This window comes from Parolsenella sp. LCP21S3_E11 (assembly GCF_052118165.1).
Taxonomy (GTDB): domain Bacteria; phylum Actinomycetota; class Coriobacteriia; order Coriobacteriales; family Atopobiaceae; genus Parolsenella.
In genome coordinates this window covers 284,983-515,668 of the sequence record NZ_JBQKHS010000001.1, presented here as the reverse complement: position 1 = coordinate 515,668, position 230,686 = coordinate 284,983, and the positions used below count along the sequence as shown (strand labels likewise).

At 64.2% G+C, this 230,686-nt stretch carries 194 protein-coding genes, 1 tRNA gene and 1 pseudogene (2 of these 196 running past the window's edge); 43 read left to right on the top strand and 153 right to left on the bottom strand.

Going from position 1 to position 230,686, the window contains the following annotated elements:
* The 44 genes from ACTQ1Z_RS02190 to ACTQ1Z_RS01975 all read right to left on the bottom strand — a co-directional run.
* A protein-coding gene (locus ACTQ1Z_RS02190) for a PTS sugar transporter subunit IIB (RefSeq protein WP_320678584.1) crosses the window boundary here: on the bottom strand, nt 1-82 show its beginning. It extends 908 nt beyond the left edge of the window; the window shows 82 of its 990 coding nt (coding positions 1-82); the start codon lies at nt 80-82; its stop codon lies off the left edge, out of view.
* Nucleotides 83-430: 348 nt separating this feature from the next.
* Nucleotides 431-1,555 carry a M24 family metallopeptidase gene (locus ACTQ1Z_RS02185; protein WP_441858406.1) on the bottom strand — a complete coding sequence of 375 codons (1,125 nt, stop codon included), beginning with the start codon at nt 1,553-1,555 and terminating at the stop codon, nt 431-433.
* A 76-nt stretch (nt 1,556-1,631) separates the two neighbouring features.
* On the bottom strand, nt 1,632-2,963 hold the full coding sequence (locus ACTQ1Z_RS02180; protein WP_320678582.1) for a hypothetical protein: 1,332 nt from the start codon (nt 2,961-2,963) through the stop codon (nt 1,632-1,634).
* Nucleotides 2,960-3,520 (bottom strand): shikimate kinase, encoded by a 561-nt coding sequence (locus tag ACTQ1Z_RS02175; protein ID WP_441858404.1) that lies wholly within the window; start codon nt 3,518-3,520, stop codon nt 2,960-2,962. The genes ACTQ1Z_RS02180 and ACTQ1Z_RS02175 overlap by 4 nt, the downstream gene beginning before the upstream one ends.
* A 72-nt stretch (nt 3,521-3,592) precedes the next feature.
* Nucleotides 3,593-4,063, bottom strand: coding sequence for a prepilin peptidase (locus ACTQ1Z_RS02170; protein WP_441858402.1), 471 nt, complete (start codon nt 4,061-4,063; stop codon nt 3,593-3,595).
* 8 nt (nt 4,064-4,071) lie between these two features.
* Nucleotides 4,072-4,557: a YqeG family HAD IIIA-type phosphatase gene (locus ACTQ1Z_RS02165; RefSeq protein ID WP_320678577.1), complete on the bottom strand. Its 486-nt coding sequence runs from the start codon at nt 4,555-4,557 to the stop codon at nt 4,072-4,074.
* Nucleotides 4,557-5,900, bottom strand: coding sequence for an endolytic transglycosylase MltG (mltG, locus tag ACTQ1Z_RS02160; protein ID WP_441858400.1), 1,344 nt, complete (start codon nt 5,898-5,900; stop codon nt 4,557-4,559). Before mltG ends, ACTQ1Z_RS02165 begins: the two co-directional genes overlap by 1 nt.
* Before the next feature lie 36 nt (nt 5,901-5,936).
* Nucleotides 5,937-6,359 carry a Holliday junction resolvase RuvX gene (gene ruvX / locus ACTQ1Z_RS02155; protein WP_320678575.1) on the bottom strand — a complete coding sequence of 141 codons (423 nt, stop codon included), beginning with the start codon at nt 6,357-6,359 and terminating at the stop codon, nt 5,937-5,939.
* 66 nt (nt 6,360-6,425) lie between these two features.
* On the bottom strand, nt 6,426-9,083 hold the full coding sequence (gene alaS / locus ACTQ1Z_RS02150; protein ID WP_441858397.1) for an alanine--tRNA ligase: 2,658 nt from the start codon (nt 9,081-9,083) through the stop codon (nt 6,426-6,428).
* 188 nt (nt 9,084-9,271) lie between these two features.
* Entirely contained in the window at nt 9,272-10,612 is a 1,341-nt protein-coding gene (locus ACTQ1Z_RS02145; protein ID WP_441858395.1) for an AI-2E family transporter, read from the bottom strand.
* Nucleotides 10,609-11,466, bottom strand: coding sequence for a SigB/SigF/SigG family RNA polymerase sigma factor (locus ACTQ1Z_RS02140; RefSeq protein ID WP_441858393.1), 858 nt, complete (start codon nt 11,464-11,466; stop codon nt 10,609-10,611). The genes ACTQ1Z_RS02145 and ACTQ1Z_RS02140 overlap by 4 nt, the downstream gene beginning before the upstream one ends.
* Nucleotides 11,459-11,776, bottom strand: coding sequence for an ATP-binding protein (locus tag ACTQ1Z_RS02135; RefSeq protein WP_414153550.1), 318 nt, complete (start codon nt 11,774-11,776; stop codon nt 11,459-11,461). The genes ACTQ1Z_RS02140 and ACTQ1Z_RS02135 overlap by 8 nt, the downstream gene beginning before the upstream one ends.
* Before the next feature lie 78 nt (nt 11,777-11,854).
* Entirely contained in the window at nt 11,855-12,502 is a 648-nt protein-coding gene (locus ACTQ1Z_RS02130) for a hypothetical protein (protein ID WP_441858391.1), read from the bottom strand.
* Nucleotides 12,503-12,582: 80 nt separating this feature from the next.
* Nucleotides 12,583-14,151, bottom strand: coding sequence for a replication-associated recombination protein A (locus tag ACTQ1Z_RS02125; RefSeq protein ID WP_441858389.1), 1,569 nt, complete (start codon nt 14,149-14,151; stop codon nt 12,583-12,585).
* Nucleotides 14,152-14,185: 34 nt separating this feature from the next.
* Nucleotides 14,186-15,418, bottom strand: coding sequence for a deoxyguanosinetriphosphate triphosphohydrolase family protein (locus tag ACTQ1Z_RS02120; protein ID WP_441858387.1), 1,233 nt, complete (start codon nt 15,416-15,418; stop codon nt 14,186-14,188).
* A gap of 62 nt (nt 15,419-15,480) precedes the next feature.
* Nucleotides 15,481-16,635 carry a hypothetical protein gene (locus ACTQ1Z_RS02115; RefSeq protein ID WP_441858385.1) on the bottom strand — a complete coding sequence of 385 codons (1,155 nt, stop codon included), beginning with the start codon at nt 16,633-16,635 and terminating at the stop codon, nt 15,481-15,483.
* 3 nt (nt 16,636-16,638) lie between these two features.
* Nucleotides 16,639-17,934, bottom strand: a complete 1,296-nt coding sequence (locus ACTQ1Z_RS02110; RefSeq protein ID WP_441858383.1) for an SGNH/GDSL hydrolase family protein — start codon at nt 17,932-17,934, stop codon at nt 16,639-16,641.
* Nucleotides 17,934-18,800 carry a metallophosphoesterase gene (locus ACTQ1Z_RS02105; RefSeq protein WP_320679061.1) on the bottom strand — a complete coding sequence of 289 codons (867 nt, stop codon included), beginning with the start codon at nt 18,798-18,800 and terminating at the stop codon, nt 17,934-17,936. Before ACTQ1Z_RS02105 ends, ACTQ1Z_RS02110 begins: the two co-directional genes overlap by 1 nt.
* Before the next feature lie 20 nt (nt 18,801-18,820).
* On the bottom strand, nt 18,821-19,429 hold the full coding sequence (locus tag ACTQ1Z_RS02100) for a very short patch repair endonuclease (RefSeq protein WP_441858381.1): 609 nt from the start codon (nt 19,427-19,429) through the stop codon (nt 18,821-18,823).
* A 7-nt stretch (nt 19,430-19,436) separates the two neighbouring features.
* Complete coding sequence (locus tag ACTQ1Z_RS02095; protein WP_293815212.1) at nt 19,437-19,715, bottom strand: YggT family protein; 279 nt, start codon at nt 19,713-19,715, stop codon at nt 19,437-19,439.
* 4 nt (nt 19,716-19,719) lie between these two features.
* Nucleotides 19,720-20,547 (bottom strand): pyrroline-5-carboxylate reductase, encoded by an 828-nt coding sequence (gene proC, locus ACTQ1Z_RS02090; protein ID WP_441858379.1) that lies wholly within the window; start codon nt 20,545-20,547, stop codon nt 19,720-19,722.
* A gap of 66 nt (nt 20,548-20,613) precedes the next feature.
* Nucleotides 20,614-21,402: a cell division protein SepF gene (locus ACTQ1Z_RS02085; RefSeq protein ID WP_320679056.1), complete on the bottom strand. Its 789-nt coding sequence runs from the start codon at nt 21,400-21,402 to the stop codon at nt 20,614-20,616.
* 50 nt (nt 21,403-21,452) lie between these two features.
* On the bottom strand, nt 21,453-22,214 hold the full coding sequence (locus tag ACTQ1Z_RS02080; RefSeq protein ID WP_441858377.1) for a YggS family pyridoxal phosphate-dependent enzyme: 762 nt from the start codon (nt 22,212-22,214) through the stop codon (nt 21,453-21,455).
* A complete protein-coding gene (locus tag ACTQ1Z_RS02075) occupies nt 22,204-23,019 on the bottom strand; it encodes a phosphate signaling complex PhoU family protein (protein WP_441858375.1) in 816 nt (271 codons plus the stop codon). The genes ACTQ1Z_RS02080 and ACTQ1Z_RS02075 overlap by 11 nt, the downstream gene beginning before the upstream one ends.
* A gap of 38 nt (nt 23,020-23,057) precedes the next feature.
* On the bottom strand, nt 23,058-23,861 hold the full coding sequence (pstB, locus tag ACTQ1Z_RS02070) for a phosphate ABC transporter ATP-binding protein PstB (RefSeq protein WP_320679052.1): 804 nt from the start codon (nt 23,859-23,861) through the stop codon (nt 23,058-23,060).
* Nucleotide 23,862: 1 nt separating this feature from the next.
* Nucleotides 23,863-25,833: a phosphate ABC transporter permease PstA gene (gene pstA / locus ACTQ1Z_RS02065; protein WP_441858373.1), complete on the bottom strand. Its 1,971-nt coding sequence runs from the start codon at nt 25,831-25,833 to the stop codon at nt 23,863-23,865.
* On the bottom strand, nt 25,830-26,696 hold the full coding sequence (locus tag ACTQ1Z_RS02060) for a phosphate ABC transporter substrate-binding protein (protein WP_441858371.1): 867 nt from the start codon (nt 26,694-26,696) through the stop codon (nt 25,830-25,832). The genes pstA and ACTQ1Z_RS02060 overlap by 4 nt, the downstream gene beginning before the upstream one ends.
* Complete coding sequence (locus tag ACTQ1Z_RS02055) at nt 26,660-27,466, bottom strand: polyphenol oxidase family protein (protein ID WP_320679047.1); 807 nt, start codon at nt 27,464-27,466, stop codon at nt 26,660-26,662. Before ACTQ1Z_RS02055 ends, ACTQ1Z_RS02060 begins: the two co-directional genes overlap by 37 nt.
* Entirely contained in the window at nt 27,466-28,578 is a 1,113-nt protein-coding gene (gene ftsZ, locus ACTQ1Z_RS02050) for a cell division protein FtsZ (RefSeq protein ID WP_320679045.1), read from the bottom strand. The genes ACTQ1Z_RS02055 and ftsZ overlap by 1 nt, the downstream gene beginning before the upstream one ends.
* Before the next feature lie 223 nt (nt 28,579-28,801).
* The gene (locus ACTQ1Z_RS02045; RefSeq protein WP_320679044.1) at nt 28,802-29,893 is read right to left on the bottom strand and encodes a cell division protein FtsQ/DivIB; all 1,092 of its coding nucleotides are present in this window, start codon (nt 29,891-29,893) and stop codon (nt 28,802-28,804) included.
* Nucleotides 29,894-29,999: 106 nt separating this feature from the next.
* Nucleotides 30,000-30,920: a UDP-N-acetylmuramate dehydrogenase gene (gene murB / locus ACTQ1Z_RS02040; RefSeq protein ID WP_441858368.1), complete on the bottom strand. Its 921-nt coding sequence runs from the start codon at nt 30,918-30,920 to the stop codon at nt 30,000-30,002.
* A gap of 9 nt (nt 30,921-30,929) precedes the next feature.
* Complete coding sequence (gene murC / locus ACTQ1Z_RS02035) at nt 30,930-32,339, bottom strand: UDP-N-acetylmuramate--L-alanine ligase (protein WP_441858366.1); 1,410 nt, start codon at nt 32,337-32,339, stop codon at nt 30,930-30,932.
* Between the two features lie 274 nt (nt 32,340-32,613).
* Entirely contained in the window at nt 32,614-33,735 is a 1,122-nt protein-coding gene (locus ACTQ1Z_RS02030) for a UDP-N-acetylglucosamine--N-acetylmuramyl-(pentapeptide) pyrophosphoryl-undecaprenol N-acetylglucosamine transferase (protein ID WP_441858364.1), read from the bottom strand.
* Between the two features lie 2 nt (nt 33,736-33,737).
* Entirely contained in the window at nt 33,738-35,309 is a 1,572-nt protein-coding gene (locus ACTQ1Z_RS02025; protein ID WP_441858362.1) for an FtsW/RodA/SpoVE family cell cycle protein, read from the bottom strand.
* Entirely contained in the window at nt 35,309-36,715 is a 1,407-nt protein-coding gene (gene murD, locus ACTQ1Z_RS02020) for a UDP-N-acetylmuramoyl-L-alanine--D-glutamate ligase (RefSeq protein ID WP_441858360.1), read from the bottom strand. Before murD ends, ACTQ1Z_RS02025 begins: the two co-directional genes overlap by 1 nt.
* Before the next feature lie 179 nt (nt 36,716-36,894).
* Nucleotides 36,895-37,926 carry a phospho-N-acetylmuramoyl-pentapeptide-transferase gene (mraY, locus tag ACTQ1Z_RS02015; protein WP_320679764.1) on the bottom strand — a complete coding sequence of 344 codons (1,032 nt, stop codon included), beginning with the start codon at nt 37,924-37,926 and terminating at the stop codon, nt 36,895-36,897.
* Entirely contained in the window at nt 37,927-39,381 is a 1,455-nt protein-coding gene (locus tag ACTQ1Z_RS02010) for a UDP-N-acetylmuramoyl-tripeptide--D-alanyl-D-alanine ligase (RefSeq protein ID WP_441858359.1), read from the bottom strand. It lies immediately after the preceding gene.
* A gap of 25 nt (nt 39,382-39,406) precedes the next feature.
* Nucleotides 39,407-41,032 (bottom strand): peptidoglycan D,D-transpeptidase FtsI family protein, encoded by a 1,626-nt coding sequence (locus ACTQ1Z_RS02005; protein WP_441858357.1) that lies wholly within the window; start codon nt 41,030-41,032, stop codon nt 39,407-39,409.
* A 177-nt stretch (nt 41,033-41,209) separates the two neighbouring features.
* Entirely contained in the window at nt 41,210-41,797 is a 588-nt protein-coding gene (locus ACTQ1Z_RS02000) for a hypothetical protein (protein ID WP_320679758.1), read from the bottom strand.
* A 215-nt stretch (nt 41,798-42,012) separates the two neighbouring features.
* Nucleotides 42,013-43,002: a 16S rRNA (cytosine(1402)-N(4))-methyltransferase RsmH gene (gene rsmH / locus ACTQ1Z_RS01995; protein ID WP_320679757.1), complete on the bottom strand. Its 990-nt coding sequence runs from the start codon at nt 43,000-43,002 to the stop codon at nt 42,013-42,015.
* Nucleotides 42,977-43,423 (bottom strand): division/cell wall cluster transcriptional repressor MraZ, encoded by a 447-nt coding sequence (locus ACTQ1Z_RS01990; protein WP_293815170.1) that lies wholly within the window; start codon nt 43,421-43,423, stop codon nt 42,977-42,979. Before ACTQ1Z_RS01990 ends, rsmH begins: the two co-directional genes overlap by 26 nt.
* 838 nt (nt 43,424-44,261) lie before the next feature.
* Nucleotides 44,262-45,161: a site-specific tyrosine recombinase XerD gene (locus ACTQ1Z_RS01985; RefSeq protein WP_441858354.1), complete on the bottom strand. Its 900-nt coding sequence runs from the start codon at nt 45,159-45,161 to the stop codon at nt 44,262-44,264.
* A gap of 258 nt (nt 45,162-45,419) precedes the next feature.
* Nucleotides 45,420-47,069 carry a CTP synthase gene (locus ACTQ1Z_RS01980; RefSeq protein WP_293834990.1) on the bottom strand — a complete coding sequence of 550 codons (1,650 nt, stop codon included), beginning with the start codon at nt 47,067-47,069 and terminating at the stop codon, nt 45,420-45,422.
* Between the two features lie 424 nt (nt 47,070-47,493).
* Nucleotides 47,494-48,966 carry a DUF1846 domain-containing protein gene (locus tag ACTQ1Z_RS01975; RefSeq protein ID WP_441858352.1) on the bottom strand — a complete coding sequence of 491 codons (1,473 nt, stop codon included), beginning with the start codon at nt 48,964-48,966 and terminating at the stop codon, nt 47,494-47,496.
* A 117-nt stretch (nt 48,967-49,083) separates the two neighbouring features.
* On the opposite strand from ACTQ1Z_RS01975, the gene ACTQ1Z_RS01970 reads away from it, so the two are divergent.
* The 5 genes from ACTQ1Z_RS01970 (at nt 49,084) to ACTQ1Z_RS01950 (ending at nt 53,163) form a co-directional block, all read left to right on the top strand.
* Nucleotides 49,084-50,073: a tRNA threonylcarbamoyladenosine dehydratase gene (locus tag ACTQ1Z_RS01970; RefSeq protein ID WP_441858350.1), complete on the top strand. Its 990-nt coding sequence runs from the start codon at nt 49,084-49,086 to the stop codon at nt 50,071-50,073.
* A 5-nt stretch (nt 50,074-50,078) separates the two neighbouring features.
* A complete protein-coding gene (locus tag ACTQ1Z_RS01965; RefSeq protein ID WP_441858348.1) occupies nt 50,079-50,834 on the top strand; it encodes a TatD family hydrolase in 756 nt (251 codons plus the stop codon).
* A 181-nt stretch (nt 50,835-51,015) separates the two neighbouring features.
* Nucleotides 51,016-51,531 carry a nitroreductase family protein gene (locus tag ACTQ1Z_RS01960; protein ID WP_441858346.1) on the top strand — a complete coding sequence of 172 codons (516 nt, stop codon included), beginning with the start codon at nt 51,016-51,018 and terminating at the stop codon, nt 51,529-51,531.
* Nucleotides 51,532-51,694: 163 nt separating this feature from the next.
* Nucleotides 51,695-52,036, top strand: coding sequence for an arsenate reductase family protein (locus ACTQ1Z_RS01955; protein ID WP_330027492.1), 342 nt, complete (start codon nt 51,695-51,697; stop codon nt 52,034-52,036).
* 164 nt (nt 52,037-52,200) lie between these two features.
* Nucleotides 52,201-53,163 carry a 3-hydroxyacyl-CoA dehydrogenase gene (locus ACTQ1Z_RS01950; RefSeq protein ID WP_441858344.1) on the top strand — a complete coding sequence of 321 codons (963 nt, stop codon included), beginning with the start codon at nt 52,201-52,203 and terminating at the stop codon, nt 53,161-53,163.
* 178 nt (nt 53,164-53,341) lie between these two features.
* Here the strand turns inward: ACTQ1Z_RS01950 and ACTQ1Z_RS01945 are convergent, their stop codons facing one another.
* Complete coding sequence (locus tag ACTQ1Z_RS01945) at nt 53,342-53,926, bottom strand: NUDIX hydrolase (RefSeq protein WP_441858342.1); 585 nt, start codon at nt 53,924-53,926, stop codon at nt 53,342-53,344.
* A gap of 269 nt (nt 53,927-54,195) precedes the next feature.
* Here ACTQ1Z_RS01945 and ACTQ1Z_RS01940 point away from each other — a divergent pair, with 269 nt between their 5' ends.
* The 3 genes from ACTQ1Z_RS01940 (at nt 54,196) to pflB (ending at nt 58,351) form a co-directional block, all read left to right on the top strand.
* A complete protein-coding gene (locus ACTQ1Z_RS01940; protein ID WP_441858340.1) occupies nt 54,196-54,936 on the top strand; it encodes a Crp/Fnr family transcriptional regulator in 741 nt (246 codons plus the stop codon).
* 331 nt (nt 54,937-55,267) lie between these two features.
* Nucleotides 55,268-55,999 carry a pyruvate formate-lyase-activating protein gene (pflA, locus tag ACTQ1Z_RS01935; protein ID WP_441858338.1) on the top strand — a complete coding sequence of 244 codons (732 nt, stop codon included), beginning with the start codon at nt 55,268-55,270 and terminating at the stop codon, nt 55,997-55,999.
* Nucleotides 56,000-56,080: 81 nt separating this feature from the next.
* Complete coding sequence (gene pflB, locus ACTQ1Z_RS01930) at nt 56,081-58,351, top strand: formate C-acetyltransferase (protein ID WP_441858336.1); 2,271 nt, start codon at nt 56,081-56,083, stop codon at nt 58,349-58,351.
* A gap of 296 nt (nt 58,352-58,647) precedes the next feature.
* Here pflB and ACTQ1Z_RS01925 read toward each other — a convergent pair whose 3' ends face one another.
* The 7 genes from ACTQ1Z_RS01925 to rlmH form a co-directional block, all read right to left on the bottom strand.
* On the bottom strand, nt 58,648-59,493 hold the full coding sequence (locus tag ACTQ1Z_RS01925; protein WP_441858334.1) for a LysR family transcriptional regulator: 846 nt from the start codon (nt 59,491-59,493) through the stop codon (nt 58,648-58,650).
* Between the two features lie 226 nt (nt 59,494-59,719).
* Nucleotides 59,720-60,967: a metal-dependent hydrolase family protein gene (locus ACTQ1Z_RS01920; protein WP_293834966.1), complete on the bottom strand. Its 1,248-nt coding sequence runs from the start codon at nt 60,965-60,967 to the stop codon at nt 59,720-59,722.
* 134 nt (nt 60,968-61,101) lie between these two features.
* Nucleotides 61,102-62,541 carry an APC family permease gene (locus ACTQ1Z_RS01915; RefSeq protein WP_441858332.1) on the bottom strand — a complete coding sequence of 480 codons (1,440 nt, stop codon included), beginning with the start codon at nt 62,539-62,541 and terminating at the stop codon, nt 61,102-61,104.
* 280 nt (nt 62,542-62,821) lie between these two features.
* Complete coding sequence (locus ACTQ1Z_RS01910) at nt 62,822-63,499, bottom strand: ABC-2 transporter permease (RefSeq protein ID WP_441858330.1); 678 nt, start codon at nt 63,497-63,499, stop codon at nt 62,822-62,824.
* On the bottom strand, nt 63,496-64,377 hold the full coding sequence (locus ACTQ1Z_RS01905) for an ABC transporter ATP-binding protein (RefSeq protein ID WP_441858328.1): 882 nt from the start codon (nt 64,375-64,377) through the stop codon (nt 63,496-63,498). Before ACTQ1Z_RS01905 ends, ACTQ1Z_RS01910 begins: the two co-directional genes overlap by 4 nt.
* Nucleotides 64,378-64,389: 12 nt before the next feature.
* Complete coding sequence (locus ACTQ1Z_RS01900) at nt 64,390-64,770, bottom strand: GntR family transcriptional regulator (RefSeq protein ID WP_441858326.1); 381 nt, start codon at nt 64,768-64,770, stop codon at nt 64,390-64,392.
* Between the two features lie 115 nt (nt 64,771-64,885).
* A complete protein-coding gene (gene rlmH, locus ACTQ1Z_RS01895) occupies nt 64,886-65,356 on the bottom strand; it encodes a 23S rRNA (pseudouridine(1915)-N(3))-methyltransferase RlmH (protein WP_293844323.1) in 471 nt (156 codons plus the stop codon).
* Nucleotides 65,357-65,486: 130 nt separating this feature from the next.
* Here rlmH and ACTQ1Z_RS01890 point away from each other — a divergent pair, with 130 nt between their 5' ends.
* The 4 genes from ACTQ1Z_RS01890 (at nt 65,487) to ACTQ1Z_RS01875 (ending at nt 68,278) form a co-directional block, all read left to right on the top strand.
* Nucleotides 65,487-65,783 (top strand): hypothetical protein, encoded by a 297-nt coding sequence (locus ACTQ1Z_RS01890; RefSeq protein WP_320680389.1) that lies wholly within the window; start codon nt 65,487-65,489, stop codon nt 65,781-65,783.
* A 117-nt stretch (nt 65,784-65,900) separates the two neighbouring features.
* On the top strand, nt 65,901-66,497 hold the full coding sequence (locus ACTQ1Z_RS01885; RefSeq protein WP_441858323.1) for a methylated-DNA--[protein]-cysteine S-methyltransferase: 597 nt from the start codon (nt 65,901-65,903) through the stop codon (nt 66,495-66,497).
* 159 nt (nt 66,498-66,656) lie between these two features.
* On the top strand, nt 66,657-67,328 hold the full coding sequence (locus tag ACTQ1Z_RS01880) for a hypothetical protein (RefSeq protein ID WP_441858321.1): 672 nt from the start codon (nt 66,657-66,659) through the stop codon (nt 67,326-67,328).
* Between the two features lie 146 nt (nt 67,329-67,474).
* Nucleotides 67,475-68,278 carry an AIM24 family protein gene (locus tag ACTQ1Z_RS01875; RefSeq protein ID WP_320680386.1) on the top strand — a complete coding sequence of 268 codons (804 nt, stop codon included), beginning with the start codon at nt 67,475-67,477 and terminating at the stop codon, nt 68,276-68,278.
* Nucleotides 68,279-68,536: 258 nt separating this feature from the next.
* Here ACTQ1Z_RS01875 and map read toward each other — a convergent pair whose 3' ends face one another.
* The 3 genes from map to ACTQ1Z_RS01860 all read right to left on the bottom strand — a co-directional run bounded on the left by map (nt 68,537) and on the right by ACTQ1Z_RS01860 (nt 70,971).
* Nucleotides 68,537-69,421, bottom strand: a complete 885-nt coding sequence (map, locus tag ACTQ1Z_RS01870) for a type I methionyl aminopeptidase (RefSeq protein ID WP_293815499.1) — start codon at nt 69,419-69,421, stop codon at nt 68,537-68,539.
* Nucleotides 69,422-69,548: 127 nt separating this feature from the next.
* On the bottom strand, nt 69,549-70,421 hold the full coding sequence (fba, locus tag ACTQ1Z_RS01865; RefSeq protein WP_320680384.1) for a class II fructose-1,6-bisphosphate aldolase: 873 nt from the start codon (nt 70,419-70,421) through the stop codon (nt 69,549-69,551).
* Nucleotides 70,422-70,653: 232 nt separating this feature from the next.
* Nucleotides 70,654-70,971 carry a hypothetical protein gene (locus ACTQ1Z_RS01860; protein ID WP_441858318.1) on the bottom strand — a complete coding sequence of 106 codons (318 nt, stop codon included), beginning with the start codon at nt 70,969-70,971 and terminating at the stop codon, nt 70,654-70,656.
* A 177-nt stretch (nt 70,972-71,148) separates the two neighbouring features.
* On the opposite strand from ACTQ1Z_RS01860, the gene ACTQ1Z_RS01855 reads away from it, so the two are divergent.
* Together ACTQ1Z_RS01855 and ACTQ1Z_RS01850 are read left to right on the top strand one after the other, a co-directional pair.
* Nucleotides 71,149-72,381 (top strand): iron-containing alcohol dehydrogenase, encoded by a 1,233-nt coding sequence (locus ACTQ1Z_RS01855; RefSeq protein ID WP_441858316.1) that lies wholly within the window; start codon nt 71,149-71,151, stop codon nt 72,379-72,381.
* A 6-nt stretch (nt 72,382-72,387) separates the two neighbouring features.
* Nucleotides 72,388-72,741, top strand: a complete 354-nt coding sequence (locus ACTQ1Z_RS01850; RefSeq protein ID WP_320680416.1) for an acylphosphatase — start codon at nt 72,388-72,390, stop codon at nt 72,739-72,741.
* A gap of 57 nt (nt 72,742-72,798) precedes the next feature.
* Here ACTQ1Z_RS01850 and ACTQ1Z_RS01845 read toward each other — a convergent pair whose 3' ends face one another.
* From ACTQ1Z_RS01845 to ACTQ1Z_RS01835, 3 genes are all read right to left on the bottom strand, one after another.
* The gene (locus ACTQ1Z_RS01845; RefSeq protein WP_441858315.1) at nt 72,799-73,602 is read right to left on the bottom strand and encodes a 7beta-hydroxysteroid dehydrogenase; all 804 of its coding nucleotides are present in this window, start codon (nt 73,600-73,602) and stop codon (nt 72,799-72,801) included.
* A 250-nt stretch (nt 73,603-73,852) separates the two neighbouring features.
* Nucleotides 73,853-75,304 carry a radical SAM protein gene (locus tag ACTQ1Z_RS01840; protein ID WP_441858313.1) on the bottom strand — a complete coding sequence of 484 codons (1,452 nt, stop codon included), beginning with the start codon at nt 75,302-75,304 and terminating at the stop codon, nt 73,853-73,855.
* A 488-nt stretch (nt 75,305-75,792) separates the two neighbouring features.
* On the bottom strand, nt 75,793-77,007 hold the full coding sequence (locus ACTQ1Z_RS01835; RefSeq protein WP_441858311.1) for an iron-containing alcohol dehydrogenase: 1,215 nt from the start codon (nt 77,005-77,007) through the stop codon (nt 75,793-75,795).
* 785 nt (nt 77,008-77,792) lie between these two features.
* Between ACTQ1Z_RS01835 and ACTQ1Z_RS01830 the strand changes: the two genes are divergently transcribed.
* On the top strand, nt 77,793-78,716 hold the full coding sequence (locus tag ACTQ1Z_RS01830; RefSeq protein WP_320680420.1) for a LysR family transcriptional regulator: 924 nt from the start codon (nt 77,793-77,795) through the stop codon (nt 78,714-78,716).
* Between the two features lie 25 nt (nt 78,717-78,741).
* Here ACTQ1Z_RS01830 and ACTQ1Z_RS01825 read toward each other — a convergent pair whose 3' ends face one another.
* Nucleotides 78,742-79,674, bottom strand: coding sequence for an aldo/keto reductase (locus tag ACTQ1Z_RS01825; RefSeq protein ID WP_441858309.1), 933 nt, complete (start codon nt 79,672-79,674; stop codon nt 78,742-78,744).
* A 708-nt stretch (nt 79,675-80,382) separates the two neighbouring features.
* Between ACTQ1Z_RS01825 and ACTQ1Z_RS01820 the strand changes: the two genes are divergently transcribed.
* The 3 genes from ACTQ1Z_RS01820 (at nt 80,383) to ACTQ1Z_RS01810 (ending at nt 84,716) form a co-directional block, all read left to right on the top strand.
* Nucleotides 80,383-81,690 carry an O-acetylhomoserine aminocarboxypropyltransferase/cysteine synthase family protein gene (locus tag ACTQ1Z_RS01820; protein ID WP_320680423.1) on the top strand — a complete coding sequence of 436 codons (1,308 nt, stop codon included), beginning with the start codon at nt 80,383-80,385 and terminating at the stop codon, nt 81,688-81,690.
* 405 nt (nt 81,691-82,095) lie between these two features.
* Nucleotides 82,096-83,226, top strand: a complete 1,131-nt coding sequence (locus tag ACTQ1Z_RS01815; protein ID WP_441858306.1) for a 5-methyltetrahydropteroyltriglutamate--homocysteine S-methyltransferase — start codon at nt 82,096-82,098, stop codon at nt 83,224-83,226.
* A gap of 356 nt (nt 83,227-83,582) precedes the next feature.
* Entirely contained in the window at nt 83,583-84,716 is a 1,134-nt protein-coding gene (locus ACTQ1Z_RS01810) for a 5-methyltetrahydropteroyltriglutamate--homocysteine S-methyltransferase (protein WP_320680429.1), read from the top strand.
* 270 nt (nt 84,717-84,986) lie between these two features.
* Here the strand turns inward: ACTQ1Z_RS01810 and ACTQ1Z_RS01805 are convergent, their stop codons facing one another.
* The 19 genes from ACTQ1Z_RS01805 to ACTQ1Z_RS01715 form a co-directional block, all read right to left on the bottom strand.
* Nucleotides 84,987-85,475: a hypothetical protein gene (locus tag ACTQ1Z_RS01805; protein WP_441858302.1), complete on the bottom strand. Its 489-nt coding sequence runs from the start codon at nt 85,473-85,475 to the stop codon at nt 84,987-84,989.
* A 172-nt stretch (nt 85,476-85,647) separates the two neighbouring features.
* Entirely contained in the window at nt 85,648-87,129 is a 1,482-nt protein-coding gene (locus ACTQ1Z_RS01800) for a glutamate synthase subunit beta (protein WP_441858300.1), read from the bottom strand.
* Nucleotide 87,130: 1 nt separating this feature from the next.
* Nucleotides 87,131-91,777, bottom strand: coding sequence for a glutamate synthase large subunit (gene gltB / locus ACTQ1Z_RS01795; RefSeq protein ID WP_441858298.1), 4,647 nt, complete (start codon nt 91,775-91,777; stop codon nt 87,131-87,133).
* Nucleotides 91,778-92,055: 278 nt separating this feature from the next.
* The gene (locus tag ACTQ1Z_RS01790) at nt 92,056-93,441 is read right to left on the bottom strand and encodes a DNA recombination protein RmuC (protein ID WP_441858296.1); all 1,386 of its coding nucleotides are present in this window, start codon (nt 93,439-93,441) and stop codon (nt 92,056-92,058) included.
* Nucleotides 93,442-93,456: 15 nt separating this feature from the next.
* Complete coding sequence (locus tag ACTQ1Z_RS01785) at nt 93,457-97,092, bottom strand: UvrD-helicase domain-containing protein (protein WP_441858294.1); 3,636 nt, start codon at nt 97,090-97,092, stop codon at nt 93,457-93,459.
* Nucleotides 97,092-100,283: a PD-(D/E)XK nuclease family protein gene (locus ACTQ1Z_RS01780; protein WP_441858292.1), complete on the bottom strand. Its 3,192-nt coding sequence runs from the start codon at nt 100,281-100,283 to the stop codon at nt 97,092-97,094. Before ACTQ1Z_RS01780 ends, ACTQ1Z_RS01785 begins: the two co-directional genes overlap by 1 nt.
* A 219-nt stretch (nt 100,284-100,502) precedes the next feature.
* Nucleotides 100,503-102,137, bottom strand: a complete 1,635-nt coding sequence (locus ACTQ1Z_RS01775) for a DNA repair protein RecN (protein WP_441858290.1) — start codon at nt 102,135-102,137, stop codon at nt 100,503-100,505.
* Between the two features lie 33 nt (nt 102,138-102,170).
* Entirely contained in the window at nt 102,171-103,034 is an 864-nt protein-coding gene (locus ACTQ1Z_RS01770; RefSeq protein WP_320680632.1) for an NAD(+)/NADH kinase, read from the bottom strand.
* A 346-nt stretch (nt 103,035-103,380) separates the two neighbouring features.
* On the bottom strand, nt 103,381-104,142 hold the full coding sequence (locus ACTQ1Z_RS01765; protein WP_441858288.1) for a phosphotransferase family protein: 762 nt from the start codon (nt 104,140-104,142) through the stop codon (nt 103,381-103,383).
* A 118-nt stretch (nt 104,143-104,260) separates the two neighbouring features.
* Entirely contained in the window at nt 104,261-106,882 is a 2,622-nt protein-coding gene (adhE, locus tag ACTQ1Z_RS01760; RefSeq protein WP_441858286.1) for a bifunctional acetaldehyde-CoA/alcohol dehydrogenase, read from the bottom strand.
* Between the two features lie 586 nt (nt 106,883-107,468).
* Nucleotides 107,469-107,912, bottom strand: a complete 444-nt coding sequence (locus ACTQ1Z_RS01755; RefSeq protein WP_320680635.1) for a hypothetical protein — start codon at nt 107,910-107,912, stop codon at nt 107,469-107,471.
* 91 nt (nt 107,913-108,003) lie between these two features.
* Nucleotides 108,004-108,372 (bottom strand): hypothetical protein, encoded by a 369-nt coding sequence (locus ACTQ1Z_RS01750; RefSeq protein WP_320680637.1) that lies wholly within the window; start codon nt 108,370-108,372, stop codon nt 108,004-108,006.
* Nucleotides 108,373-108,384: 12 nt separating this feature from the next.
* Nucleotides 108,385-110,148 (bottom strand): threonine--tRNA ligase, encoded by a 1,764-nt coding sequence (gene thrS / locus ACTQ1Z_RS01745; RefSeq protein WP_320680639.1) that lies wholly within the window; start codon nt 110,146-110,148, stop codon nt 108,385-108,387.
* A 703-nt stretch (nt 110,149-110,851) separates the two neighbouring features.
* Nucleotides 110,852-111,283, bottom strand: coding sequence for a double zinc ribbon domain-containing protein (locus ACTQ1Z_RS01740; protein WP_293815661.1), 432 nt, complete (start codon nt 111,281-111,283; stop codon nt 110,852-110,854).
* A 221-nt stretch (nt 111,284-111,504) separates the two neighbouring features.
* A complete protein-coding gene (locus tag ACTQ1Z_RS01735; RefSeq protein ID WP_441858283.1) occupies nt 111,505-112,950 on the bottom strand; it encodes a bifunctional folylpolyglutamate synthase/dihydrofolate synthase in 1,446 nt (481 codons plus the stop codon).
* A 108-nt stretch (nt 112,951-113,058) separates the two neighbouring features.
* A complete protein-coding gene (folE, locus tag ACTQ1Z_RS01730; protein WP_441858281.1) occupies nt 113,059-113,733 on the bottom strand; it encodes a GTP cyclohydrolase I FolE in 675 nt (224 codons plus the stop codon).
* 1 nt (nt 113,734) lies between these two features.
* Nucleotides 113,735-114,604: a bifunctional 5,10-methylenetetrahydrofolate dehydrogenase/5,10-methenyltetrahydrofolate cyclohydrolase gene (locus tag ACTQ1Z_RS01725; protein WP_441858279.1), complete on the bottom strand. Its 870-nt coding sequence runs from the start codon at nt 114,602-114,604 to the stop codon at nt 113,735-113,737.
* Nucleotide 114,605: 1 nt separating this feature from the next.
* Nucleotides 114,606-115,238, bottom strand: a complete 633-nt coding sequence (locus ACTQ1Z_RS01720) for a cyclodeaminase/cyclohydrolase family protein (RefSeq protein WP_441858277.1) — start codon at nt 115,236-115,238, stop codon at nt 114,606-114,608.
* A gap of 16 nt (nt 115,239-115,254) precedes the next feature.
* Complete coding sequence (locus ACTQ1Z_RS01715) at nt 115,255-116,919, bottom strand: formate--tetrahydrofolate ligase (protein ID WP_441858275.1); 1,665 nt, start codon at nt 116,917-116,919, stop codon at nt 115,255-115,257.
* A 265-nt stretch (nt 116,920-117,184) separates the two neighbouring features.
* Here ACTQ1Z_RS01715 and ACTQ1Z_RS01710 point away from each other — a divergent pair, with 265 nt between their 5' ends.
* Nucleotides 117,185-118,303, top strand: a complete 1,119-nt coding sequence (locus ACTQ1Z_RS01710; protein WP_441858273.1) for a PucR family transcriptional regulator — start codon at nt 117,185-117,187, stop codon at nt 118,301-118,303.
* Nucleotides 118,304-118,413: 110 nt separating this feature from the next.
* Here ACTQ1Z_RS01710 and ACTQ1Z_RS01705 read toward each other — a convergent pair whose 3' ends face one another.
* The 5 genes and pseudogenes from ACTQ1Z_RS01705 to ACTQ1Z_RS01685 form a co-directional block, all read right to left on the bottom strand.
* Entirely contained in the window at nt 118,414-119,295 is an 882-nt protein-coding gene (locus tag ACTQ1Z_RS01705) for a dihydrodipicolinate synthase family protein (protein WP_317285943.1), read from the bottom strand.
* 211 nt (nt 119,296-119,506) lie between these two features.
* A complete protein-coding gene (locus ACTQ1Z_RS01700; protein ID WP_441858271.1) occupies nt 119,507-120,304 on the bottom strand; it encodes an amidohydrolase family protein in 798 nt (265 codons plus the stop codon).
* 149 nt (nt 120,305-120,453) lie between these two features.
* Nucleotides 120,454-121,566, bottom strand: a pseudogene (locus ACTQ1Z_RS01695) (MFS transporter); the annotation flags it as partial.
* 27 nt (nt 121,567-121,593) lie between these two features.
* Complete coding sequence (locus tag ACTQ1Z_RS01690; RefSeq protein WP_441858269.1) at nt 121,594-122,382, bottom strand: SDR family oxidoreductase; 789 nt, start codon at nt 122,380-122,382, stop codon at nt 121,594-121,596.
* Nucleotides 122,383-122,598: 216 nt separating this feature from the next.
* Nucleotides 122,599-124,113, bottom strand: coding sequence for a UxaA family hydrolase (locus ACTQ1Z_RS01685; protein ID WP_441858267.1), 1,515 nt, complete (start codon nt 124,111-124,113; stop codon nt 122,599-122,601).
* A 320-nt stretch (nt 124,114-124,433) separates the two neighbouring features.
* Between ACTQ1Z_RS01685 and ACTQ1Z_RS01680 the strand changes: the two genes are divergently transcribed.
* Nucleotides 124,434-125,195: an IclR family transcriptional regulator gene (locus ACTQ1Z_RS01680; RefSeq protein WP_441858265.1), complete on the top strand. Its 762-nt coding sequence runs from the start codon at nt 124,434-124,436 to the stop codon at nt 125,193-125,195.
* Between the two features lie 138 nt (nt 125,196-125,333).
* Here the strand turns inward: ACTQ1Z_RS01680 and ACTQ1Z_RS01675 are convergent, their stop codons facing one another.
* From ACTQ1Z_RS01675 to hisS, 7 genes are all read right to left on the bottom strand, one after another.
* Nucleotides 125,334-125,924 (bottom strand): 5-formyltetrahydrofolate cyclo-ligase, encoded by a 591-nt coding sequence (locus ACTQ1Z_RS01675; RefSeq protein ID WP_441858263.1) that lies wholly within the window; start codon nt 125,922-125,924, stop codon nt 125,334-125,336.
* Between the two features lie 8 nt (nt 125,925-125,932).
* Nucleotides 125,933-128,635 (bottom strand): valine--tRNA ligase, encoded by a 2,703-nt coding sequence (locus tag ACTQ1Z_RS01670; RefSeq protein ID WP_441858784.1) that lies wholly within the window; start codon nt 128,633-128,635, stop codon nt 125,933-125,935.
* 149 nt (nt 128,636-128,784) lie between these two features.
* The gene (locus ACTQ1Z_RS01665) at nt 128,785-129,111 is read right to left on the bottom strand and encodes an HIRAN domain-containing protein (RefSeq protein ID WP_441858261.1); all 327 of its coding nucleotides are present in this window, start codon (nt 129,109-129,111) and stop codon (nt 128,785-128,787) included.
* Nucleotides 129,112-129,229: 118 nt separating this feature from the next.
* Nucleotides 129,230-130,180: an alpha/beta fold hydrolase gene (locus ACTQ1Z_RS01660; protein WP_441858259.1), complete on the bottom strand. Its 951-nt coding sequence runs from the start codon at nt 130,178-130,180 to the stop codon at nt 129,230-129,232.
* Nucleotides 130,181-130,577: 397 nt separating this feature from the next.
* Nucleotides 130,578-132,200 (bottom strand): 4Fe-4S dicluster domain-containing protein, encoded by a 1,623-nt coding sequence (locus tag ACTQ1Z_RS01655; RefSeq protein WP_441858257.1) that lies wholly within the window; start codon nt 132,198-132,200, stop codon nt 130,578-130,580.
* Nucleotides 132,201-132,453: 253 nt separating this feature from the next.
* Nucleotides 132,454-133,209 carry an RluA family pseudouridine synthase gene (locus ACTQ1Z_RS01650; RefSeq protein WP_441858255.1) on the bottom strand — a complete coding sequence of 252 codons (756 nt, stop codon included), beginning with the start codon at nt 133,207-133,209 and terminating at the stop codon, nt 132,454-132,456.
* Between the two features lie 3 nt (nt 133,210-133,212).
* A complete protein-coding gene (gene hisS, locus ACTQ1Z_RS01645; protein WP_441858253.1) occupies nt 133,213-134,529 on the bottom strand; it encodes a histidine--tRNA ligase in 1,317 nt (438 codons plus the stop codon).
* 329 nt (nt 134,530-134,858) lie between these two features.
* Between hisS and ACTQ1Z_RS01640 the strand changes: the two genes are divergently transcribed.
* On the top strand, nt 134,859-135,929 hold the full coding sequence (locus ACTQ1Z_RS01640; protein WP_441858251.1) for a threonine aldolase family protein: 1,071 nt from the start codon (nt 134,859-134,861) through the stop codon (nt 135,927-135,929).
* Between the two features lie 163 nt (nt 135,930-136,092).
* Here ACTQ1Z_RS01640 and ACTQ1Z_RS01635 read toward each other — a convergent pair whose 3' ends face one another.
* Together ACTQ1Z_RS01635 and ACTQ1Z_RS01630 are read right to left on the bottom strand one after the other, a co-directional pair.
* Complete coding sequence (locus ACTQ1Z_RS01635) at nt 136,093-137,157, bottom strand: DMT family transporter (protein ID WP_441858249.1); 1,065 nt, start codon at nt 137,155-137,157, stop codon at nt 136,093-136,095.
* A gap of 42 nt (nt 137,158-137,199) precedes the next feature.
* On the bottom strand, nt 137,200-137,865 hold the full coding sequence (locus tag ACTQ1Z_RS01630; RefSeq protein WP_441858247.1) for an HAD family hydrolase: 666 nt from the start codon (nt 137,863-137,865) through the stop codon (nt 137,200-137,202).
* Nucleotides 137,866-138,169: 304 nt separating this feature from the next.
* Between ACTQ1Z_RS01630 and ACTQ1Z_RS01625 the strand changes: the two genes are divergently transcribed.
* A tRNA-Thr gene (locus ACTQ1Z_RS01625) sits at nt 138,170-138,245 on the top strand.
* Nucleotides 138,246-138,446: 201 nt separating this feature from the next.
* Here the strand turns inward: ACTQ1Z_RS01625 and ACTQ1Z_RS01620 are convergent.
* The gene (locus ACTQ1Z_RS01620; protein ID WP_441858245.1) at nt 138,447-138,839 is read right to left on the bottom strand and encodes a desulfoferrodoxin family protein; all 393 of its coding nucleotides are present in this window, start codon (nt 138,837-138,839) and stop codon (nt 138,447-138,449) included.
* Between the two features lie 510 nt (nt 138,840-139,349).
* On the opposite strand from ACTQ1Z_RS01620, the gene ACTQ1Z_RS01615 reads away from it, so the two are divergent.
* A complete protein-coding gene (locus tag ACTQ1Z_RS01615; protein ID WP_441858243.1) occupies nt 139,350-140,489 on the top strand; it encodes a Gfo/Idh/MocA family protein in 1,140 nt (379 codons plus the stop codon).
* A gap of 314 nt (nt 140,490-140,803) precedes the next feature.
* Here the strand turns inward: ACTQ1Z_RS01615 and ACTQ1Z_RS01610 are convergent, their stop codons facing one another.
* Genes ACTQ1Z_RS01610 through ACTQ1Z_RS01595 form a run of 4 tightly spaced genes read right to left on the bottom strand, consistent with a single transcriptional unit; the run spans nt 140,804 to nt 143,941 of the window.
* Nucleotides 140,804-141,670 (bottom strand): ABC transporter ATP-binding protein, encoded by an 867-nt coding sequence (locus ACTQ1Z_RS01610; protein WP_441858241.1) that lies wholly within the window; start codon nt 141,668-141,670, stop codon nt 140,804-140,806.
* Between the two features lies 1 nt (nt 141,671).
* The gene (locus tag ACTQ1Z_RS01605) at nt 141,672-142,715 is read right to left on the bottom strand and encodes an ABC transporter substrate-binding protein (protein ID WP_441858239.1); all 1,044 of its coding nucleotides are present in this window, start codon (nt 142,713-142,715) and stop codon (nt 141,672-141,674) included.
* Complete coding sequence (locus ACTQ1Z_RS01600; protein WP_441858236.1) at nt 142,715-143,602, bottom strand: ABC transporter permease; 888 nt, start codon at nt 143,600-143,602, stop codon at nt 142,715-142,717. Before ACTQ1Z_RS01600 ends, ACTQ1Z_RS01605 begins: the two co-directional genes overlap by 1 nt.
* Nucleotides 143,603-143,632: 30 nt before the next feature.
* Complete coding sequence (locus ACTQ1Z_RS01595; protein ID WP_293815834.1) at nt 143,633-143,941, bottom strand: thiamine-binding protein; 309 nt, start codon at nt 143,939-143,941, stop codon at nt 143,633-143,635.
* Between the two features lie 498 nt (nt 143,942-144,439).
* Here ACTQ1Z_RS01595 and ACTQ1Z_RS01590 point away from each other — a divergent pair, with 498 nt between their 5' ends.
* Complete coding sequence (locus tag ACTQ1Z_RS01590; RefSeq protein WP_441858234.1) at nt 144,440-145,447, top strand: hypothetical protein; 1,008 nt, start codon at nt 144,440-144,442, stop codon at nt 145,445-145,447.
* Between the two features lie 204 nt (nt 145,448-145,651).
* Here the strand turns inward: ACTQ1Z_RS01590 and ACTQ1Z_RS01585 are convergent, their stop codons facing one another.
* Nucleotides 145,652-146,533, bottom strand: coding sequence for a tetratricopeptide repeat protein (locus ACTQ1Z_RS01585; RefSeq protein WP_441858232.1), 882 nt, complete (start codon nt 146,531-146,533; stop codon nt 145,652-145,654).
* Nucleotides 146,534-146,773: 240 nt separating this feature from the next.
* On the opposite strand from ACTQ1Z_RS01585, the gene ACTQ1Z_RS01580 reads away from it, so the two are divergent.
* On the top strand, nt 146,774-147,898 hold the full coding sequence (locus ACTQ1Z_RS01580) for a hypothetical protein (protein WP_441858230.1): 1,125 nt from the start codon (nt 146,774-146,776) through the stop codon (nt 147,896-147,898).
* A 19-nt stretch (nt 147,899-147,917) separates the two neighbouring features.
* Here the strand turns inward: ACTQ1Z_RS01580 and ACTQ1Z_RS01575 are convergent, their stop codons facing one another.
* The 5 genes from ACTQ1Z_RS01575 to ACTQ1Z_RS01555 all read right to left on the bottom strand — a co-directional run bounded on the left by ACTQ1Z_RS01575 (nt 147,918) and on the right by ACTQ1Z_RS01555 (nt 156,338).
* Nucleotides 147,918-148,874 carry an isoaspartyl peptidase/L-asparaginase family protein gene (locus tag ACTQ1Z_RS01575; RefSeq protein ID WP_441858228.1) on the bottom strand — a complete coding sequence of 319 codons (957 nt, stop codon included), beginning with the start codon at nt 148,872-148,874 and terminating at the stop codon, nt 147,918-147,920.
* A 76-nt stretch (nt 148,875-148,950) separates the two neighbouring features.
* Nucleotides 148,951-152,748, bottom strand: a complete 3,798-nt coding sequence (gene dnaE, locus ACTQ1Z_RS01570) for a DNA polymerase III subunit alpha (RefSeq protein ID WP_441858226.1) — start codon at nt 152,746-152,748, stop codon at nt 148,951-148,953.
* A gap of 452 nt (nt 152,749-153,200) precedes the next feature.
* A complete protein-coding gene (locus tag ACTQ1Z_RS01565) occupies nt 153,201-154,199 on the bottom strand; it encodes a 2-keto-3-deoxygluconate permease (protein ID WP_343005486.1) in 999 nt (332 codons plus the stop codon).
* Nucleotides 154,200-154,300: 101 nt separating this feature from the next.
* Nucleotides 154,301-155,050, bottom strand: coding sequence for an SDR family NAD(P)-dependent oxidoreductase (locus ACTQ1Z_RS01560; protein ID WP_441858224.1), 750 nt, complete (start codon nt 155,048-155,050; stop codon nt 154,301-154,303).
* 340 nt (nt 155,051-155,390) lie between these two features.
* Entirely contained in the window at nt 155,391-156,338 is a 948-nt protein-coding gene (locus tag ACTQ1Z_RS01555; protein ID WP_441858222.1) for a bile acid:sodium symporter family protein, read from the bottom strand.
* A gap of 247 nt (nt 156,339-156,585) precedes the next feature.
* Between ACTQ1Z_RS01555 and sufC the strand changes: the two genes are divergently transcribed.
* The 6 genes from sufC to ACTQ1Z_RS01525 all read left to right on the top strand — a co-directional run bounded on the left by sufC (nt 156,586) and on the right by ACTQ1Z_RS01525 (nt 162,188).
* Nucleotides 156,586-157,356 carry a Fe-S cluster assembly ATPase SufC gene (gene sufC, locus ACTQ1Z_RS01550; RefSeq protein ID WP_320680377.1) on the top strand — a complete coding sequence of 257 codons (771 nt, stop codon included), beginning with the start codon at nt 156,586-156,588 and terminating at the stop codon, nt 157,354-157,356.
* Nucleotides 157,357-157,473: 117 nt separating this feature from the next.
* Nucleotides 157,474-158,844, top strand: a complete 1,371-nt coding sequence (gene sufB, locus ACTQ1Z_RS01545; RefSeq protein ID WP_317285955.1) for a Fe-S cluster assembly protein SufB — start codon at nt 157,474-157,476, stop codon at nt 158,842-158,844.
* Nucleotides 158,845-159,975, top strand: coding sequence for a SufB/SufD family protein (locus tag ACTQ1Z_RS01540; RefSeq protein ID WP_441858220.1), 1,131 nt, complete (start codon nt 158,845-158,847; stop codon nt 159,973-159,975).
* Between the two features lie 2 nt (nt 159,976-159,977).
* The gene (locus tag ACTQ1Z_RS01535) at nt 159,978-161,210 is read left to right on the top strand and encodes an aminotransferase class V-fold PLP-dependent enzyme (protein WP_441858218.1); all 1,233 of its coding nucleotides are present in this window, start codon (nt 159,978-159,980) and stop codon (nt 161,208-161,210) included.
* Nucleotides 161,203-161,715, top strand: a complete 513-nt coding sequence (sufU, locus tag ACTQ1Z_RS01530) for a Fe-S cluster assembly sulfur transfer protein SufU (RefSeq protein ID WP_441858216.1) — start codon at nt 161,203-161,205, stop codon at nt 161,713-161,715. Before ACTQ1Z_RS01535 ends, sufU begins: the two co-directional genes overlap by 8 nt.
* Before the next feature lie 2 nt (nt 161,716-161,717).
* Nucleotides 161,718-162,188, top strand: a complete 471-nt coding sequence (locus ACTQ1Z_RS01525; RefSeq protein ID WP_293815805.1) for an RrF2 family transcriptional regulator — start codon at nt 161,718-161,720, stop codon at nt 162,186-162,188.
* A gap of 799 nt (nt 162,189-162,987) precedes the next feature.
* Here the strand turns inward: ACTQ1Z_RS01525 and ACTQ1Z_RS01520 are convergent.
* Entirely contained in the window at nt 162,988-164,067 is a 1,080-nt protein-coding gene (locus ACTQ1Z_RS01520) for a C40 family peptidase (protein ID WP_320679182.1), read from the bottom strand.
* A 179-nt stretch (nt 164,068-164,246) separates the two neighbouring features.
* On the bottom strand, nt 164,247-164,522 hold the full coding sequence (locus ACTQ1Z_RS01515; protein WP_293815842.1) for a YerC/YecD family TrpR-related protein: 276 nt from the start codon (nt 164,520-164,522) through the stop codon (nt 164,247-164,249).
* Between the two features lie 243 nt (nt 164,523-164,765).
* Between ACTQ1Z_RS01515 and ACTQ1Z_RS01510 the strand changes: the two genes are divergently transcribed.
* Entirely contained in the window at nt 164,766-165,122 is a 357-nt protein-coding gene (locus tag ACTQ1Z_RS01510) for a phage holin family protein (protein WP_293815801.1), read from the top strand.
* Between the two features lie 232 nt (nt 165,123-165,354).
* On the opposite strand, the gene ACTQ1Z_RS01505 is transcribed toward ACTQ1Z_RS01510, so the two are convergent.
* From ACTQ1Z_RS01505 to ACTQ1Z_RS01495, 3 genes are all read right to left on the bottom strand, one after another.
* Nucleotides 165,355-165,627 (bottom strand): metal-sensing transcriptional repressor, encoded by a 273-nt coding sequence (locus ACTQ1Z_RS01505; protein WP_320679180.1) that lies wholly within the window; start codon nt 165,625-165,627, stop codon nt 165,355-165,357.
* A 125-nt stretch (nt 165,628-165,752) separates the two neighbouring features.
* Nucleotides 165,753-165,974: a heavy-metal-associated domain-containing protein gene (locus tag ACTQ1Z_RS01500; RefSeq protein ID WP_293834811.1), complete on the bottom strand. Its 222-nt coding sequence runs from the start codon at nt 165,972-165,974 to the stop codon at nt 165,753-165,755.
* Between the two features lie 58 nt (nt 165,975-166,032).
* Nucleotides 166,033-168,348 (bottom strand): heavy metal translocating P-type ATPase, encoded by a 2,316-nt coding sequence (locus ACTQ1Z_RS01495; protein WP_441858212.1) that lies wholly within the window; start codon nt 168,346-168,348, stop codon nt 166,033-166,035.
* 398 nt (nt 168,349-168,746) lie between these two features.
* Here ACTQ1Z_RS01495 and ACTQ1Z_RS01490 point away from each other — a divergent pair, with 398 nt between their 5' ends.
* Entirely contained in the window at nt 168,747-169,460 is a 714-nt protein-coding gene (locus ACTQ1Z_RS01490) for an ABC transporter ATP-binding protein (protein WP_441858210.1), read from the top strand.
* 40 nt (nt 169,461-169,500) lie between these two features.
* Nucleotides 169,501-172,128, top strand: coding sequence for an ABC transporter permease (locus ACTQ1Z_RS01485; protein ID WP_441858208.1), 2,628 nt, complete (start codon nt 169,501-169,503; stop codon nt 172,126-172,128).
* Between the two features lie 116 nt (nt 172,129-172,244).
* Here the strand turns inward: ACTQ1Z_RS01485 and ACTQ1Z_RS01480 are convergent, their stop codons facing one another.
* The 3 genes from ACTQ1Z_RS01480 to ACTQ1Z_RS01470 all read right to left on the bottom strand — a co-directional run bounded on the left by ACTQ1Z_RS01480 (nt 172,245) and on the right by ACTQ1Z_RS01470 (nt 175,819).
* Nucleotides 172,245-173,279, bottom strand: coding sequence for a YeiH family protein (locus tag ACTQ1Z_RS01480; protein ID WP_441858206.1), 1,035 nt, complete (start codon nt 173,277-173,279; stop codon nt 172,245-172,247).
* Between the two features lie 188 nt (nt 173,280-173,467).
* On the bottom strand, nt 173,468-175,492 hold the full coding sequence (locus ACTQ1Z_RS01475) for a heavy metal translocating P-type ATPase (protein ID WP_441858204.1): 2,025 nt from the start codon (nt 175,490-175,492) through the stop codon (nt 173,468-173,470).
* Nucleotides 175,493-175,567: 75 nt separating this feature from the next.
* A complete protein-coding gene (locus ACTQ1Z_RS01470) occupies nt 175,568-175,819 on the bottom strand; it encodes a DUF6110 family protein (RefSeq protein WP_441858202.1) in 252 nt (83 codons plus the stop codon).
* 420 nt (nt 175,820-176,239) lie between these two features.
* Between ACTQ1Z_RS01470 and ACTQ1Z_RS01465 the strand changes: the two genes are divergently transcribed.
* On the top strand, nt 176,240-176,977 hold the full coding sequence (locus ACTQ1Z_RS01465; protein ID WP_320679408.1) for a VUT family protein: 738 nt from the start codon (nt 176,240-176,242) through the stop codon (nt 176,975-176,977).
* Nucleotides 176,977-177,675: an SDR family NAD(P)-dependent oxidoreductase gene (locus tag ACTQ1Z_RS01460; RefSeq protein WP_441858200.1), complete on the top strand. Its 699-nt coding sequence runs from the start codon at nt 176,977-176,979 to the stop codon at nt 177,673-177,675. Before ACTQ1Z_RS01465 ends, ACTQ1Z_RS01460 begins: the two co-directional genes overlap by 1 nt.
* Nucleotides 177,676-177,693: 18 nt before the next feature.
* On the opposite strand, the gene ACTQ1Z_RS01455 is transcribed toward ACTQ1Z_RS01460, so the two are convergent.
* From ACTQ1Z_RS01455 to ACTQ1Z_RS01445, 3 genes are all read right to left on the bottom strand, one after another.
* A complete protein-coding gene (locus ACTQ1Z_RS01455; RefSeq protein ID WP_441858198.1) occupies nt 177,694-178,581 on the bottom strand; it encodes a DegV family protein in 888 nt (295 codons plus the stop codon).
* Nucleotides 178,582-179,020: 439 nt separating this feature from the next.
* Nucleotides 179,021-180,073 carry a 2-keto-3-deoxygluconate permease gene (locus tag ACTQ1Z_RS01450; RefSeq protein WP_441858196.1) on the bottom strand — a complete coding sequence of 351 codons (1,053 nt, stop codon included), beginning with the start codon at nt 180,071-180,073 and terminating at the stop codon, nt 179,021-179,023.
* A gap of 948 nt (nt 180,074-181,021) precedes the next feature.
* Complete coding sequence (locus ACTQ1Z_RS01445) at nt 181,022-181,861, bottom strand: zinc ribbon domain-containing protein (RefSeq protein ID WP_441858194.1); 840 nt, start codon at nt 181,859-181,861, stop codon at nt 181,022-181,024.
* 275 nt (nt 181,862-182,136) lie between these two features.
* On the opposite strand from ACTQ1Z_RS01445, the gene ACTQ1Z_RS01440 reads away from it, so the two are divergent.
* Complete coding sequence (locus tag ACTQ1Z_RS01440; protein WP_441858192.1) at nt 182,137-183,858, top strand: N-6 DNA methylase; 1,722 nt, start codon at nt 182,137-182,139, stop codon at nt 183,856-183,858.
* Nucleotides 183,859-183,860: 2 nt separating this feature from the next.
* Nucleotides 183,861-184,415 carry a hypothetical protein gene (locus tag ACTQ1Z_RS01435; protein WP_441858191.1) on the top strand — a complete coding sequence of 185 codons (555 nt, stop codon included), beginning with the start codon at nt 183,861-183,863 and terminating at the stop codon, nt 184,413-184,415.
* Nucleotides 184,416-184,462: 47 nt separating this feature from the next.
* On the opposite strand, the gene ACTQ1Z_RS01430 is transcribed toward ACTQ1Z_RS01435, so the two are convergent.
* Together ACTQ1Z_RS01430 and ACTQ1Z_RS01425 are read right to left on the bottom strand one after the other, a co-directional pair.
* Nucleotides 184,463-185,191 (bottom strand): restriction endonuclease subunit S, encoded by a 729-nt coding sequence (locus ACTQ1Z_RS01430; RefSeq protein ID WP_441858189.1) that lies wholly within the window; start codon nt 185,189-185,191, stop codon nt 184,463-184,465.
* 17 nt (nt 185,192-185,208) lie between these two features.
* The gene (locus ACTQ1Z_RS01425) at nt 185,209-185,808 is read right to left on the bottom strand and encodes a hypothetical protein (RefSeq protein ID WP_441858187.1); all 600 of its coding nucleotides are present in this window, start codon (nt 185,806-185,808) and stop codon (nt 185,209-185,211) included.
* Between the two features lie 66 nt (nt 185,809-185,874).
* On the opposite strand from ACTQ1Z_RS01425, the gene xerA reads away from it, so the two are divergent.
* Together xerA and ACTQ1Z_RS01415 are read left to right on the top strand one after the other, a co-directional pair.
* Nucleotides 185,875-186,831: a site-specific tyrosine recombinase/integron integrase gene (gene xerA / locus ACTQ1Z_RS01420; RefSeq protein WP_441858185.1), complete on the top strand. Its 957-nt coding sequence runs from the start codon at nt 185,875-185,877 to the stop codon at nt 186,829-186,831.
* Complete coding sequence (locus ACTQ1Z_RS01415) at nt 186,828-187,898, top strand: restriction endonuclease subunit S (RefSeq protein WP_441858183.1); 1,071 nt, start codon at nt 186,828-186,830, stop codon at nt 187,896-187,898. Before xerA ends, ACTQ1Z_RS01415 begins: the two co-directional genes overlap by 4 nt.
* On the opposite strand, the gene ACTQ1Z_RS01410 is transcribed toward ACTQ1Z_RS01415, so the two are convergent.
* Genes ACTQ1Z_RS01410 through ACTQ1Z_RS01400 form a run of 3 tightly spaced genes read right to left on the bottom strand, consistent with a single transcriptional unit; the run spans nt 187,870 to nt 193,032 of the window.
* Nucleotides 187,870-188,415, bottom strand: coding sequence for a restriction endonuclease subunit S (locus ACTQ1Z_RS01410; protein ID WP_441858181.1), 546 nt, complete (start codon nt 188,413-188,415; stop codon nt 187,870-187,872). The two genes, ACTQ1Z_RS01415 and ACTQ1Z_RS01410, sit on opposite strands and share 29 nt — an antisense overlap.
* Nucleotides 188,405-189,925, bottom strand: coding sequence for an N-6 DNA methylase (locus ACTQ1Z_RS01405; RefSeq protein WP_441858179.1), 1,521 nt, complete (start codon nt 189,923-189,925; stop codon nt 188,405-188,407). Before ACTQ1Z_RS01405 ends, ACTQ1Z_RS01410 begins: the two co-directional genes overlap by 11 nt.
* Nucleotides 189,926-189,939: 14 nt before the next feature.
* Nucleotides 189,940-193,032, bottom strand: coding sequence for a type I restriction endonuclease subunit R (locus tag ACTQ1Z_RS01400; RefSeq protein WP_441858177.1), 3,093 nt, complete (start codon nt 193,030-193,032; stop codon nt 189,940-189,942).
* A 274-nt stretch (nt 193,033-193,306) separates the two neighbouring features.
* On the opposite strand from ACTQ1Z_RS01400, the gene ACTQ1Z_RS01395 reads away from it, so the two are divergent.
* Nucleotides 193,307-193,582, top strand: a complete 276-nt coding sequence (locus ACTQ1Z_RS01395; protein WP_441858175.1) for a hypothetical protein — start codon at nt 193,307-193,309, stop codon at nt 193,580-193,582.
* Between the two features lie 62 nt (nt 193,583-193,644).
* On the top strand, nt 193,645-194,652 hold the full coding sequence (locus ACTQ1Z_RS01390) for an Abi family protein (protein WP_441858173.1): 1,008 nt from the start codon (nt 193,645-193,647) through the stop codon (nt 194,650-194,652).
* 143 nt (nt 194,653-194,795) lie between these two features.
* Here the strand turns inward: ACTQ1Z_RS01390 and ACTQ1Z_RS01385 are convergent, their stop codons facing one another.
* Both ACTQ1Z_RS01385 and ACTQ1Z_RS01380 read right to left on the bottom strand, forming a co-directional pair.
* Entirely contained in the window at nt 194,796-194,981 is a 186-nt protein-coding gene (locus ACTQ1Z_RS01385) for a hypothetical protein (RefSeq protein WP_441858171.1), read from the bottom strand.
* A gap of 240 nt (nt 194,982-195,221) precedes the next feature.
* Nucleotides 195,222-196,649 carry an ATP-binding protein gene (locus ACTQ1Z_RS01380; RefSeq protein WP_441858169.1) on the bottom strand — a complete coding sequence of 476 codons (1,428 nt, stop codon included), beginning with the start codon at nt 196,647-196,649 and terminating at the stop codon, nt 195,222-195,224.
* A gap of 133 nt (nt 196,650-196,782) precedes the next feature.
* On the opposite strand from ACTQ1Z_RS01380, the gene ACTQ1Z_RS01375 reads away from it, so the two are divergent.
* On the top strand, nt 196,783-197,352 hold the full coding sequence (locus tag ACTQ1Z_RS01375) for a DUF6273 domain-containing protein (RefSeq protein ID WP_441858167.1): 570 nt from the start codon (nt 196,783-196,785) through the stop codon (nt 197,350-197,352).
* Between the two features lie 116 nt (nt 197,353-197,468).
* Here ACTQ1Z_RS01375 and ACTQ1Z_RS01370 read toward each other — a convergent pair whose 3' ends face one another.
* The 32 genes from ACTQ1Z_RS01370 to ACTQ1Z_RS01215 form a co-directional block, all read right to left on the bottom strand.
* The gene (locus ACTQ1Z_RS01370) at nt 197,469-197,732 is read right to left on the bottom strand and encodes a hypothetical protein (protein ID WP_441858165.1); all 264 of its coding nucleotides are present in this window, start codon (nt 197,730-197,732) and stop codon (nt 197,469-197,471) included.
* A 6-nt stretch (nt 197,733-197,738) separates the two neighbouring features.
* A complete protein-coding gene (locus tag ACTQ1Z_RS01365) occupies nt 197,739-197,993 on the bottom strand; it encodes a hypothetical protein (RefSeq protein ID WP_441858163.1) in 255 nt (84 codons plus the stop codon).
* 234 nt (nt 197,994-198,227) lie between these two features.
* Complete coding sequence (locus ACTQ1Z_RS01360; protein ID WP_320679722.1) at nt 198,228-198,743, bottom strand: Fic family protein; 516 nt, start codon at nt 198,741-198,743, stop codon at nt 198,228-198,230.
* Nucleotides 198,743-199,255 carry a Panacea domain-containing protein gene (locus ACTQ1Z_RS01355; RefSeq protein WP_441858161.1) on the bottom strand — a complete coding sequence of 171 codons (513 nt, stop codon included), beginning with the start codon at nt 199,253-199,255 and terminating at the stop codon, nt 198,743-198,745. Before ACTQ1Z_RS01355 ends, ACTQ1Z_RS01360 begins: the two co-directional genes overlap by 1 nt.
* A 256-nt stretch (nt 199,256-199,511) precedes the next feature.
* Complete coding sequence (argF, locus tag ACTQ1Z_RS01350) at nt 199,512-200,540, bottom strand: ornithine carbamoyltransferase (RefSeq protein WP_441858159.1); 1,029 nt, start codon at nt 200,538-200,540, stop codon at nt 199,512-199,514.
* Nucleotides 200,541-200,749: 209 nt separating this feature from the next.
* Nucleotides 200,750-202,153, bottom strand: coding sequence for an arginine deiminase (locus ACTQ1Z_RS01345; protein ID WP_441858157.1), 1,404 nt, complete (start codon nt 202,151-202,153; stop codon nt 200,750-200,752).
* Nucleotide 202,154: 1 nt separating this feature from the next.
* A complete protein-coding gene (locus ACTQ1Z_RS01340) occupies nt 202,155-202,565 on the bottom strand; it encodes a hypothetical protein (protein WP_441858155.1) in 411 nt (136 codons plus the stop codon).
* A gap of 242 nt (nt 202,566-202,807) precedes the next feature.
* Complete coding sequence (ruvB, locus tag ACTQ1Z_RS01335) at nt 202,808-203,866, bottom strand: Holliday junction branch migration DNA helicase RuvB (RefSeq protein WP_293815930.1); 1,059 nt, start codon at nt 203,864-203,866, stop codon at nt 202,808-202,810.
* Nucleotides 203,866-204,507, bottom strand: coding sequence for a Holliday junction branch migration protein RuvA (gene ruvA / locus ACTQ1Z_RS01330; protein WP_441858152.1), 642 nt, complete (start codon nt 204,505-204,507; stop codon nt 203,866-203,868). The genes ruvB and ruvA overlap by 1 nt, the downstream gene beginning before the upstream one ends.
* On the bottom strand, nt 204,504-205,079 hold the full coding sequence (gene ruvC, locus ACTQ1Z_RS01325) for a crossover junction endodeoxyribonuclease RuvC (protein ID WP_293815934.1): 576 nt from the start codon (nt 205,077-205,079) through the stop codon (nt 204,504-204,506). Before ruvC ends, ruvA begins: the two co-directional genes overlap by 4 nt.
* A gap of 211 nt (nt 205,080-205,290) precedes the next feature.
* Complete coding sequence (locus ACTQ1Z_RS01320) at nt 205,291-207,240, bottom strand: hypothetical protein (RefSeq protein ID WP_441858150.1); 1,950 nt, start codon at nt 207,238-207,240, stop codon at nt 205,291-205,293.
* A 33-nt stretch (nt 207,241-207,273) separates the two neighbouring features.
* Entirely contained in the window at nt 207,274-209,061 is a 1,788-nt protein-coding gene (locus ACTQ1Z_RS01315; RefSeq protein ID WP_441858148.1) for a GNAT family N-acetyltransferase, read from the bottom strand.
* Nucleotides 209,062-209,333: 272 nt separating this feature from the next.
* The gene (locus ACTQ1Z_RS01310) at nt 209,334-211,307 is read right to left on the bottom strand and encodes a PTS fructose transporter subunit IIABC (RefSeq protein ID WP_441858146.1); all 1,974 of its coding nucleotides are present in this window, start codon (nt 211,305-211,307) and stop codon (nt 209,334-209,336) included.
* Nucleotides 211,308-211,458: 151 nt separating this feature from the next.
* Nucleotides 211,459-212,364, bottom strand: a complete 906-nt coding sequence (pfkB, locus tag ACTQ1Z_RS01305) for a 1-phosphofructokinase (protein WP_441858144.1) — start codon at nt 212,362-212,364, stop codon at nt 211,459-211,461.
* On the bottom strand, nt 212,361-213,131 hold the full coding sequence (locus ACTQ1Z_RS01300; RefSeq protein WP_441858142.1) for a DeoR/GlpR family DNA-binding transcription regulator: 771 nt from the start codon (nt 213,129-213,131) through the stop codon (nt 212,361-212,363). Before ACTQ1Z_RS01300 ends, pfkB begins: the two co-directional genes overlap by 4 nt.
* Before the next feature lie 446 nt (nt 213,132-213,577).
* A complete protein-coding gene (gene hisE, locus ACTQ1Z_RS01295) occupies nt 213,578-213,895 on the bottom strand; it encodes a phosphoribosyl-ATP diphosphatase (protein ID WP_293814651.1) in 318 nt (105 codons plus the stop codon).
* 2 nt (nt 213,896-213,897) lie between these two features.
* A complete protein-coding gene (gene hisI, locus ACTQ1Z_RS01290) occupies nt 213,898-214,236 on the bottom strand; it encodes a phosphoribosyl-AMP cyclohydrolase (protein ID WP_441858139.1) in 339 nt (112 codons plus the stop codon).
* A 1-nt stretch (nt 214,237) separates the two neighbouring features.
* Nucleotides 214,238-215,020 (bottom strand): imidazole glycerol phosphate synthase subunit HisF, encoded by a 783-nt coding sequence (gene hisF / locus ACTQ1Z_RS01285; protein WP_441858137.1) that lies wholly within the window; start codon nt 215,018-215,020, stop codon nt 214,238-214,240.
* Entirely contained in the window at nt 215,020-215,847 is an 828-nt protein-coding gene (locus ACTQ1Z_RS01280) for a HisA/HisF-related TIM barrel protein (protein WP_441858135.1), read from the bottom strand. The genes hisF and ACTQ1Z_RS01280 overlap by 1 nt, the downstream gene beginning before the upstream one ends.
* A complete protein-coding gene (locus tag ACTQ1Z_RS01275; RefSeq protein ID WP_441858133.1) occupies nt 215,844-216,596 on the bottom strand; it encodes an imidazole glycerol phosphate synthase subunit HisH in 753 nt (250 codons plus the stop codon). Before ACTQ1Z_RS01275 ends, ACTQ1Z_RS01280 begins: the two co-directional genes overlap by 4 nt.
* Nucleotides 216,596-217,183, bottom strand: a complete 588-nt coding sequence (gene hisB / locus ACTQ1Z_RS01270) for an imidazoleglycerol-phosphate dehydratase HisB (protein WP_441858131.1) — start codon at nt 217,181-217,183, stop codon at nt 216,596-216,598. Before hisB ends, ACTQ1Z_RS01275 begins: the two co-directional genes overlap by 1 nt.
* Nucleotides 217,176-218,330 (bottom strand): histidinol-phosphate transaminase, encoded by a 1,155-nt coding sequence (gene hisC, locus ACTQ1Z_RS01265; RefSeq protein ID WP_441858129.1) that lies wholly within the window; start codon nt 218,328-218,330, stop codon nt 217,176-217,178. The genes hisB and hisC overlap by 8 nt, the downstream gene beginning before the upstream one ends.
* Before the next feature lie 2 nt (nt 218,331-218,332).
* Nucleotides 218,333-219,736: a histidinol dehydrogenase gene (gene hisD, locus ACTQ1Z_RS01260; RefSeq protein WP_441858127.1), complete on the bottom strand. Its 1,404-nt coding sequence runs from the start codon at nt 219,734-219,736 to the stop codon at nt 218,333-218,335.
* A gap of 3 nt (nt 219,737-219,739) precedes the next feature.
* Nucleotides 219,740-221,404: an ATP phosphoribosyltransferase gene (hisG, locus tag ACTQ1Z_RS01255; RefSeq protein ID WP_441858125.1), complete on the bottom strand. Its 1,665-nt coding sequence runs from the start codon at nt 221,402-221,404 to the stop codon at nt 219,740-219,742.
* Between the two features lie 761 nt (nt 221,405-222,165).
* On the bottom strand, nt 222,166-222,876 hold the full coding sequence (locus tag ACTQ1Z_RS01250) for an ABC transporter ATP-binding protein (RefSeq protein ID WP_441858123.1): 711 nt from the start codon (nt 222,874-222,876) through the stop codon (nt 222,166-222,168).
* 3 nt (nt 222,877-222,879) lie between these two features.
* Nucleotides 222,880-223,794 (bottom strand): ABC transporter ATP-binding protein, encoded by a 915-nt coding sequence (locus ACTQ1Z_RS01245; RefSeq protein ID WP_441858121.1) that lies wholly within the window; start codon nt 223,792-223,794, stop codon nt 222,880-222,882.
* The gene (locus ACTQ1Z_RS01240; RefSeq protein ID WP_441858119.1) at nt 223,787-224,902 is read right to left on the bottom strand and encodes a branched-chain amino acid ABC transporter permease; all 1,116 of its coding nucleotides are present in this window, start codon (nt 224,900-224,902) and stop codon (nt 223,787-223,789) included. The genes ACTQ1Z_RS01245 and ACTQ1Z_RS01240 overlap by 8 nt, the downstream gene beginning before the upstream one ends.
* 4 nt (nt 224,903-224,906) lie before the next feature.
* Nucleotides 224,907-225,788: a branched-chain amino acid ABC transporter permease gene (locus ACTQ1Z_RS01235; protein WP_320679659.1), complete on the bottom strand. Its 882-nt coding sequence runs from the start codon at nt 225,786-225,788 to the stop codon at nt 224,907-224,909.
* A 189-nt stretch (nt 225,789-225,977) separates the two neighbouring features.
* Nucleotides 225,978-227,216 (bottom strand): ABC transporter substrate-binding protein, encoded by a 1,239-nt coding sequence (locus ACTQ1Z_RS01230; RefSeq protein ID WP_441858117.1) that lies wholly within the window; start codon nt 227,214-227,216, stop codon nt 225,978-225,980.
* Between the two features lie 440 nt (nt 227,217-227,656).
* Nucleotides 227,657-228,961 (bottom strand): DegT/DnrJ/EryC1/StrS family aminotransferase, encoded by a 1,305-nt coding sequence (locus ACTQ1Z_RS01225; protein WP_441858115.1) that lies wholly within the window; start codon nt 228,959-228,961, stop codon nt 227,657-227,659.
* Nucleotides 228,961-230,184 carry a carboxylate--amine ligase gene (locus tag ACTQ1Z_RS01220; RefSeq protein ID WP_441858113.1) on the bottom strand — a complete coding sequence of 408 codons (1,224 nt, stop codon included), beginning with the start codon at nt 230,182-230,184 and terminating at the stop codon, nt 228,961-228,963. Before ACTQ1Z_RS01220 ends, ACTQ1Z_RS01225 begins: the two co-directional genes overlap by 1 nt.
* Before the next feature lie 220 nt (nt 230,185-230,404).
* Nucleotides 230,405-230,686, bottom strand: partial view of a coiled-coil domain-containing protein gene (locus tag ACTQ1Z_RS01215; protein WP_320679653.1) — the 3' portion only. Its footprint extends 948 nt past the window's final position; the window shows 282 of its 1,230 coding nt (coding positions 949-1,230); its start codon lies off the right edge, out of view; it ends in the stop codon at nt 230,405-230,407.

Genomic DNA, 230,686 nt, shown 5'->3' with positions numbered 1-230,686 from the left:
CCTGGTCACCAAAGACCATGGAGCTCGTCTGCCGCACGCCTGCCGCAAGCTCGCCATGACTTGCTAGGACGATACCTACCATTCCTACCTCCCATGCAGATATGGGGTTCATTTGGAGCAATACAACATCATATTGGTTAAGGCTTTAACTGTGGAGAAAAATTGAGCTTGGCCTTTCGCTTGATTTCTCCATATTCTTGAAAGACACCTATGAAATAATATATAGTTTATCAAGAAAAGCAAACAGCCCGACTACCAGCATCTTTAGCATCGGTAGTCGGGCTGAATAAGCCTGATATGTCAGGTAATGTTCACTCGCATGCGGTCATTTAAGCAACCGTTTGCGGAATAGTTCCGCCGGGTCCGAGGATTAACAAGCCTGAAATAACTCAGCTCTCCGCAGGTCAGAGTCTCTCCTAAGGAACGCCTATTAGCACGGAATGACCACGAGGTTATGAGTCGATTCGGTGAACGGCTCATAACCGTCCTCGGTCACCACGCCGAAGTCCTCGAGGCGGATGCCGAACTTGCCCGGCAGATAGATACCCGGCTCGATCGTGATGACGGCACCCGCGGGAATCGGCTCGAGGTTACGACGGTTGAAGTTCGGCTCCTCGTGAATCTCCACGCCAACGCCGTGGCCAAGGCCGTGCTTGTAGTAGTCGCCATAGCCGGCGTCAGAGATGACCTTGACGGAGTGGTCGTAGACGTCCTTACCGATGACGCCGGCACGCGCCATGGCAGCGCACTCCTCGTGGGCGCGGCGCACGACGTCATAGACGTGACGCTGTTCCTCGGAGGGCTCGCCCAGGCAGACCGTGCGGGTCATGTCAGAGTGGTAGTCAGCGACGCAGCAGCCGTAGTCCATGACGATCATGTCGCCTTCCTGGACGGGACGGGGACCCGGCTGGGCGTGGGGGTTGGCACCGTTGGGGCCGGCGGCGATGATCGAGCCGAAGGAAAGCGCGCTCGCACCGTTGGAGAGCATGTAGTTCTCGAGCTCGGCGCGGATTTCCTGCTCGGTCATGCCGGGCTTGATGTAGCCGCAGATGTGCGTGAAGGCAGCATCAGTGATCTTCTGGGCCTGGCGCATGAGGTCGATCTCCTCGGCGTCCTTGACGGCGCGGATGTTCACGAGGTCGCCGTGCAGGCGCGGAGTTGCAGGGGCTACGGAGTGGGCGGCGAGCTGGTGCTTGAACTCGTCATAGAAGGCGAGCGTGCAGGTGTCCTCGACGGCGACCACGCGGGCGCGGGCGGCGACGACGCAGGCAGCGGCCCAGAGCTCACCGGTGACCGGCGACTCGTCGAGCTCCCAGGCGGTGTCGGGCCCAAGGCGCTCGCAGAAGGTGTTGTAGTAGCGAGAGTCGGTGTGGAGCATCTGGCGATCGGCGGTGATCACGACGATGTGGGCCGTCTCGTCATCGAAGGTACGCTCGCAGCCGGTGAGCCAGCGGAGGTCCGGGTTGTTGCGGAGGACGACGGCGTCATAGCCACGGTCCTCCATGAGCTCGCGAAGGCGGGCGACGCGCTTGGCGCAAGACTTCTCATCTGCCATGTGAATCCCTTTCCACGGGTTTTATAAGCGTATGAACGGACGTAACGCCGCCTCCGGAGACGGCGCGCGGGCTTTGCTATTTGGTGGCGGCGGAACCTGCTGGGGCGTCAGCGTTCTCAGCGGCGGGCACCTCCGGGGCGGCGGCGTTCTCAGCGGCGGACGCCTCCGGGGCGGAGGTTTCGGCGGCAGCGGCCTCCTCGGCCTGCCTGGCGAGCCTTCGCGCGAGCTTCCTACGAGCGCGGCACCAGCCGGAGAGATGCGCGAGCAGTGTCTCGTCCTCGACGGAGCAGAGCCTCACGCGGCCAAAACCGAGGGGAAGCGCGGGCATGAAGCGATTGGAATGCGCGAACTCGTCCGCGCGCAGGGCCTCGAGCAGGCGTTCCGGGTCGACGTTGCAGGCGACCTCCGGCAGGCCGAGCTTCTCGAGCAGGCCATCCTGCGCGAAGACGAGGTCAACGACCGCCTGGTCAGGAGCCTGGCGAGCCGCGGCGAGACGTGCGGAGATGCGGAGGCCCTCGGCAAGCAGGCGGCCCTCGCAGACCTCGCGCTCAACGGCGAGCTGGCCGCCCTTGTCGTCCTGCTCCGCCAGGCAAGCGCCAAGGGCGCGCCCCACGGACAGGCCATAGAGTATGCCCTGACGCATGGCGAGCGCCGTGGAGCTCGCGACGCGCGTGCGAGCCTTGGTGATGTCGAGGATCTCGTCGACGAGCGTGGCGGCGTCCGCGGAGACGATGCCATCCGCACGAACCGCGAGGTCAGAGAAGGCGCTCTCCCCCGCCGCGACGGCGCCGGCAACGAGCACGGCATACGCCATGAGCGTGGTGGGGTCGTCCGCGGCCGCGGGGAGAAGGTCGGTGTCGCAGAGCGAGAAGCGCAGGTTGGCGCGCGTGCGCAGGGACTCGGGCATGGAGGCGGAGTCGATGGCGCGGGGCGTCACCGGGGCATCGACCATGCCATCGAGCGTCGTCGGCACAGAGACGACGGGAGAGCCCGTCTGCCAGGTGGCGGCGGCGAAGAGGACGAGCGAGAGGACGTCCGCGTCGCCAACGACGACAACCGGGTCATCGGGCGTCACGCCCGCGGCAGCGAACTCGTCATAGAGGCGCATCGCGTGGGCGAGCTTGCGGCTCTCGCGACCAGACGGGACCTCGCGGACGGTGACGGAGAACCCCACGTCGACGAGCGAGCGTCGAAGGCGCTCCACGAGCTCGCCAGAGACGTCGTCGCCGGCGACGAGGAGCGTGTGGCCGGGCTTGCCGGCGACGGACTTGGTTGCCTGACCGAGCTGGTCTGCCACGCCGGGACCGACGCGCATGTCGCAGGCACCAGAGCGCAGCACGATGGACTGGCGGCGGATGGGCACGACGACGGGCTCGGGCTCCATCTCGTCACTCTTAGGGTCGCTCATAGGAGTCCCTTCTCCCAAAGAAGGGCACCCACCTCGTAGGCGACCTCCTCGAACGTCTTTCCGGAAATAATCACGCGATAGTCGCACGCCGCCTCGTAGAGCGGACGGCGATGCGCGTAGAGCGCGCGAGCGTGCTCGGCGTCACCGAGGTCCGGGCGCTTATCCGGCCTGCGGATCTGGCGGAGTGAGTCCTCGAGCGTGCCGTCTAGATAGACGATGCTACCCATCTCGCGCATGATACGAGCGTTCTCCTCGGATTCGATCACGCCACCGCCACAGCTCACAAGCAGGCTGCGCTTGTCGCGAAGGCTCTCGAGCGAGCGAGTCTCCGCCTCGCGGAACGCCGCCTCGCCACGCGTCTCGAAGATGCGGGAGACGCTCGCGTGAAGCTCACGCTCGACCATGCGGTCGACGTCGACGAAGTCACGATGGAACATGTTGCCGAGGTTACGGGCAACCGTCGTCTTGCCAGCGCCGAGAAAGCCGATGAAAAAGACGTGGTCACAGCCATGATGGGCACGCTTATGGCTGCCTTGCGGCAGAGTGGGCATCCCCATCATCGTCTTCGCCTCCCTCGGTCTTCGCTTAGGACAAATCTCACCGGCGCATACGCACCGCACTATGCGATTCTAGCAAGCCGTGAGACCTGTGAGGGCGAGGGCGACTCCGACGAGGCAGAAGGAGCCGGCAAGCCAGGGCCCGAGGGCGAACGTCCGTTCGCCGCGAACGAGGGAGAACAACGCGCCCGCGAGGCACGCCAGCGCAAACCCGACGAGGTTCCAAGCGCCAATGAGGCAGCCCCATGCGGAGAGGAACTTGACGTCTCCCAGACCCATGCCAACACGGCCCGTAAGACGACGATAGCCCAGCTCAAGAAGCGTCCCGGCGGAAAGTTCGGCCAGGGCGGCGGCAAGGCAGCGCGTAAGCGGTGGAAAAGCGAGAAGCAGTCCCGCTCGAGCACGCACCAGCCCAAAGACGAGGCCAGAGACGGCAACACCCACGCATGCGGCGTTGGGGATCGTCCGCTCCCGGGCGTCGACCGCGGCGGCCCAAAGGGAGACGCCCATGGCGAGGACGAGCGAGGCCGCGCAGATCGCCATACCCAAGGCTACTTCCGGGCGCCGATCGCACGCTCGAAGACGCGGAAGATGTGCGTGTACCAGAGGTCCGTCGTGCTCTGCGGGTCAACCAGGATGGGACGCACGCCAGCGAGGTTGCCGGCCATGACGTCCGTGAAGACCTGATCGCCCACAAGTACCGCCTCGTCGGCGGTGGCACCCATGAGCTTGAGAGCGCGACGCACCGCGAAGGGCGCCGGCTTCATGGCATGATGCACGACCTCGCAGCCAAGTTCCCTTGCGCTCTCCTCGACCTCACGGGAGTGGAAGTTGTTCGAGACCATGCAGACCTTGATGCCCGCCGCGCGCAGGGCGTCAAGCCACGCGAGGGCAGACTCCGGGGCCTGCTTGGTGTCGCGCGGGACGATGGTGTTGTCGCGGTCGATCAGGACGCAGCGGACGCCAGCCTCGACGAGGCCGTCGACGCCGATGGACGCGACGTCAGGCTCGCGTCTCCAGGGCTTAACCAATGCCATTAGCGATTCGCCTCGATAGCCTGCAGGTGCTCGTCATAGGTAGCCGAGAACCATTCGTCGGTCTGGGTGATGTAGAAGTACAGGTAGTCAGTCTCGTCCGGAGAAAGCGCCGCCTTGATCGAATCAATGGAGGGAGAGCAGATGGGCGTCGGGGTGAGACCGTTATTGAGGTAGGTGTTGTAGGGACTCTCCTGCTTGAGGTCATCAGCCGTGACCTCTCCACCGGTGACGTACATCATCGTGGCGTCGCTCTGAAGCGGCATGCCGATCTTGAGGCGGTTATAGAACGTGGAGGAGACCTTGGGACGCTGCGAATCCGTCACGGCCTCGCGCTCGACGACGCTCGCGAGCTTGAGGAAGTCATAGTCGCTCATGTCGATACCGTAGCGGTCCTTGATCAGGGACTTGGCACTATCGAAGTCGAGCGACATGACGTCGGACTTGTACTGGTCGAGCATCGCACGGATGACGTCGTCCGCGGTGACGTTCGACTTGCCGGAGAAGTTGTAGGTCTTGGGACAGAGGAAACCTTCAAGCGAGTCATCCTGGGCGTCGGCAAGGAAGGGGTAGTCCGCGACGTAGTTGGAGGCCTTTGCCTGAGCGAGGAAATCGTCAGAGGAGATGCTCGAGAACGTCTGGGAGACGACGGCCGCAGCCTGGGAGACCGTCAGGCCTTCCGGAATCGTAAACGCCCCGCTCGTGGAGTTGGGACCGGATACGAGCTGGTCAATGATCGAGTCAAAGCTCTGACCCACGGTGAACATGTAGGCGCCGCTCTTGAGTGAAGAGTCCGCCCCCTGCTTCCTGACCTCGGCCACGAAGTCATCGGAACTGGCGATGACGCCGGCATCCTCGAGCTTCGAGCCGATGGCGATGGCTCCGGATCCGTCGTCGATGACAACCTCAACCTGCATGCCCTGGTTGGGAAGATCTCCCTGGCTGGGCCTCTTGAGGAGGCACGGCACGAAGACGACGCCTGCCACAACGATTGCGACGAGAACGATCAGAGCAGCCAGAACGGGGCCCTTGCGTGAGTGACCACCGCGGGCAGACGCGGCGCGCTGAGAGCGCGTGCGAGGCGTGACGAGGCCCTGCATGCCGGTGGCGGAAGAGCGGCGGCTCGCATTTGCGGGGCGTGCAGAGCGGGCGGCAGCCGGACGCGAGGAACGGACGGCAGCTGGGCGCGCGCCAGCAACGCGGGAAGAGGCAGCCGGACGAGAGCCGGCGGCATACGGAGAGACCTGCGAGCCCGAACCCGTAGGACGCGACGCACGACGAGTGCCTGAAGAAGCCGCGTCACTCGAAAAGTGGGAGCCTCGACGGCGCCTCTGGGAATCTGCCATAGGTGACCTTCCGAACTGCGCCGGCGGGCGCGTAGACTACCTGTCTCCCGACCCTCGCGAGTCAAGCCAGGCCTGCAGGAAGAGGGACGCGGCAATCATGTCGACCTTGCCACGCATCTGCTTCTCGTTGAGGCCCTGCTCACGCAGAATCCTCTTTGCCTCCGAGCTTGAGAGGCGCTCGTCGGCGAACTCAAGCGGAAGGTCGCAGGCCTTTGCGATGGAGCGAGCCTGAGCCATGACGCGCTCCGCCTGGGAACCGTCCTCGCCAGACATCGTCTGGGGACGCCCGCAGACGAGGACCTCGGGCTCATAGTCCTCGAGGATGCGACGGAACGTCTTCGCGCACGAGAGAACCTCGGCCGCGGGCAGCACCTTCACGGGGCTGGCAACACGGCCGGAGGCATCGCTCGCGGCGATGCCGATACGCACCTCGCCGATGTCGAGCGCGAGGACCCTCATGAGAGGGCTCCCGCGACGGCACCGGCGAGGTGGTCATATGTGAGAGTGAGCGAAGCCACGCGAGCCCTAGGAGAGCATCTCGCGGGCGGCAGCGAGCGCGGCGTCGATGCCGGAGGCATCCTTGCCGCCAGCCTGGGCCATGTTCGGGCGTCCGCCACCACGGCCGCCGACGTGACCGGCGACGTTGCGAATCACATCGCCAGCACCGAAGCCGGCGGCAACGGCACCGTCAGTCGCGGCCGCGAGGAGCGCGACCTTGCCCTCGGGCGTGTTCGTGGCGAGGAAGCACGCGACGTCGCCAGTGGCCTTGTCACGGATGGCGTCCCAGGCCTCGCGGAGCTGGCCGGCCTCCAGGCCGTCCATACGAGCGATGACCGCCTTGTAGGAGCCGCAGTCGATGGCGGCGGCCATGGCCGTCTGGATCTTGTCAGAGGAACCGCCGAGGAGGGCCTGCTTGAGCTTGCCCTCGAGGTCACGGGCGGCGGCCTTCATGTCTGCGATGCGACTGGCGGCGTCCTCGGGGCGGCACTTGAGCTCGGAGGCGACGGCGTCGAGGGCGTCATTGCGCTCGTCAAGCCAGGCAAGCGCGCCAAGGCTCGTCACGGCTTCGATGCGACGGACGTTGGAGCCGGTCGAGCTCTCCGAGACGATCTTGAAGAGACCGAGCTCTGAGGAGTTGCGGGCGTGGGTGCCACCGCACAGCTCGCGGCTGAAGGGCTGGTCCTCGTTGCCCACGGAGACCATGCGCACGACGTCACCGTACTTCTCGCCGAACAGGGCGATGGCGCCGGCCTCCTTGGCCTCGTCGATGCTGCAGACACGGGTCACGACGGGCTTGGCGGCGAAAATCTCGACGTTCACAAGGTCCTCGACCTCGTGGAGCTGCTCGGCCGTGAGGGCCTCGAAGTGCGTGAAGTCGAAGCGCAGGCGCGAATCGTCGCAAAGGGAGCCAGCCTGGCTGACGTGCTCGCCGAGAACCGTCTTGAGCGCGGCGTCGAGCAGGTGCGTGGCGGTGTGGTTGCGGCGGATGAGCTCGCGACGGTGGGCGTCGATGGCGGCGCAGACGACGTCGCCCACGGAGATGGCGCCCTCGGCAACGTGAGCCAGGTGAGCAAAGAGGCCGTTGTGGCCCTTGGTGTCGCTCACCTCGAGTTTGACGCCCTCAGCGCTGATGGTGCCGGTGTCGCCCACCTGGCCGCCCATCTCGGCGTAGAACGGGGTGCGGTCGAGGATAACCTCGACGTCGGCGCCAGCCTCGGCGCGCTCGACAGACTCGCCGTTCGCGACGATGGCGACGACGCGGGCGTCCTCGACGGCGTTCGTGTCGTAGCCCTCGAACTCAGTGGCGGCGAGCTTATCGGAGAGCTCGGTCCAGACGTTGTTGAAGTCACCCCAGGCGTCGCGGTTGGCGTTGGCGCGAGCGCGCTCCTTCTGCTCGGTCATGCAGGCGTCGAAGCCGTCCATGTCGACGTCGTGACCGGCGGCAGCGGAAATCTCGACCGTGAGGTCGATGGGGAAACCGTAGGTGTCGTGCAGCTTGAAGGCGACCTCACCCGGAAGGACCGCACCCTCGGCAAGACCGGCAATGGCCTCGTCGAGATAGGTGCGGCCGGTGTCGAGCGTGGTGGAGAAGCGCTCCTCCTCGGCGGCGACGATGCCCTTCACGAGCGCGACGTTCTTGAGCAGCTCGGGATAGGCCTCGCCCATGAGACGGTTGACCTCATCGATGAACTTGGTGAGGAAGGCGCCCTCGATGCCCAGCAGGCGACCGTGGAACACGGCGCGACGGAGCAGGCGGCGAAGGACGTACTCGCGGCCCTCGTTGCCCGGCAGGATGCCGTCGGAGATCATGAAGTCAACGGCACGGGCGTGGTCCGCGATGATGCGGAGGCTGCGGGAGGCGCCGGAGTAATCGTTGGCGTCATAGGTCTTGCCGGAGATCTCCTCGCCGAGGGCGATGAGGCTCTGCATGAGGTCGCCATCATAGTTGGCGCTCTTGTGCTGCATGATGGCGGCCATGCGCTCGAGACCCATGCCCGTGTCGAGGTTGCGGTGCGGAAGCTCAGGCAGGGAGCCGTCCTCCTGGCGGTCGAACTGGGTGAACACGAGGTTCCAGAACTCGAGGAAGCGGTCGCAGTCGCAGCCGGGGGCGCAGTCCGGCTTGCCACAGCCCACGTCCTCGCCCTGGTCGAAGTAAATCTCGGAGCAAGGACCGCAGGGACCGGTGGGGCCAGCGGCCCAGAAGTTGTCATCCTCGCCGAGGCGGGAGATGTGGTCCTCCGGGACGCCGAGGCTGCGCCAGACGTCATGCGTCTCGTCATCATCCGTGAAGATGGTGAAGTAGAGGCGCTCGACCGGGAGGTGGAACTTCTCGGTGATGAGCTCGAAGGCCCAGGCGCAGGCCTGCTCCTTGGAAACTCCGCCGAAGGAGAAGTCGCCGAGCATCTCGAAGAAGGAGAGGTGACGGCCATCCTCGCCGATGCAGTCGATGTCGTTGGTGCGCACGCACTTCTGGCAGCTGCAGGCGCCGATCTCCTTCATCGTCTTCTTGCCCTGGTAGTACTCCTTGAACTGGTTCATGCCGGCGTTGGCAAGAAGCAGCGAAGGATCATCGGGGACGAGCGAGGAGCTGGGATACAGCTTCAGGCCACGCTCCTCGAAGAACTTGAGGAAGGTCGAGCGAATCTCGGCGGTGGTCATGGACGGGAAATCGGCGGTGCTCATATCTCTCCCCTACGATCGGGTGGTGTCAGCGCATACAGCCCGTAAGTATACCGCGAGCGACTACGCGGATGAATGGAAACGACGAAGGGCCGGAGCTGAGCCCCGACCCTTCACAAGATTCGATTGAGCGCGTCTGCCACGCCGCTCCCCGCGCACGTGGCGCGCGAACGCCCGCATCATCCGACGCCCTACTTGCGCAGGCGCTTGAACTCCTCGAGCTGCTGGCGGAGGGTCTCCGCGAGGATGGGCTTCTCCGCGTCAGGACGCTCCTCCGCCTCTACCCCATCCATGGTGCTGGGATCGATGATCAGGGACCTCTCGAGGAAGGAGTCATCGTCGAGGGCGTCAAACGAGGGCGCCGGCGTGCCATCCGGGTGGTGGAAGGGCGTGCCCTTGAAGAAGGCACCCTCCCAGCTCACGAGCTGCCTGCCAGTCTTGTTCTCGAAGAAGTAGATGAAGGCGCCCTTGACGGCGGCGGTAAGCGGCACGGCCAGAGCCATGCCCAGCGCCCCACCGAGGCTTGCGCCCACGGTGACACCGATGAGGCTCATGGCGGGATGGATCTTGACGGCACTGCGCATCACGAGGGGGCTCAGGACGTTATCCGTGAAGTTCTGCGCCATGTCAGAAAGCACGAATGACCAGAAGGCGACCACGGGATTCACGAGAAGGCCAACGAGCGCGGAGAGAAACGAGGCCGTGAAGGGGCCAATGACGGGAACGAAATGCAGGACTCCCGCGACGAGGGCCATCAGGCCAGGATAGGGGTTCCCGCAGATCGTGAACCCGATGTAGGCCAGGACGCCATCGATGATGCTCGTGACCACGATGCCGCGCATGTAGCCGCCGACGGAGCGCCCGAGGACCGCGACGAGGAGCGCGAGGTCCTCGGCGTGGCGGGGACCCGCGATGACGCCGAGCTCGCGCATGATCAGCGGATAGTCCTTCGCGAACCAATAGGCCATGAAGAGGCCGAGGAACGACATCACGATGGTGTTCACGAGGCTCATGACGTTGGGGACGAACGCCCGGGAAAGCCAACCAGCGAGCTTGCTCACGAGCGTGGTGCCCACATCGGTAAGGCCGACGAGCAGGGACTGGACGTTGGCCTGAAAGCCCGTGGTCTCGGCGGAGCCGTAGGAAGAGAAGAGATGCTGCACGAACTCCTGGGACTGCGCGAACAGCGCGGGAACGCGGTCGAGCATCTGACTAAGCTGGCCGACGAACAGCGGCACCAGCCAGATGAGGAACGCGAGGACCACGCCGATGACCAGCACGAGCGCGAGCAGGGCGCCGATGCCCCTGCTAACGCCACGGCGCTCGAACCAGTTGGTGATCGAGCTGCAGATGAACCCCACGATGGCACCGACGGAAAGGCAGATGACCGCAGAGCTCACACGCCCGAGGACCGCGAGGATGATGGCAAACGCAATGGCACAGCCGATGAAAGCCCACGCGCGTACGGCAACGAGCCTCGCGGAGCGATAGGACTCCTCTCGCTCCTCGGAGGTTAGTTTCTGTAGGCTCATCGCATAAGGCCTTCCGGGTCGATCTTGTCCTGGAGCTTCTTGAGCGTGCGGCGCAGAAGACGGCTCACCTGGACCTGGGAGATTCCCAGGCGCTTGGCAATCTCGACCTGGGTGAGACCCTCGTCGAAGCGCATGCGGACGACTTCCTGCTCACGCGGGGAGAACTCGCGGATCGTGTCCTCGATGACCATGCGGTCGTCCGAGGCGGCAAGGTCTTGGTCGACGCTCGCATAGTGGTCGATGACGGCGGGGGCGTCCTCGTCCTCGTTGTTCCCGCCCTCGAGAGGCACGGAGCTATAGGCGCTCGAGGACTCCATCGCCTCGAGGACCTCGTCGATGCTCACGCCAAGACGAGAAGCGACCTCCTCGGTCGAAGGCGAGCGCTGGAGCTCCTTCGTGAGCTCGTCCGTCACCTGGTTGACCTTGGCAGAGAGCTCCTGCAGACGCCTCGGCACGCGGACGCTCCAACCCTTGTCGCGGAAGTGACGCTTGATCTCTCCCAGGATGGTGGGCGTGGCATAGGTGGTGAACTCGAGGCCACGCTCGGGGTCGAAGCGGTCGATCGCCTTGATAAGGCCGATCGTGCCCACCTGGACGAGGTCATCGAGGGGCTCTCCCCTGTTCTTGAACTTTGCGGAGAGGAAGCGAACGAGGTTGAGGTGACTCATGATGAGCTCGTCTCGGGCGTCCTCGTCTCCCTCCTCCTTATAAAGGCGGAATAGCTCACGGGTGCGCTCCTTGTCCCAAGCCAGCTTGCCCTTTGGGGTGGCAGGCAGGTCACGCACGGCAGCGGCAGCCTCGCGACGCGCCTGGGCTCGCTGCTCGCTCGTAAGCTCTCTGGAGTCACTAGGCATCAAGGGCATCCACATTCTTCTGGAGCGTGAGCGAAAGCGTGTGCGCCTCGCCATCGAGCTCGCACTCGTCACAGACGGCAGTAAGGATGAGCTCCGCATACGTGGCGATCTGGTCATCCTCCGGCTCGGCCTCGCCAAGGGCAAAGGTCATGGTGAGGGCGTCTCCGCTCGCGTCAAAGCTGACCTCGCAGGTCTCGGGCTTGGTGGCGCAGCACCACACGAAGGCTTCCTCGGCGGCCATGCGGACGTCTTCGACGCCGTCGACGGAGAGGCCAGCGAGCACGGCGAGGTTCGCGGCGAGCATGCGCACGGGACGCGCGAACGAGGCGCTCGCGGGGACGGAAAGGGAAACGGGCATCTGCTGCTCTTCTTCTGTCGTTGCCATCATCTACTCAGCCTTCTCGGTGGCCGCTGAGGGCTCTGCCGGCGCCTCGCAGGAGGCATCATCGGAAACGGATGGGATCTGCTCCACCGGGACATCATCGGCGGGAGCGGAAGGATAGGTGAAGTAGCCCTCGTCACCAGAGACCCTCTCGACGTTCACAGGCTCTGCGGGAGCCGGGGCATCGAGCGCACCGGTGGCGGCAGGAGCGGAGATCTTGGCGCTGGAGCGGCCGGAAACCTTGCCGGCGACCTTACCCAGCGCGCCGGCGACGCCCGTGGCGACGGACTCGACGGCACCACTGACGGCGCCGGTAGCACGCGCGCCCGTGTCAGTCACGGTGTTGACGTCCGAGAGGATGCCCTCGACGCGAACGAGGTCAACGTTGATGAGGTCGACCGTGGTAGAGGCCTTCTCGAGAATGGGCTCGATCTGCTTGGCGGCAGCCGGCAGCTCGTCGGCGACGCCATCGAGCTTGGCGACGACGGGGCGGATGTCCGCAATCGTCTCGTTCACGGAATCCGTGAGCTCAGAGACGCTCTTGCGGGTCTGGCGCAGCGTGAGCGCGAGCTCGACCACGGCCCAAACACCGGCGATGACAAGAACTATGAGCGCGATCGTCATAGGGTCAAGCGCAAATCCTTCAGTGGACATCGTGGCTCCTCACGAGTTGGGTGCGCCCGCCTGCGCGGGCGTGCAATGGCTAGGGGACATTCTACCCGTCCGCGCGCAGACTACTCTTCGGCGCTGTCTTGGGTTTGGGACTCTGGCACAGACGCCTGGCCTGCCTCGGGCGACATGGGCTCAGGCGCAGCGGCGCCAGCAGCCTGGGGCGCCGGCGCAGCAGGTTCGGGCGCCTGGGGCGCCGGCGCGGCCGAACCATCCTCGGCAGACGCGGGCGGAACCTCCACCTCGCGCGGTGTCGCCCCCGTTCGACCGGAAGACGTGACGTCGAGGCGCCAGGCCTCCCAGCCACGACCGCTCGGGCTAAAGAACTGGCCACGCTCGAGACCGTCCGGCAGGTACTGCTGCTCGACCCACCCCTCCGAATAGTTATGCGGGTAGAGGTAGGGGCCATAGGAATCCGAGCCCGGACGGTGACGGTCGCGCAGGTGATTGGGCACCTCGCGACGCGGCCCGTGGCGGACCTCGGCGAGCGCGGCGTCGATACCCGCCTCGCAGGCGTTGCTCTTAGGCGCGAGGCACACGTAGAGCGCCGCCTGGGCGAGGTTAATGCGGCACTCCGGATAGCCAATGACCTCGGCGCTCTTGAAGGCGGCCTCCGCCACGAGAATCGCCTGCGGATCCGCGTTTCCCACGTCCTCGCTCGCGTGGATCATGATGCGGCGGGCGATGAACTTCGGGTCCTCCCCCGCGTCGATCATGCGGGCAAGCCAGTAGAGGACGGCATCCGGGTCACTGCCGCGCATCGACTTGATGAAGGCGGAGATGATGTCGTAGTGCATGTCGCCGGACTTGTCATAGGGAAGCCCGCGGCGGGGATTTGCCTCGGTCACGTTCTCGCGGGTAATGCGGAGAGGCGCCTCGGAATCGCCGGCGTCGCGCGCGAGCATGGAACCACCCTCGAGGAGGATCTCCCCCTCGGGCGTGACCTTCGCTCCCGCGGGAAGTGCCATCTGGCTCGCGAGCTCGAGCGTAGTCAGGGCGGAGCGCGCGTCTCCACCGGCAAGCTGAACGATCTCGGTGCGAGCGTCGTCATCGAGGGAGAACAGGCCGCGCAGGCCATGTTCGGACGCGAGGGCGCGGTCCACCAGAAGGCCAATCGCGGAGTCATCGAGCGGAACCAGCTCGACCACGCGGCTGCGCGAGATGAGGGCGGAGTTCACCTCGAAGTAGGGGTTCTCCGTGGTGGCTCCCACGAGGATGACGATGCGATCCTCGACCGCATGGAGCAGGGCGTCCTGCTGGGAGCGGTTGAAGCGGTGGATCTCGTCCACGAAGAGGATCGTGCGCAGGCCGCGCGTCATGAGGCGGGACTCCGCCGCCTCGATCTCGCGACGGAGGTCCTTAACCGTCCCCGTGATTGCCGAGACCTCGACGAACTCCGCGTGAGTGGTGTTGGCGATGATGCGCGCGAGCGTCGTCTTGCCGATGCCGGCGGGGCCGTAGAGCAGGACGCTCGAGAGGACGTCATGCTCGATGGCACGGCGCAGCCATGAGTCCGGGCCGACCGCCTGCTCCTGGCCCACGTAATCCGCGAGGGTCTGGGGGCGCATGCGAACCGCCAGGGGCGCGTTCATGTTGCGCTTGTAGCGCTCGACTTCTGAAAAAAGGGTATCCATAGGACCGATTGTATGACGTAGCCGACGGCGTGAGCTAGCAGAAGTAGCCGCGGCGACGGAACAGGGCCTCGGACTCGGGGAAGAGGTTCTGCGCGAGGGCAACGAAGTAGTCATCCGTCATGCTGGAGATGTAATCGACCACCGTGAGGTCGAGGTCGTCCTGCCAGCGATAGATCTGGCCGTAGTATGACAGGGCTCGCTCGACGTCGACGATATGGTGCCGGAAGATCGGGCTCGACTCGTCACCGGCACGCAGGTCACCGAGCATGCGATCGTACACGCGGGCGAAGAGCGCGGAGATTTCCTCCGCGCGCTCGCCGTTGAGCTCGCTCGCGTTGTATATCTTCTCGAAGTTCTCCCGCTTGGCGCGGCGCATCTCCGCGAAGGCCTCCTCGCTCATCTCGATGCGGTCACGGCCAAAGCTATGCTCGATGACGTCCGTGATGAAGGCACCGAGGGCCCACGAGTTATAGGCACCGCCAAGGCCATCGTCGAAGGAATCCTCCGTCACGAAGCCAGCGGCGATGGCATCCTGGCGGTCCTTGCCCACATAGGCGATGATGTCGCTCACGCGGACGACACACCCCTCGAGCGTCATGGGACGGAGATGGCCGATGGCGCCCTCCCCCGTCTTCCAACAGCCGGAGACCACGGCATCAAGGTCATCGAAGCTCGAGAGGCCGCTCGTCTCGAACACCTGGCGCTCGCACTCGCCGTTGTGGCAGATCACGCCGTCGAGCGTCTGGAGGGCGAGGTTACGCCCGGAGAGGACGTCGAGGACGCGCACGCTCTGGACGTTGTGGAAGAACCAGCGGCCCGTGCGTGCATGGTAGGCGTCATTCAGGAAGCGCTCTCCCGCATGGCCGAACGGCGTGTGGCCGACATCGTGGCCGAGGGCGATCGCCTCGATGAGGTCGAGGTTGAGGCCGAGGGACAGCCCTATGTCCCTCGCGACGCGGCTCACGAGCTGCACGTGGAGGCCGCGACGCGAGATGTCATCGTTGGCGCGCAGCGAGTAGACCTGCGTCTTGCCCGCCAGACGGTTATAGGCGGGCAGGTGGATGATCTTCTCCGAATCACGGATGAAAGCCGGGCGCTCCGCCCCGTCACGGTCGCGTGCGTTATCGCGACGGCGCACGGCCGCCTCGTTGGGAGTGGCGTAGGGACTCATGCCCCCGTGCGAGCGCTGCTCGAGCACGGCGGCGGCGACCTCGCTCGAGAGGGTCTCCCTCAGCGTGGGCGCGCAGAGATTGATGCGACTGGACATGGCTCCTCCAGAGGTGTCGTCGATGACACTTCCCACTCTACACCACACCGCGGACACTAATCCTAGACGAGGTAGCAGGGACGACGGAGCCCGTCGGTCTCGACGCTCATGCCAGCAAAGCGGCCATTGAAGACGAAGACGCTCAGCGTGTCGCGGCCATGCTCCGCCGCATCGCTCCAGGAGGCAAAGCCCCTCACGAGCTCGAGCTCACTCGAGGAGAGCTCACGGGAGAAGGCCTCGCTCGTGAGAGCGGAGACGAACTGGGGAGATGCCAGCGGCCAGGTGCGCATGCCGCCCACGAGGCAGGCAACGTTGCGCTCCGCCACCTGGACAAGCGCGTCGAGGCCTGCTCCGCCAATCTCGAGAATCCTCCCGAGGTCGACACGGCGCCAAACGCAGGCGATGGGGCCGTCACCGTCGACGAGGCGGACGCGACCCGGACGCACCTCTCGAATCGAAAGCTCGGAGACGTCGGCGAAGCGCGCGTGCACACCGCGATCACGGAAGAGCGTGATGAAGCGCTCGATCTCGTTCATGTCAGTGTTTGCGCGGTCGCCCACGATGGAGAGGCTCATCGTCTCATCGCCGTAGGTGTAGTCGTCGCCGGGGTTGGTGTCCGGGAAGCCTGGACCCGCCCAGGCGCGGTAGACGTCGAGCACGGAGTCGACGCACGCCTCGGTGAGGTCGAAGGCGGACAAGGTCTGGTGACGACGCTCGAACTCGGTGAAGATGCTGGAGCGCCTCCAGGCGCGCGTCACCTCGTCAGCGTCGACGACGCCCCTCGCCGCAGCAGTCGCCACGTTGAAGAGCTGGGCGGCGCCGTCATCGCCAAAGGCGATGTCGAAGCGCACGATGGGCGCCTGGCACTCATAGCCGGTATCGAGGCAGCACAGACGCTCCGTCGCGGCATCCATGCCAAACAGGGCACGAAAGTCCCCGTTGTTGCGAAAGGCGCGCAATGCCTTGTCGAGGACGGAATAGGCGATGTTGGAGAAGGTCTCGAGCCGCTCCAGGCCGTTGCCGTCAACGAAGACGGGCTCGCTCGACCAGGCAACGGGCTCGTCACCGAGGCCCGCGCGGGTGCTCGCGAGGTAGCTCTCGGCCCAGGCGAGGTCGTGAGAAACGTCCTCGGAATCCTGAAGGAGACGAGCGTATTCATGGGCAAAGGCCTCACTGGCCAGAGAGGCGATGGGGTTCCTGGTGGCATTCTCGGTCATGGGTTACTCCTCGTCTTCAATCGAGTCCGCGGGGTCATCGTCTTGCTCACCCGCGATGGCATCTTCTGGGGTTGCAGCCGTACCAAGGCAGGCGCCACAACGGCCGAGCTGGCCAAAGTCGCGCAGGCAAGTGCATTCGAGCAACTCGTCGAGGCGGGCGCCGACGAAGTCCGCGAGAATACGTGCGCCCTCTGCCGTTGGGTGGCCATCCGCGTCAGAGAGGAGCTCCTCGCCAAGCTCCGGCTGCACGACCTCATACACCGCGGCGCGCTCCTCAGAGACGCGACGGACGCGTACGCGAGCGACGGCGTCGCCGATGATCTTGCCAATGAAAGGATAGCAGCTACCAGGCACGGACGTCTTTCCCCCAGCAGGTGGAACCATGACGAGAAGCGAGGCATCCGGCCAGAGCGCGTCAACGCGCGAAAGGTACTCGGTGACCTCGCGAGAAACGACTGCGACGGAGGCCCGGCCGTAGCTGTAGTTTGCCCCCAGCGCCACGATCACGACATCCGGGGCGTCAAGACGGTCGAGGCCCACGAGGGCGCTCGGCTGAAAGACCTGGCCTCCGACGCTCTGGTTCACGAGCTCGAGGCCACGCTCGCGAGCGACGATGGAGGGCCAAGAGGCTGCGGGAGAGTCACACACGAAGCCCTGGGCCACGGAGTCGCCGAGAACGAGGAGGCGGCGGGCGGGCACGTCGCGCTCCACCGGGCGCAGGAAGGTGCCGTTTCCGCAGACACGGCCAAGCCTGGCTCCCCTCAGGGCGGGAAGCCACACGCAGACGTGGCTCGCATCCGCAAAGCCCGGAAGCTGGAGAAGGTCGCCTGAGGCGGCACCGGCAGCGAGCTCGAAGGCGACCTCGCTGCCGCGAGTCCCGCGCTCGGCAGGCGGCTCAACCCCGTCGAGCGGAACGTCCGCGAGACGCCTCCCGTCGACGTCCACCGCAAGCGCGTCATGCGCGCCCGGGGCGAGGAGGCCCTTCTCGGTAACACCCGCAAGCACGCGAGACGTCGCCGCGGGCTCCGCATCGAGGGCAATCTCGAGGACGAGCTCGCTCGCGTCTGTCTCGAACTCGAGACGGACGCCCGCACAACATGGCGCCATCTGCCGATAAATGCCGGGATACCATGCGGCGCAGCTACCGAGGGCACGTTCCTGCTCGGGCCAGAAGCGATGCGGGCGCACCCACTTGGCACCCACGTCCTCGAGCCATGCGACGCCACGGACAAGCTCCGATGCCCACGCGGCGCAGACGACCTCGGAGGCATTGGCGGCACGGACGCGAGCGGCCTCCACTACTCCCCCTCCCTCACGTCTGCATACCAGGCCTCGCGATCGTCAAGGCGCAGGATGCCGACGCGGCCGACGGGCCAGCCCGCGGCGGCGGCGCAGTCGATGTCGATGCGATCCGCGACACCGCCCGTCTCGGGCCGGGCGCCGAGCTCGACGATCTTCCCGCGGCCATCCTCCGTCATGAAGTCTGAGGTCATGTCGTCAGAGTGGCGGGAAAGGTAAATCGAAGGCGTATGGCCAGCAACGACGACGGGGCCCATGCCCTGGGAGTCCACGAGGCCGGTGGGCATGCCCCAGAACCAGTCACGCACCCAGAGGAGCTCCTCCTCGTCGCGCTGGGCAAGGTAGTTCTCGAGCACCGCGTGGTCAGAGAGATCGGCCTCGGGGTTGTCCGCACGCCATGCCTGCGAGTCGGCGCTGTTGATGCCAGCATGCGTGAGGATGTAGTCGCGCTCGCCGGCGCGCACCACGTCATAGAGCGGAAGCCCCGCGACCCAGACAAGCACCTCCGCGTACCTCTCGGCATCGAGGGTCTCGAGCTGGGAGGCCGTCGAGGATCCGCCGTTCTGCACCCAGTTCAGCCAGTCGACGAAGTTCGAGGAGTCGAGACGGGCGGTCGAGAACTCGCCGTCAACGGGATCTCCCGTCGCGGCGATGGCATTGAGCATAAGGCGCTCGTGGTTTCCCAGGAGAACGTGCACGCCAGGAATCGAGCGCACGAGCGAGATGACGCCAAGGGGATCCGGCCCGCGATCGACCAGGTCACCGAGCACGTAGACGACGTCACCGTCACCGGGAGCGGCGGCATTGAGTGCCTCGTCCAGCGCGTGGACGTGGCCGTGAATATCGGATGTGACGTAGATCGACATGCTCGCCTCCTCCAAGCATGCTAGCGGCGACGCGGGTGGGCCCTTCGCGAGCCACCCTTTCCACTATGACGCATGCGAACCTTTCTAGCTGCGAGAACACGTCTGCGTGTGGAGCGAGCGCCGATAACAATCACAGAACCGCCACGCGGCCAGACGAGGTTCGGGCGCATGTCCTCGCTCGATGCAGGGGATATGCCCGCACGCGGGCGCGCGGCACCCACACCGGCGAGCCGCACCTCACGGACGAGCTCGGCAAGCGTCGCCTCAGCCCAAGCGCGCTTGAGGCGGCACTCCCAGACCACGAGGACCGTCCATCCGGCGCGAACGAGTTCGTCTACGTCGCGCTCGTCGCGGGCGCGGTTACGCGCGAACTTCTCCTCCCAGAACTCGACGTTGCTCTTGGGCGAGCGCGTCGAGCAGAAGGGGCAGCGATGCCAGAAGCAGCCGTTCACGAAGATGGCGACGCGCTTGCCCGGATAGGACACGTCGGGCTTGCCGGGAGCGGCCTTCCAGTGGAGCCTATAACCGCCAAGGTCCGCCTCACGGAGAGCCGCACGAACCTTGAGCTCGGGCTTCGTGTTCTTCGACTTATTCGCCTGCATGACATGGCGCGTTGCGAGCGAGGTCATGCGTATCCTAGGCGAGCGCGAACAGGAGCTGGAAGAGCGCCCTCTCGGCAGCGACGAGCACGAAGAGGGCGATCATCGGCGAGAAGTCCATGCCACCGATGGGCGGGACGAAACGACGGAAGATTCCCACGTAGGGCTCGACCAAGCTGTTGATCACCGTGGCGACGTCATCGAGGAGGCTGCCATCGCGACGAGGAAACCACGACATGATGCACCAGATGACGACGAGCCACTGATAGAAGTCGACCAGTGACGAAATGACGCGGGCTACCTGATAAACACCCATACGCCTAACCTCTCGCCAGCTCGGCCGTGCGCGCAAGGGCAGCGTCGACGGCGGCATAGGCGCCCTCAGTTAGGGCCGGCTCAAGCTCATAGAGAGCAGCGGCGGTGGTGCCACCAGGCGAGGTCACGCGCTCCATATAGGCACGGGGGTGCTCGCCAGATTTGGCGAGGCTCTCCGCAACGCCGAGCATCGTGGCGTTGACCATCTCGCGAGCGGCGGCGGCAGGCAGACCAGCGCGAACGCCGGCGCGGGTCAGGGCGTCGACCATGAGGGCAAAGTAGGCAGGCGCGCAGCCCACGACGGCACCCTCGGCGTCAAGCTGGTCCTCGCGCATGACCTTGGCGGAGCCAAGCGCAGCGAACATCTCGCGAACGAGCTCGATGTCAGCGGAAGTGGCCGTGCTGCCACCGCAAACGGCGGACGCACCGGAGCGCACGGAAACGGGCAGGTTGGGCATAACGCGGACGACGCGGCACGCGGGAAGCGCGGCCTCAAGCGTCGAGAGCGCCGTGCCAGCGGCAATCGAGACGACGAGCGAGCTGGCGAGCGCGGACGCGCTCTGAGCAAGAAGGGCACCAAGGACCTGCGGCTTCACCGCGAGCACCACGACGTCGGGGTGCTCGGCAAGGAGCGCGTCGGACGTGGCGAGCACGCGCACGCCCGCCTCGGCGGCGAGGGCCTCGAGCTTGGAGGCGTTATGGTCGCAGACGAGGACGCGGGAGCCCCCGATGGCGCCAGCCTCGACGAGGCCGCGCGCGATGGCGCCGCCCATCGAACCGGCGCCGATGACGCCAACCGTGATGCCCGCAAGGGCAGTGTTGTTCTCAGGCATGCAAACTCCAAACATAAGGGCGGCGGCACGCAGCCACCGCCCCGGACAATACAGGCGCGCGGAAAGCTAGCGGGCGAGACCCTCGCGGGTGAGCTTCGCCCTGTCGGTCTCGGAGAGCTCGACGCCCTGCGGAAGCACGACGAAGACGCGGTCTCCGAGCTCCTCGACCGAGCCGTCAATGCCGCAGGCAAGGCCAAAGCTGAAGTCGAGGATGCGCTTGGCGACCTCGATCTTGAGGTTCTTGAAGGAGAGCACCACGGGCTGGTTGGTGCGGACGCGACGAACAACGGTCTGGACGTCGTCATAGCTCGTGGGCTTGAGAACGTACGCCGGGAGCTTGCCGCTCGTGACGCGCGGAACGGCAGTCAGGCCCACGTCACCAGGAGTGTTGCCCGTGGCGCCAAAAACGCCAGGCTGAGTCGCGGGAGGCACGAAGGAGCTGGGCTCATCGGTGTGCGTAGCACCAAGGAAGTCGCGAGGAGCGGCGTCGTCCTTGCGCCAGGAGTCATCCGCGGCACGATACGCGCCGTCGGAGCCGTAGGCGTTGTTGGAGCCATAGACGTCACCGGCGCGACCGAAATCGTCGCCGGAGAGGTGACGGCCGGAACGCGTGTAGACGCTGATGCTGTCAGCGTCCGGACGCGAGGGATTGCCGAGGAGACCGGAGCCTTGCTGCTGCTGGCCGCGGTCAGCGTAGCGATCGCCGCGCTGCGGGGCATCATCGTAGTAGCCCGCATCGCCGTCATACGGCTCGTCGTAGTCGTCGTACTCGTCTTCGTAGTAGTCATCCTGGCGGTTGTCCTGAGGACGGAGATGGTCCTGGACTGCGTCCTTGATGTTGTCAAAAAAGCCCATGGTGTCTCCCATGTCTCGTCTGGGCGCCGAGGTGGCGCCCCCGCGTATGCCTACTTGAGGCCGTACTCGGAGGAAAACGCTATACGTCCAAGTCTAACGAGGGTGGAGCCCTCCTCGACCGCGATTCCAAAATCATCGCTCATTCCGCAGGAAAGAACCGGAAGAGGAAAACCCATGCGCGAGCGCAGGTCGCATGCGAGCTCCCTCGCGCCCGAGAAGGTCGCGCGAGCGGCCTCGGGGTCATGGGCCGGGGCCATCGTCATGAGGCCCTCGAAGGCAAGGCCCTCGAGACCAACGAGCTCCTCCGCCTGCTCGCGAACCTCATCAGGCGAGAAGCCGCCCTTGCTCTCCTCGCCGCTGACGTTGCACTCAAGCAGCGCCGGCATGACGAAGCCGGCACGGACGGCGCGTTCGGACACCGCGCGGGCGAGCTCGAGGCTCGAGATCGACTGGATACGCTCGGCACGGCCCAGCACCTGGTTGATCTTGTTCTTTTGGAGGTTGCCGATCATGTCGAAGCGGGGGGCTTCCACGCCAGCGGCCGCAAAGGCGTCGAGCTTGCGGACGAGCTCCTGCGGTCGGTTCTCGGCAAATGCGTCCCAGCCGGCGCGCATGGCAGCGACGACCTCGCGGGGTCCAACCGTCTTGGAGACCGCAAAGGCCGTAACCTCGCAGAGCTCGCGTCCGGAACGGGAGCACGCCTCCGCGATCTGATCCATGATCCGGGCATGGCGCTCGTCCATGAAGGCTTGGTAGGCGGCCTCGGGCTCGAGGTCCACGACGCTCGCGACAGCGTCCTCGCTACTGGCCATCGCACTCACCCTCAGCCTTCGCGGTCGGCGCGGTCCCATCGTTCTTGAGCTCGGGAATCTGACCCACGAGCTCCTCGTCGACCTGCTTGTCCGCCACGAGGCCGGCACTGCGGGCGGCGTACATCTCGGCGAGGTCATCGTCGTCGAGGTCCTGCAGGTCATCAAGGTTACGACGCTTGCCCGTGAGCAGGAAGACGAGCTTCTCGCCCACTTCGACAGCGTTGTCGGAGATGCGCTCGAGCATGCGGGACGCCATGATGACGCGGCTTGCCGCATCCTTGTCGTCGTCCGGGCCAAGCGTGGAGAGGCGCCTGAAGAACTGCTTGTAGAGATCATCGACCGGCTCGTCGAGAACGGGTAGCGAGGACGCGAGGCGCAGGTCCTCGTTCACGATGGCCATGACGCAGTTCGAGAGGACGCCGTAGACGAGGTGCCCCTCGCCCACGAGAAGGTCGATGAGCTGCGCGGGGACGTCGCGACCGGCGCAGCGCTTCGCGGTCTTGGCGATGTTGCGCACGTGGTTGGACATGCGCGCGAGGTTGAAGTTCGCGTAGATCACGAACTGGATGAGACGAAGGTCGCTCGCGACGGGCTGCTGCGTGGCGATGAGCATGAAGGCCTTCTGCTCGAGGGCAGCGCAGCGGTCATCGAGCCGTCGCGTCTCCGCCTTGACGGCCTTGGCCTTCTCCCTGTTGCCCTCCTCAAGGGCATCGAGCGCCTCGTGGAGCTGAAGGTCGATGTTTGCGTAGATGTAGACGAGCTCCTGGCGAAGCTCGGTGAGCTGGCGATTGAATGCCTCACGCATGGTGTCCTCCTCAGGTGCTTTGGGCCGGATGGTCGCAATCAGCCGAAGCGGCCGGTGATGTAGTCCTCGGTGCGCTGGTCGCTCGGGGAGTTGAAAATCTCGTTCGTGTCGCCGTACTCGACGAGTCCGGCAGGCTCGCCCGCGTGCTCCTGCAGGAAGAAGGCCATGTAGTCAGAGATACGGGCCGCCTGCTGCATGCTGTGGGTGACGATGATGATGGTCATCTCGCTCGAGAGCTCGGCCATGAGGTCCTCGACGCGCTGGACGCTCGTCGGGTCGATGGCGCTGCAGGGCTCGTCCATGAGAAGGACGTCGGGCTGGACGGCGAGGGTGCGCGCGATACAGAGACGCTGCTGCTGGCCACCAGAGAGGGCGAGGCCGTTCTTGTCGAGCTGGTCCGCAACCTCCTTCCAGAGGTTCGAGCGCTTGAGCGACTCCTCCACGATGTCATCGAGGTCACCTTTGCTGGTCACGCCCAAAAGGCGTGGGCCAAAGGCGACGTTCTCGTAGATCGACTTCGGGAAGGGGTTGGGCTGCTGGAAGATCATGCCAACGCGACGGCGAAGGTCGACCGGGTCGACGCCCTCCGCATAGATGTCGGCGCCGTCAAGGGACATGACGCCCGCGGTGTGAGTGCCCTCGATGAGGTCATTCATGCGATTCATGCAGCGCAGGAAGGTCGACTTGCCGCAGCCGGACGGGCCGATGAAGGCCGTGATCTTGTTGGGCGCGACATCCATGGTGACACCGGAGAGCGCGTGGAAGTCTCCGTACCAGAAGCCAAAGTCCTCGACGTGGATGCCCATGCCGCCGTTCTCAGGCGCGTGGCGATAGACGGTCATGCTAGTTTCCCTTCGACTTCGATGCGGAACGACGCGACAGGTAGCGCGCGAACATGTTAAAGGCCAGGATCATCACCATGAGCAGAAGGGCGGTGCCATAGGCGGCTTGCATGTTGATGCCCTCGTTGGCAAGCTGGTACAGGTGGATGGTCATCGGACGGCCGGAGTCAAGCGGCGTGAGGGGCAGGTTGATCGCCTGGCCCATCGTGTAGAGCACGACGGCCGTCTCGCCGATGGCGCGGCCGATGGCGAGGACGATGCCCGTGGCGATCCGCGGGAAGGCGCTCGGAAGAACGATCTTGGAGACGACCTGCCACTTCGTGGAGCCGAGGCCATAGGCGCCCCAGCGGATGTAGCGGGGCACCGAGCGAATAGCCTCCTCCGTGGTGCGCATGACGATTGGGAGCATCATGAGCGCGAGGGCGAGGGCGGCGGAGAGCATCGAGAGCCCAAAGCCCATCGCCTCGACGAAGAGCGCGTAGCCGAAGAGGCCCATCACGATGGACGGGACGGACGAGAGCGTGTCTGCGGCGTAGCGGATGAAGGTGACGAGACGACCCTGCTTCGCGTACTCCGCGAGGTAGACTGCCGCGAGGACGGCGATCGGCACGCAGATGAGCATGGCGAGCGCCGTGACGTAGAGGGTCGAGACGATCGTCGGGAAGATGCCGCCCTCCGCGTTAACGCCCTCGGGCCAGCCAAAGATGAAATCGAGCGACATCACGGGCAGACCGTTCACGGCAACGAAGCCGATGATGAGGACGAGAACCGCCGTCGCGATGACGCCCGCGGCGCGGAAGACGCCGATCATAAGGTCATTCGTGCGGTTCTTGTTCGAGCCGCCGGCAGAGGAGGAACCCTGGGCAAGAAGGCGCTTGATACGGGCGCGGCTGCCCTCTCGGGGCTCCGTGACGACGCCGGTAACGGGAGTGACGTCATCGCCGGTGAGGACCTGCACGGGCGCGTGCTCCGCGGGATCCTCGGGATGGTCGAACGAGATGCCGCCGGCGGCGACGGCCGCGCGGTCCGCGGCCTTGGCACGGCGATGCTTCGAGCGTCCGCGGCCATCCTCCCTCATGCTCGACATCTTGCGAACGATGCCCACGAGCGCCGCGGAGATGATGAACAGCACGCAACCCATGCCAAACAGAGCGCTCCTGTGGAGGCCGCTCGAGTAGCCCATGTCAAGCGCGACCTGGCTCGTGAGCGTGGAAAGCGGGCTTGCGATGCCGGCAGGGATGACGGGCGCATTGCCCACGACCATGAGGACGGCCATCGTCTCGCCGATGGCGCGACCCATACCGAGGACCACGGCGTTCACGATGCCCATCTTCGCCGCGGGAAGGACGACCTTGTAGATGGTCTGCCAGCGCGTGGCGCCCATCGCGAAGCTCGCCTCGCGAATGCCCATGGGGATGGAGCGCAGCGCGTCCATCGTGAGCGTGGTGATGGTGGGCACGATCATGATGGCGAGCACGAGCCAGACCGTGAGGGCGCCGAAGCCCAGGCCACCCGTGATCTTGGCCACGATCGGGCGGAGGATGACGAGGCCGAAGAAGCCGTAGACGACGGACGGCACGCCGGCGAGCAGGTCAACGGCGGTGCTGACGACGCTCGCGAGCTTCTTGCCGGCAATCTCCGTCAGGAAGACCGCGCAGCCCACGGCAAGGGGCACGCCAAGGGCAAGGGAGCCCACCGTGACGATGCCAGAGCCGGCGAGCAGGGCAAGGATGCCGTAGTGGCCCTCTGTGGGAGCCCAGCTGAGGCTGAAGAAGTCTCCAAGCCCGATCTGGGTGATGACCGGGATCGCCTTCCAGAAGGTGAAGATGAAAATGAGGATGACGGCCAAGACCGCAACGCACGCGCAGGCGAGGAAGAGGTTCTTGAGGGCAGTCTCCTTCATGCGCGTGGCGCGCGTCACCTGTTTCAGGCTCGCGGTCTGCTGAGACGGGGCGCTGGTGGTGTCGCTCACTTGCCCTCACTCCCCTCTCCCTGCATCTGGTGGGCGGGGATGTAGCCCGCGTCGCGGATGGTGTCGTTCATGGCATCGGAGAGGACGTAGGAGATGTAGTCATAGGCGGCGCCCTGCGGGTCTCCGTTGGTGAAGAAGTAGAGGTCGCGCGAGATGGGATAAGACCCGTCCTCGACGTTCTCCTCCGTCGCCTCGACGCCGTCGATTGTCAGGGAGCTCACGGAGGTGCTGGCGAAGTCGTTGTCGACAAAGCCGATGGAGATGTAGCCGATGGCACCGGGCGTGCGGCTCACGACATCGCGGACCTGCCCCGTGCCGGGGAGAACCGCGGCGGTGCGGTCGAACGAGACGTCGCCCATGACAATCGTGCGGAACGCCTCGCGAGTGCCGGAGGCCTCATCGCGGTTCACGACCTGAATGGCGAGATCAGGACCGCCGACCTCACTCCAGTTGCGAATCTTTCCGGCATAGATGTCTCGGAGCTGCTCGGTGGTGAGGTCCTTGACCGGGTTCTCCGGGCTCACGATGACGGCGATGCCGTCATGCGCGATGACCGTCTCGACAAGCTCGTGCTCGGACTCCTCCGCCGTAAGCTGGCGGCTCGAGGTGGCGATATCCGCAGTGCCGTTGGAGACCGCCTCGATGCCGGCAGAGGAACCAAGACCGCTCACGAGCACGTTCGTGCCCGTGTTGGCCTCGAAATCCTCGGCAGCCATCTCGGCGATGGGAAGCACCGTGGTGGAACCCGCGACGGTCAGCGTCTCGGACGCGGAGGAATCCGCGCAACCCGAGAGCGCGAGCGCGCCCACAAGGGCGAGCGTTGCCGTTACGAGAGGTAGGCGATAGCAGCGTGACGACCGCATAGCCCCCCTTCCGCTCGATACGAAAAGAAACGACCGGTGTTGGCGGCCGTGGAAACGCACGAATCCACGAGGTTGGCGGCAGGAAGGCCGGCATCCCCGAGGGCACACACTATGGCTGCGGACAAGTCGAGGTTCGAGTTCGTCGAGGCAGCATGAACCATGCTACCAAACTCATCCACGAAGGTCTGCAGCAGCTCGGGTGACACCTCGTAGTCCTCGCCAAGGATGTGCGGGCCGACGTAGGCATAGACCTCGTCCGGGCGAGCGTTCGCCTCGCGGCAGAGAATGCCGAGGGCCTTGGCGGAGATGCGCGCGAGCGTCCCGCGCCAGCCGGAGTGGATGATCGCGAACGCCCCGGGCGCCACGAGCACAACCGGGACGCAGTCCGCAAAGCACAGGAGCACGGGAACGCCGGGGACCGTGCAGACGATGGCGTCCGCCCCCTCGAGCGCCTCGAAGCGGGCGGCCTCGATGGCCTCTGGCGCGGCGTCGCGAATGACGACCACATTGTCCCCGTGGACCTGCTTGGGCTCCACGAGGTTGTCGGCGATGCGCGCGGCCCCCACGGCGGCGAGCGCACGCGCGCGGTTCTCCGCGACGTCCGCTGGGTCATCGCCGCAGCGAGACCCCAGGTTCAGGCTCGCGAACTGGCCTTTTGAGACTCCACCCTCACGCTCGGTAAACGCGAACGTGACCCCGCCCGGGCGATCGGTATCGCCGAGCAGGGTCACGCCGTTCGAGACGTACCGGGTGAGCGAAGGGCTCGTCATTACAGGCGGCCACGCTTCAGGAAGTCAGGAATGTCGAACTCCTTGCTGCCCGTGGTGCTCGCGGCAGGGCGGGCGGGAGCGGCAGCGGGGGCCGGGGCCGAGGTCTCGACCGCAGCGGGAGCGCGGAAGTCACCGAGGAGGGACGGCTGCTGGGAGGCATCGGCGAAGCCGGTGGCGATGACGGTGATGCGGACCTGATCGCCCAGGCTCTCGTCGACCGTGGTTCCGAAGATGATGTTGGCCTCGGGGTCAACGTTGGAAGCGACGAGGTCTGCGGCGTCGGAGATCTCGGTGATGCCGAGGTCCTTGTTGCCGGCGATGGAGAGCAGGACGCGGGTGGCACCGTCGACGGAGCTCTCGAGCAGGCGGCTGGAGATGGCCTCCTGGGCGGCGTCGGTGGCGCGGTTGTCGCCAGAGGCCATGCCGATGCCCATCATGGCCGTGCCAGAGCCGCGCATGATCGTGCAGACGTCAGCGAAGTCGAGGTTGATGAGGCCCGGGACGGTGATGAGGTCCGTGATGCCCTGCGTGCCCTGGCACAGGACGTCGTCCGCCATGCGGAAGGCCTCGAGCATGGTCGTCTTCTTCTCGGCGAGGTCGAGGAGGCGGTCATTCGGGATGACGATGAGGGTGTCGACGTTCTCAGAGAGGTTCTCGACGCCGCTAAGGGCGCTGGCGGTGCGCTTGCGGCCCTCGAAGGTGAACGGCTTGGTGACGACGGCGATGGTGAGGGCGCCCACGTCGTTCTTGGCGATGTCAGCGACAACGGGGGCAGCGCCGGTGCCGGTGCCGCCGCCCTCGCCCGCGGTGATGAAGACCATGTCGGCGCCGGCAAGGGCGGCCTTGATCTCGTCACGGGAGTCCTCGGCGGCCTGAGCGCCGACCTCGGGGTTGGCGCCAGCGCCAAGGCCCTTGGTAATGTCGGTGCCGATGTGGACCTTCACGTCCGCGTCAGACATGGCGAGAGCCTGTGCATCGGTGTTGACAGCCACGAACTCGACGCCGCGGATGCCCTCCTCGATCATGCGGTTGACGGCGTTGGTGCCGCCACCGCCGACTCCGACAACCTTGATGACGGCGAGGTAGTTGCTGAGGGTATCGGTGGCGCTCATGGTTCCTCCTTGCGTGGCAGTGCTTGTTGTGGTCGTTCTTCTGTGGGCGGGGCCCGTCTTAGTGGCGCTGTGTTTAGCCATATTCTTCAAACTCTCAAGCTCAGGTTTAGCTCTACCCGAAAGGTAAAGCGGCACATACTGTCATATATGGCGCTCCCCTGTCAACAAATTGTTGGCGTTTTTTCACGCGAACTGCAGATTGGGACCGCTGGCGGTAGCGATGTTATTCCTCGTCCGCCCCCGCATCTTCGTACTGGCCAGAGTCTCCGGCGGAGTCACCATCCGAGCCGTCGCCGGCATCCTCGCCGGAGTCATCGCTCGAGGAAGAGGTTGTCGCCGGCGTGGACTCGGCCGTAATCTGCGCCACGGTGCTGGCGGCGCCAGAAAGCGTGGTGCCATCCGCGACCTTGCGGTAGGTGGGCTTGCTCGGGACGCGAACGTTGACGTAGGTGAGCTGATCGCCGTAGTTCGCCATGATCTCGCTCAGAGCCTGGGCCTTTGCGGAGACATCGTTCGCCGCGCCAAGGGAGACCTCGAGACCGCTCTTGAGAACGACGGAAATGCTTCCGGAGCTCGCGGCGTAGAAGACCTGAGCCTCGGAGCTGATGGAATCCGGGAGCTGGCTCTGGTAGGTCAGGACATCAAGGATGGGGTCATCGGTCGAGGGCGCGCCCTGCGCGGGGTTGACCGTGGCCGGCACGTTGGCGATGAGCAGGCAGCCCATCTCCTGCGCACGGGCGAGGGCGAGCTGGACGACGTCCTCCCCGGAAGAGGTATCGAGTTGCACGGGCTCGATCCAGACGCCGTCGTCACCAAGCGCCCACACGCTCGTACCGCCGCCAATGACGACGAGCGCGGCAACCGAACGCTCCTCGACGGAGACCCCGAGCGTATCCGGGAACTCGCGCTTGATGATGACGCGCTTGACCCAGGGATTCTTCGAGACCTTCTCCGTGATCTGGGAGGTGTCGACGTTGAGCAGCGTCGTCCCCTCCTCGACGGAGGCGAGCTTGGCGATCTGGGACTCGCTCACGTGCTCGGACGCCGTGGCGTTGATGCCGGTGATCACGAAGACCGGCAGCTGCGCCAAGACGAGAAGCACGATCAGCGAGACAAGAGCGAGGCCGGCGACGATGCCCGCGCCAACGGCAACCCTGCGCACATTGACGTTGCCGCCCGAGCCCCCATCGCGCCCGCGCAGTACCTCGCGAGACGATGATGAGGGCGTCTTGGGGCGCGAGGCCGGGGTATTGAGCTTGCCGCGACCACCCGCCTTGGAGCCCGCCGGAGCGCCGGGGGCGACTCTGGGGGTCACTCGCGCCTTGGGACGCGCGGACGCCAGCCCAGAGGCCGGGCGACCCGATCCTGTGCGCGAAGCTATCTTTGAGGAGCCACGCGGCGTGGCGACGCGACCGCGCGCGCTACGACGTGAAGCCGAGGAACTTAACTTCCGGTTGGAGGTCGACACCCGTTGCCTCCCTCACCCTGTCATGCATCGCCCTCATGACGGCCAGGACGTCGGCCGCGGTGGCGGTGCCGTTGTTTACGACGAAGTTTGCGTGCACGTCAGAGATCTGAGCGCCGCCGGAGGAGTATCCCTTGAGGCCGCATGCCTCGACGAGCTGGGCCGCACCCCTGTCTCCGGGAGGATTCCTGAAGACCGAGCCGCAGCAGGGCTTGCCCATGGGCTGCGTCGCGCGCCTGCGCGCGAGGAGCTGCTCCATCTGGGCGGTGATCTCAGCGCGGTCACCGGGGTCGAGGGCGAGCGTCGCCTCGAGGACGATGTCCGCGCCGCCAAGGCTCGTCCAACGATAGCCCCACTCGACGTCGGTGCCCCAGACGCGCATGAGGCCCCTTCCGGGACGGAAGACCACGAGGCTCTCGATGCGACGGCCGATCCACTCGCGACGCGTGCCCGCGTCCATGGAGACGGCGCCACCAAGCGTGCCCGGGATGCCGCAGGCGAACTCCAGGCCCGACATCGACGCCTTCGTCGCCGCGGTCACCACGCGCGAAAGCGGGACGGCAGCACCCGCGACGATCTTGTTGTCCTCCGCCAGGACCTCGATGCGGGAGAACTCGCGACCGAGGACGATGACGCAGCCGTCAAAGCCGGCGTCCGAGACGAGCAGGTTTGAGCCCTTGCCCATGACGACCCACTCGACGCCCTGGGCGCCGAGGACCTCGATCACGCGAGAGAGGGCCGCTGGCGTGTGGCAGACGGCGAGCATCGCCGCGGGACCACCGATTCGATACGTCGTGCGGTGCGCGAGGCGCTCGCCGCGAGTGATATCCGCGTCGACGGCGCCGGAGAGTGTGAGATATGCGTTAGCCAGACTCAAGCGCAGCCCCTAGGCCTCGTTCTTGGCCTCGATGAACGTCGGACCCACGAGGGTGACGTCACCGGCGCCCATGGTCAGGAGGATGTCACCGGGACGGACCTCCTCGACGAGGCGCGCCATGAGCTCACGACGGTTAGGGACGTAGTTCACCTCGGCGACATGGCCGTTCTCCCTGACGGAGTTGGCGACGGTCTTGCCGGAGATGCCGGGGATCGGCATCTCGCCCGCGGAGAAGACGTCCATCACGAAGAGGACATCGGCATTGTCGAAGGCGCGGCCGAACTGCTCCGCCAGGGCCTGGGTGCGCGTGTAGCGGTGCGGTTGGAAGACGACGACCACGCGGTCATAGTCGAGGCCAGAGGCGGCGGAGAGGGTCGCGGCGACCTCCGTGGGGTGGTGGCCGTAGTCATCGACGACGGTGATGCCGTCCACGTCGCCGACGTGGGTGAAGCGGCGCTTGACGCCGGCGAAGGTGGAGAGGGCGGCAGCGGCCTTCTCGATGTCGAGGCCGAGGACGTCCGCCACGGCGATGGCGGCGGTGGCGTTCAGCATGTTGTGACGGCCGGGGTTGGCCTTGATGACGACCTTGACCTCGGCGCCAGAGGGGGTCTTCACCGTGAGATGGCTCTCGATGGAGTGGTGCGTCGGCTCGGGGACGCAGACGTAGTCGAACTCCCCATCGCCCTCGAAGCCATACGTGGCGACCTTGCGGCCGCAGGAGGCGGCGACCCTACGCACGCGCTCGGACTCACCACAGGCGACGACCCAGCCGTCTTCGCCCACGGAACCCATGAACTGGCCGAAGGTGTTCTCGAGGTTCTCGATGGTGCCGTAGTGGTCGAGGTGGTCCGCCTCGATGTTGGTGACCACGACGACGGTCGGATCAAAGAAGAGGAACGAGCCGTCGGACTCGTCGGCCTCGGCCACGTAGAACTCGGACTTGCCGCTGTGAGCGCTCGTGTCGTAGCCCTCGACGAAGCCGCCGATGAGGAACGACGGGTCGAGCTCCATGCGGTCAAGCATGGTGGTGACCATGGAAGACGTGGTGGTCTTGCCGTGGGTGCCGGAAACCGCGATGGTCTTGTGGCCGAGAGAGAGGGCGGGGAGCATCTTGGCGCGCGGCCAGACGTCGATGCCAAGTTCGCGCGCGCGGATGACCTCGGGGTTAGACTCCGGAATGGCCGTCGAGATAACGACGACGTCAGGGTTCACGGCGTCGATCGTGGCGGCGTCATGGCCAACGTGGACCTCGATGCCGGCAGCCTCGAGCTCGCGGACGTAGCGAGAGCTCTTGAGGTCGCTGCCGGTGACGTGAATGCCACGCTCGTGGAGGACGAGCGCGATGCCGCTCATGCCGGCACCACCAATGCCGATGATGTGGACGCGCTCGAACGGAAGCTTCTCAGAAGTGGTTGCCATGCGATGGCTCCCCTCTTGTTTGTGGCGGCGATAGCCGCACCTGTCCGCATGCCATAAGACACGCGTTGGATTCGCATACAGCTCTTTAGTTTAGCCCAGCCCCACGGTCGCGTGTGCAAGCATGCCCGTCTTCATCAGGAACGCCAAAGGCCGAGGCGCTGCAGGCCCTCGGCACCTCGGCCTCTGGGCATGCGACGCCTCGGACTTGCAAATGGCAACGACGTAAGCTGGAGCGAGCTCAAGGTACGCGCCGGCACAACTCTGTCCGCGGGACCTAGGCGCGCGCGACGGCCTCGAGCTCGTCGGCGAGCTTGACGGCGGCACGATCCTGGGCAAGGCCCCGGGCGCGCTCGCGCATGGCGCCGCGCTCCTGCGCATCCGTCACGAGCGTAAGGAGCTTCTCGGCAAACGCCTCGCCGGAGACCTCCTCATCGGTGAAGAGCACCGCGGCGCCCGCGTCGGTGAGGTAGCGGGCGTTCGTGGTCTGGTGGTCCGCCGTGGCGAAGGGATATGGAACGAGCACGGAGGGTACGCCGAGAGCGGCAATCTCCGCGATGGATGAGGCGCCGGCACGCGAGAGCACGAGGTCCGCGGAGGCGAGCACGTCTCCCATGTTGTCGATGTAGGGAAGAAGGCGCCAGCGCCTGGCCTGATCCTCCGTGAGCGCGAGGGCCTCCGCGGCGGCGTCATAGCCGCCCTTGCCCGTCGACTGCACGACATAGAGTCCGTCAACCGCAAGCAGGCGCTCCTTGAGGGCCGCCATGCCCTCGTTGAGGGTGCGCGCGCCAAGGCTGCCACCAAAGACGAGCAGCAGTGTGGCGTCGGCGGGGATGTCAAGCGCCTCACGGCCGGCCCCGCGCGAGCCCGCGATGACGCTCCTGCGAACGGGGTTGCCCGTGAGCACCACGAGCTCGGGCTTGTCCGCACGGGCGAAGACCTCGCGCGCGGCGGGCACGGATATGCAGACGCGCTCCGCGTGAGCCGCCATCATCTTGTTGGCAAGCCCCGGAACGGAGTTCTGCTCGTGAAGCAGATAGGGTACGTGAGCGTCCTTGCACCAGCCCAGGAGCGGAACCTCGACGTAGGCGCCAAATCCGCAGGCGACATCGGGCGCGCCCTGCGCGCGGAAGAGCTTGCCGAGGGCCCTCTTCGCGGACCAGACGCGATAGAGCGACGTAAGCGCGGTCCAGGGGCGAGAGCGGTCAAAGCCCGTGACCTCGACGGGCACGAGATCGAAGCCCGCGGCTGGCACGAGCGTGCCCTCGAGCTTGGAGGGGCGGCCATAGAAGGTCACTTCGTGTCCGCGGTCGCGAAGCTCCTCCGCGAGCGCAAGCGCCGGATTGATGTGGCCAGCCGTACCGCCTGCCGCAATCGCGATCCTGAGCTTGTCTGCCATCGCTATCCCCTTCTCCTTGGTCTGTTTGAACCACCCGAGGCACCGCCGCTGTTGCGGACCCTGGGACCCCTATCGTCCGAACGCAGACGCGAGCGCGCGTCGCCCTGGAGGTTGATCCTCTGGCGGGGGCCAGCGGCCCTGCCTGCCCCTCCCTCGACGACGGTGAAGGCACCGCCCGACGAGGGCCTGCCCTGAAGCGGCATCGAGGCGGCGCGCGAACCTGCACCGGAGTAGCCGGAACCACGCGAGCTAGGCCTACTCGTGGGAGACGTCGCGTATCCGACGCCCCTCACGTGCGCCTCGCCGACGCCCGTGTCCTCCTCGTCCGAGACGACGCCGATCTGTCTACGACGACGGTCGTGCTCCGTCTCGGGAAGGCTCGAATGCCTCGAGACGCCCACGATGGCCCCCGCCAGCGCCAGGCAGCTCATGATCGAGGATCCACCATAGCTCAAGAACGGCAGGGGCTTGCCGGAGAGCGGGAAGAAGCCGAGCACGCCAAAGACGTTCAGGAAGAATTGCGTGAGGAACAGGGTCGTCGCTCCGATGACGATGAGACGGCCCATGAGGTCGGGGGCGGAATCGGCGATCTTCTTGGCTTCATACGCGAGGAGCACGAAAAGCGCAACGACGGAGAGCGTGCCCACGAGGCCCAGCTCCTCGCCGATGACGGCGAAGATGAAGTCGTTGTGTGCCTCGGGGAGGTAGGAGTACTTGGCGACGCTCATGCCGAGGCCACGGCCGAAAAGACCGCCGGAGCCAAAGGCCATGAACCCCTGCGTGAGCTGATAGCCGGAGTCCCATTGATCCAGCCAGGGATTGAGCATCGTGAGGACGCGTTGGCGCGAGTAGTCGTCGGAAAGGACGATGACCATCGCCATGGCGCACAGGGCGCCAAGGACCTTGACGATCAGGTCGCGCCGAAAGCCCGAGGCATAGGCGAGCGAGACGATCATCAAGACGATGATGCCCGTGGTTCCCTTGTCTGGCTGGACGAGGATGAGCCCGAGCGGCCCGCCGAGGGCGACTCCCGCAGTGATCGCGAACGAGCCATACGACATCGCGCGGCCGCCAAAGAACTCCGAGGCAAGCGTGGCGGCCGCGTACAAGACCGTGACCTTGGCGAACTCCGAGGGCTGGATGCGGAGCGGTCCCACGCTGAGCCAGCGCGTCGCTCCGTTGGCACCCGATCCGGCGACGAAGACGACGACCAGCATGCCCATCGTCACGACCCAGAGGAACAGCAGCACGGGCCTCGAGCAGATACTGTGATAGTCGAAGAATCCCGTGCAGAACGCGAGTATGAGGCCAAGGCCGATGCAGAGCAGCTGACGCTTCAGGTAATACGCAGCGTCACCCTGCTCGGACAGAGCCTCGATCGAGGAGGCCGAGAAGATCATGACGAGGCCGAAGCACGTCAGCGCGACGACGGCCGCGACGAACACGAGCCTCGGCTTCATGATCGAAGCGGGCACGCCCATGATCTTGCGCTCTATGTTTGAGGCAGACGACTCCTCGCGGCCCGCCCGGGAGCCGCGCGCAGAAGCCACGCTGGCGTTGGCGCGTGAAGACACTAGTTGCTCCCCTTGGCGATGCGATTGGCGACGAGGGACTTGAAGACGCGGCCACGCTCCTCGAAGCCCGAGAACTCATCGAAAGACGAGCACGCGGGCGAGAGAAGCACGGTATCGCCGGGACGCGCTGCCTCGATGCCGGCATCGAGCGCCTGCTCGAGGTGCTCGGCGCGAACCACCGCGCCACCGGCGGCCTCGACCGCCGCAGCGATGCGCTCCCCTGCCTCGCCGAAGCACACGGCGACGTGGGCGTGGCGAGCGACGTCTGCGGCCATCTCGGAAAGGTCCGTGCCCTTGTCGTGTCCGCCAAGGAGAATGATGACGCGGCCGGGCTCGAAGGCGGTGAGCGCCTTGGAGACCGCATCGGTGTTCGTGGCCTTTGAGTCGTTCACGAAGCGCACGCCGGCAAGCTCGCCGCACGGCTCGATGCGATGCTCGAGCGGACTGAAGGCGAGAAGCCCGGCGCGGACGTCGACGGCATCAACGCCGCACGCAAGCGCGAGCGCAGAGGCGGCCAGCGCGTTCTCGACGTTGTGATCGCCGGCGATCGAGAGGTCGCCCTTGTTCACGAGCTCGACGTCGCGGCCGTCAAGGCGCACGACGAGCATGCCGTCGGTACGTTCCCACGCGGCGTTCGCGGTCGTGGCCTCGGGGGCCTCGCCCGCGGCAAGCAGATGGCAGACGCGCAGGCCACGCGCCTCGCAGCGCGCGGCGATGTCACGGCACCAGGAGTCTCCGTCGGAGATGACGGCGAGGTCGCCGGCGTCCATGTTCCGGAAGAGGCGCTCCTTGGCGGCGGCGTAGTTCTCCATGGTCTTATGCCAATAGAGGTGGTCAGGCGTGACGTTGAGCAGCACGCCCACGTGGGGATGCAGCTCGACCGTCCCCGCAAGCTGGAAGCTCGAGAGCTCGGCCACGAGCCACTCGCCGGGAGCGCGCCTGGCGACCTCGCCAATGGCCATCGTTCCGATGTTGCCGACCGCCTCGGCGGCAAGGCCACCCGCGCGAAGGAGGTCGCGGGCGAGGGTGGTCGTCGTGGTCTTGCCGTTGGTGCCGGTGATGCCAACCCAGCGCTCGGGGCTCTCGCGCCAGGCAAGCTCGGGCTCGCCGATAATCTCCTTGGAGGTGGCCTTGCCACTCGCATAGAAGTCGCTGAACTCGGAGATGCCCGGAGAGGCGATCGCGAGGTCGAAGTCGCCCTCGACGTCCTCGGTGCCGTAGACGACCTTCGCACCCTCATGCTCGAGGGCGAGCGACTCGTCAGACGGGGCGCTCTTGGCGCCGCCCACCACGGTCACGGAACTCACCCTGCCATCATCGCGCTGGGCGAGAAGGTACTCGGCAACGGCCTCTCCCGTCTTGCCAAGGCCAAGGACGCAAACGTCCCCAAGTTTGCCGTCAGTCATGTGAAAGCCCCCTTTGGCTCGTCATTTCAGTGTGTGGTGCGTCCCTGCCCGCTGCCATGGCGTCAGCGTCTCGGCAGCCCGCAGGGCCGTGCCACTCGTGCGACCACGCCGCACGCACGGCTTGTTGTGCGTCGCGGGCACGAGCAGATGCGAGAAGGCCGCCCGAGGGCGGCCCGTCGTTAGCGAAGCTGGAAGTAGAGTGCGAAGCCCACCGCGGCGAACATGGCGCTCACGATCCAGAAGCGGATGACCACCTTCGTCTCGCTCCAGCCCTTCTTCTCGAAGTGGTGGTGCAGCGGCGCCATCAGGAAGATGCGCTTGCCGGTGGACTTGAAGCTGATTACCTGAAGCATCACGGAGAGAGCCTCGCAAATGAAGAGGCCGCCCATGACAAGTGACGTCACCTCAGTCTTCGTGAGGACCGCAAGGGCAGCGAAGCCCGCGCCCAGCGCAAGCGAGCCCGTGTCGCCCATGAAGATGGCCGCGGGATAGCAGTTGTGCCAGAGGAATCCCACGCACGCGCCGGCGCTCGCCGCAGCGAACACGGAGAGGTTGATCTCGTCGTAGGAGAAGGCGACCATCGACATGGCGAGCATGACGACCATGACGGTGCCGCCCGCAAGGCCATCGAGGCCATCGGTGAGGTTAACGGCGTTGGAGAGGCCCGCAAGCAGCAGGAACACGAAAATCAGATAGAGCCAGGGCACGCTGACGCCGCCGATGTTGAAGCCAAGCACGCCCAGGTCGAGCGTGAAGCCACCCGGGAAGGTGATCGTCGGGGGAACGCCCACCCAGTTGACGGCGAGCAGACAGAAGGACACAGAGATGACGATGAGGCCGAGCATCTTCTGCGACGGGGTGAGGCCGAGCGAGCGCCCGTGACTCACGGACTCGACGTCGTCGAGCAGGCCGAGGAGGCCCGTCGCGATCGTGGCGGCGACGCAGAGGATGAGGTCGGGCGTCCAGCGAGCGAAGAGCACGGTCGTGAGGATCATGCCGGCGAGGATGATCACGCCGCCCATCGTGGGTGTGCCCTGCTTCACGAGGTGCGTCTGCGGGCCGTCCGCACGGACCTGCTGGCCGATGCCGTCCTTGCGCATGAGGCGGATGAACGGTGGCATGAGGAGCGCCGTGATGAGACACGAGACGAAGAAGGACACAAACACCTGGTAGGTCGGGTACTGGGACCCAACGAGAAGATTGGTCAGCACTTACGCCGTCACCGCCTTCACGAATACGTCGAGCATAGCCGCGCGAGACGCTTTGACGAGAACGAGGTCTTCGGGCGCGAGCACGCCCGACATGACGCTCGTGAGTGCATGGACGTCATCGACGCGAACGATCTTGTCCTCGGAGAAACCCATGAGCCTCGCGGCGGACTCCATGTGGTCCGCGCGATCCGTACCGACGATGACGAGCATGTCGAGCGGCTTTGCGGCGGCATAGGCGCCCACGAGCTCGTGGAGGCGCTCCTCCTCGTCACCGAGCTCGCCGATCTCGCCGAGCACGGCGATGCGGCGGCCGCCCTCTTCCGCCTTCATGCTGCAGAGGGCGTTCAGGGCCGCGGCGACGGAGTCGGGCGCGGCGTTGTAGGAGTCATCGATGATGCGGCAGCCACATGCGGCGCGGACGACCTCCTGGCGCATGTGCGCAGGCGCGAGCGACGAGAGCGCACAGACGGCGGCGTGCGCATCGACGCCCATGTGGCAGGCAACGGAGAGCGCAAGCAGGAAGTCAGGCACGACCTGCGAGCCCGTAAGCGAGAGCGTGACGCGACGAGCCCCATCCTCGCCAGCGATCTTGAGATCGAAGCTCGGGTGCGCCTCGTCATCGAGCGTGACGTTGGCGGCGCCGGCGAAGCAGCCCTCCGCCGAGCCCACGAGCGTGACGGGAACGCCCGCCGGAGCGGCGAACTCGCGCGCGATGAAGGGCGTGTAGTCGCCGTCCGCGCACATGAACAGGCGCGGCTCGGGAGCGACGGTGCTCGCCGGGGCGACAGCCAGGGGCGCCACGATCTCGCCCTTGGCGCGGGCGATGTTCTCGCGAGAACCAAGCAGGCCGATGTGGCTGGTCCCGACGTTCGTGATCACAGCGACGCGCGGGCGCGCGCACTTTGCGAGGCGATCAATCTCGCCGGGGTGGTTCATGCCCATCTCAACGACGAGGACCTGCGCCGAGGTGGGAGCCCCGAGCAGCGTGATGGGCACGCCAATCAGGTTGTTGAAGTTGCCGGCGGTGGCGTGGACCTCGTACTTGGCACCGAGGGCGGCGGCGAGCATCTCCTTGGTGGTGGTCTTGCCGACAGAGCCCGTCACGCCAACGACGCACCAGTCCTGCCGCGCGCGCCACCACTCGGCAAGGCGGAGCATGAACTCCGTGCCGTCGTCATCGGCGGCGTGAACGATGGCGCAGCCGGCCTCGAGCGCGGCGTGCTCGACCTCGGGAGAGACCTCGCGCGTAACGGCGACGACACCGGCACCGGCAGCGATGGCGTTGGCGACGTAGTCGTTTCCGTCAACGTTCTCGCCGGGGAACGCGACGAATAGCCCGCGCTCGCCGACGCGTCGGGAGTCGATGGCGACGCCGGCGAGGGTCTCCTCGCCCGTGCCGCAGACAAGCGTGGCCCCGGTGGCCGCGCAGACGTCATTCGCAGTGCATTCGATCATGCGATCTCTCCAGTCGGTGGTTACGTTATGCCTTGGGGACGTTCAAGTCGGTCAAGGCCTCATTCATGATAGCGACAAACGACGGGACGGCCGCGGCGCTTCCGTGATACGAAGTGCCGTTGATGCCCACGTAGCACAGGACCGCGGCGTCGTTACCGTTGGCGAAGCCGATGAACGAGCTCATGAAGCGGTTCTCGACATAGCCGCCCTCGCTCGAGGCCTGCTCGCCCGTGCCGGTCTTGCCGACGACATCGTAGCCTGCGATGTTGGCCTTCCTGCCGGTGCCGTCATCCTGCACGACGGCGCGCATGTCGCCCACGACGCTCTCGGCGGTTTGCTCGGAGATGACCTGCTCGCCCTCTCCCCAGTCGACCGTCTCGGCGCCCTTCTGGACGAGGAAGTGCGGCGTCATCATCGTGCCGCCGTTGGCGACCGCGCCGACCGCGCGCACGAGCTGCACGCTCGGGAAGGCGATGCCCTGGCCGAACGCCGCCGCGCCCGTCGTAGCACCGGTGTACTGGTCGCGCGAGGGCACGATGCCGTCCGCTTCGCCGGGGAAGTCGATGCCGGTCTTCTGGCCGATGCCGAACTTGGCGAGGCCCGCGCTGAAGTTGTCCGCGCCGATGGCCATGCCCACGAGGGCCGCACCCGTGTTGGAGGAGCGGCGCATGATCTCGGTGGGGGTCATGTCCATGGTGTAGTCGCGGTCGTCCGCGTCGCTGACCTCGTCGTCTCCGACCTTGACCGTGGGCGGGACGGTGAAGGTCGAGTTTTTGGTGATGGTGCCGGTGTCATAGCCGATCGCCATCGTGAGAACCTTCATCGTCGATCCGGGCTCGTAGGAGTCAGTGACGTTCGAGAGTTTGAGGCCCTCGTTGGTGATGCTCGAAGGATCGGTGAGGTCCGCGTATGGCGTGGAGCAGGCGGCGAGAATCTCGCCCGTCTTCGGGTCCGTCACCATGACGTTGCCCGATTCGCCCTTCACGTCCTCGACCGCCTGGGCGAGCTGGGTCTCGGCAACCTGCTGGATGTTGATGTCGAGGGAGATGATGATGTCCTGGCCGTCCGTCGCCTCGTGGATCTGGGAGGCGCCGCCGGCGACCGGCTTGCCATCGCGGCCGCGCTCCATGAGCATCTCGCCGTCCGTGCCCTTGAGGACGTCGTCGTACTGGAGCTCGAGGCCCGTGATGCCGTTGCCGTCCGTGTCGACGAAGCCAAGCACCTGACCGCCAACAGCACCGTACGGATAGACGCGCTTCACGTCCGTAAGGGCGTAGACGCCGGTGATGCCATCCTCAGAGAGCGTGGAGAGGAGGTCCTCGGCCACATCGGTGTCGATCTTGCGCTGCACATAGGCGAAGGTGGTGTCCTGGGAGAGCGTCGACAGGTAATCATCCGCCGAACCGCCAAGGGCGTTCGCAAGCTCCTGGGCACACGTGGGCTTGTTCGTGACCTCTTTGGGATTGCAGTAGATGGTGCGGCACTCGACGCTCGTGGCGAGGACGTTGCCATTGCGGTCATAGATGGTGCCGCGCTTGGCCGTCAGCGTGACGTTCGTCGTGTGCAGGCTCTGAGCCTTCGCCGAGAGGTTAGGGGCATCGATGACCTGCAGCCACAGGAGTCTCGCCACGACGAGGGCGAACAGCACCATGGCGAGCCTCGGGAGGGGGGTGTTCGAATTCGAGCCCCTACCACCAGAGCGCGCGCGGCGCGCCTCTTCATAAGAAGACGCGGGACGCCCCCTTCGGGCACCCGCGCCTCGATCGTTTCTGTTACCTCTCGTTGTCATGGCTCACCAGTCTACGCGAAACAAACCCTGGCGGGCGCGTTATGCGATGGAGTCCACATCGACTGCATTCGCGCCGGCCGTGGAACCGTCGCCCTGGGTGATGTTGGCCTGGCCGAGCTGGGAGGCGACCTCCTCAGGAGAGGCGGCGGTGCTGGCGCTGGTCTCCTGGGCATCTGCGCTGGCAGAGTTCTCGGCCTCGGCCTCGGCAGCGGCGGCCGCCTCGGCATCGCCAGCGGCGAGCTTGACGGGGTCGCCCGCGAGGACCATGCCGTAACTCTGGGTGGCGATACGGTCGATGCGCGAGGCGCTCGAGAGGACGGAGCGCTGGACTCGGAGGTCATCCTGGAGGGAACGGGCCTCCTTGAGCTCGCTTCTCATCGTGGAATTCTGGGAGAGGATGGTCGCAGCGTACGTGAAGACGCCGACGCGCGCGGCAGAGAGCACCATGAAGACCGCCGCGATAGCCGCGAGGACCTTGAGGGTGGAGAGAACCTGCCTTGAGACGCCGGCGCGCTCGCGGGCATCGAGGCCGGCGCCTTCGATCGTCTCGAAAGAGCGAGCCCCCTGCGGAGCGAACGCCCCCCTCGAGGCGTCGAGGTCATATGCCTCGGTACCCATGTACGTCATTGCGAATCATCCTTGTGCTGTGAGAGTGGTGACAGGTGCGCCCGCCCCGCTTTCGCGGGGCGGCTTGGCACCCTGTTCTTCGTTGGTAGTGCGATTAGGCTGCGTTTAAGTGCGTTGTAGTGTGTTCGTGCTTCGGTGGTGCGTCATTTGTGCGTCGTACTATGCAAGACGGCCTCGCGGCCGGCGTTGCCTTCTCGGCGCGTATCGGCAGAGCCCTAGAGCTTCACCGCGACGCGCGTCTTGGCGCTGCGGGCGCGGGGATTGCGCTCGAGCTCCTCCTCGCTTGCCACGAGTGGCTTGCGAGTCTTGACGCGAATGATCGGCACGTGTCCGCACACGCACACCGGGAAATCCGGCGGGCAGGTGCAACCCTGGGAGTAGACGCCAAACAGGTGCTTGACGATGCGATCCTCCAGGGAGTGATAGCTGATGACGCAGATGCGGCCACCGGGGTTTGCCCAGCGAATCGCCGCCTCAAGGCCTCGCTCGAGGACTTCAAGCTCGTGGTTCACCTCGAGCCTGAGAGCCTGGAAAGACTTGCGGGCGGGATGTCCGCCGTGGCGACGCGCGGCTGCCGGGATGGCGGCCTTGATGGCGTCGACCAGCTCGAAGGTGGTCTCGATGGGAGCCTTCTCCCTGCGACGACACACCTCGCGGGCAATACGGGAGGCGAAACGCTCGTCTCCGTAAACGGAAAGAATCCGGGCGAGGTCGGCTTCGGTGTAGGTGTTTATGACCTCAGCTGCGGTTTGGGTGTGTTTTCCCGGATCCATCCGCATATCGAGGGGCGCATCCTCGTTGTAGGAAAAGCCCCTCTCGGGTAAGTCGAGCTGTGGAGACGAAACGCCAAGATCGAACAGGAAGCAGTCGACTCCAGGGACTTGGGCCTTGACGAGAAGATCGTCGAGATCGCCGAAGTTGCCCTTGAGGAACTGGTGCTGGCCCTCCGGGACCTCGCGCTCGAAACGCGCGGAAGCGGCGGCAAGCGCCATGTCATCCTGGTCGATGCCTAGGGACAGGCCGTTGGGGGCGACACGACGAGCGAGCTCGACCGTGTGGCCGGCACCGCCAAGCGTGCAGTCGCAGACGATGTCTCCCGGCTTAGGGTCCAGCTCTCGCAGGACCTCATCCAGCATCACGGGTACATGCCGATATTCTGCTGTCAACTTCTCCACCTCGCTAGTCCTCGTCGAAGAACATGTCATCGTCATCCTCCATCAGAGCGGCGAGCTGCTCGGCCCACTTCTCCGTGTTGTACACGGCGAAGTGATCCGCGTCGCCGACGACGACAGCGTCCTTGCCAAGTCCAAGCTTCTCCTGCACGGCAGCGGGGACCTTGTTGAGCGGAAGACGCCCGCTCTTGTCGATCTCCACCGTGACGGTGCTGGAGTTGAGCCTCAGGCGACGGAGATTGTCCTTCTTGGAGTTAGCGTTGAAGCCCTCCTTGAAGTGACTCATCACCCATTCCCTGTGGCCCTCCGGGGTGAAGCCCCACAGCGCGTCCTTCACGAGGATGAGGCAGACCTTGTTGCCAGACTCTTCCTTGAACTCATCGCGATACTCGGCTGGAAGCGTAATGCGCCCCTGGGCGTCGACAGAAACGGTCTTCGACCCAGTCAGGTACATATTCAGCTCCCCTCCGGCTTCGCGACCGGCGTCCCGGTCTGAGTCATCCGCGTGCGTTTGCGCTAGCCAGAATATTACCGCCTGAGCACGCCTGGGCAAGCCTAAATCTGACTATTTCCCCCTAAACGGCACTACGAATGACTTATCGGCATTCGCTCGAGGAACCTCATCACCACGGATAGTGGCGAACGTCCGTTTGCATACAGGAACTTGGGGCGCACGGATTTGCAATCGCTAGGCGGGCGCAAACGCGCAGAGCAAACGTTTGACGAAGCTGTGAAGGTGCAGGTAAACGAGGTGTCTTTCACAGTGTCGGTCAAGTGATGACCGGACGAGTGGCATCCGTACACCGGCAGAAGGTATCGTACGGACATCAAAATGCATGCTATTGGCTCAAACTCGAGCACAAGGACGCTGCGGTTTGGAGACTTCGAGACCACAACGGAGAAGAGACACTTTCATACGCCAAGTGCCCCTTCACGTCCCTCCTCCGGCAGCCCTTCCGCGCCCCGGCAGCCCTTCCGCGACTCTCCCGGCCACCTTCCGCGCCCCCGGCTTCCCTTCCGCGCCTCCGGCCGTCAAAAGATGCGCCAAGTAGGGGGCTATTCCGGAAACCGACGAGTAGACAAGCGAAACGCCTCCTCGCCAACTGGGGTTTTGTCACGAGAATAAGGCGTCTACTCGACCAACCAAGGATTAGGCCCCTACTTAGCGACCTTTTTGTGCGCCGCTAGGCCAACTCGGCCGAAAAGTATGGACCTGATTCTCGATTCGCCGAGTAGACATGCGGCCCTGCCGCCCAACGGTTACCGCCAGACGGATGAAAACCGCCCCGCCCCTACGCGTTGGCTCGGGGGTGGGCTCCCAGATAGACCTCGCGGATGTGGCTGCGGTCAAGGTGCGTGTAAAGCTGAGTGGTCGAGATGTCGGCATGGCCGAGGAGTTCCTGGACGATACGCAGATCCGCCCCTCCCTCGAGCATGTGGGTGGCAAAGCTGTGACGAAGCGTATGCGGATGCAGCCCCTCGATGCCCACAACGCCTCCGGCCCTCGCCACAAGCGAGTGCACGCTCTGGCGCGAGAGTCGACGACCTCGGTTGTTGAGGAACACGGCAGGCGTCGACACGCGGGGGTTCACGAGCTGTGGGCGCCAGTTCTCAAGATAGTCGCCAAGAACCTCCGCGGCCGTACCCACGATGGGCACGATACGCTCCTTGTCGCCCTTGCCCACAACGCGCAGAACCTGCTCGTCGAGAAGGACGCGGCGCAGGTCAAGGCCGCAAAGCTCAGAGACACGCAAGCCGCAGCCGTAGAGGACCTCGACGATCGCATGGTCGCGCTGCCCCGCCGGGGTCTCCGGGAAGGGCTGGTCGAGAAGGGCGGCCGCCTGCTCGCGACTGATAACGTCAGGCAGGCGGTCAGGCTTCTTGGGAAGCGGCAGGTCAGCAGCGGGATGAGCCGCGGTTATACGCTCGGACACCATGAAACGGTGAAAGCCCTTGATGGCTGACACCGCACGCTCGACGCTCGAGATGGCAAGGCCGCTCTCGCGCAGGTGCTGAATGTGGGCCTCGATGCATTCGCGGGTGATCTGGTCAGGCAGGGTAACGCCTGCGCGCTTGAGACCGGCGATGTAGTTGCGCAGGTCTCGGCCATAGGCCAAGACGGTGTTGCGTGAGCAGCCGCGCTCGACCGAGACGTAGTTGAGGTACTCCCTGAGAGCTCGAGACAGATCCAACGTCGCTCACCCTTCAAACCAAATCGGACACGCCCGAAAGAACAACGGCCGCCCCACGCAGAAAACGTGAGGCGGCCAAGATGGTAACAAGTAAACGAGGTGTTATGTCAGCTTACCAGCCCAGCGCGTCAAATCGCCAGACGACGGGCACATCGCGACGGTGTAGACAGAGGACTGACGCCGCCGGACGGCGACCCGCCCTTCGCCAGCGCGCAGGGGCCACGGGCGTCAAGAAACTAGACACCACCAGGCGTTTCCCTACTCCCCCGCGTTGACCTCGTGACGGTCGACGCCCTCATGTTTGGCGATTGCCGCGCGAACAAACTCGCGGAACAGCGGCTGAGGACGAGTCGGACGGCTCTTGAACTCCGGGTGGAACTGGGCGGCCACGAACCACGGGTGCACGTCCTCGGGAAGCTCGACCATCTCGACGAGACGGTCGTCCGGAGAGACGCCGGAGAAGGTGAGGCCGGCCTCACGGAGCTTGTCGCGGTACGAGTTGTTGACCTCGAAGCGGTGACGGTGACGCTCGTAGATGAGCTCCTCGCCATACGCCTCTCGGGCAAGCGAGCCCTCGGCAACCTTACACGGATAGGCGCCCAGACGCATGGTGCCACCCTTGGACGTGACATCCTGCTGGTCAGGCATAATGTCAATCACGGGATACTCGCAGTCGGGGAGGAACTCGGTCGAGCTAGCGCCCGGCATACCGGCGACGTTGCGCGCGTACTCGCAGACAGCCACCTGCATACCCAGGCAAATACCGAGGAACGGGACCTTCTTGGTGCGAGCGCGATGCGCCGCCAGGATCTTGCCCTCGAGGCCACGGATGCCAAAGCCGCCCGGCACCAGGATGCCGTCGGCGTCGCCGAGGACCTCCTCGACATCATCCTCGCCGAGGTTCTCGCCATCAATGAGGTCGATCTTGACGTGGCGGCCATAGTAAACGCCGGAGTGGTGAAGCGCCTCAATGACGGAGAGGTAGGCATCGGGCAGCTGCGTGTACTTGCCCACCACGGCGATACGCGTCGTGTCGGCCTTCGCGTTCGCCTCGTGCATACGCGTCGTGAAGCCGTACCACTCGCTCATGTCGCACGTCCTGGGATCGAGGCCGAGCCTCTCGCAGACCTTCACGTCAAAGCCCTGATCCGCGAGGTGCTTCGGTACGTCGTAGATGGAGGGGCAATCGGAGTTCTCGAAGACGCAATCCGCCTCGACGTCGCAGAAGCTCGCAATCTTGGCACGGATGGACTCGTCGACCTCGTGGTCGGAGCGGCACATGATGAAGTCAGGCTGGATGCCCATGGAGCGAAGCTCACGGACAGAGTGCTGCGTCGGCTTCGTCTTAACCTCGTGAGCGGCGGCGATGTAAGGCACGAGGCTCACATGGATGAGGCAGCAGTCAGCAGCGCCCTTCTCCTTGCGGAACTGGCGGATGGCCTCGACGAACGCCTGGCCCTCGATGTCGCCGATGGTGCCACCGAGCTCGGTAATCACAACATCAGCGCCACTCTGCTCCTCGACGCGACGGAAGCGCTCCTTGATGGCATTGGTCACGTGCGGGATGACCTGGACGGTACCGCCGAGGAAGTCGCCGCGCCTCTCGCGGGCGATGAGGCTCTGGTAAATGGCACCGGTAGTGAAGTTGGAGTTGCGCGTTAGGTTCTCATCGATGAAACGCTCATAGTGGCCGAGGTCGAGGTCAGACTCGTAGCCGTCCTCGGTGACAAAGACCTCGCCGTGCTGGAAGGGGCTCATCGTGCCCGGATCGACGTTGAGGTAGGGATCTGCCTTCTGCATCATGACCTTATAGCCACGAGCCTTAAGCAGGCGACCGAGCGAGGCGGCAGTAATGCCCTTGCCCAGCGAAGAGACAACGCCTCCGGTCACAAAGATGTGCTTTGTCATTCGATGATCCTCCCGTAAAAAGTGCCGACAAACACGTATCTACGGGCTTTCATCCTAGCACCGGAAATATACCTAAATATCGACGAACTTCACGTTAATAGAGGTGCAACATGTCGCCATGAATTACAAGCGCACCCCCCATGCAACTATCGGCACCTTTTAACGGGGGTCAGAACGCACGGTGCCAGCACACGCCGCACGGCACGCGCAACGTAAAAGGCGGCGCCGGCACGATAACCGACGCCGCCCGAATCACACGGCATTCAAAAAGCGAGGCAGTCGCCTGGCGAGACGCCGCCGGCAACCTAACGCGCTGCCAGCTCCCGCCGGCACCGATGATCGCCAGAAGTCAGAGCGCCGCGCCCGGCCGCCAGACGCCAGCGCCCGCCGACACCGCGATCGCGAGACGCCGCGCCCCGCCCCGCTAGATGCCGGAGCGCTCGTACTTGGGCTCGCAGCAGACATTAAGGCCCAGACGACGGAGGAACTGCTCGTCCTCCGTCGAGATGATGACGGAGAAGAAGGCGTCGCAGCCACGCAGCTCGTCGAGCGCGCTGAGAACCTTCTCGGCAACCTCGCTCGTCGCAGACGTGATGGAAAGGGCCATCAGCGTTTCGTCCGGGTGCAGGCGCGGGTTCTTCGAGCCGAGGTAGTGCGTCTTGAGACGGCTGATGGGCTCAATCGCGGAATCGGAGATGACCTCGAGTTCGAGATCGACGCCGGCGATCGCCTTGAGGGCGTTCATAAGCAGAGAGCTCGCGCAACCCAGGCGCGTGGAAGTCTTGCCCGTGATGACCGAGGCGTCCGGCATGACCATCGCACCGGCAGGGCCACCCGTGACACGCTCACGCGTGAGGGCGGCAGAGCGTGCCGGCGAGTAGTTCTTGTCGACGACCGCCTTCTTCATGATGCGCTCGAGTCGCTCGACCTGGTCAGCGCCGGCACCGGTGCGCTTGAGCTGAACGGCGGCCTGGAAATAGCGGCGCACGATCTCCATGCGGCTCGCGTCGCGGCAGGCGTCATCGTCAGTGATGGCAGAGCCCACCATGTTGACACCCATGTCCGTCGGGCTCTGGTAGGGGCTCTCGCCCAGGATCCTCTCCATCAGGGCACGGACCACGGGGAAGGCGTCGACGTCGCGGTTGTAGTTGACCGTCATCTCGCCGTAGGCCTCGAGATGGAAGGGGTCGATGATGTTGGCGTCATCAAGGTCAGCCGTGGCAGCCTCGTAGGCGATGTTCACGGGGTGCGTGAGCGGCAGGTTCCACACGGGGAACGTCTCGAACTTCGCGTAGCCGGCTTCGATGCCGCGCTTGTGCTCGTGATAGATCTGCGAGAGGCAGGTCGCGAGCTTGCCGGAGCCCGGGCCGGGCGCCGTCACCACGACGAGCGGGCGCGAGGTCTCGACGAACTCGTTCCTGCCATAGCCCTCGTCAGAGACGATGAGGTCGACGTTGTGGGGATAGCCGTCGATGGGATAGTGCAGCTTGCAGGTGATGCCGAGGGAATCGAGACGACGACGGAAGGCATCGGCGGCAGGCTGGCCGGCATACTGCGTGATGACCACGCCCGCGACGGAAAAGCCCTGGCCGCGGAACAGATCAACGAGGCGCAGCGCGTCCTCGTCATAGGTGATGCCGAGGTCTCCCCTCGCCTTGTTCTTCTCGATGTGATTGGCGTTGATCGCGATGATGACCTCGGCCTCGGACGAGAGGCTCTTGAGCATGCGGAACTTGGAATCGGGCTCGAAGCCGGGAAGCACGCGGCTCGCGTGGTAGTCGTCGAACAGCTTGCCGCCAAACTCAAGGTAGAGCTTGCCGCCAAACTGGTTGATGCGCTCGCGAATACGCGAAGCCTGTAGTTCGATGTACTTGTCGTTATCAAAGCCCTGACGCATGCGCATCCCTTCTCGCAACCACCACCCGAGCGCGGGCGAGGCGGACGTCCCGCTCGTCCACATGCTACCGTGGCATCATGTCCCAAGACTATGACTTTAACCGACTGGAGGCCCCACGTGAGCGAGACCCACAATGAGCAGATGACGGGACACGCCACCACCAAAAACAGCGCGGACGCCGACATCACGACGAGGCTTCGCCCCATCTACACCCAAACCGGGCTCGACGCCCTCGCCGGCTCGCGCGTGCTCGTATTCGGGCTCGGCGGAGTGGGCTCTAGCTGCGTGGAAGCACTCGCGCGCTCAACTGTGGGCGAGCTTTACCTCGTGGACCGCGACACCGTCGACCGCAGCAACCTCAACCGACAGGCCCTCGCCTTCGAGGGCACGATCGGCCGAGACAAAACGACCGTCATGCGCGAGATGGTGGCCCAGATCAACCCCCAGTGCCACGTGGAGACGCTCAAGACCTTCATCGACAGGGACAACGTGTCGGAGGTGCTCGCCTGGGCAGGCGCCGAGGTGGACGAGGAAGGCCGCGTGGTTGGTCGTGGACGCATCGACTATGTGGTTGACGCCATCGACACGATGACGCAAAAGCTCGTGCTCGCGAAGCTGTGCTGGGACGCCAACATTCCGCTGATTAGCAGCATGGGTGCCGCGAACAGGCTCAACCCCGAGTTGCTCGAGATCTGCGACATCAGGAAGACCCACGGCTGCCGCATGTCCCGCACGATTCGCAAGGAGTGTGGTAGGCGAGGCATCCCCCACCTCGAGGTCCTCTACTCCTCCGAAGGCCCGGTGCGTCCGAGCACCGTGGCCGGCTCCTCGCATGGCGGCCTCTCCAACCTGGGAACGGCAAGCTACATGCCCCCAATCATGGGGCAGATGGTGGCGGGTCGCGTCGTCCGGGCGCTAATCGGCTACGAGCCGTGGCGCTGGGACAAGGAGAGTGGCGCCGGCGACATCGCCCGCGAAACCAAGCCCGAACCCGCGACTGACGCTGCCGCCACGATAGCCGGCGACATCGCCCACGAAAGCAAGCCCGAACCCGCGACTGCCGCAGCTGCCACGATAGGCGGCGGCATTGCCTCTGAGACGGAGTAGGCGCGATGGCGGCCGATATCTTCGACATGCACTGCCACCTCGGCTTTTATGAGAACCCCGGCGAAGCGGCCACAGAGCTGTCACGCCTGGGCGTAAGCGGCGTTTGCGCCACCGTGACACCCGACGAGTACGTCACGCTTTCAAATAAACACCAGGTAACAGACGCGTTCCGCCTAGGCGTGGGCCTCCACCCCTGGTGGCTCGCGGACGGCCGCTGCACCGAGGCGGACGTACGGCAAGCCGCCGAAATCGCCGCCGAGTGCACCCACGTCGCCGAGATAGGTCTCGACTTCTCCCACGGAAGGGACGCTTGCGCGCAAACGCAGGTCGAAGCGCTCGACATCCTGCTCGATGCCTGCGCCGGCTCCCGCCACGTGCTCTCGCTTCACGCCGTCGCATCTGCGACCGCCTTGCTCGACGCACTCGAGCGGCACAAGACGCACGAGACGAGCACGCCGATTCTGCATTGGTTCTCGGGCTCTGGCGACGAGCTGGTACGTGCGCGCCAGATGGGCTGCCTCTTCTCCGTCAACGAGTTCATGCTCGCAACGCGCCGTGGCCGTGCCTACGCGCGCCAGATCCCAACAGACCAGCTACTCCTCGAGACCGACCTCCCCGCCGAGCCGGGACATCCCCTCGCCGTCTCGTCAGCCGAGCACGCGCGGCGGCTGCGCGCCACACTCGACACCCTCTGCGAGCTGCGGGGCGAGGACGTTCGCGACGCCATCGCCCGCACCAGCCGCGAGCTGCTCGCGCCGTAGCCCGCACCACTCGCTGAGCCCTGCACCGCCCGTCGAGCGGAGACGAGCCGCGCGGCACGCACCACGGGTACGCGCCGCAGCCTCGAGGGCGCGCCAAACGCAAGCGCCCAAGATTGGGTAGCATCGAGCCAAGAACGAATAGGCGCCCGAGCGACGCCGCACGCCAAAGAAGGGACCCGCCATGCATGACTTCCTCGCGCTCGCCCACGAGCGCTACTCCTGTCGCAAGCTCTCTGATGCCCCGGTCGAGGCCGAGAAGATCAACGCCCTGCTAGAGGCCGCCATCTGCGCTCCCACCGCATGCAACAAGCAACCCTGGCACGCCTGGGTCATCGAGAGCCCAGAGGCCATCGAGCGCCTCGGCGGCTGCACGCGCTTCGTGTTCGGCGCGCGCACGGTCATCGCCATCGGCGCCAAGGCGGAGGACGGCTGGGTCCGCAAGTCTGACGGCCGCACGTTCGCCGACGTCGACGCCGCCATCGTCGCCACGCACATCATGCTCGCGGCACAGGACCTGGGCCTCGGCACCACGTGGGTGGGCGCCTTCGACACGAACGCCTTCGCCGAGGCCTTCCCGGAGACCGCCGACTATGACATGGTCGCCCTCTTCCCCATCGGTTACCCCGCCGATGACGCAGAGCCCGGCCCGCTCCACCCCACGCGCAAGGACGCCTCCGAACTCGTCAGCCGCATCTAGCCCGCTCGGCGGCACCTGCCCAACCCGCTCAGCGGCGCTTCCCCAGCCCGCCGGCAACGCCCGCCTGCCGGCACCGCCCGCCCGGCGCTGCCTGCCCGCACGCTCGGCGGCGCCAAACCCGCGCCCGAAAACGTCGCCCCTCCCCGATCACCCCGAGGTACGCATGAACATCCAGATATTCGGCACCAAGAAGAGCTTCGACACGAAGAAGGCCCAACGCTGGTTCAAGGAGCGCCGCATCAAGTTCCAGTTCATCGACCTCAAGGAGAAGGAGATGAGCAAAGGCGAGCTCAGAAGCGTCTGCCAGGCAACCGGCGGCATCGATGCCGTGCTCGACCCCAAGGCTAAGGACGAGGACACACTCGCCCTCGTCCAGAACCTCGCCGAGAGTCAGCGCTTTGACAAGCTCCTCGAAAACCAGCAGCTCCTCCGCGAACCGATCGTCCGCAACGGCCGCGCCGCGACCGTGGGCTACGCCCCCGAGGTCTGGAGTACGTGGGAGTAGCACCTCCAGCAACCACACACGAGCCATCCCCTACCACCCGCGAGTCTGTTGCCAATGACGTCGCCTGCTTCAAATATGCTTTACATATTATCGGCAATCGCAGGTACGAGCGGTATACAACCTCCTCAATAGGCCTGCGCACACGTACGTATTTAGGGGGAATCATGAGCTTCAAGAAGGTCGTTGTCGCGGGCGGCGGCGTACTCGGCAGCCAGATTGCGTTCCAGGCGGCTTATTGCGGGTTTGACGTCACCATCTGGCTCCGAAGCGAGGGCAGCATCGGCCGCACGCAGCCCAAGATCGACAAGCTGCTGGATACCTATCGTGACGAGATCGAGGGCATGGCAGCCGGCACCGCCACCTGGTGCGCCGGCATCGCGGACTCAGACAAACCCCTCGACAAGGAGGCCTGCCTCGAGCGCGCCCAGGCTGCCCACGACGGCATCAAGCTCGAGCTTGACATGGCGGCCGCCGTTGCTGACGCTGACCTCGTAATCGAGTCGATGGCGGAGGACGCCAAGGCGAAGGTCGAGTTTTACGAGAAGCTCGCCCCGCTCCTGCCCGCCAAGACCGTCATCGCCACGAACTCCTCCACCCTCCTGCCAAGCCAGTTCGCAAAGTACACCGGCAGGCCCGACAGGTACCTGGCACTTCACTTCGCCAACTCCATCTGGAGGAACAACACCGCCGAGGTCATGGGGCAGGCGTCGACCGACCCGGCCCACTTTGACGAGATGCTCGAGTTCGCCAACCAGATTCGTATGATCGCACTGCCGGTTCGCAAGGAGAAGAACGGCTACCTGCTGAACTCCATGCTCGTACCGTGGCTGCTTTCCGGCCTCGACCTATGGGCGAGCGGCGTGTCTGACCCGAAGAGCATCGACATCGCCTGGGAGCACGGTACCGGCGCCCCCAAGGGCCCCTTCCGCGTCATCGACACCGTGGGCCTCAACACCGCCTACAACATCGTGCTTCAGTTCCAGAGCGTCCCGGGCCTGCTCAACCCGCTCTTCAAGAAGATGATGCTGCCGTATAACTACAAGGAGATGGCACGTCTCCTCAAGTCCATGATTGACGAGGGCAAGCTCGGTATGAGCTCGGGTGAGGGCTTCTACAGCTACGAGTAGGTCACGCCCCGGAACCGAGGCGGCAGCGGCAACGGGTCCCGCGGCGCGCGGCAACGCAGCCAGGGCCCACCGCAGCCCCGGCTCTGTCGCAGCGCACGGCTCTGCCGCAGCGCACGGTGCACACAAACGACGGAGCCTCCTGGCGATTTCGCCGGGAGGCTCCGCGCATTAGGTCCCGTCACTTTGCCCCGAGCAGCGCCTTTGTGCGCCCGACGAGCTTCGCGTAGACACGCTCACACATCCAAGGCTCGTTCGAGAGCTTGCAGACGTCATCGATCGAAACCCACCTGAGGCCGCTGTTCTCGTCCGGCTTCTCGCGAAGCGGCTCGGACGGGTCGGCAACGAAAAGGTAGGTCGCGTTCAGGTGCACATGGGAGCTCACGTAGCTCCCGCGCTTGACGTGCCCCGCCACGGGCAGGGCCTCGACGGACAGGATCGCGCCCTCGCCCAAACCCTCGCTGACAAGGCGAGCGCCCGCGACCCCGGTCTCCTCCTCGAGCTCGCGCGCCGCGACCGCCGCGAGGTCAAAGTCACCATCCGCATGGCCGCCCACCCAGCTCCAGGAGTTATAGATGTTGTGATAGCACAGGAGCGTCCGCTCGCCGGTGGCGTCGACCGTCCAAGCAGACGCCGTGAGATGCGCGAGCGAGCCGCGGAGGGCAACCTCGGGGTCGTGCTCGAGGCGATCCAGCATGAACGCCCTGTCCGCAACCTCCTGATCGAATTCCGGTACGAACGCGCGAACGTCATCAATGAGCGCCATGACAGCCTCCCCGTGGGCAAAGGATGAGTAAACACCAGGATATCGCAGCGCCGCAGCTCCCTCGCGTCCGCATTCGCCAAGCGTGCGCGAAGTGGCATCTCGTCATTCCCGTGGCCCCTTCGCGAGCACCCAGCATCAGGGCCCCGCATGCCCCGCAAGCAGGACTTTATTCTGTATTTGTTGCGCAGCGCATAGCATATGCCATTGGCATGGCGACACTTTGGATACACTCGGAAGAGACAGCCTGTTTGGTAACGGAGTGTGTCACGATGACGATCGAAGTATCGAGCGCCAATAGCAACCGCGTCTGTGCAGGCGAGGGCCACGATTGCGCCTTCAGCCGCGCGGGCAGCTCCTGCATGGACAACATCCGTCTTTTCGCAGACCTCCCTGCAGACGCCAAACGCGAGCTCCTCTCCTGCTCGCGCCGTTCCGTTCACGAGGAGGGCTCCATCATCGTCCACGAGGGCGATCCCATCGAGAGCATCATCGTCGTGCGCTCCGGTCGCATCAAGACCTTCCGGACAGGCGCCGATGGCGAGGAGTACGTGCTCAGCGTCCTTCATGATGGCCAGGCGCTCTGGCACGGCATGTTCCTCGAAGACCACGTCTATCACTACTCGGTCGAGTGCCTCACGCCCGCCCGCCTCTGCCGCATCCATCGCGCGGATTTCGAGTCCCTCCTCGCCCGTCACCCCGACGTGGCGCTCGGCCTTATCCGCATGGTTTGCACGGAGCTCGATGACGCCGAGCAGCGCATCATGATGCTCTCCATCCGCGACCCACGCCGCCGCCTCGCCCAATACCTGCTCGTCCGCGACCAGAGCTGCGTCGGTCCCGAGATTCACCTCAAGTTGGATGACATCGCAAGCTCCATCAGCCTGCGCCCGGAGACCGTCTCACGCAACGTCGCCCGCTTCGTGCGCGAGGGCCTCGTCGAGCGCGTGGGCAGGGGCCGTCTGCTCGTCACGGATCACGACGGCCTCGAAGCGGTTGCCAGCGAAGAATAGCCCGGGGAGCCATCCGCACCCGGACACGCCCCTATCGTCCCGCATCTTCCTCCACAAGTCGTCCATAAACCGGCGTCCGTTCGCCGATATAAACGCCACGCTCGTGTTTTGTCTCACAAACCGGCGCCGGAATCGCGCCATTCGCCCGAAATAATACGCCGTTCGCGGACATGCCGCTAATGTTGCCATTACATTTCTTCGCTCCTTGATTTCAGTCAAGGAAGACCTCAATCCGGCGAATTACATTCTTCTCGTTGATTGGGTGATGGGCCAAATGCCCGTCCGCTCATGCCCTGGCAACTTGCCACGGCAAGAATAACGAGGAGGCGTCATGCAAGGCAGGGTTCACTCGACGGAGTCTTTCGGCTCGGCTGACGGCCCCGGCGTTCGCTTCCTCATCTTCCTTCAGGGCTGCCCCATGCGCTGCCGCTTCTGCCACAACCCGGATACCTGGCGTACCGAGGGTGGCACCCTCATGGGCGTCGACGAGCTCCTTGACCGCGCCGAGCGCTACAGGAGCTACTGGGGCCCCGAGGGCGGCATCACCGTCTCTGGCGGCGAGGCTTTCGCCCAGGCCGAATTCGTGGCCGAGCTCTTCGAGGCCGCGCACGCCCGTGGCATCAACACCTGCCTCGACACCTCCCTCGCTCCGTTCACCCGCGAGGAGCCTGCCTTCTCGGCGCTTCGTCGCGTCTTCGATTCCTGCGACCTCGTGATGGCAGACATCAAGCACATTGATCCCGAGCGCCACCGCTGGCTCACCGGCCGCGACAATGCCAATATCCTCGACTGCCTCACCTGGCTCTCCGAGCAGGGCAAGGCGATGTGGATTCGCCAGGTCCTCGTGCCGGGCATCACCGACGGCGAGGCCTCCCTGCACCAGACTCGCGACTTCATCGCCTCTCTCGGTGATGCCGTCAAGCGTGTCGAAGTGCTCCCGTATCACACGCTGGGCGTCTTCAAGTGGGAAGAGCTCGGCATCCCCTACACCCTCTCCGACGTGAAGCCGCCCTCCCACGAGGACGTCGTCCACGCAGAGCAGATTCTCAGGGGGCTCAACTAGGTAAACCTCTTCGGCGCGGGGGCGCGTCGGAGAACGTAACGAGCGCCGAGCCTGATGGGCGGCGGCGCAGAAGGAGGAAGCATGCAGCTTCGCGAAGAGTGGAAGGGCTTCAAGGGAGGCCACTGGGTCGACGACATCAACGTCCGCGACTTCATCCAGAACAACTACACCGTCTATGACGGCGACGAGTCGTTCCTCGCCGGTCCCACCGAGGCCACCGACGAGCTCTGGGGCAAGGTCCAGGAGCTCCAGGCCGCCGAGCGCGCCAACAACGGCGTCCTCGAGTGCGAGACCGAGATCGTCTCCGGCCTGACCGCCTACGGCCCCGGCTACATCGACGCCGACCACAAGGAGCTTGAGAAGATCGTCGGCCTCCAGACCGACAAGCCCCTCAAGCGCGCCTTCATGCCCTACGGCGGCATCAAGATGGCCCAGCAGGCTGCCGAGAACTACGGCTTCCACGTCAACGACAAGTACAACCAGATCTTCAACGAGTATCGCAAGACCCACAACCAGGGCGTCTTCGATGCGTACACCCCCGAGATGCGCGCCGCTCGTCACTCTCACGTCATCACTGGTCTCCCCGACACCTACGGCCGTGGCCGCATCGTCGGCGACTACCGTCGCGTCGCCCTCTACGGCATCGACCGCCTCATTGCCGGCAAGCAGTACGACCTCGCCAACTGCGGTGGCCGCACCATGACCGACGACGTCGTGCGCAACCGCGAGGAGATCGCCGAGCAGATCCGCGCCCTCAAGGGCCTCAAGGAGATGGCCGCCATCTACGGCTTCGATATCTCCAAGCCCGCCACCAACGCCCGCGAGGCCGTCCAGTGGCTCTACTTCGGCTATCTCGGTGCCATCAAGACCCAGAACGGCGCCGCCATGTCCGTGGGCCGCGTCTCCACGTTCCTCGACATCTTCATCCAGCGTGACCTCGAAGCCGGCACCATCACCGAGTCCGAGGCCCAGGAGCTCATCGACCACCTCGTCCTGAAGCTCCGCATCGTCAAGTTCGCCCGCATCCCGTCCTACCAGGCCCTCTTCTCCGGTGACCCGGTCTGGGCCACCCTCGAGGTCGCCGGCCTCGGCCAGGACGGCCGTAGCCTCGTCACTAAGACGGACTACCGCTTCCTCCACACCCTCGAGAACATGGGCCCGGCCCCCGAGCCGAACCTGACGGTTCTCTACAGCAAGCGCCTGCAGGAGAACTTCCGCAAGTACGCCGCCAAGATCTCCGTCACCACCTCCTCCATTCAGTACGAGAACGACGACGTCATGCGTCCGGTCTGGGGCGACGACTACAGCATCTGTTGCTGCGTTTCCGCCACCGAGACCGGCAAGGAGATGCAGTTCTTCGGCGCCCGCGCCAACCTCGCCAAGTGCCTCAACTACGCCATCAACGGCGGCAAGGACGAGAAGTTCCTGGACAAGCAGGGCAATCACATGCAGGTTGGCCCGGAGTACTCGCCCATCACGAGCGAGTACCTCGACTACGACGAGGTCATGCACAAGTTCGACCTCATGATGGACTGGCTGGCCGACCTCTACGTCAACATCCTCAACCTCATCCAGTACATGCACGACAAGTACTTCTATGAGGCCGAGGAGATGGCCCTCATCGACACCAACGTCCGTCGCACCTTCGCCACGGGCATCGCCGGCTTCTCCCACGTTGTCGACTCCCTCTGCGCCATCAAGTTCGCCAAGGTCAAGACCATCCGTGACGAGCAGGGCATCGTCGTCGACTACGAGGTCGAGGGCGACTTCCCGAAGTACGGCAACGACGACGAGCGCGCCGACGACATCGCGGTCTGGCTGCTCAAGACCTTCATGGCCAAGATCGCCAAGCACCACACCTACCGCAACTCTGAGCCCACGACCTCGATCCTGACGATCACCTCCAACGTGGTCTACGGCAAGGCCACCGGCGGCACCCCCGACGGCCGCAAGGCGTTCACCCCGTTCGCCCCGGGTGCCAACCCGGCCTACGGCGCCGAGCAGAACGGTCTGCTCGCCTCGCTCAACTCCGTCGCCAAGCTCCCCTACGAGTATGCCCTCGACGGCATCTCCAACACGCAGACGATCAACCCGTCCGCGCTTGGCAACGATGACGACCAGCGCATCGCCAACCTCGTGAACGTTCTCGACGGCTACTTCGCCAACGGTGCCCACCACCTCAACGTCAACGTCTTTGGCGTCGAGAAGCTCAAGGACGCCATGGAGCACCCCGAGAAGCCCGAGTACGCCAACTTCACCATCCGCGTCTCCGGCTACGCTGTGAAGTTCATCGACCTCACGCGCGAGCAGCAGCTCGACGTCATCGCCCGTACCTGCCACGAGCGCCTCTAGAGGCAAGCTGCGGCAGAACGCCAGCGAATCCGCTGACGGCGCATTCGTCAGTCTCCTAGGCGCCTAGGCGCCCGCACAAAGCAGAGGGAGTCCGTCTCAGACGGGCTCCCTCTTTTGGTATCACCAATATGTAGGAACGACGCCGCCCGATCATCAGAGCTCACCAGTCCAACATCGACTCAGAACAGCCAGCTTGTCCGGCGAGCAGGACCCACCGAGCCCGCTCGATTGGTTGAGAAGCGAGCAATCGTCAGCATCCATCCGTCCGCGCCCAGACGAGAAGCCCGGTAGCGCGCCTACAGATAGTCCAAGAAGGCCTGAGCAGCGAGGCTCATCTCTGTGGTGCGGCGGCGCACGAGATAGAGCACGCGACTCGCGGGATGCGAGAGGTGTCGCACTTCGATGTCGTAGTTGGTACGCTCGAGAGCAAGGCTCGGGAGCAGAGAAACGCCTAGACCAGCCTCGACCATCGCGAGGATCGCGGAGATGTTACTCGTCTCACAGCTGATACACGGGCCCTTGAGCTCGCGCTGGAGAAGCGGGGCGGTTTCCGTGTCAGCAATAAAGCGTTCGCCGAGAAGCACGTCTACGGGAATCTCGATGGGAACCTGAGGGAAATACCCCGGAGGCGTCACCGCCACGATCTCATCCTTATCGTATGCGGAGGAAATGAAGCCCTCCCCTTCTAGCTTGCTGGGAATGAAGGCCATATCGACCTCGCCGGCAATAAGAAGGCGTTCCGCCTCGCCGTAGGTGCACTCGTTAATGCTGATCTCAATGCCGGGATGTTCCTCGACGAACCTACCAAGCGGCTTGGGGAGACGAAGAGACACGACGCTCGAGGGGGCCGCAATGGCAAGGCTGCCGTCTTCGAGCGACCCCATATTAGAGACGCGCCTGCCGAGAAGATCATATGCCTCGCAGGCATTGCGAGCATCTCCCAGAAGGCGCTCGCCATCGTCGGTAAGCGCAAGAAGGGGCCCATGGCGCTCGAACAGGCGAACTCCCCACTCGTCCTCAAGGCTCGCCACAGAGCGACTCACCGTGGACTGCGCGGACCCAAGCTTCTCTGCCGCACGCGAGATGCTACCTAGATTGGCAGCCTCAACAAACGCTCGAATTTTGTGAACGCTAGATTCCACAGCGTTCCTCCCCCCGGGAACAGCTTGACCACTCATGCGAGTTCAAGTTTACGTATGTTACAGCTTTATAACAAAAAACAAACTCCCCCTCGCGGACAATTCCGCGAGGGGGAGCTGGGGGACATACAAGTGGCTAATTAGAAGAGGGGGCGGACGGCGGGCGACAACAAAGGTTGGGGGGTATCTCGCCCACCGTCCAGGGGGCATCTAATTAGCCATGGCAATCTTACAGACCGCCCTTGATGACCTTCTCGCCCTCCTTCATGATGACGTCCATGTTCTCAGGCTTGAGGTCGTGGATGTCACGGGCAACGTCGCCGTTGACGACGAGGAGGTCAGCGAGCTTACCAGCCTCGAGGGAGCCGAACTCATCCTCGTGGTGGACCATCTTGGCGCCGTTGAGGGTAGCGGCCTTGATGGTGTCGAGAATGGTGACGCCGGCCTTGTCGACGAAGTCATACATCTCGTCGATGGTGACGTAGCCGTACGGGGTGACGAAGGAGAAGGAGTCGGAGCCGATGGTGAGCGTGACGCCCATCTCGTTGGCGCGACGGAGGTTGGCGTAGGTGCGCTGGAGCTCACGCTCGATGACGGTGTCGCCGGGGTAGCAAGCGTTGGCCTCGGTCTCCTCGGGCGGGTAGGTGGCGTACCAGGTCGGCAGGAAGCCGATGGTCGGGGTGAAGAAGGTGCCCTGCTCGGCCATGAGCTCCATGGTCTTGTCGTCGAGCTCGAAGCCGTGGATGAGCTGCTCGGCGCCGAAGCGGACGGAGTCGTAAGCGGCGCTCACGGAGTTGTAGGAGTGAGACCACAGAGGAATGCCGGTGATCTTGCACTCGTCAGCAACGGCCTTGATCTCCTCGGTGCTCATGAGCTGCTTGCAGCCGGAGTCCCAGCGCCAGATGCCGCCACCGGTCGCCCAGATCTTGATGGCGTCGGGGTTCTCACGAAGGCGCAGACGGACGGCGTGACGGAGCTCCCACGGACCGTCGACCTGGTCGCCCCAGGGGTGAGAGTCCTTGGAGACCTGCAGCGGCAGGTGGTGCGAGTCGCCGTGACCAGCGGTGCGGCAGAAGCCAAGGCCGGTGGCGTAGATGCGGGGACCCTTCATGACGCCCATGTTGACGAGGTCACGGATGGCGATACCGTTGCGGCCGATCTCGCAGACGGTGGTCAGGCCGTGGGTGAGGCAGTCGTAGGACTGCTTGACGGCGCAAGCCTGCTTCTGGGCGACGGACTCGATGACCCAGTCGTTGTCGTCGTCGGTGAGGTTGCCGGAGAAGTGCAGGTGGGTGTCGATGAGGCCCGGCATGACGGTCTTGCCGGTGCAGTCCTCGACCTCGTAGCCAGCGGGCACCTCAGTGCGAGCGCCAGCGTAGGTGATCTTGTCGTCGTCAACGAGGACGAGAGAGTCGTCAACCGGAGCAGCGCCGGTGCCGTCGACGAGCCTACCACCAACAAATGCGAACTTGCCCATTTCTTTCCTCCAATACTAGATTCCAACCAAACTACTTGCTTGTATTACTCACGCGTTTCTTACGCGCTTGGAGCCTAAGTACTTGGTACAGGTCGAACTAGAGAGTGCGGGGGGAACTGAGTGCGGGGGGGGAACTAGGCCGTAGCCTTCTGCTTGCCGAAGACGGCAAGGATGACGAAGCCGATAGCAAGCCAGCCGAGGGTCAGAACCCACTCGATCGGCTTAAGAGCGGCCGGCGAGAACGGGACGACCATGAGGCCGATGATCAGCAGGCCGGCGCCCATGGCACAGTAGATGCCGAACATGCCACCGTTGACCTTGTACGGACGCGGAAGGTCGGGCTCGGTCTTGCGAAGCTTCATGCAGGCGAAGCCGGCCATGGTGCAGGCGAACACGAAGCCGAGGGCAGCGACGTTCGTCAGCGGGACGAGCATGTTGTTGCCAAGGAACGGACCAACGAGGGTCAGGACGCCCATGACAGCGACGGCCTTCTTGGGGACACCGGAGCCCTCGTCGATGACGGCGAAGTCAGCGGGGAGCATGCCCTTGCGGCCGAGGGCCAGCATGAGGCGGGTGGAAGCGCCGAAGAAGGAGTTCATCGGGCCCAGAGGTCCAAGCGTGGCGATGATGAGCATCGCGATGTAGAAGAAGAGGTTGATGCGCTCGAGCACAGCCAGGGCGGGGACCGGAGCCATAACGAACTCGTGCCAGTCGATGATGGTGCCGAAGCTGTAGATGCAGATCAGGTAGAAGGCACCAGAGGCGAGAAGAGCGAGAGCCGGGATGAGGCCGAACTTCTTCCAGTCGATGTTCTCAGAGGCCTCCTCAGCCTGCTGAGGAATGGTGTCGAAGCCCGCGTAGAAGAACGGGGTCATGACGAGAACTGCAACGATGCCGCTCATGAGGCTCGTAGCGGACGTGGAGGTACCACCCGCAGCGTCAGACACCTGGGAGAACACGGGCATGGCGTGGCTCGGGGAACCGGTCATGAAGCTGATGACCATGGCGAGGACCATGCCGGTCAGAAGCGCCTTGGTGAGGAAGCTGGAGAGCTTAGCAGCGGCGCCAGCGCCCTTGAGGTTCATGAAGATGACGAGCACGGCGAAGCCAAGAGCAATGACCGTCGGCCAGAGGTACACGTCGGCGCCGAGAATCGTGTAGAGCTTAACGCTCGTGAGCCACGAAAGAATCTCGAACTTAGCGAAGCGGGTGGTCAGAAGCTTCGAGATGGCGATGGCCTCCCAAGGGCAGAGGGGCGCGTTGCCGAGAAGAAGCATCCAGCCGGTGATGAAGCCCATCTTGCGGCCGTACGTACGCTCGACGTACTCGATGATGCCGCCGGAAATAGGAATAGCCGCGGTAAGCTCGCCGAAGACCATTCCGATGGGCACGAGAAGGATGGAGCCGAGAGCGAAGGCGATCATTGCGGGGATAGGACCGCCGCCGAGCACCATCCAATCGCCCACGAGAAGCACCCATCCGGTGCCGATGATTGCGCCAAAGCCGATGGTGAAGAAGTTGAAGAGCGTTAGCTCCTTCTTCATCCCTCCGGCGCTGGCCTCCTGTTCTGCCATAACTTGTCTCCCTTCGTCTTTAGCAGTTTCTCCTGCTGGCTTTTATTCTGGTCAAGGAGACGAAGGGACAAAAGAAGTCTGGGAGTCCGCTCGATCTGAGCGGTATCAAACGGCCCGCGAATGGTGTTTGTTTCATGAAGGTAACATCGAAGCATTCGATGGCAATCTCACAACGCCTGCATAATCGCAGGTAGATGGCGTACTAGTCTTGCAGAAGCATGCATGGGGACAAGTTAACGTGCTTTTAACGGGCTTTCGCACTAAAAATGAGCATTACTGACTAAAGGTCTTTTTTCTCGTATATGCCCAGGCACACGACATAGCTCGCACCGTATGCGAGCAGCGAAATCATGCCCAAAAGGGCAAGGGACACTGCGGGGTTCTGGTCGATCCAGCCCAGCATTACCGCGGCATCCTCGCTGGTGACCATGTTCAGCCCAACTGCAATGGCAAACGAAGCGACGAGTACCGTCGCGCACGCAAAAGCCCTTGCGCCACGCGCTCCCCCAAACTTCGTGAGGAATGGAATCGCAATCGCGCAGACGATTAGGCCACACGCCATCGACGCGAGCGATGAGGCGAGGACCTCGGCAGGTGCTACCAGCTCTGGCGATTTAGCCTGGGGCAACACCGCAAATAGGCACTGGAGTGCCAAGCTCACCACAGTTCCCAAGAGCGCACCCGCAAAAGCCAGGACAAGCACCGTCGCATACCGACCCGCCACAATCTCCCTCCGCGAGAGGGGCAAAGTCGCTCGAAACCTCCCCCAGCTGTTCTGGTCCTCATAGCCCGCAAGGGAAAATGCGCACAGCGACGTCATCATCGCGCTGACACTTCCCGCAACCCCCACGCCACCAGAGCCGATCATCATAAACGCGCTGGCAAAGACCAAAGTCACGATAATCGAGGGCATAAAGGGAGCGAGCGTCCTCAGGTCACAGGAAACGGCATTTTTCATCGGGTCTCCCCCTTCAGGAAGAAGTGCAGGTAGTCGTCAATGCTTGCGTGATCACAGGGGATGTCGGGAAAGGCCTCGGCGAACTCGAAGCGATCGGGCACGAGAACGTCGCAGGCAAACTCGCGTCGGATCACTCGGGCGCCGACAACGCAGGATAGGACCTCGCCAAGCTGCGCCTGGGTGCATCGCGCCACGCCGGCCGTGTCCGTGATGTCCTCTCGGGCGACATCAAAGAGGATCCGTCCCCCATCGATCGCCACCACGCGGTCCGCAATGCGTTCCAGGTCCGTCGTGATGTGGCTCGAGAGCAGCACGCCGTGACCCTCCTCGCTTGCGAACGCGCGGAACTGATCAAGGACTTCGTCGCGAGCGATGGGGTCAAGGCCAGCCGTCGCCTCATCGAGAACCAGCAGCTCAGCTTCGTGCGAGAATGCCACCGCGAGCTGCAGCTTCATCCCCATGCCACGCGAGAGGTCCTTCACCTTGGTCTTGAGGCCGAGGCCATACTCCTCACACAGACGCTCGAAGCGAGCTTGATCCCAGGATCCATACGCGGCCGATACGCAAGCCGCGGATTGCCGGACGGTGTGGTCTCTAGGGAACGGGCACCCGTCAAGCACCACGCCCACGCGAGAGCGCACGTCTCTCTGGCACTCGCTCGAGGCATGGGCGCCAAACGCGTTGCCGAACAGGCTGAGCTCACCGGAATCAAGGGACAGAAGACCGAGGGCGGCGCGAATCGTCGTGGTCTTACCGGCACCATTTGCCCCCACGAGGCCCACAACCTCGCCCTCTCCCACCGCCAGGTTAACGCCGTCAAGGGCAAAGGAGCCATTCACACGACGGCGTATGTCGCGCATTTCAAGCAGGTTTGTCATCGTCGCACCTTTCTAACCGAGAGATTCCGGCGCCATGAGATCGAGCAAGTCATGTAGCTCCCGTCGGGTTAGCCCGACGTCCATCGCCTCGACGCATGCCCGCGAGAGGAGTGCCTCGACGTGTTTCTGTCGTTCCTCGCGCAGGAGCTCGCAGTTCTTCTCGGAAACGAAGCAGCCCTTGCCCTGGACCGTTTCAATCAGGCCATCCGCCTCCAGATCCGCATAGGCACGCTTGGTGGTGATGACGCTCACGCCCAAACCGTCCGCGAGGGCGCGAATGGAGGGCAACCTCTCCCCCGCCGCGAGAGCCCCGGATAGAACCTGCGACTTTATCTGCGAGGAGATTTGCTCGTAGATTGGCTTGTCGCTCGATTTGGAAAGGATGATGTCCATGCGCCGTCCTTACTGTGTATATCTGTTAAGCACAGTATATACACAGTATGCACAGTCACGCAAGGGTGAAGTATTAGACTTTGGATTTTCCTAAAGCCGCAGGTAAACAAGCATGTTACTTGTGATACGGCTCTCCGCGGCTAATCTTGCAGGCACGATAGACCTGCTCGAGCAGGACCACGCGCGCAAGGTTGTGCGGCAGGGTGATGGGGCCAAAGGAGAACGTCTCGTCAGCACGGGAGCGAACATCGGGCGAGACGCCATCCGAGCCACCGATCACAAACGTGAGGTCGCTCTTGCCCCGGAGGGCAAGCTCGTCAAGGTGTTCCGAAAAGGCCTCGCTCGAACGCTGCTTGCCATCAATCGCCAGGAGAATCACGTGGCTACGCTCGGGGATCGCAGAGAGGATCTCCTCGCCCTCGCGCGAGCGACTCGCCTCGACCCCACCCGCACGAGCCGGGTCGATATCCGCCACCTCACGAATCTCGACCTTGCCATAGGCGCCCAGGCGCTTCGTATACTCGGCGCAGGCATCACGCCAGAAGCGCTCCTTGAGCTTGCCGACAGCGACGACCGTATAGCGCATGAGACTCCCTTACATACCCTTACATATATATATTGAGGGACAGTCCGGCTGGCGAGTGCACGCGAACGCGCGAATCCTCAAAGTGGGACAATGCCCTTGTCGGCAACAGATTGTCCCACAGGAGGTGGAGATGGGAAGCCACAAGAAATCGGCGCTCAAGGCGCAGCGCAGCGCCTTCGAAGCGAGCCTCGGCGATCAACTCGCGAGCACGTTCGAACGCGAGGGCGCCCGCCGCGAACAGGCGGCACAGCAGCGCGAAGCCCAGCTCCGCCACAAGGCGTGCGAACGCAAGAAGCGCTATTTGAGCGAAAGCGAGGCCAAACTCGCGATTCGCGACTGCGAGCGCCATGGGTCTCGCGACCTCCACACCTATCGCTGCCCCTATTGCGGCGGTTGGCATCTCACCCACAAGCCCACGCGCAAGTAGATCTCGGACAATATCTGGTCCCGAAGATGTTGTGGCCAAAACCTTCGGACGCGAAAACAATCTTCTCAACCAGATGCCATCCGTTCGCGCAAGCAGGCAGACACGAAGGAGACACCCGTGTTCACCTCGGTGTTTAGTGAATCTCCCGTAGGGTCGCTCGTGCTCGAAAGCAAGGACGGCGAGAGGTTGCGCTCGTGCTTGTTCACGACGGTAAGGCGGGGAACGAAAGCTCCGGAAACCAGCCAACGTAGCCATGCGCCTATCTTCGGCCAGGCTCGAGATTGGCTGGCAAGGTACTTCGCAGGAGAGCGGCCAAACCCCGCCGAGTTACCGCTCGACCCCGAGGGCACGGCCTTCCAGCTCAGCGTCTGGGCGGTCCTCGCAGCCATCCCCTACGGTGAAATGGTCACGTACGGTTGGGTCGCCGAGAGAGTTGGCGAGAATCGTGGTAAGCGAACGTCCGCCAGGGCTGTTGGTGGCGCCGTTGGCGCAAACCCGCTCGGCATCATCATCCCTTGCCATCGCGTCATCGGCGCGAACAGCAGCCTTACGGGATTTGGTGGCGGCCTTGAGGCGAAAGTTGCCCTGCTCGAGCTAGAGGGCATTGCGATGCCGCGCGGCCCGAGACCTGAGGCGATTGAAACTCCTAGCAAAAACGGTCCAGATGTTCTGATTGCGACTGAAACTCCTAGGAATTCAGCCCAGATGCTCTGACTGTGGTGACGCGCCACGCAAAATCAGATACAGCTTGCAAAGCCATTCGCGACCGACAGGAACTGACGTCTTAGCCCCACAAAGCCCCGGTTAGCATGCACCGAATTAGTGTTCGAAAGGCGCGGCATGCTCCCCCCAAAAGGAGCGAAGGGAGCGATGATGGCAGCGGGTTCGCAGAAACAAGGTAAGACCGGCTGGCTATTTGGCCTTTGCGTCGTCATGGCCATCCTAGTCCTCATAGCAGGCTGCGAGAAGAAGGCTCCGAAGAGGCAGAGCGCTCCCCTGACGGTGCCGCCGTCCGTCTCCGCTGCCGCCACCACTCCCTCGCCGGCAACCGCTGCGCCCGCAATCACAGAAGCCGCCACACCCGCTGCCGCGCTGCCCACCACCTCGCCCGATGGCACTCCGGTAGAGGAGTCTCTTCCCTGGCAGGGCATGCCCGCGGAGCTCCTCGACAAGACCTGGCTCGGCGCCCCTGAGCGCACGGGCGAGATCATCGACGGAGGTTTGTTTGATGGCGGCGTCACCTACTACTGGTACTCGACGAACGGGCTCCATGACGTCCTGTTCTCGGCAACCGTTCGCGACAGGGAAGTCATCAACGTCGCGAAGTGGAACACGGGCAGGAACTATTGGGAAGGCTACTGGGGCCTACCCAATAGGGATGCGTCGGGCGAAGTGGTCAAGGCCGCCGCTCCCACGTATGAGTCCCCCTATGACTATGACTCGCCGGATGACTACGCGGACACCGCGGAGGATTACTTTCGCTGGCTCGGTTGTGATGACCCTTATGACGCCGCCTATCAGCACTGGGAGGACCTTGCCGGTTAGGGTACAGATACTGCCACCGCGGCTCATCACCGGAGACAAAAAATGAGACACGGGGCCCATATGCTCTGCATACAATTAAGACGTCGGCCAAAAGCCCGCCAACAAACTCAAGCTCGCAAGCAGGACCTTAAAGATTTGGAGCAGCCATGACCGTCAGATTCTTCAACTTCACCGATGGACAAAACGTAAAGCTCACCGCGGAGCGCGGCGGGTACTCGGTGATTGAGTACCAGAGCGACATGAGCGTCAACCCCTACGAGGCCCAGCTCGCCTACTTCGCCTCCAAGATGAACGTGAGGCGTCGTCAGCTCGTCTGCCACCTCGACAGGTTCCCCTCGCATTGCGTCTCCATGCAGGCGGGCGCCATGCAATGGATGAGCGGCGACGTCCAGCCGAGGACCGGCATTCGCGGCGCAGGCGACTTCGCCCGCAAGCTCGTCCGAGGCTCCGTCACCGGCGAGTCCGCGATCAAGCCCGAGTACGAGGGGACCGGCATCGTCACCCTCGAGCCCACCTACAAGTTCATCCTGCTAGAGGACGTGACGGATTGGAACGGCGGCATCATCATCGAAGACGGCGCCTATCTCTCCAGCGACGCTTCCCTCACTCACAGGGCAGAGATGATTTCACGCCCCTCTGCCGCCATCGCGGGCGGCGAGGGCCTCTTCAACCTCGGCCTCTATGGAAATGGCCTTGTCGCCCTCGAGTCGTCGGTGCCCAGGGAGGAACTCATCATCGCCGATCTCTACGATGACGTCATCAAGATTGACGGTTCCCTTGCCATCGCTTGGTCCCCCACGCTTCAGTTCACCGTCGAGCGCACCACGAAGTCGCTCATCGGCTCCGCGGCCTCGGGCGAGGGGCTCGTTAACGTCTACCGTGGTACCGGCAGAATCATGTTCGCGCCCGTCGCCACTGGCCACGTCAGTAGCGCGTCCACGGGCGCGTAACGGCTCGGCGGCAAGCACGCGGCACGAGGCGGCGAACTCGCACGAGGCAGCGCCCCCGTAGCCTGCACGCGCGCGCTGCGTGCGCACGCAGGCTACGGGGGCACGCAAAAGCCGGCGGGAAGCCGCGCATCGATGGGGCTATCCTCCAGAGGAGAGGCGGCCCCGTTCGACACGCAAGCTTCCCGTCGGCTTCGTCTTAAAACGTTTTATCAGGGCGCGTCTCCAGCTTGTCCCGCCTCGCGAACGCCAAGAGCAAGCCTACCAGCTAAGGAGCTCGTAGCCGTCCTCGGTCACGACAAGCTGGACCTCCCACTGGGCAGAATCCGAGCCATCGGCCGTGCGCACGGTCCAGCCATTGGGATCGTCCATGTCGATGTCCGCACCGCCGGCGTTGACCATCGGCTCGATCGTGAAGCACATGCCCGGAGCAAGCACGACGCCCTCCCCCGGCTCGCCGACGTGCGACACGAACGGATCCTCATGAAACGCGTTGCCAATGCCGTGACCGCCAAACTCGCGCACGACGCTAAAGCCGTTCTCCTCCACGTAGCTCTGGACGGCATGGGCCATGTCGCCCAACGTGTTCCAGGGCTTCACCTGGGCAAGGCCACGCTGGACACTCTCGCGCGTTACGTCGACGAGCTTCTGACGCTCCGGCGAGACCTCGCCGATGCAGAACATGCGGCTTGAATCAGAGTAGTAGCCGTCGAGGATCGTGGAGCAGTCGACGTTGACGATGTCGCCGTCCTTGAGAATGTCCCCCTCGCTGGGAATGCCGTGGCACACCACGTCGTTGATGGAGGTGCAAACGCTGTTGGGGAAGCCCTCGTAATTGAGGTCCGCCGGGGTACCGCCGTGCTCGACGGTGTAGTCATAAATCCACTTGTCCACCTCGGCAGTGCTGACACCGGCGTGGATGCGCTCCCCCACCATGTCAAGCACGCCGATGTTGATGGCGGCGGAGCGCTTGATGCCCTCGATGTCCTCCGGCGTCTTCAGCAGGCGGCGGACGATGACTTCCATACCGGCGTTGTAGCACTCCTGCAGGCGCTCGTCGATTCGAGCGTGGCACTTCTTGTACTTCTTGCCGCTACCGCACCAGCAGAGGTCGTTACGTCCGGGAACCGGATCGTTGTCATACATGGTTAACTCCTTTCGTCTGCAGGTAAGTATGGCACTTTACGTGCCGATAAGGATGCACAGAGCCCGCCCGGACAATCCGGACGGGCTCCAATCACGTCATCAGCCGCTAGGCGTCTGCGAAGAGGCGTTAGTTCCAAGCCTTGCCGTCAGAGCCGAACTCACGGATGAGCTCCTTGGTGCGCTCGACGATGGCGTCGCGGCCCGGCTTGAGCATCTTGCGCGGATCGTAGCCCTTGCCCTGCTGATCCTTGCCAGCCTCGACGTACTCACGAACGCCCTTGGCAAAGACGACCTGGAGGTCAGTGTTGACGTTAACCTTGCAGATGCCCATGGAGACGGCCTTCTGGACCTGGTCGACGGGGATGCCGGTGCCGCCGTGGAGAACGAGGGGCAGGTCGCCGGTCTTGGCCTTGATGGCGGCGAGCTGGTCGAAGGAGAGGCCCTTCCAGTCAGCCGGGTAGAGGCCGTGGATGTTGCCGATGCCGCAGGCGAGGAAGTCAACGCCGAGGTCAGCGATCTGCTTGCACTGATCGGGGTCAGCGAGCTCGCCGGCGGAGGTCACGCCGTCCTCGGTACCACCGATGCCGCCGACCTCAGCCTCGATGGAGAGGCCCTTGGAGTGGGCGAGCTTCACGAGTTCGGCGGTGTGCTCGAGGTTGGTCGCGAAGTCCTTCTCGTGGGAGCCGTCATACATGATGGAGGAGAAGCCGGCCTCGATGGCCTTGAAGCAGTCCTCGTAGGAGCCGTGATCGAGGTGGAGGCAGACGGGCACGGTGATGTTCAGGGTGTCCATCATGTCAACAACAACGTCGTGGCAGAGCTTGAAGCTGGTCATCCACTTGGCGGCACCAGCGGTGCACTGGATGATGAGCGGGCTCTGGAGCTCCTCAGCGGCGGTGAGGATGCCGTAGGTCCACTCGATGTTGTTGGTGTTGAACGCGCCAAGGCCGTAGTGGCCCTTCTCGGCGGACTGGAGCATGTGCGTAGCGTTAACGAGCATGTCTTTCCTCCATTGCTTGATGAGCAACAAACACTAACTGAATCGGATTATAGCGAGCGATGCTGACGCGAGAGCGAAAAGCACCGAGTTCTTACAGAAATCTGCAGCTAGATGGCTAGTTGTTCGCTATGCCGTAGTCATTTTGTGATGGGGATGAACAGCATTCGGCATTCATTCATGCAACAAGCGGATGCTCACGCTGCGGGCAGGCACAGCGGCGGAACGGCGAAGCCTATGCCATGCGAACGATGGCGAAGACGAACGCGAAGACAAACGTAACGAGCATCATTACCGCGCCCGAGAAGAGGAAGACGTCGGAGAGCAACATCACGCGCCTCTCGGCATGAGAGCCAGAACGAGCGCACATCTCCGCCACCATCGAGAGGATGATGGTCGTGACGAGAATGGCCACGCAAGCGAGGATGAGCGAGAGAAGCACGATCTTCTGCCAGGTGGCCTCGACCCCCGTGAACGCATAGGGGCCAGCGATAGCCAGCGCCACACCCATGATCGCGGCCACACACGCACGCATGACTCCGCCCTCCGCCATCGCCACTCCAGTCCCTCAGAGTTGACAAAGGGACTGTCCCTTTGTCAACTTCAACCTGCAAAAGGGACAGTCCCTTTTGCAGGTTTCCATCGTCAGCCTCCGGATTTGATGTCCGGTATGGGGAATACAATAGTGAAATCGAATCGCCCGACGCAACCTACCCACGAAAGGACACGCATGAATGACTTCAGCTTCTCCATGCCCACCAAGGTCGTCTTTGGCAGGGGCATGACGGACCATACCGGCTCCGAGCTCGCGTCTCGCGGCTTTAAGCATGCCCTCGTCGTCTATGGCAAGGGTTCCGTCGTGCGCACGGGCACGCTTGACCGGGTCCTCGCCTCCCTCGATGCCGCCGGCGTTACCCACACGGAGTTCGGCGGTGCCCAGCCCAACCCCAGCCTCGCCCACGCCCGCGAGGGCGTAGAGGTGGCACGCGCCTCGGGCGCCGATGTCGTTCTCGCCGTTGGCGGCGGCTCCGTCATCGACACTGCAAAGGGCATCGCCCTCGGTGTCCCCTACCAGGGTGACCTGTGGGACCTCTACATCCACGCCGCCAAGCCCGTGGCGGAGGGCAAGCTTCCCGTCGCGTGCGTCCTCACCATTCCTGCCGCCGGCTCCGAGGCAAGCGCCTCGAGCGTCCTTACCAACGAGGAGACCCACCTCAAGAAGGGCCTCTCGTCCGAGCTCAACCGTCCCGTCGTCTCCGTTCTCGACCCCGAGCTGACCTTCACCCTCCCCGCCTACCAGACGGCAGCCGGCGTGACGGACATGTGCGCTCACATCCTCGAGCGCTTCTTCTCCACCAGCGGCCCCGTTCCCGTGACCGACCAGCTTGACTGCGGCCTCATCCGCGCCATCATCTCCGAGGCAGGCCGCGTCATGGAGGACCCCGAGTGCTATAACGCGCGCGCCAACCTCATGTGGGCCGGCACGCTCGCCCACAATGACCTCGCCGGATGCGGCCGTGGAGCCAACGGCGGTCGCGCGGGCGGCTGGGAGAGCCATGGCATGGAGCACGAGCTCTCCGCACATGACCCCAAGGTCGCCCACGGCGCCGGCCTTGCCGTTGTCATGCCGGCGTGGATGCGCTACGTCTGGCAGTCCAACCCCGAGCGCTTCCTCACCCTGGGCGCCGGCGTGTTTGACATCGAGCCGGTGGATGTCGTCGAGGATTGCATCGACGCCACGCCGGAGGAGGCCGTCGAGGACGCCATCCTCGCCACGATCGACGAGCTACAGGCCTTCTTCTGCTCCATCGGTATGCCGCGCACGCTGGGAGAGCTCGGCTTCACCGCCGATGACATCCCCGCCTTCCTCGAGACGCTCGAGCAGAACAAGGGCGCCGAGTTTGGCCAGCTCCAAAGGCTCACCATGGATGACGCGCGCGCCATCTACGAGAGCTGCCTGTAGTCAGCCATGGATGTAAGCGAGGTCATCCACACCTGGGATATCGACGGAGAGGTTCGCCTCGCCCTCGTCTTTGACGGTACCGTCCAGGGCGTCGGTTTCCGTTGGACCACGCAATCGCTCGCGAATGAGGCGGGCGTCGCCGGCTGGGTCCGCAACGAGCCAAACGGCACCGTAACCGCGGAGATGCAGGGCACGGGCCACGCCATCTGCCAAGTGCTCGCCGGCCTTCGCGACCAATACGCCAGCGCTCGCTCGCACGCTTTCCTGCGTGCGATGAACCTGCACTTCACCGTTACCTCATGCGAAAGGAGGGCCTGCCGCCAATCCGGCGACAAACCCTCCTTTGAGGTTCGGTATTAACCAGCGATGACTGCCTCACGGGGTTGACAAAGGGACTGTCCCTTTGTCAACCCTCGCTTAGTCCTGGTCGGCGTAGAACGAGCCCATGTAGCGGATGTACTCGTCCTCGGTGTGGTTGGCCTTCCAGTCGTGGACGCTCTTCTTGTTGCGCTCGCCGGTGATGATGGAGAACTCCTTCCCGAGCTTCTCGAACGCCTCGTCGGCCACCTCGTCGGGCGTGAGCGCGAGCTTGACGACCTGCTCGCCCACCGGGCCCTTCGGGAAGTTCTTGATGGCCGTGGGCGTGAGCGTGGTGCCGAGCGTGCAGACCTCGACGTCGACGCCCGTCTTCTCGCACTCGCAGGCCACGGCCTCGGTGAGCTTGAGGATGTAGGCCTTGCCGGCGCCGTACTCGGCGTTCCACGGGGAGCTCGAGATGCCCGTCATGGACGAGACGTTGATGACCGCGCCACGGTCCTGCTCGGCAAAGATCGTCATGAAGTGGTGGAACATGCGCAGGAAGCTGATGACGTTGACGTTCACCATCTTCTCGTGGTCCTCAAGCGAGGTGTGCTGGAACTTGCCAAAGTGGTGCAGGCAGGCGACGTAGCTCATGAAGCCCATATCAAGGCCCTCGGTGGCCGAGAAGACCGCCTCGCAGGCCTCGTCGGGACAGGACAGGTCGGCACGGACGACCTTATAGTCCACGCCGTACTCCTCGTGGAACTTCTCGCCCTTCTCGCGCAGCAGCTCCTCGCGTCGACCCACCATAACCAGGTTCATGCCACCCTCGGCGAGCTTCTTGCAGAACGCCTCGCCGACGCCCTCGGTGGCACCAAGGACGATGCCCCACTCGCCGTACTTCTCGCATAGATTCGTCATAAGTCTCCCCTTTCTTTGGCCGCCAGCCCCGGCGGCAGCAAACACTCGCGGTGCACAGGGATACTCCTGACCGAGCGAGCGTGGCCCTTTTCATCCGCGAGCGGCGAGACGCCCATCTGCGAGCGGCGTTCAGGCCGCGAGAGGTTGACAGATGCCGTAAACTCGGCTCTTTTCAGCAAGGGGGCCCGGCCCGCGTATGCGAGACGGGCCCCGAGGGCTCAGCCGTGCGGCAGGTTTCACGCTGCGGGGCTTACTTCGTGGCCGTGGGCTCCTCGGTATAGCCATAATGGCCCTGGGCCTCGAACTTCTTCATGTCCGAAGCGGCCATACCCTGCGAGTGGTCCTCGCCGTGGCGCTTCTCGTACATGACATCGTCCCTGTCCTCCCACAGACGATCAGCAACGGGCGCCCAGGCCTTCGCGTCCTCGACGGTCTTCTCGCGCAACTGTTCCGGCGTCTCTTTCTCGACGAGATCGGTGGAATGGGCACCGCTCTCCGCAACGAGCTTGGGCAGCGTGTCGGGATTCTCGAGCATGGGACACGGCTTGAGGTGGTTGGCGTTGAAGGGCTGTCCCTCGTAGTACTTCATGAAGATGGGGCTGCCGAGCGCGTCGAGCAGGCTCACATCGTGGATGTTGGCGTTGGAGTAGTGGATGAAGACGCACGGCTCGACATCGCCCGCGGCGTTGATGTGCAGATAGCGGCGGCCGCCGGCGATGCAACCGCCCACGTACTCGCCATCGTTCTGGAAGTCGAGCGTGAACAGCGGCTTCTTCTCGCGCATCTCGCGGACGAAGCGATACATCTTCTCACGCTGCTCGGGCGTGGGGATGAGCTCCGCCGTGGCGGCGCGGCCCACGGGCATGAAGTGGAAGTACCAGCAGAAGAGCGCACCCTTGTCGATCATCCAGTCGATGTTCTCCTCCGTGGCGACCGTGTCGGCATTCGCCTTCGTCCAGCAGCAGGAGATACCAAACGGCAGCTTGTGCGAGCGCAGCAGGTCCATGGCGCACTCGATCTTGGCATAGGTGCCCTGACCGCGGCGGGAGTCCGTGGTGTGCTCGTTGCCCTCGGCCGAAATTGCAGGCACGAAGTTGCCCACGCGGATCATGTCCTGGCAAAACTCCTCGTCGATGAGAGTGGCATTCGTGAAACAGAGGAACGCGCAGTCAGGGTGCTTCTCGCAGATCTTGATGAGGTCGTGCTTGCGTACGAGCGGCTCCCCGCCCGTATAGATGTACATGTGAGTACCAAGCTCCTTGCCTTGGCAGACGATCGAGTCGATGTCATCGAAGGAGAGGTTCTGCTGGTGGCCGTACTCCGCCGCCCAGCAGCCGGTGCAGTGCAGGTTGCAGGCGCTCGTGGGATCGAGGAGGATGGCCCACGGGATGTTGCGCTGGTACTTCTCTCGAGCCTTCTCCTGGACGGGCCAGGCGAGGAGGTTGCCATCGACGAGCAGAGCCTTGAGGAGCTTCGTGCGCATCTCGGGGTTGAGGTCGAAGACGCGCATGATCAAGTCATACCAATTGCCACGGCTCTTGATGACATCCGTGAAGGCCTTACGTTGAACAGGAAATACGCTGTCCGGAACAAGCTTGTTCACGAGGTCCATGATCTTATCGACGTTTTCGGCAGGATTCTCGTTGAGGTAATCAACGAGCTTGTTGAGCGCCGCACGCTCGGCGGCCTGGGTGAGTCCCATGGATCCTTCTCCCCTCGTGCCGGAGTCTCTCATCGCTCCGGTCTTATGTAAACTTTCGTCATGATACCCCTGTCGGTTCTTATGTAAACTTACGAGGTTGAGTATGGTATCGCGAAGGGGTTTCCGCCTTCGCAGCCCAGAAAGTTGATCGCGAGCCAAACGTCGGCGTCGGCACACCGACAGCCCATGCCCAAATCGGACAGCTCGGCGGCATGTCTCCTCGTCTCGACGTCGTGCTTCACCCTAAGGTCTATACGCATAAGAAAACCTCCCATTTCTCGGTGTCCAAGAAATGGGAGGCCGTTCAACTCGGTGACGGGCTTTTGTTGGCCGCTCTAGATAGTCACGCCCGGCATTCGCGGGCAGTCCCGCGTCTCCGCGCGCCGTGCAGGCTCGTGGCGCGCGCCGTCCGGCCTCGCGCCCCCACGTGTCGTTCGGCACCGCGACTCCGCGCGCCGCGCGGTCACGCGTCCATCGCGCGCCATCCCCTACTTGTAGCTAGCCTTAAGAATCGCAGTCACGTCATCGACGGTCAGCGGCGACGGATCGTGACCGAAGAGGGCATCGTTGGTGGTAATGGCATTCTCCGCGATGGCAGAAAGCTCATCCTCGGTAATGCCCCAGTCGCTCATCTTGAGCCCGTCCATGCCGCATTCACGCTTGAGGCGAGAGAGCTCGGTCACGAACGCACTCGGACCCTGCTCGGCAAGCTCCGCTTCGCTTGCGCCAATGAGACGAGCCATCTCGACGTAGCGGTCGTCGCATGCATGGACGTCAATCATGTGCTGGTGATAGGCACAGGCGATCATGATGAGGCCGGCGCCATGCGGGAGGTCATGGTGATGAGCGCTCATGCCGTGCTCGGTGCCATGACAACCGGCGCAGCCGGAGCAGACCATCGCGTAGCCACCGAGCGTGTTGGCGAACGCGAGCTGAGCGCGCGCTTCGAGGTTGGTTCCGTCGTTGACGCAGGTAGCAAGCGAGGCCGCGGCATTCCTGATGCCCTCGCGGCAGATCATGTCGCCCATGAGGGTGTGGTTCTTGGCGATGAAGCACTCGACGTTGTGGAACAGCGCATCAAAACCCTGGAAGGCGGTCAGACGCGCGGGAACCGTGAGCATGAGCTCGGGATCGACCACGGACAGGCACGGGAAGAGACGCGGATCGCCCAGACGCAGCTTCTCGTCGGTCTCCTCGCAGGAGATGACGGCGCCAGCGTCTGCCTCGGAGCCGGTACCGGCGGTAGTGGTCACGCACACAAGAGGCAGCGGATCGTTGGGAATAGGCTGGGACTTTGCCGTGCCACCCATGACGTAGGTCCAGATATCACCGGCGGTAACGTTGCCCTCGGCGTCCACGGCCGGATTCGCGGCGATCGTGCAAATGCCCTTGCTCGCGTCCATGACCGAACCTCCGCCGAGCGCGAGAACGAAGTCGCAGCCCTCGCTTCGAGCAAGCCAGCCGCCCGCGTTAACCGTATCGCGCAGCGGGTTAGGCTCGATACGATCAAACAGCACATGCTTCACGCCAGCACGATCAAGCTCGGCCTCGACGCGAGCGAGGTAGCCGTTTGCCTTCACGGACTTGCCACCGGTGGTCACGATCAATGCCTTGCCGCCGGGAAGCTTCTGGTCACCGAGCTCGCCGAGCTTTCCTGGACCAAAGAGCACCTTCGTGGGTGCATAGAAGTTATAAGTCTCCATGCTGCATCCTTTCGTTCAAACGCGTTGATTCCAATGCGTGTTATAGCGCGAGAACTAGCACGTCACAACACGTAAGCGCATTCGAGACAATAAGATACGCGCGCTTGTTTTCTGCTTCGTCACGGGTGGCAATCTTCACGAGCGAAGAGCCATCGCAGATGGAGGATCACCTCGAGCGCGGAAAATCGCCTCGAACGGCTAACATTGCGGGCTTTGGCGCGTCACCTGTGGCAGGCGCTCTCGATTGGCGGGCGCTCTCGATTGGCGGGTCGACACGGACTAAAAGTCGCCACATGCAGCGAGTCGACACGGGCGGCGAGAAAAAACTCGCTAAGTAGGGGGCTATTCCGGAACTATCGGAGTAGACGCCCCGATTCCGCCGTAAAAGCCCAGTTGAGCATCGCGCAAATAATGCCTCTACTCGGCAACCGGTCAAATAGCCCCCTACTTAGCGCGCTTTTCAAATCGAGACCGATGCGTAAACGATAACGCAGCGTCTAGGAGAACAATGAAACGTCCTTCCTCTGGCAGAAATAGCAGCTCGGCCGAGAAGTATGGACATAAAGCATGAACACGCGGGTAGCCATCGCATCTCGATCACAAAACTCCATTTGGTAAACGCCCGACTGGCAACGTTACTTGGCGAATCCCGAATCATGTCCATACTTCTCGGACGAGTTAAAAACACGTGGCCGTCCAAGCACGCAAATAGTCTCGTCGCGGCCCCATTCAACACCTAATATAGGCGTATCCTATGGCAAGCAAACAGTGTCAAGGGAGCATCAATGACCCTCACCCAGCTTCGCTACGTCACGCGCGTCGCCGAGTGTGGCTCAATCACCGAGGCCGCACGACAGCTTTACATCTCGCAGCCGTCCCTCTCCGCCGCCGTGCGCGATCTCGAAGCCGAGCTTGGCATCCAGATCTTCAACCGCAGCGCGCGCGGCATTTCGCTCACGCCCGACGGCTCGGAGTTCCTCTCCTACGCTCGTCAGATTCTCGAGCAGACGGAACTCGTCGAGCAGCGCTACTCCCACGCCCGCCCATCGAAGCGCCTGTTCGCCATCTCGTCGCAGCACTACGCGTTTGTCGTCCTCGCCTTCGTCCGCCTACTCGAGGGTTCCGACGCCGACGAATACGAAATGACCTTGCGAGAGAGCCGCACCTACGAGATCATCGAGGACGTCGCCGGCTACCGCAGCGAGCTGGGCGTGATCTATCTCAGCTCATTCAACGAGAAAGTCCTGCGCAAGCTCATGCGCGAGAACCACCTCACCTACACGCCGCTGTTCAACGCGCGCCCGCACGTCTTCGTAAGCGCGTCGCACCCGCTAGCAAATGCGAAAAGTGTCCGCCTCGAGGACCTCGATGACTACCCGTACCTTTGCTACGAGCAGGGCACGCATAACTCGCTCTACTTCTCCGAGGAGCTCCTGCCCTTCGAAAGCCACCGCAAGACCATCGTCCTCACCGACCGTGCGACGCTGTTCAACCTACTGCGCGGCGTGAACGGCTACACCATCAGCTCTGGCGTGCTCAACAGCGACCTCAACGGCGTCGACATCGTCTCCGTCCCGCTCGAGACTGACGAGACGATGCAGCTGGGCTTCCTCACGAACGACCGCGCTCGCCTCTCCCCCATGGCCAAGCGCTACCTCGACGAGCTCCGCTCCCTCATCGCCGACAACGGCTTCGAAATCCTGGGGTAGCGGCGAGCGCGGCGCGTCCCAACAGCTACGGCAGAACGTTGCCCGCGGAGCAGTAAATCTCGTACCACTCCTTGCGGGTGAGCTCGAAGTCGCAGGCGCGCGCGGCCTCGCGAACGCGCGACGGCTTCGTGGTGCCGATGACGGCCTGCATCTTCGCCGGATAGCGGAGCACCCAGGCGAGCGCCACGGCCATCGGGGTCACGCCGTACTTCTCGGCCAGCTCCTCGAGCTTGGCGTTGAGCTCGGGATACTTGGGGCTGCCGAGGAAGGCGCCCTCGAAGTAGCCGTACTGCATGGTGGACCAGGCCTGGATAACCATGCCCCTGTCCTCGCAGCACTCGAAGATGCCCCCGTCTCGCATGATGGCGGCGTCGTTCTCCATGTTCACATTGAACGCGCCATTGAACGCAGGCGTAAACGCGCAGCTGAGCTGCATCTGGTTGGTCGCGAGCTTAACCGGGACGCGACGCTCGAGACGACCGAGCATGGCAGGATTGAGGTTCGAGACGCCCCAGTCGAGGACCTTACCCTGATCCTTGAGGGTCTCGAGGGCCTCGCCCACTTCGTCCGGCTCCATGAGCACATCTGGACGATGGAGCAGCATCGAGTCGACGTGATCGACGCCCATGCGGGCGAGGCCGGCGTCAACGGCTTCGATGATGTGCTCCTTCGAGAAGTCATACCACGTGAAGCCGTCCGGCTCCTTGCGGATGCCGACCTTCGACTGCAGGAAGACGCGATCGCGCAGGCCCGGATTGGCGGCGAAGACCTCGCCGAGGATGGTCTCGCAGGTGCCTCGGCCATAGACATCGGCGATGTCCAGGGCGTTGATGCCCTCGTCGAGCGCGGCCTCGATGAGCTCCGTGACCTCAGGCACGCTCATCTCCTTGATGCGCATGAGGCCGATCATGACCTCGGACGCCTTAGCCTTCTGCTCTCCAAATTCGATGTAGCGCATGAGCTTCCTCCTTGCTATTGGATACCCCTGTGCCTAATGATGCCGCTTTAGCCAAGAGGAGTGCACGCCCCCATCGGCGAACGGCGCGCGATGCGGAGGCAGGCATCTCGCGACGTCACGTGACATCCGGCAAATACTGGCGGCTCGCTTGCCGCGGTGCCTCGCAGCCGGGCGGCAAAACGGAAACGCGGTGCCTCGCAGCCGGGCGGCAAAACGGAAACGCGGTGCCTCGCAGCCGGGCGGCAGAACGGCCTCACGTCGCCCCGCAAAGGAAACCTGGCCGCCAAACACCCCTCCCTACCTCGATGTAACAGAATCTTAATCCCTAGTTACCCACTAGGGTATTGACCTTATCGCTCACGCGGGCGTATAAACTCACCAGCAAAACCGAAGGCGCAAGGAGGTGCCGAGAGATGACTGCCAAGACCACCACGATGATGATGTGCATGCGAATGCTGAGCTCCCGGGCACCGCAGGGGTCTACCTGCAGGGTTGTCGTGCGTCACTAGCGCCGTCGCCTTGCGAAACGTCTCCGACTTGCGCCCGGGAGCCCGTGAGCTGCCGGGCGTTTCCTTTTTTGGCAGCCACCTCGTTCGGCGCGTCGGCAGGCAACACGATCACAGCGTCGAAGCCTCAAACGCGCCCATCGAATCCGACAAGAACCCACTCGACCGACATCCCGCAAGAGCCATCCTTTAGGAGGAACCCATGTCTGACATCACCCCCGAGACCGAAAAGACCTTCCACTTCGAGACCCTTCAGCTCCACGTCGGCCAGGAGGCGGCTGACCCCGCCACCGACTCCCGCGCCGTGCCCATCTACCAGACCACGAGCTACGTCTTCCGCAACTCCCAGCACGCCGCCGACCGCTTCGGCCTTGCCGACGCCGGCAACATCTACGGTCGCCTGACCAACTCCACGCAGGGCGTCTTCGAGGACCGCATCGCCGCGCTCGAGGGCGGCGTGGCCGGTCTCGCTGTCGCCTCCGGTGCCGCCGCCATCACCTACGCCATCCAGGCGCTCGCCAAGGCCGGCGATCACGTGGTCGCCCAGAAGACCATCTACGGCGGCTCCTACAACCTGCTCGAGCACACGCTCCCGCAGTACGGCATCACGACCACCTTCGTCGACGCCCACAACCTCGACGAGGTCGAGGCGGCCATCCAGGACAACACCACCCTCATCTACCTCGAGACCCTCGGAAACCCCAACTCCGACATCCCCAACATCGACGCCATCTCCGAGATCGCCCACAAGCACGGCCTGCCCGTCGTCGTGGACAACACGTTTGGCACGCCGTACCTCTTCCGTCCGCTCGAGCACGGTGCCAACGTCGTCGTCCACTCCGCCACGAAGTTCATCGGCGGCCATGGCACCTCGCTTGGCGGCGTGATCGTCGACGGTGGCAACTTCGATTGGAAGGTCTCTGGCAAGTATCCGCAGATCGCCGAGCCCAACCCCTCCTACCACGGCATCTCCTTCGCCGACGCCTGCGGTGCCGCCGCGTACGTGACCTACATCCGCGCGATCCTCCTCCGCGACGAGGGTGCCTGCATCTCGCCCTTCAACGCGTTCCTGCTGCTCCAGGGCACCGAGACCCTGTCGCTTCGCCTCGAGCGCCACGCCGAGAACACCAAGAAGGTCATCGAGTACCTCGTGAACAACCCGCACGTCAAGAAGGTCAATCACCCGAGCCTCCCCGACCACCCCGACCATGACCTCTACGAGAAGTACTTCCCCAACGGAGGCGCCTCGATCTTCACCTTCGAGATCAAGGGCGGCAAGGACGCTGCGTGGAAGTTCATCGACAACCTGCAGCTCTTCTCGCTGCTCGCTAACGTCGCTGACGTCAAGAGCCTCGTGATCCACCCGGCCAGCACGACGCACTCCCAGCTCTCGGACGAGGAGCTCGCCAACGTGGGCATCTCGCAGTCCACGATTCGCCTCTCCATCGGCACGGAGCACATCGACGACATCATCGCCGACCTCGAGCGCGGCTTCGCCGCCCTCGACTAGTTCGCGAGCCACAGACAATCGCATCGACTCGGAAGGGGCGGGCCCAGGTGGTCCGCCCCTTTTGTGCACAGGCGAGTCGGTTGTGTGGCGCGGGCGGCACGGGCGCGCCGGCCGCATGCCGCGGAAACGCCCGATACACAACGCGGAAGCGCAACTTGCACGGCACGGGCGCACCCGCCGCATGGCGGAGCAACGCCGGGACGCTCGCGCTGTCGAATGACACCCGAGCCACCCCATAGCTTCAGGCTATATAACCGTATCGGCTATCGATTCTTCCAGATGGCCAACGGCTCTGTAATACTTGGCCTCGCACCCGCTCTCGCCCAGTCTTCCGCGCAGAGAAGGCCCGCACCATAGGCGAAGCATCAGCTCTTCGCAACGAACCCACAACTCAAAGGAGCCATCATGGCAAAGCTCAACGCACCCTTCCGCTATGACATCGTCGGCAGCTTCCTCCGCCCGCAGGCAATCCACGACGCGCGTGCCAAGCACGCCGCCGGAGAGATCTCCTTCGAGCAGCTTCACGAGGTCGAAGACACCGAGGTCTCCAAGATCATCGAGAAGCAGAAGGCCGTGGGCCTGCATGCCGTGACCGACGGCGAGTTCCGCCGCCGTTGGTGGCATCTCGACTGGCTTGCCGGCTTCAACGGCATTAAGGTGTATGACTTCAAGACCGCCGACTTCGGCATCGAGAAGGTCATGCAGGGCACCTACGTCGACTCCCCCATCTCCTTCGACCCCAACCACCCCTTCCTCGACGGCTTCCGCCGCACGCAGAAGCTCGCCGGCGACACGCCCGTCAAGCAGACCATCGCCGGTCCCAACATGGTCACGCTTAGCTCCGTGGTCCTCTCCCAGCAGTACGCCGCGAACCCCGTCTACGCCAACCTCGACGAGCTGCGCCACGACCTCGCTAAGACCTACCAGGACGCGATCCGTGCCTTCTATAACGCCGGTTGCCGCTATCTGCAGCTTGATGACACGAGCTGGGGCGCGCTGTTCTCGGAGCGCCGCCGCGACAGGATCGTCGCCTGCGGCTATGACCCCGACGAGCTCATCGACGTCTTCGGCGACATCACCGAGGAGGCGCTCGAGGGCCGCCCGGAGGACATGGTCATTACGACCCACATGTGCAAGGGCAACTTCATGAGCCACTGGCTCTATGAGGGCACCTACGAGACCATCGCGCGCCGCCTGCTGGGCATCCGCGGCTTTGACGGCTTCTTCCTCGAGTACGACGACGAGCGCTCCGGTAGCTTCGAGCCTCTCAGGCACCTGCCGGCGGACACCGACCAGCGCGTCGTCCTCGGCCTCGTGACCACCAAGACGGCCGAGCTCGAGGATCCGGACGCCATCCGTGCGCGCATCGACGAGGCCGCGAAGATCGTGCCCCTCGAGCGCCTCTGCCTCTCCCCGCAGTGCGGCTTCGCCTCCACCGAGGAGGGCAACTCGATCGCCGAGCAGGTCCAGTGGGACAAGCTCAGGCTCGTGCGTGAGGTCGCGGAGTCCGTCTGGGACGACGCGGACGAGGCGTAGCCGGCAAGGCGCATAGGCCAGCATGCCAACTACCGTGACATTAAAACCTGTGGGGCCCGGGACGCCAGCCGTTCCGGGCCCCTTTTCTTGGCCATCGCTCCCGTTTTGGCAAGCGTCGTCCGCGCCCCAGGCAAGCATCGCGCCTTTCTCGGCATCCCGCATGTGTCATAGCTTCATCCTATGCACTCGCATACATGATGCGTAGTACCGGATAGCCCACAAACGTGGAATACTATTCCCAGCCAATTGGTCGGTTAGTTAAACGACTAGCAAAGAGCCTGGTAGAGATGAAAATTGCGCACGTCTCCCAAGCTCTCGCGACAACCACAAGCCATCTCATACCCAAGGAGAAACCCATGTCCTACAAGCACAACGCCCCGTTCCGCTATGACGTCGTCGGCAGCTTCCTGCGCCCGGACGTCCTCAAGCAGGCCCGCGCGGACCATGCCGCCGGCATCATTGACGATGCCGCCCTCACGGTCGTCGAAAACGAGGCCATCCGCGACCTCGTCGCCAAGCAGAAGGCCGCCGGCCTCCACGTCATCACCGATGGCGAGTTCCGCCGCAGCTACTGGCACCTCGACTTTATGTGGGGCCTGAACGGCATCGAGCGCCGCACGAGCCGCACCGGCTATATGTTCCACGACGAGGAGACCACCGCTGACACCGCCGTCGTCACGGGTAAGATCTCCGGCGAGAACCACCCGTTCGTCGAGCACTTCAAGTTCGTGAAGGCCCTCGAGGAGGACGGCCAGGTCGCGCGTCAGACCGTCCCCGCTCCCGCCCAGACCTACGCCGAGGTCATCCTCGACCGCTGCGACGGCCAGGTCGAGAGCCTGCGCTCCGTCTACGCTGACGACGAGGCCCTCATCGAGGACATCGCCGCTGCCTACCGTACCGTCATCGCAGACCTCTACGCCGCCGGTTGCCGCTCCATTCAGTTTGACGACTGCACCTGGGGTCTCTACTGCGATGCAGACTTCGTCAGCAAGACCGGCATGGGCCCGGTCGATATCCAGAAGGTCTCCGAGCTCGGCGTTCGCCTTAACAACCTCGCAATCGAGGGCAAACCCGAGGATCTCGTGATCACCACGCACGTCTGCCGCGGCAACTACCACTCCACCTACGCCTTCGAGGGCGGCTATGACCCCGTCGCGCCCTATCTCTTCGCCGATGAGAACGTCGATGCCTTCTACCTCGAGTTCGACACCCCGCGCGCCGGCACCTTCGAGCCGCTCAAGTACGTGGCCGAGGGCAAGAAGGTCGTGCTCGGCCTCGTGACCTCCAAGCAACCGGGTCTCGAGGACGAGGAGCTGCTCATCAGCCGCATCAACGAGGCGGCCAAGTACGTGCCGCTCGAGAACCTCTACCTCTCCCCGCAGTGCGGCTTCGCCTCCTGCGAGTGCGGCAACAAGCTCACCGAGGACGAGCAGTGGGCCAAGGTCGCGCTCGTCAAGCGCGTTGCCGAGAAGGTCTGGGGCGAGGCGTAAGGCTGCCGCCACAGGCACGGCCAACGGGCACGTCCGGCAAGCACGACCCAGGCAAGCACGACCCAGGCAAGCGCGCCCGGCAAGCACGTCCAGGCAAGCGTCCCCGTTAGCACGCCCAAATGAAATCCCCCGGTCCTAGCGCCGTTCTCGCACGCAGCTGCGCGAGAAGAGGCGCCAGGATCGGGGGATTCGTCTTTAGCGGGAGGAGTGGTCACTGGCCGCAGCGAGCCAAATCCTTACTGCGAGGCGCGCCCAATGATCACGGCGAGCCTAGTCGAACTGATGAGCCAGGCGAAGGGCCTCGGCGGCTTGCTCCGCAACCGCGGCGGCATCGGAATGCGGGTCGCCAATGCCGGCAAGCGCACGAGCAATGGCAACGCAAGCCTCATCGTTCTCGCACCCGGAGTCCTCGATGGCACACGCGGCCATCTTGACGCTTGAGACGGCATCCGTGATGGGCTCCCTACCAGGGCCAGCATACGGGCAGGTCACGGCTCCACGGGGCACGCCACGGTGCTCTGCGATGTGTTCGCTGCGCGCGTGGACCTTATCCGCCTGCTCGCGGATGATCTCCAAGTGAGCGGGGACGGCGGCCGCCTCGAGGCCTTCGAGAAGCACATCAAACGCATGGCGGCAGGGCACAAAGCCGGGATGGGCGTCCATCGCGGCGCACATCGTGGTGCCCAGGCCCACGAGCTCGGCCATGAGCAGGGACACGAAGCTCTCCTTCTTGAACTCGGGATTCTCATGAAGAGGCATGTCTCTCTCCCATCGTCGTCAGTATCCCCGTGATAGTAGCAAACGAAAAGACCCGCCGAGGGACTCTCCCCCAGCGGGTCTCGAAAAACCTGAAAAAGGGACTGTCCCTTTTTCAGGTTAAGTAGTTGACAAAGGGACTGTAGTTGACAAAGGGACTGTCCCTTTGTCAACTTTACAGGCCCAGGGTCGCGGCGACTTCGGCGGCGCAGGCAAGGGCGTCGGCCATGGCGGTCACGACGAGCGTGGAGCCGTTGCGGGCGTCGCCCGCGGCGAAGACGGGCTTGCCGCCAATGCTCGCGGCAGTGCGGTGCGAGCCTGCCGTCGCCATGACGGGCAATGGGCGGCCCTTCTCGGCGATCTTCGCGCCGAAGGCCTCGACCACGCTGGCCTCGGGGCCGGTGAAGCCGCAGGCGATGAGCACGAGCTGCGCCGGCACCTCGCGCTCGGAGCCCTCGACGCGCTCGGGCTTCCCGTGGCTCCAGTCAAGGTCGACCACGCGCAGGCCACGGACGCTGCCGTCCTCGTCGAACAGTACCTCGAGCGTGTCGACGCCCCACTCGCGCATCTCTCCGCCCATGAGGTCGATGGCCTCGACCTGGCCGTAATCGGTCTTCTTGACGTTGGGCCACTGCGGCCAGGCGTCTCCGGCCGCGCGCTCCTCCGGAGGGCAGCTGAGGAACTCGAACTGACGCACGGAACGCGCACCCTGGCGCACCGCGGTGCCCAGGCAGTCGTTACCCGTATCGCCACCGCCGATGACCACGATGTCCTTGCCCGCAGCGTCGATCGCCGGCGCGCCGCCATCAAGCACCGAGCGCGTGGCGCTCGTAAGGTAGTCGACCGCGTAGACCACGCCACCGGCAGCAAGCCCCTCGTCATAGCTCGTGGCGGCAAGGCCACGCGGCTTGCACGCGCCTGCGGCGACCACGATGGCGTCGAACTCGTCCTTGAGCGCGGCGGCGACCGCAGCGTCGCTCGCGTCGACACCCAGACGGAACTCGATGCCCAACTCACGCATGAGTTCGACGCGGCGCGCCACGACGTCCTTCTCGAGCTTCATGTTGGGGATGCCGTACATGAGCAGGCCGCCAGCACGGTCATGACGCTCGACCACGGTCACGCGAGCCCCGCGGCGCGCGAGTTCCCAGGCGCTGACGAGGCCGGCGGGACCGGAGCCCACCACGGCCACGCTCGGCGCGTCCGCCCCCGCAGGAGCGAAGCGAGCCGGGCCGCCGTGCGCCCACTGCCAATCGCTGATGGCGCGCTCGTTGTCGTGAATCGTCTCGGGCTCGTCCGCGCGGCCCAGGTTGCAGGCCGCCTCGCACAGCGCCGGGCACACGCGACTCGTGAACTCGGGCATGGGAGAGGTCAGCGCCAGACGCTCGGCCGCCTCCTCCCACTGACCGCGATAGACGAGGTCGTTCCACTCGGGAATGAGGTTGTGCAAGGGGCAACCGCTCGGGCGCGCCTTGCCAAACGAGATGCCCGTCTGGCAGAAAGCCACGCCGCACATCATGCAACGGCTTGCCTGCACCTGCTGCTGCTCGGGCGTGAGCAGCTCGTAGAGCTCGTTGTAGTCGCCCGTACGCTCGGCCACGTCACGAAGCCCATGGGCCTGCCTGCCGTGCTCGAGAAACGCTCCTGGCTTGCCCATGCTAGTTCCTCCCCGTGATCTGGTCGAAGGCCACCTGCAGGGCCTCCTCGTGAGACTTACCCGCCGCCTCAGCGGCAGTGACGGCCTCGAGAACGCGCTCGTAATCGCGCGGAATCACCTTCACGAACTTCTTTCCGTACGTCTCGAAGCGATAGAGCATCTTGATGCCGCGCGGGCTCGAGGTGCGAGCGACGTGCTCCTCGACCAGGCCGCGGACGAACTCGAGCTCGTCGGCCGTGGGCTCCTTGAGCTCCACCATGTCGGTGTTGCAGCGCCCCGCGAGCGTGCCGAACTCGTCGAACACGTAGGCCACGCCACCACTCATGCCGGCCGCGAAGTTGAGGCCAACCTCGCCGAGCACGACGGCGACACCGCCCGTCATGTACTCGCAGCCGTGGTTGCCCACACCCTCGACGACAACCGTGGCACCGGAGTTACGCACGGCAAAGCGCTGGCCGGCAAGACCGTTCACGAAGCCCTTGCCGCTCGTGGCGCCATAGAACGCGACGTTGCCCACGATGATGTTCTCGTCGAACTTGTAGTTCGAACGCTTGGGCGGACGCACGGAAAGGATGCCGCCGGAGAGGCCCTTGCCGAAGTAGTCGTTCGCATCGCCCTTGATGTTGAGCGTGACGCCCTTCGGCAGGAACGCGCCGAAGCTCTGGCCGCCCGAGCCCGTGCAGTCGACGGTGACGGAGCCCTCGGGAAGTCCCTCGGGGTGCGCCGCGGTGACCTCGTGGCCAAGCATCGTGCCCACGCAGCGATTCACGTTGTCGATGTCGGCATGGAAGCGGATGGGCTCGAGGTGCTTGCGGGCGCTCGCGGTGTAGGGCACGAGCAGCGTCGCGTCGAGCGTGCGCTCGAGCTCGAGGTCGGGTGCCATGCTCGGCAGGAAGTGACGGCCCTCGGCGCCCGGGATGTTGCGGCCGTACTCGTTCGTCCCGTTCGCGAGCACGCGAGAGAGGTCGACCTCGTTGGCCTTCCAGTTGCCCTCGACCTCGACCTGGCGCAGGCACTCGGGGTGACCCACCATCTCGTCGACGGTGCGGAAGCCCAGGCGCGCCATGATCTCGCGCAACTCGGCGGCCGTGAACTCCATGAAGTTGACGACCTGCTCGGGCGTGCCCGTGAAGCGGCCACGGAGCTTGCAGTTCTGCGTGGCGATGCCGGCCGGGCAGGTGTCTTGCTGGCAGTCACGCTGCATGAGGCAGCCCATGGCAACGAGCGGCATCGTCGCGAAGCCAAACTCCTCCGCGCCAAGGAGCGCCGCGATGGCGACGTCCCGGCCGTCCATGAGCTTGCCGTCCGTCTCGACGACGACACGGCTGCGCAGGCCGTTCATGAGGAGCGTCTGCTGGGTCTCGGCCAGGCCAATCTCGAACGGGATGCCAGCGTGCCAGATCGAGTCGCGCGGGGCGGCGCCGGTGCCGCCGTTGTGGCCGCTGATCGTGATCTTGTCGGCACCGCCCTTGGCAACGCCCGTCGCGATGGTGCCCACACCCGCGAGGGCACAGAGCTTCACGCTGATGCGAGCGCCGGGGTTGGCGTTCTTGAGGTCGAAGATGAGCTCAGCGAGGTCCTCGATGGAGTAGATGTCGTGGTGCGGCGGCGGCGAGATGAGGCCGACGCCAGGCGTGGACTGACGCACCTCGGCGATCCAGGGGTAGACCTTCTTACCGGGCAAATGTCCGCCCTCGCCAGGCTTGGCGCCCTGGGCCATCTTGATCTGGATCTCGATGGCGCTCGAGAGGTAGCGGCTCGTCACGCCAAAGCGGCCAGAGGCGACCTGCTTGATGGCGCTCTTCTTGGAGTCGCCGTTGGGCAGCGGCACCTCGCGCGCCGGGTCCTCGCCGCCCTCGCCGGTGTTGGAGCGGCCGTGCAGGCGGTTCATGGCGATGGCGAGGGTCTCGTGGGCCTCCTTGGAGATGGAGCCATAGCTCATAGCACCCGTGTTGAAGCGCTTTACGATCTCCGAGACGGGCTCGACCTCCTCGATCGGCACCGGCGTGCGGCCAGCGGCGTCGAAGTCGAGCAGGTCGCGCAGGGTGACGGCACGACCGGCGCGGTGGATGACCTCACCATACTCGCGGAAGAGATCCATGTCGCCCTCGGTGCAGGCGCGCTGCAGGAGATAGATTGCGCGCGGCTCGACGAGGTGCTCCTCACCGTCGATCGGGCGCCACTTCGTGAGGCCCAGGCTCGGGAGCTGGTTGGGCGACGGGCTCTTCGCAAGGGCCATCGCCGCTGCGTAGCGCTCGTTCTGCTCGCGCTGGACGCCCTCGATGTCGAGACCGCCCACGCTCGTCGTGGTGCTCGTGAAGTAACGGTCGACGAGCTCGTCGGCAAGGCCGATGATCTCGAAGATCTGTGCGGAGTGATAGCCCTGCATCGTCGAGATGCCCATCTTGGACATGATCGAGGTGATACCCGCGGTCACGGCGCGGTCATAGTTGGCGACGGCCTCGTCGCCGGGAAGGTCGATCGCGCCCTTGGCCACGAGGTCACGGATGCACTCGTGCGCCATGTAGGGGTAGATGCCGCTCGCGGAGTAGCCTACGAGGCACGCGAAATCATGCGCGCAGATGGCGTCGCCGGTCTCCACCACGATGTCCGCGAGCATGCGCACGCCCGCACGGATGAGGTGGTTGTGGACGCTGCCGAGCGAGAGCAGGCTGGGGATGGGTACCTCGCCCGCGGCGGCGCGGTCGGAGATGACGACGATGTTCACGCCGCCGCGCACCGCGGCCTCGATGTCGGCGTCGAGCTTCTCGAGGGCGGCCTCGAGGGCACCCTCTCCCCCATCGACGGGATATGTGGCGTGGAAGACCTGCGTCTTGAAGCCCACGCGGTCGATGGCACAGATGCGCCTGAACGCGTCATGGGTGAGCAGCGGCCCCTGCAGGCGCACGAGGCGGCAGGTGTCGCGGCAGTCCTCGAGCAGGTTGCCGTGATTGCCGAGGTAGAGCACCGAGCTCGTGACGAGGCTCTCGCGCAGTGCGTCGATGGGCGGGTTGGTGACCTGGGCGAAGAGCTGGTGGAAGTAGTCGAAGAAGGAGCGCGTGCGCTTCGAGAGCACGGCGAGGGGCGCGTCGACGCCCATCGAGGCCAGGGGGACCTTGGCCGCCGTCGCCATCGGGCGGATGAGCTCGTCGACGTCATCGTAGTGGTAGCCGAGCTTCGCCATGCGCTCGGTGAGGCGCAGGCCCTCGTCGGGCTCCGCGGGCAGCTCGTCCGCGGCAGGCTCGCGCAGGTCGTGGATGTCGAGCGTCTCGTCGCCCAGCCAGTCGCGATAGGGCTTCTCGTTGGCGTACTTGTCGCGAATCTCGTCGTTCCAGATCACGCGGCCCTGCGTGGGATCGACCTCGAGCATCTCGCCCGGGCCGAGGCAGCCCGTGCGAAGGATGTTCTCCGGCTCGACGTCGATGGTGCCCACCTCGGAGGAGAGGATGATGCGGTCGTCGCGCGTAACGTAGTAGCGCGCCGGGCGCAGCCCGTTGCGGTCGAGTGCGGCGCCAAGGATGCGGCCATCCGTGAAGGCGATGGCGGCGGGGCCGTCCCACGGCTCCATGAGCATCGACTGGTAGGAGTCATAGGCGCGGCGCTTCTCGGAGAGGTTGGGGTTGTGGTCCCACGGCTCCGGGATCATGAGTGTCACGGCGCGGTCGAGCGGGCGGCCGTTCATGGTGAGGAACTCGAGCACGTTGTCGAGGATGGCGGAGTCGGAGCCCTCGCGGTTGATGATGGGCAGGACCTTCTCGAGGTCATGCTGCAGCACCGGGCTGTAGAGGTTTGGCTCGCGGGCGCGAATCCAGGAGACGTTGCCGCGCAGCGTGTTGATCTCGCCGTTGTGGATGATGTAGCGGTTGGGGTGCGCGCGCTCCCAGCTCGGCGTGGTGTTGGTCGAGTAGCGGGAGTGGACGAGGGCGAGCGCCGTCTCGACGGCAGCGTCGGAGAGGTCCGTGTAGAAGCGACGCATCTGCGTGGCGACGAGCATGCCCTTGTAGACGATGGTGCGCGAGCTCATCGAGCACACGTAGAAGATCTTGTCCGCGAGGGCCGGGTTCGCGTCGGCGGCGCGCTCGATGGTGCGGCGGCAGACGTAGAGCTTGCGCTCGAAGTCCTGGCCGGCGGCGACGCCCTCGGGGCGGCGGAGAAACGCCTGGAGGATGGTGGGCATGCAGGCCTTGGCCGTGTCGCCCAGGTCATGCGGGTCGACCGGCACGCGGCGCCAGAACATGAGCGGCACGCCGCACTCGGCACAGCCCTCCTCGAAGACGCGGATCGCTGCCTGGACGGCGGTCGGGTCGGCGACGCCATCGGCCTCGCCGGTCTCGTCGCTGTGTGGGAAGAAGAGCATCGCCACGCCGTAGTCGCCCTCGTCGGGGAGCAGCTGACCCTCCTTCTGCGCCTCCTTGCGGAAGAAGCGGTGCGGAATCTGGAACAGCACGCCCGCGCCGTCTCCGGTGTTGCGCTCAAGGCCCTTGCCACCACGGTGCTCGAGGTTGACGAGGACCGAGAGTGCGTCGTCGAGAGTTTGGTGGCTCTTGACGCCCTTCAGGCTGGCAATGGCACCGATTCCGCACGCGTCATGCTCGTAGCTGGGACGATACAGACCGGTCTGGCTGGCGTTGTACTGATGAGACTCCATAGTGACGTCCTTCTCCGTAGGTCATTTCGCGCCGTCGCGACCCCGCTGGCGAACGGGGCGCAAGCAAGCTCTCGCTACTCTAGGAGCCGGATATGTCACGTCCGTTACGCCAACACGGGCGCAACACGAGCGAAGCAATCTTGTAACACGGACCTGCACAGCCCGCAAAAGGCGACCTGAAAAAGGGACTGTCCCTTTTGCAGGTTGGTGGGAGTTGACAAAGGGACTGTCCCTTTGTCAACTTATCTCGGGCTCGGGAAGCTCGTCGCCGCCATCCGCTACACGTCTTCCGGAAGCTCGCCCTCGAGCTCGGGAAGCTCGTCGTCAAGGCTGTCCGAGACGGTCTTGAGCTTGCGTTCCATGACGTTCGTGCGCGTGGTGATGATGCCGTCGACCGTCCTGCCGGCACGGTCGATCTGTTCCTTCGCCTTGCGAAGCTCCGCCTGGTAGCGAGGGAGCTCTGCCTTGACGGCTTGGAGCACATGCATGACCTCGTTGGTACGTCGCTGCAGGTTGAAGGTCTGGTACGTCATCTGCAGGCTCGAGAGGATCGCCGCCATCGTCGAGGGTCCAGCGACGTTCACGTGATAGTCGCGAGTGAGTCGCTCGATGAGGCCCGGCATGTTGACGACCTCGGCATAGAGGCCCTCGAAGGGCAGGAACATCACGGCGAAGTTCGTGGTCTCGGGAACGGAGATGTACTTCTGGGAGATGTCCGACGCCTCCTGGCAGATGCGCCCCTCAAGGCGCTTGCGCGCCGTGGCGACCTCTTCGCGCGAGCCTTCGTCAACCGCATCGCGGAGCTGGTCATAGAGGTCTCCCGGGAACTTCGCGTCGATGGGAAGCCACACGGGCTCGCCCTCCTCCACCGGCAGCTTCACGGCAAACTCGACGCGATCGGCGCTGCCGGGCTTGGTGGCGACGTTCTCCGCATACTGCGAGGGAACGAGAATCTCCGAGAGGATGGCACCGAGCTGGACCTCGCCCAGAATGCCTCGCGTCTTCACGTTGGAGAGGGTCTTCTTGAGGTCGCCCACGCCGGCGGCAAGGCCCTGCATGTCCCCCAGGCCCTTGTAGACGGCCTCGAGGTTTTCGTTGATCTGCTTGAAGGAGACGGAGAGGCGGTCGTTGAGCGTGCTCGTGAGGCGCTCGTCGACGGTGGCGCGAATCTCGTCGAGCTGGCGCTGGTTATCGCCGCGAATCTGGGCCAGCTGTTCGTTCATGACGTGCGTGTTGTTCGAGAGCTGGTCATTCATCGTCTTGGTATTGGCTGCCAGCTGCTGGGTCACCGCATTGGTGACGCCAGTTAGCTGCTCGTTCGCAACGCGGGCATTGTCAGCGAGCTGACGGGTGAGCGCGTTAGAGGTGTCGCTCAGTTGGTTGTTAACGTCACGGCGAAGCGCGTCGACGCGCATGCCAGACCCCTCGATCCCGCGCACGACGCTCTCGAGCGTGGCTTTCGTCTCCGAAGCACCCTGGGCCTGGCGATCGGCGAGCGCTCTCATGAGGCCTTCGGCTTTTTCAAAGCGCGCGTCAAGCTGATCCTCAAGCTGATCCTCGCTAAGAACGGAGCGCATCGCGCGCAGGGCCGTCACGGAAACGGCGAGCGCGACTGCCACGGAGGCCGCGGCGATGACGATACAGACGAGTTCAGTGGTGCTCACGAACAATCCCCATCCCTAGAGGTCGAATCGATAGCAGATGACAGCCGGCTGGTCATCCGCCACGCCAAGCTCAACGCAAACGAAGGCGCAGGTAATGTGCCTGTAGCCTTGGTCACGCAGAACCCTGGCATAGAAACGCGCCTGCATCTCGTGACGACGGCGGATCTCACCGAAGGTTGCCCCGACGTCGCCCGTCTTGTAGTCCACGAGAAGGGCCTCGTCAGCGCCGGGCGAAGGCAGGGCGGCGTCGGTCGCGAGTAGGTCGATCGCGCCCTCGAGGTTCGAGCCAAACGGAGACGCGACCTCGCAGAAGAACGGTACCTCCGCGCGAACGAGCGAATAGCCAAGGGCCTCGGCACGAATGTCGCTCGCCTCCCAGCGCGCGAGCGCCTTCTCAAGGCGAGCCGCGTCGCGGGCAGTCACCTGGTAATTCGCGGCGACGATATGCAGGCGGCGGGCATCCGGGGCATGTCCGGTCTCCACCATGTAGCGTGCGAGCTCATGGAAGGCCGAGCCCAAGTTCGTCGCTCGGTCGGCATCCGGAGCCTCGGGCAGCTCGTCGTCCACGACGACGGGCCACTGGGCGCCGGCTCGGCCGTCAACTACCTCCGGCAAGTTACCAGGCACGAGGTTCGCGAGCGCGAGCTCCGAGGCGTCGGGCTTTGCGGGGACCGGAAGGTCGAGCACCTCGTCGAGAGAGATCGGCCTGCCCTCCTCCGCGGCCGCCGCCAGGGCGGCGTGAGCGGACGAATAGCTGAACACGCCCTCGCGCGGGCGCCAGAAGCCGAGCCGCGCGCGGGTCTCCGCGTCGATATCGAAGATCTTGAACGGCGCACGGTCTCCGGCGCCAGGAACACTGGGCGCACGACTGCCAGTGCCGGAAGCGCTGGGCGCGAGCTCGCCAGAACTCGTGGCTTCGCCCGCCGCAGCAGCGTCTTCGAGCGGGAGCGTCTCGGCAGAGTCGACCTCGACCGAGCCTTCCGGCGTGGGCCTCACGTCAACGCAGCGAACGAGGCCCAGTCGGGCGCCGCCGTACTCGAAGCGGCCCTCTCCCGCACCCGGACGCTCCGCGAAGAGCGAGTTCGCAACCGTCCCCGCCATCACGGGCACCAACCTGCCATCCTTGGCCTCGGTCACGTCAAGCGAGAGGATGACGCACTCCTTGGCACGCGTGAGGGCGACGTAGAGGAGCCTGCCCGCCTCGCGCTCGTCCGCGAGCTTGCCTTCCTCCTCCATGAGATAGCGCCACTCGAGCGGCGTCACGCACTCCTCCGCGCAGGCGGGCGCGTCCTCGCCCAGATCGGGAAGCTTGAGCGACGCCGGCGCAAGGGAGAGGACCATGCGCTCGCCGTCGCGCTTCGAAAGCAGGCGCGGCGTCTTGTGCGGCCTGTCGGAGCCACAGCAACCCACCACCGCGACGACGTCGAACTCGAGGCCCTTCGAGGCGTGCGCCGTCATGATGCTCACCGCGTCGAGGCCCTCGCCGGAAAGCGACGCCGGACCCTCCTTGGCGGCCTCGAGCCAACGGGAGAACTCGTCTGCGGCAAGCGGGGCATCGAGGGCCGCCGGCTCTGAGAGCTCGCGGACATGGCGCACCGCAGCGAGTACGTTTGCCGCGACGGCGCGTCCCGTCACGCCCTCGCCCTCGAGCCTCGCCAGCCAACCGGACTCTCGAACGGCCATCAAACAGACGTCCGCGACGGGGATCTTGCCCACCCGTGACAGGGCACGGCCGATCACGCGACGGGCATGTGCGAGGCGCGCGCTCACGGGCTCGTCGCCGAAATCAGCCGCGTCCTCGCGAATTCCCGGGTAGATACGACGCTTTGCGGGAGCGTCGATCACCTCCTGGGGCTTCGTGGCCAGGCGCAGCATGTCGTTCGCGTCGAGCTCGAACATGTCGCTGTCAAGCACCGGGTACAGGCCGCTCTTGGTGTCCTGGGGATTCGCGAGGAGGCGGAGAAACGCCTCGACGACGCGTACCTCAGGCGCGCTCGAGAAGGTCGAGCCGCCCGTCACGACGCTCTCGAGGCCGCGCTCGCGCAGAGCGTCGATGTAGGCGTCCGCGCCCGTGAGGGTGCGCATCAGCACGGCCATGCGCCTCGGCGCCACGCCCTGCTCGCGGATGCGGGCGAGACGATCCGCCAGCTGGACGGCGGCGATCCTCGTCCTCGCCTCGCGTTTCACGGGCACGGCACCAAGGCGATGGGCGCGCGTCAGCTCGACCACGACGCGAGGGCACGCGTCCTCAGGGAAGCTGCTCTTGCGCGCCGGTTTGGGATGCAGGTCCATGAATGACGGCACGATGCCCGTGTCGCCGCAGGCGCGGGCGACGAAGCGCAGAATCGCGTCGTCGCTCCTGAAGTTCGTGTCGAGACGCACGGTCTTCGCCACCTCGGCGGAGCGGTCCTCGAAAACGCTCACGTCCGCGCCGCGGAAGCCATAGATCGACTGCTGCGCGTCTCCCACCGTCGTGAGGTGGCAGGCGTCCTCGCCCGACAAGCGCTTGACCATCGAGACCTGTTGGGCGTTCGTGTCCTGGAACTCATCGACCATGACGAGGCGGAAGCGCTCCGAGTACTCCGCGGCGATATCCGGATGCTGGCGGAAGGCGCGCGCGAGCAGGTGGAGGAGGTCATCGTTGTCGAGCACGCCGCAGGCGCGCTTTGCGTCCGCGTAGTACTTCGTAGCAAGGCGGGCGAGGCGCATGAGGGGCTCTGAGAGGTGCTGCACGCTCGCGAGCGCAACCTCGCCACGGGCGCAACCCAGAGCTGCCTTCGTATCGACCCAGAACTGTTTTACGGCCTTGGCGCTCCACTTCCTGCCGTCAGGGCCTTTGATGCCTTCGAGGATGTCTCGGGCGGCAGTGGCGTCACGCCTCGAGGGAGGAAGCTCCCAGAACCCCTGGAGGGAGGAGAGCTCGTCCCGCAGCCGGGAGAGCTCGTCTGTGTGCTTCGTCTCGCATGCGCACATGGCCTCGTAGCAATCCGTTAGGGAGCGCATGACTCCCGAGACGTCCGGGAGGGCGGGCGCGAACCCAAGCGAGTCAAGGCCCTCGAGCGCGCTCGAGGCCTCGTTCTCAATCATGCGGACGAGCGCCATGACGCCGTCTCGCTCCGTACTGCCGTATTCGGCGAAGAGGGCGGCGACGCCCGGGTCTCCCTCGAGCTCGCGAAGGGCCTGCTCGCTGGCCTCCTCGCGCATGAGACGCGCCTCCTGCTCCCCCACCATGGCGAAGCTCGGGTCGAGGCCAAGGTCGAGAGCGTGGTCACGAAGGATGCGCGAGCACATGTGGTGGATGGTGCTCACCCACGCCGAGTCGACTCGAAGGGCCTCGTCCGCAAGGCCCGCCGCACGGAGGGCGCCACGTATGCGGTCCTTGATCTCGCCGGCGGCCTTCTCGGTGAAGGTGATGATGAGCGCCTGGTCGAGGCTGTCGAGGTAGGAGCGGCCGTCCTCGCCGGAGCCGGGGCAGAGCGCCCAGACGATGCGGCGTGTCAGCGTGAAGGTCTTGCCGGAGCCGGCGCCCGCCGCGACGAACACGGGACGATCGAGCGTCTCGACGATCTCGCGCTGGCCCGGCATGAGGCCGTCGAGCAGCGCGGCGGCGCGGGCTGCGTCCTCGGGGGTCGCAAAGTTCTGGTCGCTCATTACTGCCTCCTCTCACAGGACAGGACGGGGCACCACTCGCATGCCTTGGGGCTTCTGGGACGAGCGTCGATCTCGCCGGCACTCATGCGCTCGATGACAGCAGCGAGCGCCTCCTCCGTGCGGTCGAGGAGCTCGTCGAAGTTGCGAGCGCCCGGGACGGGGAGGCTGATTCGCTCGAGTTGTTTCTCCGTGAGGACCCCACCCAGGCAACGAGTGGAATCGGTGGCGGAGATGGCACCGGTCACCTGGTGGCCGCCCTTTGTGCCGAGGTAGAGAGAGCCCACGACCCGTATGCCCTCGCCCGAGAAGAACTCCCTCGCGATGCTCGCGTAAATGAGGGTCTGGACGCGATTGGGAAGCACGAAGCCGGCGTCCCAGTCCTGGTCACCCCTTGGCAGAAGGGCATACTCGTCAAAGAGCGCGCCCTTGTGCTTGTAGTCGATGACGACGGCACGGCCCTCGGCATCGACGTCGAGGCGGTCGATGGTGCCCACGAAGTCCGCGCCGGCATACGTCGCGGGACGGCCGCTCTTGCCGCCGAAATCCCCCTCGAAGAGTCGCGGCTCAAAGCCGTCAAAGAGGGACGCCTCGTACTCAAGCGTAGAGATGAGGTCGCGCTCGAGCTCCTCGAGACGACGGAGCTCGCTCGGCGCATGGGGAACGAGCGCCTGCTTCGCCCTCGTCTTGCCCTCCGCACGCTGGTGGGCATAGTGCTCCGCGAACTCCGCACGAAGGAGCTCGATGGCATGTGGGAGCGTCTGTCGGTCCACGCGCGAGCCAGGAACGCGGACGAGGGGATCAAACCAGAACGAGGCGCCGTTCTCCGGCTCCTCGCCAAGCTCGCTCTCCAGAAGGCCCACAGCCTGGGCAGCCTCCAGGAAAAGGCGCCTGTGGGTCACCTCGAGCACGCGGTGTGCGAAGGTGCCCATCTGCATGTTGGTGAAGGTGGCATCCATGTCATCGAGACCGAGGCGGCGCAGCGTGAACCACTTGAACGGACACTCGAGGTAGGTCTCGACCTGGGAGGCGGAAAGCGACAGGCGGCCACCCGGAAGCTCCGCCTGACCATCGCGAGGCACCACGACGAGGCGGCGCAGTACGGGATCGAGATGTCCCGCCTCGGCGCGAGGGGCCACCTCATGGACTGCCGGAGCAACGGGCTCGGCGCCAATGTTCTCCTCGACGGAACCCTCGTCGAGACGGCTCAACGGCGCGGACTCGAGCGTGCAGCGCATCTCGCCGGAGGCGTTCGCCTCCGAGTAACAGGCCAAGACCTCGGACAGCATCACCGAGGGGAAGGTCTCCGTCGCGGACGCGTCATGCGAGGGGCACACGAGCGCGAGCGAGCGCGTGGGAACGCGCAAGACACTCGCGAAACGAGCGCGCGAGGTATCGAGCGGATCTTGGGGCACCTCGACGCCGGCAGCGTCGAGAAGGCGCTCGAAGGCGCCACCCGGGGCGGGAACGGGAGTCGTCCCCGCATCGAGGCCGAGGTAGACCAACGCGTCCGCAGACGCAGGGGCAAGCGCCGCGGCATCCGCGGGAGACAAGACGTCTACCACGCACGTTGCGTCATCGCACGCAAGCTCGGGCCTGACTCGAACCGAGGAGCCCATCAGCGCCGCGTGGACGAGGCGAATGAGCTCAGCCAGGCTGTAGCCCGCGTCAAGCGAGACGCCCGCCGCCTTGAGCGTGCGGCCGGCCTCCGCCAGCGCCGCCAGGGCCGCGGCATCCGCCGCGCGGGCAAGGGACTCCTCCGCAGAAGGCTCTGCCGGCTGCTCCAGCGGGACGCCGTCCTCGCCCTGGGCGGGTTGGGCCGCGGCGAGAAGCAGCCTCGTCGCGGCGGCGCCAACGTGACCCTGTATGAGGTCACGCGTGGCGGCGGCGACCGCAGGCGAGGTAAGGGACTGGTTCTGGAGCGTCCAGAGGACAGCGGAGGGTGACAGGATGCGATTGCCGCGCCAAGAGACGTCACGGCGCCAGGCAACCTCCGCACCAGCGTGGGACGAGGCGCCCATTAGGAAGTCCGTGAGGCCACGTGGCGGCCACCAGCTCATGTCCGGCAGGCACTCCGGACTCGTGAGCTCCTCCTTCGAAGGCCACGAGGCATCGAGCTCGACCAGGCGCGCCACCGAATCCGCAAGGCGGAGGAGACCCGCGCCGGCGCCCGTCTCCTCGACGGAAAGACGCAGGCTGCCGCGGACGGAAACGCCGCGGGCGTGAAGCTTGGGCGCAAGCGAGCGCCAAGTGGCGCGAACGTCCGGAGAGACGACGACCACGCGCGTGGCGCCCCCGGAGATAAGCCCCTGGATGTGCTGGCATGCCGCTTCGTCCTGAGCGAGCGGACCCGCGGGCTCGAGCAGCCTGACCGCGCCCGTGGGCCCAAGCGCCTCAGAGCCCGGACGGAACAGCGCGCCGAGAAGCGAGTTGAGCTCGGGCTCACGAGAGATGGGCTCCGCGGCAGTCACTTCCTCGTCGATGACCTCGATCCCAGCGGCGACAGCGGCCTCGCGAAGCTCACCTGCGGAGGCGAGGGCCCTGCCAGACGCCTCGCCCTCGAGGACGCGAACGAAGACGGTGACCTCGCCCAGGCGAGCAAGCGCGCAGATGAGCTCCCTCGTCACCCGGTTGAACTCGTCAAAGCCCAGGAATACGCAGGGAGGCACGGGCGCGCCCTGCTCCCCCATCATGGCGGGCAGAAGCGAGGTCGCCTCGCAGGGCTCCACGAAGCCCTTCTCGGCGAGGGCCCGCGCATAGGCATCCGTGAGCTCGAGGGCACGTGCCTCGCCCGCGGTGAGCGAAGCTCGCTCCCCCGCGGTGGGAAGCCAGGGAAGGGCGCGAGCGGCGACGTCGCAGAGCAAGGCGACCGTACCCTCGCCCCCGTCGAGCGGGGCCATCTCGTGACCCGCGGCGACGAGGTTCATGAGAACGGGACGAAGCCCGCGCGTCACGAGCGAGCGCCCGTCTCCGTAGAGTGCCCAGCGGAGATCCGTCCACGTGGAGGGCGTCTCGCAGTCGACACCGGCCGTGAGACCAGCGGCAGCAAGCTCACGCTGGACCTCAAGCCCACACGTGAGGCTCGGCACGAGCACGAGCGCCCTTCCCGACGCCGCACGCCCCGCATCGAGCGCACTGACGGCCGAGGCACCGACGAGCCTCTCATCTGACGTTGTGATAAGTCGAAGAGCCATGTTCCTCCGCTTGTCGAGGTCTTTCCCGACAATCCTACCGCGTAAAGCGGACATTTATAAAACCGGATAAAAGCCCTGGTATCTCGCGAGGCAATCGCTCTCGCGCCCAACCGACGGCACGCGGGCTCGCAGGCACGCCGAACGCCGGGGCGCCCCGACCGGCATCCGCCAGCACAAGGGCGTGCCTAGCCGCGCGCCTCCGCCAGCACAAGGGCGTACCTAGCCGCGCGCCTCCGCAAGCAGCTCGCGGGCGTGCTCGAGCGAAATCTCGCTCGCGTCGCCGGAGAGCATGCGGGCGATCTCTGCCACGCGCTCGTCACCGTCAATCTGGCGAAGGCTTGTCTCGGGCTTGCCATCGACGCCGGTGCCCTTGGAGACGAGGTAGTGGCACTCGCCCATCACGGCGACCTGTGCCAGGTGCGTCACGACGATGACCTGATGGGTCTTCGCGAGGTCCGCGAGCACGGCGGCGAGCGAACGGGCGGTCGAACCGCCCACGCCGGCGTCGACCTCGTCGAAGACGAGGGTGTCGACGCCATCCGCCTGGCCAAGGACGACCTTGCAGGCAAGCATCACGCGGCTCACCTCGCCGCCGCTCGCGATCTTCCTGAGCGGCCGCGGCGTGAGCCCCGCGCCGGGACGATACATGAGCTCAATCTTGCTGGGACCCGCCGGCGTCCACTGCGCGCGCGGCATGCGCTCGCACCTAACCTCGAGCTCCGCGCCACCCATCTCGAGACGCCCCATCTGCCCCGTCACGGCGGCGGCAAAGCGCGGCGCCGCATCGGAGCGAGCGTCATCGAGGGCGTCTGCCGCCTTGGCAAGCGCGGCCTCCGCCTCCTCCATCGCACGGCGCGCCAGACGCACGCGCTCGCCGGAATCACCGGCGGCCTCGACGACCTCGCGCGCCGCCTCACGCCTGACGAACACATCCGCCATGCTGGGTCCGTACGAGCGCATGAGGCCCTGGAGCGCGCCCATGCGCTCCTGCATGCGAACGAGCTCCTCCGGGTCAAGGTCGACGGAGTCGCGGTAGTCACGAAGCCTTGAAGCGAGGTCATCGATGTCAATGAGCGAGCTCTCGAGGGAGTCCGCGAGCGCGGAAAGCGCGTTGTCGAAGCGAGCGGCGTCCCGCAGGGTCGAGACCGCGGAGGAAAGCGCGTCCATGGCCCCCGCGTCGCCCGCGATCGCCTCGCGCGCCCCCTCGCTTGCGCGGAAAAGGGCCTCGGCGTGCTCCGCTCGAGGCAGCGCCTCCTCGAGCTCCTCGAGCTCACCCTCCTGCGGGTCGACCTCGTCAATGCGCCTGAGCTCGAAGGCGGCCTGCTCGAGCCTCTCCGCGCCGGAGCGAGAGAGCTCGTCGACGCGCTCGTACTCCGCGCGAGCGTCTCGTGCGGAAGCGAAGGCCTCGCGGTAGGCGGCGAGCGCCGCGGTGACGCCCTCCCCCGCCCACGCGTCGAGCATCTGGGCGTGCGTGGAGGTGGAAAGCAGACGCTGGTGCTCGTGCTGGCCGCAGAGATCGACCGTGGAGCCCACCTTCTCCGCGAGCTCAGACACGCTGGCCATGCGCCCGTCGATCTCAACGCGCCCGCGGCCCGCGGACTCAACGCGACGCCTCACGATGTGACCGTCGACGTCATCGGGACCGAGGTAGACGCGCCCCTCGACGAGCAGGTGGTCATCACCCTCGCGAACGGCACCAGCATCCGCGCGCTCGCCCACAAGCAGCTTGCAGGCGCTGAGCAGTGCGGTCTTGCCCGCACCCGTCTCGCCCGTGAGCACGGTGAGGCCCGTGGCGGGCACGAGCGTCGCGTCGCGGATGAGTGCCACGCTCTCGACGTGGAGCTCGTCAATCATTGAATGGGACCTCCCCTGGCGCCTGCGCCGTCGTTACTGCTTCTTCCTCATCTGGCCATAGAATACGCGCGACACCGAGTCATAGAACCCACCCGCGTCTGAGTCGAGCAGGATGACGTCGCCCGGGCCGCGCCTGACCGTGCACTTCGCGGCCGAGCCACCCTCCGGGCAGGTCACGAGCTGACCATCGACGAACACGCTGCTCTCCGCCGGGCGATCGTCCGAGAGGGAGACCTCGACCACGTCCGAGGAAGAGGTGAGAAACGCGCGCGCGAGGATGGTGTGCGGCGCGATGGGCACGCAGACCATGCCGTTGAACTCGGGCGTCACGATGGGACCGCCGCTGGAGAGGGCATAGCCGGTGGAACCCGTCGCCGTGGAGACCACGAAGCCGTCGCCGCGAAGGCGGTCGATGTGGTTGCCGGAGACGTCGACGTCGAACTCGATCATGTCGCCCAGTGCGCCGCGCGTGAGGGCGAGTTCGTTCAAGGCGAAATGATGCGTGTCGCGAAGGAGGCCGCCACCGCAGTCGAACGTGACGCCCACGTCGAGCGTGGCGCGCCTGCTCTGGTGCATCTCGCCCGCGAGCGCGCGCGAGACGGACTCAACGATGTTCTCCGAGCCAGCACCGGTAAGAAAGCCGAGGTGACCAAAGGAGAGGCCGAGGATGGGAATCTCGCGATAACCCACGATGCTCGCGGCGCGCAGGAGCGTGCCGTCACCGCCGAGGGAAACCACGAGCACGGCACCAGAAGGGTCACAGGTGCGGTTAGGCTCGCGTTTCTTGTCGTGCGCCCAGACCACCTCGACGCCCTCGTGGGAAAGCCAAACTTCGAGCGTAGCCGCCGCCTGGATGGCATCCGCCCGCGAGTAATTGGGAACGAGAAGGACCTTCACACGCCACTCCCCTCAAAGCCGTCAGATAGAACAAGTGTACCACCCCACCAGTCCCCACTACAGCAGCCCGTAGCTCCCTGGCGCCGTGGCGATTACCACCGGTAAGGTCCCAAAACACGAAAGGGGCCCGGGGTTCCTAAGCAAACATCCCACAGCCCGCCACAGCAGCCCGTAGCTCCCTGGCGCCGTGGCACTTGCCACCAGAAAGGTTTCAAAACACGAAAGGGGCCTGGGGTTCCTAAGCAAACATTCCGCAGCCGCTACCGGCTACAAGCCCGCATAGTCATGCGAGCGAGGACGTTTGCGTGGAACCCCAGGCCCCGGGCTAGCGTTCAGTCAACCAACCCTACTGGTAATCAGCCACGTCGATCCAGCTGCGGAGGAACTCTTCCTCCTTGGCGTCACGGTGGCGAGCCAGCTCGCTGGCGGCGACGATGCTCGTCCAGCGACGTACGACCTGGATCGGCATGTCAGCCATCTTGCAGAACAGGATGAGGTACTTGTCCGCGAGGTCAAGGTCCTCGAGCGCGAACAGCAGGTACGTCATGGCAGCGTCAGCCGCGGGCGAACCCTGGGTCGCGTGAGCCCAGTCGCAGACGTAGAGCAGGCCGTCGTCACCGACGATGACGTTCGACGGGTTGAAGTCGCCGTGGCAGACCCTGTTCTCGACCTTCATGCCGTCGAGACGCATGAGCAGCTCGTAGCGGGTCGTGGCGTCGATCTCGGTCAGGCCGTTGATCATGCGGGCATACTTGTCGCGCTGACGGTTGAGCAGCGGTGCGGTGTGACCGTTGATCTCGAGCTGGAGGCGGACGAACTGCTCGAGGTAGGCCTCGACGTTCTTCTTGTCAGCCTTCATGCGCTCGGCGAGCGTGGTGCCAGCGATCTTCTCCGTGGCGAGGGCCCAGCCTTCCTCGCAGCGAGAGACCTCGACAATCGCGGGAACGCGAATGCCGGACTCCTCGATGCGGGCGAGGTTGAGCGCCTCGTTGAAGACGTCGCTCTCGGGCTTGGAGTTGTTGAACACCTTGACGATACGATCGCCGGTGTCATAGACGACCTTGTTGCCGCGTCGAGCGAGCTCGACCTTGTTCTCCGGTAGCTCCATGAGAAGCCTCCTTAGGGTTCCTCCCGATGTGCCGGACGCGCCCCCGCACGTCCGGCAGCCTTGGACTCGTGACGGCACCTGCCAGTCCCTGGCAGGAAGCCGCCACGTAGTTCACGATTTACTCCTCGTAGCTCTTCGGCTCGCGGCCGTAGTAGGCGTCGAGGTAGAGCTCCTTGATCTCGCTCATGAGCGGGTAACGCGGGTTGGCCGGCGTGCACTGGTCGTTGAACGCGTTCTCGGTCATCTCATCGAGCGTGGCAAGGAAGTCCTTCTCGTCCACGCCGTACTCGGCGATGGTCTGCTTGACGCCGACCCTCTCCTTGAGCTCCTCGATCTTGGCGATGAAGTTCTCGAAGACCTCGTCGTCGTTCTTGCCGGTCACGCCGCAGTAGCGGGCGGCCTCGGCGTAGCGGGCCTTCGCGTGCGGATAGGCGTACTGCGGGAAGGTGCCCATCTTGGTCGGGACATCGGCCGCGTTGTAGCGCATGACGCGCGTGAGGATGACGGCGTTGGCCAGGCCGTGCGGGATGTGGTGGTAGGCACCGAGCTTGTGGGCCATGGAGTGGTTGAGGCCGAGGAAGGCGTTGGCGAAGGCCATGCCGGCGAGGCAGGAGGCGTTGGCCATGCGCTCGCGGGCCTCGGGATCGGCGGCACCCTTGTCGTAGGCGCGCGGCAGGTACTCGAAGACGAGCTTCATGGCCTGCAGGGCGTACGGGTCGGTCCAGTCGCTCGCCATGACGGAGACATAGGCCTCGAGGGCGTGCGTGAGGACATCCACGCCAGAGGCCGAGGTGAGGCCCTTGGGCTGGGAGTCCATGTTGTTGGCGTCGACGATGGCCATGTTCGGGAGCAGCGCGTAGTCAGCGAGCGGCCACTTGATGCCGGTCTCGGCGTCGGTGATGACGGAGAACGGCGTGCACTCGGAGCCGGTGCCGGAGGAGGTGGGGATGGCCACGAAGTAGGCCTTGGAGCCCATCTCCGGGAAGGTGTAGACCCTCTTGCGGATGTCCATGAAGTCCATGGCCATGTCCTCGAAGTTGGCCTCGGGGTGCTCGTAGAGAACCCACATGATCTTGCCGGCGTCCATCGCGGAGCCGCCGCCGAAGGCGATGATCACGTCAGGCTGGAAGGAGTTGAGGATCTTGGCACCCTCGCGAGCGCACTGCAGCGTCGGGTCCGGGGCGACGTCCCAGAAGCAGGCGTGCTCGATGCCGAGCTCGTCGAGCTTCTGCTCGATCGGCTTGATGTAGCCGTTCTTGTAAAGGAACTGGTCAGTCACGATGAAGGCGCGCTTCTTGCCCATGATCGTGCCGAGCTCGTCGAGGGCGACCGGCATGCAGCCCCTCTTGAAGTAGACCTTCTCGGGTGCGCGGAACCAGAGCATGTTCTCCCGCCTCTCAGCGACCGTCTTGACATTGAGCAGGTGCTTGGGACCAACGTTCTCGGAGACGGAGTTGCCGCCCCAGGAGCCGCAGCCCAGCGTGAGGGACGGCGCCATCTTGAAGTTGTAGAGGTCGCCGATGCCACCTTGGGAGGACGGGGTGTTGACGAGAATGCGGCAGGTCTTCATGGCCTCGGCGTGCTTGGCCATCTTCTCCTTCTCGGTCACGGCGATGTAGAGCGAGGAGGTGTGGCCGTAGCCACCGTCGGCGACGAGGCGCTCAGCCTTGGCGATAGCCTCGTCGAAGGTCTTTGCCTTGTACATGCCGAGGACCGGGGACAGCTTCTCGTGGGCCATCTCCTCGGACGGGTCGACGCTGGTGACCTCGCCGATGAGGATCTTGGTCTTCTCGGGCACCTCGACGCCGGCGAGCTTGGCGATGGTGTAGGCGCTCTGGCCGACGATCTTGGCGTTGACGGAGCCGTTGACGATGACGGTCTTGCGGACCTTGTCGAGCTCGGCACCCTTGAGGAAGTAGCAGCCGCGGGCCTTGAACTCGGCCTTGACCTCGTCGTAGATGTCGGCGAGGACGGTCACGGACTGCTCGGACGCGCAGATCATGCCGTTGTCGAAGGTCTTGGAGTGGATGATCGAGTTCACCGCGAGCTTGACGTCTGCCGTGGAGTCGATGATCACGGGCGTGTTGCCGGGGCCGACGCCGAGGGCGGGCTTGCCGGAGGAGTACGCGGCCTGGACCATGCCCGGGCCACCGGTGGCCAGGATGATGTCGGCGGAGCGCATGAGCTCGTTAGTGAGCTCGAGGGACGGCTGGGCGATCCAGTCGATGATGCCCTCGGGGGCGCCAGCGGCGACGGCAGCGTCACGCACGATGCGGGCGGCCTCGATGGTGCAGGCCTTGGCGCGCGGGTGCGGCGAGATGAGGATGGCATTGCGGGTCTTCAGGCTGATGAGCGTCTTGAAGATGGCCGTGGACGTCGGGTTGGTGGTGGGGATGACGGCGGCGACGATGCCGATGGGCTCGGCGATGCGCTTATAGCCAAACGCCGCGTCCTCCTCGATGACGCCGCAGGTCTTCATGTTCTTGTACTTGTTGTAGATGTACTCGGCCGCGTAGTGGTTCTTGATGACCTTGTCCTCCACGATGCCCATGCCGGTCTCCTCGACCGCCATCTTGGCGAGCGGGATGCGGGCCTTGTTGGCAGCGATGGCCGCTGCGTGGAAGATCTTGTCAACCTGCTCCTGGGAGAACGTAGCGAACTCGGCCTGCGCCTTGCGCATGCTGGCCAGTCGCGAGTTGAGGGCATCGAGGCTGTCGATGACCTTCTCCGCCTTTGCCATGTGGTACCTCCAGATCAATTCGTGGGCAAATACTGCCCTTTGACCAACTGGCTCCGTGCCTACGCGCTCGGACTTCGCATGGCTTCTAGCCCCATGCATAAAACCTGAGCCTCAGACACCATGAACATGATACCGGAATTTAATGGCGCAAATTACACAAAGGGATGAGCGGTAGTGCGTTTACCTGCGCTTGCACAGACTTCACTGGTCATTTACGCAACGATTACCCAAACGCAGTTGCATACGTTTATATGGTCAACATGCTAATTTCGCGCATATTTTCGATATTGTTTTGCATACGCTAACGCAAACCCGCAGCTACTCCCCAGCATGGGGCGCAAATGCCCAACCGGGCGTGCATAGAGCAAAAACGCCTTATGCCCAACTATTGTTTTCCGAGGGAAAAGCCGCAGCTGCCACTCGTGCGCAAATATCGACCGTTCACGGCAAGTTAGCTGCCGTTTGCCATGGAGAAGCCTTGTCGGATTCCGCAAACGGCAACGGCTCGCCGGACGACAAAGGAAACGGCCGTCGAGATTGGTAACCAGTCCCCTTCTGGTAAATGCAGGACCATCTTCCTATTGCATCAACTTGTAGCAGACGCTCTTGCGACAACGAGTCGCTCAACGGCACAGAAAACGCCAGGCAAGACGAAGACGATTCCTCCCAGCATGGAGATGTCGGTGAATCCCAACAAAACAACGCCGACAGTTTGGCGTGCGACGACGCAGACTATGGCCAAGCCAACCAGGATGAGAAACGAGACAAATAGGGCGCGGTGGCCGCAACCGACGGCCGCCGCCACCGCATAGCCAAGGAAAAGCCACATAAGCGGGCGAGACAGGATAACCGCAGCCAGGGTCACCCCATCGATTCCCATGATGGTGTTGGGGATGCCGCTGACAAGAGAATACGCTTCCACAAGCGCGGCGCCCCAAATCGGTTCTGTCAACGAAGGCAACCTCAACCAGACGCCCGCCATAAGCGTCGCAAGAGCCAGCGGAATAGCTACGTCTCTTAGCCTGTTCATGATGGCCTCCCCACCACGGCAGAACACACAGACGAGCCTGACTAGCTTGATTTGATATACCGCAAAAAGGGAGCGGTCAAACACCCCGCTGTCACAACGTCCCGAGCACGTGCTCGAGGCGCAGGACCTCGGCACGCGCGTCTCCCGTGGCCGTTCGCGCGTCATAGCGCAGCCAGGCGCCGTCGCGCACCAGGCATACGTCGACGAGGGGGCCAAAGCCACCCTCCAGGGTGCAGGAGGCCTCGCGGTAGCTCGCGTCGGTCGTAAGGCCCGGATAGCGCACGGCGAGCACGGCCGGATGGCAGGAAAGGTACTTGGCGCACGTCTGGGCCACGTCGGAGATGCGCCGCCAGGCGGCGACGTCCGTCTCGCGCCGCAGGGCAACAAGCGCGCTAAGCGAGGGACCTCCCCCGCCGGCAGGCAGGAGAGGTCCCAGGTTGTTGTCGTTCGAGACAGTCAACGGACGCCCAGACTAGCTGCGACGCTCGGAGATCTCGGCCGTAATGTCGGCGATGAACTCGTCGACGGAGCGCTGGACGGTCTCGCCAGAGCGGTCGCGGACGGAGATGTTGCCGGCCTCGACCTCCTTCTCGCCCAGGATCAGCATGTAGGGCACGCGGTCGATGCTGCGGGCCTCGCGGATCTTGTAGCCGATCTTCTCGTCGCGGTCATCGACCTTGACGCGGATACCGGCGGCGTCGAGCTTGTCGGCGACCTGGTGGGCGTAGTCACGGCTCTTCTCGGAGACGGGAAGGACGTCGACCTGGACAGGCGCGAGCCACGTCGGGAACTTGCCGGCGTAGTGCTCGATCAGGATGCCGATGAAGCGCTCGACGGAGCCGAAGCAGACGCGGTGAAGCATGATCGGGCGCTTCTTGGTGCCGTCAGCGTCGGTGTACTCGAGGTTGAAGTTAATCGGCATCTGGAAATCGAGCTGGACGGTGCCGCACTGCCAGGTGCGGCCGAGGGAGTCCTCGAGGTGGAAGTCGATCTTCGGGCCATAGAAGGCGCCGTCGCCCTCGTTGACCTCGTAGTCCATGCCAAGCTCGCTGAGGGCGGTCTTGAGGCCCTCCTCCGCGCGCTCCCAGTCCTCGTCAGAGCCCATGGAGTCGTCCGGACGAGTGGAGAGCTCGACATGGTACTTGAAGCCGAACTTCTGGTACACGGAGTCGATGAGGTTCACGACACCGACGATCTCGTCCGTGAGCTGATCCGGACGGACGAACAGGTGGGCATCGTCCTGATTGAAGCAGCGGACGCGGAACAGGCCGTGGAGAGCGCCGCGCAGCTCGTGACGGTGCACGAGACCGATTTCGCCGGCACGGATGGGCAGCTCGCGGTAGGAGTGCGGCTTGGAGGCATAGACGAGGACGCCACCCGGGCAGTTCATCGGCTTGATGCAGTACTCCTCGTCATCGATAACGGTGGAGTACATGTTGTCCTTGTAGTGGTCCCAGTGGCCGGAGGTCTTCCAGAGCTGCTTGTTCATGATGAGCGGCGTGGAGATCTCGACGTAGCCGGCCTTGTGGTGGATCTCGCGCCAGTAGTCGAGGAGCGTGTTCTTGAGGATCATGCCGTTGGGCAGGAAGAACGGGAAGCCGGGAGCCTCGTCACGCATCATGAAGAGATCCATCTCGCGGCCGATCTTGCGGTGGTCGCGCTTCTTGGCCTCCTCGATCATGTGCAGGTGCTCCTCGAGCTCCTCCTTGGTGGCGAAAGCGACGCCGTTGATGCGCGTGAGCATCTTGTTGTTCTTGTCGCCCTTCCAGTAGGCGCCGGAGGTGCCGGTGAGCTTGAAGGCCTTGAGGGCCTTCGTGTAGCAGAGGTGCGGGCCGACGCACATATCGATGTACTCGCCCTGCTGGTAGAAGGTGATGCGGGCGTCATCAGCGAGGTCGCCGATGTGCTCGACCTTGTACTTCTCGCCGCGCTCCTCCATGAGGGCGACGGCCTCCTCGCGGGACTTCTCGAAGACGGTGAAATTGAGGTTCTCCTTGCAGATCTTCTTCATCTCGGCCTCGATCGCGGGGAAGTCCTCCTCGCTGATCTTCTTGTCGCCGAGGTCGACGTCGTAGTAGAAGCCGTTGTCCGTAGCGGGACCGTAGGCGAAGTCAGCCTCGGGATAGAGACGCTTGATGGCCTGGGCCATGATGTGGGCGGCGGAGTGGCGGATGACGTGGAGCTCTTCCTCCGCGGGGCACTCGTCGACGTGGCCGTCGTTGTACAGAACCTTCATGGAAAACCTCTCTCGAGTGTGTACAAACAGTTAAGAAAAACGCCCATGCGCCATGACGGCGGTGGGGCGGTTATAGGGCGCCTGTCACATGACCTCGCGGCCCTGAAAGGGACAGACGCCTAGATAGTCTGAGTTCGTGTTCCCTGTGCGAGCGAAAGCTGCATCAGTTGGGGCCTTTCGAACGACGCGCGGCGAATCCGCGCATTTACAGCTCTCTAGGTTTACCACAAAGTGCCCGTCACTGCAGACGTGGCAGCTTGAAGTGGAGGATTGTCGCACTTTGGAAACGTTACATTGTGGCGATACCGCCGTTTTGGCGGCAAGGTGTGCAACGAATTTGAGATTCTGCGGCTGAAATCCGACTTCTGGCGCAAGGCAGGATTTGGCCACCTGGGGTTTTATTTGTTATCTTTTTCCTAGCATATGTGTTTTGGGGCCCAAGAGGCCCTAAACGAGCCGCAGAATCTCAAATTTGTTGCACGCGGCCTCGCAAAAGGCCCCCATACGATGCGCAAATCCCGGCAGCGGACGCGCAGGCCGGTCGCCGGTGGCCGGTTGCAAAACCCAGCGGCGATCTACTTGGTCACGACACGGACGCGCAAGTCGGTGGACGTCGGCCGGCCCCGCACCTGAGCGCCACGAGGCACGAAAAAGGCCCCGTCGCGAAGACGGGGCCTCGTGAGCTGCATATAGGGCAGGCGCGCTACTGGATGCGCGTGCGGCAGTAGGGGCAGACCTTCCAGTCCGCGTTGAGCGGGCGGTGGCACGTCGGGCAGACGTTACGGACCTGCGTGTTGCAGTTGGGGCACACGATGAAGTCCTTGTCGATAGGCGTGCCGCACTTGGGGCAGATGCCGTAGTGCGAGAGCTGGTGCTCGCGAAGCGCGATGTCGAGGTCCTGCTCCTCGCGGTCGACCAGGTAGGAGCTGGGACGGAGGATGACGTAGGCGAGAAGGCCCACGATGGGGATCACGGAGATGATCGCCCAGAGCCACCAGGGCTCAGCGCCGCGGCGCTGAGCGTCGCGGATGACGTAGACGATCGAGAGCACGTAGAGCATGACGACGCAGGCGAGCATGAGGTAGAGCACCATGCGCACCTCGGGGGTGAGAATCTGGTCGATGAGGTCGGACATGTGACGAGCTCCTTTGTCATACGAGACGTTCACCGCGAGCAACGGCAGTCCTCAACTTAAGACACAACGAACGAGATTGTACCAGCCATCGGGCGATGGACAAGGCGGCCGGGGACGTCTCCGCGTCAGGCACAAATTCAGGCGCGAGGGGTCGACGCTGCCAGGCCTCCGCGCTCCGGCGCTGCCAGGCCTCCGCGTTCAGGCGCGAGGCACCAGCGTGGCTAGGCCTCCCCGCCTTGCACTCCGGGCCTGAGGACACCCGCGACCTCGCCCGCCGTCGTGATGGAGCCACAAGCCACGAGTGGCACACCCTCGAGCGCGCTCAGCGCCTCCCCAACGCTCTCGAACACGGCCTTGGGCGCTCTCCCGGCACGCTCGAACATCTCGGCAAGTTCGGCGGGTCCGAGGGCGCGGTCAGACTGGGTACGCGTGACGTAGACCTCGGGGAACTCCGGGGCGAGAAGGCCCACGATACCCTCGACGTCCTTATCGGCAAGGACCGCGCACAGAAGCACCGGCCTGCTCGCGACATCCGGGTCGATGCCACGCACGGCGGCGAGGAACGTCTGGACACTCTGCGGGTTGTGGCAGGCGTCGATGAGCACGGGCGGCTCGGCAGAGACGAGGTCGAAGCGGCCCGGCGTGGGGCAGGCAGCCGCGGAGCGAAGAAGGCTCTCCTCGTTGAGCGCGTGCCCAAGGTAGTGCTCGGCCAGCGCGATGGCGCACGAAATGTTCGCCGCCTGATAGCCGGGCCTGGGAGCCGAGACGCCACGATACGCGTGGACCTCGGCGCCTCCCACGCCAGTCTCCACGTCGAGGACGAGGTTGTCGCCAATCCTCGCGGGACGGCTCGTGACCTCGTAGAAGGCGTGCGGCAGGTCCGCGTGCTCACGCGGGACGCCCGGATGCATCTCGCCCGCGGCGTCGGCGAGGTCCCTGGGGCGCAGGAGCGTCGGGGTGACGCTGGCCTCGGCGCATCGCTCGAGGAAGACGTCCTCGACGCTCGCCGGGGTCGCCGTGCCCACACCAAGGACGCAGGTCCTTCCGGGCTTGATGATGGCGGCCTTCTCGCCCGCGATGGCCTCGAGCGTGTCGCCGAGGATCCTCATGTGGTCGAGGCCGATGCCCGTGACGGCGACGGACTTGATGTTGTGCGCGGCGCTCGTCGCATCCCAGCGCCCGCCCATGCCGCACTCGAGCACGGCGACGTCAACGCCCGCCTCGGCGAAGACGACGAGGGCGGCCACGGTGAGCAGGTCGAACTCCGTAATGTCATAGGGCCTCTCCCCCGCGGCGCTGCGGCGCGCGTTCACGCGCTCGCCCGAGGTGACGGCGGCGGCCATACCACGCGCGAAGTTCTCCTCGCTTACAGGACGACCCATGACCTCCATGCGCTCCGTGAGGCACACGAGCTCAGGCGAGGTGTAGAGGGCGACGCGCTTGCCCTCCCCCATGAGGATCGCGGCGGTATAGCGCGAGGTCGAGGTCTTGCCGTTGGTGCCCGCGATTTGGACGCTCTCGAAGTGGTCATCCGGATTGCCGAGCTCTGCGAGCATGTCCTCGACGCTCTCGAGCAGGGGCTGGATGCCGAACTTCTTGGTGGCGTGAAGCCTCTCCATCGCCTCGTCGAAGGTGTAGGAGGGAATCTCGAACGGAATCTGATACATGTGCAAGGAACTCCTCAGGAAGGGGCGCGGCCGCGCCTCGCGCCTGGCGGCGGAGGGTGGCGCACGAAGGGTCGGGGCGCGGGCCGGCGGACGAGAGCCTGGCCCGCGCTACCTGCCAAGAAGGCGAAGGGCCTCCTCGCGGGTCTTGTTGTCGGTCTTGAGCATGCCGCGGGCGGCGCTCGTGACGGTCATGGCACCGGCAGCACGGATGCCACGCATCGTCATGCAGGTATGCTCCGCCTCGATGACGACCATGACGCCCTTGGGGTCGAGCTCGGCCATCATGGCGTCGGCCACCTGATCGGTGAGGCGTTCCTGGAGCTGGGGGCGGGCGGCGAAGCCCGCCACGCAACGCGCGATCTTCGAGAGGCCCGTGATACGGCCGTCTCGCGGGATGTAAGCGACGTGGGCGCGGCCGATGAACGGCAGGATGTGATGCTCGCACATGGAGTGGAACGGGATGTCGCGCACGACGACGAGCTCCTCGTTGCCCTCCTCGTGGAACTGCTTGCGCAGATGGCGGGCCGGGTCGTCCGCCAGGCCCGAGAAGAGCTCCTCGCACGCGCGCGCCACGCGGTCCGGCGTGCCCACGAGACCCGGGCGGTCCGGGTCCTCGCCGATGCCGATGAGCAGCTCGCGGACGGCGGCCTCGATGCGCGGTCGGTCGACGCCGGCGGCGTGGCCGGCCTTGCCGGACACCGGAGACGCGACGGCGGGTGTCGCGGCGGCGGGCGCGGGCTGCGCCGCCACGCCAGCGGTCTGGACCCTGAGATCTTCGGTCATGTTATTCCCCCTCAGTGCGGGCCGCGGCACGCTCCGCCGCCTGCACGACATGTTGCATAAGTACAGCGGTGGTGAGAGAACCCACCCCGCCCGGCACGGGCGTCACGGCGTCCACGATGGGCTCCACGGCGTCGAAGTCGACGTCGCCGACGAGCCTGCCGGCGCTCTCGTCCCAGTTGATACCCACGTCGACGACAACCTGGCCGGCTCGCACGCAGTCCGCGCCCACCATGCGCGCACGTCCGCAGGCGACCACGAGCACGTCCGCCTCGCGACAGCACTCCGCGAGGTCCCGCGTCTTGGAGTGGCACATCGTCACGGTGGCGTTCGCCGCCTGGAGCATCATCGCGACGGGCCTGCCAATCACGAGCGAGCGGCCCACCACGGTCACGCGAGCACCCTCGAGCGACACGCCGGCGGCGGAGAGCAGGTGCATCACCGCATCCGCCGTGCACGGGGCATAGCCCTCGCCAGAGCCCGTGAACACGCCGGCGAGCGACGCCTGGGTAAGGCAGTCGACGTCCTTCTCGGGGGCGATTGCCTCGCACGCGGCCGCCTCGTCGAGCGAGGCGGGAAGGGGGCGAAACATCAGGATGCCGTGGACGGCGGGGTCCGCGTTGGCGGAGGCGATGGCGGCCATGAGCTCGCCTTGCGAGCAGGCGGCATCAAGCACAACCCTGCGCACGTCGACGCCGGAGGACGCGGCGCGCTTGAGCAGGCCACGCTCGTAGGAGAGGTCATCGGCGCGCTCGCCCACGCGAATCAGGCAGAGCGTCGGCACCACGCCGCGAGCGGAGAGCACAGCGGCGCGGGAGGCGACCTCCTCCGTGAGCCTCGCTGCGACGGGTGCACCCTTGAGAAGCTTCGCCATGTTAACCCCTCCCCCTCACCGCGCGCGCGGCGGCGTCAGCCAGGGCGTCCGCCCGAGGCAGCCAGTGCTCGAGCAGTTCCTCGCACTCCTCCTCGAGCTCACAGGCACGCTCGCGATCGACCATGGCGGTGGTGTTGGCATAGAGCGTGAGGCTCGCGCTCATGAGGGCGGCGCGGCAGAGCTGCGCGCCACACGCCACGTCCGAGATGAGCAGGCGCGACACGTGGTCTCCCAGCTCCTCGAGAAGTGCCAGCGAGCGGGCACAAGCGACCATGATGCGGTACGGCGGAAGCGCCGCCTCATGGAGGGCTGCCTCGATGGCGTCCGCGCGGTGCGGGTCCTCGCGGTCGATCGCGTAGGCGGCCGAGACCGCCGCATACGCGCGGGCGTCCTCGTCCATAAGGGCGAGGAGCTCGTGGCGGATGCGGTCGGTCGCAGCGATCGTGTGGCGGATGCTCTCGTCATGCGCGGCGTATGCGGGCTTGCCCTCGGTAAAGCGGCAGACCATCGTGCAGAGCGCCGTTCCCAGCGCCCCCACGTAGGCGGAGGCCCCGCCGCCGCCCGGAACGGGCTCCCGGGCGGCCAGGCGCTCGGAGAACTCCGCGCAGGTCTTCTTGGTCATAAAAACACTCATGAACTGGGGTGACTCCCTAGAAAAGGCCGGTGATGCGGCCGTCCTCGTCGACGTCGATGTTCTCCGCGGCGGGGCGCTTGGGCAGGCCCGGCATCGTCATGATGTCACCCGTGAGCGCGACGATGAAGCCGGCACCGGCGGAGACCTTCACCGAGCGGACGGTGATGCGGAAGCCCTCGGGGGCGCCCAGCTTCTTGGCGTCGTCGGAGAAGGAGTACTGGGTCTTGGCCATGCAGACGGGCATGTTGGTGAAGCCCTGCTCCTCAAGCTGGGCGATCTGCTTGGCGGCAGTGGGCGTGAAGTCGACGCCGTCAGCGTGGTAGACGCGGCGGGCGATGGCGTCGATGGTCTCGCGGATGCCGCCGAGCTCGTAGGCCTGCGTGAACTCGCTGGGCTCGTCGCACAGGCGCACGACCTCCTCGGCGAGGGCCAAACCACCCTCGCCACCCTTCGCCCAGACCTCGGACAGGGCGACGTTCACGCCGAGCTCATGGCACTTGGCCTCGACGAGGTCAAGCTCGGCCTTCGTGTCCGTGGGGAACGCGTTGATGGCGACGACGACGGGCAGGCCGAAGACCTCGCGCATGTTGGTGACGTGGCGCAGGAGGTTGGGCATGCCGGCCTCGAGGGCCTCGAGGTTCTCCTCGCCCAAAGCCGTCTTGGGCACGCCGCCGTTGTGCTTGAGGGCGCGCACAGTGGCGACGACCACGCAGGCGCTCGGAGTGAGCCCAGCCATACGGCACTTGATGTCGCAGAACTTCTCCGCGCCGAGGTCCGCGCCGAAGCCCGCCTCGGTGACGACGTAGTCGCCGAGCTTCATCGCGACGTCGGTCGCCATGACGGAGTTGCAGCCATGGGCAATGTTGGCGAAGGGGCCGCCGTGGACGAACGCGGGCGTGTGCTCGAGCGTCTGGACGAGGTTGGGCGAGATGGCGTCCTTGAGCAGCGCCGTCATGGCACCCTCGGCGTGGAGGTCATGCGCGGTGACGGGCGTGCGGTCGAAGGTGTAACCGACGACGATGCGGCCGAGACGGGCCTTGAGATCCGCGATGGAGGTGGCCAGGCAGAAGCAGGCCATGACCTCGGAGGCGACGGTAATGTCGAAGCCGTCCTCGCGGGGCATGCCGTTGGCAACGCCACCGAGGCCGCAGACGATGTTGCGCAGCTGGCGGTCGTTCATGTCGACGACGCGCTTCCAGGTGATGCGGCGCGGGTCGATGCCGAGGGCGTTGCCCTGCTTGATGTGGTTGTCGAGCATGGCGGCGAGCAAGTTGTTCGCCGCGCCGATGGCGTGGAAGTCACCGGTGAAGTGCAGGTTGATGTTCTCCATGGGCACGACCTGCGCGTAGCCGCCGCCGGCGGCACCACCCTTAATGCCGAAGACCGGGCCAAGGGACGGCTCGCGAAGCGCGAGTACGGCCTTCTTGCCAAGACGCTGGAGGGCGTCAGCGAGGCCGACGGACGTCGTGGTCTTGCCCTCGCCCGCAGGCGTGGGGTTGATGGCGGTCACGAGAATGAGCTTGGCGCGGCGTTCCTTGTCGCGGAGCTTCGTGACGTCGACCTTGGCCATGTGGTGGCCGTAGGGGATGAGCTCGTCATCGGTCAGGCCGAGACCCTCGGCGACCTTGCTGATGGGCCAGACCTCGGCCTGCTGTGCGATTTCGATATCCGTCAGTGCCATGGGAGCTCCAATCGCTTGGGGGGCCTACTGCGCTGTCATTATCCGTCACCACGCCGGACAAACTCAGAAGCCCCCGCAACTGAGACAGTTTGTATCTCTTGAATGCGAGGGCGAGTGTAGCCGTCATTGTGTGGGATTGGCAAAACAGACCCGTTTATCTCAACGGATAGAATTCTATGAACCTCACACCCAAACATCCCCACCAGAGCGCAGCAATAACGCTACGATGATGGAACACTTTGTACCATTCAACGATGGAGACCCCATGAGGCTGAACCTCCAGATCCTCCGTGACGAGCTCGCCCCGCTCGAGTTCTCGAGTCACCTGGCGCCCGGTGCGGCGACGCGCACGTGCACCTACGCCCTCCCCCTCGTGCCCGGAGAGCCCCTCGAGGAGGGGCCCGTCTACGTCGCGGAGGCGAGCGAGTTGCCCGCACGTCCCAACACAAGCGGCATCGCGTCCGTCATCTGCGTGGGCCAGCCGACGGCCGCTTGGCGCCACGGGGACCTCGACATCCTCTGGACCGAGGAGGGCGCGATCGACGTGAGGGCGCTGCTCGCCCGCGTCACGAGGTCCTTCGCGCGTCACGAGGAGTGGGAGCGCTCGATGCGCGGACAGATCGAGGAAGCCGGACAGCCCCGGGAGCTCGAGCTCATGCTCGAGGGCCTTCTCGCCCACCAGCTGCTTGACGAGCGCCGCATCGAGGCGGGCGCGAGTCTGTTGGGCTGGGACGTGTTCGACCACTACCTGTGCGTCTCGATCGCCTCCGTGCAACGCGGCCAGAGCCAGGAGCGCCTGGAGTCCACGGCGCGCTCGCTCTCCGGAAGGATCGGCGAGCTCGCCTGCGTCATGCACGGCGAGCACCTCGTCATCGTCTGCAACCTCACGCGCGCCGGCACGGACGAGGACGGCATGCTGCATCGCCTTGCCGGCGTGTTCATCCCGGGGCTCCTCGCTGTGGGCGCGAGCGAGGCGTACGGAGACCTCAAGAACACGTTCTACTACTACAACCAGGCGCTGGCGGCAGCGCGCCTAGGCATCAGGAGGCAGCCGGAAAGCGCCTGTTGGCGCTACGCGGACTTCCTGCTCGCGGATATGCTGCGACGTGTGCGCGTGCGCCAGATTCCCGCGGCGCTGACCCCGCCGGGCCTCCTGCGCCTCATGGAGCACGACCGCGAGAACGGCACGGAGTTCACGCGACTCCTGCGCGGCTACCTCGACCGCGACCGAAACGTGACACGCACCGCACGCGACCTCTTTCTCACGAGAAGCACCTGCATCAGGCACCTGGAGCAGATCGGCGAGATAAGCGGCCTCGACCTGGACGACCCTGACGTCCGCCTCGCCTGCGGCATCGCCCTGCGCCTCCACGAGCGGGAGTAGCGCAACGAAGCGGCAGCGGGGTCATGTGTCAGGGCACGGCAAACTGCCAAGAAAAAAGCCCGGACGCCAGAAGGCATCCGGGCTCGCAAGCCACAACGTATGTGTGCTCGCTACTCCGCGAGCAGCTCCGCGATAGCGGCCTCGTCGGCCTCGGTGGCCTGGACGGCGGGGTCGAAGATCTTCGTGGAGATGGGCAGGCCCTTGACCTTCACAGCAGCCTTGATGGCGGAGACGAACAGGTCGCACACGTCATAGACGGCCATGAGCTTGGAGATGCGCTCGGCGCACGAAACGGCCGTGGCATAGTCGCCGGCCTGGTAGGCGGCGTGCATCTTGGCGAACGTCTCGGGCTCCACGTTCGTGAGGCCGCACAGAACGCCGTTGCCGCCGCTCACGCGGTTGACCAGGTAGTACTCGTCAAAGCCGGAGAACACGGTGAACTCGGGGTTCACGGCACGCGCGGCGCGAATGACCTTGCGCGTGTGGCTAATCGTGTCCACGGTGTCCTTGATGCCGCAGATGTTGGCGTGCTTGGCAGCGAGGGAGGCAACGAGCTCGGGCGTGAGATCGGTGCCGGTACGCGCCGGGAAGTTGTAGAGAATGACCGGGAGCTTCGTGGCCTCGGCGATGCCGCCGAAGTAGTGCTCGGCGGTAGGCGCGCTCGGGCCAAAGTAGTACGGGGACACCGCGAGCACCGCGTCAGCGCCAGCCTTCTCGGCATAGCGGGTGAGCTCCAGGACGTTGGCGTAGTTCGTGTCGCCAACACCAATGAAGACCTTCATGCGATCGCCCACGCGCTTAACGGCAAAGTCGCAAGCGGCCTTCTTGTCCTCGAGCGAGACGCTGTAGAACTCGCCAATGCTGCCAAAGAGCAGAACGCCGTTGAGACCGGCGTCGGCAAGGTGGTCGAGATGCTTGCCCCACAGATCGAAATCGATGTTGCCCTCATCATCAGTGATGGTGATGGACGGACAGAAAATGCCCTCGAACATGTCACTACCCTTCCTTTTCTAGGGACGGAGGCTATCTCCGCTCTCCCCTATCCTTATATCCAAGACAGCCACGCGGGACCGGACGCACGAGGCGCCGGTCCCACAGGCATTTACCAGATCTGACCAGGTAAGCTAGTCAATCTTTTCGTTTTCACGAACGTCATCCTTCTTCAGGATAGCGCTTGCAAACTGGGTGTGCGAGACAGCCAGCTTAGAGCTCGAGGCCATACGCACGCACGGCGTTGTTCATGAAGAAGTCCTCGTCGTCGCCAAACGCGTCGCGCAGCGTCTGGAAGTGCTCGTCGAAGGAGCTATAGAGCTTCACGACAGGCCAGTTGGACGCATACAGGAGCTTCTTGGGATCGAACGTGTCGCGCGTGAACTTGAGCAGCTCGGAGACGAACTGCTTGTCGGCCGTGGGGAAGCCAGAGACCTTCACGTAAAGGTTCGGCAGGGTCGCGAACTTCTTCATGACCGCGCACCACTCCGGCGTGAGTGCCTCGACGTTGCCGAGGTGGTTCAGGATAACGGTCTCCTCAGGCGCCTGGGCGAATGCCTCGTAGGCGTCCTCGAGCTCGTTCACGCGGTTGCAGGACTCAAACGGCAGGCCCTTAGCGGCCAGCGTGTGAAGGCCCTCGACGAAGCTGGGCTCGAGGCAACGGCCCTTGGGCTCGGAGTCGATGTGGAGCGGCTCGCGAATGCCGGCGGCAAACGCGGGGACGCGCATCCACGGAGAGACGTCGCTGCGGAGCATGCAGGCGAGCATCTTGGGGTGGGCCGCCTTGAGATCGTAGGCAATCTTGTCCTCGGCCTCGTGGTCGGCGCAGTCTACCTCGACGTACACGCCGCCGACGAACTCAACGCCAGCCTGGCGGGCATACTCGGCCTCGAGGTCCTCCACCTTGTAGGTGTGCGTGATGGTGCCGTCGGTGCCGTCGAGCCAGGGAAGGCTCTGCGTATCGAGGTTCCACACGTGGAAGTGAGAATCGACAACCTTGAGATCAGACATGGTGGTTGCTCCTCCCCAAAACCGATCTTGGAGCCGGCGAAGCCGTACCAGGCGCAGAAGGCCAGGCAGGGAACGGCGACGAGCATGGCGACGGACAGGCCGCAGGCATCGCCAATGGCGCTCACGACGACCGGGATGATGGCGCCGCCCACGATCGACATCGTGATGATGGACGAGCCGGTCTTGGTCTCGTCGCCGCTCATGCCGCGCAGCGACAGCGAGAAGATCGTCGGGTAGCCGATGGACATGAACAGGTAGGCCACGACAAAGGCAGCGACGGACACGACGCCAAGGTTCAGGAACACGAGGAAGAAGCAGATGGCAGCACCCGTCATGTAGATGCCGAGCAGCTTGCCCGGGTCCTTCTTGGCCAGAAGCGGCGTAGAGCCGAAGCGGCCGATGGTGAACAGCAGCGACAGGGCGCTCACGAGGCCCGTGGCGAGGCTCATCTCAAGGCCGGCGACCTTCGTCGCGTACGTGGCGAACAGGGAGAAGCCAACCGTCTGGATGCCCACGTAGAAGAACTCGGCGACGACGCCAAGCTTGAAGTAGGGCTTCTTGAGGGCACCGCCCTTGGCGGCCTTCTCGGAGCCGACCTCCTCGACGTCGTTCGGCGGCGTGGGGAGCTTCACAAAGACGAACACGGCGAGCATGATGGCGAGCACGATGGCGATCACGATGTAGATGCCACGGGTGCTGCCCAGGAAGGCCGTCTTGGCCTCGGCGAAGCCGGGCTGGCCGGCGGCGACCGTCGTGCTCAGGATCTGGGCCATGATGAGCGGGCCCACGATGGAACCGACGCCGTTGAACGACTGGGCGAGGTTGAGTCGCATGGACTCGTGCTTCTCGTCACCGAGCTTGGTGATGTAAGGGTTGCAGTTGGCCTCGAGCGTGGTGGCGCCAGCGGCAACGACGAACGTGGAGACCAGGAACAGGGCGAACGAGGCGGCGTTCGTGGCGGGCACCGTGATGATGGAGCCGATCACGAACAGGGCGAGGCCGGCGATGACGCCACCCTTGTAGCCGAACTTCTTGGCGATGGCACCGGCCGGGATGGCCATGACGAAGTAGGCGCCGTAGTAGGCAACCTGCATGAGCGACGTCTGGGTGGTCGTCAGCTCAAGGTAGTTGGCGATCGGGGCGTTCAGCGAGCTGACCAGGTTCATGGCCAGGCCCCAGACGAAGAACAGCGAGGTCACGAGAACGATGGCGATGGTTGCCGCAGCGCCCTTGGTGCTCGCCTTCTTGGCAGAATCAGACATGCGTTAAATCCTCTTTCCAGGCCAGAGCTAGTCGAGGGCGCGGTCGAGGTTGACGTAGCCGCCGTCGACGCTGCACCACTGGCCGGTGGTGTGGGAGGCGCGATCGGAAAGCAGGAAGCACGCGGTGTCGGCGATCTCCTCGCAGGTGGTCATACGGTGCTCCAGCGGGATGCGGTCCGTGATGAGGGACAGACGCTTCTGCTGGGCCTCCTCGTCACCGAAGGTCTTGATCCAGTTGGCGTACAGCGGCGTCCAGGCCTCGGCGACAACAATGGCGTTGACACGCACGGAGTCGTGGACGAGAGCGGCGGCCCACTCACGGGTGAGGCCGAGGATGGCGCCCTTGGCGGCGTAGGCCGTCGTCTTGCCCTGGCCGGTGAGGGCGACCTTGGAGGCGATGTTCACGATGGAGCCCTTAGACTCCTTGAGGTACGGGCAGCAGCAGTGGACGAGCTCGAAGTAGTGCGTGAGGTTGCCGTGCAGGGACTTCTCGAAGTCGTGCCAGTCGAGGGTCTCGAGCTCGAGGTTGTCGTTGCGGCCAGCGTTGTTCACCACGCCGTCAATGTGGCCGTACTTCTTGTAGACCTCCTCGACGATGGGCTTGATGGCGTCGGTGTCGTTGAGGTCGATGTAGTACATCTCGAACGTCTTGGTGATCTCGGAGATCTCGGCGCGGAACTCGTCCTCGACACCGTCCTTGCGGTTCAGGACCACGGGGATAGCGCCCTCGCGAGCGAGCTGCAGCGCGATGCCCTTACCGATGCCCTTGAAGCCGCCGGTGACGAAGATGACCTTGCCCTCGAGATGAAGATCCATGATGCACTCCTTCTGGTTGTTCCGGGTATTCCTTCCCCGGTACTTGTCCTGACGCAGCTATTGGGGGGCTGCGTCGTATGTATCACGCGGTTTGACCCGCGGTGATGCCTAGTGTTTGCGACGGCGACGCCTTCGGCGGTAACTGGCACCCCCGGGATTGCTTGGTGTGATTCGCTCGCAAAGGCAGCTAGAGCGAATCAACCAGGCGTGTCTTTGTTACATGTAGTTGCACAGGTGCGGGAGAGCCGTCTCGGTGTAGCCAAGTGCCTCGGCGCAAGTGGGCTCGCCATTGCAGACGGCGATGATCTGGTCGATGAGACGGTCGCGAAGCTCTTCCATGGACTCGGGTCCATAGATCGTGGCCTGCGCGTCGAAGTCGATGTTGTCGGCCATGGTCTGGGCCGTGCGGCCATTGGCCGTGATGCGGAGCACGGGCGCGATGGCATTGCCCGTGGGCGTGCCGAGACCCGTCGAGAAGACCACGAGCTGGCAGCCGCCAGCGATGATGCCGCCCACGCTGGACGGGTCGTTGCCCGGCGTGTCCATGATGACGAGGCCCTCGTGGCTCTTGAGCTTAGCCGCATAGGGATAGACGGCGTTGATGGGGCTGTGACCCGCCTTGTGGATGCAGCCGAGGGACTTCTCCTCGAGCGTCGTCAGGCCGCCGGCCATGTTTCCGGGGCTGGGGTTGCCCTCGCGCATCTCGGCACCGAACATCTGCACGTACTTCTCGTAGTCGCGCACGATCTTAAGGATCTGCTCGCCCACCTCGGGCGTGGAGGCGCGACGCGCGAGGATGTGCTCGCCGCCGAACAGCTCGGGCGTCTCGCACAGGACGGTCGTGGCACCCTGCGAGACCATCCAGTCGGACACCTCGCCGATGAGCGGGTTGGAGCCCAGGCCGCTCGAGGTGTCGGAGCCGCCGCAGTTGGTACCAAAGATGAGCTCGGAGACCGGCACGTCCTCTCGCTCGCACAGGCTTGCGTCACGGACGAGCTCGCGGGCGATGCGCGTGCCCTCCTCGACGGCCTTGATGGAACCGCCGACCTTCTGGATGATCAGCGAGCGGATGGGCTTGTCGCAGCGCTTGCGGATGGCGTCGATGACGAGGTCGTTCTGGCAGCCCTCGCAACCGAGCGAGACGGCAAGCACGGCATAGACGTTGGGGTTTACCGCAAGGCCAGCGAGCGTGTCGACCGTGAGCTGCTGGTCGACGTTCACCTGGCTGCAGCCGTTCTGGTTGTGGAACGTCACGCAGCCGGTGACGGCACGAGCGATGCGCTCCGTGGTGTCAGAGGCGCAGATGCTCGTGGGAAGGACGAGCACGTGGTTGCGGATGCCCACCTGGCCATCCGCTCGACGGTAGCCGCGGAAGGTGCGAGTGGACTTGGGCGCGGCAGCAGGGGAAATGGCGTCGGAGGCAGCGGAGGCCACGTCGTTGGCGTCCGTGTCCTTCAGGTCATCGGAGCTGGCGCAGTTGTGCGTGTGCACGTGCTCGCCCGCAGCGATGTCGGCAGTAGCGACACCGATGTACTCGCCGTACTTCATGACCTTCTCGCCACGCTTGATATCCGTGCGCGCGATCTTGTGGAACAGAGGAATGTGCTCGCGAGTCACGACGTGGCCCTCGCCTCCGCCAGGTAGCGGATAGGCGACGTCGGTGCCAGCCTCGAGCTCGTGAATGGCGACGACGACGTTGTCCTTCTCGTCGATGATGACGCCGTTTCTCATGAACGATCCTCCCTCTTTCTGGGACGGTTCGCCGTCCGCAGAGACCTTGCGCGGCGCTTGGCACCCGTTGGTGTTGCCTGAATCCATTTTGTTCGGATATGCGAACCTCGTTCCTAAATTGCAATTGCAGGGTAATTCTATCGCTTGGCGCGTGAAAGGGTAGCGCTCCGGGCGTCCGTGGACGGTAGGTATTTCTCTGCGAACGGCGTTCGTATTTGCGAACTATCAGAATCAGTGCTAAGAATGGTTAGGAACCTGAAATAGCCGAGGCTACGCGCATGGCCTCCGGACCAGACTTTTGCCCCAAGGGAGCTCAAATAATGACAACGGTTGAGGATAAGACCCAGCATCGCTCGACAAAGCGCGTTCTCGACATCTTCGAGGCGCTTGCGAACGCTTCCGAGGGACTCACGATGGCGGAGATCTGCCGCGAGGTGAATGCGCCCAAGGGGAGTCTCTCCCCCATCCTGCACACGATGACCGATACCAGCTTCGTCGCTTATGACGACGCGACGAAGCGCTACTCCATCGGCCTCAAGACGTATCTGCTCGGCAAGTCGTTCGATCGGGAGAGCACCTCGATAAGCCTGTTCATGGCAGCGATGCGAGACGTAACGAACGCATGCGGGGAGACCTGTCAGCTCGGCGTTCTCGACCGTGGCCGCGTGCTCTACATCGCCAAGGTGGACTCGCCCCAGCCTGTGCGTCTCACCTCGAGCATCGGCAAGACGCTGCCCATCCACTACACGGCAATTGGCAAGGCACTCGTAAGCGAAATGGACGAGGAGAAAGTGCGCGCGATGCTCCAAGAGCCGCTCGAGCGACCCACCGACGCCACGGTGCGAACTGCCGATGAGTTCATTGCCCAGCTTGCCGAGGTAAGGAACGAGGGCTTCGCCTATGACCGGGAAGAGGCGACGGAGGCCATCCAGTGCATCGGTATAGGCATTCGCAGCCATGGCACGATTCAGTACGGCTTGTCAGTTACGACGCCCTCCTATCGCCTCACTGAAGACAAGCAAGCGCTCATCAAGGAGGCACTCTCGCGCGCCAAGCGCCATATGGAGCGCGTGCTGGCGTAAGGGCGGCTCAGCCCAGGCCAACGCCCGGTCATCGATACGCGGAGCGCGTGCTGGCGCAAGGATGGCCCGACCCGAGCCAACGCCCGGTCCTCGATTCGCGGAGCGGGCCACAAGCATTCGCGGAGCGGGCCACAAACGCTAGCGAAGCAGACGGGTCTCGGTGGCGACAATGCCGACGGCACGGTCATGCGGCTCGAGGGTACCCATATCGGCGAGGGACGGCATCAGCGCCGCATCCCGGCAGAGCCCGATGGAGACGCCCCTGAATCGCTCGAGGAACGCGTCATAGAAGCCGCCGCCATAACCCAAGCGATAGCCCATCTCGTCAAAGGCGAGACCCGGAACGAGCGCGACCGAGCGCTCGCCGAGGCGCGCAGGGTTAACGCGACGCTCCCCGCGCGCCAGTGGCTCTTCGATGCCCATCGCGCTCACTTCGAGCTCGTCACCCGCCTCGACGCGATACCACGCGAGAGAGCGAGGACCCGTCACGCGCGGTGCCGCCACCACCTTGCCGGCCTCCCAGGCAAGGCGCACGAGCCCGCGCGTATCTACCTCATCCCTCACGGAGAGGTACGCGAGGACCGCCGGAGCCTCGCGCCATTCCTCGGTCGCCGCCACGGCAGCAACAATCCGCGCGTCGACCTCGGCGCGAACGGAAGGACCCAGCTCCCGGCGAAGTGCCCGGAGCTGGGTCCTCAGCTGTTTCTTATCGAGTGGCACGGTAGCCACGGATCGCCTTAGGCGAGGTCCGCGAGCTGGGCCTTAATGCGCTCGACCGTAGCGGTAAGATCGGCGGCACGCTCGCGCTTGGCAGCGACAACCTCGGCCGTCGCCTTGGCGAGGAAGCCTTCGTTGGAGAGGGTGCGCTCGACGCCGGCGAGCTCCTTCTCGGCCTTGGCAAGGTCCTTCTCGAGCTTCTTGCCCTCGGCAGCGAAATCGACGAGGTCACCCATGACGACGAAGGCCTCGAAGTCGCTCTCGACGAGCGTGACGGAGGCGGCGGGCTTCTCGGCGTCCTCGGCGACGGTGAGCTCGCTCACGCGGCCGACGCTCTTGACGAAGTCAGTCTGGCTGGAGAGCTTGGAGACGGCATCGGCGTCAGCGTGGACGACGACCGCAAGCTCGGTCTTGGGAGAGAGCTTGTAGCGGGCGCGAGCGGAGCGAACGCCGGCGACCAGGCGACGGGCGATGTCAAACGTGGACTCGGCCTCATCATCGACGAAGGCGGCAAGGGCCTCGGGCTCGGGCCAGGCGGCCATCATGAGGAAGCGGCCGGCATGCGCGGCGTAGTTGCCCTCGCCGTCAGCGTCGAGCTCGCTGGCGGGCATGGTGTCCCACACGCTCTCGGTCACGAACGGCATGACCGGGTGCAGCATGCGCAGCGACGCGTCGAGGACGTAGACGAGGTTGCGCTGGACCTGCAGGCGTTCCTCGCCCTCGCCGTCGAGCAGACGGCCCTTGCAAAGCTCGATGTACCAGTCGCAGACCTCGCCCCAGAAGAAGCTCTGGAGCTCGCGGGCGTAGTCACCGAGCTCATAGGACTCGAGGCGGTTGGTCGACTCAGACACCATCTTGGCAAGGCGGCTGAGCATCCAGGCGTCCTCGGGCGTGGCGGCCTTGGCGGGGCCGGGCGTGTAGCCGTCCATGTTCATGAGGACGAAGCGGCTCGCGTTCCAGATCTTCGTGACGAAGCTCTTGGCCTGCTCGGTGCGCGGGCTATCGATGAGCTCCTTCGTCTTCTTGTCGATGTTGGCGTCGAACTTGACGTCCTGGTTGTTGGTGATGAGCGTCAGGAGATTGAAGCGCATGGCGTCAGCACCATACTTGGCGATGAGGTCCATGGGGTTCACGCCGTTGCCCTTGGACTTGGACATGCGGCTGCCATCCTTGGCGAGGATCGTGGCGTAAATGACCACGTCCTTGAACGGAATCTCCTTGGTGAAGTAGAGCGAGCTCATGATCATGCGGGCGACCCACAGCGCGATGATGTCACGGGCGGTGACGAGCGCCGCCGTGGGGTGGTGGCCCTCCATCTGCTCCGGGTGATCCGGCCAACCCTGCGTGGCGAAGGTCCACAGCTGCGAGGAGAACCAGGTGTCGAGAACGTTCTCGTCCTGGTGGACGTGCTTGCCGTGGCAGTGCGGGCACTCGTGGACGTCATCCATGCAAGCGTCCTCCCAGCCGCAGTCCTCGCAGTAGAAGACGGGGATGCGGTGACCCCACCAAAGCTGACGGGAGATGCACCAGTCCTTCAGGTTCTCCATCCAGGTGGTGTAGGTGTCAGTCCAGCGGGCGGGGTGGAACTTGACCTCGCCGGACTTCACGACGTCAAGCGCCGGACCCTTGAGCTTGTCAACGGCGACGAACCACTGCTCGGACAGCCACGGCTCGAGGGCCGCATCGCAGCGATAGCAGTGCATGACGGAGTGCTCGAGCTCGTCGACGTGGTCGAGCAGGCCGTGCTCCTCGAACCAGGCGATGACGGCCTCGCGGCACTCATCGCGATTCATGCCCGTGAACTCGCCGTAGCCATCGACGACGACGGCATGCTCGTCGAAGATGTTGATCTGCGGGAGGTCGTGCGCCTGGCCCATGGCGTAGTCATTGGGATCATGCGCCGGAGTGACCTTCACGAAGCCGGAGCCGAAGTCCTTGTCGACGTGGTAGTCCGAGAAGATGGGAATCTCGCGGTTCACGATGGGCAGCATGACGGTCTTGCCCACGAAGGCGGCCTTCTCCGGATCGGACGGGCTGACGGCCACGCCCGTGTCGCCGAGCATGGTCTCCGGGCGCGTGGTGGCGACCACGATGTACTCCTGGCCGTTCACCGGCTCGGTGAGCGGGTAGCGGAGGTGCCACAGGTGGCCCTTCTCGTTCTTGTACTCGGCCTCGTCATCGGAGATGGCGGTGGTGCAGGAGGGGCACCAGTTGACGATGCGCTTGCCACGGTAGATCAGGCCATCGTGGTACCAGTCGCAGAAGACCTTGCGGACGGCCTTGGCGTAATCCGGATCCATCGTGAAGCGCTCGTCAGAGAAGTCGACCGAGCAGCCCATGCGACGGATCTGCTTGATGATCGTTCCGCCGTACTCGCGACGCCAATCCCAGCAGGCGTCGAGGAACTTCTCGCGGCCGATCTCGAGACGAGAGATGCCCTCCGCCTTGAGCTTCTTGTCCACCTTGGTCTGGGTGGCGATGCCCGCGTGGTCCGTGCCGACAATCCAGCGGGTGGAACGGCCGCGCATGCGGTTGTAGCGGATGATGGTGTCCTGAATCGAGTCATCCATGGCATGGCCCATGTGGAGCACACCGGTGACGTTGGGCGGCGGGATGACGACAGTGCAGTCGCCTACACCCTTGCTGCGCTGATAGCAGCCAGCGTTGATCCACTGGTCAATGAGCGCAGGCTCGGTGGTTGCCGGGTCATATGTCTTGGGCATCTCGGCCGCCTGGGCCGAGGGGGTGTTCTCTGCCACGAATAGCCATCCTCTCGCACGTGTACAACTAGCTGTTCAGGATAACACGTGCATGGAGGACGAGGACGCCATTGCGGAAAAGGTGACAAAGGGACAGTCCCTTTGTCAACTCTCTAGCGTGCGTCGACCATGAACAGGCCCACGAACACTTGGTTCCAGGTCTTGGCCTCGGGATCGACCTGCTGAACGCGGCACTCGATCACGCCAGTGTGACCAAAGTGGAGAAGCTGAGCGAGGAGCTCGTTCTTATCCGCAGGCACGAAGCCAAGCTTGACGCCCTGGAACAGGATGGCGACAGCGTTGGGGTCATAGGGATTGTCAGGCTCAGGGGCGAGCGTGAGCTGCATGCCAGGCTTGAGCTCTGACAGGACGAGGGCGCCATCCCAGTGCTGAAAACCGGCGATGTTGAACGACGTGATGTGACGTGACGGCTCGTACATGGTTGCCTCCTCATGTGGGGCGGCTCCTTTGCCTCCCCTTGTTAAGACAACCTTACGAGGCGATACGGACATTAAAGTGAGGCCAGCGCAATAAGGCGAGACCAGAGCAACGCCCCAGCTAGAGGCCCTGACGGGAGAGGAAGTCCACTACGTCGGACATGACCTTCTCCTTGATGGGCTCGTTCAGAATCTCGTGACGGACCCCGGGATAGATCGTGAGCTCGACGAGGCGAACGCCGGCATTCCTGTACTCGCTCACCGCCGCGCGCACGCCACGGCCGCGATCGCCCACCGGGTCTTCGGCCCCGGCGATGAAATACAGCGGTAGCCCCGCCGGCACGCGACGGGCGAGCGCCTCATCCGTCGCGTCGGCAACGAGACAGGAAAGCGTGTGGTAGGCACCCACGGTGAACGGCTGGCCGCAGAGAGGGTCCGCCTGGTATTCGTCCACGACCTCAGGGTCCGTGGCGATCCAGTCGACGTTCGTGCGCGCGTCCTTGATAGCCCTGGCGTAAGCACCAGCACCCATCGAATCGATGAGCTTGCTCACATAGCGCTCGCCGCGGACGGACGCGATCACGCGCGTCAGCGTCTTGCCGGCGGCCGCCTGGGCATGCGGTTGTTGACCGGTGCCACAAATCACGGCCGCGCTCAGGCCCTCGGCATGGCGCGTGAGGTAGACGCGCGTGACGAAGCTGCCCATCGAATGGCCAAAGATGACATGCGGGACATCCGTCAGATAGCGCTCCCCCACCAGTTCGCGAAGCGCGTGTACGTCCTCCACCAGCACGTCCTCGCCGCCCTCGAGCGGCATGTGACCGAGATCCGCCTCCGAGGAGACCGTCTTGCCATGGCCCACGTGATCGTTCGCGCAGACAACGAAGCCCTCGCCCACGAGGTGCTCCGCGAAGGGTGCGTAGCGCTCGACGTGCTCCGCCATGCCGTGGACAAGCTGCACCACGGCGCGCGGCGCGAAGTCCGGCTTGACGGCGGCGTCTGGCTCCCAGAGAAGCGCGCGGATGGTCGAGGTGCCATCGTGGCTTGGATACGTGAGCGTGGTGGTAAGCATGCTGCCTCCTGACGGGGTTGTCTTGAGTGCTTATACCCACGCCGCGCGGAAGCGGGCCGGTTCCACCGCAATCACCACGCGGCCGCGCCTCGCCCGGCGTGCGCCCGGTCGCCGGCCCGGCGCAGATGGCTCCGAAACATGCGGAATTTCGAGTTATGCAAGCCTTTTGACGCCAACAACTCGAAGAAACGCATGTCTCGGCGAATCAAGCGGGGCGGTGGGTCCCGCGCCACCGCGCCACGCCACCGCGCGGCCATACCTCGCCACCGCGGCGCGCCGCGCCGCCGCGCCACCGCAATCACCACGCTGTCGCGCACGGCGCGCGCAAACGAAAGCGGCGCCGCACGGGAAACGTCCCCGCGCGACGCCGCCATCAGCAGCGCTATGCCAGTCCTAGCTACTTCTTGGGAACCGAAGCCTCGGTGCTCTCGGCGACGAGCTCGTCACCGTGCTTGCCGTCCTCGGGACGCTCGAGCTCGGGGATCAGGTCGCAGTAGGCGTTCTCCGTGGCGTTCTTGCGCTCGCTCTTCTTGGCGTACATCTTCACCGCGCCCGCCGTCTTGGCAACCGCCTGCAGCGTGCCCGCGCCGGCAACGCAGCCGCCCGGGCAGGCCATGCCCTCGAGCAGGTAGCCGTTGTACTTGCCCTTCACGGCGGCCTTCATCATCTTGCGGCACTCGTCCAGGCCCTCTGCGTTCACGACGTTGACCTCGCGGTCCGGATAGCGGCGGTGAATCGCGTTGACCACGGCGTTCGCAACGCCGCCGGCCACGGCAAAGCCGCGGGCGTCAGCGCTGGCGACCTCGAAGTCGCCACCCTCGCCGGCGAGGCTCGTGTAGTCGATGTCCTTGGCGCGCATCATGCCGGCCATCTCCTCGAAGGTCAGCACGAAGTCGACCTCGCTCTTAACGCTCCTGCGCATGGCCTCGAGCTTCTTGGCAGAGCACGGGCCAACGAAGACGATCTTGGCGTTGGGATGCTGCTTGCGAATGAGCCTCGCCGTGAGCGTCATCGGCGTGAGCGCCATCGAGACGCATCCCGCGTGCTCGGGGAACTCCTTCTTCGCCATGACGGACCACGCAGGGCAGCACGAGGTGCCCATGAACGGGATCTTCTCGGGGACCTCCTCGAGGAAGTCCTCCGCCTCCTCGACGGTGCAGAGGTCCGCGCCAAGCGCGACCTCCTCCATGCCGGCAAAGCCAAGCTCCTTGAAGGCCTCGCGGAGCTTGTCGACGTTGCCCTTGCCGCCAAACTGGCCCACGAACGCGGGCGCAACCTCGGCGATGACCTCCTCGCCGGCGTTGATGGCCATGATCGTCTGGAAGATCTGGCTCTTGTCAGCAATGGCGCCAAACGGGCAGTTCACGAGGCACTGGCCGCAGGAGACGCACTTCTCGTAGTTGATCTCCGCGCGACCGTGCTCATCGGAGCCGATGGCGTGCATGCCGCAGGCGTCTGCACAGGGACGCACATGGTGATGAATCGCCTGGTAGGGGCAGACGCTCGCACAGCGACCGCACTTGATGCACTTCTCGTGGTCGATGAAGGCCTTCTTGTCCTTGAACGTGATGGCGCCCTTGGGGCAGATCTCGCGGCAGGGGTGCGCAAGGCAGCCCTGGCAGGCGTTGGGCATGACGCGATAGACGTTGTCCTCGCAGGCGTTGCAGGCAAACTTGATGACGTTGACCAGCGGCGCCTCATAGTAGGTCTCGGGCACCGCGGCCTTCTTGAGGCCCTCCGTCACGCTCTCCGGACGATCGAGGTCCTGGAGCGGGAGGCCCATGGCGAGGCGGATGCGCTCCTGAACGATGGCGCGCTCGAGGAAGACGGACTCGCGATACGTCGCCACGTCGCCGGGGACGATCTCGTAGGGCAGGTTGCGGAGGTTGTGCGCGACGGAGTCGAGCCTCTCCTCCGCGTTATCGCCACCGGCGTCATAGGCGATCTTAGCCACCTCGGCGAAGACCCTACGACGAATCTCGGTCAGATTTGTATACACGCCACGCATGGTTCCAGACATAAGCGTCCTCTCCTTGAAGGTTGCCCCATCCCAATGGGACCACGAGGCGTGCGCCATCCCCATGGCGGGCGTCTCGCATAAGCGATCTGGCATTCGCGGCGCGGAACCCATGGCCGTGATTGTCCAGTCATTCGTGACCATCTTAGCAGCTCAGGCATAGCAGCTCGAGCATTGCGTGAGAAATACGGAATGGCGTTCGCCATACGGAACGACGCGGCCGCAACACCGCCATATTGCCAGACAGCATTGCCTGCTACTCGACTCCCCGCGACGCGAAGCCGAGAGTTGAGAAACGCTCGGGCCACTCGCCGGCCAAAACCAACCGCTCACCCGTCACGGGGTGCACGAGCGTCTCGCGCGCGGCGTGCAGCATGAGCGGCGTGCGACCGGCACGGTCCGCCGGCACGCCGTAAAGGGCGTCTCCCACGATCGGGTAGCCGCGACTCGAGAGATGCACGCGGATCTGGTGCTTGCGACCCGTCTTGAGCGTGAGCTCGACGAGCGAGACGCGCTTGCCGCGAGCGCCCGCCGCCGCCAGGCGGCGCACGAGCGTAAGGCTGGGCTTGCCGTGCGTATCCGCGCGCATGCGGCGCGCGTCATGGCGGTCGCGCGCGAGGGGCGCGTCTATCTCGCGCAGGCCCTCCGGCAGCTCGCCGCGGACGATGGCGAGGTAGCTCTTCTCGATGCCGTCATGGCCCGCCACGAGCGCGTCGAGCTTGGGTTGCACGGCCTTGTCCAGGCTGAACAGCACGAGGCCCGTGGTGTCGCGGTCGAGGCGTTGCACGGCCTGGAGCTGCGCCGTGGCCTCGGCCCTCCCCTCGCACTCGAGGTGCGTGCGGACGAGGTCCGTGAGCGAGGCCGCGCCCGTGCCATCGCCATGCACGATGATGCCCGCAGGCTTGTCCGCCGCGAGCAGCCACTCGTCCTCGTAGACGACCGCGGGCGCGGCCAGGCCCTCGCCAGAGAGCCCGCTCGCGCCCGCGGAGACGTTGTCGTATGTGCGCGCCACGCCCTAGGCCAGGCGTTCGGCGACGGCGGAAGCGAGCTCCGCCATGGCGACGCTCGTCTGCTCGTGGGTCTTCATGTCGCGAATCGTGGCAGTGCCAGCGGCGACCTCGTCAGGGCCGATGACCACGCAGAGCTCGGCGTTGTGCTTGTCAGCCTGCTTTAACTGCGCCTTAAGGCTGCGGCCCTGGTAGTCAGCCTCGGTACGGATGCCCGCGCGGCGAAGCGCGAGCGTGGCCGAGAAGACCGCCGGGCGCATTTCGGCCTCGGTACCGGCGACGTAGACGCAGGAAGGCTCCACGCCGCCGAGGTCAACACCCTCCGCCTCGAGGGCGAGCATGATGCGCTCGAAGCCAACGGCAAAGCCGATGCCAGGCGTGGGCTTGCCGCCCTCGAGCTCCATGAGGCCGTCATAGCGGCCGCCGCCGCCGATGGCGCCAATTGCCGGATCGGGTGTGTAGTCAACCTCGAAGACGGTGCGCGTGTAGTAGTCGAGGCCGCGGACGAGCGTCGGGTCCTCCTCGTAGGCGATACCCGCCTCATCGAGGTAGCGCTTCACCTGCTCGTAGTGGGCGGCACACTCCTCGCAGAGGTTCTCGTGGGCAAGCGGGGCGTCCGCCATGACCTCGCGGCAGTGGGCGTTCTTGCAGTCGAAGGCGCGCAGCGGGTTGATCTCCGCACGCTCGCGGCACTCGTCGCACATCTCGTCAGCATGGTCGAGGATGAACTGGCGGACCTTCTCGCGATAGGCGGGGCGGCACGCGGCGTCGCCCATCGAGTTGATGGCGAGGTGGAGGTGAGCGGGGTCGATGCCGAGGGCCTTGTAGAAGTCCATCAGCATGATGATGCACTCGGCGTCAGCCGCCGGATCGGGGGCGCCCAGCCACTCGACGCCCACCTGGTGGAACTGGCGGAGGCGGCCCTTCTGCGGACGCTCGCCGCGGAACATTGGCTCTGCGTACCACAGCTTCACGGGAGCTCCGCCCTGCGGGACGAAGTTGTTCTCGACGGCAGCGCGAACGACACCCGCCGTGCCCTCGGGACGCATGGCGAGGCGCTGCTTAGGCTTGAGACCACTCTCGTCGCCGGCCTGGAAGACGCGGTCGAGCAGGGCGCCGGAGAAGACGCGGAACATCTCCTTGCGCACGACGTCCGTCGACTCGCCGATGCCATGTACGAACGTGGAGACCTGCTCCATCGCCGGCGTCTCGATGGCGCCGAAGCCATAGGGCTCGAACGTCTCGCGGGCCGTCTTCTGCATGTGCTCCCAGGCACGCATGCGCGCACCGAACAGGTCCTCGGTGCCCTCTGCCTTGTTCGCCATCGTGGCATCCTCTCACTCGGGTTCAACCCGGTTAGTATACCGCGAGGGATGGGCACACCTGACGACGCGAACCAGGTGTACCAAGCACGAGGGCAATCGCCCCCCCATTTGCTGGCATTCCCTCTCCGAAGCACCCGGTTAGGCCACCCCAAAAGGCCCTGATTTAGTGTCCGCATCGCCTGCTTTACTGAAGTGACTAGAGCTCGCCGAGGCAAGATATCCAAGCAGACCGCACCGCGAGCCCGCGTCACGCTATCATGACCTCCAGCAAGCACTTAATTCGAGAAGCCGGCAAGGCAGTTCCCACACCGGCTTGACGAGGAGGACCCATGCACCTGTTCCGCAACGATTACTCAGAGGGCGCCGCGCCCCAGATTCTCGACGCCGTCTGCCACGTGAGCGCAGAGCAGAACGTGGGCTATTCGGAGGGCGACGCCCACAGCGACCACGCTCGCGAGCTCATCCGCGCCGCATGCGAGTGCCCGGACGCCATGGTCGAGTTCTGCATCGGCGGCACCAGCGCCAACGTCATCTGCCTCAACGGCATGCTCCGCGACTGGGAGGGCGTCATCTGCACGCCTGACGCGCACATCGTCGTGCACGAGACGGGTGCGCTTGGCGCCACCGGCCGCACCAGCCTCCCCACGGCTGACCGTGACGGCTTCCTCAGCCCCGAGGCGGCGGAGCGCGTCTATCAGTTCCAGATGGGCACCGGCCGCCACATGACGCGCCCGGCAGCCATCTACATCACCGACGCGACGGAGCTCGGCGGCGTCTGGGACCGCAAGCGCTTCGACGCCATCTGCGACTGGGCCCGCAGCCATGACCTGGGCATCTTCCTCGACGGCGCCCGTCTCGGCAGCGCCCTCACCGCCCCCGGCAACGACCTCACCCTCCCCTACATCGCCAGCCGCGTCGACGCCTTCTACATCGGCGGCACGAAGAATGGCATGCTCATGGGCGAGGCCGTCGTCATCTGCGGTCACGGCAAGCACGCGGAGCGCCTGCGCGAGGCCTTCCCGTTCCTCCAGAAGGAGCGCGGCGGCCTTCTCGCCAAGGGCTTCCTGATGGGCGCCCAGTTCGAGGCTGCCTTCGCCAAGCAGGAGGATGGCTCGGAGGAGCTCTACTGGCAGCTCGCCCGCCACGCCAACGAGCAGGCGACCGCCCTTCGCGAGGGTCTCGTCTCCGCCGGCTATGAGCTCTACGGCAACTCCACCAGCAACCAGGTCTTCGTGACGGCCACGCCCGAGCAGACCGAGGCTCTCGAGGCCGCCGTGGGCTGCGAGACCTTCTACGTCCTGGAGGACGGCCGCCGCGTCATCCGCTTCGTCTGCTCCTGGGCGACGGAGACCGCAGACGTGACTGAGGTTCTCGAGCTCGCAGGCAAGCTGAGCGCCTAGGGAACGCGCGCCCACCTCGCGCGAGAGCAGCTGCGCCTGCGCGTTGTTGCTCCGGCGACCTAGCGCCAATCCGTCATAGCACGTCAAAAGAAGCGCCGCAGCCCAATTGGGACTGCGGCGCTTTTCGCTTTGTGTCACGACAACGCGCGCTGGCTCCCCCAAGCTACCTCCGGCTCGGCCAGCGCTCGATGAGACGCTCCCCTACCTCGGAGAAGACGATGCCCGCGAAGATGAGCACGAAGCCCACCAGGAGCTTGGGCGTCAGGCTCTCATAACCAAACGCGACGGAGAACGCCACGCCACTCGGGCTCTCAAGTGACGAGAGGAGCGAGCCGCTCGCCGGGTCAACCTTCGTGAGGGCATAGTTGAGAAGCGCGAGCGTCCCGAACGAGCACACGACGGCAAGGAAGACCAGGGAAGCGACGTTGCCGAACGTGTAGAGCGCAGGGGCAGGCGCCTCTTCAACGAGGAGGAACCCAGCGGCCACGATCAGCGTGATGGTGACGAACTGCCAGAAGGTGAGCGCCCAGACATCCTTGCCTCGGCCCTCAGACGAGACGACCACCATCTCAAGCGCGTAGAACACCGAGCCCACGAGGGTCAGGGCATCGCCCACGTTGAGTGGCAGCCCGTTGTCGAGCACGACAAAGCCAGCACCCACGAGGCTCACGAATGCGGCGATCAGGCTCACGCGGCGCGGGCGCCCGTGCCCCAACGCCCAGGCGCAAAACGGCACAAGCACGCAATACACGCCGGTCAGGAAGGCATTCTTGCCAGGCGTGGTAAAGACGATGCCATAGGTCTGGAAGATATAGCCGGCACCATAGAGCACGCCGAGCAACACACCCGTCTTTACCACGGAGAGGTTGAGATTCGCGAAGATCGCCTTGCGGAAAACGACCGCCATGATCGCACTCGAGATGCCAAAACGAACGAGAAGAAGCCAGAACACCGGGAAGAGCTCCGTGACGTCCTTCATCACGAAGAACGAGAAGCCCCAGGCGAGCGCGCAGGCAACGATGAGGGCCTTGTTAAAGGCAGAGGACTCGAGCAGGCCCCGCTGCGTCGAGGCGGAGGCCTCGGCAATAGGGGCGTCGAGGCCCTCCGTCTCGGATGCAATTGGGTTCGCCACGGACGTCTCATCCGCCGAGGACCCGTTCGCGTCCATTTCTGCCGAGGCCACCTCGGCCACGGCCATATCGACCGTGGTCTCCTCGTCCGCACTCATCCTATCCTCAGCCCTTCCGTTCGCGTCATCGCAGCGTATGGACTATACCAGGTCGAACTCAGCGTAGCTGGCGAGCACCTCGGCGGCGGCGCTCACGTCTTGCACGACGCTCGAACCCGTATAGCCAAGCACGTAGGCGCCAGAGGCCACGCCCGCGGCGACGCCCGTCGGAGAGTCCTCGACGACCACGGCATGCTCGGGCGTGGTACCGAGGATCTCCATGGCGGTAAGGTAGGGCTCGGGGTTGGGCTTCCTGTTCTGCACCATGTCGCCCGCAATGATGACGTCGAAGAGCGACACGAGGCCAAACCTGTTGAGCAGTGCGAGGACGTGCGCGGCGACAGTGGTGGAGACGAGCCCGCACTTGACGCCCTTCTCGCGCAGGTTGACAAGAAGATCGCGGACGCCCTCGTTGAGCTCGAGAGTGGGATCGATATAGATGGTGCGCGGGAGAATGCCGTTATCGCGTGCCTCGGTGGTCTTGGCCTCGAAACGCTCCTTGTCCATCTCCTTGCCATACTTGGCGGCGATGGCGGGAATGCCAGCGACGCCGTCACAGCCACAGAGCGTCAGCGCGTCCTCATACGTCACTGGAATGTCGAGCATGTGAAAAACCTTGACGTTACGGCGAGCCGCGACGGGCTCGGAGTCCACCAGGACGCCGTCGCAATCGAACAGGACACAGTCTACCTTCTGTGGACGCTCCATCAATATCCTCCCTGCTAGTTGATTTGCGTCGTTGATTCTAGCAGAGGTAGCGGACAGCAGATCGAAGGCGGGAGATCCCGGGTGCCCGCGCGCGACGCCAGCAAGCGAGAGCTTGCTAGCACTTTGGATGCATCCCCGTGCGACTGATTCGGCGGCGCGTTCACGCGACCACGTCCGCGATCAGCGAGCACGACAGGCTGCCAAAAGTCTCGTCAAGTTTTTCTCGCAAACTTCTTGCGCAAATACGGGTGTTTCCGTTATAGTTCTTATTCGCTGCGCGCGATAGCGCGTACCGCATGGAGTCGCCAGCTTAGCTCAGTTGGTAGAGCACCGCTCTCGTAAAGCGGGGGTCACCAGTTCAAGTCTGGTAGCTGGCTCCAGCGTAATTTCAGGCCAGGGGCATCGCGCCCCTGGCCTTTTTGTTTGTCTCGAGCTGTTCCTCGCCAGCGCCCGCCTCAAACAGGACAGAAGCCGCAGCTATGACACCTAATCAGCGCACCGAATCATGCTTTTGCGCCAACAGCTGCAGCCATTGCCTATCTCTGGATTCGCAGTCGAAGCCAAGCGCTGGCACTCGCGGGTTACGCCGTGTACTCGGCCTTCCATAGCCCATGCAGGTTGCAGAACTCGTAGACCGTGGCACTCGCCTGGCCATGCAGGCAGAACGTCGCCTCTGGGGCCTCGCCCGGAGCCAGGTGCTTGAACTCGACCGTACCGTCCGGCCTCGCAATGGCAATGAACTGGATGTAGTGCTCGGGGAGCATCGGATGAGCGACCTCACCCACGCAAACGTGCAGGCGCTTCCCGTCCTCCAGCTCGAGCGCGGGCACATGCTTCTCGTGTGCGCCATCGGTCTCGCCGGCGCGGAGTTCCGTCATCGGTTCGCCGCAGCACGTGGGCACGCATGCCCCGTCCACGGCGGACCACAGGACGGCACCGCACTTCTTGCAGTGGAAGAACTTGAGCTCGGCCATGATGCGTCCTTTCTCTCTGGCGTGTTGGACGAGCGGGCACTCTGCGACGGACAGAAGCGAGCGTTCGCCCCGTATCGAGAGAGCGGACCTATCCCTCACGGCGCACTGACGGGCAAAAGCCATGCGCCAGGCGAGCAAGCCCGCCTCTCACCTAGCTTCTTCCCATGGATCGCCCATCCTTACACGCCAAGCGCAATTGCCACACATGCATTTGGGCGAGCGGGGCTTTCGACGCGCTTATGCCAGCTAAACATGCCGTTTCGTTGTGCGTCACTCCCCGTGCAAGCCCCGACGCAGTGTCGCACCTCGTCATGCGCGCCGCGCGCCTCGCCGGCCCCGCTCACAAAAGCATTCGCCCGTTCACAAAAGGCTTCTGTTTGACTGCGGTCAATTACTTAGAATTGTCGTGCCGAACGCAGCCCAGTCATCCCAGCACGCCCGGTGCGTGCCAGCTCGCACCGCCGTCCCTGCCAACTCGACCCAGCGCCACCAACAAACGAGGAGAACCACATGCCAGAACCCATCCGCCTTGCCACCATCGGAACGTCAATGATCAGCGACGACCTCCTCGACGCAGCGGCGCAAGTCGATAGCATCAAGTACGTGGGCACCTACTCGCGCAACCCCATCACGGCCCGCGAGTTCACCGAGCGTCACGGTGGTACTCGCCCGTTCACCACGCTCGAGCAGCTCGCCAACTGCAAGGACGTCGATGCCGTCTACATCGCGAGCCCCAACGCGCTCCACTTTGACCAGACCCTCGCCTGCATCCGCGGAGACAAGCACGTCCTCATCGAGAAGCCGGCCTGTTCCAACCGTTTCCAGACGCAGTCCCTTTATGCCGCGGCGGAACTCCACCATGTCGTCGCGCTCGAGGCAATGCGCCCGATCCACGACCCCGCCTGGGCCAAGATCTTCGGCTCCCTCGAGGAGCTCGGCACCCTCCGCCGCGCGACCTTCCGCTTCGGCAAGTATTCCTCGCGCTATGACGACGTGAAGGCTGGTCGCCACACGAACATCTTCGACACCAAGATGGCATCCGGCGCCCTCATGGACATGGGCATCTACACGGTCGAGCCCATGGTCGCACTCTTCGGCATGCCGGACAGGGTCGTTGCAGCGCCCACACTCATCTCGGACTCCAAGTGCGAGACCACCAACGGCATCATCGACGGAGCCGGCTCCGTGCTCTGCACCTACGGCCCCCACTCCGGAACGCCTGGCCTCGTGGTCGAGCTCGCCTATTCGAAGATCTCGACAGACCTGCTTCCCTCGCAAATCGAGGGTGACCTCGGCACGATGACCATCGATTCGATGGCATCACCGCAGCACGTGTCCATCATGACGCGTGGCAAGGCGGTTCGCGGCAGCGCCTCGACCGAATCGAACAGGCCCAATTCGACCACGCGCGAGCTCGACATCGAGTGTCGCACGAACAACATGGTCTACGAGCTCAGGGACTTCGTCTCCCTCATTCGCGGCGAGAAGCTCGACACGCTGTGGGGAAGGGGGATCACGGTTCGCGGCGCGCTTCAGAGCTATGACTGCGTGACCTTCAACTCGCTCAGCGTCTGCGACGAGATTCGCAACCAGGCAGACGTTCACTTCCCGGCGGACTTCCGCTTCTCGTCCGACTTCCGCGTGGAGTAGGCGAAGACCAAGGGCGCATCGCGCGCGGGTCCGCTCGCCCACGCGGCCAAGCTCCGTTCACACGAGAGCCCGCGCGTTGGCGAACAAATTGAGAAACATGAAAGGCGGCACAGGTTGGGAACCATTCCCACCTGCGCCGCCTTTTTGATGCCTTCGAGCCGCAGAAACGCCCCTGGAAGCGGACATCGGCAGCCATCGAACCGCAGAAGCGCCTTCCCCGGGAACGGGCATCGAATCGGAGAAAAGCCTTCCCCGGGAACGGGCATCGGCGGCCATCGAGAGCCGCGGGTGCCGTCAGTGGCCGTCCGGGCACCCTACCCCAGCAGCTCCAGCACCCTCCGCTTCACGTCGAGCGAGGCAGGTGTGAGGAGCCACTCCCCTCGCGCGTCGCGCGAGACGTCGACGGGCACCTCGCCCACGAGACTGCTCGGACGCCCCTCCTTGGGGTTGCCGCGCATAACGAGGATCCGATCGGCCATCTCTACCGCCTCATCCACGTCATGTGTGATGAGAACGCAGGAAATGCCCAGGTCAGTCACCATGGAGAGGAACCACGAGCGCATATCCCGACGCGTGAGGGCGTCAAGCGCGCTAAACGGCTCGTCCATGAGGACGACGTCGTTGTCCATGAGGTAGGTGCGAAGCAGGGCCGCACGCTGGCGCATGCCGCCGGACAGCTCGCCGGGATAGCTCGCCTGCGTGCCGTCGAGCCCGAAGCGCTCGAAAAGCGGCTCCGCCTTAGCGTGCGCCTCGCGACGCGGCATGCCGGAGAGGAGAAGCGGCAGGCAGACGTTATCGATGATGGTGCGCTGAGGCAGGAGGAGGTCCTTCTGCAGCATGTACGAGATGCGGCCGGGCCTTCCCGTGACGTCCTCCCCATGGAGCAGGACCTCGCCAGAAACGGGCGTCGTGAGGCCGGCGAGACCATGGAACAGCGTCGACTTTCCGCAGCCGGAGCGGCCCACTAGGCACACCATCTCTCCCGGCGCGACCGAGAGCGAGACGCCCTCGACCGTCGGCGTGCCGCCCGCCTCCCACGCGAGCGTGAGGTCGTGGACCTCAAGCGCGGGCGCGGATGGAGCGCTCAACGCGGCGGCCATAGCGCCGTCGGCACCGATGCCCGCGGCATCCACGCCGGCGGCGTCCGCGCGCACTTCTCCCCTATCCTCAGACACGGTCACCCTACTGCTCCAGGTAGTCCATGCTGAAGCCGCCGTTGACGTCGAGCGCGACGGGCGTGAGCTGGTTGTCGTTCATCCAGGTGTAGAACTTGGCCCAGCGCTCGGAATCGATGATGCCCCAGCTAGAGGCATCGGCGGTGTACTGGTCAGCGAGGTACTCGGCGCTGGCCTTCGCGAGGTCCGCGTCGGTCTCGGGGGCGGCGTCGACGAGGATCTGGGCGGCCTCGTCCGGGTTCGTCACGCAGAACTCGTAGCCCTTCTTCGTGGCGCGGAGGAACGCCTTGGCGACCTCGGGGCTGTTGGCGAGGAAGTCGTTATTGGCGATGATGACCGGAGTGTAGTAGTCGAAGACTGAGTCAATGCTGCGGAAGGACCAGTAGTCGCAGGCGAGGTCCTGGAGCTTGGCGTTCTGCAGGCCCCAGCCCTCGTAGCCCCAAACGCAGTCGAACTGGTTGGACTTCAGGCCGCTGACCTCGTCACCGGAGGGAACGAGCTGGACCTTGGAGAAGTCGCCGCCGTCGGTCTCGACGACGCTCTTGACCATGGCCTTCTCGACGTCCTGGTCCCAGGTGCCGTAGCGCTTGCCCTCCATGCCGCGCGGACGGTCGATGCCCTCGCCGGCGCGGCTCATGATGCCGGAGGTGTTGTGCTGGATGGTCGCGGCGACGGCCGTCACGGGCAGTGGGTCGTCCGAGCCGAGATAGTTGGCCATGACGTCCTGGTAGCCTATGCCGAACTGGGCCTTGCCGGTGCCCACGAGAGCGTCGGCGCCATCCTCGGGCGGCTGGACGACCTCGACGTCGAGGCCCTCGTCGGCGTAGAAGCCCTTGGCGATGGCCACGTAGACGCCGGAGTGGTTGGTGTTGGGCGTGTAGTCGAGCACGAACGTGAGCTTGGTAGCGTCACCCGCGGCGGCGGTGGAGGCAGCGGCAGTGTCGGCGGCGTTCTGGCCGCCACAAGCGGTGAGACCGGCAAGAGCGACGGCGGAGGTGGCGATCCCGGCGCCCGCCACGAACTCGCGGCGAGAGATGGAGGACTTGGTCATTACTGATTCTTCCTTTCTGCCCTATCCCACGGCATACATGCCATGCGAAGCACGGAGACGAGCCCCATGAGCAAGAGGGAGAGGGCCGAGATGATGAGGATGACGGCAAACATCTTGTCGTACGAATAGGACTTGCGAACACGCGTCATGTAGACGCCTAGGCCCACAAAGCCACCGAGCCACTCGGAGACCACGGCACCCACCACGGCATACGTCGCGCTGATCTTGAGGCCCGCGAAGAAGCTCTCCGCAGCGGCGGGCAGCTTCGCGTACCAGAAGATCTGAGCGCGCGTCGCGTTCATGGTGCGCATGAGGTCGATGACGTCCGGGTCGACGCTGCGGAAGCCGCTCGCAAGCGACACGGTGACGGGGAAGAACGTCCCCAGCACGACGAGCAGCACCTTTGGCATCAACCCGTAGCCAAACCACAGCACGAGAAGCGGGGCGATGGCCACGGTGGGGATGGTCTGCGAGATGGTGACGATCGGATCGAGCGCACGATAGACGGCCCCGAAGCGGTCCATGAGGACGGCGACGACGAAGCCCACGGCGACACCCAGGACAAGGCCGAGAAGCGCCTCGGCGATCGTGACGCCCGAATGGCTCACGAGCAGCGGGAGATCGGCCACGAGCGCCTGGACGACCTGCACCGGGCTCGGCAGCAGGTAGGTGGGGACGAGACCCGCCATGCAGACGAGCTGCCACAACACGAGAAGCGCGGCGACCGTCAGCACCGGCGCGACCCAACGCGCCCGAGAGCGCGCGGCGCCGTTGCCCGCATCGACACGAACGGCTGCGGCGCCCTTCGTGGCCGCATGGCCCGCAGCGGCGCTTTTCGTCGAGCTGCCGTCTGCGTGGCTTCCCGCCAAGGCGTCCCCGGTGGTCACGTCCTTGTCCTTCGAGCGCGAGACCATGGGCTAGTTCTCGTCCTGGTGGTACTTGCCGACCTTCTTCTCGGTGGAGAGGACGGCGCCATTCGGCTTGTAGTCGATCTTGGCGTAGGTCATGACCTGGCCGCAGCCAGCCTCGGCCGCCACGAGCTGGCAGCGCTTGAGGACCTCCATGCAAGTGTCATAGTCGCCCTCGATGGCGGTCTCGAACGGGCCGACATACGGGTTCACGTCGTACTTCTGGATCTCCTCGATGACAGCGTCGACCACGCGGATGACCTCGTCGTCGTTGGCGGCGTCCATCGGCAGGACCTGAATCGCAACGCTACATTCCATGCAAACCTCGCTTTCCGCAAGGGCCCAAGCTCGCCGAGCGGCGCACCGCCAAACGAATCGGGGCCCTCGCCATTGGCGGGAGCCCCGTACGAATCGCACGTATTGGTTCCCTACGCTGGCATTACCCAGATCAGGTTTTAGGTCAGGGCCGCAATCCTAGGCCCAATCTCAGCCGGCATGCGCCAGCCCCCCGTTACGGCACGAATAATAGCACGCATCGATTGCGATGGCATTCATTTGCCATCACCACACATATCGCCGTCTGGCGCAATCCCACATCAGCGCCAATAGATGAGATTTCCCGTTTCCTCCTTCGTACTTGCAGGCGACGTGGGTCCAGGAGCGAAAAGCATCGTGCGTCACAGGCGCCCCACGTCCCGCGCACCGCCGCGCATCTTGCGAATTCGTGAGGATTACTTCACATGGGCGGGACCCGCTGACAATCCGGGTACGTATTCCCTACAGCAAAAAACGAAGGAACGCGGGAAGCGAACGTGCATGGCTCAGTCTAATGATCGCAACACGAAGGGCGGACTCTTCGACGATTTCTCGTTCTCGACCGTCATTGCAAGCGGTCTAGCAGCGGGAACATCATTTGCTCTCTCCTCGCAGATTGGCCTCGCGGGCTCGCTTATCGGCGTCGTCATAGGCGGTCTCGCGTCCGCCGCGGCGTCACAGATCTACAAGTCCATCCTCAAGGCCTCGGCGGAGAAGCTCTCGTCGAATGATGGCGAGACGGGCTCCGTCGCCATCGACGGCCAGGCCCCCCGTGACGATAACGATGCGACGCGCGTCGTAGACAGCACCCGCATTGCCGATAAGACGCGCGTCGTAGATAGCGCCCGCGTTGCCGATAAGACGCGCGCCCTCGGCAACTCGCACGACGATGTCCTCAAGCGCGGCGCTTCCGTCGCCGACGCGACCATCCCCAGCCAACCGCGCGCGGCATCGGTCTCAGGCAGCAGCCACGTCAAGGAATACGCCGAGACGGGCACGCCCATCGCGCCGGTAGCCATACGTGCCGCCGCCCACCGACGCGAGCGCGATGTCATACGCCGCAGGGCGACCATATTCATGGCCGCGGCATCCATCATCGCGGTGCTCGTCTTCGCGCTCGTCGTCAGCATCGCGACCAAGGGCGAGGGCATCGGCAGCTCCACCACCATCGTGGTCGAAGCGCCACAGACGACGCAGGCCGCCACCGGGACCGCTACGACGCACAAGCACCCCGCCACGACCGAGGAGGCACACGCCAGCCTGCAAGGCGGATCGAACAGCAACCGAGACGAGGGTGCGAGCTCGTCTTCCCCCTCAACGTCCGGTTCCTCGTCAAACCCCTCGAATGGTGGCTCGAGCGACGGCAGTGCATCGGACTCCAGCTCCAGCAAGCCCGAAGGCGACGCCTCCAGCTCCGGCTCCGCCTCGGACTCGACCCTCTCGAATGGCTCGGCCAACGGCAATGGCTCAAGCGACACGGCAAACGGATCCGGCGGTTCGACGAAGTAGATTCCGGCAGCGAATCAGCCCCCACGCGCCAGCCGCCAGTAGCTAAGGCTCGCTTTGGCGTGCCCAGCGTCGAGACGGCACGTTAGGCACCGGCTCCGAGACGCTCGGTAACCGGCTTGCCAATCCAGGGAAACGCGCTCGATAACCGGCCTCCAAGCAGGGATGGACACTCGGTAACCAACTCGTCAATCAAGGACGAGGCACTTAGAAGGTCGGTCCGTCGATGACTTGCCCGTCGATGATTGCCCTGGCCTTCTCCTGGCCCTCGATGGCCTCCTCGAGGCGCTTGCGATAGTAGGTTTGGCCGTTATCGATATCGATGCGCAGACCAATCTCTGCCTGCTGGAAGAGTTGGAGGACGCGCATGGGATCGCGCTTGGCACCCGCAGACTCGCAGTCCTCGGACAGAAGCAGCTGGGCGATCCTGATGGCGGGCTGAGCAATCTCGACGATGTCCTCCGCAAGATCGAGGCTGCGGCTCCAGAGCTGATAGGCCTTGGCCATATCGCGCTCGACGAACTTGCCGCGACTGTACATGTCGCCGAGCTTGTACGCCGCCTCGCTGGAATCAGCAAGCGCGGCAGCGAGGGCGTAGTACTGATACGCTTTCTGATAGTCACGCTCGCCGGTACGCCCGTACTCCCAGATGTAGCCCAGATTGATGATGGACTGATAGCAGCCGTGGTTCATCGCCATCTCATAGAGCTCCGCGGCCTTGGCATAGTCCTGCTCAACGAGGTCACCCATGTAATAGAGGGCGCCAAGGCCATTCATACAGGCGGCATCACCGCGCGAGATGCCCATCTTATAGCCAAGGAAGAGAAGCTTCGACACGTCGTCGCTATCCGCTGCGGCCACGTAAATGCGCTGGTGGTTCCGCGCGACGAAGGCCGAGAACGCTCCGGACTCGCTCGAGAACGCCGCCTCGCCCATCTCCCGGAGGAGCGCGTCGACATCCACACAAGACCCGCCATCAAGCAGACGCTCAATGGCGCCACGCTCATCAGCCGTTAGCTCGACATTCGCAATCCTTGCAGCGCGCATCTCCTCTTCAAGCGTCGCTGCGTACTTGCTCTCATCCACCATGGCTTCCTCCAACGGGGCCGTGTTCCATCGAAGATGAGGCCATTATAGAAAGGCTTTCGGACATTAATGGGAGTCCAACGCGAACAGCAAAAGCGCTGCTACAAGCGGCACGCGGACGCACCGAGCTTCGCGTACACGCGAGCTAGCTGGTACGATAAGCCGAGCGTGACTATTAAGTGACAGCCGCGGGCACGCGGGAGACCCCTGCGCCGCGCGGCGCGACCACGACCGAGGAGCACCATGGCACCCCTCAGCGAGAACGAGAAGAAGCAGATCCGGCGCTACTGCGTCTACCCCAAGGTCGCCCTCGTGGCACTCGTCATGGCATTCGTGACGTGCCTCATGCTGGTCCCCCTCGAGATGATCGATGACCTGGTCTTCCATCACAAGGGCTTCCAGGACACGGGGCTCAACGTCATCCTCGCGCTCGTCGCCGTCAACCTCGTGGCTTTCTGCTTCTGGACCCTCCGCCCGAAGTTTGGCATGCGCGGCAAGCAGTGGCGCGCGCTGCAGGAGAGGCTCGCCGTCTCGCAGCAGGAGACTGACCGCTCGGCGCAAATCGCCGCCGCCATAGGCGCGCAGGCGGCAGGGCGCCTGCTTAGCGACAGCGATTCCGACCTGGCAAAAGGCCTGGGCGGAGTCGCGCAGGTTGCCGGTGCCGTGGGCACCGTGCTGACCGTGGCGGACATCCTGTCGGAGACCTCGGCCAACGCCGAGGCGATGGCCGGTGCCTACGGCGTGCCCGTCCCGAACGTCAGAAGATGGAGGGTCGCGCTCGTGGTGCTGCCCATCGTCATCGCCATCGGGGCGTACGTCCCGCAGTACGCGCAGGCGAACCGCGAGCTCGACGCGCGCGTTGCCAGCGCCGCCAAGCGGATTGGCATCGCACGAGATGCGCTGGCGGGCACCTGCGCCCGCGTCTCGGCGGACGATCCCCGCGAACGCTACAAGGACTACGGCTACCACGTGATCGGCTACCTGCGCGAGTCCGAGGACGGCGTCCAGGAATCCTACGTCTACCTCGACTTTGACGACGAGGGCACGCTCACCGATGTCAGCTATTGCATGGAGGTCAACGTGAGCGCCACGCTCGAGGAGAGCCTCGGCCAGGCCATGCGCGACATCGCGGAGCTTGGCACGGCGCTCGAGGGGCTTGACGTGCCCACCTCGAACGCAGGCCCGCTCGCGGTGCCGCGGGTACCGGACGATTTCCGTGAGGCGTTCCTCGCCGGCTCGCCCTACGAGAGCATCCGCGTCTACTCGGACGGCGGCCCCGTCAAGACGTCATGCTCCTTCGACACGGAGCCTGAGGAGGAGTTTGACCAGTACACGCACCCGTGCATCCGGGTCTCGCTTCGGAGTTGACAAAGGGACTGTCCCTTTGTCAACTTTTGGCGACGCGCGTGTTTCCCTGGGCCCAGGCGTAATTCATCTGCGTCCTCGCCGTACGGCCAATCACACCCGCGCCCTTGGCGGGAACGACGATGACGCCGCCGCTGCCTCCCCTGCCGTCCACGGCGGAGAGCATCGCCTCGGCAGCCTCGCTCGGGGTCTCGCCCGCAAGCGCGACACGCGCGTGGATCTGGTACGCCGAGGACTCCTGGATGAACTTCTCACCCGTTCCGGTGCAGCTTACGGCCACGCTGCCTTGGTTCGCATAGGTTCCGGCGCCGATGACGGGCGAGTCTCCCACGCGGCCAGGCATCTGGCCCGTGATGCCGCCAGTTGACGTGCCCGCGGCGATGCGGCCGTTGACGTCACGCGCCACGGCGCCCACCGTGCCATGGCGCGTCGCGGAGTCGTCGTGGCCTGCCGCAGCGCGAGCGCGGAATTCCTCGAGCTGGGCGAGGCGATGCTCGGTCACGAAGTAGGAGTTGTCAACCTGTTCGATTCCCCACTCCTCGAGCTGGGAAGCCGTAGGCTGGGAGAAGAGCACGTGCGGCGTGCGCTCCATAACCGCGCGAGCGACGTCGATGGGGTGCTTCGCCGTCGTGAGACCGCAGGCGGCGCCGCAGGAGCCATCGCCAAGCATGAGGCTGCTGTCGAGCGCTGCCGTGCCGTTGAGCGTGAGCGCGGCGCCGTGGGCGCAGTTGAAGCAGGGGGCGTCTTCCATGATGTGAATGGCCGCGATGACGGCCTCCTCGGCAGGCGCACCAGCCGCGAGCTGGGCATATCCCGCCTCAACCGCGCGAGCGAGGGCAGCTTCGGTCTCTGATGCCTGCTCGGGCGTCATCTCGTGGAGACGCCTGCCGGCGCCGCCGTGAATGACGAGCAGCGGACCCTCTCCGCCGACCTCAATGACATCCGGCGGCTCGACCGATTCGACTGCCTGCGCCTTCATGGTTCCCCTTCCATTTGCCGCCACGTGGATGATAGCCGTCCCGCCGCTGCGGGAGAGCCACAAGCCGGCCGTTTGCCTACGAGACCGTCGCGGTCCCCTTGTCCCTCAGGAGGTCCTGGACGCGCGCCATGAGCATGACGTTCTTGGCATCGACCCGGCACGGCACCTCCATACGGAGGCGGTCACCCGACTCGCTCACGACGAACAGCTCGACGCGGTCAAAGCCCTGGTGCAGGCTGAGAACCTTCTGCAGCTGCTCGAGCATGCTACGCGACAGCGCACTCGGCTCGAGCATGATCTCGAGCACCTTGGGCTTGTTGGTCTTCTCCGACAGCTCGAGCGGCTCGATGGCCGTCGCCAAGAACTGGTCGCCGCGATCGCTGCGGTCAATGCGACCGAGGACGCGCACGAACACGTCACCCGTCTGCTCGCCCGTCTGCTCGTCGGTCTGGCCAGCGAGGACCGCGGCGCTCTTCTTGTACGCCTTGGGGAACACCACGACGTCAAGCTCATTCTCCATGTCCTCGAGCTGGACGATGGCCATCGGGTCGCCGTTCTTCGTCGTGCGCTTCTGCATGCCCGACACCATGCCAGCAACCCAGAAGGGCTTCTCGCCACCGACGTCCACATGGCGCACCTCGCCCGTGACGCTGGTCTTCTCGTAGCCGTTCAGCACCTCGCCCAACGTGTAGTCGCGCGCCTTGGAAAGCGCGTACTCATACGGGCGCAGCGGGTGGTCAGAAATGTAGAGGCCGAGAACTTCGCGCTCCTGCGCGAGCTTGAGCGTACGGTCCCACTCGACGGGGCTCGGCTCGGGGGCCTCGTCCTCGAAACCGGCTCCCTCGACGTCGCCAAACAGGTCGAACATCGAGCTCTGACCAGCGGCGCGGTCCTTCTGGCGCTTCGTCGCGGCGTCGATGATGTTTGCCGGGTTGTTCTTGTCGACGAACTCCATGAGCTGGCGGCGCGGGTATCCCGTCGAGTCGAAGGCGCCGCCCTTGATGAGGGCTTCGATGACGCGACGGTTGCACGTGCCGGTGTCCACGCGGTCCACCAGGTCATGTAGGTTCTTGAAGTTACCGCCGCGCTCTCGCTCCTCGATGATGAGATCCGCGACGCCCTCGCCCACGCCACGGATGCCGGCGAGGCCGAAGCGCACGCCCTCCTTCGTGGCCGTGAACTCCTTACCAGACTCGTTGATGTCAGGCGGCAGCACCTGGATGCCGTCGTGGCGACACGCGGAGACGTAGTGGACGATCTTATCCGTCTTGCCCGTGTAGCTAGTGAGAACTGCGGCCATGTACTCGTTGGGATAGTGCGCCTTGAGCCAGGCCGTCTGCATGACGAGGATGGCGTAGCCCGCGGAGTGCGACTTGTTGAACGCGTAGGACGCGAACTCGAGAACGTCGTCCCAGATGCGCTGGGCGACCTCGCGCTTGTAGCCGTTCTTGACCGCACCGTTCATCCAGTGGTCATACGTCGTCTCGTCCGAGCCATCCTCCCAGTGAAGGATGGTCGAGGTCAGAAGCTTGATCTTCTTCTTGGCCACGGGCTTACGGATGCGGGAGTCAGACTCGCCCTTGGAGAAGCCGCACATCTCGACGGAGATGAGCATGACCTGCTCCTGGTAGACCATGGTGCCGTAGGTCTCGCCGAGGATGTCATCGAGGCGCGGATCATAGGAGACCGCGGGCTCCTTGCCGTTCATGCGGTTGATGTAGGACGAGACCATGCCGGCGCCAAGGGGGCCCGGGCGGTACAGGGCGATAAGTGCCACCACGTGCTTGTACTCGGTGGGCTTCATGTTCTTGATGGTGGCCGTCATGCCCGAGGACTCGACCTGGAAGACGCCCGCCGTGTGGCCCGATCCCATGAGCTCGAAGATCTTCGGGTCATCGAAGGGAATCTCCGCCTCGTTGATGTCGATGCCGTAGTTGGCCTTGATGTTCGCCTTGGCCTTCGAGATAACCGTGAGCGTGCGCAGGCCCAGGAAGTCCATCTTAAGCAGGCCCATGTCCGCGACGGTGTGGCCCTCGTACTGGGTGATCTCGACGCCACCCTTGGTGTCGAGCTTCGTGGGGCAGTGCTCGTTGACGGGGTCACGGCAGATGAGGACCGCGCACGCGTGCACGCCCTCGCCGCGGATCATGCCCTCGAGCGACAGCGCCGCGTCGATAATGCGATGGGCGTCCGGATCAGAGTTGTAGGCGTCGACGAAGTCCTGCGAGTACTGGTCCTCGCGGCCCTCGACCTTGTTCATCGTTGCCTTGAGTGTGGCGTTGGGCGCGGCGCTGATCATCTTGGAGAGGCGCTGGCCCATGTAGACCGGGAAGTCGAGGACGCGCGCGGCGTCGTTGACGGCCTGCTTGGCCTTGATGGTGGAGTAGGTGATGACGTGCGTGACCTTCTCGGGACCGTAGAGCTGACGTACGTGCTCGACGACCTCGAGGCGACGCTCATCGTCGAAGTCCATATCGATATCGGGCATCTCGGTACGCTGCGGGGAGAGGAACCTCTCGAACATCAGGCCGTTCTCGAGTGGGTCGAACGCCGTGATGTTCATGGCGTAGGCGACGATGGCTCCCGCCGCCGAGCCACGGCCCGGACCGACGCCGATGCCGTTGTCCTTGGCCCACTGCACGTACTCCGCCACAATCAGGAAGTACGCGGCGAAGCCCTTATCGCAGATGACCTTGTACTCGTACTCGAAGCGCTCCTTGATGTTTACGCCATTGATCTCGCGCGTGGCCCAGTCGTCGCCGTAGTGCTGGCGCAGGCCCTTCTCGCACTCGCGACGGAACTGGCTCTCGTGAGTCTCGCCCGGATCGAGCAGCGGGAAGCGCGGGAGGATGATCTGGTCCCAGTCGAGCTCGACGTTGCACTTCTCCGCCAGCTCGAGGGTGTTCTCGCAGGCATCCGGGCACCAGGAGAAGAGGGTGCGCATCTCCTCCTCGCTCTTCATGTAGAACTCGCTGCCCTCCATGCGCATGCGGTTCTCGTCATCGATCTTCGAGTTCATGCCGATGCACATCATGAGGTCCTGCGTGGGGGCGTCCTCGCGCGTGAGGTAGTGGAAGTCGTTCGTGGCGATGACCTTGAGGTCGAGCGAGCGGGCCAGCTCCACGAGCTGCTCGTCGAGCTGATGGTCCGTCATGCCGTTCTCGAAGGTAAGGCCGTGGTCCTGAATCTCGATGTAAAAGTCGCCGGGGGCGAAGATCTCCTTGAAGGTGCGGGCCCACTTGAGGGCCTCGTCCGGCTGGCCGCGCAAGATGGAGCGCGGGATGATGCCGGAGACGCACGCCGCCGTGGCGATGATGCCCTCGGAGTGGGCACGAAGCATCTCGAGCGTCGTGCGGGGCTTGTAGTAGAAGCCGCGAACGGCCGCGTCGCTCATCATCTGCATGAGGTTGACGTAGCCGGTCTGGTTCTTGGCGAGCAGGATCATGTGGTAGAGCTCGGGCTTGTGGTCGCGCGAGAGGGAGTCATCCGGCGTGAAGTAGGCCTCACAGCCAAAGATGGGCTTCACGAGCGGGCGCGGCTTCACCTCGTCGAGATCACGGCCGGCCTCGTGCGCGGCGACGTCGATCTGCCACTGCGCGTACGCCTCAGGCTCCTTCTCCGCGTCAGGCTCCACGATCTCGCGGCCCTTTGCGTAGTTCTCCTTGTCATGGAACCACTGCTGCCAATCCGCCTGCTGGTGGTTGTACTTGGCACACTCGAGGTCGAGGTCAGGCACGCCATACATATAGCCGTGATCCGTGATGGCGACGGCGGGCATCTTGAGGTCGACCGCACGCTTCACCATCGCGGAGACGCGCGTGGCACCGTCGAGCATCGAGTAGTCGGTGTGGTTATGGAGATGTACGAACGCCATTTCGCTCCCTCTGCGACGGCCCGCGGAGGCACCGTCGCCGCATAGTCTCTCGCCAAGATTTCACGACTCTGAGGATAGCGCACGTTCCGGACACCCTTTCGACCGTCGGCACGCTTCATCCCTCTCCCACGCCATGTTCGGGGATTGACAACGCCCGCCCCGCGGGGGCTGAAAACCTGCAAAAGGGACAGTCCCTTTTTCAGGTTTCAGGTCGCGCGCATTGGCGGAAAGTTGACAAAGGGACAGTCCCTTTGTCAACTTTTGCCGGCAGCCGCGGCCCGCACAGCGCGACTGCCGCGAGCCGCGCGGGTCCCACCGCACGCAAGCCGCCCACGTCGAGCCGCGAGACGAGAGAGGCCGCCGCATCCCTGGGGATACGGCGGCCTCTCGATTCGCGCGCACTAAAAGCGAGCGTTGCCCTTACGCGGCGCTACCCTAACGCGGCGGCAACCTTACGCGGCTGCACCGGCGTCGGCGGCCTTCTCGGCCTTCTCGGCATTGAAGTGCTTGTAGCACCAGCTGGTGACAATCGGCGTCAGGATGGCGGTCACGATGGCGCACGCAGCGACCTGGGCGGTGGCAACGGCAAGGACGTCTCCGCCATAGAGGGCCTCGTCGGTCGCGGCCATGGCGGCAGGCGTGGCGACGTTGGCGCCAGCGCAGCTCGAGATCGCGGCGCCGGCGACACCGGTGCCGCCCGTCAGGCGGTCGATGAAGACTGCGGGGATGGCGAAGACGACGGAGCACAGGACGCCGAGCAGGATGCCAGGCAGGCCACCAGCGACGAGCTGGCCAAACGTCATGGTGCTGCCCATGGCGAAGAACGTCAGGACGATGACGCCGGTCAGTGCGGGAGCCATCATCTTCTTGAAGCTCGGGAAGACGTTGCCGAGGATGATGCCCACGACGATAGGCAGGATGGCGCCCACGAGGGACCAGCCGATGGAAGCCTGGCCGGCGGCGCCCAGAACGATCATCGTGACAGGCGGGCCCACGACGAGCGTCGTGATGGCGACGGCGCCGCGCTCGGCCTCGTTGCCCATCGAACCCATCAGGCCGGCGTACATAGCGTTGTTGGCGCCGGTGCAGGCCGCAAGGATGACCATCGCGGACAGGCCGAGGAAGTTGTTGCCCGTGAACAGGACGATCAGTGCCACGGCAATGACGACGACCTGCTTGGCGATGATGATGATCGCACCGCGAGCGGCGGCGGCGGGAGCGCTCTTGAACGAGATCGTGGTACCCACGATGAGGAGGAACGCGCCAACGAGCGGGCTGACGCCATTCTGCGTCATGCCCAGCGTGAAGCTGCCGAGCGTCTTGAACATCTCGGGGAACAGCGTGTTGAGCAGGCAGCCCAACAGAAGCGGCACCAGGATCGTGGCGCCGGGGATGGAGGACATCTTGAAGAAGGGCTTCTTCTCCTCCACCACAGCAGTGGAATCACTCATTGGAAAAACTCGCTTTCGAAACTCGAGAAAAAAGGAGCGCGCGGGCCGGGAGCTATCCGGCACCGCGCGCTTTACGGACGCAATCGCGCGCGCTGCGGGAATTACCCGTCGAGGACGATGCCGCCGTCGCAGTCGCCGATCTCGCCGTTGACGAAGCTCGCGGCGTCAGAGGCGAAGAACAAGACCATCTGCGCGGGCTCGCCGGCCTGGGCGGCGCGGCCCAGAGGAATGCCGGCGATGATGCGCTGGGAGTTCTCGTCAGAGAGGATCGAGGTCATGTCGGTGAGGGTGAGCGACGGGCAGACGGCGTTGCAGCGGATGCCGAACTTGCCGCCCTCCTTGGCAACCGCCTTGGTGAGACCGTTGACGCCGGCCTTGGAGCTGGCATAGGCCGCGGTGCCGAGAAGGCCGCCGCCAATCTTGCCGGCGACGGAGGAGACGTTGACGATGGTGCCGGCGTGAGCGGCCTTGAAGTGCGGGTAGACCGCGGACATCATCGTGAAGACGCCGTTGAGGTTGATGTTGATCGTACGAGTCCACTCAGCGTCGTCGATCTCGTCGAACTTCTTGGTGGAGATGACGCCGGCGCAGTTGATGAGCGTGTTGACGCCCGGTACCTCGGCGAAGATCTTCTCGACGGTCTCGCGGGCCTTGGGCGTGTCGGAAACGTCGAGCTGATAGAAGTAGTTGCCCTCGCCGAGCTTGGCGACGGCGGCCTCGCCCTTGTCCTTGCTGCGGGCGATCAGGACGACGTGGCCGCCGCCCTCTACGATGCCCTTCGCGATCTCGTAGCCGATGCCCTGGGTGCCACCAGTCACGATCGCGGTCTTGCCAGTGAAGTCGAAGACCATGGTTTCTCCCTCTTTGGATTCTTGCGCGTCGTGGGCGGCGGAAGCCCCCTCCCGGGGTTCGCGGCGTGCCTTGTCGAGTGCACAATAGGCGCGAATTGTTGCAAGCGAATCTCTATGGTCGAGAACTTTGCGAGCGGTACTTATTTTTACGCGAACGGCAAACGGTAGTCACTCATCCGTGAACGGTATGACTTGACCACGTATTTCGATACATTTTGTGCTCGCATTATGGAGAGACAGCCTCTAACCTGCTACGAAAAACCTGCAAAAGGGACAGTCCCTTTTGCAGGTTTCAGGCTGCGCGCATTGGCGGAAAGTTGACAAAGGGACTGTCCCTTTGTCAACTTTTGAGGAGCTTGCGCTCCATGAGGGAGCCGTAGATGCCGGCGAGGGCTTGCTGGAAGAGGGTGCCCATCATGACCGGGAAGACGACCTCGCCCGGGAAGAACTGCGCCGCGATCACGGCGCCGGCGGAGATGTTGCGGATGCCCACGCAGAAGCACGAGGTCACGATCCTCGAAGTGGGCCTCTTGCGCACCAGCGCCAGGGCGATGCCCAGCGCGAAGCCGCACGCAGCGAAGACGAGGATGAAGGCCGCGACCTCCACGAGTTCCGGCGTGAGGTGACGCACCTGGTCGCTCATCTGTGAGGAGTTGCTCGCGATGATGATCATGAGCAGCACCTTCACGGCGGGTGACAGGGCGGGTGACAGCTTTTCGTGACCCCAGCCGTAGGTCACGTTGTTCACGAGCATGCCGGCGATGGCAGGCAACGCGATCATGAACGCCATGTTGCTCATCATCTGCGGCACGTCAACCTGAACGTCCGCCCCCAGCAGCAGCTTGAGCGTGAAGGGAATGCTCACGGGCGAGAGCACGGTGGAGACAAGGATCGACGCAAGCGCCAGCGAGAGGTCGCCTTCATACATGCCGCACCACATGAAGCACACCACACCCACGGGCACGCAATACTCGAGCGTGACGCCAGTCACGAGGTTGGGGTTTCCGCTGAATAGCACGCTCGCAATGAGATGCGCCACGACGGGCATCGCGATCATGCTCACCCCAAGGATGCACAGCACGTCCTTGGGGTGGCGGAACTGCACGGCCACGCTCTTGAAGTCGTTGTTCAGAGACCCCTGGAACGTCAGGAGCGCGAACATCGCGGGGACCGCAGGCTTGGCCAGGCCAAACACCTCGGGAAACAGCACGCCAAGAATCACGCACGTAGGTGCGATGAACGACATGTGCGAGCCGATCGCCTTACCAAACTTGGTCCATCTATCCATGCAATAGTCCCATCTCGGAAATGTGGCGGCACCACGCACGTGACGGCACCACGCGCGTGGGGCCCGCGTCAGGAAGCGCGGCGATCACATTCCGGAGAAGCAGAGCCCCCTCTTCGAAGATGCCGCAGCCTCGTTTTCAAAGATAACCCTCCACATCGCCGGTATTTTCAGGCGAATAGGTGCTAATCCCACTTTCTATGGGGTATTATCTCTGAGGCTGTTTTGACAGGCAAGGTTAGGAAATCAAATGGAACACCTCCTTAACATCCGTGGCGTGAGCGCGAGCGCGGACGACAAGCCCATCCTCCATGGCGTTGACCTCGCGGTTAACGCCGGCGAGTGCCACGTCCTCATGGGACCGAACGGCGCCGGCAAGTCGACCCTCGGCCACGTCATCATGGGCGACCCCACTTACCGCACTACCTCCGGCACAATCGAGTTCGCCGGAGAGGACATCACGGACCTCTCGCCCAACAAGCGCTCGCTCGCAGGCCTCTTCCTCTCCTACCAGGCACCGGTCGAGATTCCGGGCGTACCCCTGTACAGCTTCCTGCGCACCATCTGCCAGAAGCGCCCCGAGCTCAAGATGACGGCCAAGCAGTTCCGCCGCCGCGTCGGCGAGCTCTGTGACGAGCTCGACATGGACTCCTCCTACCTCACCCGCGAGCTCAACGTGGGCTTCTCCGGTGGCGAGAAGAAGAAGGTCGAGATGCTCCAGCTGCTGCTCCTGCAGCCCAAGCTCGCCATCCTCGACGAGACGGACTCCGGCCTCGACGTCGACGCCCTCTCCGTCGTCTCGCGCGGCATCACCGCCTACCGCGAGCAGTGCGACGGCGCCCTCCTCATCATCACGCACAATACGCGCATCCTCGAGCGCGTCGAGGTCGACCGCACCCACGTCATGGTGAAGGGCCACCTCGTCGCCGAGGGCGGCCCGGACCTCATCGCCCAGATCGACGCCAACGGCTTCGAGAGCTACGAGGCCAAAGAGGCCGCCGTCGAGCAGGCGGAGGCGTAGCGCATGTTGACCGAGGACAAGGCCCCCGTGGCCCCCGTCGACGTCACCGAGTCCGGTTCCGTTCCCGGGGCCGCCCCCGAGCGCAAGCGCGCCGAGGTCGCCGACGTCGACCGCAGCATGTATGACTTCGTGAAGCCCGAGGCCGGCTACGAGCGCTTCGCCGACGGCCTCTCCGGCGACATCGTCGAGGAGATCAGCCGCAAGAAGGACGAGCCCGAGTGGATGCTCCAGATGCGCCTCAAGGCCCTCGAGACCTACGAGCGCATGGAGATGCCCAAGAACTGGGGTCCGGCCATCGGCGGCCTCGACATGAGCACCATCTCCACCTACGTCGCGAGCGGCTCCAAGCAGGCCGACTCCTGGGACGAGGTCCCGGACGACATCAAGGACACCTTCGAGCGCCTCGGCATCCCCGAGGCGGAGCGCACGAGCCTCGCCGGCGTGGGCGCCCAGTATGACTCGGAGATCGTCTATCACAACATGAAGGACGAGGTGGCAAAGTCCGGCGTGGTCTACACCACGGTGGAGGACGCCATGCACTCCGGCTACGAGGACATGATCCGCGAGCACTTCGGTACCCTCATCCCCATGACGGACCACAAGTTCGCGGCGCTCCACTATGCCGTCTGGAGCGGCGGCTCGTTCGTCTACGTGCCCGCCGGCGTGAAGCTCGACTTCCCGCTCCAGAGCTACTTCCGCCTGAACGCCGCGGGAGCCGGCCAGTTCGAGCACACCCTCATCATCGTCGAGCCCGGCGCTGACCTGCACTTTATTGAGGGTTGCTCCGCGCCCAAGTACAACGTGGCCAACCTCCACGCAGGTGCCGTGGAGCTCTTCGTGGGCAAGGGCGCGCGCCTGCGCTACTCCACAATCGAGAACTGGTCCAAGAACATGTACAACCTCAACACGAAGCGCGTACGCGTGGAGGAGGACGGCAAGGTCGAGTGGGTCTCCGGCTCGTTCGGCAGCCACGTCTCCTACCTCTACCCCAGCTCGCTGCTCGTAGGCCCGCGTGCGAGCTGCGAGTTCACCGGCATCACGTTCGCCGGCGCCACGCAGAACCTCGACACGGGCTGCAAGGTGACCCTCGCCGCGCCCGACACGCGCGCCTCGGTCGACACCAAGTCGCTCTCAAAGGGCGGCGGCATCTCGACCTTCCGCAGCTCCGTCGTGGTGACGAAGAAGGCCGAGCGCGCCCGCGCCTCCGTAAGCTGCAGCTCGCTCATGCTCGACGACATCAGCCGCTCTGACACCATCCCCGCGATGGACGTCCGCTGCGCCTCCGCAAGCGTCGGCCACGAGGCCACGATTGGCCGCATCTCTGACGACACGATCATGTACCTCATGAGCCGCGGCTGCTCCGAGCAGGAGGCTCGCACGATGGTCGTCAACGGCTTTGCCGACCCAGTCTCGAAGGAGCTGCCGCTCGAGTACGCCGTCGAGATGAACAACCTTATCAAGCTCGAGATGGAAGGGGCGATTGGTTAGATGGCGCACACCCTCACCGGCGTTGGCCTCACGCCCGCCCAGACCTGGAACTGGCTCAAGACGAACGACACCACCCTCGTCGTTCCCGAGCCGCCCGCCGCAGACCCCATGGCCGAGGTTCCCGCCTCCGCCCGCCGCATCACCTGCGGTGCAGGCGCCGAGGCGACCCAGTGGCTCGACGCCTCCGCGACCGACCGTCGCACCATCGTCGTGCCCGCCGACACCACCGGCGAGCGCATCTCCGTCAAGGTCGACACCTCGCCCGGCAGCGTCGCGCAGACGAGCGTCTTCGTGCGCCCCGGCGCCGAGGCGTTCGTAGACGTCGTAGCCGCAGACGGCCTCGGTGCCGCGCCCAAGGCCCGCGACGAGCGCGCCCACGCCGAGGACAACGAGGCTGCCGCCCGCGAGGACGACGCCCCCGTCACGAGCGGTCACGTCCTTCGCATCCACGCGGAACAGGGCAGCCACGTCCACGTGACGCTCCTCGTCGCCGCCACCGCGGGCGAGCAGTATCTCGACAGCCTCGGCATCGTCGCCGATGACCGCGCGGAGGTCGCCGTCCGCCAGTACGTGATCGGCGCCGCGACCACGGCCCTCGGCTCCACGATCGACCTTGCCGGAGACCGTTCCCGCCTCGACCTCTCGCTTCGCTACCTCGCAGGCGCGGGAGAGAAGCTCGACCTCGCCTACACCGTTCCCGTGAGGGGCGTCAAGGCGCGCGCGAACCTCGACATGACAGGCGTCCTCTCGGATGACGCCAAGAAGGCCCTGCGCGCCACGATCGACCTCGTCAACGGCTGCAAGGGAGCCAAGGCCTCCGAGCAGGAGACCGTCCTCGTCTGCGGCGACGACGTCGTAAACAAGACGCTCCCCACCATCCTGTGCGACGAGGACGATGTCGAGGGCTCCCACGGCGCCGCCATCGGCACCGTGAGCCCCGAACAGCTCGCCTACCTGAGCGACCGCGGCCTTACCGAGGACGAGGCGGAGGGTCTCTTCCGCCGCGCCATCGTCGACGACGCCGCGATCACCCTTCCCGGCGACGCTCCTGCAGCCGTCATCTCTTGGGCCGAGCGCGCGCTCGGCAGCCAGACAGCGGCAGAGATTCGTGATATGATCGAGGAGGCCTAACCATGGCAAACGTGACCGACATCCAGGCGAGCCCCTTCAAGGCGGACTTCCCCCTGCTCGCGAACAATCCCGAGCTCACGTTCCTTGACTCCGCCGCCACCGCGCAGCGTCCGGCTGCCGTGCTCGACGCCGAGCGCAGCTTCTACGAGACGATGAACGCCAACCCGCTCCGCGGCCTCTACAAGCTCTCCGTCGACGCGACGGCGGCCATTGACCAGGCCCGCGCCAAGATCGCGGCCTTCGTGGGCGCCGATGACCCAGCGGAGGTCATCTTCACTCGCAACGCCAGCGAGTCGCTCAACCTCATCGCCAAGACCCTCGGCCCCACCGTCCTGCACGAGGGCGACGAGGTCTGCATCTCCATCATGGAGCACCACTCCAACCTCATTCCCTGGCAGCAGGTCTGCCGCGCCTCCGGCGCCAAGCTCGTCTTCCTGCGCCCGGACGACCAGGGCGTCATCGGCCCCGAGGAGATCGCCGCCAAGATCGGCCCGAAGACCAAGATCGTCTCCGTCACGCACGTCTCCAACGTGCTGGGCGTCGAGAACCCCATCCGCGCCATCGCGGACGCCGGCCACGCCCAGGGGGCCATCGTCATCGCAGACGGTGCCCAATCGCTGCCGCACGTCCTCGTCGACGTGAAGGAGCTCGGCGTCGACGCCTTCGCCTTCTCCGCCCACAAGCTCGGTGGCCCGATGGGCATCGGCGGTCTCTGGGCCCACCGCGAGCTGCTCGAGTCCCTCCCGCCGTTCCTCACCGGCGGCGAGATGATCGACTCCGTGACCGAGGACGGTGCCGTCTGGGCGCCCATCCCGGAGAAGTTCGAGGCCGGCACCCAGGACGCCGCGGGCATCTATGCTACTGGCATCGCCATCGACTACATCCTCGAGCACGGTCGCACCGAGCTCGAGGAACGCGAGCGCGAGCTTGTCGCCTACCTGTGCGAGAAGCTCCAGGCTCTCCCCTACATCAAGATCGTCGGTCCGGATGACCCGCGCGCCCACATCGGCGCGGTCTCCTTCATGGTCGACGGCATCCACCCGCACGACGTCTCGAGCCTGCTCGACACCAAGAACATCGCCATCCGCGCCGGCCATCACTGCGCTCAGCCCCTCCTCACCTGGATGGGCATCGAGAGCTGCTGCCGCGCCTCCGTGGGCTTCTACAACGACAAGACAGACGTCGACCGCCTCGTCGAGGGCCTCGACTTCGTCTGGGGGGTCTTCAATGGCTAACGTCTACAGCCGCGCGCTCATGGACCACGTGAGCAACCCTGACTACAAGTACAAGATGGAGGACGCCACCTACAGCCACGAGGGCGTCAACCCCAGCTGCGGTGACGACCTCGTCCTCGACGTCCGCCTCGGCGACGACGGCACCATCGCCGAGGTCTCCTGGACGGGCAGCGGCTGCGCCGTCTCCCAGGGCTCTGCCGACATGATGAGTGACCTCATGGTTGGCGAGACGCCCGAGCACGCGCGCGAGCTCTGCCACCTCTTCGGCCGCATGATCCGCGGCGAGGAGACGGACGCCTCCGTCCTCGAAGAGCTTGACGAGGCCGCCGAACTCGAGAGCATCTCCCACATGCCCGCGCGCGTGAAGTGCGCCGAGCTCGCCTGGCGCACGCTCGACGAGATGCTCGGCCACCCCGATAAGCTCGGCGAGGCAGCCTCCACCGAGGACGGCACGGACGAGCACGGCAACCCCCTCTCCGCCGATGCGCACGGAGACGAGGAGTAGCCATGGCTTCCGGAATCTCCACCAAGGGCCGTTACGCCCTCCGCGTCATGGCAGACCTCGCCGCCGCGCAGGGCGAGGCCGGATGGGTCTCCCTCGGCGACATATCGCGACGCCAGGGCATCTCTCGCAAGTACCTCGAGCAGGTCATGGCGTCGCTGCACAAGGCGAAGTTCGTCGTGAGCCAGCGTGGCAAGGGCGGCGGCTACCGTCTCGCCCGTAAGCCCGAGGATTACACGCTGGGAGAGATCATCCGCGTGGCAGAGGGCAGCTCTCTGGCGCCCGTCTCCTGCCTCGACTGCTCGAACGGCACGATCTGCCCTCGCACCAAGACCTGCCCTACGCTCCCCGTGTGGCAGGAACTAGGCGCCCTCATCAGCGGATTCCTCGACAGCAAGCACCTGTCTGACATCGTTGACGACACGGACGGCGCCCTCGACGCGCTCGAGGCGCTTGGCGCGGGCCTCTGCAAGTAGGGTCGGGCAGGCGCGGCGTTCACCCGCGGCGACACCTCCTGCAAGTGACCCGGGTGTGGTCACGGGCGCGCTCTCCGCAAGCGACTCGCCACAGCCGCAGGCGCTGTCCCTTGCAACCGCCCCGTTAACCGCATCCAAACGCCCCCGAGACGACTCAATCCCACACACACGAACGGCCAACGGGACCCCACGGGGTCCCGTTTCTTTTACCTGGTCGGCTTTTCCCGGTGGCACCCATGGTCAGCCACGCTCGTAATCTGCTTTTCCCGGTGGCATCCATGCCCGGCGGCTAACCATGCCCAGTGGCACCCAAGCTCGTTCAAACATGTATAGAATTCAGCTCGCAGTGCATAGGTTCTCGGTCGCGGATTAAGCAGGCCCAAAACCGGGCGTCTTCGAGACGCAATTGACGGGCGTAGGTCTCAAAGGTTGGTCAAAAACACCATCTTGGCGTACGCCTTTCGAATTCCCTGCGATACTCCTGGACGCCCCTCGTTTTTGCCAAGATGCGAAACCGCAGGTAGATTAGTTGCAGCATTTGGCAAATGAGAGCGATTTGTTCAGCGATAATCCAAAGGGCTCCAGAAGCACCCTTCAGAGCACCTTATACACGCGATTCACGACCCCAAACGCCTCCCGGAACCAAAGAGGCGTACGCCAAGATGGGTATTTTGACCATCTCTCTCCAGCAATTGCCTCCGGGCTGGCTTTTGACGCCAAAGACATGACAAAGGGGCATCGACTTGCGTCGACGCCCCTTGCGGTACACATTTTGCCCCGAGCCCTCGGGTCCAGCTCGCTACAGCGTCTGGTACCAGGGGCTGCCGTAGACCGAGCGATAGCTCACGCCGACACTGGGGTTGCCGGCGTCGATCATCATGCCACCGCCGATGTAGATGCCCACGTGGCCGCCCCAGCAGACGATGTCGCCGGCCTGGGGGTTGGACGTGGTGGTGCCACAAGCACCCTGGGCGTACGAGGTACGCGGCAGCGAGATGCCGGCCTGGGCGTAGCAGTACTGCACGAAGCCAGAACAGTCATAGGCGTTCGGACCAGTAGCACCGTAGACATAGCTGCAGCCGACCTTGCTCCACGCGGCGGAGACGATGGCGTTGCGCTGCGAGGCGGAGAGGCTGCCGCTCGCGGAGCCGGATCCGGAGTTGGAGCCACCGTTGTTGGTGTTGTTATTGCTGTTGTTGTTGGCGTTCTGGTTACCGGTGTTGGGCACGTAGTTGCCGCCGTTGTTCTCGGCATTGCGCTCGGCATCCCTCTGGGCAGCCTCGGCGGCGGCAGCGGCGGCGGCGCGCTCGGCCTCGAGGGCGTCCTGGACCTGCTGGTCGAGGGAGCTCACATAGTTCTGGGCCTCGGTGACCTTGGCATCGAGCTCGGCCTGCTGGGCCTTGAGGTCATCGAGGAGCTGCTGCTGCTCGGTGCGCTTCTGGTCGAGATCGGACTGGATGTCCTTGACCTGCTGGATGATCTGGGTGTCAGAGTCGCTCACCTTGCTCGCGTAGGTGATGCGGTTGACCATGTCCTCGAAGCTCGTGGAGTCGAACAGGATGGAAACGAGCGAGACGCCGCCGGTCTTGTAGTTGGAGGCGACGCGGCGGGAGAGAGTGTCCTGGGCCTGCGCGAGCTCGGCGGTCTTCTGCTCGATCTCTGCGTTGGTGGCGTCGAGGTCCTCCTGGGTCTTGTTGACCTCCTCGCTCACGCAGGAAGCCTCATCATAGAGGCCGCTGAGGTGGGAGTTGGCCTGGTCGAGCTTCGCCTGGAGCTCCGCCGGGGTGTCGGCGAGGGCGATGGTGGGGAGGCCGGTGAGAACAGTCGCGCCGAGGACGAGGCCTGCGGTCGCGCGAGCGATGGTCCGACGGAAATTCAAGGGTGTGTCCCTTCGTAGGCTACATGTCAGGAGGGTTGTCCCGCGGCGCGCGGCGCGTAGAGGCAGGTTGCCCACCTTTCTGCATACCTATGATAGGGTTTCTTATCCCCCATGGCCAAGGCAATGTGGACGGGGGATGGAGCCGCCAGGTCACAGCGCCGCAAGCGGCGAACGCCGGGCTACTCCCCCTCGCGGGCGAGAACGGCCCGATAGCCGCCAGCAGGACCATTCAGGCACTTCGAGACGCGGCTGACCGTCGTCGATGAGGCGCCCGTGCGCTGCTGGACGGAGAGGTAGGACTCACCGGAGTCGAGCAACCTCGCGACCTCGAGGCGCTGGGATAGGTCGGCGATTTCCTTCAGGGTGCACAGGTCGAGCAGGAAGGCCTCGACCTCCTCGGGCGTGGAAAGCTCGGCTAAGACCGAGAGGAGCTCCTGGGCGGGCTCCGTCGCCATGATCTCGGTGGCATCCATGTGACATTCCTCCCAACCAAGCCGGAGGGTGCCTTGCGCGGGCCCTCCGCGAACTCCCCAACAGCGCTTCGCACGCCGCGACTCAACGGCTGCCATCTACTTTATCGCATTAAAGCGTTTAAGGCACTCATGGAGAGACCTTGATATCAAACGTTTTTCAGAACCCGGTCCCAAGGCGGCGCGCGGCGGCCGGGTACACTACCCCCGTCATCCAAGGAGGTACGTATGGACTTCATCGCAACCTGGCTCGTCAGCGCCATCGCCGTGGGCGCGGCCATCTGGCTCACCCCCGGCATCACCGTCGTGGGCGGCGCCTATGCGGGCCCCCTCTTCACAGCGCTGTTCCTCGCCATCGTGAACGCCAGCATCAAGCCGGTGCTCAAAATCATCGGCCTGCCGTTCACCATCCTCAGCCTTGGCCTGTTCGCGCTCGTCATCAACGCGCTCATGCTTGAGCTCGCGAGCTTCCTCTCGCGCAACATCACGCACGCAGGCATCGTCATCGACGGCTTCGGCGCGGCGTTCTTCGGCGCCATCGTCGTCTCAATCGTCACGATGATCGTTGGCGGCATCGTCAGGTAACACTTCCCACGGAGCGCCAGGCAAGACTCTGACTCGGCCAAACCCGGCATCCGGCACCAAGACGAGAAGGTCGTCCCGCATCACGCGGGGCGCCCTTTCGCTTTTGGACGGTAGATGCCGAGGGACGGGCCCGGGCGCACGCCGGCGCGGCGGGTCCGGGCGGCTGTCGATGCATGGCGGGCCCGCGGCGGCGGTGGCCACGACGCTCGGGCCCCGTCGACGGCCGACGCCCCTACCTCGACAGCTTATCGATGACGTCCTCAATCTCGGCGAGCTTCTCGTCACGCTCGGCATCGGCGCCACAGTGACAGGCACTCCTGACGCATCCTGCGATGTGCGCCTTGAGCACGGTGGCGTTGGTCTTGGCGACCAGGCTCTCGATGGCCATGAGCTGGTTTGAGATGTCGATACAGTAGCGGTCTTCCTCCACCATGCGGATCACCGCATCGAGCTGGCCTCGCGCGGTCTTGAGGAGGTTCAGGACCGTCTTCTCGTCTGCCACCATGGCAGGCTCCTTTCGTGTGGGGCATGTCAGCGGCGCGGCGGAGGGCAACCTGCGGCCTCGCCCGCGCCACGCCACCGGAGCGGGACGCTTGGCGCACGCATCACGCGGCGGATGCATGCGAGCGGCTAGTCCTCCGAGACCTCGAGCACCTCGTAGGTGTCGCTCGCGCCTTCGATCGCGGCCCTCACGGCATCGGCGGTGACGCCGTCGGAGCACTCGACCTTGACCACGTTGGTCTCGTGATCCGCCTCGGCATCGGTCACGCCAGCAACCTTGAGCAGGGCACTCTCAACCTTGGCCTCGCAGTGGCCGCACATAATTCCCTTAGTCTTCACGGTGTAGCTCATGTTCGTTCCTCTCTCTCGTTTTAGAAGTTGACAAAGGGACAGTCCCTTTGTCAACTTTTCAGCCCCTCGTCTTGAAGCGCGTGAGGCGGAGGGCGTTGGTGACCACGCAGACGCTCGAGAGGCTCATCGCGGCGGCGCCGAACATCGGCGAGAGCTGCCAGCCCAGGAGCGGGTAGAAGACGCCCGCCGCCAGCGGGATGCCACAAGCGTTATAGCAGAGCGCCCAGAAGAGGTCCTGCTTGATGTTGCGGATGACCGCACGCGACAGCTCGATGGCACGCGCCACGTCGAGCAGGTCCGAGTGCATGAGGACGACGTCCGCGCCCTCCTTAGCGATATCCGCACCGGCTCCAATGGCCAGCCCCACGTCGGCGCGAGCGAGCGCCGGGGAGTCGTTGATGCCGTCGCCCACCATAGCGACGGTGTGACCCGCCTCCTGCAGCTCGCGAACGTGACGCTCCTTGTCCGCGGGCAGAACCTCGGCAATGACCTCGTCCTCGCCTAGGCCCACGCCGCGGGCAATGGCGCGCGCCGTCGTGAGGTTGTCGCCCGTCAGCATGACGGCATGCACGCCCAGCCCGCGCAGCGCCGCGATGGCGTCCGCGCTCGAGGGCTTCACCTGGTCCGCCACGGCGATCGTGCCCACGAGCCTGCCGTTCTTGGCGAACATGAGCGGCGTCTTACCCTCGCGGGCGAAGGCCTCAAGACGCGCCTCGTCTACCTCGACGCCGAGCTCGGCCATGAGGCGCGCGTTGCCCGCGGCGACGACATTCGCGCCCTCGCGGGCGGTCACGCCCTTGCCGGGGACCGCTGCGAAGTCGCTCGCCTCGCGAGGCACGATTCCGCGCTCCTCCGCGAGCGCCATGACGGCCTCCGCGAGCGGGTGCTCCGACCCCGCTTCAAGTGTCGCCGCAAGCTTGAGCAGTGCCTTCTCGGAGACTCCCTCCTCGGGCACGACGTTGGTCACGGCGGGTTTGCCCTGGGTGATCGTGCCGGTCTTGTCGAGCACCACCACATCGACCCCTCGCAGGGCCTCGAGGGCCTCGGCGCTCTTGAACAGGATGCCCATCTCCGCGCCGCGGCCGGTACCCACCATGATGGCAACGGGCGTGGCCAGGCCCAGCGCGCACGGGCAGCTGATGACGAGCACCGCGACGGCGGAGGTGATAGCCTCCGTCACGCTGCCGCTCAGCGCTAGCCAGACGACGAACGTCACAACGGCGATACCGATAACCGCGGGCACGAACACGCCCGCGACCTTGTCCGCGAGGCGGGCGATGGGCGGCTTGGTGGCGTTCGCGTCCTCCACGAGCTGCACGATCTTGGCGAGGCTCGTGTCCGCGCCCACGCGCGTGGCGCGGAACATGAACGTGCCCGTGCGGTTGATGGTCGCCGCACTCACCGCGTCGCCCGCACGCTTCTCGACGGGAATCGACTCGCCGGTGAGGGCGCTCTCGTCAACCGCGCTCGCACCGTCAACCACGACGCCGTCGACGGGGAGCGACTCGCCGGGACGCACGCAAATGACGTCGCCCGGCTGCAGCGTCTCAGCGGCGACCTCGCGCTCCGTGCCGTCCGCGTCGACCACGTGCGCCGTCTTGGGGGCGAGGTCGATGAGCTTCTCGAGGGCGCCGCCGGTCTTGGCCTTGCTGCGCGTCTCGAGGTACTTGCCCACGGTCACGAGGGTGAGGATCGTGCCGGCGCTCTCGAGGTAGAGGTTGTCCATCGCCGTCATCATCGCAGCGTGGACGTCCGCGGCGGCAAGCTGGTCCGCCATGACGAACATCGCGAAGAGGCTCCAGCCGATGCTCGCCGTGGCGCCGATGGCGATGAGGGCGTCCATCGTGGGAGCGCGGTGCCAGAGGCTCTTGAAGCCGTTGGTGAAGTAGGCGCGGTTCTCGAAAACGATGGGGATGAGCAGGAGGAGCTCCGTCAGGGCGAGCGTCATGGAGTGCGTGTGGTCCGCGAAGACCGCCGGCACGGGCCAGCCTAGCATGTGCCCCATCCCCAGGTAGAAGAGCGGGACGAGGAAGACGATCGAGACGACGAGGCGGCGCCTCATGGCATCGGCCGTGGCCTCGAGCTTCGCCGTGGGGCTCTTGAGGGCAGCGCGCGACGCGAGCGTGGCGGCACCAGCTCCGGACGGCGCGCTTGCCCCCGCGTCCTGCGACGCGGCGCTGTATCCCGCGCGGTCGACGGCGCGGCAGATGTCCTCCGCAGAGACCGAACCCTCGTCATAGTCGACGGTCATTGAGCCGGAAAGCAGGTTCACCGTGACGTCGCTCACGCCGGCAACGCCGCGGATGGCCTTATCCACGTGGGCCTGGCATGCCGCGCAGGTCATGCCTCCCACCTCGAACTTCTCGTGCTTCATACGTACCCCCTGCGCATGTGGCAGCGGCCGAATCGCCGCTCCCGCACCGTGGTTGACAAAGGGACAGTCCCTTTGTCAACTTTTCCGCCGCAGGTGACAAAGGGACTGTCCCTTTGTCACCGTCCCTTTGTCACCTGTGCGCCACGGTTAACTTGGCGCTAGTATACCCCTCCCCCCTGGGGGTAGGGCATAGATTTCGCTCATTTTTTAGCCCTCCCCTCGATCCTCAAGCCCTCTCGTCGCTCCTAACTGACAGAAATACCTGCTCATAACACAAAATTAACCAAAGCCAACTATTCGCGCATGTTATTGTTTGCTCGATATAACTTCACCCTGGCTAACTCTGCCCTCGCAACTGACCGCTCCGTTAGCCTGGCGCGCAACGATTGAAGCGTCCCATGAAGGGCAACACCCCCTACCTCGTCGTCAATGGGCTCAAGAAGCACTACGGCGACGGCGAGGCCCGCGTCCAAGTCCTTGACGGCATCACCACGACTATCAATAAGGGTGAGGTTTGCGTCATGCTCGGCCCCTCCGGCTCGGGCAAGTCGACCTTCCTGAACCTCATCGGCGGCCTCGAAGACGCAGACGGCGGCAGCATCGCCGTCGACGGATGCGACCTCACGACCCTCTCGAGCAAGGACCTCGACGAGTACCGTCGTCGCGAGCTAGGCTTCGTCTTCCAGTTCTATAACCTCGTGCCCGACCTCACGATCAGGGAGAACATCGAGGTCACCGCACATCTCTCCAAGAGTCCGCTGCCCATGGAGGACCTCCTGCGCTCGCTCGGCCTCTGGGAGCATCGCAACAAGTTCCCGCGTCAGGTCTCCGGCGGCCAGCAGCAGCGCTGCGCCATCGGTCGCGCCCTCGTCAAGAATCCAGGCCTCATCCTTTGCGACGAGCCCACGGGCGCGCTCGATTACAAGACCTCCAAGGAGGTCCTCGAGCTCATGGAGCGCGTGAACCGCGAGTACGGCTGCACCCTCGTGATCGTGACGCACAACGCCGCCATTGCCAAGATGGCAGACCGTGTGCTGCGCCTTCGCGACGGCCGTCTAGCCTCAGACGAGGTCAACGCCTCCCCCGTGTCCGCCTCCGAGCTCGATTGGTAGGCGCGCGATGACTCCCCTGGCAAGGCGGCTCCCCCGCGAGTTGCGTAACAACCTCGGCAAGTACCTCGGCATCTTCCTCCTCATGACGGGCTCGATTACCCTCACGTCGGGCTTTTTGCTCGCGGCTCACTCCATCGGGTGCATCATCGACGGCATGCGCGACGAATACGCCATCGAGGACGGCCGCGTGACGACCTCCTTCGAGGCGACGAGCGCGCAGCTCGAGGCGGCCGAAGACGCCGCCGAAGACGTCGGCGGCGTCACGTTCTACAAGGACTTCTCCATCGACGCGGCCTTCCGCAAGACCTCGGACGACGACGGCACCAAGCGGACGCTCCGCACCTACGTGCACCGCACCGAAGTCAACCTCGCATCCTATTGCGAGGGCGCGGAACCCCAGGCAGACGACGAGATCGCCATCGACCGCGTCTTCGCCGCGAATAACGAACTCGCCGTGGGCGATACGCTCGATCTCTGCGGCCGCACCTACACCATCACGGGCATCATGACCCAGCCCGATAGCCAGGCGCTCTTCCTCAACAACTCTGACTTCACAGTCAACACCATCACCTTTGGCGTTGCCGAGGTCACTGACGCCGGCTTCTCCGCACTCGCGGACGCCGGCGGCGCGCCCACCTACACGTACTCCTTCGCCTTCAACGACCGAGACCTTTCCGTCGCAGACCGCACCGATGCCGAGGAGGACATGGTCGATGCCCTCACGGACGCCGACGCGCGCGTGGACGACCTCATCGACGCGGACTCCAACCAGGGCATCGGCTACGCGCGCGACGACGTGGACGGCGACTCCATGATGTGGACGACGCTCCTCGACATCATCATCGTGATCATGGCCTTCGTCTTCGTGGTCCTCACCGACGCTACCATCGAGGAGGAGAGTGCCATCATCGGGACGCTCCTTGCCAGTGGCTATCGCAAGCGCGAGATCGTGCTGCACTACCTGGCACTCCCCGCCGTGGTAGGCATCCTCGCCTCGCTTCTGGGCTGCGCGCTCGGCGTGACCGTCTTCACCGAGCCCATGCGAAACCTCTACTACGGCTCCTACAGCCTGCCGCCCTTCCACGTCTACTGGAGCTGGGAGATCTTCGTCAAGTGCGCCGTGGTCCCCGCCGCCGCGCTCATCCTCATCACCCTCGTGGGCCTTCTCCGAAAGATAGGAAAGACGCCCCTGCAGTTCCTCCGCCACGAAGCAAGCGGCAAGGCCGGCACCAAGCGTGGGCTGCAACTGCCGGAGCGCATGGGCTTTGTCTCGCGCTTCCGCTTGCGCGTGTTCCTGCGCAACCTCGGCAACTTCGCCACGCTCTTCGTGGGCGTCGCATTCGCCTCTCTGCTTCTGCTCTTTGGCCTGGCGATCCTCCCCACGATGACGCACTACGCGGACAACCTCGAGACAAGTCTCGTGGCCGCGCACCAGTACACGTTTAAGGCCCCGCTCGAGCTCGAAGGCACGGCCGAGGAGCGCGAACAGTGGGCAGCACTCGATCGCCTCCAGTCCGTCGACGGCACACTCCTCACCGCCGCCGAGAATGCGGAGGACGAGCTCGACGATGCGGCGGACGCGGCCCAGGAGGCGGCCAACGCCGCCATGGCATCGCCCAGCGCCGCGAGCATGCAGGCAGCCAGCGACGCGCTCGAGGAAGCGCAGGACAAGAAGGATGCCCTCTACGCGCGCTTCGACGACATCGCGGAATCCCTCGGCTGCGACCGCGACGAGGTGATTGACCTCATCGATGACGCCTCCAACATCGATACCGACAACGACGACATCCACCCCGTCAACACCACGGACAATGGTGCCGAGAAGATCGCCCAGGCCGAGAAGTACGCTGTCTACCAGCTGCAATATGACCGCGGCGAGGGCAATGGCGTGGAGACCGTAACCATCTACGGCGTCTCCCCGGACTCTCGTTACTGGAAGGACCTGGGCGTTGGCAGCGGACGCGTCGTATTCGGCGGGGGCCTCGTCGACAAGTTTGGCTGGAAGGAGGGCCAGCAGGTCAACCTCACCGACAAGTTCGAGGGAAAGGGCTACGCATTCGACTACGACGGCAACTCGTGGGGCTTCAAGTCTGACATGAACGCCTACATGAGCATCGACGACTTCAACAGCCTCTTTGGCAATGACCCCTCGTACTTCAACGGCTATGTAAGCGACGAGGAGCTCGACCTCGACTCGCGTTACTTCGCCGGCGACACCACGCCGGACGACATGCGCGCCGTAGGCGACCAGTTCATCGGCATGATGAGCGACCTGATCAGTATGATGGTCGGCCTCTCCGTCTTCATCTTCCTCCTCTTCATGTACCTGCTAACCAAGGCCGTCATCGACCGAAGCGCGCGCTCCATCAGCTACATGAAGGTATTTGGCTATCGAGACGGCGAAATCTCTCACCTCTACATCCGCTCGATCACGCTGTGCGTCATTGCGGCGTTGCTGCTGTCTCAGCCCGTAATCATCGGCTCGCTCATCGCGATCTTCCGCTCGATGCTGCTCGCCTACAACGGCAACATCGAGATCTACGTGCCATGGTGGTCCATCGCGGCGTGCGTGGGAATCGGGTTCGTGACCTACCTCGTCGTGGCGCTCCTGCACACGCACTCCATCAAGCGCGTTAGCCTCTCCGAGGCGCTGAAGGTCCAGGAATAGAGAACCGCCCGCACGCGGGGCGCCGCCTGGAGGGAGGGTACCCCGCATTTAGTCGCGCGAAGCGCATGGCAAGCCAAACCAGAACGCGCCGCCACAAACGTGACGGCGCGTCTTTCTTACCAGATGCCGATGACGTACTGCATACCCAAGCTCACGCAGGCGATGGCGACCCAACAGCAGGCTCCCAGCGCGATGGGCTTGCCACCCGTTCGCACGAGCTTGACGATGTCGGTGTTGAGGCCGATTGCGCTCATGGCCATCACGATGAGGAACTTCGAGAGCGTCTTCAGTGGCGCGGTGACGGCCGCGGGCAGGGCAAACACGGTGGTTGCGAGGCTCGCGAGCACGAAGAGCCCCACGAACGTCGGGAAGGCGCGGCGCAGGCTGAAGGTGCTCTTGCCCTCCCCTCCCGCGCGACGGTCGACGCGCATCTGCCACACGGCAAGTGCGAGCGTGATCGGGATGATGGCGAGGGTCCTCGTGAGCTTGACGATGGTGGCGGCGTCGAGCGTGTTGGCACCCGGGTGCATGCCATCCCACGCGGCCGCGGCAGCCGTCACCGAGGAAGTGTCGTTGACGGCGGTACCCGCAAAGAGGCCAAAGCCCTCGTTGGTGAGACCCAGCATGCCGCCGAGGGTGGGAAAGACGAGCGCGGCGATTACGTTGAAGAGGAAGATCACGGAGATGGCCTGAGCAACGTCCTCGTCGTCTGCGCGAATCACAGGCGCCGTTGCCGCGATGGCGGAGCCGCCGCAGATGGAGGAACCCACGCCGATGAGCGTGGCGATCTTTCCGGGCACGTGCATGGCGCGGCACATCACGAAGGAGACGACGAGTGACGTCGAGATGGTGGAGACGATCACCGGCAGGCTCGTGGCTCCCACCTTCGCAACCTGTGCGAGGTTAAGCCCGAACCCTAGGAAGACGACGGCAGCCTGAAGGATGTACTTTGACGTGAACTTGACGCCCGGCTGCAACGCCGAGACGTCGTGACCACGCAGCACCTGAGCCAGGAGCATGCCAAACAGGATGCCGAAGACCGGCCCTCCGACGACCTCGGCATACTGGCCGCAAACCCAAGCGACCACGGCAATTGCCAGACAAAGGAGGAGACCCCGGGCCTTCTCGGCGAGGTTGGGAGATTCAGTCATTCATTGCCCTTCGTACGATGGCTCGTCAAACAAAGAAGCCCATTATATCCCCGCGATCGCCAGCAGGCGGCCACAGAGACAGAATGGGCAATATGGTCCGCGAAGCCGCCGGCAGCGACGGCACGGTAGCATGCGGCCTCAGACCGGCGTCGATACAGCGGAGCCGCCGCCAGGCAGGCCATGCATCGCTACGAAGCCGATGGCAGGTAGGCCTTCGCGTTACCGAGGCTGTAGGCGATCGTCGAGCCGTTGTGCAGCAGCGACGACGTCTGGGGGGTGATGAAGCCCGCGATACCAAGCGCCAGAAGCGCCGAGTTGATGAGCATCACCTTCGAGTAGGAGCTCGTCAGGCGGTCAATGAGGCCCTGGCTCATCCTGCGCAGGCGCACGATCGCGGCGAGGTCCGTGTCCGCCAGGATGATGTCGGCGACCTCCTTGGCGATGTCGCTTCCACCGCCCATCGCGAGGCCCACGTCCGCCAGGCGAAGCGCCGGAGAGTCGTTGACACCATCGCCCACCATGGCGACGTGGCGTCCCTCACGCTTGACGCGCTCGACGTAGGCGTACTTGTCCTCGGGCAAAAGCTCCGCGGCGTACTCGTCGACGCCGGCCTCGCGAGCAATGCGCCTGGCCGTGCGCTCGGAGTCTCCCGTGAGCATCACGACGTGCTTGACGCCAAGCGCGTGCAGCTCGGCAATGGCCTCCTTGACGCCGGCCTTGAGCGGGTCCTCGATGCCAAGCACTCCCACGACCTCGCCGTCTACGGCAAGGTACAGAGGCGAGAAGCCCTGCATCTCAGACTCGACCCTCTCCCGCGCCTCGGGATCCATGAGGACGTGCTTGTCCTCGAACACGAAGTGCGCCAAGCCGATCACCGCTCGCCTTCCCTCGATCGAGGAGGCGATGCCGTGCGCGACGATGTACTCGACCGCGGCGTGACGCTCACGGTGCTCGAGGCCACGCGCCTTAGCGGCGTTGACGACGGCGCGCGCCACCGGGTGCGGGAAGTGCTCCTCCAGGCAGGCGGAGAAGCGCAAGACGTCGTCCTCGCTCCAGCCGTCGGTCGCGAACACGCGGGCGAGCCTAGGCTGCGCCTCGGTGAGCGTGCCGGTCTTGTCGAACACGATGGTGTCCGCCTTGGCGAACGACTCGAAGTACTTGGCGCCCTTGACCATGACGCCCATCTTGGCCGCGTCGCTCATGGCGGTCATGACGGCGACGGAACCCGTGAGCTTGAGCGCGCATGAATAGTCGACCATGAGCGCGGCAGAGGTCTTGACGATGCTGCGCGTGGTGAGGGCGACGAGGCCCGCAAGCAGGAAGTTCCAGGGAACGATCTTGTTCGCCAACTCCTCCATGTGCGACTGCCCCTCGGACTTGAGGGAGTCGGCCGTCTGGACGAGCGAGACAATCGAGCGCAGCTTGGTCTGGGCCGCGTTGGCACGCACACGCACGAGGATGCTGCCATCCTCCACGACGGTACCGGCAAACACGTCATCGCCCACGGAGCGCTCGACGGCAAGCGGCTCGCCGGTGAGGGTCGCCTGGTTGACCATGGCGCTTCCCCGCTCGACCACGCCGTCGATGGAGATGGACATGCCGGTGCGAACGGCCACGAGGTCGCCGGGCTCGAGCTCCGTCGCTGGAACGCTCACCTCGGTGTCGCCCACGACCTTCTGCGCCTTGTCAGGCACGTCAAGCAGGGAGTTGATGAGCTCGTTTTCGCTCATGGCGCGCGTGTAGTCCTCGAGCAGCTCGCCGACGTTCAGCAGGAACATCGTCTGGCCCGCCGTGTTGACGTCGCGCTTCACGAACGAGATGCCAATGGCGGAGGCGTCGAGCACGGGCACCGTCAGGCGAGGCTTCGCTAGCTCGTGAAGGGCGGCGCGCAGGAAGGCCATGTAGCTCGCCACGACGAACACGGCTCGCAGCGGGGTCGGCAGGAACCACCGGCGCGCATAATGGGCACCGACGAGCGCCGCCAGGTCCATGACGAGCTTGTGCTTGCGAGGCTCGAGCTGAATCGCGTAGCCGGACTTCGCCTCGGCGACCGACTGCGCGTCGATCGCGCGAAGGCCGCCGAGCACGTCCGCGCGGCGAGGGGCGTCATACTCGATCGCCATCTGCCCGATACGGCCATACACCCGGACTTTCGTGACGCCCTTGATATCCGTGCTCAGCTTTATGAGAGCATCGAGGTCCCCCTCTGGCACAGGACCCGCCAACTGTAGGCGGGTCCTGCCGGGGATCTCGCTAATAACCGAGAATCTCATAGTTGTGTCAGCGCGCTACTCGGCGGCCTCGTCCGTAGCGGCGACGGGCTCGCTCGCAGTGATGTACGACGCCTTGGCGACCATGTCGTCAACCTCGGCCTTCGCCTGCTCTACCATGTCCTGGTAGTCGCTCTTAAGACGCATGCCACACGCGATGCCCTGCACACACGCGTTCTTGACCGGCTCGCTCTTGAGCAGCTTGATGCCGGCCGTGCCAAGCAGGAAGCCGCCGCCGACGAGCAGAGTGGTATACGTGGACTTCTTCATGTTGCCTCTCCTTTTTCGCACATCTTTGAGATGAGACGTCCTGAGCCCAGGCAGATAAGTAAGCCTAGGCACACTTGCAACTAGCAAGTTTAGTTCCACTAACTTTAAGAGACAGCCTTGGATAACTATTTGGAAATATATAGGAAGGCCGGCACGTTCTCGCATTCGTCGGGTACGGCGCTTCGATGCGGCTCATGCCCCACGGCCCGCGCCTCCACGGTCGCACACCCCACGCCCCACGGCCCGCACCCCACGGTCGCACACCCGCAAGGCCATGCCGCCGGCGCGTCTCGCCATGCCCGGCACGCGACCACCACGCGCTTTTGCTACCATGTCCTGCGGCGGATCCGCCGCCCGCGCTGTTCTACTCCGATATCCAGCGCGATAGAAGCTAAAACCAAAGGAAAGAGAGACAACCGCATGATCAAGAAAGTCCTGGAGGACTACAAGCTCCTCCTGCGCAGCATCCCTGCGTCCACCGTCACCTGCTTCGTCGTGAGCGTCATCCTGATGAACCTCCTCGCAAACAAGGAGCTCATCAGCCTCCCGTGGCTCGCGCTCGACTGCGGCTTCACCCTGTCATGGGTGTCCTTCCTCTGCATGGATATGATCTGCAAGCGCTTCGGGCCCAAAGCCTCCGTCAAGGTGTCGCTTCTCGCCCTGGGCATCAACCTCGCCGTGAGCGCCCTGTTCTGGCTCATCAGCCTCGCGCCCGGTATGTGGGGCGCCTACTATGACACCGGCTCTCTCGAGGTCAATGCCGCGCTCAATGCCACCATCGGCGGCTCGTGGTACGTCGTCCTCGGCAGCTCCCTCGCGATGCTGTGCTCGTCGTTCGTAAACTCGCACCTCAACCAGTTCATCGGCCACCTCACCGACAACGGCAGCTTCGCAACGTTCGCCCTTCGCAGCTACGTGAGCACGGGTGTCGGCCAGCTCGTTGACAACCTCGTGTTCGCCATCGTGGTCTCGCACGTCTTCTTTGGCTGGACGTGGCTGCAGGTCATCACCTGCTCCATCACCGGCGCCCTTGCCGAGCTCGCCTGCGAGATCCTCCTCTCCCCCGTTGGCTTCAAGGTCGCCGCGGGCTGGGAGCGCGAGGGCGTGGGCGACGAGTACGTTCAGACCCACGCCGCAGAGCGAGAGGCAAGGGCCTAATGGGCACCCTCATCACTGGCACCGCATCCGGCATCGGCCGCGCCACGGCAGCGCTCTTCCTCGAGCGCGGCCACCGCGTCTGGGGTCTCGACATTGCCGAGCCCACGCTCGAGCACGAGAACTACCAGCACTTTGTTTGCGACGTCAGTGACGCGGCGAGTCTTCCTGATGGCCTCGAGCCGGAGGTTGTGATCAGCAACGCCGGCGTCCAGGGCACAGAGGACGACATCGCCGTGAACCTCCACGGCACCATCAACGTGGTCGAGAAGTACGCCTTCGCAGGCGATGCCACGGGCGGCCGCCGCGAGCTGGGCCTCACGCCCGCGCCGCGCATCCGCTCCGTCGTCTGTGTGGGCTCGGCCAGCGGCCACACCGGCTCGGAGTTTCCCAGGTACGCGGCCTCTAAGGGCGGCGTCATCGCCTACACGAAGAACGTCGCCGGCCGCCTGGCGCCCCAGGCCATCTGCAACAGCGTCGACCCGGGCGGCGTCCTCACCGAGCTCAACCTCCCCGTCATGGAGGACGAGCGCCTCTGGGGCCGCATCATGGACCTCACGCCGCTCCGCCGCTGGGCCACACCCGAGGAGATCGCCGAGTGGATCTACTTCGTCGCCGTCACGAACCGCTTCATGACGGGGCAGAACCTGCTCATCGACGGCGGCGAGGCCGGGCGCACCGAGTTCGTCTGGCCTGACTAGCGGCGGCACGACGCGATCCTACTCCCCGCGCTCGTCTCCCATGAAGAAGAGCGCGACGGTGCCGGGACCCGTGTGCGAGCCGATGACCGTGCCGATGTTGTTGATCACGACCTTACCCGCGAGCGCCGGGAACTTGGCCTCGACCATGTCGCGGACGGCCTCGGCGTCCTCGCGGCACGCGCTCATCGAGAGCGAGCACTTGCCGGCGTAATCATGCCCGTCCTGGACGTGCTCCTCCATGCGAGCGACCATGTCCTTCTCGGCCTTGGCCTTGGTGCGGATCTTGTCACGCGGGATGAGCTTGCCCTCGTTGTTCATGTTCAGCACGGGGCAGATCTTGAGCGCGGTGCCCACGAAGCCGCTCACGCGGGAGACACGGCCGCCGCGGACGTAGCTCGTGAGGTCCGTCGAGAAGAACCAGTGGTGGACGTGGAGGCGGTTCTCCATCGCCCACTCGAAGGCCTCGTCGAGCGTGGCGCCCTCGTCGCGCTTATCGGCGAGATAGTCCACGAGCATGCCGTAGCCCGAGCTCGCGCCTAGGGAGTCAACAACGAGTACACGGCGCTCGGGGTGTGCCTCCATGACCTGCGTCGCGGCAAGGCAAGCACTGCCGTAGGCGCCGGAAAGGCCGCTCGAGAGCGATACGTGAAGGACGTCCGAACCCGCCGCCACGATGGGCTCCCACAGCTCGACAAACTCGCCCACGCTCACCTGCGAGGTGGTGGGGGCGGCGCCGGCCTTGATGGCGGCGTAGAAGTCCTCCGGGGAGATGGACTGGTAGAGGTCGTCGAGGTGGTCAACGCCGTTCTCGTCCCAATGGAAGCAGGCGTAGGGAATCTCGCGGGAATCGAAGAAGCTCTTGTCCCTGTCCGCGGTGGAGCAGCAAGTAAGCGTGAAGTTTGCCATGGTGGTACCTCGTTATCGGCTCGGCATGCCGACGGAGCGGCGAGCGTCAAGACCTCGCCGTTCTGTCGAGCGTTTTACCCGCATTGTACCGCGGGGCCGAATCCGGCGAGCATGGAGCGGGGGCTCGCGACCCGATGCCGTAAGCCCGCGCGAGAAAAGTACGGTGCCCATGCGACAAAAGCATGACGTCCGTACAACAAAATTGAGATTCTGCGGCTCGATTTCGCCTCATGGCCTTGTTCGAGCAAAATCCAACTGGGGTTTTATTTGCCACCGTTCGAATACCATTTCACGGAAATGGACTCGGACGGCATTATTCAGCCGCAGAATCTCAAATTCGTTGCACGCGAGGTTCGGCTAGCTTCAGACGATGCTAGCGGCACACGCATTTCGCGGCCTTCGCAACACGCGAAAGCGCGTTTCAATCAGCAGCTGGCTACTACTCGCCGTCGACGTCGCGCGCGACGGCTTCCTCGAGCGCCTCGACGCCCGCGGCGGAGAGGTCCTCCCCGCCCTGGCAGAACTTCTTGTCGACCCAACCGGTGAGGATCGGCGCAAGGATTGCCGTGATGATGACAGCCGTGGCGATCTGGGCGTAGGCCGTCGGCGCGAGCTCGGCGTAACGCGGCGCGACCTCGGCGAGGGCGACCGGCGTCGTCATCGCGGTTCCGGCGACCGTGGAGCACGCAATGGCCGCCTTGCCGTTGCCGCCGCAGAGGCGCTCGAAGGCAAACGTCACCGGGCCGACGACAAACAGCGTGATGAGACCGAGCAGGACGCCCGAGATGCCGCCGGCGATGAAACTCGAGAGGCTCATGGATGCGCCAAGCTGGAAGCCCAGGAACGCGATGGCGGGGTTCGTGCCCGGTACCAGCAGGTTCTTGACGAACGGGAACAGGTTGCCGAGGACCATGCCGATCACGAGCGGCAGAACGGAGCCCACGATGGTGCCCACGGGGATGTTCGCCAGGCCGGAAACGCCGAGGATGATCATCGTAATCGCGGGGCCAGCGGTGAAGAACAGGATGCCCACGGCGCCGCGCTCAGACTCGTCGCCGAACTCGCCCATGATGCCCGTGTAAAGCGCCATGTTGCAGAACGAAATGCCGCCGATGACGGAGACGGAGGACAGGCCGAGGAAGTTGTCGTTGAAGAAGTAGGCGACGCCCAGGCCGAGGGCCGCGGCGAGCACGAGTTTCGGGATGAGGATCACGATGCCGGTCTTGATGGCGCCCGGAGTCGACTTGAACGAGATGCCGGCACCGACAAACAACAGGATCGCAGCGACGACGGCGTTCGATCCGCCGCGCGTGGCGACCGTGAAGAAACCGCCAATCTCGAAGACCTGCGGGCAGAATGTGTTAAGGAGGAGGCCGACGATCATCGGATAGATCATGATATCGCCCGGAAGGCGCGGCACCCTGAACTTGGGCTTGGACGCCTCGGCGGTGGCCGCTGCGGTCATCTCCTTGTCATCACCTGGCTGTGCCATTAGGTCCCCCTATCTGCCGTTTTTAGGTTTGGAAATACTAACAAACGCAGATAAGGGTTCCCGAGATGTTCTCATGCTTGTAACGAATGGGGTGCGGGGCAGCGCCCCGCACCCCATTCGCGGGCCCGCGGCCCGCGATGCTTCCCTTCCCGCGAAATCACTTCAGGCGCAAGAAGACCCGGCCAGCCGCCCGCAGTGCCAAATAGGCTCGCAGCGGCCCCTTCGAGCGCGCTACCATCCTGCCATTTGCTTGCGATAAGGCAATCCGGAGTATCCGTTAATAGTAATTTCGCGAGTGGTGGTCAAAAACACCTGCGCGGCGGACAGTTTAGGGGCCCGAAAAGCCCAAAATAACGCCTTTCGCGGGTTTCGATGGTGTTGTCGCGAGCACAGCCGAGTAGCGCTAAAACACAACAACGAAGCTACCTGCGTGTTTGCAAATTGACAATTGCTCCAACTTCCAAGCCAGAGCTCCAAACCCCTCGAAAGTGTCCGCCGCGATGAGCTTTTTGACCACTCACGGCAGAATTAGGTATCGGGACGCCCTCGCGCCGCCATCACGAGGCCTGTTTCGTCTGTGCTCCGGACGAAACAGGCCCTCCAACAAGTCAACCCCATCTCATGAGCAAGAAGCGCTCCTGGACTTCAGGCCTCCAGATCACGTCCAGGAACGTCTCCCCTTCCCGGTGGTCAAAAACATCATCTTGGCGTACGCCTCATCGCTCAAAGCAGCCGGTTTGGGGGGGTGTCTGCGGCCCATCGAGGGATCCGGGGAGTCGACCCAATTGGCACTCACAACTAACCAATTAATCTACCTGCATATTTGCTAATGGCTTGTTTTGCGCGCTTTGCGAATGGGCCTCAATACCCACCCCGTGCGTACGCCAGGATGGGTATTTTGACCACCTGCCGTCAAAAACGTCGGCCGCAGGCCACCCAAATCAGAAACTAGCCGCGCTTTGTCCTCAAACCGCACGATGCAACGACCGCCTGCACGAGAAACTCCGTCGCACCCTCGCCACAAGGCTCATCGTAGTAGGCAACAAACCTCGGATCCGCAAGATATCCCTGGCAAAGGCCCAGATACGCGGCATCTTCGGGTTCGGCGCCCCAGTGCAGGCCCACCCAGCGACGATGCATCGCCACAAGCTTCTCCGCCTCGGGCCCACGAACATCACCGTCCGCCACGGCAATCGAAAGCTGCCCCAGGACCGCGCGTTCGAGCTCCTTCAGATCATTCCACGCAGCCGCGTCCATGTCGAGAATCCGCTCGTTAGCAGCGTCAACCGCCTCGTCTCCGTAGCGCTCGCGGGTCTCAGCGCCATAACGCTCCGCGTTCTCGCGAACCGCGCGCCAGCGCTCGAGCTGCGGCAGCACCGCGCCCATGAGCGAAACCGCCTCGTCGAGCGTCATGCCCTCGTTCTCCGCCAGTCGCGGCGCACAGTCCTCAATCATGGCCTCCATCGTGGTCTCGTAGGTGTAGTGGCCACCGTCATAACACCACTTGCAGTAGTGTTCGTTCTTCTCGCCGTCGGCGTCCGTGCCGAGGTCGGCCGGCGTGAGATACATGCCGCAGCTCTCGCAATAGTGCTCCGGCATCTCGAGCAGGTGCGATAGGGGCTCGCCCGTAACAGCAGCCACGAGCTTCATCATGTCGATGCCCGGCGTCACCTCACCGCGCTCCCAACGACTCACGGCCTGGCGCGTGACATAGAGCTTGGATGCAAGTTCCTCCTGCGTGAGACCATGCGAACGGCGAACTGCCACGAGCCTGTCTGCGAATGCCATGGTGGGTCCTTCCTGCGGTTTCGATTGCTGACTCAAGTATGAGCGCCGCCGGATGAGCTGCCAAGCAATCGTTAGTTGCGCAGAAGGGCGTGAGGAGGGAAAGCAGAATAGGGTGATTCCGGCCCATGAAGCCCGATTCACAACCTGCCACCCCTCGCGCCGAATGCTCGAATTCAGCCTTTGGTTATTAATAACCTTGACAGCATGCAACGACGTGATTAAAGTCTGTTTTGAAGCGTTTGGTTATTGATAACCATTCTTTGAAAGGAACAGCATTGTCTTACGCAGATTCTAATTTCAGAGAGCTATGTCGTTCGATTGAAAGTCACGTCCGTGGCGCCGGATCGCCCGAGGATGTTTATCCACTTGTTTACCTTGTGCGTTCGGTACGAGACTCCGGCTTCACGAGCAGCCCCCACAAAGCAATTGAGGCAGCCTCTCGTGGCGACGAAGACATCGCGGCATCACTCGAGCTCGCGCTCGACCGGCTCTCCCCCTCCTCGTCCCTCAGCGATCTCGCTGATGCCATGGACGCCCTCAGCAAGGACGACCTCGACGCATACCTCAAGAATGGGCCCGCTAACCATGGGATGAGCGAAGCCATGTTTGCGACTCCCAAGGGTATCGCCGACCTTGCCGTTGCCATCCTTGACATACACTCCGACGACAAAGTTGTCGATTTCGGCTGTGGCAGAGGTACCTTCTTGGAGACGGCTGCTGAAAAATGCCCAGACGCCACGCTTGTTGGCGTCGACATCAATCGAGATGCCCTCTCCATTGCGAAGATGCGCTCAAACGCAAGCGGCTCCTCCGTCACTTATGTTCACGAGGACATGTTCCGCTTCTATGAGGACGTCGTATCAGGCGAGCCCGTCGACAAGGCGTTCTCCAACTACCCGTGGGGCATGCGCACGTTGACGCTCCCCCAGTCGACTGAATATGTCGGTAGGGTCATGAGGGGTCAGGAGCGTTACAGCCGCCCCAACTCTTCCGATTGGGTCTACAACCGCCTTCTCGTCGACTCACTATCGGAGAATGGCATCGCAGTCGCAATCATGTCCAATGGCGCTTGTTTCAACGGCATGGACAAACCCGCTCGCAGCTACTTCATCAAGAACGGCTTCGTGAAGGCCGTCGTCGCACTTCCGCAGGGCGTATTCGCCCCGTACACGTCGATTCTGACCTCTCTCGTCGTTCTCTGCCCCGGTGGGGCCAAGGGTGTTCGTATCGTCGATGCAACCGACCTCGGTACGAGTGACCGACGCGGTTGCACGATTGGCGACGCAGACATCAGGACCATCCTCGAACGCCTCGAATCGGATTCAGAGAAGAGCACGGTAAAAACCGTCGACGAACTAGCAGCTCGCAGCTTCGACCTGTCTGCCAAGCGTTACCTCCAGAAAGAGGTTAGGGTCCCCAACGGTGTTCCACTTTCGAGTGTTGCCACGATCCAGCGCGGTGCTTCCGTCCGCGCAGCCGATCTTGACGCCCTGGTATGCGACCAAGACACAGGCATCAATTATCTCAACCTCGGCAACATCTCCGATGGCGGCATCGACGACGAGCTTCCGAATCTCTCTGCGCTTGATCCGAAGCTCGAAAAGTACTGCATTCGCGACGGAGACGTTCTCATATCCAAGAACGGCGCCCCTTTTAAGGTGGCTGTGGCAGAGGTGCCGGAGGGACGCAAGATTCTCGCAAATGGCAACCTCTACGCAGTCCGCGTGAATCGCGATAAGATCGACCCCTATTACCTCGCAGCCTTCTTCTCGAGCCCCTCGGGCAAGGAACTGCTCGCACGAGAAGCGGTCGGGACCGCGATTCCAAATATGCCCGTCAGCGCCCTCTCTATCATCAATGTTCCCCTCGAAGAGCCCGAGCGTCAGAAAGCCGTAGCCACCTCCTATCTAGCGAAGGTTGACGAAATCAAGGTGCTAAAGCTCCGTCTGTTCCGTGCACGCCAGGAGATTGCCGACGCGTTTGACAGGGAGGCATAGCATTGGCCCATCTCACCGCGCAGGAACTCTCGGACCTCTGCGACGCAATGATGGGACGCATGGGACTCGAGCTTCTGCCCGCAATCACAAAAGCGAATCGCGAAGACAGCTTGGAGGATCTCCTCTCGTCTCTTGGGATGTCTGATCTTCTGGGAGGGACGACAAATCCTTACGAGGAGCGCGTCCTTGGAAAGGTGATCGTGCTTGGCGCGAGCGCCGTAAACGTTGACAAGCTACGCAGCACGGCAAAGAAAGCTGGCTTTGACCCCGATCGTTTCGAGTTTCATCTCGACTACAACCGACTCAAGCACTTCGACTTTGGCAAGGTGCGCGACACAATGGGATATGTCGCGATATTTGCCGGCCCGATGCCCCATAAGACTCCGGGAGCTGAGAAAGCCTCGAGCTTTCTTGCCCGTGTCGAAAACAACCCCGATGGGTACCCCACACTCATCAAACTAAAAGCAGGCAATGACCTCAAGATCACAAACAACAGCTTCAAGCACGCGCTGGGGCAACTGGCCCAACTTGAGGGGACAGCGATGAGGCGCGGCTAAGCGGCGCCGAAACCACCTATCGCTCAGGCATTCAATCAAGTCGCTGATTAAGACCTAGCAGCAAAGGTTTGAAATCGGCTTTGTTGCCCGGACTCCGACCACACGCAAAACAGGTTGGCAACGAGTCCGGGCAACACCAAGCTTCTAAGTCCTCTGCAAGGAGGCCGATACTCAGCTAAATGGCTATTTAGCTGCGTGAGATCAACCTTCGAGACGTCGATTTCTCCCGACATGAGCTTAGGAAGAAGGGCGTCACGTAAACGTTCGAGCCTTTTAGACTCCTCAACGTTATTCCGATACAGGGAAAAGACGTCTTTTAGATAATCGAGAGACTCTCGCGATGGCAATTCGACCTCAAGACCATTGAGGTTCTTCTGGCTGATCTTCATTTGGACAGCACCGGTTACGATGTGATTGATGGCTGTCCTCGCCAAGGCGATATAGATAGCCTCAAGCGAATAGTCCGTTTTCGCCTTTAAAATGTGAGCATGGTTGTTGACCCAATACTTTCCCCAAACATACTGGAGCACCGGTCGACCGTCTTCTCGAATGACTGTTCCGTCTTCGCCCAACAGCACACGTATGCCGTCGAACAAGTAGCCATCAACGTAGTCCATAACGGAGGTAGCGCCATAGTAAGGATATGGACCCTTGCGGTTTTCTCTATCGCGACTATTGAGGGGCACTCGCTTAGAGTCTTCGAGTTCGACGAGCTCGGACAACCTGAACACAAATCTTTCGTCGGCTAGTTCCCGTTCGAATCGCGCAGTCGCCATCTCAAGTAAATAGCCATTTAGGGCAGTTCTCTGCCGTTTTCAAAATCAAGGACTGGACCGTAAAGATAGTTACCAGACCCATTGTCGGCATTCATCTGGGGGTACTCCCTAAGAAATTGCTCCACACCCGACTTGAGGCATCGAATGAACTTCATCAGATCGAGGTCAACTTGCCTAGTAGTCTTCCCAGCTGCAACTAGGGTTGTTTCGCCAATATGATCGCAACTTCCAGGGCCGCTGCTAAAGACCCTAAACTGAATCAGATTGTATGAGGTCTTTCCGGGTTTGGGATCGGTTGCATTAATTCCCTGATGCAGATATACGCAGCGAAGCTGATAACAATCCTCGCCACTAAAGTAGTACTTGCTAGTGGTTATTGCTCCATTTGTGACAAGACTTTTTTTGTCCAGATAATTGAAGGCGACATACGCATTAAACCAATCAACATATCGCCGACGAGTTTCATTCTTTCTCTCTGGGTATAAGCGGTCTCCGCAGATATCTGGAATAGTGAGCGCAAGAGAGATGGCGGATAGATAGGCGCCTGCGGCGAATGCCTTTTCAAGATCATCAATACGTCCCGTCAAGGAAGTATCTACGCGCTTTGGAATTACCATTCCTGCCCCATCTGTTTGATCGTATTGCTTGTCTTTAGGCGATGTTATACGACAGGGAGAAACGTCATGGAAACCATTATCAATACTGTACTAATGGAAATGCAATCACTCTTGAAGCCGGACCAGCTGCGACGCTTAAAGGCTGCATTGAAACACGCCCTTGAACCTCAACTGAGCAAGAACAACCAAGACCTCCTAGCCCTCTTCATCACCGCCAAAAAAATCGAGGGCTGTTCCCAAAAAACCTTACGTTACTACGATGACACGCTGACCCGTGCACTCACCGTCCTGAACAAGCCCATTCCCCAAATCGAAAGCGACGACTTGCGCCAGTACCTCAATGACTACGAGTCCACCCGCTGCACATCTAAGACCACCATCGACAATATTCGCCGCATCATGTCGAGTTTCTTCTCATGGCTTGAAGACGAGGACTACATCGTTAAGAGTCCTGTTCGGCGGATTCATCGCGTTAAGACTGCGGAAGTCGCCAAGGTAACTCTGAATGATGAAGAGTTGGAAACCTTACGTGATGCCTGTAAAAACGAGCGAGACCTAGCGGTCGTGGACTTGCTTGCTTCAACGGGCATGCGCATTGGCGAGCTCGTGCGACTTGATATCGACGACGTGAACATACAGGAACGTGAATGCATCGTTACCGGCAAGGGCAACAAGCAGCGTCCGGTTTATTTCGATGCTCGGGCCAAGTTGCATATAGTGAAGTATCTGGAAAGTCGCACCGACAATAATCCCGCGCTGTTCGTTTCGCTTGGTTCAAAAGCAAGTCGCATTACCATCGGTGGCATGGAGCTGCGGCTACGAAATATTGGCAAGAGAGCCGGCGTTTCGCACGTGCATCCGCATAAGTTCCGCCGCACACTGGCAACTCATGCCATAGACAAAGGGATGCCAATCGAGCAAGTGCAAAAGCTGCTCGGCCATGCAAAAATAGACACCACCATGCACTACGCCATGGTGAGCCAAAACAACGTGAAGGCTTCGCACAGAAGGTACTTAGAATGAAACTCGGGGACATCTGCAAGATTAAGTATGGCAAGGACCATAAGAAGCTTAACGATGGCAGCATTCCCGTCTACGGCTCTGGCGGCGTCATGCGCCACGTAGATAAGGCCCTGTGGGATAAGCCGTCCGTTCTCATCCCGAGGAAGGGCACTCTCGGAAACCTGTTCTTTGCTGACGAGCCGTTCTGGACGGTAGATACGCTTTTTTGGACCGACATTGATGTCGCCCAGGTTGTGCCGAAGTATTTATTCTATCAGCTGAAAACCAAAGATCTGGCTAGTCTGAATGTTGGCACGGCGGTTCCGAGCCTTACCGCCGAAGTGCTAAACGAGGTGCAGATCGACCTGCCCCCGTTTGAAGAACAGGAACAGGTCGTTGAGGTCCTTAACACATTAGACGCAAAAATCGCGACCAGCACTAAGCTAAATGGCTATTTAGAAGAGCTAGCGGACGGCATGTTCCGACGGCACTTTGGGGAGCTAACAGACAACGCTACTCTGGCCGACTTTGCCAATGTCACAATGGGTCAATCCCCGGCAGGCAGCTCCTATAACGAAGCGGGGATCGGAACCATCTTTTATCAAGGTCGCGCCGAATTTGGCTGGCGTTACCCCACTCAGAGACTAAGCACTACGGAGCCCAAGCGCATGGCAAAAGCGGGAGATGTCTTGATGAGCGTGCGTGCTCCCGTGGGTGACCTAAACTTGGCGTACGAAGACTGCTGCATTGGACGCGGGCTAGCTGCAATCCACTGCGACTACCCATCGTATGGTCTCTACCTAATGCGCTCACTCCATAAGAAACTCGACGCCTATAACGGTGAGGGAACTGTATTTGGCTCGATAAACGGCAAAGCTCTAAATGGACTCCCCATTGCGTTACCCAACAATGCAGCGATACGCGCGTTTGAAAAAGAAGCCGCGCCTATTGATACTCAGATCCGAAACAATGAAGTCGAATCGCGGGCGCTTGTCGCCCTCCGCGGCACATTGCTTCCTAGGCTTATGGCGGGCGAAATCGACGTTTCGAAGGTCAACCTCACTCAGCTAAATAGCCATTTAGCTTAGTGTTTAAGGCGATCTTTGCGTCAAGATCGTTCAACACCTTTTCGATTTGCTTCTGGCGATTGATGGAGGGGAGAGGAATCGCATACGATTCCAAATCCAATGCGCTCAAAGTTGGATAAGTCGAAACACTTTGCTCGGCCAAGGCCTGAAAATAATCCGTCGTTGCTTTCGTCGTTAGAGCGTAGTAAAGGTAGCCTGGAGAGACTACCCTACAATCCGCATCGATGACGGCAAAACCGGTAGAAACGAGCATGTCCTCAGGCGGATTATCGAGAATTGCATAATGCTCCTGGTTGGGTCTAACCATGGAGTAGACAATGCTGCTAGGTTTTACTTTTCTGCGCGCTCGACTTGGCACCTTATCGCTTGAAGGATCAAGCTGCTGCAGGCTTGAGATACAGCCCCTAGTCACATTCCCCGTATCCAAATACTGGATATGTTGCCACGCCTCACGAACTGAATACTGATTGGCATTAATAGCTGCAATATCCCCAATCCGAACGACCTTACAGCCCATATCCAATCGCCTCCAGGTTCTTCTTGATCTGTTCCTGCAGGCGGTTGGACTCCTCGAAGCACTTGGAAATCTCGCTAGTCAGACGCGCCATCTTCTCCTCGAAGGGCTCGCCGTCGTCCTCGACTTCAGCAATACCCACATAACGACCAGGAGTCAGGATGAAGTCCTGCTTGGCAATCTCGTCCAGATCCGCCGCGGCACTGAAGCCCTTCTCTGGCTCGAGCTCACCCCTACGGAAAGCGTTAAACGCCTCTGCAACCTTAGCGATGTCCTCCCCGGTGAATTCACGCAGCTTGCGACTAACCATCGTGCCCATCTCGCGGGCATCAATGAACAGGGTCTTGCCAGGCTGCGCCTTCTTCTTATTCAGAATCCAGAGACACACGGGGATTTGCGTGCTGTAAAAGAGCTGGCCGGGCATTGCCACGATGCCTTCGACCAGATCGTCCTCGACAATGGCACGACGGATGTCACCCTCGCCGCTCGTCTGGCTCGAAAGAGAGCCGTTCGCAAGCACCAGGCCAATCTTGCCCGTGCTATTCAGATGCCAAATCATATGCTGCATCCATGCAAAGTTCGCGTTGCCGGTGGGGGGAACGCCATATTTCCAGCGCACATCCTCTTGCAACGCCTCGCCGCCCCAGTTCTTCAGGTTGAACGGAGGGTTCGCGAGCACATAGTCGAACTTCTCATTTTTATGCTGGTCCGAACTAAAGGTATCGGCATAGCTTCCCAAATCCGCTTCGATACCGCGGATGCCCAGGTTCATCTTGGCGAGCTTCCACGTAGTAGGATTGCTCTCCTGGCCGAAGATGGTGATGTCTCGAACCACGTTGCCGCCGTGATGCTCGACGAAGGAGGCAGACTGCACGAACATGCCGCCACTGCCGCAGCAGGGATCATACACACGGCCATGGAAGGGCTGGAGAATCTCCACTAGAGTGCGTACGATACACGACGGTGTGTAGAATTCTCCAGCGTTCTTGCCCTCCATCGAAGCGAACTTCTGCAAGCAGTACTCGTAGGCACGGCCCAACAAATCCTTTTCGCTCTCGTTGTCAGTCATCTGAACGTTAGTAAAGAGATCAACGACATCGCCCAGACGACGTTTATCCAGCTCGGGACGAGCAAAATTCTTAGGGAGCACATCCTTGAGCTTGTCATTCTCGCGTTCGATAGCTCGCATTGCATTATCGATCACCTGACCAATCTCAGGCGTATGGGCGGCTTGGGCAATGACTGACCAGCGAGCTTCCTCGGGTACGAAGAAAACGTTCTGCTCCATATAGCAGTCACGATCTTCCTCGTCGCCATAGCCCTCCGCCACGAGCTCTTGATAGCGATCGTCAAAGCGATCGGAGAGATACTTCAGGAAGATGAGGCCCAGCACGACGTTCTTGTACTCAGCCGCATCGAGGTTTCCACGCAAAACATCGGCAGCATCCCAAAGTTGCTTCTCAAAACCAATATCAGCGGTGTTGCTCTTAGCCTTATCTTTAGCCCTGGCCACGTTTCCCCATCCTTCTATGCCGCGTTGTCAGCCCACAGCTCGCACTGTTCCATAACAGTAGAGAGCGCATCCTCCATACCCTCGGGCGGGTATTTGTGATGTTTGAGCAGACGCTTGATTGCCACGCGCATGGCGGCGCGAGCGCTCTGCTTCTTCTGCCAGTCTACCGTGCGCAGCTCGCGCATTTTCACAGTGAGCTCCTGGGTAATCGTTACAAGCTCATCGTTGTTCTCGCGGTAATAATCCGCTATCGCCCGCGGCTGCGTCAGTGCCTCATAGAATGCGTATTCCTCGTCCGTTAGACCAAGGTCCTTAGCCTTCTGATTCTCCGAGAGCATCTCTCTTGCCATCTTGAGCATCTCTTCGAAAACTTCGGCATTCGTAAGCTGGCCATTCAGATATCCGTTCACCATACCCTGCATTAGCTCGGAGTACTTCTTGGCTTGCGTAACGCTCTTCTTGCGATAACCCTTAATCTGATCGTCCATAAGCTTCTTAAGCAACTCATAAGCGAGGTTACGTTCCTTCATGCGCGAAAGGCTAGCCAAGAACTTAGGGTCGAAAACAGATACGGTCTCGTCTTCGACCTTAAACAGGTCAATTACGCCATCCGAATGAACAATGTTCTGTTCAAGCAGTGCGTTAATCCGTTCGTTGACCTGTTTAAGAGTCAGCTTCTCCTTGCCGCCCGAAGCCTTGCCCCCACCCTGCTCTGTAAGCTGCAAAATAAGCTCGCGTACCACTTGAAAGTACCCCGCCTCAATGCGCTGCGCATCAGTGGCACGACTCTTAGAAAGGCCGTATGCCTTGAGCATAACGCCCGCTTGCTCAACAAAATCGCGGGCAACATCCTCATCGCCAGGTGCAAGGATGTGGTTGACCCCACCCGTTATGAGCTCGCTCCTACGTGCAGCGGAATCGCTGACCATAAACTCTGAGTAGTCATAGCCGAACATCTTGTCTCGACACACGGCGAGCTTCTCCAGGAACTTGGGGTAAGCGGTCTTCCCGATGTCCATGTCGCCGTACTTCTTTTGGTCGCGCTTGGTGTAGTCCTTCATAGCGCGCTTAAGATCATTGGCAATGCCAACATAGTCGACGACAAGGCCGCCCTCCTTATCCTTATAAACGCGATTCACGCGAGCTATCGCCTGCATCAGGTTATAGCCCCGCATCGGCTTATACACGTACATGGTGGCGAGACTCGGCACATCGAACCCAGTTAGCCACATATCAACGACAATCACGATCTTAAGCGGATCGGCATCGTCCTTGAAGTGTTTCGCCATTTCCTTGACGCGGGCTTTGTTGCCCACTACGTCGAACCACCACTCAGGGTCCTGGTTGCCCATGGTCATAACGACGCCAAGCTTGCCCTCCTCCTTCCAAGAAGGACGTAGCTCGCAAATTCGCTGATAAATTGCCATAGCAGCAGGGCGAGAGTAAGCCACGATCATCGCCTTGCCAGTAAGTTCATTCGCGCGGTTAGCCTCGTAGTGGTCCACGATATCCTGACACAGCGCATCAATGACCTCGGGAGCGCCCAGAACGGCATCCAGGTTCGCAAAGTCACGCTTACTAGCATCTATAGTCTCAGCATTAGCCTGCTCGGTAAGCCTCTCGTACTCGTCATCGACCTTGGCAAGGATGCCCTGGTCCAGTTTCAGTGCAACAACACGGCTCTCGTAAAATACGGGACGCGTGGCATCATCCTCTACGGCCTGAGTCATGTCGTAGACATCGATGTAGTCGCCAAATACCTCGCGAGTAGAACGGTCCTCGATGGAGATGGGCGTGCCAGTAAAGCCGATAAACGTCGCGTTCGGCAGGGCCCGTCGAATAAGCAGTGCAGTGCCCGTATGCTTTTTACCGTCGCGATCGAATTTCTCCTCGAAGCCGTACTGCCCACGATGCGCCTCGTCAACCATCACTACAACGTTTTCGCGCTCGGAGAGCGCGGATGCCTCCTCCTCGAACTTCTGCATCGTAGTGAAGATGATGCCATTGGCACGGCGGCTCGAAATCTGCTGCGCAAGGTCAGCTCGGCTCTGTGCCTGAACGGGCGTCTGACGCAGGAAGTCTGAACACTTGGAGAACTGCGTAAATAGCTGCGAGTCAAGGTCGTTGCGATCGGTAATCACCACGATAGTGGGGCTATTGAGTTTCTCTTCGAGGAGATGAGCAAGAAACACCATCGAAAGTGACTTGCCCGAGCCCTGGGTATGCCAGAACACGCCACCTTTGCCATCGCCACCAATTGCCTCGTTCACGCTCTCGAGAGCCTTATTCACAGCAAAGTACTGATGGTATCCGGCAAGGATCTTCGCATCCCCTGAGAACAGAATGAAGTTCTTCAGGATGTCGACAAGGCGCGGTTTCGGAAACATGCCATCAAGAGGCGTTTTCCAGTCGGCATACTGAGTCGCCTCATAGTTGCCGTCAACACTCTTCCATTCAACGAAACGCGATTCGCTGGCAGTAATTGTTCCAATCTTCGTGTGCAGCATGTCGCTAATAACGCAGAACGCGTTGTAAATAAACAACGACGGAATCTGCTTCTTGTAGTTTTGAATCTGCTGGTAAGCATCGGCATTGTCAGCTTCAGCGCGTGCGGGAGATTTCAGCTCGAACAGCACAAGCGGCAGGCCGTTTACAAATACGATGATGTCAGGGCGCTTGTTTGTGCCTCGTTCGATATAGGTCCATTGATTAACAACATGAAACGTGTTGTTCTCCGTAGAATCGAAATCAACCAGTTTTACAATATCGGTTCGATCGTCCTTGCCGTCAAACCAACGAGCTTCGACTCCGTTTTGGAGCATGTCCATAAAGACGGCATTCTTAGCAATAAGTGAATTGCCTTCAATTTCTTTAAGACAAACAATCGCGGCATCGATAGCCTTCCGATTAACGCCGGGGTTGATAGCCATCAAAGCTTGTTCGATTACATCGGGCAGAAACGCATCGTCAAAGGCGTCCGTCGATCGAGGAACGTCAGGGCCGTAGAGATGCTCATAGCCATGTTGCGCAACCAGGTGTTCAATAATCCCCTGCTCGAAAGCGTCCTCATTAAACAAGGTCGTTGAGTAGTACTCGATGGCAGCCATGCCAAACCTCGAATCAACGCAAAATAGACTGGCAAATACTAATCCAAAACGGCGCCGTCACCGCCACAAGCTCGTATTTTACCATCGCAATTAAAATTAGAGAATTACGTGAAGCCAATCCCGACGAACGGCCCAGCACGGCACTAAAGGGTTCGAATTCGCATACACGCGTGCCGTAAGCTGGCACGAGACTGCCCCGCACGACGTCCTAGCGCCCGCGGCGAAGAACTCCCTCGGTAGCCTCCAGACCATCTTCGCCATATCAAACGAAGTCATGGCAGACCTTCGCACGGCAGCGCTCAGGAACCCAGCACAAACGCTAAACGTCACAGATGACGACTCGACGGACGACGAAGAATCTCTGGCAGCCACCTATGACAACGGCATCGAGTTCATCAAGGACCGCGTCATCCAACTCGACTGGGAGGACATGAAACGCCTTGTGGCGGGTCTCTTCAAGTCCATGGGTTACTGCGCTCGCGTCATGCCCAAGGGACCCGACGGCACCCGCTCCATCCTCCCGCTCACACGCATCTGGTGGCCGGGGTAGATAGCCTTATGATTAATTCCAACTGGAAACTATTGTGATTTTCCAATGACTTGGAGACCAGATTGAGTACTATTGATGGCAACAGTACCCCGCACGCTTCTCCCGGCAACGGTGTAGCGAACCAGGCGGGGTCGTTTTCTTCCTTTAAGCCGTCTCTCACATGCAACGATCAACTTAGCCTCATGGTTTCTCGCGGTCTCCGCGTGAATGACCGCAATGAGGCATTGAAACGGCTCTCTGAGCTTAATTACTACAGGTTGCGTGGCTATTGGCTCGCCTTCGAAAAGGATGACGCGTTCATTGAAGGAACAACGTTCGAAGACATTACGGATGTGTACGATCTCGACTCCAAGTTTCGTCGCTGGGTGTGGGCAGCACTGGAGCCAATCGAGATAAAAGCGCGGACCACACTGGCGCAGCACCTCTCCATGACATATGGACCCCTTGCACACCTCAACAGAGGCCTCTTCAACAATGCCAGCATGCATGCGGAGTCAATCAATAACGTCAGACGCGAGATTGAACAGGCAAGGAAGAACAAGGTTCCTTGCCTGCTTCACAATCTTGAGAAGTATGGTGAACTACCGATTTGGGCAGCCGTTGAAATCATGTCCCTTGGCACCGTATCGAAGCTGTACGGCAATCTCAGCAACACCGCTGTTAATAAAAACGAAACTACCGTTGCGAAGGCCATCGCCGAAGAATTCGGGCTTAAGCCACACGCGCTCAAGAGCTGGCTCAGGCACCTCACCTACGTTCGCAACATATGCGGGCACCACTCCAGGCTCTACAACAGAGTAATGACCAACAGGCCAACGTTGCTCAAAGCAGACAAGCCATATGCCAGCAACAAGCAGTTTCCGACACTTCTTGTCCTCATGAGGATCTACCAGAATTCATGGCCAGAGAAATGGAACGAAATGGTTAATGAATTAGACCGCATCATGTCAGGTCACGATGCCGCATTGCGCTCAATGGGATTCCCGGATAACTGGAAACAGGTTTTGACATCGTCGCGTTCCAATAGAAGCGGCAAGTCAAACGTTCGATGCTCCCACGCACCCGCATGAGTCGCTGAAGATAAACTTGTCCATCTTCAGCCCCGTTCCGATTCTCAGGAAGCCGTTCTCGGTATGGACGTTGAGAAAGCCGTCGCCGAAGACCGGACCCGCCCACTGAACTCGAAGCTCGTCGGGTCACATCCGGCCAACGCTCACAGGCATCGGTAGAAAGCCACCCGCAAACCCACCCCGCCGCATAGCTTCGCCAGACCACCCGCCGCGAGCAGCGCGACGCACGCGCCGCCAACGGCGGCCTGCTCGGGGTAGAAGTCGGCGAAGTCGCGCAGGCGCGTGCCGGTCGTCGTGGGCAGCCACGCGATAAGGGTGGGCACGCCCACGTGAAGCGCCAGGGCCCAGGCGACGCGCACGGCATGCTCGAAGCCGCGCGGTCAAGCCATCTTTCGTCGCCAGCGGCCACCAAGCTCGAGTTCGGCAGACTGAGCACGTCGACGGTATCGAGGATGACAGGCGCGGCCTGACACCAACATTCGGCACGTGATCCTCATCGGTCGCGTACGAACCCCCATCGTTGACCGCCACGGCATCTTCGTATGTCTGTCGGTCAGCTGCCGTCTCAATCACGCACGCAACTCAGCGTATAAATCCCCAAGGGTCACAAGCCGCAAGCCGCTGCCCTCGCTCGCCCGCTTCTTCATCCCGTCACTGAACTCTCTCTTTGAGAAGAGCACGTAGTGCTTTCGGTCGTAGCCACGAAGAAGCTCGGCACGACTCATGAGCGTTCGAAGCGCCCCGGCCTCGTCGAACGAGTTCCGCCACTTGCACTCCCCAACGAGCAGCTCGCGCTCGATCGAATTGACCGCGACCACGTCAATGTCAGTCTCCTCGCGCGCATGAGGATCGGTCCCCCACCAGCGACCAAACTCCAGCGCGGCAAAGGGAAGCCGCCCAGCGATGCTCTCACGGCGCACCCACTGCAGGCATACGTCCTCGAACTGCTTGCCAACATACGTGAGAAACGCCTCGCCAGACGTACCGTAGCTCGCCACGGCGCGGCCCGCGCCTTCCTCGATCGAGCCAACGTACCTGCTCACGAAGCGATACCAGTAGGAGAAGAACGGGTCCCCAAACGTCCAGACCGCCCGCTTGGCCGCGGTTCCGCCTCCCAGCGGTTCGAGCTTCTCGATGATGCCGAGGCTCGCCAGCGACCTGAGATACTTCCCCACGGAGTTAGGGTTCATCCCCACCTTGTCGGCAATGCGCGAGGGCGACGTTGCCCCGGAGCCAATCGCATCCAGCACGGAATTGTAGCCCGCCGGCTCATGGAACTCCTGCCGCAACAGCATGAGGGGCTCCTCGTAGAGCAGGCCGGCCCGGTCAAAGAACAGCTCGGAGACGTTCTCGGCATATGTCTGCCCCGTATCTATCTGTGACAGATAATACGGCGTCCCGCCGAACGTCGCATAGTAGGCGACGAGCTCCTCGTCAGAGACCCCAGGGAGCATTCGGGCCGCATCGAGATAGTCAAAGGGAAGAAGCCTCAGCTGCATGGTCCTGCGGCCATAGAGTGGGCTCTTGCTCCCAAGGACCTCGCCCTCCATGAACCCCTCGTTGCTCCCGCACAGGATGAGCATGGCATTCGCCTGCGCAAAGCCATGGTCAATCGCGGACTGGAGAACGGAGGGCAGCGACGGGTCAGACTCCGCGGCATAGGGGAACTCGTCGAACACGAACACGAGGGGCCGTGGGGCTTCCCAAGAGCGCACTTTCTCAACGATGAAGGACAGGGCATCGTTCCACGTGGCGAAGGCAGGCAGCGATGTGGGCAACGAGAACGCCTCATAGGCGGCCGCGCTGAACAGCTCAAGGTTCTGCCTTGTAGTCTTTTGCTGTGCAGTGAAGTAGAGCGTTGGCTTGCCCCTGACGAACTCGTCGATGAGGGTTGTCTTGCCCACTCGACGCCGGCCGTAGATAACCGCCATCTGGAATCCGCCCTTGGCGTACGCACGCTCAAGCGAGTGGAGCTCGCTCTCTCTTCCGACGAACATAAGTGGCACCGTCCATTCAAACACGTACTCCAGAGTACCGTACTCAACAGTACCGTACTCTAGAGTACGTGTAAAGAAAGCGCTTGAACGCGAAAAGTTCCGGGGCACGAGGCGCGCGGCGATCGGTATGGGCGTGGCGGGTCTCAGTTTTCTCATGCGCACGCCCGTGGCGCGGCGCGCGATGAACGATGACGCACGGCTTGGCGGCTGGGAGCAGTCGTCGCTGCGGTCGTGGATGGCAGACGAGCTGCCGGAGCTTTTGCCCAGCGAGCTCGTGAGCAATGTGGTCGCCGTTGACAAGCTGACGAACAACGCGGGCGCCGCAAGGGACGCAAGCGCGATCACGGCAACGAGCGACACGTTCTGGGTGCCGTCGATGAGCGAGCTGTGCGGCTATCAGGGGCCCGAGACGTTCTCTGAGGAGTATGCATACCTGAGTGCGCTCTACAGCGGCGAGGGCAACCAGTACCGGCTGTTTTATGAGCTCGGCATCTCTGGGCTCACCGCAAACGAGTGTCTCGTCCGCAAGGTTGACGGCCAGCCCGTCTATTGGTGGGAGCGCACGCCCGCGGCCGACGTCTCCGAGGGCGCGGCGTCAACGGCATTCAACCGCGTCATGGCCGACGGCGATGCCTTCAACGGCGCCATCCCCGGCGACGCGCACGCCGAGAACACGTACGTGTTCCCGGGATTCTGCTTCTAGGGACCAAAGGGGACAGGTTCGTTTGGCCCCGATCCATAGGGCCAAAGGGGACGGGTTCGTTTGGCCCCGATCCAAACCGAAAACTATGGTCGCTTAACGTGGTCCCGAGTATGTCGTTATTCGTTGTCTATCGAGTACGTGACCTCGAGGCCGTTTTTGGGATGGTAGTCCCAACTCACCCTCACGCCGTTACCGGTCTCGCTCTGCATACCCGCCAGAGCGTTGGTTCGACTCATTCTCTCGTAAAGCGACTCGTCAAAGCCAAGAGCCTTGTTGATGTCCTTAACTGCCTGATCCACTTCAGAGATATAAATGTTGTTATCCGCCCTACGATCAGAGGGGTTGCTGTCGATGGTGAGATAGCTTCCGTCGTTCGCCACCTTCGCTCAAGGGCTGCTGCAATACTCGTCGTACAGCCCCTGGAAGTCCGGTCCCTTGGGCTTTGCGTTGACGGCGACCACCCCGACGGCGATGGCAATGAGCGCCAGGACGGCGACGATGATCGCCAGAGTCTTCTTCTTTTTGGCTTTTGCCGGCTGAGCGGCAGCTGCGTCCACCGACGCCGCAGGCTGCGGCGTCGCACCGGCGATGCCGCGCGGGGTACCGCACTTCGGGCAGAAGGCATCTCCTGCAGCAAACACTTGTAATGGTGTTACGCTCGGCTTTCTTGGGCATTAGGCTTTTCTAAGTCGGGTTTTCAGATGTCGGCACCGTCGAGCGGACTCGCGAATGGTCACCTAAAACCGCGAGGCCCGACAGACGCGATTGCCTGTCGGGCCTCGATATTGTCGCCGCGTTGCCAGCAGCAGCTATCCGATGACCGCGCTTCTCCTGCCGATGACCTCGTGCGAGACGGGCATGCCGGCCAGCAGCAGCTATCCGATGACCGCGCTCTGCCTGAGCTCCTCGGAGAGCGCCTCGTTCGTTCGCGCTCCGGAAACGATGTCCTGGATCCAGGCGTAGTAGCGGTTCGTCGCGGGATCGTCCGTATCGTCGAACGCCACGCAGACGCCGGCACTTCGCAGGATGGCGAGCGCGGCAGTCAGGGCTGTCCTCTTGTTGCCGTCCTGGAACAGGTGGTCTTTGGCCAGGTGCTGCGCGAGGTAGGTCGCCTGGTCGAAGAGGTCTGCGAACCTCTCCGCCGGAGACTGGCCAAAGTACGTGCAGAACGTCGTCGCGAGTACAGATTGAAGCTTCTCGCGCGTCACCGTCGCGCCCGGCGCATCAGAGGGGTCCGGCGAGTAGAGCGCGAACTCCTCCCCCAGCCCCTGCTGAAAGGCGCAAATCGTCACAGCTAGATCCTCGATGGTCTCCTCCTCGTCAAGCACGAGGACGGGTACCGGCACGGCGAGGACGGGCACCGGTACGCGCTTCTCGTCCACGGTCTTCATCAGGAGGTCTCCAGCATCTTGAGGGCACGAGGCATGTTCTGGGCAACGGCATCGAGCATCGCGGAGAAGAGCTCAGGCCCGCTCGCATCCGCGCTCGCGTCCGCCGAGGCCTTGATCGCGTCAGACATGATCTCAGCTTCGCGGCCTGGCGCATAGACCCTGGCCCACGCGCCACCCGGGCGGCGCACGAAGCTGACGAGGTCAAACGCGGGCAGCGGGCCATACTTCTCCGCGACGGAGTCGATCAGACGGACGGCGTCCGACTTGACCTCCACATGCTCGGTCGGCGCGGCGATCATCGCGTCGCCCTGCTCGCCAAATGCATGGATGACGGCGTGCACCACCGGGCCACACTGCCAGGCCTCGATGCGGTCCTCGAAAAGTGGCTCGCCCGTCGTGGCGATGGCCTCAGCCTGCACGAGGTAGACCAACCTGTTGAGCTTGTGGATGGTGGCGGGATAGCACCTCCCCCATCTCTCGACCAGGTAGTTCGCGACATCGACGGCCCTCATCCTGCCTCCTCGCTCTCAAACGAAACGTGCCGGCTTACGTGTTTGCATCATTCTAGGGTGGCCAACGCGAACGAGAGCCCAGCTTGTCAGCTGAAATGGGCACTGCGACCGGCCGACATTCACCACCTCTTACCAAACGAGGCCCGGCAAGCGCGTCGCCTGCCGGGCCTCGTTCTTGCTGGTTATCGCGCAGCTCGCGTGAGCCGAGGGCCAGACTCGCTCGCCCGCTCACCCCACGCTCGCCGTTCCCCCGCCGCTACTTCAGCGTGGCGTACATTACGGCCTTGATGGAGTGCATGCGGTTCTCGGCCTCGTCGAAGACCACGGACTTCTCGGACTCGAAGACCTCGTCCGTGACCTCCATCTCGGCGATGCCAAACTGCTCGTTGACCTCGACGGCCGTGGTGGTGTTGAGGTCGTGGAAGCTGGGCAGGCAGTGCATGAAGATGGCGTTCGGCGCGGCCTTGGCCATGGCCTCGGCGTTGACCTGGTAGGGCGACAGGAGCTTGATGCGCTCGCCCCAGATGTCCGCCGGCTCGCCCATGGAAACCCAGATGTCCGTGTAGACGACGGTGGCGCCGGCAAGGCCCTCGTCGAGGTCCTCGGTCAGGGTGATGGTGGAGCCGTTCTCCGCGGCGATCTTGCGGCACTCCTCCACGAGCTCCGCGTCCGGCATCTGAGCGGTGGGGCCGCAGGCGCAGAAGTCGAGGCCGAGCTTGGCGCAGACGACCATCAGGGAGTTACCCACGTTGTTGCCGGCGTCGCCCATGAAGGTGAGCTTGTTGCCAGCGAGCTTGCCGGTGTGCTCGCGCACGGTGAGCATGTCGGCGATCATCTGCGTGGGGTGGAACTCCGTGGTGAGGCCGTTCCAAACGGGGACGCCGGCGTTGTTGGCGAGGTCCTCGACGATGCTCTGGGCGAAGCCACGGTACTCGATGCCGTCATACATGCGGCCGAGCACGCGGGCGGTGTCCTCGATGGACTCCTTCTTGCCCATCTGCGAGCTCTTGGGGTCGAGGTAGGTGACGCCCATGCCGAGGTCCATCGCGCCGACCTCGAAGCTGCAGCGCGTGCGCGTGGAGGTCTTCTCGAACAGTAGGACGACGTTCTTGCCGTGGAGCCAGTCATGAGCCTCGCCGGCCTTCTTCATGGCCTTGAGCTCGGCCGCGAGATCGATGAGGTAGAGGATCTCGTCCGGGGTGTAGTCGAGGAGCTTGAGGAAGTTGCGACCAGAGAGGTCGACGCCCTTCGCCGCGTAGGTCTCGTCCGCCTTGGTGTGGTTCATGATGATCCTCTCGTCTGGCCGCTGCGCGTTATGCGTAAACGCGGGTGTAATATTCAGATTCTTGCATAAACGGTGCTATTTAGAATATTTCGTGATTATAACGAGCTATACGAGCACCTTCAAGCGCCATCCCTGCCACGATACCAAAAGTTGACAAAGCAACCCGTGCAGACGCGCCGGTTGACAAAGGGACTGTCCCTTTGTCAACTTCAGAGGGCGTCGCGGGCGAAGGGCATGCTCATGCAGCGGGGGCCGCCGCGGCCGCGGGAGAGTTCGCTTGACGGCAGGACCACGAGCTCCAGGCCCGCCTTGGCGAGCGCCTCGTTCGTGGCGGTGTTGCGCTGGTAGACGCAGACGCGGCCCGGCGCGATGGCGAGGGTGTTCGATCCGTCGTTCCACTGCTCGCGCGCTGCGGCGATAGAGTCTCCCCCACCGCAGCGAATGAGCTGGACGGCAGGCACGTGCAGGATGCGCGCAAGCACGCGGTCGAGCGAGTCCGAGACCTCCTCGACGGCAAGTTCCCCCTCGTGGGCACCGCGCGCGATGCGGAAGACTTGCATCGTGCCGAGGATGCCGGGATAGACCGTGAAGCGGTCATAGTCCACCTGCGTAAGCACCGTGTCGAGGTGCATGAACGCACGGTTCTCCGGGATGCGCAGGGCGTAGACCTCCTCGATGGGGCAAGCCTCGTCCCAGATCATGCGGCATGCGAGCGTGTCGATCGCCGCCGCCTCCGTACGCTGGGAGATGCCCACGCAGACCGTGTGCTCGCCCAGGACGAGGATGTCGCCACCCTCGACGTGATAGGCAAGATCGCGGTCATACCACAGCGGCACCTCGCGGTACGCGGGGTGGCAGGCGAACAGGAAGCGCCCGTAGATGGTCTCGCGACGACGCGTCACCTTGTACATGCGGTTAAGGCACACGCCGGGACCCACCACGCTGAACGGATCCCTCGTGAAGTAGAGGTTGGGCATCGGGTCGACGATGAGCTCCGTCTCCGCCTCCGCCGCGTCACCGAGGATGCCCGCGAGCGTGGAGCCGGTGCCGCCGCACGAGGAGGAACCGGGAACCAGGCCTGTGCCCGGAACGTAGCGAACGTCGAGCGGAAGGCAGAGCTCATGCTTCGTGATACCCGCCATCGTCTTGAGGACGAGCTCGTACGGATCCGCGATCGAGTCGAGCAGGCCACGGATGGCGGCAAGGGCAACGTTGTCATGCACGCCGCACTCCGCCAGGAACTGGTTGGTGAACTCCTGGCGAGCTCCTGGCACGGCGGCGATGGCCTCCGCGACGAGACGCTCGAGGTAGACGACCTCGACACCCTCGTTACGGAGGAGGTTGGCGAAGTTGTCGTGTTCCTCCTGGGCGAGCTCGAGGAACGGCGTGTCATCGAAGAGCAGCCTGTCGAGGTCGACCGGGATGAGGTTCAGGAGCTCGTCACCGGGACGGTGGAGACACACGCGACGGAGCTGACCGATCTCGCTCAGAACGGAGAGCGGGGTGGTAGACGCGCCAGCGTTGGGACTCGTAACGGCCGCAGCGCTCGTCGCCGCGGGAGTGCCCGCCGCCGCGGCTCCCGCACCCGTCATGGCAGCGTTGTCCGCGGCCATGCTAGCTCCTCTCTTTCTCAGCGGCAATCTCGGCGTCTAACTCGCGATACTCCTCGGGAACATGGCCGTACTTGACCATGAAGGACATACAGACGGCATCCGCCTGCTGGCGACGGGCCATCGCGATGCCCATGCTCCCGCGGGCCTCGTAGGCGTCCGCGATGCGCAGGAGCGCGTAGGCGACGTACTCCGCCAGGGAATCCGCGATACCGGAGAGCTCCATCATCGTGACGAGGGAGTCCGGATCGAGCGAGAGCGCCGTCGCGCCGTCGAGATCGAGCAGGTTGCCCACGGCGTCCTCGAGGTCATGGATGGCATCGGGGTCCGCGTCGAGCATGGCGGCACGCAGGCGCTTCGAGAGCACCTCTCCAAAACGCCTGGTCAACTCAACAATGTAGTCGCGCTGAAGCATACGAGCTTCCTCCTCTGAACAGTCATTCTTTAGATTCTATTCGTTTGGGAGGCAAAAATATGCGCGGATGGGCAACTACCACCTAGGCAACGCAAGCGCGGGACGCAACCAGCCCGGCGGACGCGCGGGCGGCTCCCAGGCGTGGTTGCCGCATGAGTCCGCGCCGCAAAAGCGACCGCGCGCCGGCCCGAGGGCAAGCGCGCGGTTGAAAGCGACTCTATGGTGCGGACTGACCGAAGCACCTACACCCCAGGTGGCGGGGTGAGGCCGAGGTGCTCGAACGCGGCGAGCGTGGCCTGGCGGCCCTGCGGCGTACGCACGATGAGACCGCGCTGGAGCAGGTAGGGCTCGTAGACGTCCTCTATCGTCGAGGGATCCTCTCCCACGGAGCTCGCGATGGTGGAAAGGCCCACGGGCCTGCCGCGGAAGGTGCCCGCGAGGGCCTGGAGGATCTTCGTGTCCATCCAGTCGAGGCCAAGCTCGTCAATCTCGAAGAAGCTCATGGCCTCCGCCGCGACCTCCGCCGTGATGGCACCGGCGGCGCGCACCTGGGCGTAATCCCTCACGCGCTTGAGCAGACGGTTCGCCAGGCGCGGCGTGCCACGGCTGCGGCTTGCGACCTCGAGGGCGGAGTCATGGTCGATGCTGACGCCGAGGATACCGGCGGAGCGCTCCACAATCTGGGCGAGCTCCTCCACCGAGTAGTAATCGAGCCTGAAGGAGATGCCGAAGCGGTCGCGCAGAGGGCCCGTGAGCAGGCCCGTGCGCGTGGTTGCCCCCACGAGGGTGAAACGCGGTACGTCGAGCCTGATCGACCGCGCGGCCGGGCCCTTGCCGATCACGATGTCGAGGAAGAAGTCCTCCATCGCGGGGTACAGGACCTCCTCCACATTGTGGTTGAGGCGGTGAATCTCATCGATGAACAGGACGTCGCCCGCCTCGAGGTTGGTGAGAATGGCCGCGAGGTCACCCGTGCGCTCGATGGCGGGGCCGCTCGTGGTATGGATCTTTGAGCCCATCTCGTTCGCGACGACCGAGGCGAGCGTCGTCTTGCCAAGACCCGGAGGGCCGGAGAAGATCACGTGGTCGAGCGGCTCATGGCGACTCTTCGCCGCCTCGATGAGGACACGGAGATTCTGGCGCACGCGCTGCTGGCCGCAGTACTCGTCAAGCGTCTGCGGACGGAGCGTGCGGTCAATCTCCAGGTCATCCGCCGTAAGGGACGACGTGACGGGCCTGGGGGCACCAGGCGCGGGCATGGAATCCGCAAACAGGTCACGCGAGGTATCCGCCTCCCACATTAGGACCTCCTCCCCAGGCGCTTGAGCGCGTACTGAATCGTGTCCTTGGTAGACGTGGCGCCGGCTTCCTCATGACCCTCGAGGGCAAGCGTCGCCTCCTCGCCGGTGAAGCCCATGGCAAGCAGCGCCGCCGTGACGTCCGCGTCAACGCCGGAGCCCGCGGCAGGGGCCGCCGCGACGACGCCACCACGAGCGGGAAGCGAGGCCGCGCTCGCCAGCGAGACGAGCGTGGGATCCTTGGAGAAGACGCTCTCGAGCTCGAGCAGAAGACGGCTCGCGAGCTTCTTACCCACGCCCGGGACCGTCGCCATCATGCCCGCGTCCTCCGCCACGACGACGCCCGCGAGCTGCGAGGGCGTGAACGTGGAGAGGACCGAGAGCGCAAGCTTGGGACCCACGCCGGAGATGGCGCAGAGGCGGTCGAACAGCGAGCGCTCCTCGCGGGAGGAGAAGCCAAAGAGCGTCATCGAATCCTCGCGCACGAGCATGCGCGTGAGCAGGGTCACGCCGGGCGTGCCGGCCTCAGGCAGGCTCGACGCGGTGACGGCCGAGACGCCGAGCTCATAGCCCACGCCGTGGACATCGAGCACGACGGAGCTCGCCGTGAACTCAACCAGGGTACCGGTTAGCTGGACGATCATGCGCCCACCCTTCTATCGTGTTCCGAAGACGCGGTGAGACCGGCGCGCGTAGCGGCGAGCCTGCGCGCGGCCTCCCCGCCCTGCGCGGCAGATGCCGCGAACGTGCGGGAGAGGTTGGCGTGGCACACCGCGGCGGCCAGGGCGTCCGCGCAATGGTCTGGCTTTGGATCGTGGTCGAGCGCGAGGACGTTGCGCACCATGTACGTGACCTGGCGCTTGTCCGCGGCACCCGTGCCCACGACGGACTGCTTGATCTGCATGGGCGTGTATGACGCGACCTCGACGCCAGCCTGCGAGCACGCCACGAGGGCCGCGCCGCGTGCGTGGGCCGTGAGGATCGCGGAGCGCGTGTTCTGCCCGAAGAAGATGTCCTCGATGGCGACGGACGAGGGCTGGTAGCGCTCGATGACTGCCGCCAGCTGCGAGCATATTGCGCCAAGGCGCTCATGTAGCGGCTCCGACGCCTCCGAGTGGATGCAGCCGTAAGCGCGGGCACGCGCGACGGAACCGCGCGTCTCGATGACGCCCCAGCCGGTGTTTGCCAGGCCCGGGTCAATGCCGAGCACGATCATGCGCGCCTCCCCTCGCTGCCATTAGCGTCTCCCGATATCGAACATGGGTTCTATAGTAGCACGACAGCGCCGCGACGCGAGGGGCGTAAACAAGAAGCCTCCGCGGCCATCTCGTGACGCGGAGGCTTTGGTAAAGACGCGCTACCAGGGCGACAGGCACGCGCCGCGCAGATTAAGGCGCGCGGCCAAGCACGTGAAAGTGCGCGGGCCCCTAGTTGTCAGAGAAGAAGCCGTCGGGCCAGATGCCGCCACCCTGGCCGCCCTTGTCGCCGCCCAGCCCCTCGCGCATGCGCTTGCCATCAGAAAGCTCCTGCAGGTAGCCCAGCGCCTCGTTCACGCGCGAGCGCATAGACGCCTTGGGCGCCTCCGGGTCGTCGGCCATAAAGGCGATCGCAGACGCCGAGGCCGGGGTGTTCGGAGTCGCAAGCGAAGGTGAAGCCGCGGGCGCGGGCGGAGTCGAAGGCGCGTCCATCTTGGCTGCGGCATCGTAGACGCCCAGGTCATGCGCCGCGCCAACAACCGCCCGGGTGAGCTCCCCCTCGTCGGGCATGCGAAGCGGCTCGGGGCGCATGCGGTCACGCCAGGCATCCATCAGCGGCACCTGAGCCTCGGATAGCGAGCGAGAGGAGAACAGCGGATACAGCGGCCCGTGACGACGCGCGAGCTCGCAGGCGCGCACGCGTTCGAGCAGACGTGCCGCGCCGTCCTCGCCCAGGCGGCCCTGGGCAAGCTCGGTAAGGCCGTAGTTGTGCTCGAAGTGCGCGAGCAGGCTGGCATCAAGCTCGGACAGGCACTGCTCGTCAGTCTCCGCGATGCCCTCGAGCCCCAGGTCAGTGGGGACACAGAGGCGCTGTACCGCGCGCGGGCAGATCACGGGAGAGACGGTGTTGCGGTAACGCGCGAGGCGCATGACGTCAGAACGGTAGATGTCCCCCAACGGGGCAAAGGCGGCCGCGCGGGCGGCAGGGGCGGGGTCAAACGAGGAGGAGCCCACGGCAAGCTCGGTCTTATCCGCGCTCGAGAGCGTGAGGAGCTCTCCCGCGCGGGCCCAGGCCCCCAGACGTGCCTCGACGAGGCCACGCGCAAGGTCCTCGGTCTCGTTGCCGCCGAGGGCTACCGCGGCGCGCTCGACGTCGCGCGCCGCGAGCTCGTCCACGTCGCGAATCTTGAGCGCGCGCACGACGCCACGCGCGTCCTCGAGTTCCTCGCCCGCGCCGCACACGAGCGCGTGAACGCGCATCGGGCCCACGGCGTCGACTGCGATGGCACACGTCACGCTCGAGGAGAGGCTACCGTCGCACACGACGGCGACACCAGAAAGGCCCTGCTTGTCACAGCGGTCGCGCGTCGCGAGCACGCAGGCGTCCCACAGGATCCGCTCGCGGTCGAACGCGGGCGGAGCCACCGGATTCGCCAGCGGGCCCTCGCCCTTGACGTCGATGTCGCACACGAAGACGTCCTCGGCAAAGCAACGAGAGGCGGCGGCGAGCTCGCCCCACGGCGCCATAACGAAGGAGCCGCCCACGAAAGCCAGGTCGCCAAAGGCGCCGACGGCATTCGCGGCAACGATCCAGGCATCCGCGCCCTTGGCCTCCTCGACAAAACAGCCGTCCGAGACGGACGGGGCGAAGCAGGTCGCCTGCTCGTCAACGTCGTACCCCTCGAACGGCACGAAGCAGATGACATCCGCGGGTAGGCTTCCCGAGGCGAAGAGCTCGAGCTCGTCAAAGGTATAGGCCACGCCCACATTGACGCCCTCGATCGAGACCACTGGCGGAGAGCCCGCGAGCGCGGACGCGGCCATACCGGGCTTTGCCTGGCCCGCGTTCGAGACGGTGCCCGCGATGGAGAGGGGGAGCACCGCGCCGTTGCGGATAAGCGCGGCCTCCGGCATGGACGGGCCGATGCCGCCCGATACGAAGGGCACGATGGCGGGCGTCGTCAGGCGCTCCGAGAGCGCGCCCATGGCGGAGGAGAAATCGAGGACATAGCCAGGGCACTGCGCCAGCGACAGCGGGTCGCAGCCCATCATGACGGTCGAGGGGAAGACGATGAGATCAGCCCCATAGGCATGGGCGACCGTGTCATAGGAGCACATCTTGTCCACGATGGCGTCGAAATCGCCGGGAGTGGTGTTCATCTGGGCAATGGCGACCTTCATTTGCATTCCTTCTCTCTGGGCGAGGCGTGCCACTTATCCTACCCACCCGCAGAGCAACTCGACGCCCCGTTCCGTATCTCGGCAATGCGTGCAGGCGCGCTCGCGCAGGATCGCGTCCGCGGCGAGGATGTCTCCGGAACAGCCAGACAGGTGCAGAACCGCAGCCCAGATGGTCATGAAGGGATATCCGAGCATAAGGCCCAACCCCAAGAGGGCAGCCGTGACCAAAACCGCGGGCGCGAGAAGGACCGCGACGAAACGGGGCTTGGAGAGCACGAGGCCGGGACATCCCGCATAGAGCATGCCCGCCTGGTAGCCAAAGCTCACCCGCGTGCCAGGGCCGCCGAGGACACGCATGAGCAGAGCGTGCACGAGCTCGTGCACGGGGAGTGCCACGACGGAGAGGGCGATCATGGCGAGGGGCCACATCACCGCACCCCAATCGCCCGGGAGCGCCAGCATCTCCTCGATGACGCCAGCGCCCGCCACGACGGAGAGCGTCACGGCAAGCGCCGCCCCACCGAGAAGGAGCCACACGCTGACGCGCACGAGGCGTTGCCGCAGGGCGGCATCGCCAAAGAAGTCGATGTCGCCGAGGGTGCGGACGGACGGCCCCCCGGTGGCCGCGGCGGGTTCGCAAGGCGCGGCGGGTTCGCAGAGCGCGGCGGGTTCGCAGGGCGCGGCGGGCTCGTCAGCCGCGACAGACATGCCGGGCGCAGCAGGCTTGCCTCCCTCCGCGGGACCGTCGAGGCGCAGCTCGTAGACGTTCGTCCAGCCGGTGATGGGAAGGCCCTCGTAGGGGAACCACTGCGGCGCGTGAAGCGTGAAGCCAAGCTCGCGGTAGAGGCGGTTCGAGAGGCTCTCCGGGCTGGTGTTGATGCGCAGAGCCTTGCAGCCTCGCGCGATGGCCTCGCGCGCGTACTCCGCGAGAAGCGCCGTCGCGATGCCGCGGCCGCGAGCGGCGGGGTCGGTCGCCAGCAGGTGGCAGGTCAAGAACTCGCCCGGCCCGAGCGGCTCCCAGTCAGGCTCGGTCCCGGGAAGGCCAAAGTCCCCATCGAGCGACATGGCGCCGAGGACCGCGGGGCCAGCGTCCGAGGCATCGCTTTCCCTGCGAGGATCCGCCTCGCCCTTCCCCGCGTCGACGGCCACCCACGTGACCCCCTCGCGCAAGCGGCGGCTCACGTCATCCGGGAGCGGCCAGAAGCCGCGCAGCCAGCCGCAGGTCTCCCGGCCAGGGACGTCGCAGGAATCGAGGAGATGGTCATACATGGCGAGAATCGCCAGCTCATCGGCAAGCGTCGCTGTCCTCACGAGGACGCCCTCGACCCGAGGGGCGACATGCGCCGCGCCATCCTCGAACACCACAAGCGGCCGATGCCTGCGCACGGGCTCCGCCTCGTCCATGGCGCGAGCGGCGCGGCGCACGAAGGCGGAGACGTCCTCCCCCTCCTCGTGGCACGCGACGGAGAGCGCGCGATGCGGGCTCCTCTCGGCAAGGGAACGCGCGGCACGGGCGCCGGCGCCACCCACCAGCAGATGCGCCTGGGTCACGCCAAGCGCGCTCATGGCCTCGGCCACGTCCGGCCCCTCGAGCTCGCGAGCCTCGCAGGACACGGTCGCGACGCTTCTCCCAAGGAAGGCGAGGTCTCGAGCGATATCCTCGGCAAGCCCGTCATCGGCCAGCGCAACCACGGGCGCGGGCTCGTACGTCATACCAAAGGGCGTCCCGGGAGCGTCAGCCACGCCCTCCGGGGCCTCGACGCGTACGCGCGCCACCGCGCCATCCGCAAGCGTCACCTTGATGTCTGCCGTCCTCGCCATGCCCATCCCCTCGATAGTCGTCGCCTAGAAGGATACCCGCTCGCGTGCGGCGGCGCGAAAGGCAGCGTCAGCCGTAACGGAGCGGTTGCGAACGAATACGGTGCCGCGGGCAAGACAAGCAAACGCCCAAAACGAAAGGGGCGGCCCCGAAGGACCGCCCCAGACGTCACGCCATGTTGCGAGCGAGCATTCGCGCGGGCGAGCCAGCGCATTCCGCGAGCCTCGCCCCGGCGGGCGCCCCACCCCCGTAGGGCACCCGCGTCCGCGCGCCCCTACTTCTCCAGGCCGGACTCGCTGGCGTCCAGCGGTTTCTTCCAGAAGGAGAGGATGAGGCAGCCCACCACGGCGCCCACGAGGCAGGCGACGAGCCACATCGCGGGGTTACCGATGACGGCGGCGACCCAGGCGCCACCGTGCGGGGCGGGGCTGGTGCAGCCAAAGGCCGCGGAGAGGCCGCCGGCGATGGCGGAGCCGATGATGCAGCTGGGCAGGACGTGGCCGGGATCAGCGGCGGCGAACGGAATGGCACCCTCGGAGATGAAGGAGAGGCCCATGATGTAGTTCACAAGGCCGGCGTTGCGGTCCTGCTTGGTCCAGCGATTCTTGAAGAACGTGGTGGAAAGGGCGATGACCAGCGGCGGAACCATGCCACCCACCATGACGGAGGCCATGATGACCTGGCCGGTGGTGCCAAGGCCGGAGCTGGGATCGAGAGCGGCGGTGCCAAACACGTAGGCAGCCTTGTTGAAGGGGCCGCCCATGTCGACAGACATCATGCCGCCGAGGACGAGGCCAAGGACCACGATGTTGCTCGTGCCAAGGCCCGCAAGGAAGCCGTTGAGCGCGGTGTTGATCGCGGCAAAGACCGGGTTGAGCGCAAGCATCACGACGCCAATGGCGAGCGTGCCAAGGACGGGGTAGATCAGCATCGGCTTGATGCCCTCAAGCGAGCTCGGGAGCTTGTCGCAGACGCGCTCGATGCCCAGGGTGAGGTAGCCGGCAGCGAAGCCCGCGAAGAGCGCCGCGATGAAGCCGCCGGAGACGAGCGCGGTCGCGTCGAGCGTTCCCAGGTAGGCGAAGTCATAGCCAGCCTTGGCGAAGAGGCCGCCGACGAAGCCAGGGGCGAGGCCCGGACGGTCCGCGATGGAGCTCGCGATGTAGCCCGCGAGGATCGGGAGCATGAGGCCAAACGCCTCGCCGCCGATGGTCTTGAACAGGGCCGCAGCCGGGATCGAGGAGCCATAGGCCGAGGTGCCGAGACCAGGCTGGTCAACGAGGAACGCGATGGCGGTGAGGATGCCGCCGCCGATCACGAACGGCAGCATGTGGGAGACGCCGTTCATGAGGTGCTTGTAGATCTTGTGCCAGGTCGACTCGCCGTCAGAGGTCGCGGCGGGAGCGGCGGCACCACCGGCGTTGTGGTGGATCGGGGCGCGGCCCTCCATGACCTCGTTGATGAGGGCCTCGGGCTCGTTGATGCCACGGGAGACCGGGCAGCTGTAGAGCGGCTTGCCGTCGAAGCGGAAGAGCTCGATGTTCTTGTCGGCGGCGATGATGACGCCCTTGGCACCGGTGATGTCCTCGGCCGTGAGGACGTTCTTGGCGCCCGCGGAGCCCTGGGTCTCGACCTTGATGCGCAGGCCCATCTCCTTGGCCTTGTTCTCGAGGGCCTCGGCCGCCATGTAGGTGTGGGCGATGCCCGTGGGACAGGCGGTGATGGCGACGATGTCATAGCCTGTGGCGTCAGCGGCGGCGGCAGCGGCGGCCTTCGCGTTCTCGGCGGCAAGCTTGGCGTCCTCGGCGGCGTCGATGACGGCGAGGAACTCCTCCGCCGTCTTAGCGGCGCGGAGGTTGTCGCAGAACTCCGGGTCCATCAGGAGCATCGAGAGGCGCGAGAGGACCTCGAGGTGGACGTCGGCCTTGGTGTCGGGCGCGGCGATAAGGAACATGAGCGTGGTGGGCAGGCCGTCCGGCGCGTCGTAGTCGACGCCCTCGGGCAGCGTCATCGCGGCAAGGCCCGGCGCGGAGACGGCGGCCGTCTTGGCGTGCGGGATCGCGATACCCTCGCCAAGCGCCGTGGAACCGAACGACTCGCGTGTATGGACGGCCTCAGTGTAGGCGTCGACGTCGACGACGTTGCCCTGGGTCTCCATCAGCTTGACGAGCTTGGTGATGGCATCGTCCTTGTCAGACGCGACACCCCCGATCTTGACGGCCTCAGGCTTGAGCAGACTGGTGATTCTCATTACTCAACCTTTCTCTCCCGGGCGTTTGCCCGGACGATATTCGCAGCACCGGTCCACCGGGACGGCACGGCATGACGGAAGGGCCGGAGCGCCGCGCGCAGGCGCGAGGGAGAGGGGCGCTCCGGCAAGGAGGAGGATTGGCGGAAGGAAGCTAGCGAGAGCCGGCCATAAGCGCCTCGACCTCGGGGCGCGTGGCGAGGTGGTCGGAGAAGGCACTGGCGGAGCCGCTGGCGAGGGCCATGCGGAAGGCCGTCTCGTAGGAGCCGGTCTCGATGAGGCCCGCGAGGAAGCCGGCAACGCTCGAGTCGCCCGCGCCCACGGAGTTCACGACGGTGCCCTTGGCGGCAGGGCTCTGGAAGACCTGGCCGTCCGCGGAGACGAGCACGCCGCCCTCGCCCGCCATGGAGACGAGCACGTTCTGGGCGCCGGCCTCCTGCATGCGCTTGGCATACGGGACGACCTCGTCGCGGGTCTCGAGGGTCACGCCGTAGATGTCGCCCAACTCGATGTTATTGGGCTTCACGAGGAAGGGCTTGTAGGGAAGCACGCGCGTGAGCAGGTCGCGTTCGGCGTCGACCACGATACGGACACCGCGGCCGTCGAGGCGCGCCATGATACGCTCGTACATGTCGCCGGGAAGCGTGTTGGGCACGGAACCGGAGATGACGAGGGTGTCGCCCTCGCCCAGGATGTCGAGCTTGGCGTAGAGCTCCTCGATGTTCTCCTCGGTGATGAGCGGGCCCTGGCCGTTGAGCTCGGTCTCCTCGTTGCTCTTGATCTTGGCGTTGATGCGGCTCATGCCCTCGGCGACCTCGATGAAGTCGGCGGAGACGCCAGCCTCGCTCACGCGGCGGGCGATCTCGGCGCCGGTAAAACCGGCGAGAAAGCCGAGCGCACGGGAGGCGTGACCGAGGTTGCCCAGGACGATGGAGACGTTGATGCCCTTGCCACCGGGAAGCACCTGCTCATAGGTGGTGCGGTTGATCACGCCGAGGCGCATGTCGTCCACGCGGACGATGTAGTCGAGCGAGGGGTTGAACGTTACGGTGCAGATCATGCGGATACCTCCACGACGTTGGAAAGGCCAGAGATGACGGGGTCGACAACGCCGCAGGTGACGAGCGTCGCGTCCTCGAAGCGGGAGAAGGTGACCGGCGTCACGACGCCGATCTTGCTGGCGTCTGCCAGGACAAAGCGCTCACGGGCGTGCTTCATCGACTCGAGCTTGACCATGGCCTCGCTCGTGTCCGGCGTGGTGAAGCCCTGCTCGACCGTAACGCCGTTCGTGCCCCAGAAGCCCTTGGAAAAGTTGTAGCGAGAGAGCGCGTCGAGCGCGCCGGGGCCCACGATGGCCTCCGTGCCAGCCTTGACGTCGCCGCCGATGACGATCGTGCGGGCGCCGCAGTTGGCGAGCGCGAGCGCCAGGGAGACGGAATTGGTGACGAAGGTCGCGAGGCAGGCGGTTTCCGAGAGGTGCTCAACGATGGCCTGCGTGGTGGAGCCGGAGTCAAGGTAGACGAAGTCATCCGGCTGGATCTGAGCTGCTGCCCAGGCGGCCAGCACGTGCTTCTCGGGCGTGTGGAGGTCGCGCTTCTCGGCCATGGTGGGCTCGGCGGCGACGAAGGGCGCGGGCGTAAGCGCGGTCTCGACGCTGGCGGCGCCACCATGCACCTTCACGAGAAGGCCGGCGGCTTCGAGACGGTCGAGGTCGCGGCGGATCGTGGATTCTGACGTATCGAACAGGTTGGCGAACTCCGCGACGGAAACGGTGGCGTTCTCCGCGACCATCTCGACCATGCGCTGGCGACGTTCCTCGGCGAGCATAACGCTCCTTCAACCGGCTCTAGCCGTGGGGCCTGAGCACCCGTGGGCCTGAGCTTTCGCATCTTACAATGCGTACTATTGCACACTTCTGCGCAGATTTGAGCACAAGTGTGCAAACTCACGCAAAAGCGAGCGTAAGCGGTCGATTTCGAGCGGTGAGTGGTTGGTTAAGACGACACGGCGCGCTCGATTGCAACGCTTCTGACTCAAAATGAAGCCACACGCGATCGCAGCGAAACCGCTGTCCAAAGGAAAAAGTTGTCAAATAGGGGCCTGATTGGCGACTCGCAAAGTAGGCCACCAACATGCAAACTATTCACCTGCATGTTTTAAATCTAAACTTTGAGCTCTACTTCAGGTGACTCGTTTCAGGCCCCTACTTCGCGGGTAATTTGGAAATTGAGTCCTCTACGGACTTGGATATTGGGTCCTCTGCGGACGCTTGCCTACTTCATGCGGGCGTTGAGCTCTCCTGCAAGCTCGTCGAGGGTCACGCCGTAGCGCTCGAGGGTCACGAGCAGGTGATAGACGAGGTCGCCCGCCTCGTAGCGGATGTGGTCATGGTCGTCGTCCTTGCACGCCATGATGACCTCGCTCGCCTCTTCCGCGATCTTCTTGAGCAGCTCGTCCTCGACGTCTGTGAGCAGACGGGCCGTGTAGCTCGTCTCGGGCGAGGCGTCTCGGCGGGCGTGGATGGTCGCGGCGAGGCCCTCGAGGGTCTCGCCGATGTTGCCGGGCTGGACGTTCGCGGTGCGCACTCCCATGGTTAGTCCTCCTTGGAGACGGTCTTGAAGAAGCAGCTGCGGTTGCCGGTGTGGCACGCCGGGCCCGGCGAGTCCACCTTCGCGAGCAGCGTGTCGTTATCGCAGTCAGCCCAGAGCTCGCGGAGCTGCTGCGTGTTGCCGCTCGTGGCGCCCTTGTTCCAGAGCTCTTGCCTGCTGCGGCTCCAGAACCACGTGGTGCCGCGCTCGAGCGTGAGGCGCACGGATTCCTCGTTCATCCATGCCACCATGAGGACCTCACCGGTATCCCACTGCTGCACCACGCAGGGGATGAGCCCCTGGGAATCGTACTTGAGGCTTGTCGGATCCACGACTTCGACCATGCTAGAAATCCAATCTCACGGGGATGCCCTGGCTCGCCATGTATTCCTTGACTTGGCGGATGGAGAACGTCCCGAAGTGGAACACGCTCGCGGCGAGCACCGCGTCGGCCTCGCCCTCGATGATGCCCTCGGCGAAGTGCTCGAGCGTACCCACGCCGCCGCTCGCGATGACGGGGATGGGCACGGCACGCGCCACGGCACGCGTGAGCGCGAGGTCGAAGCCCTCCTTGGTGCCGTCGCGGTCCATGCTCGTGAGCAGGATCTCTCCGGCTCCGCGGCGCGCGGCCTCCTCGGCCCACTCGACAGCGTCGATGCCGGTCGCCTTGCGCCCACCCGCGACGTAGACCTCCCACTTGTCGGCTCCGGGAGCGCCCGGGGTACCCACGCGCTTGGCGTCGATGGCACAGATCACGGCCTGGCTGCCAAAGGCGCGCGCCGCCGCCGTGATGAGCTCGGGGTCCTTGATAGCGGCGGAGTTGAGCGAGACCTTGTCCGCACCGGCCGCGACCATGCGGCGCATGCCATCGAGATCCCGGAAGCCGCCGCCCACGGCGTAGGGGATGGACAGCTCGCCGGCGGCACGGGAAGCCATGTCGATCGTGGTGGCACGGTTGTCGCTCGTCGCCGTGATGTCGAGGAAGACCACCTCGTCTGCACCCTCGCGGTCATACGCGGCCGCAAGCTCGACCGGGTCTCCGGCATCGCGCAGGTCGACGAAGTTGACGCCCTTGACCACGCGGCCGTCCTTGACGTCGAGGCAGGGGATGACGCGCTTGGCGAGCATTAGGCATCGCTCCTCTCGGGACGGGCGGATGCGGGAACGTCGCTGGTGGCGACGCCTTCGGCGGGCGCGGCGGCGCCACCCTCCCCCGTCTCCCCGTGAGCGGCGGCAAGCGCGTCTGCCAGGGAGAAGTTGCCCTCGTAGAGGGCGCGGCCCACAATGGCACCCTCGATCACGTCGTCACCCGCGGCAGCGAGGGCGCGGATGTCATCCAGGCTCGTGATGCCACCGCTCGCCACCACCGGGAACCCCGCGAGGCCGGCGACGCGGCGGTAGGCCTCCACGTCGATGCCCGTCTGCATGCCGTCGCGGGCGATGTCGGTGAAGACAAGGTGGCGGAACCCCTGGCCGCGCAACTCCCCCACGACCTCGTCGAGGCTGCGGGACACGCCGTCGCGCCAGCCGTTGACCTTGACCTCGCCGTCCTTGGCGGCGACGTCCGCCACGATCAGGCCGCCAAAGCCCCTGGCCACGACCTCGGCAAACGCCGGCTCGCGAACGAGCACCGTGCCGAGGGCGATGCGCTTGGCGCCCATGTCGCGGAGCTCGTCGATACGCGCGAGGGAGCGCACGCCGCCCCCTACGTCGACGGACAGGCCCTCGACGGCGCAGATGGCGCGGATGGCCTCGTCGTTGGCGGCGCGGGCCTCCTCGTCCTCCTCGAAGGCGCTCGAGAGGTCGACGACGTGGACCCACTCGGCTCCCTGCCCGAGGAAGTGGCGAGCGACGGCGGCCGGATTGTCTGAGTAGACCTTGCAGCGGGCGCGGTCGCCGCGCTCGAGGCGGACGACCTTGCCGCCTATGAGGTCGATTGCTGGGAACAGGATCATGCGGCAGGCTCCTTTGCGGCGCTAACGGGCGCGACGCTCGCACCCTTCACGATGGAGACGAAGTTGCGAAGAATCATAAGGCCGGTGGCAGAGCTCTTCTCCGGATGGAACTGGCAGCCAAAGACGTTGCCGCGCCAGGCCACGCACGGGAAGCTCCGGACGTAGTGGGTGCGGGCCGCAACCTGGGACGCGTCCGCGTCGTCTGCCACGGCGTAGGAGTGCGTGAAGTAGACGTTCGCGCCCTCGGGCACGCCGGCAAGCAAGGGGCAGCCCCTCCCCTCCTCCGTCACGTGGAGCTGGTCCCAGCCCACGTGCGGGACCTTGAGGCGCGCGGACTCGAGCCTGGTGACGGAGCCGGCGAGCACGCCGAGGCCCGCCGTCCAGGGGCCGCCCGCCGCGTCAGGGGCGTCAACGGGCGCCGTCTCGCCGGCAGTCTTTGCGGACGCGCCGGCCTCGGGCGGCACGCCCTCGTCGCCGCGCTCGCACAGAAGCTGCAGGCCCAGGCAGATGCCGAGGAACGGCACCCCGCGGCCGATGGCCTCGAGCACCGCCTCGTCCTGGCCACTCTCCCGCATGAACTCGATCGCGTCATAGAACGAGCCGACGCCGGGAAGCACGAGACCGGCGGCGGCGCGGATGGCCGCCGGGTCGTCGCTGATCACGACGTCGTCCCAGCCCGCGCGCATGAGACCGCGGCGAACGCTCGAGAGGTTGCCCTTGTGGTAGTCAATGACGACGATCGCGCTCATCAGAGGCTTCCCTTCGTGGACGGCACGCCGATGACGCGCGGATCGAGCTCGCACGCGAAGCGAAGCGCACGCCCGAAGGCCTTGAACGCCGCCTCGATGATGTGATGCGAGTTGGAGCCCGCAAGCTCGCGAACGTGCAGCGTCAAGGCCGCGTCGCGCGCGAAGGCGATGAAGAGCTCCTCGGCAAGCTCCGTGTCGAACGTGCCCACCTTCTGCGTGGGCACGGGAAGGTCGACGTAGGCCTGCCCGCGTCCGGAGACGTCGATCGCCGCCTGGACGAGGGACTCGTCCATCGCAATCGCGACGTCCGCGAAGCGCGTGATGCCTGCCTTGTCACCAAGGGCCTCGCGCACGGCCTGGCCTAGGACGATACCCACGTCCTCGACCGTGTGGTGGTCGTCGACCTGGGTGTCGCCGACAGCGCGGACCGTGAGGTCGAACAGGCCGTGGCGGCCGAAGGCGCAAAGCATGTGGTCAAAGAAGCCCACGCCGGTCTCAACGTCGACCTTGCCGGAGCCATCGAGGTCGATCGTGATCGTGATGTCGGTCTCGCCGGTCTTGCGCGAGACGGTCGCAGACCTAGTCATCCTGGTCCTCCTTGTTGGTTGCGACAGCGGGCTCGCCGCCCGCAACAGCCGCGCGGGCGGCCTCCTCGGGCACGAGCTCCGCGAGCGCGTCGATAACGGCGTTGTTCTCCTCCGGCGTGCCCACCGTGATGCGGAGGCAATCGGCAAGGCCCGGCGCGTAGCTGAAGTCCCTCACGAGAATCGAGCACTCGTCGCGCAGGCGCTCGCGGACGCGACTCGCCCTCGCCATGCGCGCGAGGATGAAGTTGCCCTCGCTCGGCCAGACGCGCACGCCCTCGACGCGCGCGAGCGACTCGTACAGGCGTGAGCGCTCCGAGACGATCTTCTCGACCGTGGGGTCGAACTCGGCGCGGGCACGCACGGCAGCGAGCGCCGCAGCCTGGGTGAGCACGTTGACGGAGTAGATCTGGCGCACCGCGGCGAGCGCGTCGATAACATCGGGCGCAGCGATAACGTAGCCGCAGCGCGCGCCCGCGAGCGCGAAGGCCTTCGACAGTGTGTGGAGCACGAGCAGGTTGTCATACTCGGCGAGCAGCGCCTCGGCGGAGGTGCCGGCGGCGGCGAACTCGCCATACGCCTCGTCGACCATCACGAGGCCCGGGCATGCGTCGCACACGCGCGCCACGAGCTCGAGCGGGGCGACGTCACCCGTGGGGTTGTTCGGGCTCGTGAGAATGACGAGGCTTGCCTCCCCCGCGGCCGCCACGAGTTCGTCCGCCTGCGGGAGTAACGTCTCGGGGTCGCGCCAGACGTCGCGCGCGTCGGTCTGGGTGAGCGAGGCGAAGAACGCATACTCCGAGAAGGTCGGGGGGACGTTCACGAGTGTGCGGCCCGGTCCGCCAAAAGCAAGCAGGAAGTTATAGAGGAGCTCGTCTCCGCCGTTGCCCACGATGACGTTCTCGCGCGAGACGCCGTGCCACGCGACGAGCTCGTCGCGCAGGTCGTTGCTCATCGGGTCCGGATAGCGGTTCGTGGGCGTGGCGGCGAGTGCCTCGTCAATGAGCGCGCGGGCGGACGCCGGCACGTCATAGGTGTTCTCGTTGGCGGAGAGGTTCACGCGCGTGGGCGTGAAGTTGGGATCATAGGGCTCGAGCGTGCGGAGGTGAGGCTGGACGAGCGCCTTGACGCGGTCTGAGAGCTGGGCCATGCTCACTCCTCCCCATCATAGCCGGGCAGATACGGAACGCCGGGAGCATCGAGGTCGCGAGGCCACGCGCAGCGCATGGCACCTTCGCAGGCGGCCGCGGGGTCGGCGAACTTCTCGGCACCCTCCGCCAGGAGCTTCCTGCGCATGCCCACCGAGAGGGCGTGCGCCCAGAGGCCCTCGGACTGGGCGATCGCCTGGACGGCGGGGCCGTCGGTCGCGAGACCCGCGGGGGTGTAGGAGATGACGCTCGAGCGCTTCACGAAGTCATAGACGCCAAGCGGGTTCGAGAACTTCGCGGTGCCGCCCGTGGGCAGCGTGTGATTGGGGCCCGCGACGTAGTCGCCCAGCGGCTCAGAGCTCCACGGGCCCACGAAGATGGCACCCGCGTTCTCGATCGAGCCCAGAAGGCCCATGGCGTCCGCGCAGTGGAGCTCGAGGTGCTCGGGCGCGACGACGTTCACCGCGGCGACCGCGTCAGCGAGCGTGTCGCAGGCCACGATGACGCCGTGGTCCAGGCTCGCGCGCGTGATCTCCTCACGCGGGCTCTGGGAAACGAGACGCTCGATGGCGTCCTCGACGGCAGCGGGAAGCTCCGGCGCGTCGGTCACGAGATAGCAGGTGGCCATGGGGTCGTGCTCGGCCTGGGCCATGAGGTCCGCCGCGACGACGGCGGGGTCCGCTGTGGCGTCGGCGAGGACGCAGACCTCGCTGGGACCGGCGACCATGTCGATGCCCACGTCACCCATGACGTAGCGCTTTGCGGCGGCAACGTAGGCGTTGCCCGGGCCCGTGATCTTGGCGACGCGCGGAATGGTCTCCGTGCCATAGGCGAGTGCGGCCACGGCCTGTGCGCCGCCGACGGCATAGACCTCGTCGACGCCGGCGATCTTGGCCGCGGCGAGGGTGTAGGCGGAAAGCGAGCCGTCGCGCTGGGGCGGGGTCACCATGACGATGTGGCGCACGCCGGCGACCTTGGCCGGGACGGCGTTCATGAGGACGGTCGAGGGGTACTGCGCGCGACCGCCCGGGACATAGATGCCCACGCTCGGCAACGGCGTCACCTTCACGCCGAGGATCGTGCCGTCGGCGCGGGTGGTGAACATCGACTGGGACACCTCGCGCTCATGGAAGTCGCGGATCTGCGCGTGCGCGCGCTCGAGTGAGGCGAGGAACTCCGCGTCAACCATCGAGGGAGCGGCGTCAAGGAGCTCGTCCGGCACGCGAAAGGCCGCCGGGCAGCTGCCGTCGAATCTCTCGCAATAGGCGCGCACCGCGGCGTCACCGTTCGCGCGGACGTCGTCGACGATCGCCTCCGCGGCGTCCATCACCTCGCGGGGAAGCGCGCCAGAGCGCTTGATGTCCTTCTCGGTGAGCTCTCGCCCGCCGGTGAGGTCAACTCGAATCATGGGCTAGTCCTCCTTAGTAGCCGTGACCGCGGCGAGGCGGTCGGCGAGGTCGCGGATGCGGGCGTCACAGCGGTAGGCGGCGGGTCCGGCGAAGAAGCGCGCAGTGCACTCCATCACGTCATCGACGATGACGAGGTCGTTCTCGCGCAGCGTGGTACCGGTGGCGGTGATGTCGACGATGCGGTCCGTCATGCCAACGATCGGGCCGAGCTCGATGTTGCCGTGCAGCGCGAGGATGTCGACCTGTTGTCCGATGCGGTCGTAGTAGGCCTGCGTGATGCGCGGGTACTTCGTCGCGACGCGCATCGTGCCGCGCCAGGCGTAGGCGCGCTCCGCCATGCCGGCGTTGGCGCGGGGCTCGGCCACGATGAAGCGGCACGCGCCATAGCCGAGGTCGACGACCTGGAGAAGGTCGAGGTCCGCCTCGAAGAGGGAGTCTGACCCGCAGATGCCGCAGTCGGCGCCGCCATGGGCGACGAAGGCCGGAGCGTCCGTCGCGCGCACGATCACGTACTCGACGTCGCCGGCGGGGATGATGAGCTTGCGGCCGTAGTCGCGCAGATCGTCGACGGGCAGGCCCGCGCGCTCGAGCGTGGCGAGGGTGTCCGGGAAGAGCGACCCTTTAGGAACCGCAATGCGCAGCGGGCGCGACCCGACGTGGACGCCCGGCGTCGCGATGCCGGAGGCACCCGCACGGCCGAGGACCTCCTGCAGGCGCTCGAGCGAAAGAGCGAAACCGCAGGCGGCGACGCCCGGCATGCCGAGGTTCGCGAGCACCGCGTCATAGCGGCCGCCCGAGGCGAGGCTCGCGGCGATGCCGTCGACGTAGGCCTTGAAGATGATGCCGGTGTAGTAGTCGAAGCTGTTGATGATGCTGAAGTCGAAGGAGAGTTCGGCCGCCGCCTCGGTCTTCACAAGGCCCGCGACGAGCCCGCGGAGCTCGCTGGTTCCACGTTTGGCGTCCGGCACGCACGCGGCCTCGAGAAGCTCGTCGACCTTGTCGATCACGGATTCGTCGCCGTGGAGACGCGGCAGCTCGTGGAGGGCGCGCGTGATGGGGCGCGGCAGACCGGCGGCCTCGACGCACTCGTCGAGCGCGACGAGATTGCTCTCGTGCACGTAGGAGAGCACCTGCTCGCGAAGGGTCTCATCCGCGATGTCCGCCTCGAGGAGCGCCAGCAGCGGGCGGACGGAGCCGGCGACGATGCGCACGTTCGAGACCTTGAGGGCGGCGAGCGTATCCGCCATGAGCGAGACGACCTCCACCTCGCCCGCAACGTCCTCCCCGCCGATGAGCTCGACGCCGAGCTGCGTGAACTGGCGCGGCTGGCCGCGGAGGGCGCCCTGCTCTCGAACGACGGGCGCCTCATAGCGCAGACGCGCCGGAAGGCTCTCTCGCGTCAGGCGCTGAGCAGTGAGGCGCGCGATCGGCAACGTCAGGTCTGGGCGCAGCATGAGGAGGCGATTATCCGAGTCGAAGAGCTGGAACGGCGAGCCTTTAATGCGGCCGGCAGTCTCGAGCATGGAGCGGTCCTCAAGCAGCGGGGTCTCCACGGGCACGTATCCCCTGGCGTCAAAGCAGGAACGCACCGTATCGCGAATGGACTCACGAGCGCGCGCTTCCTCGGGCAGAATGTCGCGAAAGCCACGTGGCGTACCAATGATCACGTTCTACTCCCTCTCGCGTCCCGGACGAACGAGCACGTTATAGGCGGCAGACGCCACCCGCTCAGAAAACTGATCCGTATCTCGTGGCGACGAGTCTATCGCTCGCCCATTTCGCCAACGTTTCGGGCACTCACTTTAGCATAGTAAAGCGTCTATCAACGCATGACTTTAGTAAGCTAAAGTTTAACTTTGTGTTTCCTAGACACTGGATCATCGGGGGGTCTATAGCCAGATCAGCCCCGTCCATACCCTCGCCTCAGGCCAAATAGCTCGAGGCCCCAAAGCGAAAAAAGTCGCTAAGTAGGGGGCTAATTCGACTTGGGCGAAGTAGCCAGTGGAATCTCGCAGCAAAACCCCAGTTGGCAAAAGCCCGAAAGAGGCCTCTACTCAGCAGGACCGATAATAGCCCCCTACTTAACGCTAGATTTGAATTTGCACGGCCATTAAGGTCGGATTGGGGGCATTCAAACACGCACAGATTACCCGCCAAAACCAACTCACCCGAGAAGTATGGACCTAAAATCGTTTTCACTGAGTAGGCCCGTTGTTTAGGGACGAAACGGCCAGGTAGGACGCCTACCTATTAGAGGACTACTTGGTAATTCCCCAATCAGGTCCATACTTCTCGGGTGAGTTGACATACAGGCCCAAGGCGTCGGTGTTTTCGCCGTCGATCGGGCGAAATACAAAGGGGCCGGCTCCCGTAGGGAGCCGGCCCCTTGCTCGAAGCTCACATTTGCCGCAATGGCGACAGCGGCGCATCAGCCGCCGAGGTAGGCCTGCTTCACGCGATCGTCGTTCGCGAGGTCAGCTGCGTCGCCGCTCATCGACACGCGACCGGTCTCGAGCACGTACGCGCGATCCGCGACGGAAAGCGCCATACGCGCGTTCTGCTCGACCAGCAGAACCGTAGTGCCCGTATCATGCAGGCTCTTGATGATGTTGAAGATCTCCTGCACGAGGATCGGCGCCAGACCCATCGAGGGCTCATCGAGCATCAGCAGGCGCGGCTTGCTCATGAGCGCGCGACCCATGGCAAGCATCTGCTGCTCGCCGCCAGAAAGCGTACCGGCGCTCTGGCCCTCGCGCTCCTTCAAGCGCGGGAAACGGTCGAACACCATCTCGAGCGAATCGGCAATCTCGGCCTGGTCGCGTCGCGTGAAGGCGCCCATCTCGAGGTTCTCGCGAACGCTCATCTGCAGGAACACACGCCTGCCCTCGGGACAGAGGGCCATGCCCTTGCCCACGATGGTGTGAGGCGGCACGCCCAGAAGGCTCTCGCCCTCGAACTCGACCTTGCCCTCGCGCGGCTTCAGAAGCCCCGCGACGGTGTTGAGCGTCGTGGACTTGCCGGCGCCGTTCGCGCCGATCAGCGTCACGATCTCGCCCTCCTCCACGTCGAAGGAGATACCCTTCACCGCGTGGATGGAGCCGTAGTAGACGTTAAGGTCCTCAACGTGAAGAATGCTCATGCCTTAGGCCTCCTCGTCAGTCGTGGCCGCAGGCGCAGCAGCGGGAGCGTCATCCTGCTTGCCGAGATACGCCTCGATGACCAGCGGATTGCTCTGGATCTGTTCAGGCGTACCCTTTGCGATGATCTTGCCGAAGTTCAGGACGGCGATGCCCTCGCAGATGCCCATAACAAGGTCCATGTCGTGCTCGATGAGCATGATGGCAATCTGGAACTCGTCGCGAATCTTGCGGATGTTATCCATAAGCTCGGCCGTCTCGGACGGGTTCATGCCAGCGGCGGGTTCGTCGAGCAGCAGGAGCTTCGGGTTGGTGGCCAGCGCTCGGACGATCTCGAGCCTGCGCTGGGCGCCATAGGGCAGCGAACCCGCGATGTGGTTCGCATAGACACTCATGTCGAAGAAGTCGAGCAGCTCGAGGGCGCGCTCGTGCATCTTCTTCTCCGCGGACCAATACGAGGGGAGGCGCAGCACGGCGCTCGCGGCGCTCTCCTTGATCTGGTTGTGCAGGCCGATCTTGACGTTGTCCTCGACGGTCAGCGACGAGAAGAGGCGGATGTTCTGGAACGTGCGCGCAACGCCAAGGCGGCTCGCGGCGGCGGCGTCCATACCGGCGGTATCGGTGCCGTCGAGCATGACCATGCCACGCGTGGGGTTATAGACCTTGGTCAGCAGGTTGAAGACCGTGGTCTTGCCGGCACCGTTCGGGCCGATGAGGCCGGCGATCTCGGTCTTGCCAACGGTGAAGTTGAAGTCATCGACCGCGCGAAGGCCACCGAAGTCGATGCCGAGGTGGCGGCACTCGAGGACGGGACGATTGTAGAGATCACGCTCGGGGATGATCGCGTCGCTCGGCAGCGGCACCATCTTGGTGCGCTCGCGGCGCTCGGCGGCGTGGCGCGAGGATGCGTTGCTAGGCATCGGCCTCGCCTCCCTTCTCGGCCTCGGCGTCCTGCGACTTCACGGGCCTCTTGAACTTGGACTTCAGGCCACCCGCGAGCTGACGCAGCGTCGGGTTGTTGGAGATGATCATCACGAGAATGAGCACGACGGCGTAGATGAGCATGCGCCAGTCGGAGATGGCGCGCAGCATCTCAGGCAGGACGGTAAGGAGCGCGGCGGAGATGATCGAGCCGCGGACGTTACCCATACCGCCGAGGACCACGAACACCAGCACCAGGATCGAGGTGTTGAAATCGAACTTCTTCGGCACGATGGAGCTGTAGCCCATCGCATAGAAGCAACCAGCGGCACCCGCGAGCGCGGCGGCGACCACGAAGGCGATCATGCGGTACTTGGTAACGTTGATGCCCACGGACTCAGCAGCGATGCGGTTGTCGCGCACGCTCATAATGGCGCGACCGGTACGGCTGTTCACAAGGTTGAGCACGACGGTCACGGTAACGAGCACGAGCACGATACCAATGGCGAACGTCGACATCTTGGTGATGCCCGTGGCACCCTGCGGGCCGTTGATGAGCAGCGTGCCGCCCTGCATGCCAAGGGCCTTGGCGTCAGAGAGCGAGAAATGCAGGCCGCTACCATCGAGACCAACATACAGGTTGTTCAGGATGTTCTTGATGATCTCGCCAAACGCAAGGGTCACGATGGCGAGGTAGTCGCCACGCAGACGCATGACCGGGATGCCAATGACAAAGCCAGCCACGCCCGCGATGACGGCGGCGATGACAAGCGCGAGCACGTAAGCCAGAAGGGCATTGTTAACGACACCGTTCACGAGGCTGAACGCGACGAAACCCGAGAACGCGCCCACACTCATGAAGCCCGCGTGACCGAGCGACAGCTCGCCCGAAATGCCGACGACGAGGTTGAGTGACACGGCCATGCACACATAGGCGCAGATGGGAACCAGCTGGCCCGCGAGTGAGTTGGTCAGAATGCCCGTGGCCTCGAGCGCCGTCATGAGGACGAAAAAGCCGATAACGATAGCGTACGTGATGAGGTTGGACTGCAGGCGCTTGCTCATGCGGCGGGGAGCGGCTGCGGCGGCGGTGTTCTTATCTGCCATGGCGCTACACCTTCTCCCTGACGGTCTTGCCGAGAAGGCCAGACGGCCTCACGAGCAGTACGACGATAAGCACTCCAAAGACGATGGCGTCGGCGAGCTGCGTGCCAACGTATGCCTTCGCGAAAATCTCGATGACACCGAGGACGAGGCCGCCCACGAAGGCGCCCGGGATCGAGCCGATGCCACCGATGACCGCGGCAGTGAAGGCCTTGATGCCCGGAAGCGAGCCGGTGGTGGGGATCAGCGTCGGGTAGGCGGAGCACATGAGCACGCCGGCGATGGCGGCGAGGCCAGAACCAATGGCAAACGTGAGTGAAATGGTCGAGTTCACGTTAATGCCCATGAGCGTGGCAGCGCCTCGGTCCTCGGAACAGGCGCGCATGGCCTTACCCATACGAGTCTTGCCAGTGAACATCGTCAGGCCAATCATGACGATGATGCCGGTGACGACCGTGACGATGGTGATGGCGCTCACCACGAGCTGCCCGTCAAACAGGGAAACGGACGGCAGGTTCACAACGGACGGGAACGACTTGGTGTCGGAGCCCCAGATGAGCAGCGCCGAGTTCTGCAGGAAGTAGCTCACGCCAATGGCGGTGATGAGCACGTCAAGCGACGGCGCGTTGCGAAGGGGCTTGTAGGCAAGACGCTCGATAACGATACCCAGGACGGTGCAGCCGACGATGGAGAGAAGAACGCCCACTCCGGTGGGAAGGCCCAGGTAGCTCACGGCACAGAAGCAGATGTAACCACCGACCATAATGATGTCGCCGTGGGCGAAGTTCAGCATCTTGGCGATGCCGTACACCATGGTATAACCCAGCGCGATGATCGCGTAGACGCTGCCGAGCGACAGGCCGTTGATGAGGTTCGTCAGAAAGCCCATGTCATGCCGCCTCCTTTCAAATCATGTCACCGAAACCGATTCGCAACTGGCGCGGAATCTCCCGGCAACCCTTGTCTCCTACTGACGAGCGGGGACCATCAAGCCAATGGTCCCCGCTCGCTATTCACACTATTACGGACGACGCGTCTTAGACGGAACGCGCGAGACGCCCGCCCGATCGCTGCAGGACTAGTCCAGCGGCTGGTACACGCCGTCCTTGATGACCATGCCCTTGGGCTCCTTGGAGACCTCGCCGGTCTCCTTCCAGGTCATGTTCTCTCCAGTCAGGCCAGAGTAGGAGTAGCCATCGACGATGGCAGCCTTGAGCTTGTCGCAGATGTCAGAGGCGCTCATGTCAGGCGTGCACTCGGTCTTCTCGAGGAGGTCCTTGACGACGTAGACGCAGTCATAGGCGTCAGCGGCGAACTGAATCGGCTCGTCACCATAGGCGTCCTTGTAAGCCTTGGTGAAGGCGGAGGTCTTCTCATCGGTCGCAGTGGCGACGAACGGAGTCAGGAGCATGAGGCCCTCGGCGAGGGAGGTGTCGAAGCCCTCAACGGTGAGGATGCCGTCCATGCCATCGCAGCCGAAGAACTTCGGGGCATAGCCCATGTTGGCAGCCTGGGTGAGGATGAGCGCGGCCGGGGTGTAGTAAATCGGGAGGAAGACGAGGTCAGCGCCGGCGTTCTTCGCATCATTCAGCTGGACGGAGAAGTCCGTGGCGTTGTCGGCCGTGAACGTGGTGGTCGAGACGATGGTGAGGTTCTGCTCGGCAGCCTCGGCCTCGAACTTCTTGAAGATGCCGGTGGAGTAGGCATCGGAGTTGTCGTAGATGACGGCGATCTTGGTGCCGAGCTGCTTCTGCGCGAGGTACTGGGCGGACGCGGTGCCCTGGTTCGGGTCCGTGAAGCACATCTGGAAGACGTTGTCCTTGCGCGGGGTGGTCACGTTGCCGTCAGCGTCAGCCTGGCCGCCGATGACGTCGTTGGACGAGGCAGACGGCGTGAGCTCGAAGATGTTGTCGGCGTTGGTCTCTGCGGAGACGGCCACGCACGGAGCGGTGGTAGTGGTGCCGACGAGAACCTGCAGGCCCCAGTCCTTCAGGTTGTTGTAGGCGTTGACGGACTTCTCCGGATCGTGCTCATCATCCTGACAGTTGTGCTCGAACTGAATACCCCCGGCGGCGTTGATCTCGTCAACGGCGAGCTGGGCGCCGTTCTTGGTTGCGGTGCCGTAGATGGCTGCGGCACCCGTCAGCGGGCCGATGTTGCCGATCTTGAACGCACTAGCGGAACCGGCACCAGAGGCCGTGCTCGCGGAAGAGCCGGAGTTGCCGCAACCGGCAAGAGCGGTCGCGCTTAGAATGCTCGCGGCACCAGACAGCTTCACGAAGTTCCTACGAGTCATGTCAAAACGCTTGGACTCCATCTTTCATCCTCCTCGATACGGCCCGATGAGATGTTTTAGCGCACCCGGTCAGGCCTTCGCCGAGCGCGTTGGTTAGCTATCGTAGCGTGCATAAAACGGATAGCAAGATGGAACTCCATAAGGTGAAAACGTTTTAACATCACCGAAATATAAGTCCGGCCATGCAAGTGAATTCGATATAGGAAGTGACGCCGGCAGGGACGCCGACGCCACTTGGCTGCGCCCATGTAGGGACGCGTCTATGCGGTTGGTGAAACGGGACGCGCGGGAGCTGAGGCGGTCCGGCGGCGGGACCGACGGGACTAGCGGGCCGGCGGCGGGACCGACGGGACTAGCGGGCCGGCGGCGGGACCGACGGGACTAGCGGGCCGGCGGCGGGGCGCGCGGGAGCTGACGGCGGACCAACGGCGGGGCGGCGGCCAAGCGCGGAGCCGGCAGGGCTAGCGGACGGCCTCGATGACGAGGCGGGCGACCTCGCGGGCTCGCTCGGGCGCGACGTCCGTCGGGAGCGAAACGGCGCCCTCGCAGGCACGCGCGGTCTTGGGCCACGCGGCGAGCGTGCCGTCCCAGCCGTAGGCCTCGGGCTTCGTGACGCCCGGGAAAAGCGGCTCGCGATACCACGCGACCGCATAGAGTCCCGCGGCGCGCACAGACTTGATGGCGGCGTCAGCGCGCTCGGCGTCCTCGAGGAAGACCGGGAAGCGCAAAAGTGGCTGGGCCTCCCCCGCGAAGGCGGCAGCGGGAACGCTCACGCCGGCGACGTCCGCGAACTCCTCGCAATAGGCAGCGACGGCCTCGCGGCGCTGGGCCTCATTGGCGTCGAGCCCCGCGAGCGCGGCGCGCGCGGTGTCGCAAACCCAATCGCCCGGGCGCTCGGGCCCGCTCGCGAGCCCTCCCGCAAGCTCGATCTCGCCAATCGCGGGCTCAAAGGCCCCGTTGGCCGTCAGGCGGCGGCGCAGCGCGTGGCTGATGCCGGCCGGCAGGTGGTTGAGGACGCGGATCTGGTTGAGGTAGTGGCGCGCGGCCTTGGCGCGGCGCTCGCCGAGGGCGGGCAGCGCCTCCAGGCGAGCGACGACGTCCGCGCCGAGGGGCGTGGCGGCAAACCCCGGGTTCACCCAGGCAGCACCGCCGAAGTGCGTCGGCAGCATCTTCTCGACGCCGAAGGAGTGGAAGGACAGGTCCGCGAGCGGCTTGCCCTCCGCATCGGTGGCGAGACGACCCACACAGTGTGCACAGTCCTCGAGCACGATCGCCCCACGGGCATGAGCGGCGGCAGCAAGCACAGCGTCTGCCGCAGGCGCCATGAGGCCGCAGGTGTGCTGCAGCATGACAGCGGAGGACTCGCCGGCGAGCGCGGCGGGAATGGTCAGCGTGTCGGGGTCGATATCGCAGAAGCGGGGAACGAGCCCCGCGGAGGTGATCGGGTCTACGGCGGTGCAGCAGGTGAAGAGCTGCGTGGCGACCTCGCGGCCACCAGCCGCCGCGATGGCGTCGCAGGCGACACGCATCGCCTGGCGCGCCTTGAACGTGAGGTGCCAGTCCTCGGGCCTCGTACCGGAGCGCGCCGCCAGCATCTGGCGGACGGCGAGATCGGAGGGGGTGCCCGCAGCGGGAGCCTCGGCAGTGCCCGCGCCCGTGGCTCCCACTGGCTGCTTGGCGCACTTCTCGGCCACGGCCGCGCCCGTGGCCCCCACGCGCTGCTCGGCGCACTTCTCGGCGGCGCCCGCGCTCTTCTCGGCCGCCATTAGGACAGGTCCCTCTTGCCGAAGTACTTGCGGAAGTCCACCACGTAGTGGACCCAGAGCTTGGCCATATTCCACAGGCGCTTCGGGTTGTTGTCCTTCGCGCCGAAGATGGTCGTGCCGCACTTGCCCTGGCTCATGAGCTCGAGCGCGCGACGCTTCTCCGGGCCCTCCTCCACGTACTTGCGCACGACGCACTTGGGCACGCCGTACCAGAGGACCTCGTTGGTCGCGCGGACGGGCTCGAGCACGCCGCCGTCAAGCAGGTCGTCGACGGCATAGCGGGCGAGGTTGTAGCCGGAGAGCGTCGTGAAGAAGCTGCTACGGCCGGCGCGCGGGTTCACCTCGAACAGGCGGTAGGAGCCGTCGCGCGGGTCGTACTTCATGTCGATGTTGAAGAAGCCGCGGTAGCCGCTGTGGCCGAGCAGGCTCTCCACCGTGTCGTAGATGGCGTCGTCCGCGTACGACAGGATCGCGGCGTAGTTGCCGATCGCCATGGGCGAGTAGTCCTCGAGCAGCGGGTGGCCGAGGCTCATGAGGGTCACGGTGCCGTCGCCGCGGACGTAGCCGTTGACCACGCGCATGTTGCGGTCGTCGCCGGGGATGAAGTCCTGGATGATGAGGCGGCCCGGGTAGCCGGCCTCGTAGATGCGGCGGACGGTCTCCTCGAGCTCCTCAGGCGTGCCGAGGACGAAGGCCTTCTTCTGACCCTCGAACGGGTGGGCGCGGTATGCCGGGGCGTCGGAGGGCTTGAGGGCCACGGGGAAGCCGAAGGGCAGCTCAGGGACGGTCGGTCCGTCGGTTACGGCCGTCTTGGGATACGGGACGTGGCGCTCCTCGCAGAGCTGGTAGAAGCTCTCCTTGTCGTTCATGCGGTCGACGATGTCACCGGAGGCGCACACGACGGCGTAGCGCGCGTCGAGGTCATCCATCTGGTGCGAGAGCGCGACGGAGTAGTCGTCCCCGCAGGGAACGAGCAGCGGGACCACATCGCCGAAGCCGTCGGCCGCTGCGTTCAGGACCTCGGTGAGGCGCGGGCCCTCGAGCAGGTCCGGCACGACGCGGACCTCGATGAACTTCGAGTTGGCCGTCGGCGTGAGGCCAAAGGTGCCGTACACCACGCTCGTGGAGCCAAACTCCTCATAGAACGCGCGGGCCATGCCGTATCCCGCAATCTCGGTTCCGAGAAGAACCGGGACGAACGGACGCCTATCCGTGCTGCTCATGCGCACTCCCTCCCGCGCCGGCGCCGCCGGCATCGGATGTCTGGACGCGCGCCGGGTCGACCTCGGCGCGCGGATCGGTCTTGCTTGTAGCCGCCGCGCGCGACGTAGCCGGCGCGGTGGCCCCACTTGCATCCGCCGCGCTAGCGGCGCGACGGGGTCTCACACAAAGGCGGGGCACCCCGGAAGGTACCCCGCCAAAGTCTAGCTTTCTTCCGCCCCGTTAGACGATGGGGCCGCCGCCAACGAAGCTGCCCGACGAATAGTACACGCTGGCGATTTCGACGCCACCCCAGTTGGAGTGAATCATGAGGCCGCCGCCGATGCACATACCCACGTGGGTGGTGCTGTTGACGCCGCTGCCCCAGAACATGAGGTCACCCGCCTGGAGCTGGCTCTGGTCCGTCGTCCAGCCGCCGCCGTCGAGGCACCAGCCGATCATCGAGTTGCCGCGACCGTTGCTCATACGCTGGCCGCGCGGGATGGAGATGCCGGCCTTCTTGTA

Bases quoted from the DNA above. Each gene is read 5' to 3' on its own strand.
- ACTQ1Z_RS02185 (WP_441858406.1), bottom strand. From the start codon at position 1,555: ATGGCAGATGAGAAGTCTTGCGCCAAGCGCGTCGCCCGCCTTCGCGAG.
- ACTQ1Z_RS02180 (WP_320678582.1), bottom strand. From the start codon at position 2,963: ATGAGCGACCCTAAGAGTGACGAGATGGAGCCCGAGCCCGTCGTCGTG.
- ACTQ1Z_RS02175 (WP_441858404.1), bottom strand. From the start codon at position 3,520: ATGGGGATGCCCACTCTGCCGCAAGGCAGCCATAAGCGTGCCCATCAT.
- ACTQ1Z_RS02170 (WP_441858402.1), bottom strand. From the start codon at position 4,063: ATGGCGATCTGCGCGGCCTCGCTCGTCCTCGCCATGGGCGTCTCCCTT.
- ACTQ1Z_RS02165 (WP_320678577.1), bottom strand. From the start codon at position 4,557: ATGGCATTGGTTAAGCCCTGGAGACGCGAGCCTGACGTCGCGTCCATC.
- mltG (WP_441858400.1), bottom strand. From the start codon at position 5,900: ATGGCAGATTCCCAGAGGCGCCGTCGAGGCTCCCACTTTTCGAGTGAC.
- ruvX (WP_320678575.1), bottom strand. From the start codon at position 6,359: ATGAGGGTCCTCGCGCTCGACATCGGCGAGGTGCGTATCGGCATCGCC.
- alaS (WP_441858397.1), bottom strand. From the start codon at position 9,083: ATGAGCACCGCCGATTTCCCGTCCATGACCACCGCCGAGATTCGCTCG.
- ACTQ1Z_RS02145 (WP_441858395.1), bottom strand. From the start codon at position 10,612: ATGAGCCTACAGAAACTAACCTCCGAGGAGCGAGAGGAGTCCTATCGC.
- ACTQ1Z_RS02140 (WP_441858393.1), bottom strand. From the start codon at position 11,466: ATGCCTAGTGACTCCAGAGAGCTTACGAGCGAGCAGCGAGCCCAGGCG.
- ACTQ1Z_RS02130 (WP_441858391.1), bottom strand. From the start codon at position 12,502: ATGTCCACTGAAGGATTTGCGCTTGACCCTATGACGATCGCGCTCATA.
- ACTQ1Z_RS02125 (WP_441858389.1), bottom strand. From the start codon at position 14,151: ATGGATACCCTTTTTTCAGAAGTCGAGCGCTACAAGCGCAACATGAAC.
- ACTQ1Z_RS02120 (WP_441858387.1), bottom strand. From the start codon at position 15,418: ATGTCCAGTCGCATCAATCTCTGCGCGCCCACGCTGAGGGAGACCCTC.
- ACTQ1Z_RS02115 (WP_441858385.1), bottom strand. From the start codon at position 16,635: ATGACCGAGAATGCCACCAGGAACCCCATCGCCTCTCTGGCCAGTGAG.
- ACTQ1Z_RS02105 (WP_320679061.1), bottom strand. From the start codon at position 18,800: ATGTCGATCTACGTCACATCCGATATTCACGGCCACGTCCACGCGCTG.
- ACTQ1Z_RS02100 (WP_441858381.1), bottom strand. From the start codon at position 19,429: ATGACCTCGCTCGCAACGCGCCATGTCATGCAGGCGAATAAGTCGAAG.
- ACTQ1Z_RS02095 (WP_293815212.1), bottom strand. From the start codon at position 19,715: ATGGGTGTTTATCAGGTAGCCCGCGTCATTTCGTCACTGGTCGACTTC.
- proC (WP_441858379.1), bottom strand. From the start codon at position 20,547: ATGCCTGAGAACAACACTGCCCTTGCGGGCATCACGGTTGGCGTCATC.
- ACTQ1Z_RS02085 (WP_320679056.1), bottom strand. From the start codon at position 21,402: ATGGGCTTTTTTGACAACATCAAGGACGCAGTCCAGGACCATCTCCGT.
- ACTQ1Z_RS02080 (WP_441858377.1), bottom strand. From the start codon at position 22,214: ATGGCCAGTAGCGAGGACGCTGTCGCGAGCGTCGTGGACCTCGAGCCC.
- ACTQ1Z_RS02075 (WP_441858375.1), bottom strand. From the start codon at position 23,019: ATGCGTGAGGCATTCAATCGCCAGCTCACCGAGCTTCGCCAGGAGCTC.
- pstB (WP_320679052.1), bottom strand. From the start codon at position 23,861: ATGACCGTCTATCGCCACGCGCCTGAGAACGGCGGCATGGGCATCCAC.
- ACTQ1Z_RS02060 (WP_441858371.1), bottom strand. From the start codon at position 26,696: ATGCGGTCGTCACGCTGCTATCGCCTACCTCTCGTAACGGCAACGCTC.
- ACTQ1Z_RS02055 (WP_320679047.1), bottom strand. From the start codon at position 27,466: ATGACGAGCCCTTCGCTCACCCGGTACGTCTCGAACGGCGTGACCCTG.
- ftsZ (WP_320679045.1), bottom strand. From the start codon at position 28,578: ATGAGCGCCACCGATACCCTCAGCAACTACCTCGCCGTCATCAAGGTT.
- murC (WP_441858366.1), bottom strand. From the start codon at position 32,339: ATGGCAACCACTTCTGAGAAGCTTCCGTTCGAGCGCGTCCACATCATC.
- ACTQ1Z_RS02030 (WP_441858364.1), bottom strand. From the start codon at position 33,735: ATGGCAGACAAGCTCAGGATCGCGATTGCGGCAGGCGGTACGGCTGGC.
- murD (WP_441858360.1), bottom strand. From the start codon at position 36,715: ATGACTGACGGCAAACTTGGGGACGTTTGCGTCCTTGGCCTTGGCAAG.
- ACTQ1Z_RS02010 (WP_441858359.1), bottom strand. From the start codon at position 39,381: ATGATCGAATGCACTGCGAATGACGTCTGCGCGGCCACCGGGGCCACG.
- ACTQ1Z_RS02005 (WP_441858357.1), bottom strand. From the start codon at position 41,032: ATGGTGCTGTTCGCCCTCGTCGTGGCGAGACTCCTGTGGCTGCAGGTC.
- ACTQ1Z_RS02000 (WP_320679758.1), bottom strand. From the start codon at position 41,797: ATGACGTACATGGGTACCGAGGCATATGACCTCGACGCCTCGAGGGGG.
- rsmH (WP_320679757.1), bottom strand. From the start codon at position 43,002: ATGACATGTTCTTCGACGAGGACTAGCGAGGTGGAGAAGTTGACAGCA.
- ACTQ1Z_RS01990 (WP_293815170.1), bottom strand. From the start codon at position 43,423: ATGTACCTGACTGGGTCGAAGACCGTTTCTGTCGACGCCCAGGGGCGC.
- ACTQ1Z_RS01980 (WP_293834990.1), bottom strand. From the start codon at position 47,069: ATGACAAAGCACATCTTTGTGACCGGAGGCGTTGTCTCTTCGCTGGGC.
- ACTQ1Z_RS01975 (WP_441858352.1), bottom strand. From the start codon at position 48,966: ATGCGTCAGGGCTTTGATAACGACAAGTACATCGAACTACAGGCTTCG.
- ACTQ1Z_RS01965 (WP_441858348.1), top strand. From the start codon at position 50,079: ATGGCGGCCGATATCTTCGACATGCACTGCCACCTCGGCTTTTATGAG.
- ACTQ1Z_RS01960 (WP_441858346.1), top strand. From the start codon at position 51,016: ATGCATGACTTCCTCGCGCTCGCCCACGAGCGCTACTCCTGTCGCAAG.
- ACTQ1Z_RS01955 (WP_330027492.1), top strand. From the start codon at position 51,695: ATGAACATCCAGATATTCGGCACCAAGAAGAGCTTCGACACGAAGAAG.
- ACTQ1Z_RS01950 (WP_441858344.1), top strand. From the start codon at position 52,201: ATGAGCTTCAAGAAGGTCGTTGTCGCGGGCGGCGGCGTACTCGGCAGC.
- ACTQ1Z_RS01945 (WP_441858342.1), bottom strand. From the start codon at position 53,926: ATGGCGCTCATTGATGACGTTCGCGCGTTCGTACCGGAATTCGATCAG.
- ACTQ1Z_RS01940 (WP_441858340.1), top strand. From the start codon at position 54,196: ATGACGATCGAAGTATCGAGCGCCAATAGCAACCGCGTCTGTGCAGGC.
- pflA (WP_441858338.1), top strand. From the start codon at position 55,268: ATGCAAGGCAGGGTTCACTCGACGGAGTCTTTCGGCTCGGCTGACGGC.
- pflB (WP_441858336.1), top strand. From the start codon at position 56,081: ATGCAGCTTCGCGAAGAGTGGAAGGGCTTCAAGGGAGGCCACTGGGTC.
- ACTQ1Z_RS01920 (WP_293834966.1), bottom strand. From the start codon at position 60,967: ATGGGCAAGTTCGCATTTGTTGGTGGTAGGCTCGTCGACGGCACCGGC.
- ACTQ1Z_RS01915 (WP_441858332.1), bottom strand. From the start codon at position 62,541: ATGGCAGAACAGGAGGCCAGCGCCGGAGGGATGAAGAAGGAGCTAACG.
- ACTQ1Z_RS01910 (WP_441858330.1), bottom strand. From the start codon at position 63,499: ATGAAAAATGCCGTTTCCTGTGACCTGAGGACGCTCGCTCCCTTTATG.
- ACTQ1Z_RS01905 (WP_441858328.1), bottom strand. From the start codon at position 64,377: ATGACAAACCTGCTTGAAATGCGCGACATACGCCGTCGTGTGAATGGC.
- ACTQ1Z_RS01900 (WP_441858326.1), bottom strand. From the start codon at position 64,770: ATGGACATCATCCTTTCCAAATCGAGCGACAAGCCAATCTACGAGCAA.
- rlmH (WP_293844323.1), bottom strand. From the start codon at position 65,356: ATGCGCTATACGGTCGTCGCTGTCGGCAAGCTCAAGGAGCGCTTCTGG.
- ACTQ1Z_RS01890 (WP_320680389.1), top strand. From the start codon at position 65,487: ATGGGAAGCCACAAGAAATCGGCGCTCAAGGCGCAGCGCAGCGCCTTC.
- ACTQ1Z_RS01880 (WP_441858321.1), top strand. From the start codon at position 66,657: ATGGCAGCGGGTTCGCAGAAACAAGGTAAGACCGGCTGGCTATTTGGC.
- ACTQ1Z_RS01875 (WP_320680386.1), top strand. From the start codon at position 67,475: ATGACCGTCAGATTCTTCAACTTCACCGATGGACAAAACGTAAAGCTC.
- map (WP_293815499.1), bottom strand. From the start codon at position 69,421: ATGTATGACAACGATCCGGTTCCCGGACGTAACGACCTCTGCTGGTGC.
- fba (WP_320680384.1), bottom strand. From the start codon at position 70,421: ATGCTCGTTAACGCTACGCACATGCTCCAGTCCGCCGAGAAGGGCCAC.
- ACTQ1Z_RS01860 (WP_441858318.1), bottom strand. From the start codon at position 70,971: ATGGCGGAGGGCGGAGTCATGCGTGCGTGTGTGGCCGCGATCATGGGT.
- ACTQ1Z_RS01855 (WP_441858316.1), top strand. From the start codon at position 71,149: ATGAATGACTTCAGCTTCTCCATGCCCACCAAGGTCGTCTTTGGCAGG.
- ACTQ1Z_RS01850 (WP_320680416.1), top strand. From the start codon at position 72,388: ATGGATGTAAGCGAGGTCATCCACACCTGGGATATCGACGGAGAGGTT.
- ACTQ1Z_RS01845 (WP_441858315.1), bottom strand. From the start codon at position 73,602: ATGACGAATCTATGCGAGAAGTACGGCGAGTGGGGCATCGTCCTTGGT.
- ACTQ1Z_RS01840 (WP_441858313.1), bottom strand. From the start codon at position 75,304: ATGGGACTCACCCAGGCCGCCGAGCGTGCGGCGCTCAACAAGCTCGTT.
- ACTQ1Z_RS01835 (WP_441858311.1), bottom strand. From the start codon at position 77,007: ATGGAGACTTATAACTTCTATGCACCCACGAAGGTGCTCTTTGGTCCA.
- ACTQ1Z_RS01830 (WP_320680420.1), top strand. From the start codon at position 77,793: ATGACCCTCACCCAGCTTCGCTACGTCACGCGCGTCGCCGAGTGTGGC.
- ACTQ1Z_RS01825 (WP_441858309.1), bottom strand. From the start codon at position 79,674: ATGCGCTACATCGAATTTGGAGAGCAGAAGGCTAAGGCGTCCGAGGTC.
- ACTQ1Z_RS01820 (WP_320680423.1), top strand. From the start codon at position 80,383: ATGTCTGACATCACCCCCGAGACCGAAAAGACCTTCCACTTCGAGACC.
- ACTQ1Z_RS01815 (WP_441858306.1), top strand. From the start codon at position 82,096: ATGGCAAAGCTCAACGCACCCTTCCGCTATGACATCGTCGGCAGCTTC.
- ACTQ1Z_RS01810 (WP_320680429.1), top strand. From the start codon at position 83,583: ATGTCCTACAAGCACAACGCCCCGTTCCGCTATGACGTCGTCGGCAGC.
- ACTQ1Z_RS01805 (WP_441858302.1), bottom strand. From the start codon at position 85,475: ATGCCTCTTCATGAGAATCCCGAGTTCAAGAAGGAGAGCTTCGTGTCC.
- ACTQ1Z_RS01800 (WP_441858300.1), bottom strand. From the start codon at position 87,129: ATGGGCAAGCCAGGAGCGTTTCTCGAGCACGGCAGGCAGGCCCATGGG.
- gltB (WP_441858298.1), bottom strand. From the start codon at position 91,777: ATGGAGTCTCATCAGTACAACGCCAGCCAGACCGGTCTGTATCGTCCC.
- ACTQ1Z_RS01785 (WP_441858294.1), bottom strand. From the start codon at position 97,092: ATGAGCGACCAGAACTTTGCGACCCCCGAGGACGCAGCCCGCGCCGCC.
- ACTQ1Z_RS01780 (WP_441858292.1), bottom strand. From the start codon at position 100,283: ATGGCTCTTCGACTTATCACAACGTCAGATGAGAGGCTCGTCGGTGCC.
- ACTQ1Z_RS01775 (WP_441858290.1), bottom strand. From the start codon at position 102,137: ATGATTGACGAGCTCCACGTCGAGAGCGTGGCACTCATCCGCGACGCG.
- ACTQ1Z_RS01765 (WP_441858288.1), bottom strand. From the start codon at position 104,142: ATGGAGCTACCGGAGAACAAGGTCGAGCTCGCTCGACGCGGCAACAAG.
- adhE (WP_441858286.1), bottom strand. From the start codon at position 106,882: ATGGCAAAGGCGGAGAAGGTCATCGACAGCCTCGATGCCCTCAACTCG.
- ACTQ1Z_RS01755 (WP_320680635.1), bottom strand. From the start codon at position 107,912: ATGAACAGGCTAAGAGACGTAGCTATTCCGCTGGCTCTTGCGACGCTT.
- thrS (WP_320680639.1), bottom strand. From the start codon at position 110,148: ATGAAGGTTCTGTACAACGACGGCCACGTCGACGAGTGCCCCGCGGAG.
- ACTQ1Z_RS01740 (WP_293815661.1), bottom strand. From the start codon at position 111,283: ATGTCCGACCTCATCGACCAGATTCTCACCCCCGAGGTGCGCATGGTG.
- ACTQ1Z_RS01735 (WP_441858283.1), bottom strand. From the start codon at position 112,950: ATGTATCAGATTCCGTTCGAGATTCCCTCCTACACCTTCGACGAGGCG.
- folE (WP_441858281.1), bottom strand. From the start codon at position 113,733: ATGACCGAAGATCTCAGGGTCCAGACCGCTGGCGTGGCGGCGCAGCCC.
- ACTQ1Z_RS01725 (WP_441858279.1), bottom strand. From the start codon at position 114,604: ATGGCGAAGCTTCTCAAGGGTGCACCCGTCGCAGCGAGGCTCACGGAG.
- ACTQ1Z_RS01720 (WP_441858277.1), bottom strand. From the start codon at position 115,238: ATGAGTGTTTTTATGACCAAGAAGACCTGCGCGGAGTTCTCCGAGCGC.
- ACTQ1Z_RS01715 (WP_441858275.1), bottom strand. From the start codon at position 116,919: ATGGCACTGACGGATATCGAAATCGCACAGCAGGCCGAGGTCTGGCCC.
- ACTQ1Z_RS01710 (WP_441858273.1), top strand. From the start codon at position 117,185: ATGAGGCTGAACCTCCAGATCCTCCGTGACGAGCTCGCCCCGCTCGAG.
- ACTQ1Z_RS01705 (WP_317285943.1), bottom strand. From the start codon at position 119,295: ATGTTCGAGGGCATTTTCTGTCCGTCCATCACCATCACTGATGATGAG.
- ACTQ1Z_RS01700 (WP_441858271.1), bottom strand. From the start codon at position 120,304: ATGTCTGATCTCAAGGTTGTCGATTCTCACTTCCACGTGTGGAACCTC.
- ACTQ1Z_RS01690 (WP_441858269.1), bottom strand. From the start codon at position 122,382: ATGGATCTTCATCTCGAGGGCAAGGTCATCTTCGTCACCGGCGGCTTC.
- ACTQ1Z_RS01685 (WP_441858267.1), bottom strand. From the start codon at position 124,113: ATGAGAAACGGCGTCATCATCGACGAGAAGGACAACGTCGTCGTCGCC.
- ACTQ1Z_RS01680 (WP_441858265.1), top strand. From the start codon at position 124,434: ATGACAACGGTTGAGGATAAGACCCAGCATCGCTCGACAAAGCGCGTT.
- ACTQ1Z_RS01670 (WP_441858784.1), bottom strand. From the start codon at position 128,635: ATGCCCAAGACATATGACCCGGCAACCACCGAGCCTGCGCTCATTGAC.
- ACTQ1Z_RS01665 (WP_441858261.1), bottom strand. From the start codon at position 129,111: ATGTACGAGCCGTCACGTCACATCACGTCGTTCAACATCGCCGGTTTT.
- ACTQ1Z_RS01660 (WP_441858259.1), bottom strand. From the start codon at position 130,180: ATGCTTACCACCACGCTCACGTATCCAAGCCACGATGGCACCTCGACC.
- ACTQ1Z_RS01655 (WP_441858257.1), bottom strand. From the start codon at position 132,200: ATGTCTGGAACCATGCGTGGCGTGTATACAAATCTGACCGAGATTCGT.
- hisS (WP_441858253.1), bottom strand. From the start codon at position 134,529: ATGGCGAACAAGGCAGAGGGCACCGAGGACCTGTTCGGTGCGCGCATG.
- ACTQ1Z_RS01640 (WP_441858251.1), top strand. From the start codon at position 134,859: ATGCACCTGTTCCGCAACGATTACTCAGAGGGCGCCGCGCCCCAGATT.
- ACTQ1Z_RS01635 (WP_441858249.1), bottom strand. From the start codon at position 137,157: ATGAGTGCGGACGAGGAGACCACGGTCGATATGGCCGTGGCCGAGGTG.
- ACTQ1Z_RS01630 (WP_441858247.1), bottom strand. From the start codon at position 137,865: ATGGAGCGTCCACAGAAGGTAGACTGTGTCCTGTTCGATTGCGACGGC.
- ACTQ1Z_RS01620 (WP_441858245.1), bottom strand. From the start codon at position 138,839: ATGGCCGAGCTCAAGTTCTTCCACTGCAAGAAGTGCGGTGCCGTCCTG.
- ACTQ1Z_RS01615 (WP_441858243.1), top strand. From the start codon at position 139,350: ATGCCAGAACCCATCCGCCTTGCCACCATCGGAACGTCAATGATCAGC.
- ACTQ1Z_RS01605 (WP_441858239.1), bottom strand. From the start codon at position 142,715: ATGACCAAGTCCTCCATCTCTCGCCGCGAGTTCGTGGCGGGCGCCGGG.
- ACTQ1Z_RS01595 (WP_293815834.1), bottom strand. From the start codon at position 143,941: ATGGAATGTAGCGTTGCGATTCAGGTCCTGCCGATGGACGCCGCCAAC.
- ACTQ1Z_RS01590 (WP_441858234.1), top strand. From the start codon at position 144,440: ATGGCTCAGTCTAATGATCGCAACACGAAGGGCGGACTCTTCGACGAT.
- ACTQ1Z_RS01585 (WP_441858232.1), bottom strand. From the start codon at position 146,533: ATGGTGGATGAGAGCAAGTACGCAGCGACGCTTGAAGAGGAGATGCGC.
- ACTQ1Z_RS01580 (WP_441858230.1), top strand. From the start codon at position 146,774: ATGGCACCCCTCAGCGAGAACGAGAAGAAGCAGATCCGGCGCTACTGC.
- ACTQ1Z_RS01575 (WP_441858228.1), bottom strand. From the start codon at position 148,874: ATGAAGGCGCAGGCAGTCGAATCGGTCGAGCCGCCGGATGTCATTGAG.
- dnaE (WP_441858226.1), bottom strand. From the start codon at position 152,748: ATGGCGTTCGTACATCTCCATAACCACACCGACTACTCGATGCTCGAC.
- ACTQ1Z_RS01565 (WP_343005486.1), bottom strand. From the start codon at position 154,199: ATGAGTGATTCCACTGCTGTGGTGGAGGAGAAGAAGCCCTTCTTCAAG.
- ACTQ1Z_RS01560 (WP_441858224.1), bottom strand. From the start codon at position 155,050: ATGGTCTTCGACTTCACTGGCAAGACCGCGATCGTGACTGGTGGCACC.
- ACTQ1Z_RS01555 (WP_441858222.1), bottom strand. From the start codon at position 156,338: ATGGATAGATGGACCAAGTTTGGTAAGGCGATCGGCTCGCACATGTCG.
- sufC (WP_320680377.1), top strand. From the start codon at position 156,586: ATGGAACACCTCCTTAACATCCGTGGCGTGAGCGCGAGCGCGGACGAC.
- sufB (WP_317285955.1), top strand. From the start codon at position 157,474: ATGTATGACTTCGTGAAGCCCGAGGCCGGCTACGAGCGCTTCGCCGAC.
- ACTQ1Z_RS01540 (WP_441858220.1), top strand. From the start codon at position 158,845: ATGGCGCACACCCTCACCGGCGTTGGCCTCACGCCCGCCCAGACCTGG.
- ACTQ1Z_RS01535 (WP_441858218.1), top strand. From the start codon at position 159,978: ATGGCAAACGTGACCGACATCCAGGCGAGCCCCTTCAAGGCGGACTTC.
- sufU (WP_441858216.1), top strand. From the start codon at position 161,203: ATGGCTAACGTCTACAGCCGCGCGCTCATGGACCACGTGAGCAACCCT.
- ACTQ1Z_RS01525 (WP_293815805.1), top strand. From the start codon at position 161,718: ATGGCTTCCGGAATCTCCACCAAGGGCCGTTACGCCCTCCGCGTCATG.
- ACTQ1Z_RS01515 (WP_293815842.1), bottom strand. From the start codon at position 164,522: ATGGCGACGGAGCCCGCCCAGGAGCTCCTCTCGGTCTTAGCCGAGCTT.
- ACTQ1Z_RS01510 (WP_293815801.1), top strand. From the start codon at position 164,766: ATGGACTTCATCGCAACCTGGCTCGTCAGCGCCATCGCCGTGGGCGCG.
- ACTQ1Z_RS01505 (WP_320679180.1), bottom strand. From the start codon at position 165,627: ATGGTGGCAGACGAGAAGACGGTCCTGAACCTCCTCAAGACCGCGCGA.
- ACTQ1Z_RS01500 (WP_293834811.1), bottom strand. From the start codon at position 165,974: ATGAGCTACACCGTGAAGACTAAGGGAATTATGTGCGGCCACTGCGAG.
- ACTQ1Z_RS01495 (WP_441858212.1), bottom strand. From the start codon at position 168,348: ATGAAGCACGAGAAGTTCGAGGTGGGAGGCATGACCTGCGCGGCATGC.
- ACTQ1Z_RS01490 (WP_441858210.1), top strand. From the start codon at position 168,747: ATGAAGGGCAACACCCCCTACCTCGTCGTCAATGGGCTCAAGAAGCAC.
- ACTQ1Z_RS01480 (WP_441858206.1), bottom strand. From the start codon at position 173,279: ATGACTGAATCTCCCAACCTCGCCGAGAAGGCCCGGGGTCTCCTCCTT.
- ACTQ1Z_RS01470 (WP_441858202.1), bottom strand. From the start codon at position 175,819: ATGAAGAAGTCCACGTATACCACTCTGCTCGTCGGCGGCGGCTTCCTG.
- ACTQ1Z_RS01465 (WP_320679408.1), top strand. From the start codon at position 176,240: ATGATCAAGAAAGTCCTGGAGGACTACAAGCTCCTCCTGCGCAGCATC.
- ACTQ1Z_RS01460 (WP_441858200.1), top strand. From the start codon at position 176,977: ATGGGCACCCTCATCACTGGCACCGCATCCGGCATCGGCCGCGCCACG.
- ACTQ1Z_RS01455 (WP_441858198.1), bottom strand. From the start codon at position 178,581: ATGGCAAACTTCACGCTTACTTGCTGCTCCACCGCGGACAGGGACAAG.
- ACTQ1Z_RS01450 (WP_441858196.1), bottom strand. From the start codon at position 180,073: ATGGCACAGCCAGGTGATGACAAGGAGATGACCGCAGCGGCCACCGCC.
- ACTQ1Z_RS01445 (WP_441858194.1), bottom strand. From the start codon at position 181,861: ATGGCATTCGCAGACAGGCTCGTGGCAGTTCGCCGTTCGCATGGTCTC.
- ACTQ1Z_RS01430 (WP_441858189.1), bottom strand. From the start codon at position 185,191: ATGGCGACTGCGCGATTCGAACGGGAACTAGCCGACGAAAGATTTGTG.
- ACTQ1Z_RS01425 (WP_441858187.1), bottom strand. From the start codon at position 185,808: ATGGTAATTCCAAAGCGCGTAGATACTTCCTTGACGGGACGTATTGAT.
- xerA (WP_441858185.1), top strand. From the start codon at position 185,875: ATGGAAACCATTATCAATACTGTACTAATGGAAATGCAATCACTCTTG.
- ACTQ1Z_RS01415 (WP_441858183.1), top strand. From the start codon at position 186,828: ATGAAACTCGGGGACATCTGCAAGATTAAGTATGGCAAGGACCATAAG.
- ACTQ1Z_RS01410 (WP_441858181.1), bottom strand. From the start codon at position 188,415: ATGGGCTGTAAGGTCGTTCGGATTGGGGATATTGCAGCTATTAATGCC.
- ACTQ1Z_RS01400 (WP_441858177.1), bottom strand. From the start codon at position 193,032: ATGGCTGCCATCGAGTACTACTCAACGACCTTGTTTAATGAGGACGCT.
- ACTQ1Z_RS01395 (WP_441858175.1), top strand. From the start codon at position 193,307: ATGGCAGACCTTCGCACGGCAGCGCTCAGGAACCCAGCACAAACGCTA.
- ACTQ1Z_RS01380 (WP_441858169.1), bottom strand. From the start codon at position 196,649: ATGTTCGTCGGAAGAGAGAGCGAGCTCCACTCGCTTGAGCGTGCGTAC.
- ACTQ1Z_RS01360 (WP_320679722.1), bottom strand. From the start codon at position 198,743: ATGAAGACCGTGGACGAGAAGCGCGTACCGGTGCCCGTCCTCGCCGTG.
- ACTQ1Z_RS01355 (WP_441858161.1), bottom strand. From the start codon at position 199,255: ATGAGGGCCGTCGATGTCGCGAACTACCTGGTCGAGAGATGGGGGAGG.
- argF (WP_441858159.1), bottom strand. From the start codon at position 200,540: ATGAACCACACCAAGGCGGACGAGACCTACGCGGCGAAGGGCGTCGAC.
- ACTQ1Z_RS01345 (WP_441858157.1), bottom strand. From the start codon at position 202,153: ATGGCCGCGGACAACGCTGCCATGACGGGTGCGGGAGCCGCGGCGGCG.
- ACTQ1Z_RS01340 (WP_441858155.1), bottom strand. From the start codon at position 202,565: ATGCTTCAGCGCGACTACATTGTTGAGTTGACCAGGCGTTTTGGAGAG.
- ruvB (WP_293815930.1), bottom strand. From the start codon at position 203,866: ATGTGGGAGGCGGATACCTCGCGTGACCTGTTTGCGGATTCCATGCCC.
- ruvA (WP_441858152.1), bottom strand. From the start codon at position 204,507: ATGATCGTCCAGCTAACCGGTACCCTGGTTGAGTTCACGGCGAGCTCC.
- ruvC (WP_293815934.1), bottom strand. From the start codon at position 205,079: ATGATCGTGCTCGGCATTGACCCGGGCCTGGCAAACACCGGCTGGGGC.
- ACTQ1Z_RS01320 (WP_441858150.1), bottom strand. From the start codon at position 207,240: ATGAAGGTCGCCATTGCCCAGATGAACACCACTCCCGGCGATTTCGAC.
- ACTQ1Z_RS01315 (WP_441858148.1), bottom strand. From the start codon at position 209,061: ATGGCGAGGACGGCAGACATCAAGGTGACGCTTGCGGATGGCGCGGTG.
- ACTQ1Z_RS01310 (WP_441858146.1), bottom strand. From the start codon at position 211,307: ATGAGAATCACCAGTCTGCTCAAGCCTGAGGCCGTCAAGATCGGGGGT.
- pfkB (WP_441858144.1), bottom strand. From the start codon at position 212,364: ATGATCTGCACCGTAACGTTCAACCCCTCGCTCGACTACATCGTCCGC.
- ACTQ1Z_RS01300 (WP_441858142.1), bottom strand. From the start codon at position 213,131: ATGCTCGCCGAGGAACGTCGCCAGCGCATGGTCGAGATGGTCGCGGAG.
- hisE (WP_293814651.1), bottom strand. From the start codon at position 213,895: ATGGGAGTGCGCACCGCGAACGTCCAGCCCGGCAACATCGGCGAGACC.
- hisI (WP_441858139.1), bottom strand. From the start codon at position 214,236: ATGGTCGAAGTCGTGGATCCGACAAGCCTCAAGTACGATTCCCAGGGG.
- hisF (WP_441858137.1), bottom strand. From the start codon at position 215,020: ATGCTCGCCAAGCGCGTCATCCCCTGCCTCGACGTCAAGGACGGCCGC.
- ACTQ1Z_RS01280 (WP_441858135.1), bottom strand. From the start codon at position 215,847: ATGATCCTGTTCCCAGCAATCGACCTCATAGGCGGCAAGGTCGTCCGC.
- ACTQ1Z_RS01275 (WP_441858133.1), bottom strand. From the start codon at position 216,596: ATGAGCGCGATCGTCGTCATTGACTACCACAAGGGCAACCTCTCGAGC.
- hisB (WP_441858131.1), bottom strand. From the start codon at position 217,183: ATGACTAGGTCTGCGACCGTCTCGCGCAAGACCGGCGAGACCGACATC.
- hisC (WP_441858129.1), bottom strand. From the start codon at position 218,330: ATGGCCCAGCTCTCAGACCGCGTCAAGGCGCTCGTCCAGCCTCACCTC.
- hisD (WP_441858127.1), bottom strand. From the start codon at position 219,736: ATGATTCGAGTTGACCTCACCGGCGGGCGAGAGCTCACCGAGAAGGAC.
- ACTQ1Z_RS01250 (WP_441858123.1), bottom strand. From the start codon at position 222,876: ATGAGCATTCTTCACGTTGAGGACCTTAACGTCTACTACGGCTCCATC.
- ACTQ1Z_RS01245 (WP_441858121.1), bottom strand. From the start codon at position 223,794: ATGCCTAGCAACGCATCCTCGCGCCACGCCGCCGAGCGCCGCGAGCGC.
- ACTQ1Z_RS01240 (WP_441858119.1), bottom strand. From the start codon at position 224,902: ATGGCAGATAAGAACACCGCCGCCGCAGCCGCTCCCCGCCGCATGAGC.
- ACTQ1Z_RS01235 (WP_320679659.1), bottom strand. From the start codon at position 225,788: ATGGGCTTTCTGACGAACCTCATCAACGGCCTGTCGCTCGGCAGCGTC.
- ACTQ1Z_RS01230 (WP_441858117.1), bottom strand. From the start codon at position 227,216: ATGGAGTCCAAGCGTTTTGACATGACTCGTAGGAACTTCGTGAAGCTG.
- ACTQ1Z_RS01225 (WP_441858115.1), bottom strand. From the start codon at position 228,961: ATGGCGGCCGAGAAGAGCGCGGGCGCCGCCGAGAAGTGCGCCGAGCAG.
- ACTQ1Z_RS01220 (WP_441858113.1), bottom strand. From the start codon at position 230,184: ATGAGCAGCACGGATAGGCGTCCGTTCGTCCCGGTTCTTCTCGGAACC.